A 230,686-nucleotide genomic window follows, 5' to 3' on the forward strand; every position below is an offset into this window, starting at 1 on the left:
GACCAGTGGAAGGATTTCTACACCGTGCCGACGGGCCTGCCGTCCACGGCGGCGCTGTTCGCGGCGGTGCCGCGTGGCACCAATGCCGGGCGCGGCTCCAACACCAGCGGTTCGTCCAACATCATCAGCAACGGCTCGAAGATCGTCGTGCCCGAAGGCTACGGCCTGCTGCTGTTCCAGGACGGTGCCATCACCGCCTTCGTGGCCGAGCCCGGTGGCTACGAATGGCGCTCGGACGATCTGAATTCGCAATCGATCTTCGCCGGCGATGGACTGGTCAGCACCTTCATCAAGCAGAGCTGGGAACGCTTCAAGTTCGGCGGCCAGCCCGGTTCGCAGCAGGCAGCGTTCTTTGTTTCGCTGAAGGAACTGCCGGACAACCGCTTCGGCACCCAGTCGGAAATCTACTGGGACGATGCCTTCCTCAATACCCAGGTTGGTGCGGTCACCCGTGGCTCGTACACGCTGAAGATCGTCGACCCGATCCTGTTCGTGAAGAACTTCGTGCCGGCCAGCTACCTGCAGCCCGGCCAGGTATTCGACTTCACCGACATGGACAACGCCGCCGCCACCCAGCTGTTCAATGAAGTGGTGGGTTCGCTGGCGCCGGCCTTCAGCCTGTACAGCAACGACCCCGCCAAGGGCAACCGCATCACCAAGCTCCAGCAGGATTCGATCGGTTTCGCGCAGAGCCTGTCGGCCGCGGTGGAACAGGCCTACCAGTGGCAGAGCGATCGCGGCCTGGCCATCGTCAAGACGGCCATCGTCTCCATTGAATACGACGCCAACACCCGCGAACTGCTGAAGACCGTGCAGCGCGCCGATGCGCTGTCCGGTTCGCGCGGCAATTCCAACCTGCAGGCCAGCGTGGCCCAGGGCATCCAGTCGGCCGGCGAGAACGGCGGCGCGGCCGGGCTGGTGGGCGTGGGCATGGCCTCGGGCATGTTCGGTGCCGGCAACCTGCAGCAGCCCACCGCACCGGCGGCGGAAGACCCGGTGGCCAAGCTGAAGAAGGCCAAGGAAATGCTGGACCTGGGCCTGATCACGCAGAGCGACTACGACGCGCTGAAGGCCAAGGCGCTGGGGCTGTAACCAGCAGGACCGACCACCACCATGTCCGATCCACGCAACAGCCCGCCGCCCCTGCCCCCCGTGCCGCCCGCCGCACCCACGCCGCCGCCCCTGCCCGGGGCGGCGCTGGATGGCCCCGGCTCGCCGCAGGATGTCGCGCCGCCGCCCGGCAGCTTCCCGCTGGACACCTCGAAGCTTCCGCAGGCGATCCGCGATGAGATCGAGGCGCCCGACCCGCTGGCCATCGACACCTCGGCCAACGAACTGAAGGACGGCCTGAACCGCTGTCCCAAGTGTGGCGCCACCGATATCCGGCCACGCCTGGGCACCGACATCCTGGTCTGCCAGTTCTGCCGTCACGAATGGCACGGCGCCCGCGTGGAGGAAGCCTTCGGTCTGGGCGAGGCCATCGGCGAGCTTCGCGGCACGGTGATCGCCAGCGGCGCGCGCGACATCGATGCCGACCTGTCGGCACTGATGACCTTCAAGTGCACCGGCTGTGGCGCCGAGGTGACGGTCAATACCGAAAGCACCATGACCGCCCGCTGCCACTGGTGCCGGCACGTGTTCGGGGTGAACGAGCAGATCGCCAACGGCGCGGTGCCCGACGCGGTGCTGCCGTTCCATATCAGCAAGGACGATGCCGTCGCCCGCATCCGCCAGTTCGTGGACAAGCGGCGCATGTTCGCGCTGAAGGCGTTCAAGGACCAGTTCACCCCGGAAAACGTGGTGGGCGTGTACCTGCCCTACATGATCGTGGACGGCAACGTGAGCGCGGCAGTGGCCGGCAAGGGCGAGATCAAGACCCGCGAATACACCCGCGGCACGGAAAAGAACAAGCAGACCTACTACGACGCCGACATCTACCAGGTGGAACGCCAGGTGGATTTCACCGTGGACGATCTGCCGCTCGAGTCCTCCGCCGACCGCGGCAACCTGGACACCCGCGCCAACACCAACAACATCATCAACACCATCCTGCCGTTCGATACCAAGAACGCGGTGAAGTGGAACGCTTCCTACCTGGCCGGCTTCACCTCGGAAAAGCGCGATCTGGACGTGGAAAAGCTGCGGCCGCGGCTGGAAGACCAGTTGCTGTCCATTGCCCGCGCGCAGGTGGAGCGCAGCGTGAATCGTTACGACCGCGGCGTGCGCTGGGAACAGGAACAACTGCAGGTGCACGGTACCCGCTGGGTGGCGATGTACCTGCCGGTCTGGCTGTATTCCTACCACCAGCCCGGCCGCAACGGCGGCATGCTGCACTACATCGCGGTGAACGGCCGCACCGGTGAAACCATGGGCAGCGTGCCGGTGCAGCAGTGGAAGCTGCTGCTGGCCGCGCTCACCACCGGCACGATCATCGAAGCCCTCGCAATCGCCTTCCTGGTGGCAACGACATGAGTGATGACGCTGGTCTCTGGTTGCTGGCCGCAGGCCCGGCAGGCGCCACGGCGCTGTACTGGGCGCTGTACCGCTACTACCGCAACACCGACAAATCGCACGGCTTCGAACACGAAACCGAGATCGACGCCAAGCCGGTCACCGGCTCGGACCGGCGGGTGGACAGCATCACCGGCACCCAGGAACGGCGCGTGCGCGGTGACAACGTGCATGACTACCGCAAGCGGGTGGCACGGGTCGCGCCCGATCCCGACCGCAACGGGCCACCGGGCACCACGCCCTGACCACACCCGGCTGATCTAGACTGGCGCCCCTGCCGCTGGCGGCCGGGGCCCATTCTTTACCTGCCGAGACCGCCGTGAACGCTGCACCCCCCAACGATTCCCCTGCGGCACGTGCTGCGGCCAGCGTGAACATGGCCTTGGCTGCCGGCGCCATCGTCGGCACCTGGTTCTGGGACGTAACCAACGACCAGCTGACCGTGGATGCCTACCTGGCCCGCGCGTTCGGCCTGGACCCGGCACTGGCCGGGAAGAAGATGCAGCTGCACGACGTGCTGGGCGCCATCCACCCCGACGACCTGCCCGGGCTGACCGCCGCCATCGACGCCGCCGTGCGTGATGGCGACCGCTTCGCCCACCCCTACCGGGCGCGTGGCGAGGACGGGCAGTACCACTGGCTGGAAGGCATCGGCCGGATCGAGCGCGATGCCAGCGGCCGCGCCACCGGTTTTCCTGGCGTGCTGATCGACATTGACGAGCGCCTGCGCGTGCAGGCCGAGCGCGACCAGGCACAGGCCTTGCTGCGCTCGTTCATGGAAGCCGCGCCCGGCGTGATGTACGCCAAGGACCGTCAGGGCCGACTGCTGATGGGTAACCATGGCGCCACCGAACTGATCGGCCTGCCGCCGCAGCAATACGTGGGCCGCACCGACGCCGAACTGCTGGGCGACCCCGCGCAGGCCGCCGCGGTGATGGCCACCGACGAACGCATCATGGCCAGTGGCCGCACCGAACAGCTGGAAGAAAAGATCAGCTTCGCCGATGGCCGGCAGGCCTGGTGGCTGTCGACCAAGGCGCCGCTGCGCGATGCCGACGGCGCGGTGATCGGCCTGGTCGGCACCTCGCTGGACATAACCGACCGCAAGGCCGCCGAAGCCGAACGCCTGGATATCGAAGAGCGCTATCGGCTGGCCGCACAGGCCACCAACGATGCCGTGTGGGACTGGCGCATGGCCGATGGCCACGTGATCTGGAACGAAGCAGTCAGCGCGTTGTTCGGCCACGCGGTAAAGACCTCCACGGCGCAATGGTGGCTGGACCACATCCATCCCGACGACCGCGCGCGGGTCGACAGCAGCATCCATGCGGTGATCGACGGCCACGGCAGCGCCTGGATGGACGAGTACCGCTTCCGCCGCGCCGATGGCAGCTACGCCGATGTACTGGACCGCGGTGCCGTGCTGCGCGATGCACAGGGCCAGCCCCTGCGCATGATCGGTGCCATGCTGGACCTGTCGGCGCGCAAGGCCGCCGAAGCCGCGTTGGCCGACAGTGAGGAACGCCTGCGCCTGGCCACCGAAGCCAGTGAACAGGGCTTCTGGGATGTGGACCTGGTGCGTGGCGTACTGATCTGGCCGCCTCGCACCAAGGCCATGTTCGGCATGTCCGCCGGCGCGCACGTGACCATGGATGACTTCCGCGCCGGCCTGCACCCCGACGACCGCGACGCCACCCTGGCCGCACTGGATGCGGCCGCGGATCCGGCCCGGCGCGCCAGCTACGATGTGGAATACCGCACCGTCGGCAAGGAAGACGGCATCGTGCGCTGGGTGGCCGCCAAGGGCCGCGGCATCTTCGAGCACGGCCAATGCGTGCGCATGCTGGGCGTGGCCATCGACATCACCCGCCGCAAGGCCGCCGATGCGCGCCTGCAGGAATTGAACGAACAACTGGAAGCACGCGTGCACGCCGAAGTTGCCGAACGCCTGCGGGTGGAAGATGCCCTGCGGCAGAGCCGGAAGATGGAAGCGGTGGGCCAGTTGACCGGCGGCATCGCGCACGATTTCAACAACATGCTGGCCACGGTCATCGGCCCGCTGGACCTGCTGGCACTACGTATCGACAGTGGCGACAGCCGCGCCCACCGTTACATTGAAATGGCGCTCGATGGTGCCCAGCGTGCAGCGCAGCTGACCCAGCGCCTGCTGGCGTTCTCGCGGCAGCAGCCGCTGCAACCGGTCGCCCTGGACAGCAACCACCTGCTGGCCGGCATGAGCGACCTGCTGGTGCATTCGCTGGGCAGCAGCATCATGTTGGAAACGTTGCTGGGCCGCGACCTGTGGTGGACCCACGCCGACGCCAACCAGCTGGAAAACGTGATCCTGAACCTGGCCGTGAATGCCCGCGATGCCATGCCCGGTGGTGGCCGGCTGAAGGTCGAGACCGGCAACTGCCGCATCGACATCGGCAACGCGGCGTCCCATCCCGGCATTCCTGCAGGCGACTACGTGCTGATCGCGGTCAGCGATACCGGCACCGGCATGGCCCCGGACGTGCAGGCGCGCGCGTTCGATCCGTTCTTCACCACCAAGGACGTGGGCCAGGGCACGGGACTGGGGCTGTCGCAGGTCTATGGCTTCGTGCAGCAGTCGGCGGGCCATGTGGCGCTGGACTCCAGCCCCGGCGCTGGCACCTGCGTGCGCGTCTACCTGCCGCGCCTGCTGGGCGAAGCGGCACCGTCGGCGCGGCCGCCGTCACGCAGCCCGGCCACACCGCCTGACGGGGGCGCCGAGCGCATCCTGGTGGTGGACGATGACGAGGCGGTGCGCCGCTTTTCGGTCGATGCCCTGACCGAGCTGGGCTACGACGTGCTGTCCGCCGATGGCGCCGCCAGCGCCCTGCCCCTGCTCGATGCCCATCCGTCCATCGCCCTGCTGTTCACCGACGTGGTGATGCCGGAAGTCAACGGTCGCAAGCTGGCCGAGCAGGCGCTGGCCCGGCGCCCCGGCTTGAAAGTGCTGTACGCCACCGGCAACAGCCGCAATGCGCTGGTGGACGACGGCGTGCTCGATGCGCGCGTGCAGCTGATTGGCAAGCCCTTCACCATCGACGAACTGGCCACCCGGGTGCGGGTTGCACTGGCACAGACCGGCTAGTTCACGCCTCCGATGCAGGGCCGGGGCCAGGCTGGGCGCGCGCGCCCTTCCGCCGCTACCCTCGAGGCACCGACCATGGTCATCCGCACCCGTTCCGTGCTGCTGTTGATGTCGTCCAGCCTGGCCCTGGCAGGCCCCCTGTTCGCCGCCGCGCAGGACGCCCCACCACCGGTGGGCGAACTGAGCACCACCACGCAGACCACCTCCAGCGAGACCACCCAGACACGCAGCAGCAGCAGCAGCAGCAGCGAGATCGACATCAGCATCGACGACGGCGCTGACGACGACTGGGGTGAGCACCGGGGGCACGACGCACGCCACCGGCGCGACGATGTGGACGAACGCGATCTGTTCGGCCATTGGACCCTGGGCCAGGAAGGCGGCAACAGCTGCACCATCGAACTGAAGGACAGCACCTGGTTCGGTGGCTACGGCGCCTGGGTACCGGCCGGCTGCCCCGATGGCGTGTTCTCGGTGAACCGCTGGCTGCTGTCGGGCAACGACCTGCTGCTGACCGATACCAACAACACGGTGATCGCGCGCTTCCGCCAGAGCGGCAGCGGCCGCTGGTCAGGGCGCCGGGTTGCCGATGGCGCCCGTCTCTACCTGAACCCCCAGGGCTCGCGCTGACAACCGGCGCAGCGTCGTTCCGAGTGTGCCCTGTTGCCCAGAACCGGGCCGCAGGCGGTGCCTATACTACGGCCGCCTGCCCCCGGTTGCCGCTGCGCGACCGCAACGGGCAGGCAACGGACGGGATGTATCCGTTGGGCCCGCGGCCACGCCGCCGGCCCCTGCCGTGCTGTGCGACCCCATGCGGTTCCACCACACACCAGGAAGGATGCCATGCGCCTCACACGACGTGATTTTCTCGCAACCACCGCCAGTGCATCGCTGGCCTCGCTGGCGCCGGCGGCACTGGCCGACGATGTACCCGCCACCGCTGCAGCCGGTGCGGCGCGCTTCCAGCGCTACAACGTCACCAGCCCGCAGGGCCAGCGCATGCTGGCCAGCTATGCGCGCGGCATCCGCGCCATGCTGGCATTGCCGCCGGACGATCCACGCAACTGGTTCCGCAATGCCTTCGTACACCTGATGGACTGCCCGCACGGCAACTGGTGGTTCTACGTCTGGCACCGGGGCTATGTGGGCTACTTCGAACAGACCATCCGCAGCCTCAGCGGCGATCCGCAGTTCGCCATGCCGTACTGGGACTGGACCGACCTGCCGAAGATTCCACCGTCGATGTTCGAGAGCGTACTGACCCCCACCGACGCGGCCTATTCGCGCTACACCCGCAACCTGGCGGTGTTCACCGATTTCATCAAACCGGCCCTGCAGCGCTATTGGGCCACCCTGGACCCGGAGCAGCGCAAGCAGTTGTCGCTGCGCGGCTACAACAGCATGGACGATGTCTGGAACGATGTGACCGGCTACAACGCCAAGGAACAGACCGGCATTTCCGGCAATGCCGCCTACGCGGTCACCTGCGGCGCCCGTTACCTGTGGGCCGAACACCCGCAGCTGGACCCGAAGACCGCCTCGGCGGTATCGCCCGATACCATCCGCGCCGGCCTGTCACCGCAGGATTTCAACAACCCCGACATCAGCCGCAGCTTCACCAGTTCGCGCACCGCCTCGCACGTGCTGCAACCCGACGGCGCCACGAAATTCTCGGTACTGGAAGGCTTCCCGCACAACAAGGTTCACAACTGCATTGGCGGCGTCGGTGCGGTCGATCCCGGCCCCTACGGCAACATGACCAACTTCCTGTCGCCGCTGGATCCGATCTTCTATCTGCACCACGCCAACATGGATCGCCTGTGGGATGTCTGGACCAAGCAGCAGCAACGCTTCGGCCGCCCGATCATGCCCACCGATCCGGCCACGCGCGAACAGTTCATGCGCGAACCCTTCCGCTTCTTCGTCGATGCCCAGGGCCGGCCGGTGGGCAACAAGACCGCGCGCGACTTCTTTACCACCCAGGCCTTCGATTACGACTATGCCTACGGTGCTGGCACCAGCGCGGTGGCCAGCGCGACTGCAGCCGCTGTTCCCGCTGCCGCCGAAGCAACGCTGGTGCGCGGTACCCGTGCGCAGGATGCGGTGCGCGTGGCCGTACCGCACGCGGCGGTGCGTGCGCACCTGGCCGCCACCGCGCCGCGCCAGTTGATTGCCGAAGTCACCCTGGAACGCCCCCACGGCCTGCAGAACGCGCGCGAATTCGACGTGCTGGTGAACGCCCCGGCCGGGGTGCGCAGCGTGGATGCGGACAGTCCGTACTATGCCGGCACGGTGTCGTTCTTCGGCCCCAGCATGCCGGGCATGGACCACAGCCATCCGACCACGTTTGCGGTGCCGCTACCGCAGAAACTGGCGGCCTTCAGCGGGCTGTCGGCGGCCGCGGGCGGCAGCACCACGCTGGAAATCCGCCTGGTCGCCTCCTCGGGGCAGGCGCCGCAGGCGTTGCCGGTGCTGGATGCGGCGATCCTGGTGGCACCCGGCTCCTAGGGTCCGCTGGGCCCTTCGTGAACTGCGTCAATACGCCAGTACCCCGCATTGACGCACGCTTCACTGGTCTGCGCATCAGCATAACCCGTTCATTGTCAGGATCGGACCGCAGGTCGCAGCACCACACTTCCCTACACAGCACCCGCTTGCCATGGATGAAGTCGCCCGACTTGAAGAACTGAATCGCCTGGGGGTGCTGGATACCGCACCGGAACCCGTGTTCGACGCCATCGTGGCGGCCGCGCGCGCCGCCACCGGCATGCCGACCGGCCTGATCTCGCTGGTCGACCACGATCGGCAATGGTTCAAGGCCAACATCGGTCTGGAAGGCACCTGCGAAACGCCGCGTGACATCTCCTTCTGCACCCACGCCATCGAGCAGCAGGGGTTGATGGAAGTTGCCGATGCGCGCCAGGACCCGCGTTTCCAGCAGAACCCGCTGGTGCTGGGCGGGCCGCGCATCCGCCACTACGCTGGCATTCCGCTGGAAACGGCGCACGGTGCACAGATCGGCACGCTGTGCCTGCTCGACACCCTGCCTGGCGTGCTCTCACCCTCGCAGCGCGAACTGATGGTGCACCTGGGCCGGGTCACCACCCAGGTGCTGGAACAACGCAGCGCGCTGCTGGCCCAGGTGGAACAAGCGCGCGTGTTGCACCGCGAGCTGAAGCGCAGCGAAGATTTCCTGGAGCGCACCAACACCGCCGCGCGCGTGGGTGGCTGGGAACTGGAGCTGGCCACCGGCGAGGTGCGCTGGACCCGCGAAACCAAGCAGATCCACGGCGTGCGTTCCAGTTACGAACCGACGCTCGCCACCGCCCTCTCCTTCTACCGGCCCGACACCCGCGGCATCATCCAGACGGCGGTGAAGCGCTGCGTGGACGAAGGCACGCCGTACGAACTGCAGCTGCCGATGACCACCGCCGACGGGCGCGACATATGGGTGCGCGTGGTCGGCAACCGGCAGATCGTCGAAGGCCGCCAGCGGCTGGTCGGCGCCATCCAGGACATCAGCGAGGAACGCAGCACCCGCGATGCGCTGGAAGCCAGCGAAGTGCGCTACCGGCGCCTGTTCCACTACAGCCTTGGCCTGATCTGCACCCATACCCTGGATGGCACGCTCACCTCGGTGAACCCCGCCGCCATGCAGTCGCTGGGCTACGACGAAGCGCACGTGGTCGGCCGCAGCCTGGGCGAGTTCATGCCCGAGGACAAGCAGGACCACTTTGCCGCCTATCTGCGCCGCATCGGCGCCAACCACACCGATTCGGGCGTGATTGAACTGATCGCTGCCGATGGCACCCGGCGCTACTGGGCCTACCACAACGTGCTGGATTCGGAAGCCCAGCCGCCCTATGTGCTGGGCCACGCGCAGGATGTCACTGCCCTGCGCACCCAGGAACAGCAGCTGCGCGAACTGTCCTTCAAGGACCCGCTGACCCAGTGCAACAACCGGCGCTACCTGCACACCCTGGAAGCGCAGACCGGGCAAGCCTGGGCCTGCCTGGTGTTCGACCTGGATCACTTCAAGCAGATCAACGACAGCGAAGGCCATCGCCGCGGTGATGCGATCCTAGTCGGCTTCGCCACCTTCCTGCGTACACCGCTGGGCAAGGACGAGGCCGTGGTACGGCTGGGTGGCGATGAATTCCTGGTGGTGTCCAACAACACCGACCCGGCACGGCTGCAGGAACTGGAGCGCTGGTACAACGATCATTGCAGCGATTCGCCCTGCGCCTTCTCGATGGGCGCCGCCCAGCATGTGCCCGGCGAAAGCGTGGCCGACACGATCCACCGCGCCGATGACCATCTGTACCGCGCGCGTGCCCGCGTTCGCCGGTCCCCGCGCGGAGATGGCGGGCGCTAGTCCAGCAGGAAACGACTCATGCGCTGCAGCTCATCGTCCAGCGCGTTGCTGAAGGCCGCACCGCGCGGTGCGGCGCCGCTGATGTAGCCGAACTGCGGCAGCAGCTGGCCGCCGGCCACCGCCACGTTGGCCCAGCCAATCACCTGCTCGTGCCACAGCAGCGGCAGCGCGTAGTAGCCGAAGCGGCGCTTGGGTGCAGGCGTATAGGCTTCGAACCGATAGACCCAGCCCCACAGCTGTTCGAAGCGGCGACGGTCCCAGACCAACGGGTCGAACGGCGCCAGCAGGCGCACGGCCTCATCCACTACGTGGCGTCGCGAACGCGGGTTCTCGTCAGCCGGCCAGAACCATACCGTGCCATCCACCGTGCAACTGGCCAACTGCGAACGCGCCTCGCGCAGCGCCTGCTGCAGGGGCGCGGCCAGGTGCGGAGCGCCGTAGCCCAGCAGCCGCACCAGATAGGTCAGGCTGGCAGCCGGCAACGGCGCGTACTTGCGCACCACCAGGGCCAGCAACGCCTCGGCACGCTGCTGCGCGGTCAGGCCATCGGCATAAAGCGGCGCGTGCAGCGCCGGTGCGTAGATACGCGTGCCGCTGTCACGCCGCTGCACCCGCAGCAACCCGCGGTAGTGCATGCCATCGAGCAGCTGCGTGCTGGCGTTGCTGGTGCCGCCCCAGTAATTGGTCACCCGTCCATGGGCGAAGACCTGGTCCACCTCGCGCGGGTGGACCGCACCGTGCGCCTGCACGAACGCCAGCACCTGCTCGGCGCGGCGCCGGGTGGCCGCATCCCAGGCGCGCCTGGGCACGCGCGGGTGCATCAGCGCCACGTGCTCGCGCGGCAGGAACCCGTAGTTCACCAGGCAGTCTTCTTCCACCGGCAATCGCGCGTAGCGCCGCTCCAGGTCACCGGCGCGGTAATCCTTCACCCGGTGGCGCAGGGTCAGGTCCTGGGCACGGGCGGGCGCACGGATCGGATCGGCCTGCACGAAACCCAGGCGACGGATCGCCGCCATCAGCGTGGTGGGCGTGAACAAGGTGCGTGACACCGCATAGCGGCGCAACTGGTCCAGGGTGGGCGAAGCGGCCATGGGCCATTGTAGATCGGCGCGGCAGCCGGATGGCGTCGACTGGGCCCCGGCGACGGATGGCGCGGACTGGGGGGCAACGACGGGACGGCGACGACTGGGGCAACGACGGCACGTCGGCGACTGGGGGGAACGACGGGACGGCGACAACTGGGGGCGACGACGGAACGGCGACGACTGGGGGCAACGACGGGACGGCCACGACTGGGGGGCAACGACGGGACGGCGACGACGGGGTAGAGTCGACTGTTAGTCGACTGCTCTTCCCAGGGCTGCCGCAAAACCCGCGCTGCGCGCGATAGTCGACTAACTGTGTAAACCCACTACGTTGTTCAGCGGCACTCTGGAGATAGGTGGCTGGCCGCCGATCCCCATATGGGGACGGTGCCAGTTGTAGTGGTGCAGCCATTGGGTCAGCACGGAATTGCGTTGGTCCGATCTCGACTAAACGGCGTTAAACGGGCATTTTTATGGTTGTTCATCCGGGCTCTTTGGGATCTGGAGAGGTGTGGTAACCACCATTTTCCAGAGATGTCCCGGATGAACAACGTACAGAGAGATCACAACTAACAGTCGACTCTACCCAGTCGGCCATTCCCAGTCGGACATTCCCAGTCGGACATTCCCAGTCGGCCATTCCCAGTCGGCCATTCCCAGTCGGCCATTCCCAGTCGGCCATTTCCAGTCGGCCATACCCAATCGCCCATTTCCAATCGGCCATGCCCGGTCGCGCATCCCCAACCGACCCTACCCAGTCGACGTTTCCCCCATGTTTCCCCAGCCACGGGGCGCAGGTTGTGCGCGGCCGTTCTACAATCCCGGCAGGCCGTCACCCAAGGATCTGCGTGCCCCCGTTCAATCTGTTCCAGCGTCTTTCGCAGGCGCCGACCAATCCCCGCGCCGAGCCGGCGCCACGCAGCTTCGATGTGGCCGAACTGTATGCGGGCCCGGTGGCACTGCCCGGTGATGCCGCTGCGGCCCCGCTGGCGCTGGACGAGAAGCTGCGCCAGGCCTACTTCTGGATCGTCAACAACGCGATCATCAGCCCGCACTACGACATCGAATACCACGACGGTCCCTCGCCGCGGTTCAACGTGGGTGACAGCCGCCGTCCGCTCACCCTGCCGTCGGCGCAGAGCTACTCCAGCTACGTGCTGCTGCCGCTGCTGACCTTCGCCACCCGCCGCAAGTGCCTGTTCGTGGGCGGGCCCGGTCGTGGCAAGACCGCCAGCGCCATCCTGATGGGCGTGCTGGCCGGCTACCCGGTGCGCGAGGTGCGCCGCGCCATGCAGCACGGCCACCCGCAGATGACCATTGCCGATCTGCTTGGCAACCCGCTGCCGGCCGACCTGGTCGCCGCCCAGGACATGAACCAGATCCGCATCGCCTGGCGCAGCTGGCTGAGCATGCGGGTGAAGATCATCGACGAGTACAACCGCATTCCCACCCGCACCCAGAGCGCCCTGCTCACGGTGATGGGCGACAACTACGCCGAAATCCTCAACCACGTCTACGAATGCCCCGAATCGGCCTGGTACCTGACCGCCAACGACGATCGCGGCGGCGGCACCTACCAGGTGATCGAGGCCCTGCGCGACCGCATCGACGTGGTCGTGCAGGCGCTGGCCTTCAACCCGCGCTTCCTGGAAGAGATGCTGCTGCGCATCGAACAGGACATCCGCCCCGAAGAAGTCGTGCCGCGCGACATCATCTTCACCGAAGCCGAGGGTGACCAGCTGCTGCAGGAAATCCGCGCGGTCGAGGTTCCGCAGGATGTGCGCCGCCGCATCGAATTCTTCAGCAGCCAGTTCGAGCTGATGGAAACCGCCGGTGCACAGTTCGAATACATGACCAAGGACACCGCGCGCCTGGCCGGCGCCGACTGGGCACAGCTGACCGCCGCCGACAGCGGCCGCGACCGCATGAAGGACCTGGGCTGCCAGACCCGCAACGGCCTGTCCGTGCGCAACCTGATGACCCTGCTGATGTTCGCCAAGGCCATGGCCTACTTCCGCGGCAACACCACCGTGGCCCTGGACGACGTGCGCCAGGTGCTGCCCTTCGTGCTGAACGACAAGCTGCAGCCCGACCCGGATGCACCGTTCTTCGCGCTGCCGGAAAACGCCGCCTACCGCAGCGACCACCTGGGCTGGCTGCGGTGGCTGTTCGATGCGTCCACCGCCGAGTACGACCGCCTGGACCTGGACCGCGACGATCCGGTGGGCGCGCTGTCCGAGCAGTTCGCGCAGGGCCTGGACGGCCTGGGCGAAGGCGAGACCCGCAAGCGCCTGACCCGCATCGAGCGGCTGGTGGAAGAGCGCGTGAAGGGGCGCAAGCTGTACGGCCACCTGTACGACGATCTGCTGAAACTGAAGTACCTGCACCAGCGCTACACCAATTACCTGCACTGGCTGCGGGCGCGCTGAGATGGTGTCGCCCACTCTGGCGTCGCTGCTGGCATCGCGGCGTGCGCTGTTCAACCAGGCCGTGGCCGATGCACGCCACCGCTGGCCAAGCCTGGACCTGGCCGCGTTCAGTCAGTTCGTGCACGAAACCCTGGATACGCTGTGCCAGGCCGTGGACGGCGAAGACCCGGCGTGCACCGCCCAGGTGTGCGAGGTGGCCTTCGAACTGGGGCTGCAGCTGGTGGCCCATGGCCAGGCCGGGCCGCGTGCGCGCCTGCCCTGGGTCGATGCGGCCTGGTGCACGTTGGCGCCCGCGCTGGCACCGTTGCTGCGGCGTGAACCGCAGGCGGTGCTGGGTACCGTGGCCAACGCCGTACTGCGCATGGCCGAGCAACCCGGCGTACGCGTGGACGCGTGGATTGCCACCGTGGCCGCACACGGTGCGCAGTGCAGCAACGTGCAGCAGCTGCGCGACCTGGGCGCACTGGCGGCCTGGCGCGCGGGCATGGCGCAGCTGCGTGAGCCGGTACTGCAGCAACTGGACAGCCTTCCGCTCGCAGTGACCACCGCGATCATCGGCGCCCCTGCCGTCAGCGTGGACGACCTGCCCGCGCGGCTGCGCGCCGACCGCTGGTACCACCCAGCGCCGAGTGCCGCGGTCGGCCACAGCACGGGCGCCTTCACTGGTCTTGGTGGGTCGTTCAGCACGCCTCCGCTGGTGCGGGCCACGCCGCAGGGCTTTGTCATCTGCAGCGGCGAACAACACTTCCTGCTGCTGGCCGATGCCTTCGGTGCCGCCCTGCTGCCGGCCCATGCAGAGGAGTTCGATGCGGCGCCGGCCGGTACGCTGCCGGCCGCCACCGCCGCGCGCCTGGCCGAACAGCACCTGCCGCACGCAGCTGCACGCCATGAGGTGCAGGCGGTGGCCGGTGACGCCGGCATCGTCCTGTTCTCAACCTGGTCGCATGCGCTGCGCGTGCTGCCACCGCAATGAACCCGCCACCGCTTCCCGGTTCCCTGCTCGCCTGGCAGCAGGCGTGGCCGCAGGCACTGGCCGCCTGGAGCCGGTTCACCCGCCTGCAGGACCCGCGCCTGTGCGACTCGCACGTGCAGGCCGCTGCCGAGGGCTTGACCGGCAGCTTCGCCGCCATCCGCCTGGCCGACCAGCGCATCGTGATTGATCTTGAGCAGGTGCAGCAGCTCGGCCTGCAGCCCTATGCGGTGGAGATCCTGGCGCACGAGATCGGCCACCACGTACTGGCCCCGGCCACCGCCAGCGACCATGCGCGCATGTTGGCCCGTATCCGGCGCGCACTGCCGACGCTGGAAGCACACGCGCCGATGGTGGCCAACCTCTACACCGACCTGCTCATCAACGACCGCCTGCAGCGCCAGAACGGCCTGCACATGGATGCCATCTACCGGCGCCTGGCGCAGGCGGCCACCCAGCCGGCATCCACGGTCTGGCAGCTGTACATGGGCATCTACGAGGAATTGTGGCAGCAGCCGCGCGGCGCGCTGGGCGGCTCCCCGGACGATGCGGCCGTGCACGCCGATGCGTGGCTGGGCGCGCGGGTGGTGCGCGTCTACGCCAACGACTGGATGGCCGGTGCCACGCGCTTTGCGACCCTGCTGCTGCCCTGGTTGCTGCAGGCGCAGACCGATGCACGGCTGGACGCCCTGATGGACACCCAGCACGCCGGCCACGGCAGCCAGCCAGCGGGCCTGGGCCAGTTGGATGACGATGAGCTGTCGCCGGTCCTGCACCCGGCACACGACCCGCTCATCACCGGCCAGGCCGATGAAGCGGGCCCAGCGCAAGCACCGCAGGATACGGCGGCCGCCACCTCGCGCGGGCAGATGCGCGAACCGTTCGAATACGGGCAGATCCTGCGCGCGGCCGGGCTGGATCTGGATGACCACCAGATCGCCATCCGCTACTACCGCGAACGCGCGCTTCCGCACCTGATCCGCTACCCCAGCGCGCCACAGCCGCAGGCACTGGAAGCACTGCCCGAAGGCCTGGAACCGTGGGAGCCGGGCGATGCACTGGATACGGTGGACTGGCTGCAGTCGGTACTGCAATCGCCGCACGTCATCCCCGGGGTCACCACCGTGCAGCGGGTGTACGGGCTCGCGCCCGGCCGCGAGCCGGCGACCGAACCGATTGATCTGGATCTTTACGTGGACAGCTCGGGCTCGATGCCCAACCCGCAGCAGCACACCTCCTACCTGGCCCTGGCCGGTGCCATCATTGCGTTGTCGGCACTGCGGGCCGGCGCGCGCGTGCAGGCCACGCTGTGGAGCGGCACCCACCAGCACCTGCATACCGATGGCTTCGTGCGCGCCGAAGACCCCATCCTGCACGTGCTGACCGGGTACTTCGGCGGCGCCACTGCCTTCCCGATCCATCGCCTGCGCGACACCTATGCCGCACGCACGCCGCGCGACCGCGCCGTACACATCCTGCACATCTCCGACGACGGCATCACCACCATGTTCGACCAGGACGAGCGCGGTGGCAGCGGCTGGGACATCGCCCGCCACGCGCTGCAGGCCGCGCGCGGCGGCGGCACCATGGCATTGAACCTGTACAGCCCGCTGCCGGCATACCTGGCCGATGCCGCGGCCACCGGCTGGACCGCCGACCTGCTGCGCGCGCGCGACGCCGGCTGGGATATCCATGTAGTGCGCGACATGGCGGATCTGCTGCAGTTCGCGCGCGTCTTTGCTCAGCGCCACTACGCGCCGGGCCCGGTGGGTCCACGACCGTGATCGTGCTGTGGCGGCTGACCACGCTGTGCAACCTGGCCTGTGGGTTCTGTGCCTACGATCGCCGTGTCCGCCAGCCCCGCGTGCACATGCCAGCCGCTGAAGTCGAGCGTGTCGCGGACCTGTTCGTGCGCTACCAGCTGCGCAGCGGCCAGCCGGTACTGCTGAGCTGGCTGGGTGGCGAGCCGCTGCTCTGGCCCGGCCTGCTGCCGCTGTCGCAGCAACTGCGTCGGCAGGGCCTGCGGATCAGCATGACCAGCAACGGCACCCGCGCCTGGCAACCGGGTGCTGCGCAGGCGTTGGCCGAGGCCTTCGACGAGATCACCTTCAGCATCGATGCCCCGGGCCCCGTGCACGATGCGCTGCGCGGCTGGCCCGGCGGTGCGCGCAGGCTGGAACAGGCGATCCGCGCCCTGGCTGGCCTACACGCCAGCGGAAACCAGAACCGCCCGCGCCTGCGTGCCAACGTGGTGCTCATGCACCCCACCCTCGAACACTTCTCCGATCTGTGCCTGCAGTTGGCCGCGTGGGGCGTGGATGAGATCACCTTCAACCAGCTGGGTGGCCGCGACCGCCCGCTGTTTCACCGCCAGCACGCGCTGACGGCCGCCGATGTGGCACAGCTGCGTCATGCCCTGCCCGCGCTGGCCGTTCAACTGGCCGAGCGCGGCGTGCAGCTGCATGCCCAGCCGGCCTACCTGGACCGCTTCCATGCCAGCGCCATCGGCGCCGCGCTGCCGGTGCTCGATTGCGAGGCCCGCCGCCCGACCCTGTTCATCGACGAACACGGCCGCATCGGCGCCTGCAGTTTCACCGTCGACACCCACGCCATCGACAGCCGCGACCTGCGCCAGCCCGACGACCTCGATACGCTGCGCGAGCGGCTGCGGCAACAGCGCCTGCAGAGGCCGGCCGCGGTCTGCGGTGATTGTCCTTCCACCCAGGTGTTTGCAAAATTCGGAACATGACCATGACCGCTGGCCCCGACCTTGATGTCCTGCTGCGCCGCCTGCTGGAAACCCCGCCGGATTTCCTCGCCGTGCCGCGCCGTGCGGGCCAGGGCGGCGTGCATGTGGCAGCCGTGGTCGGCGATGTGTTCGCCCAGCACGGCCTGGACCTGCCGCCCGCACTGCGTGCCACCCTGTCCGGCGATCTCCCGGGCGTGGGCGCCAACCAGCTCAGCGTGGCCGCCGTTGCCGCCTGGCTGATGGCCGACCCGCACTGGCAGCAGATCACCCTGCAGAAGGAGCGCTGGCAAGGCCTGTTCGCAGACGCCATCCCCGCGTTGGCGGCCAGCGCCCCGGCCGATCAGTTCGTGTTCGAGGCCGACCGCCGCGAAGAACTGGCGCGCACCACCATTGCCCGCCTGGGCCTGCTGCCGGACGGGGAAACCGCCGCCCAGGCCGCCGACCGCCTGGCCCGCATCAGTGGCGTGGAACGGCAGCGCCTGCTCGACGCCAGCCGCGCCACCGAAGCGCGCGCCCGTGCGATCCGCGAGGCGCTGGCGCGCAAGGCCGCCGAAGAATCGGCCGACAAGTGGACGCGCGAGTAACCCGGTGGCGATGAACACCGAACCGACCGATGCCGATCGCTACCCCACCCTGAGCGATGCCGGCCGCGCAATGCTGCGGCACATGCGCGAACACCCGGCCGCGCCGCTGTTCCGCAACGCCAGCGGCAACCGTCTGTTGGCCGATGAAGTGGCCGCGCTGCGCCGCTACGAACGCGACATCGCCCAGGCGCGGTTCGACTGGCACCCCGGCAGTCCGCCGCCGTGGCTGGACGCGTTTGTGGCAGATACCTTCGCCCAGGTGCCGCATTACCGGGCACTGGGTCGCCCGTCAGCGTTCCAGGACATCCACAGCGTGCACCGCGGCGACCTGGCCGCCGACGTGGCCCGCTTCGTGCCCGACCCGGTGCCGCTGCAGCGGATGATCAACTTCCGCACCACCGGCACCACCGGTCATCCGCTGGTGCTGCCCTCGCATCCGGTGGTGGCCGCGCGCTACCTGGCCTACCACAAGCGCGCGCTGCACCGCTTCGGCCTCACCCTGCAGCACGGCGCCGGGCAGATGGGGGTGATGCTGCTGGGCATGCAGCAGCGCTGCTTCACCTATGTGTCGGTCACCCCCAGCATGGGCGAATCGGGGCTAGCCAAGATCAACCTGCACCCGGACGACTGGCGCCATCCCGATGATCGTGCGCGCTACATCGACCAGATGCAGCCGGAGGTGATCGCTGGCGATCCGATCTCGTTCGCCGCCCTGCTGCAGTTGCCGGTGCAGCACCGCCCGCGTGCGCTGCTGTCGGTGTCGATGGCCTTGTCGCACGGGCTGCGTGCCCAGCTGGCCGAGCGCTTCGGCTGCCCGGTGCTGGATCTGTATTCCATGAACGAGGCCGGGCCGCTGGCGGTGTTCGATGCCGAGGCCGGCGGCCACGTGCTGCTGCAGCCGGGCATGTACGTGGAAATCCTGGATGCCGAGGGCACCGCACTACCGCTCGGGCAGACCGGCGAGATCACGCTCAGCGGCGGCTTCAACTTCTGCCTGCCACTGCTGCGCTACCGCACCGGCGATCGCGGCGCATTGGCGATGGCCGGTGACACCCCGATGATTGTCGGGCTGCAGGGGCGCCGCCCCTTGCGCTACCGCACCGCGCAGGGCCAGTGGATCAACAACATCGACCTCACCCATGCGCTGGCGCTGTTGCCGCTGTCACGATTCGTCGTGCACCAGCACGCCGATGGCAGCGTACAGCTGTCGCTGCCGCCGGCCGAACTGCAGCATGCCGACGACGCTGCACGGCGGCTGGCCGCAGCGCTGGTCGGCCAGCCCGTACAGGTCGTTCCGCTGCAGCATGACGACAAAGTGCTGCAGTACAGCAGCGATCTTGCCGGCAGCCACGCGCAGTAGCCGCTCAGCGCAGCAGCTGCGCGTATGCCGCCAGCACCGCCAGATGCCCGACGTAGTACACGTAGAACCACCAGCGCGTGCGCGCAATGGACCAGGGCCAGCGTGCCATCAGCCACAGCACCGGCACCGCCAGCAGCGCCCACGCGTTGCCGTTGAACCAGCACAGCGCGGCCAGCGCCGGCAGCGGCAGCCACCACACCCGGTGGCGGAACGCGATCCAGCACAGCAGCACCAGCCCCACGCCGGCCCAGCGGTAATCCACGAAGAATGGCAGCACGCCCGCGGCCAGCAACAGCGACCACGGTCGATTCCGTGCTAGCGCCTGGATGGCGAGCGCCGCCAAGGCGAAGGTCAGCAGGATGTTCACCGGCAGCCAGCCGCCGAATGCCCAGGCATGCACCGGCTGCGCCAGCACGCCCCACAGCGCCAGGCGGCGGATCGACTTGCCCAGGTCTGCGCCGGGCTGGGCCAGGTTGCAGGCCATCACCGCCGCAAACAGCGGAAACGCGATACGCCCCAGCTCGCTCACCAGCGGCAGGTAGCCGCCATAGACCACCTTGGCCACGTGGTCGCCGGTCATCAACAGCAGCGCCAGCCACTTCAACGCCTCACGCGCGCCGCTGGGCAGCACGTAGGGAACGGTGGTCGGGGCTGTGGTTGCATCCTGCATGGGTGTTGGGTTCCTGGTTACGCCCCAAAATCTTGCCACGGCTGGCTATGCTTGTGCGTCCTGCACGTGAGGCACCGCCATGCGCACCCTGTATCCGTCCATCGAACCCTACCGCCAGCACAGCCTCGCCGTGGATGCCCTGCACACGCTGCATATCGAAGAATGCGGCAACCCACAGGGCCAGCCCGTGGTGTTCCTGCATGGTGGACCCGGTGCGGGCGTTTCGCCGGTGCACCGCCGCTTCTTCGACCCGGCCCGCTACCGCATCGTGCTGATCGACCAGCGTGGCTGTGGCCGCTCCACGCCCTTTGGCGAACTGCGCGACAACACCACCGCGCACCTGGTGGCCGACATCGAGCAGGTGCGCGTTCACCTGGGCATTGAGCGCTGGCTGGTATTCGGTGGCTCGTGGGGGTCCACGCTGGCACTGGCCTATGCGCAGGCGCACCCGCAGCGCGCCACCGGGGTGATCGTTCGCGGGGTCTATCTGGGCCGTGCTGAAGAAAACCGCTGGTTCGCCGAAGCCGACGGCGGCGCCCGCTGGATCTTCCCGGAGCGTTGGGCACGCTACGAGGCCTTCATTCCCGAAGACGAACGGGGCGACATGATCGCGGCGTACTGGAAGCGCCTGGACAGCCCGGACCTCTCCGTTCGCATTGCCGCCGCGCAGGCCTGGCTGGGCTGGGAAGACAACGCGGCCACCCTGCTGCACGACGTCAACGCGGTATCCGATGAAGACCCGCAGCAGACCCTGGCCAAGGCACGCATCGAAGCGCATTACTTCCGCCACAACGCATTCCTGGAACACGGCCAGCTGCTGCGCAACATCGATCGCATCCGTCACCTGCCCGGCATGATCGTGCAGGGCCGCTACGACATCATCTGCCCCGCGCGCAGCGCCTGGGAGCTGGCCCAGGCCTGGCCCGAAGCGCGGCTGGAGATGGTGCTGTCCGGCCACAGCGCCACCGAAGCGGCCACCACCGATGCACTGATCCGCGCCACCGATGCCGCCCTCGGCGGCCACGCCGGCTGACCCCGACACGCCCGTACCGCACACCGCGCCCACCCCGCACACCCGTAGAGTCGAGCTTGCTCGACTGCCGCACGCCAAAAGCCGTCAAGCAAGCCCGACGCTACGAAAACCCCGCCCCCCTCGCACGCGCGGCTATACCCACGTATACCCGCGCTGTACCACGGGCCTCTAGGCCGGGCACGGCCGGCGGCGGACAATACCGGCCTGCATCCACTGCGGAGTCGAAAATGGATCCCGATCCTGTCCGGTGCGCTGCGCGCGCGCCCTGCCCCCTTGTCCCTCTCTGCTGGTGCCTGGCAACCGGTTCGCATCACGTTGCGTGACCGGGGCTGCGGGCATCGCCTGCCCGGAGCCCGCCCATGTCCTACAAGATCCTCTACATCACCCTGCGCCGTCTGATCGGCGAACGCGCAGTACCAGCGCTGCGCAGCCAGTTGCTGCAGCACGGCCCGGTGCTGTTCGCGCGTGCGCTGGCGCTGGGCTCACCGCGCGTGGTGGCCGACGCCCTTTCGCTGCTGCCCATGGGCGAACGCATCACCGTACTTCGCCACCTGCCCGCGCCGCTGCGCGAAACCATGAAGCCGCTGTGCATCGGCAGCAGCCCGCGCGTCCGCCTGCAGCTGTGCGTCGCCGCATTCGTGCTTCATCACTCATGACCGGCTCCGATCCGTGGAGGGCTACACCCCATGAACCTCGATCTGCACCTGCCGGCATTCGATGCCGGCGCCACCCTGGCATCCCTGCTCAGCCTGTCCACCGCCTTCGTGCTGGGTGGCGCCATCGGCCTGGAACGGCAGGTGCGCCAGCGCACCGCCGGTCTGCGTACCAACACCCTGGTCGCGGTGAGCGCCGCGGTATTCGTCGATCTGGCCGTGCGCTATCACGGCCTGCACGGCGGCACGCCTTCGCCGCTGCACGTGGTCGCCTACGTGATTTCCGGCGTGGGCTTCCTCGGTGCCGGCGCCATCATGAAGGACGGCGCCCAGATATCGGGCCTGAACACCGCCGCCACGCTGTGGGGTTCGGCCGCGGTCGGGGCCTGTGCAGGGCTGAAGCTGTTCCCCGAAGCGTTGCTGGCCGCCGTCTTCGTCCTCGCCTCGAACACCCTGCTGCGGCCGGTGGTCAACCGCATCCAGCGCCAGCCGCTGCCGGAAGCCTTCAGCGAAGCAACCTACGCCATCAACGTGGTGTGCCAGCGCGAGCAGCAGGCCGAGGTGCTGGACCGTCTGCTGCTGTTGCTGGAACAGGCCCAGTACCCGGTGCGTGCGGTGGACCAGCGCCCGTTCGGCGAGCGCGACGTGGAAATCGAAGCGGTGCTCTACGCCACCACCGTCGATGGAACCGAACTGGACGCCGTACTGGCCGAACTGGCGGCGCAACCGGGCATGTTGCAGGGGTTCTGGAATGCCACTCTGGAAGAATGACGTGCACGCGCCCCACCAGCGCCCCCAGCCCGCTTTGCTATCCTCGCGCCTGCCCGCCCGGGAACCGTTGCCGATGCCCCGCCCCCCGCTCCGCCGCCCGCTGGCCCACCTGGCCCTGATCGTCGCGATGGCGGCGATCTTCCTGGTGGACACCTTCAGCGACTATGCCGTCGCTGCCGCCTGCTTCTACGCCGCGCTGATCCTGGCCATGTCGCGGCGGCTGCTGCCCCGCCCCCTGTTGGGCCTGGCCCTGGCCTGCGTCGCGTTGACCATCGCCAGCTTCCTGCTCACCCGCGCCGGGGCCTATCGCATCGGGCTGGTGAACACCGCCATCGGCATCCTGGTCATCGGCATCACCACCTATCTGTCGCTGAAGATGGAAGCGGCCAAGGCCGCCGTGCAGGACGCGCAGACGCGGCTGCTGCGGGTGGCCCGTGCGTCTACCGTGGGCGAGCTGACCACGTCCATCGCGCACGAAGTGAACCAGCCGCTGGCCGCCATCGCAAGCAGTGCCGAGGCCGCCCAGCGCTGGCTGGCCCAACAGCCGGCCAACGTGGAGCGGGCGCAGCAGGCACTGGCGCGGATCCTGGCCGACGCGCACCGCGCCAGTGACGTGATCGCCCGGGTGCGCGGGCTGACCCGCGGCGCTGCGCCACAGCGCGAAGTGTTCGACCTGAACCAGGCCGTGCAGGACATGCTTGCCCTGTCGCAAGCCGAACTGGAGCGCCAGCACATCACCGTGGCCACGCTGCTCGACCCGGCCCTGCCCACGGTGCTGGCTGATCGCGTGCAGGTGCAGCAGGTGATCGGCAACCTGCTGCTGAACGCCATCGAAGCCATGGCCAACACGCCGCTGCCCGAGCGCCGCCTGTCGGTGCTCACCCACGCCCGCGACCAGCACGTGCGCCTGAGCGTGCGCGACCGGGGCGCCGGCCTGCCCAGCGAAGCGATCGAACAGGTGTTCGATGCATTCTGGACCACCAAGCCCGACGGCCTGGGGCTGGGGCTCAGCCTGAGCCGCAGCATGCTGGAAGCCAATGGCGGCCGCATCCACGCCGAGCGCGCCAGTGGCGGCGGCGCGTGCTTCATCATCGAACTGCCTGCCATGGAGGACGCCGCACATGACCCGCACCGCGCAGACTGAACCCGATGCCGTGGTCTACGTCGTGGATGACGACGCTTCGGTGCGTGCGGCATTGGAGGATCTGCTGGCCTCGATGGGGCTGCAGGTGCGCAGCTTTGCTTCAACCCAGGCGTTCCTGGACGCGGCGCGCGACGATGCGCCGGCGTGCCTGGTGCTGGACGTGCGCATGCCCGGCCAGAGCGGCCTGGACTTCCACCGGCAGATGGCCGCCCACGGCCTGCACCTGCCGGTGGTGTTCATCACCGGCCACGGCGACATCGCCATGGGTGTGAACGCCATCAAGGACGGCGCGCTGGAGTTCCTGACCAAGCCGTTCCGCGACCAGCAGTTGCTGGATGCCATCCAGAAAGGCATCGCGCAGGACCGGCAGCGCCGTAGCGAGCACAGCGAAGCGGCCGCCCTGCAGGCACGCTGGGCTACCCTCAGCGCCGGCGAGCGCGAGGTCGCCCAGGGCGTGGTTGCCGGCCGCTTGAACAAACAGATCGCCGCCGATCTGGGCGTCAGCGAAATCACGGTCAAGGTCCGGCGCGGCCAACTGATGCGCAAGCTGGGCGCACGCACCCTGGTCGACCTGGTCCGCCTCTACGATCGCCTGAGCGCCGAACGCCCGTAGAGTCGAGCTTGCTCGACTGCCACACGCCAAAACCCCACCGGTAGAGTCGAGCTTGCTCGACTGCTCCACGCGAAAAGCCGTCGAGCACGCTCAACGCTACGAAGCCACTGCACGCCCACGGTGCTTCAATTCCGGACCGGTCCTAATTCAGCGAACGGCCGCAACACCTAGCATCGCCGCTGACTCTTGCTTCCGGAGGCACCCATGCGTGCCCAACCTCGGCGCTGCGCACTGCTTGCGCTGGCCTGCAGCGCGGCGTTGCTCGTGACCGCACACCTCGCTTCCGATGCTGATCCCACGCCCATCGTGCGCGCCGCACTGCAGCGTGACGACCTGCTGTGCCTGGGGCTCACACAATGGCCGCTTGATGTCGTCCAGGAAGGCCCACAGGCCCGCCAGGCGGCCGCACTGGCTGCACTTGGATTGCTGCTGTCCGAAGAGATGGAGCTGGATCCATTGGCGGACGGCCATCGGGTCATGGGTATCCGCTATGTTCCAGCGGACGCTGCCACCCCGTATCTGCATACGCGCAGCATCGAACAACCCACGCTGATGGGCACCGAGGCGCGGGCCCTGCAGGACATCTGCTGGGGCCGCAAGGCGTTGGATGCCGTCACCGAGTGGACAACGACCACGCCGCCGTTCGTGCGCGGTCGCGCGGTGTACAGCTACCACCTTGAACTGGCGCCGTGGGCTACGCACCCCCGTGTGCTTGAAGCGTTCCCCGGTATTGGCCACGCGCAGTCCCAGGCCTTACACCCAGCCATTCTGAACCTGCAGCAGGACAGTCGTGGCTGGCGCGCCGTGCCCGAATAAGCCACACAGCGCATGCACCGAAACGCAGAACAGCGCCCGAGGGCGCTGTTCTGCGTTTTTCGTCAATGTGTCTGGGCTCAGTCGAACGCCATGCCAAAGCCAATGTTGAACAACGCTTGGTCACCCCGCGACATGGCCACACCGGCATTGAGGTTGAATCGACCGGACCGGCTCCAGCGCGACACACCCAGCGCGAAGGCCGATTCCCCCCGGTAGGTCGCCGTACCCAGGTTCAGTGTCACTTTCCCCGGCAGATTAGGCGTGACCTGCACCAGCGCCGCCGAGGCGGCGATACCGCGATTGATCTGTCGCGACATGTGCGACGCCTTTGCGCCAATGGCCTGCTCCATCGCTTCAACGCGCTGGTCGGTGTAACGATTCACCGACGCCATCTGCTCCTGCAGCTGCGCCACGTTGACCGCGTCGGTATCGGCGCTGCCAGCGGCAACATGGGCAATCTGGCGCTCGCCCCCGGCGTGCCCGACCGACACGCTGTCAGCGCGATCGGCGATGGCATCGGAACCGAGCGCAACGCTGTTGTCTGCATTCGCCTGCGCGCCGGAACCGGCGGCCACGGCGCCCTGGCCCGTGGCTTCAGCCGGCGCACCCTTGGCCACCAGCGCCTCGTTGCCGGTAGCGCCGTAGTACGGCAGATCCGACCCCGCCCCGTCGCCCGGTTGGCCTTCCAGAACCCCGACACGATCCTGCAGTCCATCCAACTGGCGGCCGATGCCTTCGCCTATGGCCGACAACTGGCCACCATTGACCGACTCGCGACTGCCCAGCTGTACGCGACCGTCGGCGACGTTGGCCAGCACGGTGCCTGCGGCCCCACCGAACATCACCTGGCTGCGATCGCTGCCCGCCACATAGCCAACCGTCTCCTGGACATCACCATTGTCGCCCACCAGCCCCGCCTGCTTCAGCTGGCGCAGATTGATGGCGTCGGTGTCGTCGCTCGCATCGGCCACGTGGGTGACCTGGCGCTCGGCACCATCACTCCCGATCGATACGGCGTTGGCACGGTCGGCCACCGACCCTGCGCCCAGTGCAATGGCGCCGTCCGCAGACGCCTGCGCGCCCTGCCCCAGTGCGATGGCTGCGGCACCGTCGGCCTGCGCCGACGCGCCGATGGCCAGCGCCGCCACGCCGCTGATGGACGCGTCGTCGCTGCCATCACCACGACCATCGACCTTCAGATAGCGGCTGTCCTCCGGCTGCGCCGCCGCCAGGCCATCCTGCATCTGTGCCAGTGTCACTGCATCGGTTGCGTCATCGGCAGCAGCCACGCCCTTCAACTGCCGCGCGCCCGTCGCCCCCGCAAGGTCGACCACGCCACCGGCACGGCCAGCCGCCACCGCAATGTTGCCGCTGGCGGCATCCTGGCGTACCAGGCCTGCGTCGCCGTCATTCCACGCATCGATCTGGCGCTGCGTGTCCAGCACGTCGTCTTCGCTGTGGTTGACGCGCTGGTCCAGCAGCTGCAGCTGCCCGTCCACTGCACCCAGCGCGGAACCCGCATCGTGGAAACTGCTGCCCTGCACGACATAGGTCGGGCCTGTCACGATACCGGTGGCCGCGTCCACCTGCGCACCGCCACCGAGGGCGGCGACCGTGGCCTGCAACTGCTGCAGGTTGACCACATCGGTCGCGTCAGTGCCGTTGGCCACGTTGATCAACTGGCGCGCACCCGCAGTACCGCCACCAATCGACAACACCTGGTCGCGATCGGCAACCGAGCCTGCGCCCAGCGCCACTGTATTCTCGCCGTTGGCGCGCGCACCGGCACCGATGGCCACGCTGCTCTGCCCCGCTGCACGGGCGTCGGCACCAAGGGCCATCGAATGCTGGCCGCCTGCTGCCGCCGCACTACCCAGCGCCGCGCTACCGATCCCGCCCGTGGTCGCGGGCGCATCGAGATCACCGGCTGCGGCCTGGAAGTAGCGCTGGGCGACTACCATATTGCTTCCAAGGTCGACCAGTGCGGCACGCTGCGCGCGGTCTTCCGCATCCAGTGCGTGCAGCGCGTCACCGGTGCTGTGCAAGGTGGCACCCAGCACATTGAAGTCCGGAGCCCGCAACGTACCATCTGCGGCCACGCCCGCGCCTGCACCCAGCGCCGCTGCCACACTGGCCACGGCGGCGTCGGCCTGCGCCTTGTTGATGGCCTCGTCGCCGGCGGCCGCATCGGCAACACCGCCCAGACGGCGGGCACCCGCCGTTCCAGCCATGCCAATGGCGGCGCCATCACGATCCGCGCCGACGGTCAGGTCGGCGCCCGCCGTGGCCTGCTGGACCATGCCGATGGTGCCCTGGCTGACGCGCGTGTGCAGATCATTCACCGACACTTCGACGCTGGACAGGCCGCCGTCCAGCGCGGTGAGCGCGCTGCCGATGCTGGTATGGGTTCCGCCGTGGGCGAGATCGAAGCCGGGGGCGATGACAGTGCCGTCGGCCGACAACGCACCACCGGTCGCCTGCAGAAGTCCCTGCAGCTGCTGCACGCTGACCGCGTCATTGTCCTGGGTGCCATCGGCCATGTTCTCGATGCCACGGCGTGCCGTGGTTGAACCTAGGGCAACCGTGGCGTTGCCGCGGCTGACCGAACCGGCGCCGATGGCAACACTGTTGGCGTGCGTCGCACGGGCACCTGCGCCGATCGCGGAGGAATACTGCCCGCTGGCCGTCGCTGCACGGCCGAGAGCGATGCCGCGCTCGCCCGTGGCCACCGCCGCTGAACCCAATGCGGTTACCACCGTACCGGCGCCATTGGCCTGGAAGCCGATCGCGGTCGCGTTCCAGGTGGTGCGGGTGCTGGCGCCCAGCGAGGTCGCGCCGCTGGTACCCGAGCCGTTCTGGCTGTCGGACGTGGCACCGTAGCCGATCGAGACGGCGTTGGTGCCGGCGGCCAGCGTATTGCTGCCCAATGCGATGGCACCGTTGTTGGCGCCATTGCTGGCCGGTCGTGCAACGGCATTGCTGCCGATGGCAATCATGTTGATACCATTGACGCTGGCGGCCGTGGCGTTGCTGCCGGCGTTGACCACCAGCAGGCTGTCATCGGTTGCGGCCAGCGGCAGGACGCCACGCAGCGCAGCCGGGTCCACGCAGGCCCCCTGCTGCAGTTCGTCCGGCGCATTGCACAGTGCCTGCTGGATGTTGTTGGCCAGCACGTTCGGAGCAATCATCGCGAGCAGTACGGCGGCAACGCCCGCGCTCATGCGACGGCGACGGCCCTGGGCCAGTTCCGAGGCGACGACCCACTTGCCGGTGGCCGCGTTCCAGACAATGCGATAGATGCAGTTCATGGTCGTTCTCCGAGGGCGGGACGCCCGTTGGGGGTAGGCAGCAGGTCGTTGCAGCCATGACTGGATGCTAGGCAAGCGCCCCCCGCTGGCGTATCGGACGCGGCCTAAAGCGCGCCCGGATACACCCGTGGAATGGTTTGTGATTCAGCAGGTTGCGGCGGGGTGCGCGCTGAACTGGCGCACCCCGCGCCGGTCTCAGTCGCCCAGCACCACGCCGACGCCCATGCGGAAGATCGGCTTGTCGCCGCGCGCCATGGAAGCGCCACCGTTGACATTGACGCGCCCGTTGTCGCTCCAGCGCGACACGCCCACGCCCATCGCTGTTTCGCTGCGGTAATTGGCCAGGTTGGCGTTGATGGTGGTCTTGCCCGGCAGGTACGGCGTCATCGGTGCCAGCGCAGCGGCTGCGGCGATGCCCCGGTTGGCCTGGCGGTTGACCTGGCCCAGGCGCTGCTCCATGCCGCTCCAGGCATCCTGCACACGCTCGTCGGCATAGGCCTTGGCGTCGTGCACACCCTGTTGCAGCTGGCCCACGTTCACCGCATCGGTGGCCTGCACGCCGGCCGCCACGTGGGTGATCTGGCGCTCGCCGCCTTCGCGGCCGACCGACACGCTGTTGTCGCGGTCGGCCAGCGAACCGGCACCCAGCGCAACGCTGTTGTCAGCTCGGGCCTCTGCACCGGCACCCGCCGCCACGCTGCCCTGGCCGACGGCCTGGGCCGGGTTGTCACCGGCCTGATCGCCGGGCTGCGGATTCGCACCGTAGTACGGCGGATTGCCGCCGCTGCCACCGCCGGCATCGCCGGCTTCCAGGGCACCGACGCGGCCATCCAGATCGCCGATGCGGCCCTGCAGCTGGTCGCGCAGCGCGGCCAACTGGCCACCGTTCACGGCCTCGCGGCTGCCTGCACCCACACGACCATCGGCCACGTTGGTCAGTACGGTGCCATTGGTCCCATCGAAGGTGACCTGTGCACGCTGGCTGCCGGCATCGTAGGTCACCGCATCCAGCATCTGCCCGCCATCGCCGACCAGCCCGGCCGCCTTGAGCTGGCGCAGGTTCACCGCATCGGTATCCTCGCTGCCATCGGCCACATGGGTGATCTGGCGTTCGGCACCAACCGCACCGACCGACACGCTGTTGGCGCGATCGGCAACGGCGCCCGCGCCCAGCGCCACGCTGTTGTCAGCCTGTGCCACCGCACCCTGGCCCAACGCCACGCTGCCCGCACCATTGGCCTGGGCCGATGCACCTACCGCCATCGCGCCCTGCCCGTTGGCCTGCGCATCATCACTGCCATCGCCTGCACCATCCACCCGCACATAGCGGTTGCCGGTGGCACGAAGGTCATCGACGGCCGAGGCCAGCTGGCCCAGGTTCACCGCATCATTGGCGTCGGTGCCCGCGGCCACGCCCTTGAGCTGGCGTTCGCCGTCGGTACCGCGCAGGTCCACCACGGTGCCACCGGTACCGGCACCGATCGTCACAGCCGCGTCCGCAGCCGCCTGCTGCACCAGGCCGGCTTCGCCATTGCCCAGTTCCACCAGCTGCTGGCGCAACTGGGTGATATCGCCTTCGTTGCGGGTCACGCGGCCATCGATCACGGTCAGGCCACCATCCACCGAAGACAGCGCATCGCCCACGTTGTCGAAGGTCTGGCCCTGCACGCTGTACTGCGGGCCGGTTACCGTGCCGGTCGATGCATTGTGCGCGGCGCCGCCGCCCAGGCCATCGATGACCGGAAGCAGCTGCTGCACGTTCACCGCATCCGCCGCGTCGGTACCGTTGGCCACGTTGATGACCTGGCGGGTGCCGTTACCGCCCATGCCCCAGCCAACCGACACGACGTTGTCGCGGTCTGCTACCGCCTCAGCACCCAGCGCAACCGAATTCTCACCCGTGGCGCGCGCATTCGCACCCAGGGCAATCGCACCGTCACCCTTGCTCGCGCGCGCACCCCAGCCGATGGCCACGCCGTGTTCAGCGCTGGCGGCTGCACTGGCACCCGCCGCGATGCTGCCCGAACCCGTTGCAGCCGCCTCGTCGGCCACGCCCGAACCGTCCGCCTTGAAGTAGCGGCTGCCTGCATCCAGTGCGTCGCGCAGGTCGGCCAGGTCCTGGCCGGTGCCGCCGACACGGCCGTCCAGCGCCGTCAATGCATCGCCCACGTTGCCGTAGTTGCTGCCACCCACGGTGTAGGTGGGTGCACCGATGCGCCCCTGCGCATCGGCAACGCTGCCACCGCCGAGCGCATCGGCCACCGACGCCGAGGATGCCTGCAGCTGCGCCAGCGTCACGGCTTCGTCGGCCGAGGCGGCATCGGCCACGCCACGGAGGCGACGCGCCCCGGCAGTGCCACTGAAGTCCACCGCCGCACCGTCGGTGCTGGCGCCCACGGTCAACTCGGCACCCGGTGCCGCCTGCTGCACCAGGCCCACGGTGCCGTTGTCCAGCGAAGTGCTCAACTGGTTCAGGGTCGTGGTGGTGGTGGTCAGGCCATCGTCCAGCGCTTCCAGCGCGCTGCCAACGGTGGTGTGGGTGCCGCCATGGCCGAGCACATAGCTGGGCGCAGTGATGCTGCCGTTGGCGGCAACGTCGGCGCCGCCGCCCAGCGCCTGCACGCCCGCGCGCAGCTGCTGCACGATCACCGCATCATTGGCCTGCGTACCCGCGGCAACATTGACGACCTGGCGGCGCAGCGTTGCGCTGCCGACCGACACCGTATTGGCGCGGTTGGCGACCGACGCACGGCCGATCGCCACCGCACCGGCAGCCGTGACCTGCGACGAACCGCCGAGGGCGACGCCGCCTTCGGCGCTGGCCGAACTGTTGTCACCCATCGCCACTGCTTCGGAAGCGCTGCCGCGCGCGCCGCGGCCCACGGCCACCGCCCCCGAGCCGCTGGCATTGGTGTTGTAGCCCACGGCCACGCTGTTCCAGCCGCCGGCGTTGGCATTGGCGCCCACGGCCAGCGAGCCTGCCGCGCCCTGTGCGTTCTGGCTGTTGGCGCTGGCGCCCATGCCGATGGCCACCGCATTGTTGCCTTGGGTGCTGGCGTTGGCGCCCATGGCGATGGCGTTGTCGGCGTTGCCGTCCGCATCGGCCAATGCGCGTGCGTTGTTGCCGATGGCGATCGCGCCCACCCCTGCGGCCGTGGCGGCGGCACCCGAGCCATTCACCTTCACATACTGGTCGTCGACGGCGGCCTGCACACCGATGGTGCGGGCCTGCGGCGACACCCCGGCGCCAGCCTCGGCATCGGCATCAGCCGCGACGCAGCGGCCCTGCGCATCGAGCACGCCCGGCTGGCCCTGGTCCAGGACACAGGTGGTGCCGTTGTCCTCGGCCGCCCACAGCGGCACGGCGAGCGTCAGCAGGCCCAGCGCAGCAAGTGCGCGTGCAGCCCCCTTGGTGCCCTTCTTGCTGCGGCCCGTGGCCAGTTCCGAGGCGACCACCCACTTGCCGATGGCCGCATTCCAGACAATCCGATAGATGCTGTTCATGAAATTCTCCGTAGGCGAAGTGCCTGGTTGGTCGAACGGGTCGAAAGGCGGCCAGGGCCGCGTCCACGGGGAAAATCGTAGGAAAGACAAGGCCCGCGCCGAATCGGACCGGGCCTAATTGCGGTGTGGCGTGGCAAACGCGTGGGCGGCGTTCAGCGCAATGAGGAGGGCTAGTTGTAGGTCATCGAGACCGTGATCGGCCGGCTGACCGTACCCGCGGACACCGCGGCCGCGCTCTGTACGAAGCGCGCACGGAACGCATGGGTGCCGGCCGCAGTGGTCATCTGCGTCCATCCTCCCGGCCGCAGGCGTGCCCCGCTGCTGGTGCGCTGCAGTTCAATGCCGATGCCGGCAACGCCCTGGAACAGGGTCGCATCGTTGACGTCGGCACTGCCGTCGAAGTGCAGCCCGACGCGGGTGATCAACGGATCGCACTGGCTGACCACCACGTTGACGTTCTGGAACGGCGTAGTGAACGCACCGGTGAACTGGGTCGACTGGTAGGTGCCAAGGTCGACGTCGGCCACGGCGATCCGGCATACCCCGGGCAGGATGGTGCCGGTGACGTTGAAATTGGTGGTGGTGGCGGTCTGTGCCTGCGCGGCAGCAGCGCACAGCAACAGGCCGGACATCAGCAACAGGGAGCGGAAACGACGCATGGCGGGCCCTCAGTTATAGGACAGCGAGACGGTGATCGGCCGGGTCACCCGGCCCGCCCCCACGCTGGCGGCTGACTGAAGGAAGCGCGCACGGAACGGATAGCTGCCGGCTGCGGTCACGTACTGCGTGCGGCTTCCCGGCGGAATCGGCACGGGCGTGCTGCCAACCACACGCACCAGCTCGATGCCGACCCCCTTCACGCCCTGGAACAGCTGAGCGTTGTCGGCGTCGGCGCTGCCGTCGAAGGTCATCGCCACGCGCGTCACCAGCGGGTCGCAATCGCTGACCGTGCCGTTGAAATCCACGTAGGGCGTGCCAAAGCTGCCGGTGAACAGGGTCGCCGAATGCGAGCCCAGATCGACATCGGGGAACGAAACGCGGCAGGCACCGGGCAGGATCTCGCCGGAGACGGAAAAGGGTTGGCTGTCCTGTGCCTGCACGTTCGCAGTGGCCAGGGCCAGCATCAGCACAACGGTTGAACGATGCATGGTGGTTTCTCAGTTGTAGGTGACCTGGACGGTCACCGGGGTACGAAGGGTGCCGGCCGTTACCGTGCCGGTGCGGATCAGCTGTGCGTAGAGCAGATAGCCACCGGCCGCCGAGCCGCTGGTGTACCAGTCGAATCCAGGCTGGTTGGGCGCCAGCGTCTGCCGCCCCGATGTGTACAGATGCACGGCCAGACCGCGCACGCCGCCGCTGGCGGGCACAGCGAAGTAGCGCGCATCACTGCTGTCGGCATTGCCGGCCAGACGCACATGCAGCACCCGCAGGTCGGCGGCGCAGCTGCTGCGGTTGAGCACGAAGCTGACCGCCGGCGAGCTGGGGTTGCTGCTGAAGTACGGCGCCTCGAAGGTGCCCACGTCGACATCGGCCACGCTGAACTGGCAGGTGCCCGGCTGGAATCGTCCGCTGAAGCGCACGGTCAGGTCCGCCGCCTGCAGCGGGAGCGCGGACAACAGCATCGCGATGGCGAGCAGCAGGCGCATCTCAGTTGTACTCCAGGGTGATCGTGGCAGCACCGTTGGCCTGCCCCGACGATGCGGCGGCATTCAAGCGGTAATAGCGTGCCCGCAGCATCAGCGTGTACTGCGCGTTGTTGACCTCGGTCAGTGCCAGGCCGGAATCGCGCATGGCATTGAAGCCCACCGAGTCCTGGGTCTGCGTACCGATCTGGATGCCGATGCCGGTTGCGGTCAAGTTGACCCCGTCGTCCTGCAGCGCCATGACCGATTGGGTGCGGTCGGCCACGGCCGTGACTGGATCGACGCGGAAGCGGATGCTGTTGTCGACCCGTCCGTTGGCGGTCTGCACGGTCCCGGTGGTCAGGTGGCCGCGGTAGCGGCCGAAGAACGCGGGGCAGTTGCGCAGCACCACGGGCACATTCACCCAACCGGTGCCGCTGCCGACCGTCGGAATCTCGCTCATCTGATGCGTTCCCAGGTCGATCGGCACGTCACTGGTCGAGCAGGTGCGCGAGACGATGCTCAGGTTGCCCTGCACGCGGCCGCTCCACAGCAGCACGTTGCGGTTGACCCCGGTCATGCGGTACTCGAACTGCGGCAGGCTGGCGCCGGTCACCGTGCCCGCACTGATCGGACCGATCTTGATCAGGCTCACGTCGTAGGACTGCACCGGCCAGTACTGGAAGAACGTGGGTGGCTGCACCTGGGTGTCACCTTCGGTGACGATGGGAAAGCCGCTGCCGCTGAACCAGACAGCCACGCCCACACCCGGCACGTTGGTTTCATACACCGTGCCGTAGCGCGGGTGCACATAGCCGGAGGCGCGGTAAGGCAGCGAGGTGTACTGGCGGATGCGGTCAAGCCGTCCTGCGGTGCAGTTGACCAGATTGCTGGGGCCGGCATAGTAGGTCGCCCGGAAGATCTCGGCCCCCACCGACACGTCGGGGCCGACCGTGATCGAGCCGTTGAGATTGGCGATGTTGACCAGCGCGCTGTTGCCATCGGCCATCCGGCAGTTCTGCGCGGACGCCGGGCTGCTGGCCCAGGCCAGCACCAGGACTGCCAGCAGCAGGCGGATCACGAATTGAAAGGCGTTCACGGGGCGTTCTCCAGCGCGGCCAGCGGTGGCGGCGCAACGGGGTGCGAATTCGCAGTGGGCGTCGGTCGCAGGCAGCGTCCGTCAATCACGGTGTAGCCATCGGTGGAACGGGCAGCGGGAATCTGCACCTGCAGCACGCACTGCTGGTCCGCGCCGGTGCCCCACTGCACCTGCACCGGTCCGGAGTCCTGCAGTCCGCTCAGCAGCAGGCGACTGCCCTGCCCGACCATGCCGACGTTGCTGCCGGCCGCATCGGTGGCCTCGGCGCCGAACGGCAGCGGCCGGCCGTCCTCGGTACGCGCATCGACCATCAGGCCGCGGCTGCTGCGGGTGCTGAACTCCAGCCGCACCATCGCACCGGCACGCGGCGCGACGCTGCGTGCAGTCTCCTGCAGTTCCACATTGAAACCGGTGCCCTTCGGATCGATCGAGATGGTGTTCAGCTGGTAAGGCGTCAGGAACGGCACCACCGCATAGCCGCGCTTGTCCAGCCGCGCGCCGCCCCCGTTCTCGATGCGCGCGCCCGCCGCACCGGCCGCGTGCACCAACGCCACCGTGTCACCCAGCGGCGGCGACAGGGTCAGTCCGTCGCCGTGCAACACCGCACCGCCGGAAGCGCCCAGGCCCAGCTGCGTGTAGCTGCTGCCGTTGCTGATGCTGGCTGCCCACTGTCCGCGTGCGCCGCGATAACCGGTATTGAGGTCCACACTGTTGCTGCCCGCGATGCGCGACAGGGTCGCGCCATAACTGAAACGGTCATCCAGCGAGGAGATTCCGTTGGTCGACAGCTGGGTGGCAGGTTCACCGTTGCGGCTGCGGGTATGCATCAGGTTGCCCAGCGGGGCCCGTGCCGAGCGGCCCAGCGGCAGCGACACCATCAGCATCAGTCGATTGTCCACGCGGGCGTCCTGCGCACGTGCCACTGGCAGATCCGCACCCGGCACCCGGTCCTGCAGGTAGCCGCGACCGAAATCGATCGAATCGCGGGTGCGCTGGAAATTCAGGCTGTAGCTCAGCGATTTCCACTGGTTGCTGTAGCCGATGCTCAGATCCAACTGGCGACCCGGCGCGTTCCAGAAATCGCGACGGGTTCCGATGACGAACAGCTGTCCGCCGCGCTCGCCCAGCTGCTGGTTCATGCTCAGGTCCATGCGGTTACGCTGCCGCGCCACACTGTCGGCGTCCTGGTCGCGGGCGCGGGCATCGCGCAGCGAGGCCCAGTCGCGCAGGCTCACGTAGTCGCGGGTGGCATAGCGGTACGCGGCCACGGCGAAGCTGGTGCCAGTGCGCACCACGTTACGGTTGTAGGCGAGCCGGAAGCTGCTGCCTGACATCACCGGCAGGCCCTGCACGGCGGTGCGCGCCAGCGAGACATCGGCCGCCAGGGCGCCCCACGCGGTGTTGAAGGCGGCACCGGCCACCGCCGCGCGGTAGTCTTCGCCGGCCGACACGCCGCCGTAGGCGCTGAGCGCGTTGTTGAGGCCTCGCTGATACTGCAGCTGCAGCAGACCTGGGGCATCGCTCAGGCCGTTCTCATCAACCTGGCCCAGGGCCGCGCTCCAACGCGACTGGCCCGGTCGCAGCAGCTGCGGCACTGCCGAATACGGCACGCTGAAGCGGCGCGAGCGGCCATCGGCCTCGCGCACTTCCACTTCCAGATCGCCGGCGTAGCCGGTCGGGTACAGATCGGTCAGCTCGAACGGGCCGGGTGCCACGCTGGCCTCGTGCAGCACCGCGCCGCGCTGGCGCACGATTACCCGCGCGTTGCTTTCGGCCACACCGCGCACCACCGGCGCGAAGCCGCGCTGCGACTGCGGCAGCATGCGGTCATCGCTGCCCAGCAGTGCGCCACGAAGGCGCACGCTCTCGAACAGGTCACCGGGGGTCGCGGTATCGCCCATGGTCAGCTGCGCCTTCCAAGGCACGACGTCATGCTGCAGGTAGGCGGCACTGGAGCGGTAGCGTTGCGGCTGGCTGCCGCCGAGGGTCAGCGCACCCTGGTGCACCAGCTGCCAGCCAGCCATACGACCGCTGGCGTTGAGGCCGACGAAGCCCGAATAGCGCGCACCGCTGCCGTTGTTGTAGTGGTAGGCATTGGCGTTGTAGCCCACTGCCAGCGCCGGAATGCCCGCATCCCATTGGCTGGGATCGACATAGCCGCGTGCCTCATTGCGCAGGTACAGCTGGGGCACCTGCAGATCCAGGGTCTGTGCGCCAGCATCGAAGACCGCCGTGGCGCCCGGAATCAGATCGCCCAGCGGGTCACAGAATTCGCCCTGCGGCCACGGCCGCAGCGGTACCTGTGCCGGGTCGGCCAGCAGCCGCGAGGGTGCGATGCCATAACCCTGCAGGCGTTCGGCGTCCAGGCACAGGCGCGAGCTGCCATCCACCTCGCGATAGACGATATCGGTGCGTGCCTGCCATTGGCCATTGAGGCGGATGTCGCCACGGTAGGTTCCTGGCGCCACGTAGTCCGCCTGGGTGAAACGCTCCAGGTCCAGCCGCGCCGAAGCGCCGGCCGGCAGGAATGCGGCATCGAAGAACACCTCATCGTCTGCCGTCGACGCGGACGACGTCGTTGCACGGGCGAACAGGATGGCCGCCACCAGGATCGGCAGCCGGGCACGCAGCGGGCGGCAGGCGCCGTTGCCCGGCGCCCGGTTCGGGGCGTTCATCAGGAGGTTCTCCGGGGATCAGGGCTGGCGCGGACCGGGTCCGCGCCGCGTTGCACTCAGGGCTGCAGGGCCACCTGGGTCGGCACCAGCGCACCAAAATCATTGATCACGGTGACCGCGCCTTTCAGTTCACCCGGCAGACGTCCGCTCACCCCGTCGAGCAGGAACTCGGCCTGCGCGAACGGTGCGACCATGCCGCCTCCCTGGCTGCCCAGCTCCTTGCCTGCGGCAAGCAGGCCGACGCTGGCGAAATTGACGTAGTACGGGGTCGGATTATCGGCCCGCAGCAGCAGCCCCTTGGGCCCGGACTGCAAAGACCAGCGCAGCTTCTGGTGCGCCAGCACCGGCTCGCCCGTCAGGTTCGGCGGACGGTAGAAGACCTTGATGCGGGTGCGGAAGGCGAACTGCAGGATGTTGGCGCCGTTGCCGCCGGTCTTCGGCGGAATCTCCAGCATGTTGAGCCAGTACAGCGTTTCGCGGTCAGCGGCCAGCGCTGCACCGGTGAACATGATGCGCGCGGTCTGCTGCTTCTTCGGGTCCAGCCGGAACACCGGAGGCGCCACGGCGAAGGGGGCACGGGCGGTATCGGGCGTCGACTGGTCGTCGCCATCATCCAGCCACACCTGGACCAGCGCTGCGCGCTCGCCCTCGTTCATGAATTTGAGGGTGACTTCCTTGTCCTGCGCGGGATAGACCACGCGGGTGCCACCAATCACCACCGATGCGTCGGCAGCCTGAGCGAACAATGTGCCAATGGCGAGGGCGCTGGCACAGAGCATGCGGTTGAAGGAAAGCATGGATCACCTCATGGATGAGGCCGGCCACAGGGCCGCCGGCATGTGCCGACGGCCCCGCGCGGCATCAGTTGTAGACAACCTTGTAGTTGACGTACGACTGCACGAAGCCGGGCGCAGCAGCGCCATTGACGGCGACGTACTGGCTGGCCATGTCGATCACGGCAGTGTTGTTGGCGATGGTCACCGGATCGGTCTTGAAGGACGGATCGCGCAGATCGACCACGGCGTTCTTGTACAGCATCTGGATCTGGGTATTGACCGCCGGCGCATTCGCTTCCTGGTTGCGCAGGTTGCCGTTGCCGGCGTCCACCTGGCCCGCAGTCGGGTCGAAATACAGCTCAGCGATCTTGCCGTTCTGGCAGGTACCCTGGCCCGGGCCGCCAATCACCAGCTGGAACGGGTGCAGACCGGCGATGTCACCGGCAGCTGCCAGCTGGTTGGCCTGGACCGCGTCCATCGGCACGGTGATGTTGGTGGTGCCGATGGCACCTGCACCGCCGGAAATCGTGCAGGTCAGGTCGGTCACTTCGCCGGTGAACTCGATGACGCCCGAGCCGTAGGACTGGGCACTGGCGGCCGCAGCGGCCAGCAGCAGGGTTGCAGCGGAAGCAATCGGGAGGAGCTTCATGGTGTTGGATTCTTCTTCACAGGTGTGATCCGCGCGAGGCGGAGGAATGGCCCCGCCGCCGGGGAGAGCGGCGGGGCCGGGAACGGGCGGGACACCTGGGGAATAAGCGTCCTTCCCGGCAGGCCGGTTCATTGGCCTACGGGAGGAATGCTAGGAATCCAAGTCGATGGCCTCCATCGGACCCGGCCGAGATTTCGGCCACGGGCGCTGACCGCGCCTTACCCGGGATCACACGTCATCGCCATCGTCCTCGTCCTCGGCGGGCGCCAGCAGGTGCCAACGACGGCGTAGCTGGGTGCGGCGCTTCGGCGAGGCAAACAGGTAGTGGTTCAACAGTTCGAGGAAGTGCGCCTGCGCCGCTGCCGGCAGCCGGGTGAAGTGCAGCAGCAGGGAGGTCAATCGTGGGTCGTCTCGAACGGGCACATCATCACCGCAGCAAGGGGTCCGTCTCCGAGCCTAGACATGGACGACGCAGGGTCCATCGGACCGGTCCTCAATCAGTCGGTGGATCCTTCACCGCCTGCGCCTGCGCCTGCGCGTGCGCTCTGTGACGCCTGCACAAGGCCGTGCGTCAGCGCGTATTCGAAGATGTCCGCATCGCGCTGCAATCCAAGCTTGCGCATCGCTGCAACCTTCTGCGTGCTGACGGTCTTGCGGCTGCGTCCAACGCGCTCGGCAATCTGCATCACGCTCAGCCCTTCGGCAAACATCCGCAGCACCTCCGACTCACGCTTCGACAGCCCTCCGGCCACCTGCACATCACCCTGCAGGCCGTCCTCGGCGATCAGCCGCGCGATCTCCGCCGAGATGTAGGCCTGCCTGCAGCTGGCGGCGTGTACCGCTGGCACCAGCTGTTCAAGGGGGTCACTCTTGCTGACGATGCACGACACCCCGGCCCGCTGGATCGAGCGCAGCACCAAGGGGCTTTCCATGCCGGTCAGCACCACCAGGTGCAGGGCCGGGAAGCGGCGCTGCAGGAAGTGCAGCAGCGTGACGCCATCCCCGTAACGGCCGTTGGGCATCGAGAAATCACAGACCGCCACGTCGACGGCTGTACGGCTGAGTAGATCGACCAGTTCGGTCGAGTCGCGCACCAGCCCGACAACAGCCAGGCCCGGCACAGCCTGCAGCAGGTGTTCCATGCCGGCCAGCAGGACCGGATGGTCATCGGCCACAGCGATGTTCAACGGCATGCTTGCTTCCTCCGGTGACGGCGCACCGCACGGCCTGCCAGAGCAGGGGCGGCTGCCTTATAGTGGTCAACGCAAACTACGGCAATTTCTGTCGGCCTACTCAACAGGGTCTCCCATGTCCCATCCTGTCATACGCGTTGCCATCGCCGATGACCATCCGGTCATCCGCATGGGCATCGAAGCCGCCATCGACGAAGTACCTACCCTGTCCTGCATCGGCGCGGTGGGCGATTCCTCTGCGCTGGTCACGTTGCTCGAGCAGACCGCCTGCGACGTGGTGGTGACCGACTACGCGATGCCAGGCGGCGCCTTCGGTGACGGGTTGCAGCTGCTTGACCATCTGCGCACGCACTTTCCGGACCTGCGTCTGATCGTGATGACCGGCCTGGACCAGCCGGCGATGATCCAGGCGCTGCACGCCAGCGGCATCGACCACATCCTGAGCAAGGCCGACGACACCAGTCACGTGCCGGCGGCGATTGCGGCCGCTTGGGCCAACCGTCGCTACCTGTCGCCGTCGATCACCCAGCTGCTCCCCACACGCAGGGCGCCACGTGCCACTGCGGCGCTTTCGCCGCGCGAGCACGAGGTGCTGGCGTTGTTCGTGTCGGGGCTTAGCATCAATGAAATCGCAGCCCGGCTGGACCGCCGCAAGCAGACGATCAGTACCCAGAAGACCGCAGGAATGGCCAAGCTCGGCATCGACAAGGATGCCGATCTGTTCAAGTTCGCCAGCGAGCTGGGGCTGCGCACCGCCAAGCCGGATACTTGATAGCGGCAGCCTGCTCACGCTTCGTCCCGAAGGCCATCGCGATAGGCTTCGATCAGATGGCGCAGATCGGACAGCAGCGCGATGCGTTCGTGTTCCGGCAGCGCCTGTCCTTCGCGCAGCAAGCGCTCGGCATCGCCGAAGCGGGCGCCAAGCGGCTTTTCCCCCATCATCAGCAGTACGCCCTTCAGCGCATGCAGCTGTTCCAGCAACGCCGCGTCGTCGCGGCGCTCGCCTGTGGACTGCATCCTGTCGAGGTCGCGGGTACTGGTTTCCACGAATAGTGCACGCAGCTTGTGCGGCTTGTCCTTTCCTGCGACAGAGCGCAGCGGTGGCGACGATGCCGGCGCCTGCAGGTAGCGATCCAGCATCGCCTGCAGCCGGGCAAGGTCCAGCGGCTTCAGCAGCAGGTCGTCGATGCCCGCCGCGCGACAGCGTTCGCGTTCACTGGCCAGCGCAGTAGCCGTTACGGCCAGGATCGGCAGCGTTTCGCCGCGCCCCCGCAGCGCCCTTGCAAGCTGGTAGCCATCGAGGACCGGCATGTTGATGTCGGTCATCACGATATCCCATAGCCCGGATCGCCAGTCAGTCAGAGCCACCTGCCCGTTTTCCATCGCATCGACCTGGCAGTCCAGCTCCTCCAGCTGCTGCTGGATCAGTTCCCGATTGACCGGGTTGTCCTCCACCAGCAGAACGCGCCCCCTCGTGCGGCGTGCTCCGGCCTGCGGCACCGCACCGTGCGTCCGCAGCACGGGCATCCCATCCCCGCGCAGCGCCTGCAGCAGTGCCGGACTGGCGTAGCAGGAGACGTGCACCGCATCATCGCGTTGCTCAGGCGACAGCGGTCCCCTGGGATAGGCTCGCAGCACCCTGGCATAGCTGGGCAGTACCGCCAGCTCTTCATCCTCGGTCCAGGCCCGGCGCTCGCCGACGATCACCAGCGCGGCCCCCGCGGCGCCATCCGCAGGCCGCTCGATCACCGTCACCTCGGCGCCCCAGCGGTGCAGCAACTGCCCAATCTCCTGCCGCCACTCCTGCGCCGACGACAGCAGGGAAATGCGGCAGCCGGACAGCGGCTGGTCCGGCGCTGCCGCAACCGTTGAACGCTGAACGGGGACGTCAAGAGTGAACACGCTACCCACGCCCAAGGTGCTCTGCACATGGATGCTGCCACCGAGCAGCTGCGCCAGCTGCCGGCACAACGCCAGCCCAAGCCCGCTGCCGCCATAGCGGCGGGACACGCTGGCATCACCCTGCTGGAAAGGTCGAAACAGCGAGGCGACCTGTTCTTCTGAAAGGCCAATGCCCGAATCGATCACCTGCAAGCGCAGCTGCCGTTCCCCGCCTGCTCCACCAGCATCCTCGGCGCGCAGGGTGATGCGACCGGATGCGGTGAACTTCACCGCATTGCTCAGAAGATTGTTGAGGATCTGGCGGATACGATGCACGTCGCCGATGAAGACCTCATCCAGCGCGGGATCAATGGCGAAGTACAGCTTTACGTCCTTGCGCTGGGCCTCCGGGGCGTACAGCAGCGCAGCCTGTTCGATCAGCGCACGCAGCGCGAACGGCAGCGGATCGATATCGAGCTGCCCCGCTTCGATTTTGGAAAAGTCCAGCACGTCGCTGATGATCGCCATCAGTGAATCGGCCGACAGACGAATCCGCTGCAGGCGCTCGTGCTGGTCCGGCTGCAGCGGCGAACGGGCCAGCAGCTCAAGATGTCCCAGCACGCCATTGAGCGGCGTGCGGATCTCATGGCTCATCGTCGCCACGAACGCGGTCTTTGCGCGGCTGGCTGCCTCGGCCGCTTCGCGCGCGCGCTCCGAATCCTGCCGCGCCTGCTGCAGCGTTTGCTGAAGCTCGACCTGCGCGGTGGCATCGCGCATCGCGCACACCCAGACGGCCTGGTCGTGGTAGTTGGCTGCCGCCAGGGCGACCTGCAGCTGGCGGGCGTCGTTGGTACCGGCGTCGAGCGCCCAGTTGAATTCACCGCCACGGGCCGGCAGCAGCCCGCGCGCGTGCGCGATCAGTTGGGCATAGAGCTCCGGCACGGCTGCTTCCTGGCCGGATTCGCCGACCAGTTCGCGCGCCACTTGGTTCTGCAGCAGTGCGGCACCATCACGGCGGCGCAGCAGCGCCAGGCCAACCGGCGCGGTACCAATGATGGCCTGGCTCAGCGCCTCGCTCTCATATACCCGCGAGGCATCGGCCAGCGCTGGTGCGAAGACGCGACGGTCCATCCGCCACAGCAGCATCCACAGTGCCGCCAGGATCAGCAGTGCGGTAAACACCCGCAGCAGGATCGCCGCGTGCTGCTCGCGCCACAGGTCCGCCCAGCCGTACAGATGCGTAAGGCGCCAATCCACCCCGCGCAGTGAACCGCTGACCAGGAACCATCCGTCGTGGTAGTGGCGCTGCCCAGCGGCAGACGACGCATCCGACAGCGCCGCAGCCAACGTTGCGGGTGACTGCGCGAGTGGACCGCCTGCCAGCACCACGCGCCCGTCACCGGTGGTCACCAGGTAACTGCCGGGATCGGTAGCCTCCAGTCGTTCCTTGAGGTTGTCGATGGATTCGAACACCACGCGCCGGAAGTACGGCACGTCGGCGCGGGCCATCGTCATCACGCCGATCAGTGCCGGTTGACCGTTGAGTGGATTGTCACCGAGAAATGACACCAGGCGGCGCCCCTGCGCGGCGCTCGCCACCGGGCCCGGCGCGGGCGTCCGATCACCCACCGCGGCTTCCATCTCCATCAGCTTCTCGAACGCCTGGGCACGGGTCGGCACACGCAGGGTCTGCAGCAGCTGGGCCTCGTCGATCACACCGGCTACGGCCAGCAGCCGTCCCTTGGGCTCATACGCATACATGATGATCGGCCCCTGCGTCTGCAGGGCAGTGATGGTCCCGGCCGTGTAGGCCGAATACTCGTGCAGCATGCCCAGGTAGGCTTCGAGCTCGCCTGCCGGCATCGGCTGTGCGGTATTGCCAAGTACCAGCCACGGCACCGACGCTCGTCCTTCGGCGCGTACCACCAGCTGTTGTCCCTGCGCGTGGAAAGAGGGCAGCAACGGCGCGCCCAGTCGCCGCAGCTCGTCGCGCTGGTCCGTCCACAAGGCGTCGTTGGCATTGATGCTGTTGGCATAGGCACGGTCGCGCTGGGACAGGAAGTAATCCAGTGCCGACTGCGCCTCCTGGAAGGTCTGCCGCTCGCGTGAATGGAAGGCGCCGATGCCACCGACGAGACTGGCTACGGCCGTCAGCAGGATCAGGATGCTGATCAGGCCGCCCCCGCCGAACAGCAGGCGTCGCTGCAGCCTGCGCAGTGCGTCGATCTGGTTGCTGTTCGCTGCAGGCACGGCCGGAAGCATGGAGATTCCCCTTGAATGAAGTCGTGCGGTGTCGCCCGCGATGAATCTAGTCCAAGCCCTGCCCGACCGCCAGCAGCCGCTGCCCTGGTCGGGCCGGTGCCTGCAGCGCCTGCAGCAGCGACTCGCCGGAATAGCAGGATACCCGCCACATGGATCCCCGCCGCTGCGCTCGCAGGGGGCCATTGGCACTCACCCGGACCACGCAGCGCCCGTCCTCGACGGCGGCGGGCAGTTCCCGACCTGGCCCCCGTTCGAACAGCACCAGCGGCGTAGCCGCATCGACATCGTGCTGGGCCAGCAGCGCGGGATCATCGAACACCTGCACATGGGCGCCCCATGCCTGCAGGCGTCGGCTCAGTTCCTCGCTCCAGCCGGCCGCCGCCGAGACGAGTACCACGCTGCGTCCTGCAAGCGGCCGAGGCGCGGCGCCAGCCACACGCCCCACCGGTACCGCGAAGGTGAACACGCTGCCGACCGCAGGCGTGCTGCGCGCATGGATCTCCCCGCCTAGCCGCATGCACAGTTCGCGGCACAGCGACAGCCCCAGGCCGGACCCACCGAAGCGGCTGATGATGCTGGCATCGGCCTGCACGTAGGGCTGGAACAATCGCTCCAGCTGCAACGGGTCCAAACCGATACCTGAGTCAGCCACCTCCACCTGCAGCAACAGTGTTTCGCCCTGAAGTTCCACCCGCGCACGCAGCGCGATGCGGCCGGACAGGGTGAACTTCACTGCATTGCTGACCAGGTTGCGCAATACCTGCTCGATGCGCGCCTGCGGGCCTTCCACCTGGGCAGGCACGGACGCATCCACTGACAGGTCCATCACCAGTCCCTTGGCTTCGGCCAGCGGCGCGAACAGCAGGGCAACCCGTTCCAGCAGGACGATCGGCTCAAACGTTTCGGTGTGCAGCTCCAGCTGGCCCGCCTCTGCACGGGAGTAATCCAGCACGTCGTTGATGATCTGCAGCAGCGAGTCGGCCGATTGGTTGATGCGACGCAGCCGGGCCTGTTGATCCTCATCGAGCGAGGAGCGGCCCAGCAGTTCCAGGTGGCCAAGGATGCCGTGCAGTGGCGTGCGGATTTCGTGGCTCATCGTCGCCAGGAAGATGCCCTTGGCCTGGCTTGCCGCTTCGGCCGCCTGGCGTGCCTGCGCCTGCTGCTGCTCAAGCTCCACTCGCGCACTGAGATCGCGCAGTGCGCACAGCAGCACGCTGCGCCCCTGGTAGGTGGCGCCCACCGCACCCACCAGCAGTTGCTGGCCGGGTGATGTATCGTTTGCCGGAACAGGCAGCTCGAACTCCACCGGCGCCTGGAACGTGCCGGCGCCCGATTCGTGCTCGGATGCCAGCTGCACCAGTTGCAGGTACAGCGGCATGCCGCTGCGCTCAGCCGCGGCCGCATAGTGGCGCATCAGCTCGTTCTGCAGGACAGGACGAGCCTCGCCGCGGTCGATCAGGCACAGGCCCACCGGCGACAACTGGATGAGGGAACGGCTGAGCTGCTCCCCCTGGTAGACCCGCGCGGCACGCGCCAGCGCCGGGCCGAATACACGCCAGTGCAGCCAGGCAAGCAACGTCCAGAGGCCCAGCAGCAACCCACCTCCCAGCGCGGCAGCCACACCATACAGTCGCCGGCCATCGTGAGCGATGTCGCCCACGCAATAGGTGTTCACCAGCAGCCAGTCGGTGCCGGCGACACGCAGCGCCTGGTAGAAGCGGAGCCCTCGCCGGAACGCCACCACGGCCCCATCACCCTGCCTGCCTGCGCGCAGTCCACGCACCGCATTAGCCAGTGGCAGTTCCGCCGCGTCCGCAGTGCCCGCTACCACGCGGCCATCAGCGGCAACCACAAATGACGTGCCACGATCAGCAGCCATCATCACCCCTACCAGCCGGTCCGTGGGCTCCAGGGTCACGAAGGTACCGATTGCACCTGTCTTGTCGTGCGCTGAAAGCCGCACGGCGATCGAAGGTGCGGCGTACACGGGATCGCGCACCAGTGCGATCTGCATCGCACCATCGCCGCCCCGCGCAGCGGCGCCCGACGCGTTCCCGGCATCTGCGGAGGACGAGGACAGCAATTGCAGCTGCTGGAACAATCCAGCGCGATGCTCGGCGCCGGTGGCCGCAAGCAGGCGCTGTTCGGTCAGGCCATCTCCAAGCACCAGGAACTGGTGGCTCGGGTCGAAGAAGAAACCGCTGGCAGCGGTATCCGCTTCCCCTTGCGGCGTGCTCAGCCTGCGGATCACCGACAGCGAATGGGCCAACGTGAGATAGCGGTCCAGACGGGCAAGCGGCCAGGTCTCGGTGCCCACCCCCAACACCATCTGCGGAGCGCTCTCAGGCCCGGCGCTGACGATCATCCGCTGGCCGCCGGCCAGGTAGCGCTGCCGCTCTGCCCGTCGGGTAGCGGCGTCGCTGTCCGGACGATGTCGCCAGGCATACTCGGCCATGTTCAGCATGCGCCGGTGGGCCGCGTCCGCCGCCACCAGATGCGCCTCGACAGCGGCATGGGTGCGCTGCAGCCCCTCCAGGCGACGTGTCTGGAAGCCGCTGGCATGCAGCAGCACCAGCGCGACCACACCCGCAACGACGGCGAAGCTGAGCAGGCACCCGCCCCACAGCAGCACGCGGTGCTGGTATCGGCGCAGCGCACTGACATCGCAGTCTTCATCGTCGAAGGAGGCGCGTCCGCGCAACAGAGCTGGAAGGGAGGAAAACCAGTGCATGGAAGGTGCAGCAGGCGCCAGCGACGCACCGCGTCGGGGCGGCTCGCTCGTGGAGGGCCGGTGGTGGGTTCACGAGGTTATCGGTGCTTTGGCCTCCCTCCCCATAGGACACGGCTGAGTTCGATCCGCCACCACCGGACTGGCGGCCCTGCGGCCAGCAGAGGCGTCTATGGCAGAACGAAGCCGAGCACCACCAGCCCCGCCGCCCACACCAGGTGCGATCGCGGCGCGTTGCCGTAGACCGCGCACTTGTAGCGACGTAATGCAGCCGTCCGCCAGCGACCTGCTTGCTTGGCGCTTGTGACTGGCATGCCAGCAACGCTGTAGCGTGCAGCTAGTCCTTCCCAGGCTGCTCGGGAGGTAGAGTCGAGCTTGCTCGACTACCCCACGCGAAAATTCGTCGAGCAAGCTCGACGCTACGGCTTCGCCAACAACCCAGCAATGCGCTCGGCCACCTGCGCGCGCAGCGCCGGCTCCAGCTTGCCTTCATACATGGCTTCATAGATCCACAGCCCATCGGCCGCCAGCCGCGCTACGAATCTATCCATTCCCGCCGCGTCATCCACGCTGACCGGCGGCGCCGGTGCCCAGCGCTCCATCACCGGTGCCCAAGGGCGTTCACCGGCCTCCGGGTCCATCGATTCCAGCATGAACAACAGCTCGGCCCGCGTAGCACTTTGCGCCGAAACCCGCACGAAGGTCTGGTAGCGCTCCAGCGCACTGGCTTCTTCGGCGCGCTTGCCCAGCAGCACTTCCATCGACGCTTCCCACTGCTGCACCAGATGCTCGTCGATCCCGCGCAGCAGCGCTTCGCGCGATGGGAAGTGGTACAGCAGCCCGCCGCGGGTCAACTGCGCTTCGGCAGCCACCGATTCGAAGGTGACCGCACGCACGCCCTCGCGATTGATGACGGCCACGGCGGCGTCGAGGATGCGTTGGCGCTTGCTGGTTCTCATGCGCGCTACTTTACGCGATCGGCCGCGCCCTCGCGGCTGCCGGCGCGGCCACGCAGCAGTCGGCCGGTGACGATCGCGCCGACCGCCAGCACCGCGGCCACCACCCACAGCACGATGCGGTAGCTGCGGTCGTAGGCTGCCAGGGCCTGCACGAACCAGGCCTCCGGCCCGCTCTGTCGGGCCACATGCGCGGCCTGCACGAAGCCCTCGCGTGCGGCATCGGGCAGCCCCGTCGCCGGCAGGAACACGCCGTACAGCGCCGCGCTCAGGCTGCCCAGCAGCGCCACCGCCAGCAGGCCACCGAACTCGTAGGACACCTCTTCCACCGACGATGCCATGCCGGCACGGTGGGCCGGTACGTTGTTGAGGATGGCCGCCGACGCCACCGAGATCGCCGCACCCATGCCGAAACCGGTGATGGCCATACCGGCAATCACCCAGCCCAGCCCCAGCGGGAACCCGAACGCGACCACCGCCACGCCCACCGCACCAATGCCCAGGCCACCGGCGATCAGCGGCCGCAGGCCCAGCCGATGCACCAGACTGCCGCCCAGCAACGCGCTGGGCAGGCTGCCGAGCGCGGCCACCGACACCAGCAGCCCCGCATGCAACGGGCTGAAGCCGGCCACCAGCTGGAAGCGCTGGGTGGTAACCAGCTGCAGGCCAGCCAACGCGAACAGCGTGAACACCGCTGACAACGTGCCGGCCAGGAACGCCGGATTCTGGAACACGCTGAAATCCAGCAACGGGTATGGCAGACGACGCTGCCGGCGCACGAACGCGTAACCGGCTACCGCGGCCAACAGCAGCGCCGCGCCGCCCACGGCATAAGCCGGCGGCGCGGCAATCCACGACTTGATCGCCAACACCAGGCCCGACAGCGCGGCCAGCGCCAGCAGCGACGACCACAGATCCCACGGGCGCGAGTGATCGCGCTGGCCCTCAGGCGCCAGCACAAGCGTGGCCACGAAAGCGACCACGACCACCGGCACGTTCACCAGGAACACCGAACCCCACCAGAAGTGCTGCAGCAGCCAGCCACCGATGATCGGCCCCAGCGCCGCACCCACCAGCGACACCGAGCCCCAGATCGCAATGGCCATCGTGCGCTCTCGCGGGTCGTGGAAGCTGAGCCCGATCAGCGCCAGTGTGGCAGGCATCATCGCCGCCGCGCCCACCGCCAGCAGCGCCCGCGCGGCGATCAACTGTGCGGCGCTGCCGGCATAGGCGGCCACGATCGAGGCCAGCCCGAACACCACCAGGCCGATCAGGAACATGCGGCGGTGGCCGATGCGGTCGCCCAGCGTACCGGCGCCCAGCAGCAGGCCCGCCATCACCAGCGGATAGGCATTGATGATCCACAGCGCCTGCGCCGGCGTGGCCGCCAGCGCCTCGCTCAGCGTGGGCAGCGCGGTGTACAGCACCGAGTTGTCCAAGGTGACCAGCAACAGGCCCGCGGCCACGGTGAACAGCAGCGCCCAGCGCCGGGCACGGGACAGGGCCGGAGCGCCGGCCAGAGACTGGGAAACCGCCATGGAACACGCCCGCAAGGAGAATTGACGGCCATAACTGTACAGGACGTCCGGTATAGTTATATGAACCTAACCCACCCCGGGGAGGCGCCATGCCCCGTAGAGTCGAGCTTGCTCGACTGCTCTGCGCCCTTCGTAGAGTCGAGCTTGCTCGACTGCTCCGCGCCCTTCGTAGAGTCGAGCTTGCTCGACTGCTTCTGCCAAAAGCAGTCGAGCAAGCTCGACTCTACGACCCCTCATTTCCCATCATCGCGGCGCCCGAAAGGGCATCGCACCCCGTTTCCCATCATCGCAACGCCCGAAAGGTCACCGCCCCTCGTTTCCCATCATCGCGACACCCAAACGGTCACCGCGCTGCATCCTCAACCACCACGAGTTCCGCATCCCCCACCTCATACGATGCGCTGGCGATATCCGCATCGAACCGCTGCACCCGCAGGGTGCCGGTCAACCGATACGCATCCCACAAGGCGCCCGGCGCCATCGGCTGCGCCAGGCGCACATGAATCACCTGGTTCGGCGGTGGCGGCGGAACATGGATGCACGCGCCGTAGAACGGCACGAACAATCCCTCGCTCACCCGCCCGGCATCGTCGCCGCCCAGCGGCACCAGATAGCCCCGCAGGCGCACCGGGCGACCGTCCACCGCCTCGACCACCGCCGACGAACCAAACTGCTTGGCGCGCACCGGGCTGGAGTGGTCGATCACCGTACCCGGCGCACTGCCGGCACCGCTGTCATCGATCAGCCCGCCAATGCCCTGCATTCCGTTACCGCGCGCAACACCGATCTGCGGCGGGGGTCGCTGGAACATATCCTGGTCCGGCATCAAACTGTCCCATTGCGCGATCACCGCAGCCTCGGGCGGACCCCTCGGCGCTGCGGCAGCAGTGGGCGCCCCCGCTGGTTCGCGCCCGCAGGCTCCCAGCAGACCCAGCACCGCGATCAGCAAGCACCTAGGGTTCATAAGGCCTCAACGTCGGTTCGCGCATGCTGTAGGCCGACCCACCCAGATCGTCGTCCACCCGCTCGGGCTGCAGATGCCCGGCCAGGAAGTACGGCGCATACATGTCCGGCATCGCGATCGGTTCCGGCAGCCGCACATGCACGATCTGGTTCGGCGGCGGTGGTGGCACATGGATGCATGCGCCGTAATACGGCACGAACAGGAACTCACTCAAGCGCCCGTCGGCTGCGGTGCCCAGCGGCACCACGTAGCCCGGCAACCGCACCGGTCGCTGCAGCACCGCATCGACCGTGCGGAACGTACCGAACTGCGCCATGCGCCGGTTACCGCTGTGCTTCACCTCCGGCCCGTCGCCGCGCTCCAGCGCCGCCAGTTCATCGGGCGGCAGCATCTGCAGCCAATCCAGCTCCTGTTCGGCCGCCACCACAGCGGCAGGCGCATCCTGCGGTACCGCGGTCACGCCGGTATCCACCGGACGCTGGCAGGCCGCCAGCAGCAGCAACGACAACGCAAACACGTGGCGCATGTTCATACCGCCGGCGCCAGGCCATCGGCCAGCGTGCGCCGGTAGGCCAGCAGCGCCGGCACCAGCCCGGCCACCGCGCTCAACGCCACCACCGCCGCCGCCCAGGCCAGTTCGCGCAGATCCGGCCACACATGCGTGATCGAAAGCCCGTAATGGGCCAGCGCCCACTCGCGTCCAGCCAGGCTGACGGCCGCCAACACGCCCAGCGCCAGCACGACGGCCACCGTGCTGCTGGCCACCGCTTCCAGCACCAGCAGTCCGGCCACTGCAGCCGGGCGCGCACCGCAGGCGCGCAGAACCGCCATCTCGCAACGGCGCTCCTGCAGGGTGCTGACCAGCATCGCCACCAACGACACCAGCCCCAGCAGCACCACCATCGCGCTGATCAGCCGCAGCGCCTGTTCGGCACCGCCCAGGCTCTGCCACAGCTGCTGCAGCGTCACACCCGGAAGAATCGCCATCAATGCCTCATCGGGGTAATCGTTGATGCGCCGCTGCACCGCAAATGTCGCCACCCGCGAGTGCAGGCCCAGCATGAACGCGGTGATGCTGGTCGGGGTCAGATCACTGTGGCGCGCCGCCTCGGCACTGATCTGCTGGCTGCGCATCGGCACGCCCGAGCGCCAGTCCAGATGGATCGCTTCGATCGCCGGCAGTGACACCAGCACCGACGAATCCACCGGCGTGCCGGTACGCTGCAGCACACCGCTGACCCGGAACGGCTTGTCCGCATGCGTGGCCAGGGTCACCGCAGCGGTACCGTGGGCCAGCACCAGCGTATCGCCCACCCCCACCCGCTGTGCGCGCGCCACATCGGCGCCCAGCACGGCGTCGTACAGATCATCGAAGACCCGCCCATCGGCAAGCTGCAGGGCATGGCCGGCACCGTAGCGGTAGTGGTCGAAGTAGCCGGCCGTGGTGCCGATCACCCGGTAGCCACGCCACGAATCGCCCAGCGACAGCGGCACCGCCCACTTCACCTGCGGCAGCGCCGCCAGTTCCTGGTAGGACTGCCAGGACACGTTGTTGGTCGCATCCCCCATGTGGAATACCGAATACAGCAGCAGGTTCACCGGCCCCGAGCGTGCGCCCACGATCAGGTCGGTGCCCGACACCGTGCTGGCGAAACCTTCATGGGCCTGCGTGCGTACCCGCTCCACGCCCAGCAGCAGGGTCACGCTCAGGGCAATGACCAGCATCGTCAGGCCCGCGCCCAGCACACGACTGCGCAGGCTGGCCCAGGCCAGTTCAAGCATGGGCCATCCCCGCGTGGTTGATCGCCTGCAGGTCCAGCGCCTGGTCGAACAGCGCCGGCAGGCTGTCATCGTGGCTGACCACCACCGCCGTGGTTCCGGCCGCCTGGCATTGCGCGGTCATCAGCCGCAGGAAGGCATTCGCGGCCTCGCGGTCCAGCGCCGAGGTCGGCTCATCGGCCAGCAGCACGGCGGGCCGACCGATCAGCGCACGTGCCGCCGCCACGCGTTGCTGCTGGCCCACGCTGAGTGTTCCGGCGCGCCGCTGCATCACCGCCGGGTCCAGCTGCAGCGCCTGCAACAGCCGCGCGATCTCAGCGGTCAGGCCGCCCTGCACGCGGCCGCTGCGTGCCTTCGAAAAGCGCACGCCCAGCGCCACGTTGTCATGCACGCTCAGGAACGGCAACAGGTTGAACTGCTGGAAGACCACGCCCAACTGGTCGGCACGGAAACGATCGCGGGCCGCTCCGCCCAGTGCGTGCAGCGCATGGCCGGCCACCTGCACGCTGCCCTGCTGCACCCGTAGCACCCCGGCCAACAGGCCCAGCAGCGTGCTCTTGCCCGAACCGCTGGCCCCGCGCAGCAACACGCTGCTGCCGGCGGCAATGTGCAGCTGGGGTATATCCAGCACAGCGTGCGCGCCGTAACCGAAGCGCACCGCGTCCAGAGCGATGATGGGCGTGCCGGTCATGGCGCCAGCACCACCCGCAGATTGTCCGGCGTCACGATACTGCGCCCCTGCCCGTCGGCCGTGGCCGTGTTGACGATGACCTCGCGCAGACCCGGGAACACGGTGGGCAGCGTGACCAGCACCACCCGCAGCGCCGCAGGGTTGGCGCAGCGGTACGCCAGCGATGCAGTAAAGCCCGCATGGGCGTGCGTGTTGCTGCCGGTGTTGCTGCGCTGTGGCTGGAAGCCCTCGGCCTGGGCATCGGCGCGGATGCGCGTGCACTGCGCGGCGCTGGGCAGGGTCAACCAACGTCCCTCACGCAGCACCGTCAGGGCGCGCTGCAGCGCCGCGCGCTCGGCTTCGTTCGCCGGCGGGCGTTCGTAATCCAGCACGCCCATGCCCGGCGCGGCCAGGGCCAGTTCCAGGGCGCCGTTGTCCACGGCCAGATCAACGTTGGCCTGGCCGTGTACGTGTGCGCCCAGCTGCCGGTGGTCATGTGCGTGCGCCGCTGGCAGAGCGCTCAGCAGCAGGAATGCAAAGGTGTACTTCATGGCAGATCCTATTTGTTACTATGTAACATTATGGACCACATCACCACGCTTCCCGCAAGCCACGCCACCCAACCGCCAGCATCGGCACGCTGGCATGCCCGCCTCGATTTCGGTGCCGCCTGGCTGGCCATGGCCTGCGCCGCACATTGCATCACCCTGCCGCTGCTGCTGGCCTTCGTGCCGGCGGCGCTGATGGCGTTGCGTTCGTTCCAGCACCCGGCGCACGGCCTGATGACCGCCCTGCTGGTCATGTCGCGCTGGGAATGGGTGTTCGCGCTGCTCGCCTCTGTATTGGCAGTAGTCAGCACCACGTTGGGGCGGCGCCGGCATCATCGGTCCCTGCCGCTGGGCCTGGCGTTGGCAGGCGCGTTGTTGCTGATGCCTTCGGCGCTGTACCTGCCGCTGAAGGAATCGCTGCTGTGGCATGGCCTGCTGACCGCATGCGGTGGCGTGCTGCTGGCCATCGCGCATATCGCAAACCGCCGCGCGTCGCGTCGCGTTCGCCCAACCGCCCACACCCGCGCACGGCCGTAGAGTCGAGCTTGCTCGACTGCCGTTCGCGTAACGCCGCATTGCCGCGCGGGGTCGTGTTGCACGGAGCAGTCGAGCAAGCTCGACTCTACCGGTCATGGGCGATCAGAAATGTTCAATCCCCCCCCCCCTCCCCACCCGCCATCCCTTCACCCTACCACATCTACCACCGAGCCACTCGGCTACTTCGGACAGTCCGGGTATATGGAATCATCAACGTTACAACACCCCCCCCCCCCGCGTACTGCCCTTATGGCTGCCATGAAAAATACGCGAAACGGCCCGCGCGCCCCGCGTGATAGCGTCCCCACTGCCATCACACCGCCCATCGCCATGCGCACACTCGCCCTGACTCTGCTCACCGCCCTGCCCTTCGCCGCCACCAGCGCCGAACCCGCGCCGTTGCCGCAACTGAAGGCCTACACCGTCGACAGCGACTGGCTGCAGCCGATCGCGCCGCTGCAGATTGCCGACCACACCTGGCAGATCGGCACCGCCGAACTCACCGCGCTGCTGGTGCAGACGCCGGAAGGGGCGGTGCTGCTCGACGGCGGCATGCCGCAGATGGCCGATCATCTGCTGGCGAACATGAAACTGCGCGGCGTGGCGCCGCACGATCTGCGCCTGATCCTGCTCAGCCATGCCCATGCCGACCACGCCGGCCCTGTGGCCGAACTGAAGCGCCGCACTGGCGCGCAGGTGCTGGCCAACGCCGAAACCGCCGTGCTGCTGGCACGCGGCGGCAGCAACGACCTGCACTTCGGCGACGCCATCACCTTCCCGCCGGTGCAGGCCGACCGCATCGTGATGGATGGCGAAGTCGTCGAGTTCGGCGGCATCCGCTTCACGGCGCACTTCGTGCCCGGGCACACCCCCGGCAGCACCGCCTGGACCTGGACCGACACCCGCAACGGCGCACCGCTGCGCATCGCCTATGTGGACAGCCTGAGCGCACCGGGCTACACGGTGAAAGACAACCCGCGCTACCCGTATCTGCCGCAGGATTTCCAGCGCAGCTTCGCCACGGTGCGCAGCCTGCCCTGCGATCTGCTGCTGACCCCGCATCCCGGCGCCAGCGGCTGGAACTACCGCGCCGGCAACGAAGCAGCCGCGAAGGCGTTGACCTGCAGCGCGTATGCCGATGCCGCCGAACGCAATCTGCGCAAGCGCTGATCCGGCTTCAACAACAGGGGCTGGCTACGGAGCCGCGCGCAGCGCGTCCGGCGCCAGCCCGGCAGCATCGCGTTCGCGCTGCAGATCGGTAAACGCCTTCAGGGCCGGCGGCACGTGCCGGTGCCCGGGGAAGTACAGGTACAGGCCCGGGAACGGCGGGCACCACGCGTCCAGCACCGGCACCAGCGCGCCGCTGTCCAGGTCGTCACGGATGTGCCATTCGGACAGGAATGCCAGGCCCACGCCGGCCAGCGCGGCCGCGCGCGCCGCCTGCAGTTCGGCCACCACCAGCCGCGCCGGCGGGTCCACCTGCAGCACCTGGCCGCGGTGCTCCAGCTCCCAGCGGTACAGCCCACCGTGCGACAGGCGCATGCGGATCGCCGCGTGCGTGGCCAGCGCGTCCGGCGTGTCTGGCGTGCCGTGCGCGGCCAGATAGCCTGGCGCGGCCACCACGCGCATGCGCTGCTGGCGGTACAGCGGCACCGCCACCATGTCCTGCGGTACCTGCTCGTGCAGGCGCACGCCGGCATCGAAACCATCGGCCACGATATCCACCAGCCGCGCCTCGGCAGCCATTTCCAGCCGCACGCGCGGGTAGCGCTGCACGAACTCGGCCACCAGCCCAGACAGCATGCGCGTGCTTTCCGGCGGCACGTTGATGCGCAAGGTGCCGCCGGGGTCACGCTCGTCCTCGTGCAGCACCTCGCCGGCGCCACGGATCGCATCCACTGCCGGCCCGATCTGCGCCACGTACCGCGCGCCAGCTTCGGTCAGCGCCACGCTGCGCGTGGTGCGGTGGAACAGACGTGCCTGCAGCCGCGCTTCCAGGCTGGCCACCGCATGGCTCAACGCCGAAGTGGACATGCCCAGCTCGCGCGCCGCCGCGCGGAAGCTGCCACGCCGGGCCACGGCCAGTACGGCCTCCAGCTCCACCAGTCCGGATCGATGCACGGTCGCACTCACATAGTCCCGGAAATCGGGACTCCCCATCCACCATAAACCGGATTCCCAGCACGGTCGAGCGGGCACAGACTGGCCGCACCCTCCCAACGGATCCCTCGCCATGCAACGCATCGAGCAGCACTACATCAACGGCGCCTTCGTCGCCTCGCACGGCCAGCAGTTGGCCGACCTGCACAACCCGGCCACCGAGGCGGTGATCGGCCAGGTGCGTCTGGGCGATGCGGTGGACGCCGAGCGCGCCATCGCCGCCGCCCACGCCGCACTGCCGGCCCAGGCCGCGCGCAGCGTGGAAGAACGGCTGGCCCTGCTGGGCCGCTTCCGCGATGCCATAGCTGCCCGCCGCGATGATCTGCATGCCGCCGTGCTTGCCGAGTACGGCGCCCCGTCGGCGCGCTCGCGCTGGATGGTGGAACACCCGGTGCAGGTGATCGAAGACGCCATGAAGGTCCTGGCCGACTTCCCGTTCCAGCGCAGCGTCGGCCAGGCCCAGGTGCATTACCTGCCGGTGGGTGTGGCCGGCATCATCACGCCCTGGAACAGCAACGCCGCCTTCATCTGCGCCAAGCTGGCCACCGCGCTGGCCGCCGGTTGCACGGCCGTGGTCAAGCCCAGCGAGCTGTCGGCCCTGCAGACCCAGGTGGTGATGCAGGCGCTGCACGCCGCGCAGTTGCCGCCGGGCGTGGCCAACATCGTCAACGGCGCCGGGCACGATGTCGGTGCCGCGCTCAGTGCCTCGCCGCAGGTGGCCAAGATCTCCTTCACCGGCTCCACCGGCACCGGCCGCGCGATCCTGCGTGCGGCCGCGGACAGCTTCAAGCGGGTTACCCTGGAACTAGGCGGCAAGTCGCCCACGATCATCCTCGACGATGCCGACGCGGACAGCGCCGCTGCCCTGGCGGTGCAGGCCGGCTTCATCAACAGCGGCCAGGCCTGCGTGGCCGGCACCCGCATCCTGGTGCCGGAAGCGCGCCGCGCCGAGTTCGAAGACGCGCTGGCGCGTGCGGTGCAGGCCGTGCGCAGCGGCGACCCGCAGGATCCCGCCACCCAGGTCGGGCCGATGGTCAGCCAACGGCAATGGGAGCGCGTGCAGGGCTATATCCGCACCGGCCTGGGCGAAGGCGCGCGCTTGCTGGCCGGTGGCGAAGGCCGCCCCGACGGTCTGCAGCATGGCTGGTTCGTACGCCCCACGCTGTTCACCGATGTGCGAAACGACATGACCGTGGCCCGCGAGGAGATCTTCGGGCCGGTGCTGTGCATCATCGGCTACCGCGACGAGGCCGATGCCGTAGCGATTGCCAACGACAGCCCCTATGGCCTGAGTGCCCTGGTGATCGGCGCCGACACCCCGCGCGCCACCGCCGTGGGCCGGCAGATCCAGTCCGGCCGCGTGCTGGTGAACACCTTGCAGCACGAATCGATGGCCCCGTTTGGCGGCATGAAGCAATCGGGCATTGGCCGCGAAAGCGGCCAGTGGGGCCTGGAAGCCTTCCTGGAACCGCAGACCGTAATGACCGCGCAATAACCCGACCGACGGATAGGTCGGCACGCTCGTGCTCTGGTAGGTGCCGACCTTGGTCGGCACGCCCCTGCCTGGTAGGTGCCGACCTTGGTCGGCACGCTTCTGCCTGGTAGGTGCCGACCTTGGTCGGCACGCTTCTGCCTGGTAGGTGCCAACCTTGGTTGGCACGCTCGTGCCCACCAAGGTGGGCACCTACCAGAGCGCATTGCTTGTGCCCACCAAGGTGGGCACCTATCAAGGCGGATTGCTCGTGCCCACCAAGGTGGGCACCTACCAGAGCGGATTCCTGGCGGGCACCTACCAAAGCAGTTTCCGCCCTTTCGCCGCCGTTACCGGCTCATCGAATACGGCGCCTGCGCGCCCTGCCCCGGCCAGTCCTTGTTCGGCTCTGCCTGCATCGTGAAGCGCAGCTCACCTCCGGCCAGAATCTCGTCGTGGCGCAGGAACGTGCGCTGCAGCGGCTTGCCGTTCAACATCACACCGCCCACATAGGTGTGCTTGTCATCCAGCCCGTCGGCCACGATGGTGAAGGTCTTGCCGTTAGGCAGGCGCATGGCAGTCTTCGGCAGGAACGGGCGGCCCAGGATGTACTCGCCCGAGCCCGGCGCCACCGGGTAGAAGCCCAGCGCGGTGAACACGTACCACGCCGACATCTGGCCCACGTCATCATTGCCGGCCAGGCCATCGGGGCGGTCGGCATACTGGGTGTCCATGATCTGCTTCAAGCGCGCCTGCGTGCGCCACGGCTGCCCGGCATACGAATACAGGTAGGCCACGTGGTGGCTGGGCTCGTTGCCATGCGCGTACCAGCCGATCAGCCCGGTGATGTCTTCCATGTGCTCGAAGATGGAAGGATCGACCGTGGCGTTGAACACCTCATCCAACCGCGCCAGCAGCTTGTCGCTGCCACCGTGCGCGGCAGCCAGGCCGGCCACGTCCTGCGGCACGTACCACGAGTACTGCCAGGCATTGCCTTCGGTGTAGTCGGTGCCGTAACCGCTGGCGCTGGGATCGAACGGGGTACGGAAGCTGCCATCGCGCTTGCGTGCGCGCATGAAGCCGGTGTCCTTGTCGAAAGCGTTGCGCCAGTTGCCGGCGCGCTTGTCGAATGTCGCCGCCACTTCGGTCTTGCCCATCGCCTGGGCCATGCGCGCGATGGTCCAGTCGTCGAACGCATATTCCAGCGTCTTGCTGGCCGCCTCGCCTTCCTCATCAATCGGCACGTAACCCAGCTCGCGGTATTGCGCGATGCCGTCATACGGGCCGTAGTTGGCGGTCTCCACCATCGCCTTCAACGCCTTGTCCGCATCGAAGCCACGAATGCCCTTCACATAGGCATCGGCGATCACCGGCACGGCGTGGTAGCCGATCATGCACCAGTCCTCCAGCCCGTGGAACGACCACATCGGCAGCATGCCGTAGGGGCTGTGCTCATGATGGGCCAGCATCGAGTTGATGAAATCGCTGTTGCGCTTTTCCGGCTGCACCAGGGTCAGCAGCGGGTGCAGTGCCCGATAGGTATCCCACAGCGAGAACGTGGAATAGTTCGTGTAGCCCTCGGCCTTGTGTACGGCGTTATCCGGGCCGCGGTACTGGCCATCGGCATCCATGAACAGCGTCGGCCCCAGCAGCGTGTGGTACAGCGCGGTGTAGGCGCTGCGGCGCGCATGCTCCGGCGCGTCGATATCCAGCACCGACAGCGCCTGGGTCCATTCCTGCTTCGCCTGCGCACGCACGCGGTCGAAATCGAAGTCGGACACTTCGGCATCCAGATTGGCCATCGCACCGGCCTCGCTCACCGGCGAAATCGCCACCTTCACCACCAGCGGTGCATCCAGCTTGCCGAAGTCGAAGGTGCCGACCAGCTGCCGACCTTCAATCTGCGCACGCTGCTTCGGGTCCTGGTGGCCCGGCGGCGGGAAGCCCTTGTAGGCGATGTCCTGCTCGGTGTTGTGCAGTTCGTGGGCGGCCAACGGGCGCGAGAAGCGCATGGCGAAGTACAGCTGGCGGCCCGGCGCCCAGCCACGGGTTTCGCGGAAACCGGTGATGGTGCCATCGGCACGCACGCGCACCCGCGACCACAGCACCTTGCCTGGGTAGTCGTACATGCTGGTGCGCATGTCCAGCAGCACCTTGGCATCGGCGCCCTTGGGGAAGGCGTAGCGGTGTACACCCACGCGCGCGCTGGTGGTCAGCTCGGCGCGCACCTTGTAATCGTCCAGAGTGACCGCGTAGTAGCCCGGCTCGGCCTTCTCATCGTCGTGGCGGAAGCGCGAGGCATAGCCGCTGCGCGGCTTGTCCGGATCGCCGCGCTCCAGGCCCGGGTTGCCGGTGAACGGCATCACCAGGATGTCGCCCAGGTCGGAATGGCCGGTGCCGGAGAAATGGGTGTGCGAGAAGCCGACGATGCTGCTGTCGTCGTAGCGGTAGCCCGCGGCCCAGCCATAGGCCTTCTCGCGCGGCTGGATGCGCGTGTCCGGGCTGAGCTGGACCATGCCGAACGGCAGCGTGGCGCCCGGGTAAGTGTGGCCTTCCCCGCCGGTGCCGATGAACGGGTCCACCGAGGCATAGGCTTTGTCGGCAGGGGTTCGGGCCGGGGCCGCACTGGCCAGGCCGGAAGCGAACATCGCCGTGGCGGCGACTGCGATCAGGAGACGACGGTCCAGCGTGGGCATCGGCATTTGGATCGATTCAGGTGGTGGTCAGAGAGTAGCACCGCCCCGAGCCCCTGGCATGTTGCGCTGCGGCTGAACCTCCGTCGTGCCGCACCGTGCCCGAAGGGCGGCAGAGCAGTCCAGCGCGCTCCACTCAATCGGTCGCTTCCGGCATGGTCCGCGCATGCCGCCGGTGGCGTCGACGCCGCTCCGTACACGCGACATGACACAGTAATTGACCCCGTTTCGCCACTTGATGTCGCCTCCAGCACGCCTCGCTTCAACCGCACTTGACGACCCACGGTATTGCACGGCAGCTTCGGGAAAAGACATGGAAATCTCGATCAAGACCTGCGCACGATGCCCCCGCAGCGGATACGCCGCCGCCGGGTGTGGAACCCCGAAATGAGTAGTTGGAGCTGCCTGCCATGACTACGGCGGGCGGTGCGCGGCGGCCGCATGGCCCTCGGCTTTTTCCAACTACTCAGCCGAAGTTCCAACCCCGCATCGCCCGCCACCATACCAGTGGCCTGTTCTGCCAGGAGCCATCACATGTCACCGCAACCGCCTGTCCTGACCCCGGAAGTGGAATCCCTGCTGTCCCGTATCGACCACGCCCTCAGTTCGGCCGAAGGCATGGCCTTGATGATCAGCGACAACGAACCGGCCGACCCCACCGCGCACACGCGGCCGGGCTACAACGTGCAGAAGATCAGCGTGGCGATGATGGCGCTCAGCCAGCATGGCCGACGCCTGTTGAACGAACTGCGCCAGCAGTACCTGAAGGTCACCCTGCATTGAACCGCATGGCGACCGGGCTCGCCTTCAGCCGCCCACCGCCGCGATCCAGTGCGGCAGGTTGTAATAGTTGGTGATGCGCGCCACCTTGCCATCACGAATCTCGAAGAAGGCGCCGGCCGGCAGCACGTAGGCCTGGCCGGTGGCTTCGGGCAGGCCTTCGTCGGTCGCCAGGTACTGTCCATTCACGGTGAACTCGGCCGCACCGCGCGTGCCGTCGGCATTGCCGAACACCACGATATCGGTCAACTGCTCACGGTAGGAACGGGCCATCTTCTGGCAGAACGCACGGAACGCGTCCTTGCCCACTTCACGGCCACCCTGGTTGATGTCGTGCACCACATCGTCGGTCACCTGGGCCACGAAGGCCTCGATGTCCCCGCTGTTGAAGGCGGCGTAGTAAGCATGGATGACGTCGGTGGCGCTCATGGGGAATGTCCTGAGGGTGGGCGGGCTGCGGAGCATAGCCTATACTCACCCCCAGTATCCATGGGCTTGAGCGATCGTGCGCATCACCACGCTGCAGGGGGCCGCCGCCGCCCCGTATCTGGACGACCTGGCGCGCCTGCGCATCGGCGTCTTCCGCGACTTCCCCTACCTGTACGAAGGCGACCTGGGCTACGAGCGCGACTACGTGGCCACCTACGCCGCCGCCCCCGGCAGCATCATCGTGCTGGCCCAGGACGGCGACACCGTGGTGGGCGCGTCCACTGCCCTGCCCCTGTGCGAAGAAACCACAGAATTCCAGGCGCCCTTCCTCAGCGGCCCATGGAACCCGCAGCGCATCTTCTACTTCGGCGAATCGGTGCTGCTGCCGGCCTACCGTGGCCAGGGGCTGGGCGTGCGCTTCTTCGAGGCACGCGAAGCGCATGCGCGCCAGGCCGGTGGTTTCGACATCTGCTGCTTCAGCGCCGTGCAGCGCCCACAGGACCACCCGGCTCGCCCGCGTAACTACGTTCCGTTGGACGCCTTCTGGCACAAGCGCGGCTATGTGCACCACCCGGAACTGCACACCACCTTCCGCTGGCGCGACGTGGGCGAAGACCACGCAAGTGCCAAGCCGATGTCGTTCTGGCTGAAGGACCTGCGCGCATGATCCGCTTCGCCGCCAGCCAGTACGCCATCGAGCTGATTGAACAGTGGGATGACTACGCCGCCCATCTGGACGCACACGTGGCCGAAGCTGCCGCCGCCGGCGCGCAGCTGGTGCTGCTGCCCGAGTACGCGGCCATGACCTTGACCGGCCAGTTGCCCGCCGCGCAGCGCAGCGATCTGGCCGCATCGATCGCCGGCATGCAGGGCTTGCTGCCGCGCTGGCAGGCACTGTGCGAACAGATCGCGCGGCGCCACCAGATCTGGTTCTGCCCAGGCTCGGCACCAGTGCTGGACGACGACGGGTGCTACCGCAACCGCGCCTTCCTGTTCGGCCCGGACGGCCTGCTGGGCCACCAGGACAAACAGATCATGACCCGCTTCGAGCGTGAGGAATGGAACATCAGCGGCGGCCGCGATGGCCTGCGTGTGTTCGAAACGCCGCTGGGTACGCTGGCCATCCTGATCTGCTACGACACCGAATTCCCCATGCTGGCGCGGCGGTTGGCCGAAGCCGGCGTGGACCTGCTGCTGGCCCCCAGCTGCACCGACACCGAAGCCGGTTACCACCGCGTGCGTATTGGTTCGCAGGCGCGGGCGCTGGAAAACCAGATGCCGGTACTGGTGTCGGCCACTGCCGGCCTGGCGCCGTGGAGCCCCTCGGTCGACGTGAACTTCGGCCGCGCCGCGCTGTACGTACCGGCGGACCGGGGCATGCCGGCCAACGGCGTGCTGTGCGAAAGCGAAGCGGTGTTCACCGAACAGAGCCGCTGGCTGATGGGGGAGATTGATGCGAAAGCCGTGGCCGCCGTGCGCCGCGAAGGCCAGGTCGCCCTGTACCGCGACTGGCCGGAGCAGTTCGACATACACGTGCAACCCGCCCCGTAGAGTCGAGCTTGCTCGACTGCTCTTCCAGCCGAGCATGGATCGGCTCTACAAAAGCAAAAGCAGTCGAGCAAGCTCGACTCTACGCAAAGGCAAGAGCAACGGCAGTCGAGCATGGCTCGACTCTACAAAAGTCACGTCGGCAGCGCTGCCTGCAGCGTGGACAGATCCGCGCTCTCCACCGGCCGCACCACCCGCGCTACCTCGTGGCCATCGCGCAGCAGCACCACCGTCGGCCACAGCTTCACAGCAAAAGCGCGCCCCAACGCTCGCCCCTTGCCATCCTCGATCTTCCAGTGCGCCAGATCGTGCGCATCCACGAACGCCTGCAACGCCGCTTGCGCGGCCTGGCAATGGCCGCACCACGGCGCGCCGAACTCCAACAACAGCCAGCCCGCCTGCGCCTGCACATCGGCAGGCGCAGGTTCGGCAGCAAGATGGCTGCGCATGAACGGCATGGCTCAGGCCGCGATGGCGCGCTGGATGTCTTCCAGCGGCGCGTTGGTGAAGTTCTTGGCGATGTCATCCAGCAATCGCGCCTGCGTTTCCTTGTGCAGCAGCGGGCGGATGCGCCCCAGCGTGATCGGGTCGGCCACCAGGATCAGATGCGAGAACCGGTTGTTCAGCGCATCATCGTTCAACTGTTCGGCCACCTGCTTGGCGAAGGTCGCTTCGTTCAACTGTGAGATCGACATGTCCTTCGGCACGGCACCAGACGGCCCCTGCCCGGACACACCCTGTTCGCTGATATCGGCCAGGCGCAGCTCACCCTCCTGCTTCAGGGTGATCTGGTGCTCGGTGCCCACGTTGGTGAACACACGTGCGGAACCACCATCGGTCACCACCACCAGGGTGCCTTCGGGAATGCGTCGGGTCATGCGATGTTCCTTCTGGTTACGTTGCAGCTCCACCGTAGAAAAACGCATGTGAGCGGCACGACCACAGAGCGTTCAATCGTTGTCAGCATGAACAGGCGCGATGGAACACAGCGTCTGTTTCGCCCGTATTGTCGGCACGCTCACGTTGTAACCGGTATCATGAACGGATGATCGACACGACCCACTGCGTAATGGGCATGCCCGTTGCGTGGAAAGCACTGCCGACCGGCGCCTCGCCTGCCGCAACCGCATCCGCCCCGAAATTCCACCGCCTGGCGCTGGATCCCGGCGGATGATGGTGCAGGCCTGAGACACCGCTTCTTCGCGTCTCGCGCTTAGTTGAGTAGTCGAGCAAGCTCGACTCTACCTCGTTGCACCCATGTTTCGCGCTTAGTCGAGCAAGCTCGACTCTACCTTTGCGCGCTTTCCCGGCCGTTTGGCCTCCCGCCCCGATGCCCATGCGCCAGTTGCGCCCGCATCGCCGTTTCCGTTTTTCGGGACACACCACACCGTCTATTCCGCACTGCATTCACCCAACAAGGAGTCCCCATGCAGGACAACTCCGATGCCCATGCCCATTTCGGCTGGTTCAAACGCCGCCGCCATCTGAACGTTGACGAGATCACGGTTGTCGACAAGCCCATGCTCAAGCGCGCCGTGGGCGCCGCTGCACTGGGCAACGCGATGGAATGGTTCGATTTCGGTGTCTACGGCTATCTGGCCGTCACCATCGGCCAGGTCTTCTTTCCCTCCAGCAACCCCACCGCGCAGGTCATTGCGGCCTTTGCCACCTTCACCGTGGCCTTCCTGGTGCGCCCGCTGGGCGGCCTGGTGTTCGGCCCGCTGGGTGACCGCTATGGCCGGCAGAAAGTGCTGGCCTTCACCATGATCCTGATGGCGCTGGGCACCTTTGCCATCGGCCTGATTCCCTCCTACGAACGCATCGGCATCTGGGCACCGGTCCTGTTGCTGCTCGCGCGCGTCGTGCAGGGCTTTTCCACCGGCGGCGAATACGGCGGCGCGGCGACCTTCATCGCCGAGTATTCCACCGACCGCAACCGCGGCTTGATGGGCAGCTGGCTGGAGTTCGGCACATTGGGCGGCTACATCGCCGGTGCAGGCACCGTCACCGCGCTGCACATGATGCTCAGCAGCGAAGACATGCTGGACTGGGGCTGGCGCATTCCGTTTCTGATTGCCGGCCCGCTGGGCCTGCTGGGTCTGTACATGCGCATGAAGCTGGAGGAAACCCCGGCCTTCCGCGCCTTCGCCGAAGAAGCTGACAAGCGCGAGCATGAGCGCCCGGGCCTGGGCGCGCTGTTCCAGGTGCACGGCCGCCAGTTGCTGGTATGCATGGGCCTGGTGCTGGTCTTCAACGTGACCGACTACATGCTGCTGACCTACATGCCCAGCTACCTGAGCGTGACCATGGGCTATGCCGAGAGCAAGGGGCTGCTGCTGATCATCATCGTGATGCTGGTGATGATGCCGTTGAACGTGGTCGGCGGCCTGTTCAGCGACAAACTGGGCCGCCGGCCGATGATCATCGGCGCCTGCATCGCGCTGCTGGTGCTGGCCGTGCCGTGCCTGCTGCTGGTCGGCAGCGGCAATGACTGGCTCATCTTCCTGGGCCTGATGCTGCTGGGCCTGGCACTGGTGTGCTTCACCAGTTCGATGCCGTCCACCCTGCCGGCGCTGTTCTACACCCCGGTGCGCTACAGCGCGCTGTCGATCGCGTTCAACGTGTCGGTGTCGCTGTTCGGTGGCACCACGCCGCTGGTCACCGCCTGGCTGGTGGAACGCACCGGCGACCCGCTGGTGCCGGCGTATTACCTGATGGGCGCCGCGGTAATCGGCCTGATCACCATGCTGTTCGTGAAGGAGACCGCCGGCCTGCCGCTGCGCGGTTCGCCGCCGGCGGTAGGCAGCGACCGCGAAGCTGCTGCGTTGCTGAAGAGCGACATCCCGGTCACGGTTGACCCGACCCTGCCGCCGCTGCCGGAACCGGCCGAGCCGGAACAAGCGCGCCCGGCCTGACCGCCCCGCTCTGGTAGGTGCCAACCTTGGTTGGCATTTGGTAGGTGCCAACCTTGGTTGGTATTTTGGTAACCGCGCGCCAACCAAGGTTGGCGACTACCAGGGAGGTCGAGGTAGAGTCGAGCTTGCTCGACTGCACGTGCACCGCCAGTCGAGCAAGCTCGACTCTACAAAAGCGGGTTGACCTCGCCCATCCCGTCAATCGGTGCGGGCCAGCTTCCCTGCGGTCCAGGCATACGTCCAGGTGTGCCGCCCATCGGGCGGGCACGCCGTGCGGCCCTTCCCGGCGCCACACAGGCGCGTGGGCCGTGCGCTGCTGAACGCCACCACGATCCGGCCGGCGTCGAACGTCACGCTTTCCACTTCGCCGGGCACGTGGACGCTGGCAGCGTCGGCGTACCCCGATGCACGGATCAGCGCATAGGTCTCATCGTCGTACACGCTCTTGCCCGGCGCCGGCGCCTGCGCGCGCGGGTCGTTGTCGGCCAGCGCGGTCATCACCACCAATTCGTTCAACTGCTGCGCCGCGCCGGTCTGCGCGGCCGTGTACACATAGATGATCTCCGGTCGGCCATCGCCATCCAGATCGGCATTGCCGGCCCACAGCGGTCGGTAATCGTAGGTGCTGTCGGTGGCCGGGTGCAGCCGCAGCGAGGCCTCGGCGGTGCGCCGCGCCTTGTCATAGCTGATGCCCTCGGCCGGCGCGGCCGCCCCTTCTGCCGGTGTGGTCTGTGCCACCGCCGTGGCCGCCAGCAGCATCCACAGCACGGTGCATGCGGCCTGCAATGGCCCCTGCCTGCGTTCTTTCATTGCAGCTCCCTTGGCAATGCGATCCATGCGCCGATGATCGCACACGATCCACCCCGCATTTGACCCAGATCACGGCCCGCACGCGCCGTTGCTGCCACCCTGAAGTCCCCACACCGCACCACGGCCTTATGTCTTCTCTGCCTCCCGCCGCCCCCGTGGCGGTTGCAACCCCCGGTTCCAGCTTCGCCCTCCAGGTCATCAGCCTGGATGGCCTGCACTGGGACGGCGATGTGCGCGAAGCCAGCGTGCCCGGCGCTGCCGGCCGCCTCGGCTTCCTGCCCGGCCACACGCCATTGATGGCACCGCTGTCCGCAGGTCTGGTGCGGCTGTTTCCCGCCGACAACACCGCCATGGTGGAAATCCACGTGAGCGGCGGCTACGTGGAAGTGCAGCCGGATCGGGTGATCGTGCTGGCCGACCTGGCCGCGCGCAGCGATTCACTGGACGAGGCCCTGGCCGAAGAGGCCCGTGCCGCCGCGCACTCGCCCATGGCCGCCGCGTTCACCGATGTTGACTACGCGCAGCTGCATGCCGAGCTGGCCGCGCAGCTGGCCCAGGCCGCGCGCCTGTCACGCCCGCGCTGATCGCCCGTGCCATCATGGCGCGGCAGGTGCCGTGCCCTCCCCTCATCCGGTAAGGAAGCAACGATGCTCGAGCGCATCAAGGCCGCACTGCAGTACTTCAACCAGGCCGTTCCGTTCCGCCTGGTGCCCGCCCTCATCACCACGGCGGTGCTGGTCACCCTGTTGCTGCTGCCCTGCCCGCAGGGCCTGACCGCCGATGGCTGGCGGCTGGTGGCGATCTTCCTGACCACCATCGTGGCGATCATCCTGAAGGTGATGCCGATCGGGGTGATGGCGATGATGGCCATCGTCATCGTTTCGCTTTCGCAGGTCACCTCCAACAGCTCCAAGGGCGCCATCACCGATGCGCTGAGCAGCTTCGCCAGCCCCCTGATCTGGTTGATCGTGGTGGCCATCCTCATTTCCCGCGGCCTGAAGAAAACAGGGCTGGGCAACCGCATCGGCCTGATGTTCATTGCACTGCTGGGCAAGCGCACGGTGGGCATCGGCTATGGCCTGGCGGTGTGCGAATTGCTGCTGGCACCGTTCACCCCCAGCAATACCGCGCGTGGTGGCGGCATCGTGCATCCGGTCATGCGCTCGATCGCCACCGCCTTCGATTCCGATCCGGCCAAGGGCACCCAGGGCAAGGTCGGCACCTACCTGGCACTGGTGAATTACCACGCCAACCCGATCACCTCGGCCATGTTCCTGACCGCCACCGCGCCCAACCCGCTGGTGGTGGATTTCGTGGCCAAGGCCAGCGGCCAGCAGCTGCAGCTGAGCTGGACCACCTGGGCGCTGTGCATGCTGCTGCCCGGCCTGCTGTGCCTGCTGCTGATGCCGCTGGTGGTGTATCTGCTCAGCCCGCCGCAGTTGAAGCACACCCCCGACGCGGTCACCTTTGCGCGCAGCGAACTGGCCGCGATGGGCCCGCTGGCCGCTAAAGAGAAGGTCATGCTGGGCACCTTCGGCCTGTTGTTGCTGCTGTGGGCGAACGTGCCGGCGATGATCTTCGGCCCCGCCTGGACCCTGGACGCCACCGTGGTCGCCTTCGTCGGCCTGTTCGTGCTCATCATCACCGGCACCATCAGCTGGGACGATGTGCTTTCCGAAAAGAGCGCCTGGGACACCCTGATCTGGTTCGGCGCGCTGGTGATGCTGGCCGAGCAGTTGAACAAGCTGGGCGTGATCGACTGGTTCTCGCAGGGCATGAAGGGCGCCATCGCCAGCAGCGGCATGGGCTGGCAGGCCATCGCCGCGGTGCTGGTGCTGGCCTTCGTGTTCTCGCATTACCTGTTCGCCAGCACCACCGCCCATATCAGCGCCATGCTGCTGGCCTTCCTGGGCGTGGGCGTGCAGCTCATTCCCGGCGAGTACATGGTGCCGTTCCTGCTGATGATGACTGCCGGTTCGGCCATCATGATGACCCTGACCCACTACGCCACCGGCACCTCGCCGATCATCTTCGGCAGTGGCTACGTCACCCTGGGCACGTGGTGGCGGGTGGGCTTTGTGATGTGCGTGCTGGAACTGCTGGTGTTCGCCCTGGTGGGCAGCGCGTGGTGGAAGCTGCTGGGCATGTGGTGATGCCGCACTAGAGCGGCAGTTCGGTGGTCTGCTTCACCCGCTGCATGGGAATTTCGGTCTTGGTGTTCTGCACCCCGGCAATGCGGTTCAAGTGCTGGATCTGGAACTGCCGGTAGGCATCCAGATCGGCCACTGCCACCCGCAGCAGGAAATCGCAGTCGCCGGCCATCAGGTGGCACTCCAGCACTTCCGGGAAGGATTTGACGCTGTTGATGAAGTGGTTGGTGGTGTCCTCATCCTGCCCACGCAGCCACACCCGCACGAACACCGTGAACCCGCGTCCGACCTTGGCCGGGTTCAACAGGGCCACGTAGCGGTCGATGTAGCCGCCCTCTTCCAGCAGGCGCACCCGCCGCAGGCAGGCCGAGGGCGAAAGGCCCACCTGCCGCGCCAGTTCCAGGTTCTGCAGGCGGCCATCGTGCTGCAGGGCCTGCAGGATGCGCTTATCCAGGTTGTCCAGGGCGTCAAGCATCGGATTCCATCATTTCGCGGTCTTGACGCATCATATGCGGAAATTCCGCACAACTGCCGCATCAACGCAAGCCGATTCTGCGCCGCGCCCGCTAGCATGGGCCACCCCCACGCAAGCATGCTCCATGGACGCCCGCACCACCCTGCCCCTGCCCGACCCCGCCTGCCAGACCAGCACCCGCAGCGAATTCCTGCGCGGGCTGCGCGCCGCCGTTCCGGTCATGATCGGCTTCCTGCCCTTTGCCCTGGTGCTGGGCGCACAAGCCGCACAGAAGGGCCTGAGCGCGCTGGAAGTGCCCTTGATGACCGGCCTGAACTTCGCCGGCGGCTCGGAATTTGCTGCCGTCGAGCTGTGGACCTCGCCGCCGCATATCGCGCTGATCGTGGCCATCACCGCGCTGGTCAACAGCCGCCACCTGCTGATGGGGGCCAGCCTGGCACCCCTGCTGCAGCGCCTGCCGCGCCGCCGCGTGCTGCCGGCCCTGTTCTTCATGTGCGATGAAAGCTGGGCACTGGGCGTGGCCGACGCGCGCCGGCGCGCCCTGGGGTTCAGCCTGGCCTACTACCTGGGTGTTTCGGCCGGCCTGTATACAGTGTGGGTGGTGTGCACCTGCATCGGCGCACTGGTGGGCCCGCTGCTGGGCGACATCCACGCCTACGGTTTCGACATGGCCTTCCCGGCGGTGTTCCTGGTGCTGCTGCGCGGCATGTGGCAGGGCATGCGCGCGGCGCGCCCGTGGCTGGTCAGCCTGGTAGTGGCGGCGGCCACCTACCTGCTTGTGCCGGGTGCCTGGTACGTGGCCAGCGGCGCGCTGGCTGGCCTGGCCGCCGCGTGGTGGCTGGCAGGAGACGAGGCATGATCTTCGACGGCCTGCTGCACTGGACCTCGCTGCTGACCATCTTGCTGATGGCCGCAGTAACCTACCTGACCCGCATCGTCGGCTTCCTGGCACTGCGCAACCGCACCCTGAGCAAGCGCGCGGTTACGGTGATGGAAGCGGCGCCGGGCTGCGTGCTGATCTCGGTGATCGCACCGGACTTCGTGGCCAACAACCCGGCCGACCTGGCCGCGCTGGCCATCACCCTGCTGGCGGCAACGCGCTGGTCGATGCTGCCCACGGTGCTGATCGGCGTGGTTTCGGCGGGCGTGCTGCGCTACGTTTTCGGGTGAAGCGCCCGCCGGGCCATGCCCGGCGTCACACGCCCCGCCGGCACCACCGACGACGCACTCTCGATCGGACCTGCTGTGCAGGCATTTGAAACCATTCTGATTGCCCGATCGCGATCCGCAGGTTGAACCTGTCGGTCAACCGAAGCGCAGCATGGCGCGTAGCGATGGGCGATCACTATGGCGGAGCCAACAAGACGGCCTCAGTTCAAGACGTTCAAGTCCGGGTGCCACGCGGGACTGGCGGCCGTCCTTCTGGCCACAAGTGCATGCCATTCCATCGAGCTTCCTCCCCGTGACCTGGTAGGCGCCAAGGGAGGATATGCCACCGTGCTGCGAGGCCCTGCCTCCCGTCTGACAGTCAGCACAGTGTCTGTGCTTCCCGGACCGGAAAGCCGGGAGCGTCCCAATCGATCCACCGAGTGCGGGTGGTCCGCCATTGCAACCCAGATTCTCTGGGCAGATGGCACGCTTTCAGCCGAGCAGGCCGCACAGCTCTGCGAGGCGGCCGCACGCTCTGCCGGGCTACCGCTGCAGGCCGTTGGGCTTGAATGGACCCCGGTGCGTTATCGCATCACGATAGTGAGCGACGGAGGTGGCATCTGGCGGCAGTTGCCACACGCGAACCGGCCGGGACAGACCGTCAGTTTCTGGTTCCCGCACGGCCCGGACACCGATGCGATGCGCCGGCGCGTGATCGCCACCACCGCACACGAATTCCAGCATATCGCCACCGCACTGGCAGGCCAGGCGAGACGCGGCAGGCAGCGCGAACCCGATGCCTATCTGGCCGGCGCCTGTGCCCAACTCTTGATCGAAGGCGCTCTTGCACGTGCCGATCTGCCAGGCGGACACGATCCGCGCGCGGATGCGTTCCTGTCACAGGCAGCCAGACGTTTCGGGCATGCCGGCAACGAAGCCGGAGCGGCGCTAGCGCAGTTCTTCGGCGACGCAGGGATTCTGTACATCAAGGGTGCAGGCCGCGACCTTGCGCAGCATTGCCACCAGACGATCGGGTTCCCCTTGCAGCGGTGAACCCTCCGCCGGGCATAGCCCGGCGCTAACGGCCCTCAACGGTCGCGCCATCACGCGGCGCTGCTCGATGCCAACAGGCACAGACTGCGTGCCGGCAGCGTCCACTGCCCCTCTTCGTCCATGTCCAGTGGCGCCTCGTCGGTCTGCAGCACCACCCGGCGGAACGAAAGCACCTGGTCGGACGGGCGGAACCGCTGCGGCTGGTCACTCGGGTTCAGCAGAAGGGCGAGGCTGACGTGGCGGCCCGGTTCCCGCAGGCCACTGTCAGGGCTGCGGCCATCGAGCACGATCAGCAAGGCGCGCTGTTCCGCATCGTGCCAGTCACTTTCGCCCATCGGCTCGCCATCCGGCCGCCGCCACTCGATGTCACGCATGCCCAGGGATGCGTCGTAGTCACCGGTCAGGAAGCGATTGCGCCGCAGCAGGCCATAGCGCCGCCGCAGCGCAAGGACGCGCCGCACGAACGCTGCCTGCGCCTGCGGGCCGGGTTGCGCCGCGCGTTCCCAGTCGATCCAGCTCAGCGGATTGTCCTGGCAGTAGGCATTGTTGTTGCCACGCTGCGAATGGCCGAACTCATCGCCGGCCAGCAGCATCGGCGTGCCCTGCGCCAGCAGCAGCGTGGCCAGCAGGTTGCGCATCTGCCGCGCGCGCAGAGTCAGGATGCCTTCGTCGTCTGTATCGCCTTCCACGCCGTGGTTCCACGACAGGTTGTGCGAATGGCCGTCGCGGTTGTCCTCGCCGTTGGCCTCGTTGTGGCGGTCGTTGTAGCTCACCAGATCATGCAGCGTGTAGCCGTCGTGGGCGGTGACCAGGTTGATGCTGGCCGACGGCCGGCGGCCGTGATGGTCGAACAGATCGGCCGATCCGGTGAAGCGCGCCGCAAACTCCGGCAGCTGCCCGGCATCACCGCGCCACAGCGCACGGGTAGTGTCACGGAAACGGTCGTTCCATTCGGCCCAGCCGGGCGGGAACTGACCAAGCTGGTAGCCGCCCGGGCCGATATCCCACGGTTCGGCAATCAGTTTCACTTGGCTCAGCACCGGGTCCTGGCGCACGGCATCGAGGAAGCTGCCCGAGGGATCAAACCCATGGCGTTCGCGCCCGAGAATGGTGGCCAGGTCGAAACGGAAGCCATCCACGCGCATCTCGGTCACCCAATAGCGCAGAGAATCCATGACCATGCGCAATGCACCGGCATTGGTCAGGTCGAAGGTGTTGCCGGTACCGGTATCGTTGATGTAGTAGCGACGGTCCTCGGCAAGGCGGTAATAGCTGGCGTTGTCGATGCCCTTGAACGACAGCGTGGGCCCCAGCTCGTTGCCTTCGGCGGTGTGGTTGTAGACCACATCCAGAATCACCTCGATGCCCGCGCTGTGCAGGCGCGCCACCATCTGCTTGAATTCGGCAACGGTTTCCAGCGACAGGTAGCGCGGTTGCGGCGCGAAGAAGCCGATGGTGTTGTAGCCCCAGTAATTCCGCAGCCCCCGTTCCAGCAGCTGCTGGTCGTCCACGTAGGCGTGCACAGGCAGCAGCTCGATCGCGGTCACCCCCAGGTACGCCAGGTGGTCCACCACCGCGTCGTGGCGTAGCGCCGAGAACGTGCCGCGCTCGGCCGGCGGTACGCCGGGGTGCTGCATGGTCAGGCCACGCACGTGTGCCTCGTAGATCACCGATCGGTCCCAGGCGGTGGCCGGCGCGCGCTCGCCGCCCCAGCTGAAGGCCGGATCGATCACCGCACAGCGCGGCATGTACGGCGCGCTGTCGCGACGGTCGAAACTCAGGTCTGCATCGCGGTGGCCCAGGGTGTAGCCGAACAGGTGCGGCGCCCACTTGATCTCACCCACGATCTGCTTCGCATACGGGTCCAGCAGCAGCTTGTTGGGGTTGAAGCGATGCCCGTCCGACGGCGCGTACGGTCCATGCACGCGGTAGCCATAGCGCTGGCCCGGCCGCACATCCGGCAGATAGCCATGCCACACCTCGTTGGTGTATTCGGGCAGCACGATCCGTTCGACTTCCCGGTTGCGCGCATCGAACAGGCACAGTTCCACCTTGGTGGCATGCCGCGAGTACAGCGAGAAGTTCACTCCCAGGCCGTCCCAGGTCGCGCCCAGCGGGAAGGGGCGGCCTTCGCGCACGCGCGAGGTCTGGGTCCACTTACGCGTTGCCATCGTGTTCGTCCTCAGCCACATTCAGGGCCGCAATTTCTGCTTCAACAAGGCGTTCGGCCATGTGCCAATGCCGCTGCTGCTGGTCATCCGGGCGCCCTTCGGCCTCCCAGATCTGGTGCGCCAACAATTCGATGCGGCGTCGCCGCTCACTGCTGTCCATCTGCCCCACTCTCCTGGCTGATCCACACCGCCACCGGGCTGCCCGCAAACAGCAACGCGTCGGTGGCGGAACCGTTGAACATCTGCGTGCGGCCATCCAGCACGTTGCGCATGCGTCGCTGCGGGACGCCTGGCACCAACTGCTGCGCCGCATCCTGCCAGGCAAGGCCTGGGCCGGCAGGCTGTTCCATCCCCGCCCGCCTGACCGCCACCAGCAACTGCTGCCCCCTGTACTCACGTACGAAGACCAGGCGCGTGCACTCCGCTTCGGACAGCCTGTGCAGCGTGCCCTGCAGGAACAGCGGGGCAATGTCGCTGCGCAATCGCAGCAGCGCGGCCAGCATCCGCAGCTTGGGCGATCCGCTGTGCCAGTCCTGCAGCAACGCTGCCCACGATCGATCATCGGCCAGTGCATGTGCGCGCTGCGCGAAATCGACCGCGCGCCGATTGTCCGGATCGACCAGGCTCAGATCCCAGAACTCGGTGCCCTGGTAGATGTCCGGGACACCTGGCAGACACAGCTGCAGGCACAGTTGTGCCAGTCCGTTGCTGGCGCCGGCAGGTGCGAGGCGTTGAACAAACGCAGCCAGAGCCGCGCGGACATCCTGCAGGCGGCTGCCGGTAAGCAATGACTGCAGCCACACACAGGCGGCATCTTCCAACGGCAGATCGGGGTCGAGCCAACTGCTGATCCGCTTGCCCTCGCGCAGGGCCTTTCGCAGCCACTGCTGCATCCGCTCTGCGAAATCCGCCTCTGGCCTGCCCTGCATCGGCCAGGCTGCTATCAGCGCCTGCCAGAGCGCATAGGCTTCGGCAGCGGGCAGTGGCATGGCCATGCCTGCCGCATCACAGCGCCGTTCCCAGTCCGCCAGCGCTGCCTGCCACGCGGCCACATCGCTGCTGAGCAGCGCCAGTCGCGCCCGGGCATCCGGTCCACGCTTGTGGTCATGCGTGGCCACGGCCAGCATCGCCAGCGGGTGCTGCCGCGCACGTGCCCGTGCCAGCGCAAGCAGCTCGCTGCCATCAAGACCGATCCGTTGTGCGTCGCTGCCCACTTCATTGCGCGACAGCAGGCGGTAATAGCGATAGAAGGCGGTATCCTCCACCGCCTTGGCGTTCAGCGGTGCCGAGAGCTGGCCAAAGCGCACGCGCAGCGCGTCCGCTTCCGGGGCCTGCAAGGCATCCACCAGCAGGCGCAACGCTGTGCGTGCGGCTTCATCCAGCCCTTCGGCAGCCGCTTCACTGGCGCGCTGCAAGGCATCGCGCTCGGCTTCGGTCTGCAGATGATACGGCCGATACACCGGGTAGCAGCGCAGCAGCGCGCACACCGCCCTGCGCAGCGTTGCGTCGGTCACATCGGCCTGCCGTGCCGCTGCGCCCAGCACCTGCCGCACGCAGACCCGCAGTCGCTGCAGATCCGCATGCAGGGAGCCGTCCAACAGCGCGTCGCGGGCCGCCCGCTGCACCTCGTCAACGGTACGCCGGTCCCCAGCCCGGGCCTGCCACTGTGCCGTCAGCGCGTCGGCCGCTGCATCGTCATGCAGCCATGCGCCCACCTGGTCCATGAAGTCGTAGCCGGTGGTGCCATCGCAGCACCACCGTTCTGGCAAGGATTCGCCCTCGGCCAGGATCTTCTCCACGTGCAGGGTGATCTCATGGCCCGCGCGGCCGCCCTCTACCGCCGCCGCGTCAAGGCGGGCGCGCAACCGCGCCAAGTAGCCGCCCGGGTCGGACAGCCCATCAACGTGGTCGATGCGCAGCCCATCCGCCCGGCCCTCGCGAACCAGCCGCAGCGGCAGCGCGTGCACTGCCTCGAACACGTCCTCGCGCTCCACCCGCAGCGCAACCAGCGTCGTGATGTCGAAGAAGCGGCGGTAGTTGACCTGGTCACCGGCGGTGCGCCACCACGCCAGGTGGTAGTGCTGCCGGTCCAGCAGCGCATGCATGCGCTCGGCAGAACGATTGCAGCGTGCCACCCAGCCATCCCGCGCGCCGCGGCCCAGCGGATAGCTGCGCGGTGACAACGGCAGGCACAGGTCGTGGTGGCGCAGCACGGGCAGATCGCCGTCGTCGTCCACGCGCAGCATGCCGGATCGGATGGCCGCGTCCAGCGGCCGATCCAGTACCGGCAGCCACAGCCGCTGCCCGCAGGCTGCGGCATCCCAGTCAATATCGAACCAATGCGCGTAAGGGCTGCGCCGGCCATGCATCAGCACATCCGACCACCAGGCATTCTGTGGCGCGGCCGCCAGGTGGTTGGGCACCCAGTCCAGGATCAGGCCCAGTCCATGCGCGCGAGCGCGGCCAGCAAGGTGCAGGAAGCCCGCTTCACCGCCCAGCTCCGGGTTGATGCGGGTGGGGTCGATGCCATCGTAGCCGTGGCTGGAACCGGGCATGGCCGCCGCAATCGGCGACAGATACAGGTGACTGACGCCCAGCGACGAGAAATAGCCCACCTGGTCCGCGGCGGCGGCGAAGTCAAAGCCAGCGTGCAACTGCAGGCGGGCGGTGGCGCGCAACGCGGTCATCGGCCGGCTCCGCCGCGACCGGCGCTGATGCGCCCGAGCCGCGATTGCAGTGCAGGCTCATCCCAGTGCAGCGGCAGTCGCCGCCGCCAGTTCGGGTGGACGCCGACGGTGCCGGGCAGGTTGACCTGCGTGCGCAGCCCCAGCGCGTCCTCCAGCGGCAGCAGGGCCAGCCGTGACGGCGTGGCGGCCAGCCGCTCCAGTGCAGCGTCTTCCACGCCGTCACCGTGCGCGGCCTGCGCAAGCGCCAGCGCATCGGCGCGACGCTGTGCCATCGCAGCGGGTAGATCGTCCATCTCCCCCAGCCGCGCCCGCCAGCGCAGATCGCGCCCGCGCAGCCATCCCGCCAGCGGCGGCAGGTCATGGGTTGAAGGCATCGCGACGGCCTCCCGCCGCCAGGCGGCAGGCGCCAGGAAGCCGCTTGCATCGCGCGTAAACGGCAGCACGTCCACCCCCAGCACACCACGGCCGGCCAGCTGCTGGCGGATGCCGGCAGGCACCACCCCCAGGTCTTCACCGATGACCATGCACTGATGCCGCCACGACTCCAGCACCAGCAGGTTCAACAGATCATCCAACGGAAACTGCAGGTAGACGCCGTCACTGGCCGAGCCGCCGCTGGGCAGCACCCACAGCCGGTGCAGGCCCAGGATATGGTCGATACGCACGCCGCCGCGACCGGCCATCACCGATCGCAGCAGGTTGATGAAGGGGGCATAGCCCTGCCTGCGCAAGGCCAGCGGCGAGAACCCCGTAATCCCCCAGGCCTGGCCCTGCGTGTTGAAGGCATCCGGCGGCGCACCCAACTCCAGACCCGAGAGCATGCACTGCGGCTGCGAACGCGCTTCGGCACCTTCGGGCGCGCAGCCGACGGCAAGATCGGCGATCAGCCCGATGCCGGCACCGCCGCTGCGCGCGCGCTGCTGCACCTGCGACCAGCACCGCTGCGCCAGCCATTGCGCGAACGCGTGATCGTCCGCATCGCCACTGCGCGGATCGGCGGCCAAGGCGCAGTACGCCTGCAACGCGGGCCCGGCGTCGGACCGCCACTGGCCCATCGCGTCCCATAGCTCCGGCTGCAGGCGCTGCAGTTGGGGCCTGGCCGAACGCAGCCAGCGCCACTTCAGGTCGGCTGCGGCGGGCCAATCAATACGCCGCGCCGCGGTGGCGACCTGCACGGCCTCGGCCAAGGCAGGGTTGCTTGCCAGCGCGGCACGGGCCGCATCGGGAACGCCCTGCAGCAGCGAGGCCTGCAACGGGTCCAGCCAGCGGCGGTCGCTGGGTGAGTAAGGGCTGTAGCCGGCCGTCGGCGGCAAGCCGGCATGCAACGGGCTCAGTGCCAGTGCGTGCCCGCCGTGCGCGACCAGGCGCTGTAGCCACGGCCCGCACCCTGCACTGTCTCCGATCCCCGCGTCGGCGCCGCTGCGCAGGCTGTACACCTGCGCCGCCAGGCCCCAGGCCCGATCAAGCTGCGCGGGCCACCACGCTTTCTGCGGCGCCACCGCGATGGCGATGGACCGCCGCCCCTGTTGCCAGTGCCAGTAACCCGGCTTTTCCGGCGCGGTCCACGCACCGCGCGAATCCTGCCGCGCGTCGTGCGTCCTGCCCGCTTCATCCACCCAGCCCGCCATGCCGGATACTGCCGGCAGCGCCACGGGCTGGCCGCAGATGGCCGTACGCAGCGGGGCATGCTGGGCGTCTGCATCCGGCTGCAACTGCGCCAGCACCACACGCAGCACCGCGGGCGACACTGTGCAGTGGCGCCCGGATACGTCTTCCCACTCGGGCATCAGTCCGGCCGCACGGGCGGCGCTCTGCAGCGCTGCGTCGGTGCTCATGCCGGCAACCAGCGCAGCTGCAGCCCACCCTTGGGCGCCAGCCGTGAACCGGCCGGAAGCTGCAGCGGCGAATCGCCCTCCGGAAGCGAATGGGCCACCGCTTCTGCGCCGGCATTGATGGCGATCCACCATTGCCCGGCAGGCAACTGCCAGCCGGCCTGCACGGCGCCCGCACCCAGTACCATCGCGCCCAGCGAACGCGCCTGTTCCAGGCCCGGCTGCAGGTAACGCCGGCGCGCCATGAGCAGCTCGCGCAGCCATGTCAATGCCGCCTGCGCCGCGGGGTCAGCACCGGGCGAGGCAACACAGGACGCCTGCAGCGTTGCCGGATCGTTCGGGTCGGGAATACGCGCGCGTGACGCGGCATCGGCAAAGGCACTGAACCCGGCAAACTCGCGCCGGCGTCCTTCGCGTACGGCCTCGTCCAGCGGCGCTTCGAAATCGGTGAAGAACAGGAAGGGCGATGTTGACTGCCACGGCTCGCCCATGAACAGCAACGGCACCATCGGCGTCAGCACGGTCAGCGCCGTGGCCATGCGCAGCTGCGGCGGCGAAACCAGCGTACTCAGCCGATCACCGAACGCGCGGTTGCCGACCTGGTCATGGTTCTGCGCGAACACCACGAACCGCGACGGCGGCAGGTCTGCGCTGGCTTCGCCACGTGGTACGCCGTGCAGGTCGGGCTCGCCCTGCCAGGCAAAGCCTTCGGCCAGACAGCGTGCCAACAGCGCCTCGGCCCGCCCGGCATAGGCGGCGTAATAGCCTTCGTTCTCGCCGGTCAGTAACACGTGCAGCGCATTGTGGAAATCGTCATTCCACTGTGCCTGGTAGGCGCCGCGCAGCCAGTGCGCCTGGTTTCGTTCGTTCTCAAGCACCAGGCAGGCATGCGGCACCTGGGCGCGCACCGCATCACTGAGCTGCTGCAGGAAGCTGTCATCGGCGATGGCATGCACGGCATCCAGGCGCAAGCCGTCGAAACGGTACTCCTGCAGCCACATCAGCGCGTTGTCGATGAAGAAGCGCTGCACCTGCGGCTGTGAAAAATCGATGGCCTCGCCCCACGGCGTGCTGTGCCCACTGCGGAAGAATGCCTTGGCGTACCGGGCCAGATGGTTCCCCTGCGGTCCAAAATGGTTGTAGACCACATCCAGCAGTACGGCCATGCCGGCCGCATGTGCGGCATCAACAAAGCCTTTCAACGCGTCGGGGCCACCATAGGCCTGCGCCGGGGCATACGGAAACACACCGTCATAGCCCCAGTTGCGGTTGCCCGGAAACTGCGCCACCGGCATCAGCTCGATCGCGGTGACACCGGTCTCGGCCAGCATCGGCAGTTGTGCGATAAGCGCTTCGAAGCCACCTGCAGCGCCCACATGCACTTCGTAGATCACCATGTCCGACCACGCAACCGGGTTGCGTTGCCCGGTCAGCCACACGTGGTGGCCAGGCATGGCCACGGCGCTGGGGCCATCGATGCCGTCCGGTTGCCAGCGCGAGGCGGGATCTGGCACTTCACTGCCGTCGGGCAGGCGGAACCGGTAGCGGTCGCCATGCCCGGCAGCGGTATGAACCCAGTAGGTACCGTCAGGTTCCCGGCGCATCGGTATCGCCGCACCCGCCAGCACCAGTTCCACCCGCGCAGCATCCGGCGCCCACAGCCGGAACCCCACCGCACCGTCGTCCACCGGCCACGCGCCCAGGCGCGCGTCTGCGGTCATTGCGCTACCTGCAGGTACAGGGTCGACAGCGGCGGCAGCGTCAGTCGCAATGACTGGGCATGGCCGTGCATGGGCCGGGCATCGGTGCCGACCGTACCCAGGTTGCCTGCGTTGCCGCCTGCGTAATGGTGGCTGTCGGTGTTCAGGCACTCTGACCAGCGGCCCGGCGTGGGCACGCCCACGCGATAGCCGTCGCGCCGCACAGGGGTGAAATTGCTGACCACCAGCACCGCAGGCGCCCTGCCTGAGGGGTCCTGCCGCACGAAGGCGTAGACGCTGTTGCCGTTGTCGTCGCCCACGCTCCAGGCAAACCCGCGCTCGTCATGCTCGTGCTGATGCAGGACAGGTTGCTGCCGCAACTGCGCGTTCAGATCGGCCACCAGGCGCATCAGTCCGCCCCCCTCGGGCGTGCCGGCCTGCTGCCATTCCAACCCGCGCTGGTGGGCCCACTCCTCCGTCTGGCCGAATTCGCCGCCCATGAAGAGCAGCTTGCTGCCCGGGTGCGCCCACATGAAAGCGTAGTACGCGCGCAGCTGGGCAAACTGCTGGCGGCGCTCGCCCGGCATCTTGCGCAGCAGCGAGCCCTTGCCGTGCACCACTTCGTCGTGCGACAGCGGCAACACGAAACGTTCGGAGAACGCGTAGACCAGGCCGAAGCTGATCTCGCTGTGGTGATGCGGGCGATGCACGGGATCGCGCCGCAGGTACTGCAGCGTGTCGTGCATCCAGCCCATGTTCCATTTATGGCTGAAGCCCAGGCCGCCGTTGGCCACCGCACGGGTGACGCCCGGCCAGGCCGTGCTTTCCTCGGCAATGACCAGCACGTCCGGGAAGCGCTCACGCAGGGTCTGGTTCATGCGCTGCAGGAACGCGACTGCCTCCAGATTCTCACGTCCCCCTTGCACATTGGGCACCCACTGCCCGTCGGCGCGGCTGTAGTCGCGGTACAGCATCGAAGCCACGGCATCCACGCGCAGCCCATCGATGTGGAAGCGCTCGATCCATTCCACCGCGCTGCCCAGCAGGTAGCCCGCCACTTCGTTGCGGCCGTAGTTATAGATCAGCGTGTCCCAGTCGGCGTGTTTGCCCTCGCGCGGATCGGCATGCTCGTACAGGGCGGTGCCATCGAAACGTGCCAGGCCGTGGCCATCCTCGGGAAAGTGCGCGCCCACCCAGTCCACGATCACACCCAGCCCAGCCTGGTGGCAGCGGTCCACAAAGCGGGCGAAGTCCTCCGGGGTACCGTAGCGGGCCGTTGGCGCATAGATACCCAGCGGCTGGTAGCCCCACGATCCACCGAATGGGTGCTCGCTGACCGGCAGCAGTTCGATATGGGTGAATCCCAGGCCGGTCACGTGGGGGATCAGCCGCTCTGCCAGCCCATCCCAGTCCAGCGCGCCGCCGTCGTCCAGCCGTTGCCACGAGCCGGCGTGCACCTCGTAGATGGACAGCGGCGCTGCAGCGCCCAGCCGACGGCGGCGGTTCAGCCAGGGCTGATCGTTCCAGTGCAGCGGTGCGGCGGCAGGTACGCGCGATGCGGTCGCCGGTGCGCGCTCGGCCCACCGCGCCATCGGATCCAGTTTGTCCGGCAGCAGCTGGCCCTGCGCACCGATGATGCGGAACTTGTAGCAGTCCCCCGGCTTCACCCCAGGCACGAACAGTTCCCACACCCCGGCGCGATGGCGCAGGCGCATGGGGTGGCGGCGTCCATCCCATCCGTTGAAATCACCGATGACCGCCACGCGCCGCGCATTCGGTGCCCACACCGCAAAGCGCACACCGGCAACACCGTGCAGTGTCATCGCGGTCGCGCCGAGCGCGCGCATGGCATCGGCATCGCCCTGGTGGATGCGTTGCAGCAGCTCCTCGTCCAGCAACGGACCAAACGCGTAGGCGTCATGCACCTGCTCGATACCGTGGGCGAAATGCAGCGCCAGCAGCGGAATCTCCTCGTCGCCGGCCGGCCCCACAAACAGTCCGGCCAGTCCGGTACTGCGCAGGTCCCAGCGTCGGCCGCCCGCTGACACCACCTCCACCCGAAGCGCGTCCGGCACCAGTACGCGGATCAGCCGATTGTCATCGGCATCGACATGCGGCCCCAGCCATGCAAACGCGTCCGCAGGCCGGGCCTGGGCCAGATCCTGCAGTTCCGCCGCCACTGCCGCGGCAACATCCACCTGCGGGCCCAGCCCGCATTCCACACCCACCGTGCCGCGCCCGCCGTCGGTCATGCCGCTACCCCGCAGGTCTGCTGGTACAGCGCCAGGTACGCGCGGCCGGCGGTTTCCCACCCGCCCGGACGCAGCATCGCGGCACGCCGCATGGCCTGCATCAGCACCGGCAGCCGGAAGGTACGCATGGCCCGTTCCACGCAGCGGCGAAGCCCATCGGCGCTGGCGCCATGGAACAGAAAGCCCGTCACGCCGTCTTCCACCGTGTCGACCAGGCCGCCCGTGGCGTGCGCCACCGGCAGGCAGCCAAAGCGCTGTGCGTACATCTGGCTGAGCCCGCACGGTTCGAAACGCGATGGCATCAGCAGGAAATCCGCGCCGGCGAACATCTGCCGCGCCAGGCCTTCTTCGAAACCGATGAAGGCGCCCACCCGGCCCGGGTAGCGCTGCGCCAGTGCCTGCACCTGCGCCTCGACCTGCGACTCGCCACCGCCGATCACCACCAGCTGGCCACCGGCAGCAACGATCTGCGGGGCCACATCACAGGTAATGTCCAGGCCCTTCTGGTGGACCAGGCGCGATACCACGGCAAACAACGGGCCCTGCGATGGCTGCAGACCGAAGGCCTGGCGCACGGCCTGCGCGTTGGCATCGCGCCCCGCACACTGGCCCACGCTGAAACGCGCTTTCAGATGGATGTCGCGGCGCGGGTCCCAACTGGCATCGATGCCGTTGACGATGCCGCTGAGGTGACCCCCGGCAGCGCGACGCGCCAGCAGTTCATGCAGGCCGCAACCATCCTCGGCCGCAGTGATCTGCTGCGCGTAGCGAAGACTGACCGTGTTCAGCCGTGTTGCATTGGCAATGCCTCCCTGCAGGAAGGACATCTGGCCGTGGAAGCGCAGTTCATCCAAGCGTTCGGCAGGCACGCCCAGGGCGGGCGCCAGCGCGAAGGGAAACAGCCCCTGGTAGGCCAGGTTGTGGATGGTCAGCAGGGTCGGTACGGCGGTGCGATCCCAGCGTACGTAGGCGGCGGCCAGCGCCACCGGCCAGTCATTCAGATGCAGCAACTGCGGGCTCCAGTCCAGCCCCGCCCTGCCCGCCGCGAGCTCGGCGGCGGCATGCGAAAGCGTGGCAAAGCGCACCGCGTTGTCCGGCCACTCCCTGCCCTGCGCATCCACGTAGGGCGAGCCGTCGCGCTCATACAAGGCGGGCGACAGCAGTACGTAGATCGGCAGCCCATCGGCCTGCAGCGCCATGCCGAGGGTGCAGGCGGGAAGCCCGGCGCGGCCGCCAATGCGGCCCACCTCGCGCAGCTGCGGCAGGCGCTGCAGCACTTCGGGATAGCCCGGCAACAGCACCCGCGCATCACAGCCGGCGCGCACTGCGCGTGGTAGGGCCGCAGCGACATCACCCAGGCCACCGGCCTTGATGAAGTCGGCCATCTCGGTGGCCACGAACAGCACCCGCTGTACGAGCGCAGGCAGTTCAATGGGCTGTGAGGGACCGCGGCGCGTGCCGATGGGCACAGCGCCGGGTGCGGGCAGCGCAGTGTCTGCCACGGAGTCGAACGGGGAACCGGCGACGAGATCGAGGGCCATGATGCTTCTCTGAATCAGTCAGGCAGACGCCAGCGGCGCCCTGCTGGGCGCGTGTGCTGGAAAGGAAGTCGTCGCGGAACGTGGGGGACGTGCGCGTAGGCTCTACGCGAATGTGCCCTGTTGCATATCAAACAGCTGTGAAGTGATGGCGATTTATTTGTGACAGGGCTTCATGAGCTCAGTACGCATCGTTCGATGCAGCCCGCCCTGTGCCTTCACCAGCCATCTGGCCGGCACGTGGGCCGGCCTTGCGGGGGCAACGCCGCCCCCATTGCGAGCTCACGCGCCAGACTGCGCCGGCGCGACCAGAACCTGCACCTGCAGCGTACTGCCATCGTCCAGGTACAGCACCTGCTGCACTGGCACCGAACCTGCGTCCGCCAGCGGCTGCACGGTCGTACGCGGCAGCACCAGCCGGCAGAACGTACCGCCATCCAGCAGCACAGGTTGGTCACCCGCGTGCAGCGACAGCGCCAGGCCCCAGCCTTCCACGCCGCCGAAGCGGGTCATGTTTTCCACCGTCTCCCCGCCCAGCAGCACCTGCAGTTCGGCGCGCTCCAGGCACAGGCGTAGCGATTGCTGCTGCAGTTCTACTTTCATGCGGGCACCTGGGCGGGGCGGTTCGCAGACATCATGATTCAAGGCCGGAACGATCGTGGGCGTGCATGGTACTGCCAACGCCCCTGCCTCAGTACGCTGGCATGCAGGCATCGAATCGGGCGAGCACGCGATCCACCTCGTGCGCCGCACCCAGCGCGCAGGCGTAGCCATCGGGGCGGATCAGCAGCCAATGGCCTTCGGCAAGGTCCAGCGCCGCGGCAATGTCGCCGTGCACGTCCCGCCATTCGCGCTGGGCGCCCAGCACATGCACCTGCAGCCCGGCGCGCGGCACAACGCTGTGCCGGTCCGTGGCGTGGCCCAGCAGCGTCCAGTGGGTGCCGCGCAGCAGATCGTACAGCCGTGCCGGCTGACCGCCCGCGCCCTGCAGCCGCGCATCCGGAATGCGATCGCCGGGAAGCACCTTCGCGATGCCCGCGTCCGCCTGCGCGGTCAGTGGCGAGCTGCGGTACTGCAGATCCAGCTGCTGCACCTCGCGCCCGCGCCGGTGGTCCCCTTGCTGTGCGCGCTCCAGCAGGTTCGTGGCAAGGCCCAGCATGGCGGCGGCTATCGGCCGGCGCTCCTGCTCGTAGCTGTCCAGCAGCACAGACGGCGCGCCGCGCAGCACCGCTGCCAGCTTCCACCCCAGGTTGTAGGCATCCTGCACGCTGGTGTTCAAGCCCTGCCCGCCGGTGGGCGGATGGGTGTGGGCCGCGTCGCCCACCAACAGCACATTGCCGCTGCGATAGCGGTCGGCAAGCCGCGCATTCATCTGGTAGGCCGATACCCAGTGCACCTGCTGCACCACGATGTCATCGCGCCCAGTGCGCAGCTGCACCATCGCCTGCAGCCCGGCGGCGGACAGGTCCACCTCGCCTTCCAGCGGTACCGGTGCCTGCAGCTGGAACAACGCCGTTCCCATCAGCGGGCACAGCATCAGCCGTTGCTGCGGGTCGTGCTCGTTGAAGGTGTGCCAGGCATCGCGCGGCAGGCCCTGCAGGCTGACATCGGCAACCACCGCGCGCACGCCCAGCGTTTTGCCGGGGAACCCGATCTGCAGCACCCGGCGCACCGTGCTGCGGCCGCCATCGGCGCCGACCAGATAGCGCGCGCGCAGCGCCTGCGGGCCAGCGGGGGTGTCCAGCTGCAGCGTGACCCCGTCAGCGTCCTGCTCGAAGTCGCGCAGCACATGGGCAAACGCCACGTGGTGGCCCAGTTCGGCCAGGCGTGCGCGCAGCACCTGCTCGGTGGCGAACTGCGGCACCATCAACGGCACGCCATAGGGCTCGGCCACGGTCGCACGGGATGCCTCCAGCATCGCGGCATCGGCGCTGCTGCCGTCCGGGTGATGCGTGCGCGTTGGCGGGTAGGCACCGCCCACGGCAAACAGGCGGTTGACCACGCCCATGTCTTCAAAAATCTCCAGGCTGCGCGGTTGGATGCCCTTGCCGCGCGAGCCCTGGAACGGCGCTTCGCGCTGCTCGATCACGCGTATGGCAACGCCGCGCCTGACCAGTTCAATGGCCAGGGCCAGGCCTGCGGCACCTGCGCCACAGATCACTACTTCAGTTGACACCTTCATTTCGACCACCCACATATATGTGTAGGATGCACATATTTCAGGAGCAGCCTATGCCCACCCAAAAGCGCGTGCAAGATACACATATCTCGGCGGATCTGAAGTCGCTGCACCTGTCCATGCTGGGCATCGTCAGCGTGATGAACCGCCCGGCCAACGACCTGCGGCTCATCAAGGAGGCCGGCATTACCTTGGACCCGGCGCTGTTCCGCCTGCTGGTGGTGATTGAACGGGTCGGGCCGATCGGCGTTGTCGAACTGGCCGACCGGCTGGGCCGCGACTACACCACCATCAGCCGCCAGGTGGCCAAGCTGGTCGCCAAGGAACTGGTGACCCGCCAGGGCAACCCCGCCGACCGGCGCATGCGCGAGGCGGTGATCGCGCCGAAGGGCAAGGCGATGACCGACCGCCTGGATGCAGCGCGTGCGCGCATGGCGGCGGGCATTTTTGCCACGTGGGAACCGCAGGACGTCAAGGATCTGGTGCGCCTGATGGCAAAGTTCTCTGCGGCGCTGGAGGCCACCGAACAGTGAAGGCCGCGCCACGCAGCACTCCAATCTGGTTGAGCGTGCGGGCGGGCATGCGCAGTGGCGTGCCGGCCCTCATGACCCATGCTTGTTGGCCAGCAGCGATCGTCCTAGCATCGTCCGGCGCCCACTACCCGGCCTTGGTACTCACTCGATGAAATGGTTGATCCTGCTGTTACTGGTCCCCATGGTTGCGGTTCCCCCACGGGCCCGGGCCGCAACGCCGCAGGCGCAGGCGCAGGCGCAGGACATCCACCAACAGAACCTGGATGCATATCTGCGCTACATCGAAGACCACAACGCCGGCCGTGGCAGCGTGTCCGTTTTCAGGCAAGGGCAGCCGATCTACATGCGCAGCTTTGGTCAACCGCAAGACGCTGTTCCGGCACCGAGTCCCGATACGCCCTACCCGATTGCATCGGTCACGAAAATGATCACGGCCATCCTGACCTTCAGGCTGATCGAACGTAATGATCTCCACCTCGAAGACAAGCTCTCAACGTATGTAGAGAACATCCCGCAGGGTGAAACCATCACCATCGGTCAGATGTTGCAGCACACAAGTGGATTGGGAAATTTCGCCATCCGGAACGGTGCCATCTGGGTGACCGAGCCTGTCAGTCAGGCGCAGATATTGCAGGAAATCAGGCGCCAGGGCGTGGCGTTCGCACCCGGCAGTCGCACTGCCTACTCCAACTCCGCGTACTACCTTCTGCGTCTGGTGCTGGAACAGAAGTACGGTCGCCCCTACCACCAGATCGTGCAGGAGGAAATCGCCACGCCGCTGGGGCTGAAGCACTTCACCGCCGCGTTGGCCACACAGGGCGCCACTTTCACTTCGCACACCTTTGTTGGTCACTGGCAGCCGATCAAGGATATCGACTACCGCAACGTGATCGGCGTTGGTGATATCGCAAGCACTACCAATGATCTAAACACCGTTGTTTCCGCGCTGTTCCAGCACCGGCTGCTGCGCGCTGAAACCGTGGCCATGATGCTGCCGGTGGGCGGTCATGACGGCTGGGGCATGGGTCTGGCTGCCTTTCCCATCGGACAACATGCATTCCTCGGCCACGGGGGCGATGTACTGGGCGCGCATGCCAGGGTGGTCTACAACCCGGCCGACGGCATTGCCATTGCCTATGCCACCAATGGCGAGCGCATCGCGACCAACACGTTCCTGGAAACCATTGTCGGCATCGTCTACGGAGCACCGCTGCGGATGCCGACATTGAAATGACGCGCTGTTGCAGGCGCTTCGCTGGAAGCGCCTGCAGGACGAAGACACCGGGAGGCGGCCGCGCTCAGTTTTCCTGGTAGTCGCGCTCGTCGTACTCACCCGGCACGGTGCAGGTCAGCGTAACCGGGCTGCCTTCGCTCACCATCAGCGAGCCCAGCTTGGTTTCGCGGCCACCGCCGGCATTCAGCTTGGCGGCCTTGCGCACGGCGGCAACGCTGGCGCCCAGTTCGGCGCTGTAGCTCTGGCCCATGCCATCGCTATCGTCGATGTAAGCGGTGATTTCCTTCACCGGCAGACCGAACAGGGTGAACCCGGCGGCCGGGGTGATTGGCTTCAGGCTGCCGTCTTCTTCGCGCGGCAGCGCCTTCCAGGCGGCGTTGTTGGTATCGGGGGCGGCGCGGCATTCCAGCGCGGCCTGCAGCGACGGCGCGATGGCCTGCCACTGGGTAGCGTTCAAGGCGTGGGCGGACGGTGCAGCGGCGGCGACGGCCAGCAGCGGGGCCAGCAGCTTCAGACGCATGCGGCGTGCACGCGACAGGGAGGGAGTTACGTTCATTACCTACATTCCATTTGCAGTGGGGTTCCTTGCCGCTGGCGCTGCGGATGCAGGCGCTAACGGCGAAGGAATTCTACGCTTCCACGTACGGCCGGTCTGCCTCAACGATTGAGCGTGTAGTTGGCCGGCACCCAGCGGTACTGGTACGGCGCGCCTTCGGCGATATGGCCGATGCCGGGGAAGGAGATGTGTGCCGCGGCGATCCACCAGCCGTTCGCTACCGCTTGCTGGTACAAGGCATCGCGCGAGGCAATGGCCTGGGTGCTCTGCCAGTCGTAGCGGATGGCGACCTGCGGATCGTCGAACTGCACTGCCGCCACATGCACGGTGTCACCCCAGAACAGCATGGCCTGATAGGCATCGTGCAGCAGGTAGACACTGTGGCCGGGGGTGTGGCCGGGGGCTGGCAAGGCACGCAGCCCCGGCACCAGGTCCTGGCCTGCCGGTTCGAAGGTCTGCACACGGCCGGCCGCACGATACGGCGCCAGCACGCTCTGCGCGGCGGCGAAGAACGGACGCTGCAGCGGTCCCACCTGGTCCTGGTTGCGGCTGTTGGTCCAGAAGTCGAACTCGCGCTTGGCCACATGCACCGTGGCATTGGGGAACACCGCCTTGCCATCGCGCAGCAGGCCGCCGGCATGGTCTTCATGCAGGTGAGTGATGAAGATGTCGTCCACATCGGCCGGGCCATGCCCCGATGCCCGCAGCGCCGCGACCAGGCCGCCGCCCTCGGCGCCGTACAGATCGCCTGCACCGGTGTCGACCAGCATCACCCGGTCGCCCTGCACGATCAGGAAGGCGTTGATCATCCCTTCTACGGGCGCCTTCAGATACTGCTGCGCCAGCAGCCGATCCACTTCACCAGGACGCGCCCCCAGCAGCAACTGGTCCACGGGGAACAGATGCGTGCCATCCAGCAGTGCGGTCACCTGGAACGTGCCCAGCTGCATGCGGTAGAAGCCCGGTGCCTGCTGTGGCTGCTGCACGGCCGCCGCAGCGGGTTCGGCCGCCATGCCGGCCATCGGCAGCGCCGAGGCAACGGCCAGCAACAGTGCGGCCGCGAGTGTGTGTGTCTTGTGCATCATTGCATTCCTGCGTGTGTTGAACGAAAAGGCCAATAGGCTCGGGGATACATGGCGGTGTACTGCACCGTGTGCAGCCGTGTCTGCAGCAGCGCTGTCCGTCAGCCCCTCCAGTCCTGCAGGAACTCCATCAGCAGGCCGTTCACCACCTCCGGGCGCTCTTCATGCGGCAGGTGGCCACAGCGTTCGATGGCAACCGCACGCAGGTTCTCGGCCATTTCCGCCCAGACCTGTGGCATGTCGAACATGCGCCCCACCGCCTCGAATTCCGCACCCCACAGGGCCAGCGTCGGGCAAGCAATGCGCACGTGCGCGTCTTCCAGGTCCTGCTGCACGTCCACTGCGTTGGCGCGGTAGTCCGACATCGCCCCGCGCACCGCACCCGGCGCACTGTAGGCACGCACATAGGTGTCGAAGGCTTCGCCGCTGATCGCGGCCGGATCGTAAGCCCAGTCAGAGAAGAACCAGCGCAGCCATTTCGCTTCATTGCCGGCAATCAGCGCTTCGGGCAGGTCCGGCACCAGGTGGAACAGGAAGAACCAGTACGCCTTGGCGATGGAGGCGTTCAGTTCACGCGCCACGATGCGGGTGGGCACGTTGTCCATCACCACCAGGCGGTCCACGCGCTGCGGGTGATCCTTGGCCAGGCGCGTGGCCACGCGGGCGCCGCGGTCGTGCCCGACCAGCGCCACCTTGTCGATGCCCAGCGTGTCCAGCAGGGCCACGATGTCCTGCGCCATGCTGCGCTTGTCGTAGCCGGTGGCCGGCTTCTCGGTTTCACCGTAGCCGCGCAGATCGGGCGCAATCACCCGGTGGTTGGCCGCAAGCACCGGAATCTGGTGACGCCAGGCGTAGTTGGTTTCCGGAAAGCCGTGCAGCAGTACCACCGGGGCGCCGTTGCCGGCGTCGATGAAGTTCTGGCGGATGCCATTGGCACGCACGGTGTGGCTGACGAACGGGTTCATCAGGGTGTCCTTTCAACGTGGGGGAAAGATGAGAGAGGTGTTCAGCGCGCTGCGGCGCGGGTGCCGAGCTGCAGTGCGGTGGCCAGCGCCGCCAGACCAATCGACAACACCACCACGCCACGCCAGCCATCCAGCGACCAGGCCCAGCTGGCGGCTGCGGCACCGGCGGCACCGCCCAGGAACATCGAGCCCATGAACAGCGTGTTGAGCCGCGAACGGGCTTCCGGCCGCAGTGCGTAGACCACGTGCTGCTGCGAAACCAGCACGCCCTGCACGGCCAGGTCCAGCAGAACGCAGCCCACGACCAGGCCGATGATGGACGGCCACAGGCCCAGCAGCAGCCACGACAGCAGGGTGAGCGCGCTGCCGGCGATGATGGCCAGGTGCGGGCCACGGCGGTCGGCAATGCGGCCGGCCAGCGGTGCAGCCAGGATGCCGACCGCACCGACAATGCCGAACAGCCCCGCCACCTGTGCGCCGTAGTGGGCATTCACCTGCGGCAGGCGCAGCGACAAGGTGGTCCAGAACGCGGCGAACGCAGCAAACAGCAAGGCCTGGGTGATGGCGGCACGGCGCAGTACCGGCAGTTCCCGCCACAGGCCCACCAGCGAACGCATCAGCGCCGGATAGCTTGCGCCCTGCGTGGGCTGGCTGACCGGCAGCAGCGTGCGTGCCAGCACCGCCGCACCCAGCGCCAGCGGCACGCCCAGCCAGAACATGGCGCGCCAGCCGGCGTGGTCGCCCACCGCGCCAGACAGGGTGCGGCTGAGCAGGATGCCGCACAGCACACCGGACATGACGATGCCGATGGTGGCGCCGCGGCGTTCGGGCGCGGCCAGTGCGGCGGCCAGCGGCACGATCTGCTGGGCCACGGTGGCGGTCACCCCCACCAGCAGCGAGGCGGCCAGCAGCATGGCGCCGCTGGGCGCCAGCGCGGTGAATGCCAGGGCCACGGCCAGCAGGGTGAACTGCACCACGATCAGGCGGCGGCGCTCCATGCGATCGCCCAGCGGCACCAGCGCGAACAGGCCCAGCGCGTAGCCCAGCTGGGTGGCGGTCGGCACCAGGCCGGTCAGCGTGCCCGGCAGCTCGCGCTGCATCAGGCCCAGCATGGGCTGGTTGTAATAGATGTTGGCCACGGCCAGGCCCGCACACAGGGCCATCACCAGGGTGAGGGCCGGGGTCAGGGCCGGTAGCGCGGCGGGTTGTGCCGGTGACGTTGCAGTGCGCATGGATCGGGCTCGGTTCGCACCCGGAGTGGGCGTGGCGACACTATGAGCGCGTATCGATTCATGCAGTAGACTGCCAATCAGTTAGGCCAGCCAAACGGAAATCGTTACAATGAACTTGAGCGATGTGCAGGTGTTCGTGGAAGCCGTGCGCGTGGGCAGCCTGGCCGGCGCGGCGCGCAAGCTGGGCCTGACCGCCATGTCCGCCTCGCGCAGCCTGGGTGCGCTGGAGGCCGAGCTGGGTGCGCGCCTGCTGCACCGGACCACCCGTTCCCTGTCGCCCACCAGCGATGGCGAGGTGTTCCTGCCCTACGCCCAAGCCCTGCTGGAAGGCCAGGCCAATGCCCTGGCCGACCTGCACCCCGATGGCGGCGGCCTGAGCGGCCAGTTGCGCATCACCGCGTCCACCGCATTCGGGCGCCGGGTGGTGGCGCCGCTGCTGCCGGCCTTCATGGCCGAGCACCCGCGCCTGCACGTGGATCTGCACACCACCGACGAACAGGTGGATATCGTCGCGCAGGGGATTGATGTGGCCATCCGCATTGCGCCGCTGCGCGACAACCGGCTGGTGGCGCGGCGTCTGGCCGACAACCCACGCGTGCTGATCGCTTCGCCGGCGTACCTGCAACAGCGTGGCCAGCCGCAGCTGCTGTCCGATCTGGCAGCGCACGAGTGCCTCGCCGCCAGCGGCACCCGCCACTGGGCGTTCCTGCGCGAGGGCAAGCCGCTGCGGCAGCGGGTGGCGGGCCGGCTGACGGCCAGTTCGGTGGAAGCCGTGTATGAAGCCTGCGCGGGCGGGCTGGGCATCGCCAATCTGTCGCAGTGGTATGTGCGCGATGCGCTGGCGCGCGGCGATGTGCAGGCGATCACGCTGGATGACGCCGCGCCCGAACCGCTGGATATCTGGGCGGTCTACCCCAGCGCCAGCCGGGTGCCGCCGAAAGTGCGCGCGTTCGTGGCGGCGGTGCAGGACGCGCTGGGCTAAGGCCTTGTCGCAAATGCCACGTTGCGGTGTGTAAGTGCAGGTGTTCAACACGGCACTGTGTCGCAGATTGCCGGTTGGGCGCAGCGCCAAGCGCCATATTGGATGGAGATTGCTTAACAGCCTGCGACAATGCCGAAAGCGTCGCTATCAGAATGCGTTCTTCAACTTTTCTGATTGGCATTCGGCATCACCGCGGTTACAGATGGCGGGCCATCGATTACGGATGGCCGGGCTTCGAATCCCGCATTAAAGCTGAGTGATTGCGCTTGCCAGTCGGCGCCGCCGTGTGCGGCGTCGGCTGGCAATCCGCCTGCCGGCCATGGCGGGCGGTGCGCGGGGGCGTTCACGCCCGCCGGCTTGGCTTTATCCGGATTCGAACCGCGTACCGCCCGCCACCTTTGTGTGGCGGTTGTTGCTTGCCCCTTTCGGAGCCACGCCATGACCACGCCTGATGTTTCGCCGCTGCGCCCTGCCCGCCCGGCGGCCGCCGACCCCACCACCTTCGCCGCCACACTGCGTCGTATCGCCTGCGGCGCCGCCGCCAATGGCCAACCCTGGTCCGAACAGCACCCGCTGCCGACCCGGCGCATGCAACTGGCCGATGCCGACTGCGCCGTGGCCGGCCTGCGCGTGGTGCAGGAACTGCTGCTGGCCGCCGAACGCGTGCGGCAGAGCGGCAACGACGAGGAATGCCTGGGTGATCGCGTAATGGAAGGGCTGATGATGGCGTGCCTGGCGCTGAGCGCACAGGTGGGTGATCGCCTGCACGGCGATGGCGCAGGCGCACAGCCATGACCCGCGGCCGCTTCCGTTACCTGCAGACCGCCTTCCGTGCCGTGGAAAAGCAGTTCCTGATCAAGCACCTCTGGCTGTTCGGCATTGTCGCAACGGTGCCGTCGCTGGTGCTTTCGATAACTCCCCTGCACCTGAAGCCCCTGCCCACGCTGCTGCATCTGGGGGTGCTGCTGGGCCTGCTCGCCCACATCCTGCTGCACAACCCACGCAACCGCCCGCTGCCCGACGGACTGGTCTGCCCGGCCTGTTCGCGCCATCTGCTGGGCAGGTTTGGCAAACGCGCGCTGGCCAGCGGTGAATGCCCGCGTTGCGGGCAGGAACTGTTCAACGGTTAGCCTCTGGCGCCCTGATCAACGTCGTTCCCGCGCGCGATGGCGTGAACGGACAGATTCAGGGCGCCGCTTCCACAGGCTGTTGAGCGGCATGTCGTCTGCGAGCTGCGGCGGCTGAACCACCGCAAATCCGTACCGCGTCTTCGTTCCCGCTGCCGTCGACACGGCGCCACCAGTCACATGCGACACGAGGTGCAAGGTTTCTGATTGACCGCCCTCGTGCCCTGGCAATGGAATGTGGGCACCGCGGAAGGAGCCGTGATCGCACGGCGCTGGAACCGCAGGTACCCCGCCCGGTTTGCAAGGATTGCCATGACTCGCACCTCACCCGTTCGTTCCCGCGCGATGCGCCTGCTGGCGTGTGTCGCCGTTGCCATGCTGCTGCTGGCCGGGCCCGCGCATGCCACCTGGACCGTCAACGACCCGCAGTCGATGGCCAAGGCCATCGAGCAGTACAAGCGCCAGGCCGAGCACTACAAGCAGCAGGTCGAACACTACAAACAACAGCTGATCCAGCTCAATCCACTGCCGCGCACCGATTCGGTGATGACCGACAGCTTTTCCGAACGCAGCGAGGACTACCAGCTGCAGGAGCGCTGCCCCGGCGCAGCAGGGCGCGGGATTGGCGGATTGACGAGCCGGCTCGGCGACCTGCTGCCAGGCATCGGCGGCGATGCAGCCAGCGAGCAGACGCGCATCTGCGCGCGCATCGTGCGCGCCAGGAACACCCAGTACAACGCCACCGTGCGCATGCTCGATCGGCTGGTCCAGCGCAACCAGCAGTTCGAGGCCATCCAGACCCAGCGCAGCCAGACCGGCAACAGCCAAGGCAAGCTGGCCGCCAATGACAACGAAGTCCACCGCTTCGCTGCGCAGAACGAAATGGACCTGCAGCACTGGCAGGCCCAGATGAAGGCCTACGACGGCTACATCGAAGGCCTGACCGCACAACGGGCGCAGCTGGCGCGCCAGGCGCTGGACGGCAAGCCCCCCAGCCTGCTGGGCCAGTTGGTACGGGGCGCCGTGCTGGCAAGGGCGCTGTCGAACTGAGGCGTCGCCGTTCCCTCTCCCCCCACCGATGGACAGATGGCATGAATGGATTCGTTGACACCGCCGCGTTCGGCCTACCGCTTCTTGCAGACATCACGCCGGGGAACTTCCTGTTCTTCCGACTGGTAAGTGACTACTTCGACAGAGAGATCGCCGAATTCGGGCTCGACCTTACCCGCCGCGCCGCGCGATGGGTCACCTTCACCGCAATGACGCTCACCACGTTCTGGGTGCTGATCCAGGGCTACGCGCTCGCCGCCGGGCGCTCGCAACAGTCGGCCATGGCTGTCATGGGGCGGGCGGCAAAAGTGGCGTTGGTACTCATGGCCGCCACCGCCGCAGGCGCCAATGGCACGGCACTGCACAAGGCGGTTACCGACAACCTGGACAAGGAGATCCACCAGCTGTTTACCGGCAAGCGCAGCGGCGGTGCAGCCGATGCGATTGACGAGAACCTGATGTACACGCAGCTGGCGCTGTCTGCGCTGGACGCCATCCACGTGGATGAAAGCGATCCCGAACTGATCGAAAAGAAAGGCCGCGCCATGCAGCTGGCCAGCTTCGGTACCGCCAGCCCGCCCATGGCCGCCGGTGCCATGCTGCTGCTGTTCAAGTTCACCATGGCGTTCCTGATGGGCATCGGGCCGATCTTCATCCTCGCCCTGATGTTCGAACAGACCAAGGACCTGTTCAAGAAGTGGCTGTTCTATGTGCTGGGCACGCTGTTCTCGATGTCCCTCCTGTCGGTGGTGTCGGCCATGGTGCTGAAGTTCACCGCCAAAGTGGCCGCCGCCTACTGGGTAATGGAGCTGCTCCCGATCGACACTGGCGAAGGCTTGTCATCGCAGGCGCTGCAACAAGGCGGCATCGGGCTGCTGATGACCGCGCTCATCATCACGGCGCCTACCATCGGCGCGGCCATGTGGCAGGGCAACATGGGCGCCTTCATGGCCTATTCGCCGTTTGCCAGCCCGACACCGCCGCCGGGCGTGTCGGGCTCACCTGGGCTTTCTTCGGCGCCGGCACCGGCACCGGCACCGGCAGCAACGCCGGCCATGGCAACGCAGGATGCACTACCGATGGGCACCTTCGCCGCATCGCCGCCACCGTTGCCGGAAGCGACCGGCCTTCGCGGCAACGCCCACCATGACAGCAGCCGCATGCTGTGAAGAAGGGAGAACCTGCAATGAAGAGAACACGCGGCGTCTGCGCGATGGTGCTGCTGCAGCTGCTCGCCCTGCCGGCAGGGGCGCAGTCGGACAACTACTACGAGCCCATCCCCTACTACAACGACAACCCCTTCCTGTTCTGCACCCTTGGCGTGCCCGGCGACTGCTGGGCGCCCGTCGACCCGGCCACCGGCACCTTCACCATCACCAACATCTACTGCTACAACCCGATCTCGGCCCTGCAGTACGCACGGGTCTGCCCGAAAGCGTTCCCGAACGGCCCGCAGGGCGCAGGCGCCGCCACCGAGTGACCGCAGGCCAGTGCGGTGCTAGTGTGCGCAGCAGATCGCCCCTGCCCCGGCCCGGACCGCCGCATGAAAGCACACGCCCTGCTGTTCGTGGTCGCCACATTCGCCCTGGGTGCAGCCAATGCCCAAGCCCAGGAGGCGCGATTCATCTCCTCCGAGCCGTCGCCCTTCAAGCGTTCGGTCTTTGTCGCGCCGAACGAAACCCGCTTCAGCGGCAGCGCCACCGTATCGGGCACGCTGCAGGTCGCCTGGGAGCCAGAAAGCGAGGGCTTCGGCGGCGGCTACCGGGTGGTGCTGAAACCGGACGCGGCCAGCCAGCGGCGATTGCCGCACGATGCGGGCCGTGGCCCGGTCAGTGAGATCTGGATCCGCAACACCGACACGATCATCGGCGCGCTGCTGTCGCCGGCCCAGCGCAAGACCGGCCTGAAACAGCAGCACTACTTCAGTGGCCCGGTACGGCTGGTATTGAATTCCTACCGCACCGGTGTGGACTGCGACATGCGCGGCTACAACGCGCTGTTCGTTGCGGTGGCCGACGAACGCCCGGCCCTGGCCCTGGCACCGCGCCCGGACGAAGTGCCCAGCTGCTAGGCCGGGCGGCCCTGCCGCGCTCGCCGGGCATGGCCCGACGCTACCGGGTTACCCAGCGCGAAATCCAGACCGGCGCACAACGGCCAGAGGCAACGGAATTCGGTTGCTTGATCAAAAGCAACGCTATTTCGTTGCGCCCCTCAGTTCGCCAGCGCGAAATCCAGCCCGGCGCACACCGCCGCCACCTGGGCGTCGTTGCATTCCAGCGGGTTGGTGCGCGGGCTGTCCGGGTAGACCTCGGTGGTGGTGGCATACAACGCATCGGTAAAGCCGGCGCAGGCACCGATCGAACGCGACTCGCCCCAGACCACGCCCGGCGACTGCAGCGGCAGACCGACCAGGTTGCCCTCGGCGTCGGCCGGGGCGATATGGGTGATCGGCGCCACGGCGGCAATCAGCGCCTTCTGGAATTCTGGCTGCGGGTCTTCACTGTTGCCGATCACATAGAAGCCATCGGGAATGGTGTCGCGCTCGAACGGCTTGCCGTCGCGGGCGCAGCGTGCCGGGTCGAACTCGTGCAGATCGCTGTCGGTGGTTTCGTGCAGGTCCAGGTGCACCCGGATGTTCGGCTTGCGCTCGGCCAGCCAGCGCATCAGGGCCGCCGCTTCCTCGATCTGGCCGCCGTCACGGAAACTGCGGTTCGGGTCGATGGCGTCCGGGTTCCAGCGCTGGATGCGCTCGTAGCCCCACGGGCTGACACAAGGCGCCACGATCAGGTTGTAGCGGCCCAGGTAGCGCTCGGCCTGGTCCTGCAGGAACTGCAGGGCGCCATGTACGCCACTGGTCTCGTAGCCGTGCACGCCGCCGGTCACCAGCGCGGTGGGCAGCGCCGGGTTCCAGTCGTGGTTCACCACCGCAAACAGCGGGTAATGGTCGGGCGCGTAATCCAGCTGGCCGTACTGCAGCACGTCGAAGCGCTCGTCCAGGCGTTCCAGCTCGGCCACCACATCGTCGTGGTAACTGCGCTGCTTCTGCTGGCGGGCCCGCCACTGTGCGCGTTCAGCATCGCCCCAGGGCTGGCCGGGGGTGCCGATGGGGTAGAACTGCGCCAGGGTCATGCGGAACTCCAGTGGATTCAGGTGCGGTAGTGCAGCCGGCCATTGTACGCCCGCTGCCGGGCACGGGCGGCATGCCGCCGGCCCTTTCATACGGCCAGGGTCATCTGGCTGTAAAATCAACGGTTTTGGCCCCCAACCCCTTGATGGCGAACGCAGTGCAGCCGGTCCTGGGCGGACCGGACTTCCTCCGTCTGCTCGCCCGTCTCAGTGACGGCGCGATGCCGGCCACCAGTCCTGCCCTGACCGATCGCCTCGGCCAGTGGGTGGACTGGAGCCGTGCCGTGGCCCTGTCCGGGGCCCTGGATGGCCGCCTGCCCGAGGCTGCCGAGCCGGCCGAAGCGCTGGACGATCTGCTGGCCGACTGCGCCCAGGCCGAGACCAGCCTGCTGGCCTCGCTGAACGAGGATGCCGAGGCCGAGCGCCTGCTGGACCTGGCCGAGGCGGCCGCCACCGCAAATTTCGCTTCGCTGCGGCAGCGCTATCTGGTGCTGCAACGGGCGATGCAGACCGCCACCGGCCGCCTGCGCGGCCGCCTGCGTGACCAACTGGTACAGACCACGCCCGAACTGGCGCGGCTGGCCGAGGTCGACGCGGTGATGGAACAGACCCTGAGCCCGCGCGAACACGCCCTGCTGGCCACCGCCCCGGCCGTGCTGGGCGCGCGCTTCGAGCGCGTGCATGGCCAGCCCGGCTGGCGCGCTCCCTTCAGGAATGACATGCGCAGCCTGCTGCTGGCCGAACTTGAACTGCGCTTCCACCCGATTCATGGGCTGCTTGCAGCCCTGCGCCCCCACTGACCGGAACACCATGTCCAGAACCGTCTTCCCCGTCGTTGTCTTCCTTGTGGGCCTGCTGGCCGTGTGCTGGATCGGCATTGGCTATGTGACCGTGCATCCGCTGGGCGCGCTGGTGGCAGCGGTCATCGCGGCCTGCTACGTGGCCGGTGGCGTGGAGCTGTACCGCTACCGCCAGGCCAGCAACGGCCTGCGCGCCGCACTGGCCGATGTATCGCTGGCCAAGGACAGCCTTCAGCCTTGGCTGGAGCGCGTGCCGGCCGGCCTGCGCAATGCCGTGCGCCTGCGCGTGGAAGGCGAGCGCACCGCCCTGCCCGCGCCGGTGCTGACCCCGTACCTGGTGGGGCTGCTGGTGCTGTTGGGCATGCTGGGCACCCTGCTGGGCATGATGGACACCCTGCGCGGCACCGGCCTGGCCCTGCAGAGCGCCACCGACATGGCCGCCATCCGCGGTTCCCTGGCGTCGCCGGTGCAGGGTCTGGCCGTGGCGTTTGGCACCTCCATTGCCGGTGTGGCCAGTTCAGCCATGCTGGGCCTGCTGGCCGCCCTGCTGCGCCGCGACCGCCTGCAGGCCGTGCAGCAGCTGGACCGCGCCATCGCCGGCGACCTGCACCCGCATTCGCAGGCCTGGCAGCGTGCCGAATCGCTGCGCCTGCTGCAGGCACAGTCCACCGCCCTGCCCGCACTGGTGGACCGCCTGCAGGACATGACCCGTGCGTTCGAGCAGCACAGCAGTGCCGCCAACGAGCGTCTGCTGGCTGGCCAGGGCGAGTTCCTGACCCAGAGCCAGGCGCTGCAGGAAAGGCTGGCGGTCTCGCTGCAGCAATCGCTGCGCGAAGGTGCCGAAGCCAGCGCCAGCGCCATTGGCGGCGCCCTGCAGCCCTTGGCCGAAACCACGCTGGCCGGTCTGGCCAGCCACGGCCAGGCACTGCACGTGCGCGTCGAACAGGCCGTGCAGCAGCAGTTGGCCGGGCTGGCCGACGGCTTCGAGCGCAGCCGCGTGGCCACCGAGGCCAGCTGGGCGCGCGTGGTGGATGAGCAGACCCAGGCCCAGCAGGCGCTGGTGACCGAACTGCGGCAGCACCTGCAGGCCTTCAGCGATGGCCAGGCCCGCCAGAGTGAAACGCTGCTGGCCAGCCTGGGTGAGCGCCTGCAGGGCGATGCCCAGCGCCATGCCGACACCTGGCGCACGGCCGCCGAGCAGCAGCACGCGCTGAACCGCGAGCTGGCCGAGCACCAGCAGCAGGCGCTGCAAAGCGCCAACGACAGCCTGCACACCCAGGCGCAGGCCCTGCTGCAGACGCTGGATGCGCGCCATGCCGACAGCCAGGCGCTGCTGCAGGCGCACGAGCAGCAGCGTACGCAGGACTGGCACAGCGCACAGGCCACCGCGGCCGCCGCGCATGCCGAACTGCAGGCCAGCCTGGACACCCGCGAACAGCAGCGCCAGGCGCGCTGGGATGCGGTCAGCGCCGATCTGCAGCAGGCCCACGCGGCCCTGCAGGCGCAGTTGCAGGCCAGCGACGAACAGCGCCTGCAGCGCTGGACCGATGCACTGCAGGCGGCCTCTGCCGATCTGACCGCGCAGCAGCAGACCGTGTGCCAGACCCTGGCCGACACGGCCCAGCAGATTGGCGACAACGGCCGCGCGCAGGCCAGCGCCACCCTGGCCGAAGTGTCCACCCTGCTGCAGACCGCCGCGCAGGCGCCGAAGGCTGCCGCCGAAGTCATCAACGAACTGCGCAACACGCTGTCCGAAAGCCTGGTGCGCGACAACGCCGTGCTGGAAGAACGCGGCCACCTGCTGGCCACCGTGCAGACCCTGCTGGAGGCCATCAACCATGCCTCGCACGAACAGCGCAGCGCGGTGGAGGCACTGGTGGGCGGTTCGGCCGAGCTGCTGGAACGCGTGGGCAGCCGCTTCACCGATCACATCGCCGCCGAGACCGGCAAGCTGGATGGCATTGCCGCGCAGTTGAGCGGCAGCGCCGGCGACGTGGGCCAGCTGGCCGGCAGCTTCGGTGCGGCGGTGGAACAGTTCGGCAGCGCAGCGGTCGAGCTGTCCGGCCGCCTGGAACAGATTGGCGGCGCGTTGGATGCCTCGTTGGCACGCAGCGATGAACAGCTGGCCTACTACGTTGCCCAGGCCCGTGAAGTGGTCGACCTGAGCCTGCTGTCGCAGAAGCAGGTGATGGACGAACTGCAGCAGCTGGCCGCGCGCCGTGGCAAGGCCGGCAGCGCATGAGCGACGAACTGGAGGTCGATGGCGGTTCACACGCCCCGATCTGGGCCGCCTTCGGCGATCTGATGTCGGTGCTGCTGGGCGCCTTCGTGCTGATCCTGGTGGGCGTGGTAGCGGTGCAGCTGGAGTTGTCGCAACGCCTGGACGCCGAAGTGAAGCAGCGCCAGGCCGAGGCCAAGCGCCTGCAGACGCTGGAACAGGCACTGGCCGGGCCGTTGGCTGCCGGCCGGGTGACCCTGGTCGATGGCCGCATCGGCATCAGCGGCAACGTGCTGTTCGCGTTGAACTCGGACCAGCTGCAGCCGGAAGGCCAGGAACTGCTGCGCAGCCTGGCTGCCCCGCTGTCGGCCTACCTGGGTTCGCGCGATGAAATCCTGATGGTCAGCGGCTTCACCGACGATGCGCCGATCCGCGATGGCAATCGCCGCTTCGCCGACAACTGGGAACTGTCCGCACAGCGTTCGCTGACCGTGACCCGTACCCTGATCGCCGACGGCGTGCCGGCCGATGCCGTGTTCGCCGCCGCCTTCGGCAGCGAGCAGCCGGTCAGTTCCAACGCAGACGAAGCCGGCCGCGCGCGCAACCGCCGCGTGGAGATCGCGCCGATTCCCAAGCCGAAGGCTGGCGATGGCAAATAAGCCGGCTACCAGCGCTGCGCGTGAGGGGTTGCGTGCCCTGGTGCGCGATCTGGATGCCGGTTCGCGCGCGCGCGAACACTACCCGCAGGTGCCGATGCTGGAAACGGTGCGCCGCGAGTGGTCGGCCCTACGCAGCGAACTGCAGGTAAAGCGATCGTTGCGCGCCGAAGCCCCGGCCGACGGCGGGCCGCTGAATTCGGCGGTGCTGGTGCAGCGCATGCTGGACACCATGCAGGGCGCCAGCCCCGGCTACCTGCGGCATTTCATTGATTACGTGGATACCTTGTCGTGGCTGCAGGCGTTGCAGGACGGCGTAGCCAGCAGCAGTGATGCGGCGAAGCCCAAGCGCACGCGCAAACCCCGAACCGCAGGCTGACCGGACCGGCGCAAACACCAACCGCGCTTTGCCCCGCTTTTGGTAGGTGCCAACCGACCCGCTTCTGGTAGGTGCCAACCTTGGTTGGCACGCGTGGCGCCCGTGTGCCCACCAAGGTGGGCACCTACCGGAAATAGGCGGCCCGTAGCACGCGCAGCGCCCCGACGCCTGGTAGGTGCCAACCTTGGTTGGCACTGGCAGCACCCGCGTGCCCACCAAGGTGGGCACCTACCGGGAATCGGCGACGCGTGCATCACCCGCGCAGGGTGGCGCCGCCGTCCACGTACAGATCACTCATGGCCACGTGGCCGGCCTGCTCGGACAGCAGGAACATCACCGACTGGGCGATGTCGTCCGGGGTGGCGAGCTTGCGCAGCGGAATACCTGCCTTGTAGGTCTCCAGGTTGCCCGCGATCACCCGCTCGGCGCCCTGCGCGTCTTCCCACATGCCGGTCTGCATGGGGGTGAGCGTGGAACCGGGAGCGACGATGTTGCAGCGGATGCCCAGCGGCGCCAGCTCCAGCCCCAGGCAACGGGTGAACATGGTCGCCGCTGCCTTCGATGCGGCATAGGCGGCCATGCCATGCCGCGGCACACCGGCCGCGTTCGAGCTGACCGTCACCAGCGCACCCTGCCGACGCGGTGACATCACCCGCGCCACCGCGCGGCTGACATGGAACACGCCTTCAGCATTGACCGCGAACACGCGGCGCCAATCGGCATCGGTGGTCTGCACCACCTCGCCCACATGCAGCACGCCAGCCACGTTGGCCACCAGCGCAATCGGGCCGATGCGCGCTTCCACCTGGTCCACCAGCGCATCCACTGCACCGCTGTCGGTCACGTCCAGTGCAAAGGCGTGTACCCCACGTGCCTGCGCCACGGGCGCGGCAAGATCGGTGGCCACCACCGTGCAACCAGCCGACGCCAGCAGTTCGACCAGCGCCGCGCCGATCCCTCCACCGGCGCCGCTCACCAGCGCCACGCGGCCTTCAAACCCGGTCAACTGCATGTTGCGATCTCCTGTTGTTCATCCCAGTGCTGCAGGCGTGCCGACAGCCACGGCGCCAGCTGCGCGACCGCGTCGCGGCCGGTCAGTTCGGCGTGCAGGAACGGCAGTTCCAGCGCCTGTACGTCCAGCGCGTGCGCCTGCCACAGCGCCGATTGCAACTGCGGCCGGGCCACGTGGTCGCGCCCAGCCCGCACATGCACCAGCGTGCCTACGTACGGGCGGTGGTGGTGGGACCGAATCAATCGATTGGTGCCGGTCACCGCGCGCACCACGCCTTCCAGCACTACATCCGGCAGGCTGCCCAGCGCGCTGCCGCCCTGGCGCAGGAAGGCCAGGATGGCCTCGCGGCTGTCCAGTTCCGGGTGCGCGTCGGGATCATGCCCGGCAATGGCCAGCAACGCCCGCAGCGCGGCAATCGGGTCGGGCTCGGGTTCGGCCCGCCAGCACTCAGCGGGATAGGCATCCAGCAGCACCAGTTCGCCCACCTCGCGCCCGATGTCGTGCAGGCGTACGGCCATGGCCTGGGCCAGGATGCCACCCACCGACCAGCCCAGCAGATGCACGGGGCCGCGCGGCTGCAGGGCTACCACGCGCTGCACGTAGTCGTTGGCCATGGCATCGATGCTGCCCGGCAGCGGCTGCGCGGGGTCGAGCGCAGGCGACTGCAGGCCATACACGGGGCGCGCCGGCTGCAGTGCGCGCGCCAGCGTGCGGTAATTCCAGGCGATGCCGCCGGCCGGGTGCAGCACGAACAGCGGTGCAGCCGTGGCTTCGCCCTCCGGCGCTGCCAGTGCGATCACCGGCCCCAGGGCATGGTCGGCATTGGCCGGCGGTTCGGCCAGCCGCGTGGCCAGCGCGGCCACCGTGGGTTGGGCGAACAGCGCACCCAGGCCCAGCTCGCAGCGCCAGCGCTGTTCGATGGCCAGCAACAGATGCACCGCCGACAACGAGTCGCCGCCCAGGCTGAAGAAATCCGCGTCCACCGGCACCGGCGCATCGCGCCCCAGTGCCTGCGCGAACAGCTGCGCCAGTTCCTGTTCCAGCGGCGTGCGCGGCGCCAGGCCGGCAGCCACCACCTGCGCAGGCGCAGGCAACGCTGCGCGGTCCAGCTTGCCATTGGCGGTGACCGGCCACTGTTCCACCCCCACGAACAGCGAGGGCACCATGTAGTCGGGCACGCGCGCGGCCAGATGGCTGCGCAGCGCGGCCGCATCGTCCAGGCCTGCAGGCACATAGGCCACCAACCGCGGCTCGGCCGGCGCATCGTGGCGCAGCAGCACTTCCACCCGCTGCATGCCGGGCAGTTCGCGCAGCGCCGCCTCGATCTCGCCCAGTTCGATGCGCAGCCCGCGCAGCTTCACCTGGTGGTCGCTGCGGCCGAGGTATTCGACCGCGCCGTCCGGGCGCCAGCGCGCCACGTCGCCGGTGCGGTAGATGCGCTCGCCGGGCAGGAAGGGATCGGCCAGGAAGCGGTCGGCGGTCAGGTCGTCGCGGCCCAGATAGCCGCGTGCCAGTTGCACGCCGCCCAGGTACAGATCGCCCGGCACCCCCACCGGCTGCGGCCGCAGCGCGGCATCGAGCACGTACAGGCGCGTGTTCCAGACCGGGAAGCCGATCGGCACCGGGCGCGACGCATCGTCCGCCGATGCAGGCCAATAGCTCACATCCACCGCGGCTTCGGTCGGTCCGTACAGATTGTGCAGCTGTGCCTGCACGCGCGCATGGAAGCGGTCGCGCAGCGAGGCATCCAACGCTTCGCCACTGGTGAACACGCGGCGCAGGTGCAGGCCCTGCGCATCCGGCACGGCCAGGAACGCATCGAGCATGGACGGCACGAAATGCGCGGTGGTGATGCCGTGCGCACGGATCAGCCGCGCCAGCGTGACAGGATCGCGGTGCGCCTGCGGCGGGGCCAGCACCAGGGTCGCCCCGCACAGCAGCGGCAGGAAGAATTCCCAGACCGACACATCGAAGGTGGCCGGTGTCTTCTGCAGCACACGGTCATCGGCGCTGAAGCCGTAGTGCTCGCGCATCCACAGCAGGCGGTTGACGATGGCGCGGTGCTCGATGACCACGCCCTTGGGCTCGCCGGTGGAGCCGGAGGTGTAGATCACATAGGCCGCATCGTGCGCGTCGGGCGCCGGCCATGGCGCGGCGAAGCTGACATCGGTCCACTGCGTGGGTGCCAGTACCGGCACACCCGCCAGGCGCGGCGCGGTGTCCGCTTCGCCCAACACGCACAGCGGCTTGGCCCAACCCAGGACGCGCGCCAGGCGCTCATCAGGATGGTCCAGATCCAGCGGCAGGTAGGCGGCGCCTGCGCGCAGCACGGCCACCAGCGCGATCACCAGTTCCAGCGAACGCGGCAAGGCCACGGCCACCCGCGTGCCCGGGCCGGCGCCCAGCGCGCGCAACTGCGCGGCCAACGCGAAGCTGCGCGCTTCCAGGGTGGCGTGGTCCAGCGTCTGCGCGCCCAGCACCAGCGCAGGCGCCTGCGGGTCGCGATCCATGCCCTGGCGCAGCAGCTCGGCCAGGGTGGTGTGTGGCAGCGGGTGGTCGGTTGCGTTGAAGCCGTGCAGCACCTGCTGCGCTTCTTCGGGCGTGGCCAGTGGCACATCGCCGATGTCGTCGGCCTGCAGGGCCGCCGACACGAAATGCAGCAGGCGCTGCGCATGCGCCCGCAGATCCTGCTCGCCGTACAGCGCGGGATTGGCTTCGATCTCAAGATCCAGCATCTGCTGGCCATCGCCACGGAAGCCCAGGGTCAGGTCGTCCACCGGGCCGGTGCACAACACCTCCAGAGTGGCCTGCACACCGGGCATCGCCAGCGGGCGGTAGAACGGCTGCACGTTCACCAGCGGCCCATGCAGGCGCTGCTGCGCCCCCACCAGACCCAGGTCGCGGCGCAGCTGTTCACCCCGGTAACGGCCGTGTTTGCGGCCCTGGCTGAGCTGACGGCCCAGCGCGCGACAGTGCGATTCCACGCTGCCTTCGGCGGCGGCAACGCGCAGCGGCAGCACGTTCATCACCATCGCCGGCACGCGTGCCGAGGCGTTGCCCAGCCGGCCCATGTAGGGAATGCCCAGCACCACTTCGTCGGCCGCGCCCATGCGCCGCAGATACTCGGCGGTAAGCGCAGTCAGCACATCCGGCCACGGCTGCAGCCAAGCCGCCGCGGTCTGCATCAGGCGCTCACGGAAGCTGCTGTCCAGCGGCTGCACCCAGCGCAGCGCATCGTCGCTGGCCGCGGCGGTGCCCGCCAGGCCCACGCCCGCCGGCGCCCCCTGCAGCTGCGCATGCCACCACTGCCGGGCCAGGTCACGCCGTGCATCGGCACGGTACGCGGCATCGTCGGCCAACACGGCATCCAACGCCGGCAGCGCGTCACCGGGCCGCCCGGCGTAGAGCGCGCACACGCGATCGCTGAACAAGGCCATGCCATACCCATCGGTGGCCAGATGGTGCACGCGCAGGTACCAGACCCAGCGCTGCGGGCCCAGCTGGAACAGCACCTGCCTTGCCAGACGGTCGCGGGTGGGATCGACCGCCGTCAGTCGGTCCGCCTGCATCGCCGCGCGCGCGGCCGCGTCCGGATCGGCTGCGCCGGAAACATCGTGGAGTTGCAACGTCGGCACATGTGCCGGACCGTGCCATTGCAGGGGCTCGCCCTGTGCGTGCTGGCCGAAGCGGAGTGCGAACGCCTGCGCCTCGGCCGCCGCCTGGTTGGCCGCGGCCACAAAGGCGGGCACGTCCAGCGCACCGTCCATCCACACCGCATGGGCGGTATTGAAGGCCGGGCTGAGCGGTGCCAGCCGCTGCGCGTACCACAGCCCGGTCTGGGCTTCGGTCAGGGCAACGGCCGTGGCCAGCACTGCCGCGCTCATGCCGCCTGCGCAGCCTGCAGTCGCTGCACCACCGTCCACCACTGGCGCAGCGTGCTGTGTTCGGCCAGCTGCGAGAATTCCAGCGGCAGGCCGGTATTGCCCCAGGCCAGCACCAGGCCGAGCATGCGCATCGAATCCAGGTCCAGATCCATCAGGTTGTCATCGTCACCGATCTCGGCCGGCGTGCAGTCCAGCACCCGCGCCAGGTCGCCGCGCATGCGTTCCAGGGTCAGCGGTTCAGCGCCTACGCTCATCACAGCAGCTCCAGCAGTCGGTCGGTAGTCATCGGCACCCCGCAGGTGCGGGCGATCCAGTACAGCGCCTGGTCGTGGTCGGCACGCGAGAAATCGGCCACGGCATCGGCGGCGATGAAGGCTTCGATATCACGCTGGAAGGCCTCGGCCACGGTCGCCGTGCAGCCGATATGGGCGTAGACGCCGGTGACCAGCAACTGATCGCGGCCGCGTACGCGCATCAGCGTTTCCAGGTTGCTGCGCTGGAACGCGCTGTAGCGGTGCTTGACCAGCACGTGCTCGCCTTCCTGCGGCGCCAACGCGTCGATGATCGCTTCATGCGCTTGCCCGCGCTGCATGCCCGGGCCCCACAGATCGGCCTGCAGGCCACGGTCGCGCCGGTCCTGGTTGCCATGCTGGGCGGTGTAGAACACCGGAATGCCGTGCGCGCGGCAATGCGCCAGCAGCCGCGCGATGTTGGCCACGGCCGGCTGCAGCGGTGCCTGTTCGCCATCGAAGGCGGCCAGGAAGTAGCGCTGCATGTCGTGCACCAGCAGCGCCACGCGGTCGCGCTGGGGCTGCCAGGGGCCGCGTGCAACCGGCAGTTCGCTGGACGTCGGCAGCGCGTAGGGGGTAATGCGGGGCAGCGCCATCAGCGCGTTCCTCCTGTCTGTTGCAGATGACGCGCGCGCAGCTGCGCACGCAGTTCGCGGCGGCTGATCTTGCCGACCGCCGTGGTATCGAAACTGTCCACGAACAGCACCTGGTCGGGCACCTTGAACGCGGCCAGGCCTCGGGTGCGCATCCACGCCTTCAGCGCCGGCGCCTTGATCGGCTCGCCCTGGGCAATGACGAAGGCACAGCTGCGCTCGCCCAGGTACTCATCGGGAATGGAGACCACGGCCGCGTCGAACACCGCCGGGTGCGCCAGCAGATGGTCTTCGATCTCTTCGGCCGAAATCTTCTCGCCAGCGCGGTTGATGTGGTCGCCTGCCCTGCCCTGCACCACCAGGTAGCCGCCAGGCAACTGCTGGACGCGATCGCCGGTGCGATAGAAACCGTCGTCGGTGAAGGCGCGTGCATTGGCCACCGGATCGTTGTGGTAGCCATTGATGGTGTACGGGCCGCGGGTGATCAGGTGGCCGACTTCGCCTTCGGCCACCGGCTGGTCGTGGTCATCGACCACGCGCACTTCGTCGTCGGGACTGATCGGCCGGCCCTGGCAGGCCACGATCAGTTCCAGCGGATCGTCCAGCCGGGTGTAGTTCACCAGCCCTTCGGCCATGCCGAACACCTGCTGCAGCGTGCAACCCAACCCGTCCACCACGCGCCGCGCAGCTTCGGGCACCAGCTTGGCACCGCCCACCTGCAGCACCTGCAGGCTGGAAATGTCCTCGCTGCGACTGGCCGCCGCCTGCGCCCACAGCAAGGCCAGCGGTGGCACCAGGCCGCAGCAGGTCACTTTTTCGCGGGCAATCAGCGGGAATGCGGCGTCAGGCCCGGGGCCCGGGCTCATCACCACGCGCGCACCGGCGTAGAGCGCACCGAAGAAGCCGGGCGAGCTCATCGGGAAATTGTGCGCAGCCGGCAGGGCCACCAGATACACGCTGTCGCGGTCGATGCCGCAGATCTCGTTGCTGGCGCGGAACGAATAGAGGTAATCGTCGTGCGTGCGCGGAATCAGTTTGGACAGGCCAGTGCTGCCACCGGAAATCTGCAGGAAGGCCACCGACTGCGGGTCAGGGTCTGCCGGCAGCGTGCCGCGCTCGCCCTGCAGCGCATCCAGCGCGGTGAACTCGCCTGCCTCCCCATCGATCACCACCTGTTGCACCGCCGGCACCGCCGCCTGCAGGGCCCGCGCCAGTTCGCGGTGATCGAAGCCTTCGTGCAGCGCCGTGGTGACGTAGGCACTGACCTGGGCCTTGGTGGCGAAATGCACCAGTTCGGTGATGCGGTGCGCCGGCAGCGCGTACACCGGAACCAGCCCGGCGCGGAACAGACCACAGGCCACGCTGATGAAGCTGGCGGTGTTGCCCAGCTGCAGCAGCACCCGGTCGCCCGGCTGCAGCCCGAGTGCAAGCAGACCGGCGCCGATGCGCCCAGCTTCATGCCACAGCTGCGCGTAGGTCAGGCGGGTATCCCCGGCAACCACGGCAACATCGTCGGCATAGCGTTCGGCGCGCTCGCGCAGGAAGCCGGGGAAGGTTTCGCCGCGCCAGTAGCCGGCCTGGCGATAGCGCTGCGCGCGCTCGGCCGGCCAGACCTGCTGCAGCGGAACACGGTGGGAAACAGAAGGCGTGGTCATGACAGGATTTCCTGCAGCGGCGCAGGGTCATGGACCCCCAGCGCATTCAACAAGGCGGTGAACTTGGCCGCCGTTTCGGCCACTTCGGCCTGCGGCGAGGATTCGGCGACGATGCCGGCGCCGGCATACAGCCGCAGCTGGCGGCCCTGCAGTCGCGCACAGCGGATCGCAACGTACCAGTCACCATCGCCCTGCGCGTCGAGCCAGCCCACGGCACCGGCGTAGAAGCCGCGCGGCACCGGTTCCAGGGCGCGGATGCGCTGCAGCGCGGCCTGTTGCGGCGTGCCGCACACCGCCGGGGTGGGATGCAGTGCGGCCAGCAGCAACGCCGCCGGCGTGGACGGATCATCCAGTGTGGCGTGGATGCGCGTGCCCAGGTGCCACATGCTGGCGGTGGCATGCAGCACCGGGCGCGGCTGCGCGTCCACCTGGCGGCACCACGGTGACAGCGCGGCCACGATGGCCTCGACCACGTGGCGGTGTTCGTCGTGATCCTTGCGCGAGGCCAGCAGCGCCTGCGCAGCGGCCTGGTCCTGGGCGGGGTCAGCACTGCGTCGTGCCGAACCGGCCAGCGGATGCGACAACACCTGGGCGCCACGCTTGCGTAGCAGCAGCTCCGGCGTTGCGCCCACCAGCCAGGCCGGTGGCTGTGCCGGGTCGACCGGCAGCGGCACCGCGTAGGTCGCCACCGAGGGATCGGCGCCCAGCCGTGCCAGCAGCGCATCCGGCGCCAGCGGCTGCTGCGTCTGCGCCAGCAGGCTGCGAGCCAGCACCACTTTCTGCAACGGGTCATCACTGGCACGCAGGGCCAGCACCGCCTGCGCCACCGCATCGGCATAGGCCTGTGCGGACGGCTCGGCCTGCAGCGCCCCCTGCAGTACCGGCGCGGCCTGTGGCCGCAGCGGCAGCGCCGGCAACAGGCGCTCGGGTTGGTACAAGGCATCGTCGGCGCGCGGCTCGAACGGTACCGCGCCCACCAGCAGCCCCGGGCCACCGCGCTGCTGGCTGAAGAAATCCGCTACGCGGTCGGCCAGCGTGGTCAGTGCGCCGGCAGGGAGCCGCGCACGGCAGCCGCGCGCATGCACCTGCTGGCCCGCCTGCTGCAGCACGAACAGGTCGGCCTGATCGGCGTTGATTGCTGCGTCGGCCAAGGGCGCTTCGTGGTTGCGATCACCCAACACGATCGAATCGTTCATGCGGCCTCCGCGCGACGGTGGGCCAGCGCCAGTGCGCACAGCAGCAGAAGCAGCACGCCCACCATCAGGTACGGCAGGCTGGCGTTGGCGCGGTACAGCAGCGTGCCCAGCATCGGCCCGACCACCATGCCCACGCCCTGCGCGGCGGCCACGGTACCGGCGGCGGCACCCTGCTCGTGCGGTTCCACCGCGTCGGCAGCCAGCGCCTGGAAGGACGGGAATACGAAGCCCATGCCGAAGGCCGCGATGGCGTAGGCCGCCGGCAACTGCCAGGGCTGCTGCACGGCCGCCACCGAGGCGAAGCCCAGGCCGCCGATCAACGCGCCCAGCGCGATCCAGCGCCGCGGATGCACGTCCAGCTTCATCACCAGCACCTGCGCCAGGATCAGGCCGAGGCCCACCGCGGTGAGTGCGATGCCGGCCATGCGCGCGCCGGCGGCGGCGTCCAACGCCAGCCGATCAATCGCAAAGAAGCCGACCGTGACCTGGGCGATGGTGACCGAGATCATGGCCAGCAACGCGGTCAGCTGCGGAAGCCGCACGCGTGCATCCATGCGCGCCAACGGCGTGCGCTTCTGCGCCGCGTTGGCCGCCACCGGCGGCGTGGCCGGCAGGCGCCAGGCCAGCAGCGCCAGCGCCAGCAACGGCAGCAGCGCGGCGGCGTACAGGGCCAGCGGCAGATTGCGGTAGGCCAACCAACCGGCCGCGGCCGGGCCCAGTACCATGCCCAGCGCATTGGCGCTGCCCAGTCGCGCCAGCAACTGCGTGCGCTGGCCCGGTGGTGACTGGTCGGCGATCAGCGCCGCAGCCGTTGGCGGCACCGCCGCATAGAACAGGCCGATCAGGCCGCGCGTGCCAACCAGCACCACCACCGACACCAGCACCGCCGGCACCGACTGCAGCGCGCGGTCGATGAACACCGCCAGGCCGATGTAGACCACCGTATACGCACTCATGGCCAGCAGCAGCACACGCTTGCGACCAATGCGGTCACTCAGCAGGCCCCACGGGCGTGCAGCGAGCATCCACAGCACACCAGCGGCGGTAACCGACAGACCGGCATGCCATTCGGCCAGGCCCAGCAAGCGCACCACCGGGCCGATGACCGCGACGAAGGACATCATCGCCATGGTGCCGATCAGGGCAGCCAACACCAATGCCGGCAGACCGGCGACGACGGGACGTGCATTCATGGAACACCAGCCGTTTCAGGAAAGGAGCGCGGGCGCCTTGCGGGGCCCGTCTGGCGCGACACCGTCAGGCGTGCATCCAGCGCTCAAATGATAACGGCTCGTATTTGCATTTGATACCCATTCACTTGAACGGGACAGCAACGTGCGCTTGCGCAGGCTCAGCCGACGCTACGCGCCGACAACAGGCCCCGGCGGCGGAACCACCATTCCAGCGGCAGCGTGACCAGCGGCGGAATCGCCGCCAGCAGGGCCAGGCCGGTGGCCCACCACGGCCAGCGCAGGCGCAGCGCCGCCAGCAGGCTGACCGCCACGTAGACCAGGAAGGCCCCGCCATGCAGCGGACCAAACACCTTCACCAGCGCCACGGTGTCGGCCGGGCCGTACTTCAGCCACATGCCCAGCAGCAGCCCGGCCCAGGTAAGCGCCTCGATGAAGGCAACGATGGCGAACGCGCGCCCGAACGGGTGCAGGGGGGAACGTTGGGTCACGAAAGGCTCCGGGCCGGGGAATCAAACGCGAATGATACGCAGATGCGAACGCCAGCAGGAACCCGCCATGCCCGGCGGCCGCCCCCTCACAGCCCGACCGACGCGATCTCCTCAAGCACGGCCTGCACCGGGCGCCCGTTATCGACCAGGTTGAACATCACATGCGCCACGCCCTGCGCATGCACGCGCTGCAGATACGCCTGCAGACCGTGGCGGCCCACTTTCATGCCCAATGGCAATGGCGTGGCCGGCGCGTGCGGATCGGCCTGCAGATCCAGCTGCATGGACTGCACGAACGGCTTGGCGGTGCCGGCCTGCGCCAGCGCCTGCTGCCACAGCCCGATGCGGCCTTCCTGTGCGCCTTCTTCGCGATGATAGGTGGCCCAGCCCTCGGCGTCGCGTGCGATCCACTGCAGGCTCTGCCGCGCCGTTCCCACCACCAGCATGGGAATACGCTGCTGCGGCGGCGGCAGTACCGCAAAGCCGCCGGTGGCATCGGCCAGCTCGGCCTGCGCGTGCGCGTCGGGCGACAGCGCCGCGCGCAACACCGACCAGCGCTGGCGGAACGCCGCACCGCGATGGTCCAGGTCTTCGCCGAACGCGGCGAACTCTTCCGGGCGGTCACCCGAACCCAGGCCGAGGATGAAGCGGCCTTCGCTGATCCGGTCCAGGCTGCGCGCGGCCTTGGCCACATGCAGTGGATGCCGCAGCGGCAGCACGATGGCCGCGCTGCCCAGCGCGATGCGTTCGGTGGCGCCAGCCAGCGCCGCCAGCCACAGGAACGGATCGTCCAGTGTACTGGCCGTGGCATCGGGCCCCTGCGGCACCATCAGCGGCACATCGCGCGCCCATAGCGCGGCAAAGCCCAGATCGTCGGCCAGCCGTGCGTGCGCACGTGCGCTGCGCAGGTCGGCCAGACCGTGCGCGGCCAGCGGGGTCATCAGGCCCAGACTGAGGCCCTGCGATGGAAACACCCGCGCATGGGCGGCATTGAAATCGCTCATGCAGGCAGCTTAGCGTGGCAGGCTGACCGCCACGCCACCACAGGAAGAACACTGCATGCACAGGATCCGCCCCGCCCTCGCCCAGGACACCCCGGCGATCAGCGCCGTGTGCATGGCCGCGTTCGAACAGGCGGTGGCGCCCACGCTGGGCGCGCAGGGCGTGGCCACGTTTACCGCAGTGGCCGCGCCCGCCGCCTTCGGCGATCGCCTGCAGGGCGACAACCACATTCTGGTGGCCGAACAGGACGCGCGCATCGTGGGCGTGGTGGAACTGAAGGAGGGCCGCCACCTGGCGATGTTGTTCGTGGCCCCGGCCTGCCAGGGCCAGGGCATCGGCCATGCGCTGCTGCAGGCGGTACTGCCGCACCTGCGCACGCCGCAGATGAGTGTCAGCGCGTCACTGAATGCCGTGCCCACCTACCAGCGCTACGGCTTCGTGCTGGATGGCGAAGTGGCCGAATCGCACGGACTGGTCTACCAGCCGCTGACCCTGGCCGCCCCGCCCCGGCACTGAGCGCGCTGATCAGACGAACATGCCGCCGGACGCTTCCACGCGCTGGCCATTCACCCAGCCGGTGACCGGCGACAGCAGCGCCACCACCACCGGGCCGATGTCATCGGGCAGGCCGGCGCGGCCCAGCGCGGTGATCGACGACACCATGGCATTGGTCTGCGCATCGTCGCGCACGCGGCCGCCGCCGAAGTCGGTCTCGATGGCGCCCGGCGCCAGCGTGTTGGCGCTGATGCCACGCGCGCCCAGTTCGCGTGCCAGATAGCGGGTGAACACTTCAATGCCGCCCTTCATCATGGCGTAGGCGGAACTGCCGGGCAGCGAGAAGCGCGCCAGCCCGCTGGACACGTTGAGGATGCGACCGCCATCGGCGATCAGCGGCAGCAGCGCCTGGGTGAGGAAGTACGGGCCCTTCAGGTGTACGGCCACGGCGTTGTCGAACTGCGCCTCGGTGGTGTCGGCAATCGGCGCGTACAGGCCTTCACCGGCATTGTTCAACAGGCCCTGCAGCGCCGTGGCACCCCAGCCCTGCAGCACGTTCTGCAGTTGCGTGGCGAAGGCGGCGAAGCCGGCGCTGTCGGCCATGTCCAGCGGAAGCGCCGCAGCACGACGGCCCAGCGCCTGGATCTGCTGCACGACCTGTTCGGCCGCGTCGGCCTGCGCGCGGTAGGTAATGACGATATCGGCGCCATCGGCGGCCAGCGCCAAGGCGGCGTTACGGCCCAGGCCGCGGCTGCCGCCGGTAACAAGGACAACACGGGAAGAAGACGTCATGACGGTGCACCTGGTTGCGGAGGAAGTGGGACCAGACTATTGGGATTGCCGGGCGCCATAAATCGCGCGATCCTGATTTGACTGTTCAACCTGGCCAAACAATCCATGGACCGCCTTGATACCCTGCGGGTCTTCCTGCGCGTGGCCGAGCTGGGCTCGTTCACCCGCGCGGCCGACGGCCTGGGCCTGCCCAAGGCCAGTGTTTCCCAGGCCATCCAGCGCCTGGAGGCCGAACTGGGCACCCAGCTTCTGCACCGCACCACCCGCCGCGTTCACCTGACGGCCGACGGCACCCAGCTGCAGCAGCGTGCCCATGATCTGCTGGACGACATGGAAGAACTGCAGGGCTTGTTCCGCCGCCAGACCAGCGAACTGAGCGGGCGCCTGCGGGTGGACATGCCCGGCGGCCTGGCGCGCAACCTGGTGATTCCGCAGCTGCCGGGCTTCCTGGCCCAGCACCCGGCGCTGGAAGTGGAACTGAGCGCGACCGACCGCCGCGTGGATGTGGTGCGCGAAGGCTTCGACTGCGTGCTGCGGGTCGGCAACCTGGACGACAGCAGCCTGGTTGCGCGCCCACTGGGCCACATGCACATCGTCAACGTGGCCAGCCCGGCCTATCTGGCCGCGCGCGGTGTGCCGCGCGAACTGGCCGACCTGGACCAGCATGCGCTGGTGCATTACGTGGGCACGCTGGGCCAGCGCTCGCCGGGGTTTGAATACTTCGATGGCCAGCAGTACCGCAGCTGGCCGATGCGCGGCGCGCTGACGGTGAACAATGCCGACGGCTACAGCGCCGCCGCACTGGCCGGGCTGGGCATCATCCAGGTACCGGAAATGGGCGCCCGCCAGGCGCTGCGCGAGGGCCGGCTGGTACAGGTGCTGCCCGACTGCGTGGCCGAACCGATGCCGGTGAACCTGGTCTATGCGCAGCGCCGCCATCTGCCCCGCCGCGTGCAGGCCTTCATGCACTGGCTGGCCGGCCTGCTGGCCGACGAACTGCAGGCGGCGCGGGCCCCCTGACCCGCATATGCCGGCAGGCACGGCCGTCATGCTCAAACTGCATCAACCGCAGGGGGCGGCCTTCCTACAATGCGTCATTCCCCCAACGGACCGCCCGCCGATGCGCACTGCCCTTTCCGTCCTGCTGCTCGCCTCGGCACTGAGCGCCTGCTCGCCCGCGCAGGCCCCGGTTGCTTCGGCCAATGCGGCCAGCGCCGCGCCGGCCACGGCCATCGCCTGGCGCCAGGGCGACGTGGACGATGCCTTCAATGAAGCAGCCGAGAGTGGCAAGCCGGTGCTGCTGTACTGGGGCGCGGTGTGGTGTCCGCCCTGCAACCAGCTGAAGGCCGGGCTGTTCAAGGATCCGGCCTTCATCGCCCTGACCGGAAAGTTCGTGCCGGTCTACCTGGACGGCGACGAGGAAGGCGCGCAGGCCTGGGGCGAGCGCTTCGGCGTGCGCGGCTATCCCACGCTGATCGTGCTGGACCCGCAGCGCAATGAGATTACCCGGGTGGCCGGCGGCAACGATGCGGCCGAACTGACCCGGGTGCTGACCGTGGCCGCCGGTCGCCGCAGCGCGGTGGCCGACACCCTGGCCACCGCCCTGGCCACGCCCGCCAAACTGGGCAGTGAGGACTGGCAGGTACTGGGCGACTACGGCTGGGAAGTGGACGCCAACAAGCTGGCCGGCACGCGCAGCAGTACCGATGTCTTGAGTGCACTGGCCTCCGCCGCGCCCGAGCCTGCGTTGCAGCGCCGCTTCGCGCTGCTGGCACTGGCTACGGCCGAGACGCCGCGCAGCGCCCCGACCGCCACCCGCGAACTGCTGGAGGCCGTGCTGGCACAGCCGGCCGAGGTGCGCCGCAATCGCGAGCTGCTGGGCTATGCCGGTGCCAAGCTGGTGAAACTGGCCAGCGCCGGCCCCGCCACCGAGCAGCGCCTGGGCCAGCAGCTGCTGGTCGCGCTGGAACGCGCCGACGCCGCCCAGGGCAACCGTGCCGACGACGCCCTGTCGCGTGCGCTGACCGAACTGGCATTGGCCCGCCAGCAACAACCCGAAGGCGCGCTGCCGCCCGCGCTTGTCGCGCAGGTGAAACAGCGCGTGGCCGCCGCCGATGCCGCCGCCAGCGATGCACACGCACGCCAGGCCACGATCAGCAGCGCGGTGTACGCCCTGCGCCAGATCGGCGATGACGCCGGTGCCGAAGCGCTGCTGCTGGCCGAGATCAAGCGCAGCGAGCAGCCCTACTACTACATGCCCGAACTGGCCGAACTGGCCGAGCAACGCGGCGACACCGCCGGTGCGCTGGAATGGCTGAAGCGTGCCTATGAAGGCGCACAGGGTCCGGCCACGCGCGTGCAATGGGGCGTGCTGTACGTGGAAGGCCTGCTGCGGCTGGCCCCGCAGGATGCACCCCGCATTGAACAGGCCACCGATGCGTTGATTGCCGAACTGCAGGGCCAGCCGTCGGGCTACCACCAGCGCACGCGGCAGCGTTTCGAGCGGCTGGCGGCGCAGTTGAAGACCTGGAGCGGCAAGCACCAGGGCGCGCAGACCCTGGCCCGCCTGCAGCAGCGCATGCAGCAGGTCTGCGGCGAGCAGAGCGACGGTGCGTGCCGGGATTGGTTGAGTTGAGCGGCGTGTCCACCAAGGTGGACACCTACCGACGGATTGACCGGTAGCGCCGGGCCATGCCCGGCGAACGTGCGGCGATCACGGCGTGTCCACCAAGGTGGGCACCTACCGACGGACAACGGGGCCGTTGTCAGGTCAGGTCGATCGCTCTGAACTGCAGCTCGCGGTAAAGCACCTTGATGCCTTCAGCAGACGCCTCGACCAGTCGCTTCTCGTCGTAGCTGGCCAGCGTCTCGACCCGATAGTCCGCGCTCAAGCGGTCCACCAGCTCGCGCAGGTCCGGCAGGGTGCAGGTCGTTGCCGTTTCAAAGTGCCCGAGGAGGCGATCGCCCCGGTACAGGTTCAGTCGGTACACCGTCATGCCCCGCTCCCCTCGCCATGGGAAGGCCAGTAATGGGAATCAGGCGTGGCGCGGGCGCCGAAAATGGCCTGGCCTACGCGCACAACCGTGGCGCCTTCTTCAATGGCGATCTCGTAATCGCCCGACATCCCCATGGACAACTCGTCCAGTGACACCCCCTCGATCGCCGCTTGCTGCAGGCGCTCTCTCAGCTGCCGCAGGCGGATGAAGCACAGGCGCACCTGTTCGGGTTGCGCCGAGAGCATGGCCAAGGTCATCAAGCCCCGCACGCGCAGCGAACGGTAGGGTGCCAACTGGCGCAGGAATCCCGGCACGCTGTCGATGTCCAGCCCGTACTTGCTGGCTTCACCTGACGTATTGACCTGCACGAAGACGTCCAGGCCACGCCCTTCGATCTGCAGCCTGCGGTCCAGCGCTTCGGCCAGTTTCAGGCTGTCCAGCGCCTGGAACTCATCGGCGAACCGGGCGACCACCTTGGCCTTGTTGGTCTGCAGATGGCCAATGATCGACCACTTCAGCGCCGGCAGATCCTGCGTCGCTTCCCATTTCGCCACGGCCTCCTGGACCTTGTTCTCGCCCAGCATCCGGCAGCCCCCCGCAAAGGCGCGGCGCACGGTGGCTTCCGGCTTGGTCTTGCTGACCGGCAGCAGCCTGACACTGGCCGGGTCGCGCCCAACGCGCAGGCAGGCCGCGTCGATCCTGGACTGCACCGTGGCCAGGTTCGCCACGATGTCCTGCACCGTGGTCGCCTCGGGCCACAGGCCGTGTAGGTCGTGCCGTGTGCCTGTCTGTGGGTTGCCGCCGGTAGTCATTCAATGCCTCACGTGGGGTGGTTGCCGCTTCGCGCCCTGCGCGACGGCATCCGTGTTATTGTCCTAGGCCAATAAGCTATCACGTCCCAGGACACTGTGGAAATCGTAGGCACCTCGGCTGCGGCCATCTTCGAAAGCGTTCGTGGCCTGGTCCAGGCCGGGCAGCTGCGGGCCGGGCAGGAGCTGCCGACGGTGCGGGATCTGGCGGCCTCGCTGGGCGTGAACCGCAATACGGTTTCCAGCGCCTACAAACGCCTGGTCAGCGCAGGGGTTGCGACCACACAGGGCCGCCTGGGCACGACCATTCGTGACCCGATGCGCCTGGGCGAAGCCGAGGGAACCGTTCCGGGATGCAGGTTGACTGACCTGGCCGGAGGCAACCCGAACCCGGAGTGGCTGCCGGACATCGTGCAGGTGCTTGGCCAACGGCCCCAGCCGCCTGCGCTGTACGGGGCGCCGGCGGTGCATCCGGAGCTGGAAGCGCTGGCCACCGCGTGGATGCAGGGCGACTGCCCGCCCGCGTTCCAGATGGACATCACCGGGGGCGCGGTAGACGCGGTGGAGCGGCTTCTCGCCTGCCATCTGGTGCCCGGCGACAAGGTGGTCGTTGAGAACCCCTGCTTTGTCAGCAGCGTGAACACCCTGCGCGTGGCGGGTCTGCAGCCTTCCCCTGTCGACATGGATGCCGAGGGCATGATCCCGGCGGCGCTGGAGGAAGCACTTGCCCGCGGGGCGCAGGCCGTGATCCTGACGCCCCGTGCGCAGAATCCCACGGGATGTTCGCTTGGTGCCACGCGCGCGGCCGAGATCCGGGCCGTACTGTCACGCCGTCCCAATGTCCTGGTGATCGTTGACGATCACTTTGCACTGCTCGCTACGAACGACTATTTCGATGTGATTCCTGCCGATGCGCGGCGCTGGGCGCTGGTCAGGTCCGTCTCGAAAGCGCTGGGCCCCGACCTGCGCCTGGCGCTCGTTGCCAGCGACGCGCAGACCTCCAGCCGACTGCGGCTTCGATTGGCTGCCGGCGCCCACTGGGTCAGCCATCTGCTGCAACAGGCGGTGATCGGCTGCCTTGGCTCGCCCACGGTCAACGCCCAGATTGCAGACGCGCGCGACGGCTATGCGGACAGACGCTCGCTGCTGGTCCAGCTTCTGCACGAACGCGGTATCACCACCGCTGCGTCCGGCGATGGGCTCAACGTCTGGATTCCCCTTGAAACCGACAGCCAGCCGCTGGTCATCGAACTGGCCAAGCACGGCTGGCTGACCCGGGGTGGCGAGTCGTTCGGGGTGCAGGCGCCGTCGCACGGCCTGCGTCTGACCATTTCCTCACTCGCGCCCGATGATGCGGTGCGCTTTGCCGATGACCTGACCGCTGCAATGCAACGTCTCGCGCTGTAGCGCGCCGTCCTCGCACCCACCCCACACGCCGCTCAACCCAGGACGCCACCGATGCAGGTTCACTTCGTCATCCATGAAGCCTTCGAGGCGCCCGGCGCGTATGCGCAATGGGCCGACAGCAGGGGCCACGGAACAAGCTTCACTCGACTGCATGCGGGCGATCAGCTGCCGCCCGATGCCAACGCCCACGACATGCTGATCGTCATGGGCGGCCCGCAATGCCCGGCGACGACCCTCGACGAATGCCCGCATTTCAACGCCGCAGCAGAGACGCACCTGATTGCAGCGTTTGCCGCGGCGGGCAAGCCGGTGGTGGGCGTCTGTCTGGGCGCGCAGTTGATCGGCGAAGCCCTGGGTGCGGCCTTCGAGCACAGCCCGGACAAGGAAATCGGCACGTTCCCGATCACCCTGACCGCCGCAGGGCGTGCCAACCCCACGTTCGCCCACTTCGGCGATACGCTCGACGTTGGCCATTGGCACAACGACATGCCCGGCCTGACCGCCGATGCCACGGTCATCGCCCAGAGCGAAGGCTGCCCACGGCAGATCGTGCAGTACGGCCCCTTGGTGTATGGCTTTCAATGCCACATGGAATTCAATCGCGAGGTGGTTGCATTGCTGATTGCCGCGTCCACGCAGGAGCTCGACGCCTTGCGTTCATCGCGCTTTGTCCAGCAGCCGGCCGAGCTGTTGGCGCAGGACTACGCGGCCATGAACGAGGTCCTCTTCACGTTCCTGGACAAGCTCGAAGCCGCGTTCGAAGGTAGCGCCGGGCCACGCCCGGCGAGCGCGGCGGATGCTTGACCTCAACCAACGTTGAGGTGCGATAACAGTGCTCCCCCGGCCAGACACCTGGCCACCCACGGAGACTGTTGCAATGCCGTACTCGCTTCCCGCCCTGCCCTACGCCTACGACGCGCTGGAACCGCACTTCGATGCGCTCACCATGGAAATCCACCATGGCAAGCACCACCAGACTTACATCAACAACCTCAACGCTGCCCTGGAACAGGCCGGGCTGCCAGCCACGCCGGTGGAAGACCTGATTGCCGACTTGGAGGCCCTGCCCGAAGCGCTGCGCCTGCCGGTCCGCAACAACGGCGGCGGCCATGCCAACCACAGCCTGTTCTGGTCGGTACTGAGCCCGGCCGGCGGCACCCCCGGCGCCGCAGTGGCCGCAGCGATCGAACGCGACCTGGGTGGTTTCGATGCCTTCAAGGACGCCTTCAGCAAGGCCGCGCAGACCCGCTTCGGCAGCGGCTGGGCCTGGCTGACCAGCGATCGCAGCGGGCGGCTGCAGATTGAAAGCAGCGCCAACCAGGACAACCCGCTGATGGGCGCGGCCGTGGGCCTGTCCGGCAACACGCCCATCCTGGCGCTGGATGTCTGGGAGCACGCCTACTACCTGCACTACCAGAACCGTCGCCCGGACTATATCGGTGCGTTCTTCCAGATCATCCACTGGGCCGAAGTGGAGCGTCGCTACACACAGGCGATGCACGCATGAGCGCCGAAGGCATGCCCTATGCCGGGCCGTGGGCGGGGGTCTACCCCGCCCCGGCCGCGCAGCCGTCGGTCGCGCTGGCACCGCGCGCCCTGCGGCGGCTGCTGGGCCACTACCCCACCGGCGTGGCGATCGCCACCACCCGCGACGCGCGCGGCAAGCTGCACGGCTTGACCATCAACTCGTTCGTGCCGGTTTCGCTGCAGCCGCCGCTGGTGTCGTGGACCCTGGCACTGCACGCGCACAGCCTGAAGGCCTTCCAGCGCGCACCGCAGTTTGCGATCAGCGTGCTGGGCGCGCACCAGGTGGCGCTGGCACGCCAGTTCGCCGACCCACTGGTGCGCGATCGCTTCGAAGGCGTGCCGCTGCTGGATGAGGACGACGGCCTGCCGCCGCGCATTGCCGGCGCGGTGGCACACCTGGTGTGCAGCCGCCATGCGCACTGGCCGGTGGGCGACCATCTGCTGCTGGTGGGTCGCGTGCTGCAGGCCAGCGACGCCGACCGGGCTCCGCTGCTGTTCCATCGCGGGCGCTTCCAGGCCGGATCGCTGCAGCCCGTGTTCGATGTCATCCCATGAACATGCAGGCCCTGGAGGCGCTGCTGGCGGCGGGCAAGGACAGCGCGCTGCTGCGCTTCGGCCTGGGCAAGGGCTGGCTGGACGCCGGTGACGCGCTGCGCGCGGCGATGCATCTGGGCCGCTGCGTGGCCCTGGACCCGCAGTACTCGGCCGCGTGGAAGCTGCTGGGCAAGGCATGGCTGGCCGGTGGCCAGCCGGGCGCTGCGCGCGCCGCCTGGGAACGTGGGCTGTGCGTGTCCGGCAGCAAGGGCGACCAGCAGGCGCAGCGGGAAATGCAGGTGTTCCTGCGCCGCCTGGACCGCGCCGGCGGCGCCGCCCAGGTGCAGGCGGGCTGAGCGATCAGCCCGCGTTGGCCGGTGCCGGGCTGGGCGACGACAGGATGTCGGCCAGCGGCAGGCGGCGCGGCTTGCTGGGGAAGGCATGGCGCAGGATGCGCCAGACCACCTGGCCGAACTGGCGCGGCAGCGAGCCGTTGTTGTAGTGCTGGCCGTAGCGGCGGCAGATGTCCTTCACTTCCTTGGCAATGGTCGCGTAGCGGTTGGCCGGCAGATCGGGATAGAAGTGATGTTCGATCTGGTGGCTCAGGTTGCCCGACAGCACGTTGATGATGAAACCACCGCTGATGTTGGACGAGCCGCGCAGCTGGCGCAGGTACCAGTGGCCGCGCGATTCATTGCGCAGGCATTCCTTGGGGAAGGTTTCCGATTCGGCGGTGAAATGGCCGCAGAAGATGATGACGTAGGTCCAGATGTTGCGCAGGCCGTTGGCCACCAGGTTGCCCAGCATCACCGGCAGGAAGAACGGGCCGGCCAGCAGCGGGAAGAACACGTAGTCCTTCAGCACCTGGCGCAGCATCTTGCGCGCCACCGGGCGGGTCTGCAGCCACATGGCGCGGCTGCTGATGCGGCCCTTGAACCAACGGCCCAGGCGCAGGTCCTGCGCGGCCACGCCCCACTGGAACAGCAGCGCGAAGATCGGCGCGATGATCGGCTGCAGCAGGTAGAACGGCTTCCAGCGCTGTTCGGGGAAGATGCGCAGCAGGCCGTAGCCGATGTCATCGTCCATGCCACGCACGTTGGTGTATGTGTGGTGGCGGAAATTGTGGGTCTTGCGCCAGTTGTCACCGGTGGCGACGATGTCCCATTCGTAGGTGTTGCCGTTGAGCTTGGGGTCGCCGGTCCAGTCGTACTGGCCGTGCATCACGTTGTGGCCCAGCTCCATGTTTTCCAGGATCTTGGCCAGCGCCAGCAGCAGCGTGCCGGCGATGCAGGCCGGCCACAGCAGCGGCGCCCAGAACAGCGGCGAGAACGCGCCCAGGAACAGCAGGCCACGACCGAGCACGCCGGACCAGCGCACGGCAGCGGCCACGCGGCGGATGTAGCGGGTGTCGGACGCACCCAGGCTGCCGATCACACGGTCGCGGATCGCGTCGAGTTCCCTGCCGAAGGCATCCATCTCCACGGGGCTCAGGGCACGGTCAGTAGCGCGGGTCATGGCAACGGTTCCTCAGAGATCCAAAGTCAGGTCGGTGGTTGGCGCACTCACGCAGATCCGTACCGGGGCGGCCGGGCCAGACTGGGTTTCGCCGGTGCGCAGGTGGCGGGTGCCGCCACTGACGCCTTCGCAGGTGCAGGTATTGCAGATGCCCATACGGCAGCCGTGCTTGGGCTTGATGCCCTGCGCTTCCAGGCTTTCCAGCAGCGAGCGGTTGCGCGGTACTTTCAGCTGGCGGCCGCTGCGGGCCAGGGTCAGGGCCACTTCGCCCTCGCTGTCGGCGCCGGTGATCGGCGCCGGCGGGGTGAAGGCCTCGGCCTGGAAGCCGGCCACCTGGTGGGCCAGGCGCGCACGCGCGGCGGCGACGAAACCGTCCGGGCCGCAGGCCAGCACATGGCGCTGGGCCAGCGGGGTGTCATCGCCGGGCACCATCAAGGTGTGGCGATCGATGCGCGCAGCCGGGGCATCGCCCTCGCGGGTGGTCAGCAGGTGCACGCGCAGGTTCGGGGTGGCCGCGGCAAGCGCCTGCAGTTCGTCACGGAACTGCTGGGTTGCCGCCGTGCGTTCCCAATAGAACAGATCCACCGGCGCGGCCAACGGGCGCTGGCAGGCCTCGCGTAACAAGCTGCGCATGGGGGTGATGCCGCTGCCGGCGGCCAGCAACAGCACCGGCGCTGCGGCGGGCATGTGGAAATCACCGAAGGCGGCATCCAGCCGGAACAGATCGCCCGGGCGCGCATGCTGCAGCAGGTGCTGGCTGACCTGCCCGCCTTCCACGCCCTTGACGGTAATGGCCAGTTCGCGGCGCCCGATCATCGTCGGGCTGTAGCTGCGGCGCAGGATGCGCCCACCCAGTTCCACGCCCAGGGTGATGTGCTGGCCGGCACGCATGCCCTTCCAGTGCCGGTTGCAGCGCAGGATCAGGGTGGTGGCGCCCTCCCCGGCCGGTTCACGCCGCACCAGGCGGGCCAGGGGCTCGCGCAGGGTCCACAGCGGATTGAGCTGGCCGGCCCAGAAATCGAACAGCGACGGCGACAGCCAGCGGTACGGAGAGAACAGGGACGGACGGATGACAGCGCTCATGGGGCCACTATACGGGCGCACATACACCTGTGTATACATGTGTATATTGAACCGGATTGGGTATGATTCAGCCTTGTCCCCCCGGAAGTCCCATGGCCGCTGCCACCGCCCTGACGCCGCCCGAAGATGCCAACAGCCCGGCCCGCCGTACGGTGAGCCGCGAGGACCTGTTGGCCGCCGCGCTGAAACTGATTGGCCCGCACCGCAGCCTGTCAACGCTCAGCCTGCGCGAAGTGGCACGCGAAGCCGGCATTGCGCCCAACAGCTTCTACCGCCAGTTCCGCGACATGGACGAACTGGCCGTGGCGCTGATCGATGTGGCCGGGCGCTCGCTGCGCACCATCATTGGTGAGGCCCGCCAGCGCGCCACCTCCAGCGCGACCAGCGTGGTACGGGTGTCGGTGGAAACTTTCATGGAACAGCTGCGCGCCGACGACAAGCTGCTGCACGTGCTGCTGCGCGAGGGCGCGGTGGGGTCGGACGACTTCAAGCACGCGGTGGAACGCGAGCTGCACTACTTCGAAGAAGAGCTGCAGCACGACCTGGTGCGCCTGGCCGCGCTGGATGGCGCCAAGCTGTACAAGCCGGAGCTGGTGGCCACCGCCATCACCCGGCTGGTGTTCGCCATGGGCGCTACCGCCATGGACCTGCCGCCGGAAAAAGACCCGGAACTGATCGAACAGATTTCCACGATGATCCGCATGATCATCGTCGGCGCCCGCAGCCCGGCCGCGTTCCGCCGCGGCCGGTAAGTGCCGGGGTCGGCCTGCGGCCAGTAGGTCCACGCCATGCGTGGATCTACTGTGTCGACCAAGGTCGACACCCACCAAAGCAGAACACCCTTCCAACAGTTCGCGGGAAACTGTCGAAGGCGGGGTGGGTCCGGTTGAGGGGGCGTGAGCGCCATGGATGGCGCGACCGAGGCTACATGGACGTATTTACGCCGCCCCCCCTCAACCGGACCCACCCCGCCATCCAACGGATAGCCGGCTTTTGCCGTTGCCGTTGATCTGCAGCGGGTGCAGGGCTGCAAGCCCTGCGCACAAACCTCAGCCCTCGGCCTTGCGCACGAAGGCTTCGAACAACGCCAGGGTCTGTTCGCTCACATGGTGCTCGATGCCCTCGGCATCACGGCGGGCGGTATCCGGATCTACACCCAGCGCCAGCAGGAAGCGCTCCACGGTCTGGTGGCGCTGGCGACTGGCATGGGCCAGCGCCTCGCCCTCCGGGGTCAGGAACACGCCACGGTAAGGCCGCTGTACCACCCAGCCATCACGCGCCAACCGGCGCAGCATCTTGGCCACGGTGGGCTGGGCCACGCCCAGTCGGGTGGCGATATCGACCTGGCGGGCTTCACCGCCATCGGCCAGCAGGTCGGAAATCAATTCGACATAGTCTTCCACCAGTTCCATACGGTGTGCCTCGCGCACCTGGCGGAAGCTCTCGACCTGGCGCTCGGCCTCGATCAAGGGGGTGGCTTTTGCCGTTGTCGGATCGTCCTTCCTGCGCACGCGTCTGCCCGCCCTTCCAGTCATGCCTGTATTCAAAGCTGAATTCTGGACCAGTGACACGGCAAAGACGATTGTTTCACATTGCTAATCGGTATAGCAGTGGCTATATTGCACCCATGAGCACTGTCGCGCAAACCGACTCCCCGGCCGCCCCTGCGGCCAGTCTGGGCGCGCTCAACGCGTCGGTGGCCGTACCCGACAAGGGCCATTGGTGGTTCCGCCTGCTGGCGTTCATCGGCCCGGGCTACATGGTGTCGGTTGGTTACATGGACCCGGGCAACTGGGCCACCGACCTGGCCGGCGGCTCGCGCTTCGGCTATCTGCTGCTGTCGGTCATCCTGATATCGAACCTGATGGCGGTGATCCTGCAGGCGCTGTCGGCGCGGCTGGGCATCGCCACCGGCATGGACCTGGCCCAGGCCTGCCGTGCGCGCTACCCCAAGCCGGTGAACCTGGCGCTGTGGGCGCTGTGCGAAGCGGCGATCATCGCCTGCGACCTGGCCGAGGTGATCGGCACGGCCATCGCCCTGAAGCTGCTGTTCGATCTGCCGCTGCTGTGGGGTGCGGTGATCACCGCGCTGGACACGCTGCTGGTGCTGCTGCTGATGAATCGTGGCTTCCGCGCCCTGGAAGCCTTCGTGATCGCCCTGCTGATGATCATCTTCGGCTGCTTCCTGGTGCAGATCGCGCTGGCCGCGCCCCCGGTGATGGAAGTGCTGGGCGGCTTCATTCCGCGCGCGCAGGTGGTGACCGATCCGCACGCGCTGTACATCGCCATCGGCATCATCGGCGCCACGGTGATGCCGCACAACCTGTACCTGCATTCGTCGATCGTGCAGACCCGCGCCTACCCGCGCACCGATGAAGGTCGCCGCAGTGCGCTGCGCTGGGCGGTGACCGACAGCACCATCGCGCTGACCCTGGCGCTGTTCATCAACGCCAGCATCCTGATCCTGGCCGCGGCGGTGTTCCATGCCAACGGCCGCCTGGATGTGGAAGACATCGAGCAGGCACATCAACTGTTGGCACCGATGCTGGGCGTGGGCCTGGCATCGACCCTGTTTGCGGTGGCCCTGCTCGCTTCGGGCCTGAATTCCACGGTGACCGCCACCCTGGCCGGGCAGATCGTGATGGAAGGCTTCCTGCGCCTTCGCCTGCCGCCCTGGCTGCGGCGGCTGATCACCCGCCTGCTGGCGATCATTCCGGTGGTGGTGGTGATCGTGCTGTTTGGCGACCAGGGCGCGGTGAAGCTGCTGGTGCTGAGCCAGGTGGTGCTGTCGATGCAGCTGCCGTTCGCGATCATCCCGCTGGTGCGGCTGGTGACCGACAAGGCCACGATGGGCGCCCTGGTGGCACCGCGCTGGCTGGGCGGCACCGCGTGGGTGATCGCACTGCTGATCGTGGGCTTGAATGTGAAGCTGCTGCTGGACACCTTCGCCGGCGGCTGAGCCCGGTAGATCCACGCCATGCGTGGATGCCCCTGTAGAGTCGAGCCATGTTCGACTGATCGGCCATCGCGCGAAGGGCAGTCGAGCACGGCTCGAATCTACAAAAGCGGGTGCGCAAAGCGCGGATCCGACCCCGGCAGATCCACGCCATGCGTGGATGCTCTTGTAGAGTCGAGCCATGCTCGACTGATCGGCCATCGCGCGAAGGCGCAGTCGAGCACGGCTCGACTCTACAAAAGCGGGTGCGCGAAGCGCGGATCCGACCCCGGCAGATCCACGCCATGCGTGGATGCTCTTGTAGAGTCGAGCCATGCTCGACTCATCGTTCATCGTGCATCGCGCGCGGAGCAGTCGAGCACGGCTCGACTCTACAAAAGCGACCCCGGCCGATTGGGGTTACAGATGCTGTGCGATCGCGGCTTCAATCTGCTGGGGTGACTGGAAACCGGGCAGCCGTGCCTGCTCGTCACCATCACGGAACAGCGACAACGTGGGCGTCTGCCGCAGGCCCAACTGGCGGAAGAAGGATTCACCGACCGCTTCCAGCTGCACCCGCAGCAGGGTGGTGCCCTGCCCGGCCGCGCTGGTGGCCACCCGATGCAGCGACATGTCCAGCATGCGGCAGCCGGGGCAGTCGTCCTTGTGGAAATCCACCAGCACCCGTGGGTGCTCGGCCAGCAGCTGCTGGAACTGTTCAGGCGTGGTGGCGTTGATGATCTGCATCGGCGGTACTCCAATAATGCGCCAGGACCGCGGCGGTCCACTCGGCGATGGCAGCGGCATGGCGCTCACCATGCGGCATCTGTTCAATCCGCAGCGGCGGATAAGTGCTGTTGAAATAGCGGATCAAGCGCTGCACGGCGCCGCAGTAGTACTCCTGCCCCCACTGCGTTTCACCGGTGCCGAACACCGCCATCTGCGCCGGCCGCTGCCCGCGCTCAGCGGTGGCGGCAATCCAGGCCTTCATTTCCGACGGCGTGCGCCCGGCGTTGTCGGTCCAGCTGCCCAGCAGCACCAGATCGGCCTGGTCTGCGGCCAGTGCTTCCGACGGATCTGCGGCATCGGCCTCCTGCCAGTACACGGCGTGCCCCGCCGCGCGGCAGTGGCCGGCGATCATCCGCCCCAGTTCGCGCGTGTTGCCACTGAGCGAAGCCACCACGATCAGGATGCGCAGCGCGCCGCGCGGCTCACAGATCGTCGAAGCCGTTGTCGACGTTGGTCTTCTTGTAGCTTGCATTGCGCATCTCGAAGAAGTCGGTCTTGGTTTCGGTGAAGTTGTCGGCGTAGGCCTTGATCCAGGGCATCACGTTGTCGGTGGTATCGCTGTACAGGCGCTCGATGCCCAGCATGCCGGCCATCTTGTTGGCCCGGTACTTCACGTAGCGGACCATCTCGTCAACGTCGATGCCATCAATGCCGTCGAGCACTTCACTGGACCACTGGGTTTCCAGCTCGATGGCGTGCTGGAACGCCCCATGCACGTAGTCGCTCAGCTGCTGGGTCTGCAGTTCCGGGTTTTCACCGATGATGGCGCGGATCAGTTCGCTGATGAACTTGGTATGGGCCAGTTCGTCGCGGTTGATGAAGCTGATGATCTTGCCGGTGCCGGTCATCCGGTTCTGCCGCACCATGTTGTAGAAGTACGCGAACCCGGAATAGAAGTTGATGCCTTCCAGGATGGATGACTGGATGAGCGATTTGAGCAGGGTCTCGGCGGTTTTCTCGCGCATGAAATCGTCATAGGCGCCCATGATCGGCGCGTTGCGCTTGATGATGGTCGGATGGGTACGGGCGATTTCGAAGATGCGGTTCTGGTTGGGCAGGTCGGTGATCGAGGCCAGCACGTAGCTGTAGCTCTCGTTGTGGATCACTTCCTGCTGGCCGATGATCGCCGCATTGGCATGCGCGGCCGGGTCGGTGATGTACTCGGCCACGTTGTAGATGAAGCGCGTCTGCGGTGAATCCAGCGTGGCCAGCAGGCCGATGATCGAGTCGTAGGCGTTCTTTTCGCGGCCGGACAGTTCGCCGTACTGGCGTGCGTCCAGCTTCATGTCCACCTCATCGGGAATCCAGAAGTTGGTGGAGAGCTCCTTGTAGGCGCGATAGAACGAGGGGTAAGGAATGTCGTTCCAGTTCAGGATGCCGCTGGTGCGCCCGTTGATGATGCCGGTGCTGCGGTTGGGGTGGCGGGGTTCCAGGATCTTGATGCGGTCGAGCGGAGTTGCCATGGTCGTTCCTGCAAAGGTAACGCCGGGCCACGCCCGGCGGAATGTGTGGTGGTCGCGCGATGCGCTCACCGATCAGCTGGAGCACCACTCGCATTCGCTCACGTCGATGTCGTTGGAGCGCACGTAGTAGGTGGTCTTCAGGCCCAGGCGCCACGCGCTCAGGTGCAGTTCCAGCAGGGTGCTGGCGCGGATGCTGCTGGGCACGTACAGGTTGAAGCTGATGGCCTGGTCCACATGGCGCTGGCGGCGCGCGTTCTGCCGCACGCTGGCGAACTGGTCGACCTTGTAGGCGCCCTTTTCGTAGTACGGCCAGGTCTCCAATGACAGCCCCGGCGCGGCAACCGGACGGCGGAAGTCCTTCTTTTCCTCGTAGTAGAACGCGCTGTAGATCGGGTCGATCGAGGCGGTGGAGCCGGCAATCTGCGCGGTACTCATGTTCGGTGCCACCGCCAGCAGCCAGCCATTGCGCAGGCCCTGCGTGGCCACGGTCTGCGCCAGCGCGTCCCAGCCTTCGCCGGCGTATTGGCGATCACGGAAGTAGCGCCCGGTCTGCCAGTCACTGCCGGCGAACATCGGGTAGCTGCCCTTTTCCTGGGCCAGCGCAGCGCTGGCCTGGATGGTGAGGAAGTTGATGCGCTCGAACAGGCTGTCCGACAGCGCTTCGGCCTGCGGCGATTCCCAGTGCACGCCCTGCTGCGCCAGCAGGTGGTGCCAGCCGAAGGTGCCCAGGCCGATGGCGCGGTACTTGCGGTTGGTGATGGTGGCCTGCGGCACCGGCAGTGCGTTCAGGTCGATCACGTTGTCCAGCATGCGCACCTGGATGGGAATCAGCCGCTCCAGCACATCGCTGGCCAACAGATCGTCCGGCGCAGTGATCGCCCGGCCCAGGTTGATGGACGACAGGTTGCAGACCACGAAATCCCCTGCCCTGCGCGTGGTCACGATCTGGTCACCGCTGACGATCTCCTGGATCATCCGGGTGGGGCTCATGTTCTGCAGGATCTCGGTGCACAGGTTGCTGGAATAGACCATGCCCGCATGCTTGTTCGGGTTCTTCCGGTTCACTTCATCGCGGTAGAACAGGAACGAATTGCCGGTCTCCAGCTGGCTGAGCATGATGCGCTTGAACAGATCAATGGCCTTGACCGTGCGCCGACTGATGCGTTCGTCGGCCACCAGTTCGGCGTAGCGGTCGCGGAAACTGCCCTGCCCGCGCTGCTCGTCGTAGAAGTCCTGCAGGTACCAGCCCTTGGCCTGCTTCACTTCGTGCGGGTCGAACAGGTACCAGTCGGCGCGGCGCTCCACCGCTTCCATGAACAGATCCGGCACGCACACGGCGGTGAACACGTCGTGCGCGCGCAGGCGCTGGTCGCCATTGTTCAGGCGCAAGTCCAGGAACGCTTCGATGTCGCGGTGCCAGATATCCAGGTAGACCGCCACCGCGCCCTTGCGCTGGCCAAGCTGGTCCACCGACACGGCCGTATTGTTGAGCTGCTTGATCCACGGCACCACGCCGCCCGACGAATTGGGCACGCCACGGATCGGCGCGCCGCTGCTGCGCACGTAGCCCAGGTACGCACCCACACCGCCGCCGTGCTTGGAAACACGGGCGATATCGGTGTTGGAGTCATAGATGCCCTGCAGGCTGTCGTCCACCGTATCGATGAAGCAGCTGGAGAGCTGGCCACCGACCTTGCCGGCGTTGGCCAGGGTGGGCGTGGCCACGGTCATGTACAGGTTCGACAGCGCCCAGTAGGCCTCGCCCACCAGCTGCATGCGCCGTTCGCGTGGCTTTTCGTCCTGCATCAGGTACAGGGCGATGGTCAGCCAGCGCTCCTGCGGCAGCTCGTAGACCTCGCGCGTGCGATCGGTGGCCAGGTAGCGCGTGGCCAGCAGATACAGGCCGTTGTAAGCGAACAGGCGGTCGCGATCGGGATCGATCATCTGCCCGGCCTGCTGCAGTTCTTCCTTCGAATAGCAGCGCAGCACATCGTTGCTGTACACGCCGCGGTCGGCCAGGCTCTCCTGCAGGCCGACGAACGAACCGTACTTCAGCGCTACATCGTAGAAGCGGTTGCGGCTGGCGCGCTTGTACAGGCGGCGCAGGTACAGGCGGGCGGCGAACTGCTCCCATTCCGGTGCGGTCAGGTCCACGCGCGATTCGGCTTCGCGGATCAGCAGGTCGACCAGATCGTCTGCGCTGATGCTGGGCTTGCGCTCGACCATGGCCTGGACCACGCGCCGGTAATCGGCCACATCCAGCTGCGGGAACTCGGCGTGGATGCTGTCGATGCTGCGCTGCAGGCGCTCGGCGTCGAACGGCAGGCGACGGTTACCGGCTTCCTTGCTGATCCAGGTCGGCACCTGTTCGCCGCCGGCAGACAAGGCTTCGCCGGCGCCGGCCAGATCGGCCGTGCGATAGGGGGTGTCGTTCATGGTGGTGCGTCTCCAGGCCTGCACGCGGACAACATGCAGCGCCGTGGCGGCCCAGAGCGCGATACCGGCGCACGGGGCTGTCGGTTGGGGATGCCCATGCGCGGGAACACCAGATCGTCGGCATGCGCCTGCGGCCGGTATCCGGACCGTGGGGGCGACCTGGGTCCGCACGAAGGCGGCCGCGTCGACACGGCAAGCCATCAGGGGCGGGCCGCGGGACGTTTGTTGCATCGTCCGGCGGCGGCGGCTGACCGGGAGTGACGGCCACAACATAGTGGGGATACAGCGGATCGTCAACACAAGATGCGGTAATCACACCGTGTCGCGACGAACGGTCGCAGGATACGGTGTTGCACACACCAACGCTTGTCGCCACCGGCGCTGGCCCCACATCACATCTCTCTTTCCACAGGACCTTCCCCATGCGCGCAGCCCTGCATGCTTCCTTCGGCGATCCGGCCACCGTATTGGCCGCCGGTGACGCCAACCTGCCGGTTCCCGGCCCCGGCGAGGTGCGCATCCGTACCGTACTGGCGCCGATCCACAACCACGATCTGTGGACCGTGCGCGGCCAGTACGGCTACAAGCCGACGCTGCCGGCCATCGGTGGCAGCGAAGGCCTGGGCACCATCGACGCGCTGGGCGACGGCGTACAGGGCCTGCAGATCGGCCAGCGCGTGGCTGCCGCGTCGGTGCACGGCACCTGGGCCGAAGCGTTCATCGCCCCGGCGCGCATGGTCATTCCGATGCCCGAGGCGATTGCCGATGAAACCGCCGCGCAGTTGATCGCCATGCCGCTGAGTGCGCTGATGCTGCTGGAATACCTGCAGGTGGAACCGGGCCAGTGGATCGTGCAGAACACTGCCAATGGCGCGGTGGGTAAGACCCTGGCCATGCTGGCCGCCGCGCGCGGCATTCCGGTGGTGAACCTGGTGCGGCGCGATGCCGGCGTGCAGGAGATGGCCGCGCTGGGCATCGCCCATGTGTTCTCCACCGCCAGCGATGGTTGGAAGGATGCGGTACGCGCGGTGCTGGGCGACGCCGGTGCCACTGCCGCGGTCGATTCGGTGGGTGGCACGGCCGCCGGCGATCTGGTGGGCCTGCTCGGTGACGGCGGCACCCTGGTGTCGTTCGGTTCGATGACCGGCGAGCCGATGCAGATTCCGTCGGGCGATGTGATCTTCAAGCAGGCCACAGTGAAGGGCTTCTGGGGCAGCAAGGTCAGCCAGGCGATGGCGGTGGAAGACAAGCGCCGGCTGGTGGGCGAGCTGCTGCAGCGCGCGGCCAGCGGCGAACTGAGGCTGCCGGTGGAAGGTGTCTTCGCACTGGACAATGTCTCCGCCGCAGTGACCGCCAGCGGCAAGCCCGGCCGCGGCGGCAAAGTGCTGCTGCGCCCCTGACCCAGGGTAGCGCCGGGCCATGCCCGGCGTTCGTGCATGACCGATAACGCCGGCCCGCCCGCTTGCCCGTAGAGTCGAGCTTGCTCGACTGCCGTCGCCAGAAGCAGTCGAGCAAGCTCGACTCTACCAAGCATCATGCACGCCGGTAGCGCCGGGCCATGCCCTGCGTTCGTACATGACCGATAACGCCGGCCCGCCCGCTTGCCCGTAGAGTCGAGCTTGCTCGACTCCCGTCGCCAGAAGCAGTCGAGCAAGCTCGACTCTACCAACCATCATGCACGCCGGTAGCGCCGGGCCATGCCCGGCGGCCCGGCCACCATCACCGGCTCAGATGCAGGAACTGCAGGTGCCGTTCGTACTGGCTGATGATGTCGTTGATGATCTGCTTGCGGCTGTATCCCACCAGGTCGTAATCCTGGCTGCCTTCGAACAGATGCACTTCGGCGCGGTAATAACGCTGGTTGCGCAGCTGCTGTGCGGCGAACGACGGCGTCAGGTAGCCGCTGAGGATCACCCGGTACAGGAAGTCCTGCTGCTCGCCATGGTTCACCGACAATTCCATGTCGCCGGCCTCGAAGCGCGTGCTCACCTCCCAGCCCTGCCCGCTCAGCTGTTCGGCCACCGCTTCCATTGCCGGCTTCACCGTGTCATCCATGAAGCGGTACACCTGGTCACGCACCGGGAAGTGCATGGCTTGGCTCAGGCGCTGGCGCCAGCCCTGGTGGTGGCGGTCATCGCCAATCAACGGCGACGGCCGGAACTGTTGCGCCCGCTCGCGGTGTGATTCGTCACTGAAGGCGCGGGTCAGGCCCCACATCATCAACAACAGCACCGCCGAAAATGGAAGCGAGGCCAGCACCACCGCAGACTTCAACGCGTCGATGCTGCCGGCCAGCAGCAGGCCGGCGGTCAGCACCGCGATCACCGTGCCCCAGAACACGCGCAGCCAACGCGGGCCGTCGTCTTCCGGCGCGCCACCGTGCGAAGACAGCGTGGACAACACCACCGCACCGGAATCTGCCGAGGTCACGAAGAAGATGAAGCTGACCAGCACGGTCACTGCGATCACCACGCGGCTCCACGGGTAGCCGTCCAGCAGCGCGTACAACACCGTGGGCGGGTCATCCACCGCCAACTGCGCCAGCTGCTGCTGGCCATGGTGCAGCACCTGGTCCAGCGCGCTGTTGCCGAAGATCGACAGCCACGCCAGGGTGAACCCCAGCGGGATCAGCAGCACGCCGAACACGAATTCGCGGATGGTCCGCCCGCGCGAGATGCGCGCGATGAACAGGCCCACGAACGGCGCCCAGCCGATCCACCACGCCCAGTAGAACACCGTCCAGCCGCCCAGCCATTCTGGCCGCCCGCCGTAGGCGTAGACATCGAAACTCTTGCCGACCACGCTGCCCAGATAGTCGCCCAGGTTCTGCATCAGCGTGCTCAGCAGGTACTGCGTGGGGCCGGCGCACAACATGAACAGCACCAGCGCGATGGCCAGCAGCATGTTGATGTTGGCCATCCAGCGCACGCCTTTTTCCACCCCGGACACGGCCACCACCACCGCCGCGCCCATCATCGCCACCACCAGCAGGATCTGCACCAGGTTGGAATGCGGCACGTTGAACAGGTGGGTCAGGCCAGCGTTGAGGTGCAGCACGCCAAAGCCCATGTCGGCGCCGATGCCGAACACGGTAGCGACGATACCCAACGCGTCCACGGTGTAGCCAATGGGGCCGTTGATGCGCTTGCCGATGAGCGGGTACAGCGCCGAGCGCAGCGCCAGCGGCAGGTTGTGGCGATAGGCGAAATAGGCCATCGCCATCGCCGCCAGGGCGAACACGCCCCAGCCGTGCAGGCCCCAGTGCAGGAACAGCAGCTGCATGGCCTGGCGCGCACCGGCCTCGCCGGCAGCGGCATCGCCCTGCGGTGGCTGCAGGTAGTGGGTCAGCGGTTCGGAAACGCAGAAGAAGAACAGGGTGATGCTGATGCCGGCGGCGAACAGCATGCCGGCCCACGACAGATAGCTGAACTCGGGTTCGTCATGGTCGGCGCCCAGCTTGATGCCGCCATAGCGCGAAAGCGCCACGCCGACCACGAACACCAGATACAGGGTCATGGCCAGCAGGTAGTACCAGCCCACGTTCAGCGCGGCCCAGTCCTGGGCCTTCACCAGCAGGCGGCCGGCACCCAGCGGGAACAGGCTGACAAACAGCGCGAACGCCACGACAACGATCGCCGCGAAGGCGAACACAGGCCGTAGGGTGCGCACCGGGGAAGGTTGCGGCTCCAGTGCTTCCATGGGGCGGCGGTCTCCGGTCGATCAAAGAATGAGCCGGCCGAGTCTGGCTGAACCGCAGTGGACGCCGCATGAAGTGCCCCCGCGCGATGACAGCGGGGGGACAGGCCGGGCGTGCTAGCGGGGTCGCGCAGGTAGGCCGGGTACAGTTTGCGCTGTCGACCACATGCGCGAGCCCATGCGCACCCAAGCTGCCGCGCGCCCCATCCGAGCCGACAGCGTTCTGGCTAGCCCGAGCACCACGAGACATCGACACCCTCAGGTCCGGCACGGAGACCACGCCTGCGCGAAAAACAATTCAAGAGCAGTTTGGTTATCCGCTACTATCGAGAACCATGATGCAAGGAAGCAACGATGCCTCGTTACAACTTCATACTCAATGAACATTCCAGCGGAATTCTCCACGACGTCCAATCAAAGCTGGAGAAAGCCCTGAATGAAACCGATGCAAAGGTAATTTCAATCAGCGGCCCGTGGGGCTCGGGCAAGACCCATTCCGTTGACAAGACGCTGAAAGAGATACGCGAGAGCCGGAGAATCAGAATCGCCCGTGCCTCCTTGTTCGGTGTAAGAACAATTGCGGAACTGAAGCTCGCGCTTCTCGACAGCATCGCCTCGTCGGCAGGGGGCATCCGATCATCAATCCAGAAGAAACTGGGGTGGGCCAGGAATGACCTTCCCGCCGTGTTGGGCAAAGTCCACACGTTGGGCCCCTTGGCGAACGAAATGGTCATGCTCTGGTCAACGCGCGCGCTGGCGGGTCATCTGATCGTACTTGATGACATCGAGCGAAAGCACGACCAGCTGGAGATGAGCGAGCTGTCCGGATTCATTGAGAATTTCAAGCTGAACCACGGGGCGCGCTTCATCCTGGTAATGAATGATGAGAAGCTCGCCGACGTCTCCGAATGGAGAGAGGTACACGAGAAGATCATTGATCGCGAAATCAACCTCAGGCCCCGCCCCAGCGATTCGCTTGCAGTAGCAATGGCAACGGAAAGCAAACTCAAGTCCGCCCTGGACCCTCTACTTGCCGGATGCGGGATAACCAACATAAGGGTGATCAAGAGAATAATAACTGAGGCCAACCGAGGCCTCCCGGCAGAGGTATCGCCGGACAGCGCGACTGCGCGACTTTTCCTGGCTCCGTTGGTTTTCATTCTCGGCACTCACCTGCGCGCAAGAGCAGGACAGAGTACAACTCACACCAGCTTCCGACTTGAAATGGATGGCGAGCTGGTCCTTGACGCGGAAAGCGAGAAGGCTGCGGAGAACATCGGCATTCAACGCAGGCATGCATTGACGGCATGCGTGATTGAACTGATCCATTCCGGAGCGCTTCCGCAGGATCGAGTGAGGCAGATCCTGTCGCAAGAATTCAGCAACGAGGACCAGCATGCGCTGTCGGAGGAAATAAGGAGCATATCGAATGACTATGACTGGGACCCTGACTGGACCGACAGCGCCTCTCATGCGGCAGCTGCCACAGCTGCACTCTCTGCAGCCAGACACCTCAATCATCAGCTGCTCAGCCGAGCGCTCCACATGCTCGAGCACATTGGAAGCCCGCCAGAGACAATGAAAGAGGCGCTTCTGGAGTACGGTCGCACTACCCGATCGATCACGAGTAGAGACCTAAAGAGAATATCCAAGGACGAAGCCGAAAGACTCCATGAAAAACTGAAGAGCCAGCTGCAGGAGGAGGGACTGGTGGATCACGCACCGAAGAAGGAAGCAGACCAGAATTCCTATGACCCGGATCTCTACAGGATGTCGATCATCGGCACATTCGGCTATTCAAGCGCAACTGATCAACAGAGCGCAGAGTGGTTTGCTGCCCAACTCGAGAAAGTGAACTCCGAAGAACTACGCAGTTATGTTGTCGATCTCCTTGACAGGGGAGGATCACCTTCCTTGGCAGAGGAACACGTCAGCTATGCCCGTGCATTCAGCGACGCGTGCAGGCTGTTCATATCCAGTACCCAGCATCGCCGCCGCGCCCGAATGGTCCAGTTGGCATTGGAAGGAAACCGACCCATGCGCTAGGGCTATGGCACCCGATGGCCCTGAACACCGGCGAAAAGCTGATCGAGCGCCATACCCGTCAGCCCTTCGCCAACGCGTACTCCAGTGCCGAACACACCGCCGCCACCTGCGCATCGTTGCACTGCTGCGGCGTGGCCCGCGGGCTGTCGGGGTAGACCTCGGTGGTGGTGGTGAACTTCGCACCGGTGATGCCAGCGCACAGACCCAGCTTCACCAGCGGGTATTCGATCACCCCATGCGCCACCACCGGCGAACCGATGATCTCGCCCTTGTCGTCGGCCGGGGCGATGTGGGTCACCTGCTCCACTGCGGCGATCACCGCCTGCTGGAACGCCGGCTGCGGGTTCTCGCTGTCATCGACCAGGTAGAAACCATCGGGAATCAGGCCCGGCTCGAACGGCTTGCCATCGCGCGCGGCCAGCGCCGGGCGGAACTCGCTTTCGTCGCTGTCGGTGGTCTCGTGCAGGTCGATGTGCAGCACGAACTGGCCCTTGTACGGGGTGATCAGCTCGATCAGGGCGGTCGATTCGCGCGCCGGGCCGTCGGCGCGGAAGTTGCGGTTCGGGTCGATCGCATCATGGTTCCAGCGGTTGATGCGCTCGTAACCCCACGGGTTCACGCACGGGGCCACCAGCACATTGGCCTGGCCGGCATAGCGACCGGCCTGCTTTTCCAGAAACTCCAGCGCGCCCATCACCCCGCTGGTTTCGTAGCCGTGCACGCCGCCGGTGACCAGCACGGCCGGCAGCGCCGGGTTCCAGTTGTGGCTGCGCAGGGCGAACAGGGTGTAGGTCTCGCCGGCGTAGTCCAGCTGGCCGTAGGCCACCTTGTCGAAGCGATCGGCCAGCGCCTCGATGCGCGGCAGCACGTCCTGCTCGTAGCGGCGCAGGCGCTGCTGGCGCGCCTGCCACTGCGCACGCTCGGCCGCGCCCCACGGCTGGCCAAGGGTTCCGACGGGGTAGAAGGCGGCGTGGGACATGCAGTTCTCGCGGTATCAGGAAGCAGCCCAGCACTTTAGCACCGGGGCCACGGCACTGAACGGGCGGGCGATTCCCTTCCTTCAACCAATCAGCAATAATTCTCATTTACCACCCTTCCTGACCTGCCCCGATGCCTACCCCTACCCTGCGCCCCGGCGCGCGCCTGCCGCTGGCCGCCGCCCTTGCCCTGTGCCTGACTGCCACCGCCCAGGCGCAGGACAGCGCCACCACCCTGGACAGCATCCAGGTCTCGGGCAGCTGGCTGGGCACCGGCCTGCATGACAGCGTGAAGCGCTTCGCTGGCGCCCGCACCGTGGTCGGCCGGCAGAGCATAGACGCCAGCGGCGCGGCCAGCATCGGCGATGCCATGCGCCGCATTCCCGGCGTGCAGGTGACCGACAATTCCGGCACCGCCGGCAGTTCGATCTCGCTGAACATCGGCGTGCGCGGCCTGACCGGCCGCTACTCGCCGCGCTCCACCGTGCTGCTGGACGGCGTGCCGCTGGCGGTGGCGCCGTACGGCCAGCCGCAGCTCTCCTTCGCGCCCACCAGCCTGTCCAACATCGAAGCGATCGACGTGGTGCGTGGCGGCGGCGCGGTGCGCTACGGGCCGCAGAACGTGGGCGGCATCATCAACTTCAGCACCCGCGCCATTCCCACCGAGGCCGGCCTGCACGGCGAGGCCGGGGTGCGCTACAGCGCCAATGACCACGGCGGCGGTGACAGCACCCAGTACAACGCCTTCCTGGGCGGCACCGCAGACAACGGGCTGGGCATGGCCCTGCTGTACTCCGGCCAGGATGGCCGTGGCTGGCGCCAGGGCAGCGATGACCGCTTCGACGACCTGGCGCTGAAGTTCGCCTATGCGCTGGACGAGCGCCAGCAGCTGCGCGCCAAGCTGTCCTACTACAACGTGCGTTCGCTCACCCCCGGCGGCCTGACCCGCGCCCAGTACGAAGCGGACCCGTTCCAGAACACCCGCCCGACCGATTTCTGGAAGGGCCACCGCGCCGGCATCGACCTGGGTTACACCAACACCCTGTCCGACACCCGTGAGTTCGAAGTACTGGCGTATTACAACGAAAGCAACCGCGCCAGCGCGCTCATCAACGCCGCCAACACGCAGATCACCGTGCAGCCGCGCGACTACCGCGTGCTGGGTATCGAGCCGCGCTATACCCAGCGCCTGCAGTGGGGCAGCACCGTGCATGACGTGACCGCCGGCTACCGTTTCCTGCGCGAACGCGGCAACGACCGCAGCTACACCATCACCCGCCGCACCGGCGCGGAAAGTGCCACCACCCGCTTCAACAACGCCACCGACGCGCATTCGTTCTACATCGACGACCGCATTGCCGTGGGCCAATGGCGCATCACCCCGGGCGTGCGCATGGAGTGGATCGACATGGACCGCCGCCAGGCCGGAGGCGCGGCCACCTTCAGCAGCCGCAACGACAAGGCGCTGCCGTCGCTGAACATCGCCTACCTGCTGACCCCGCAGCTGACCGTGTTCGGCAACTACACCACCTCGTTCGGGCCGGTGCAGAACATCCAGTTGAATTCGCAGACCGCCAGCAACCCGCTGAACCCGGAAGTGGCCAAGACCACCGAACTGGGTGCGCGCTGGCAGGACGGTGCGCTGCGCGCGGAAGTGACCGTGTTCAAGATGCGCTTTGACAACCAGATCCTGCAGGTGCCGGGCATCACCCCGGCCACCTTCCAGAACATCGGCGCCACCGACCACAAGGGCGTGGAAAGCGCCGTGGCCTACCAGTTCGCCGAAGACAGCGCGCTGGCCGGGCTGGAGCTGTACGCGAACTACACCTGGACCAAGGCGATCCAGCAGTCCGGTGACAACCGCGGCCTGGATGTGCCGTTCTATTCGCGCGACACCGACAGCGTGGGCGCCCGCTATGCCCTGTCGGGCTGGACCTTCAACCTGTCCAGCACCCACCAGAGCGGCCAGTTCTCCGACGCCGCCAACACCTGGGCCGAGAGCGCCGATGCGCGCGTGGGCCGCGTGCCCGGCGTGCGCCTGTGGAACGCGCAGGTGGCCTGGCAGGTGCCGGGGCTGAGCGACAGCGAGATTGCGCTGGGCGTGAACAACCTGGCCGACAAGCGCTGGTACACCCGCAACGTGGACGGCAATGCCGGCCGCATGGTGGCCGCGCCACGCACCTTCTACGTGCAGGGCCGCTACCGCTTCTGAGCGCCTAGCCGCCTGATGCGGTGACGGTGGCGATCACGGTGGCGGCGTATCATGCCGCCACCATGTCGCCCACCGCTTCGCCATCGCGCCTGCATCTGGCCTTCCAGGGCCTGCGCCTGCGCCTGCGTGGCAGCGACCTGTGGTTCATTGCGCTGGCCCTGGTGGTGGGCCTGATCGCCGGCGGCCTGACCCTGCTGCAGGCCGGGCTGGCGCGCAGCCTGCAGGCCAGCCTGTATGGCCTGGACGACTGCATCCGGCTGAGCTCGTTGCCGTCCCTGCCGTGGACCGCGCTGCTGGTGCTGCCGCTGGGCGGCCTGCTGGTAGGCCTGGTCAGCCTGGCCGCCAGCCGCCTGAAGCGCCCGCTGCTGGATGCCGTGGAAGCCAATGCCCTGCACGGCGGCCGCATGTCGATGCGGGACAACCTGATCGTGCTGGTGCAGACCCTGCTGTCCAATGGCAGCGGCGCCTCGGTCGGGCTGGAAGCCTCGTACACGCAGATGGGCGCGGGCAGCGGTTCGCAGCTGGGCCGGGTGATGCGCCTGCGCCGCAACGACGTGCGCACCCTGGTGGGCGCCGGTGCGGCTGGGGCGATCGCCGCCGCGTTCGGCGCACCGCTGGCCGGCGCCTTCTATGCCTTCGAAATCGTGATCGGCGCGTACACGCCGTCGGCCCTGGCGCCGGTGGCGGTGGCCGCGCTGGCCGGTGCTTTCGTGGCCGACCAGGCCGGCATGGATGCCTACCTGCTGCCGGCCGCCGCCACCATCGACGTGCGCGCCGCCGACTATGCGATCTACGGCCTGCTCGGCTGCTGCTGCGCGATGGTGGGCATCCTGATCATGCGCCTGATCGCCTCGATCGAAGGCGGGGTGAAGCGCAGCCCCCTGCCCGCCTGGGGTCGCCCGGTGGTGGGCGGCCTGCTGCTGATTCCGCTGGCGCTGGCCAGCCCACAGGTGCTGTCGTCCGGACATGGCGCGCTGCACCTGGACCTGACCACCCACCTGCCGCTGATCTGGATCGGCGGGCTGCTGACCCTGAAGTGCCTGGCCTCCGGCATTTCGCTGGGCTTCGGCTTCCGCGGCGGGCTGTTCTTCGCCTCACTGTTCATGGGCACCCTGGTGGGCGCGCTGTTCGCCGGCCTGTTGGCGCTGGCCACCGGCGTGCCGGTGATCGATGCCACCTCGGCCGCACTGGCCGGCATGGCCGCGCTGGCCGCGGCGGTGGTGGGCGCACCGATGACCATGGCCATGCTGGTGCTGGAAGGCACCCACGACTTCCTGCTGACCAGCGTGGTGATGAGCGCGGTGCTGGTATCGAGCACGCTGGTGCGGCAGTGGTTCGGCTACTCGTTCTCGACCTGGCGCATGCACTTGCGTGGCGAGAACATCCGCAGTGCGCGCGACGTGGGCTGGATTCATACCCTCAGCGCCGGGCGGATGATGCGCAAGGGCGTGGCCACCGCGCCGGACAGCCTGGACGCGGCCACCTTCCGCCAGCGCTTCCCGCTGGGCTCGGGCACCCGGGTGATCCTGATCGACGGCGAAGGCCACTATGCCGGCATCGTGCAGATTGCCCGCCTGTTCGGCGACGGGGTGAAGGCCGATGCACCGCTCACCGATTTCGCCGAGAACCGCGACGTGGCCCTGTCGGCCAGCGCCGACGTGGTAAGCGTGATGCAACGCTTCGACCAGACCCAGGCCGATGAGCTGGCCGTGGTGGCCAGCGATGGCCAGGTGCTGGGCGTGGTGTCCGAGGCGTTCGTGCGCAAGCGCTATGCCGAAGAACTGGACAAGCGCCAGCGCGAACTGATGGGCGAACGGGTGGACGACAGCGAATAGGCCCGGCGCGGGCGCGAGGCTACAACGCCTCGCCGGCGTCGGCCAGGCGCGATTCGATCAGCGCCTGCCACTGCTGCAGCAGGTCCACCAGCATGTCCAGTTCGGCATCTGCGCGCTGCGCCCGGCCACTGCGCAGGCTGGCCTGGGCTTCCTGCAGCTGGGTCAGGAAGCCCAGCACCGTATCGGCCTGCACGATCAATCCGGGCAGGCGGCGGCCGGGGATGCGCACCACCGCATGGTTGCCCAGCGGCCCGTACACCGTCAGCGTTTCATCGGTCTTCATGCGCAGGGGCAGGAATTGGGCATTCATCGTGGGCACCGGGTAAAGCCTGGACCACCGGCAGGCAGGGTGACGGGGGAGACGTAGCCCTGCCCGCCGGTAGACCAGGGGGAAAACACGCCGAACAACGCACCGCCGCTGGCAAGGCTGTCAATGCGGCTGCGCCACACCGGCGATCTGCACGCGCCGGTTCGGCGCCAGGCATGCGATCAGCTGGGCGCGATCGCGCTGCGCGCACTGCACCAGGGGGTCGGCAGCGCCGCGTCCTTCCGCACGGATGCTGGTGCCAGGGACCCCGCCCTGGACCAGCGCACTGCGCACGGCCTCGGCGCGCCGTTGCGACAGGTGCTGGTTATACGCGGCGCTGCCGATGCGGTCGGTGTAGCCCACCACCTGGATGGACTGCACCTGGCTGGCTTCACGCACCTGCCCCAGCACGCCCTGCACCACCTGCTGCCCGTTGGCGCTCAGGGCGGCGCTGTCGAAGGCAAACAGCGCATCGGCGGACAGATGCAGCGGTTGTTCTGGCAACGCGGCGGCCGGCGGCGGCGGCGGCGGACGCGGCGGGTCGAGCACGGCGGCGCAGGATTCGGGCTTCCAGTAACCGCCCTGGGCAATGCCCTTGTCATCGAAGCGCACCTGGAACTGGCAGGTGAAGTATTTGGCGCCCTGCGCGGTGCGGAAGTTGAACAGGTAGTTCCACTGGCGCACGCCCCACATGCCCTCGTTGAAGTGCGGCGTGCCCAGCAGGGTGTACAGCTGGCGCTTGCTCATGCCCGGCGCGAACCGGCGCAGATCGGCGATGTCCGGGTAGATGCCTTCCTTCAGCGAGGCCTTGCGCGCCTCCGGGAACACCACGCTGGCTTCGGCCGGGCCATCGCCTGCCGGTGCGTGGCTGCGGCAGGCGGCCAGCAGGCCGGCCACCAGCAACAGCACAAGCCAGGCGACGATGCGGCGCGATTGCAGGATGCGATGCAGTTTCATGTGCTTCCCCCTGTTGTACGGAACAGCGCCGCCGGGATGCGTTGGCGCCCCGGCGGCGTGCTTCACCACTGGATGCCGGCACCGACGGCCACGCCGGCTTCGCCGCGGCTGTTGGTGGAACCGCTGAACTTGTAGATCCAGCGCCCGCCTTCGGAGACACCGGAGATACCGACCGCCACACCCGATTCGCCGTTGTAGCTGCCAGCTGCGAACGAGGCCATGTTGCGGCCCGCTTCGCTGGGCTGCGGCAGCGAAGCGGTGGCCATGGCCGAGGCCACGCCTGCCGAGGCACGGCTGTCGGTCTTGCGCAGGTTGCGCTCGAAACCGCCCATGCGCTCATCGGTATAGGCCTTGGACCAGTCCAGGGTCTGCGCCATGCCCGACTTCAGCTGGTCCACGTTCACCGCATCGGTTCCGGCCGTGCCGGCGGCCACGTTGCGCACCGTGGTCGGGCCGCTGCTGGTACTGCCCAGGGTGACGCTGTTGTAGTTGGTGGCACCGTTGGTGGTGGTGTCGTAGCGGATGTTGCCCTGCTGAGAGGCCTGCAGCTGGCGCACGTTCACCGCATCGGTGGCGGCGCTGCCGTCGGCCACGTTCACCACCTGGCGTTCTGCGCCGGCCGCGCCGACCGACACCGTGTTGGCACGGTCGGCCACCGAACCGGCGCCCAGCGACACGGCATTATCGGCTTGCGCCTGGGCGCCGTTGCCAAGTGCGGTGGAGTTGGCCCCGGCCGCCACCGAACCGGCACCACCAGCGGCGGAATTGGCGCCGGTGGCGGCCGGATCGGCCAGGTTGTTGCTGTTGTTGGCGCGGAAGCTGCCTGCCACGTTGGTGATGTTCTGGATCTTCTGGTCGGTGTAGGCCTTGGACTGGTCGATGGCGTAGGTCACTCCGTTGTTCAACTGGCCCACGTTCACCGCATCGTAGGTGTCCGAACCATCGGCCACGTGGGTCACCTTGCGTTCGCTGCCGGTGCTGCCCACCGACACTTCGCCGGCCGAGTTGCTGGCACCGGTCTGGCCATAGGCGCCGGTGTAGCCGCTCTGCGCGCCCACGCTGGCCACCGCGCCGCTGCCCAGGGCCACGCTGTTGTCGGCGCTGGCACTGGCCCCGTTGCCCACCGCCACGCTGCCGGCACCGGCCGCACTGGCCTGCGGGCCCAGCGCCAGCGCTTCGGCGCCAGCGGCGGTCGCGGCGGCGGCGGTGGAGTTGACCGCCAGATACGGGCTGCTGCCGCCGCTGCTGATGCGCTGGTTGAGCACCTGCAGCGAACCATCCACGGCGGAGAACGCGGCGGTGACGTTGCTGTAGTCGTTCTGGATGAGCGTGCCATCGGTGGCGATGGAGGAGATGCGGAAGCTGGGCGCCACCCACAGGCCGGTGTTGCCGTCGTAGGTGGTACTGCCGCCGAAATAGCTGGCCACCGTGGTGTGGGTGGCGAACAGCTGGTCGCCGGTGATGGCATCGCTGCTGCCGGCCAGGATGCTGCCGGCGGCCACGTTGGTCACTTTCACCGGCGCGCCGCCGGTACCGCGCAGGCTGATCGAATCGACCACGTTGCCGCTGCCGTCCACGTCGTACTTCACCGCGCGTGCGTCCAGCTCGTCGCTCTGCTCGGCCACGTTGGCCAGCGAGACGCTCACCGCATCGAACGCGGTACCGACGTCGTTGTAGCTACCCTGGCTGAGCGAGCCATCGGCGGCCACGTTGTTCAGGGTGTAGGTGGGCGCCAGCACCACACCGCTGGCATCCACCGTGGCGCCGCCGCCCAGGTGGGTGGCCAGGGTCTGGTTGGCCGCGAACAGCTGCGCGCCATTGATCGCCTCGGTGCTGGCCGCACTCAGCTGGCCAGGGCCCAGATTGCGCAGCGTGGTGGCGGTGCCTGTCTGGCCCAGGGTGGCGCTGGCATAGTTCACGCTGCCATCGCCATTGAGGTCATAGCGCAGCGCGCCCTCTTCCGAAGCCTGCAGCTGCGACAGGTTCACCGCATCGGTGGCCGCCGTGGCCGCGGCAACATTGGTGATCTGCCGCTCTGCACCGGCCGCGCCCACCGACACCGTGTTGTCACGGTCGGCCAGGCTGTCGGCACCGACGGCGATGCTGTTCGCAGCGGCCGCCTGCGCATTGCTGCCCACCGCAATCGAATCGGCCCCTGCTGCGAGGGCTTCCACACCGGTGGAATTGACCCGCAGGTACTTGGTGCCGCCGTTGCGGATATCGGTGATCTGCGTGTTGAGATTGACCAGCGAGCCATCCACGGCATCGAAGGCGTCGGTGGCGTTGTCATACAGGCCCTGCGCGATCGCGCCGTCGCTGCCGATCGTGCTGATCTGGAACAGCGGCGCAGTGAAGGCACTGGTGGCCGGATCAAACGCGGCCTGGCCGCCGAAGAAGCGCGCGATGGCATCGTTGCTGGCGTAGAGCTGCGCGCCATTCACTGCTTCGGTACTGCCGGCATTGATCGCGCCGGCGGCCAGGTTGGCCACCGTGGTGGCGCCGGTGCCATTGCCCAGGGTGACGCGGGTGTAGATCGGATCGCCGGCACCGTCCAGATCGTAGGTGACCGCCGCATCGCCCACTGCCTGGATCTGCGAGATGGCGCCCTGCAGCTGGGCCACGTTCACCGCATCGGTGGTGGCACTACCGGCGGCCACGTTGGTGATCTGGCGTTCGCCGCCGTTGGCGCTGCCCACTGACACTTCGCCGGCCGACACCTGCGCGGTGGTCAGGCCGTAGGCGCTGTAGCTGGCCTGGGCGCCGCGCACCGCGGCCGAGCGGAAGCCCAGTGCAACCGAATTGGCCTGGTTGGAGGTCGCTTCGGCACCCAACAGGGTCTGTCCGTTCGCGGTGCCGACTGCGCTGTCGCCGACGATGACCGAATGGCCCATGCGCGCGGCGTAGTCGGCGGTGGGCACGCCGGTGGGATTGCTGGGGTCATTGGTGCCGTTGCCGGGGAAGGCCACGTTGGCATCGACCTGCGGCAGTTCGTGGCGGGCATTGGCGCCGATCACCACTTCGCGCGAGCCGTTGGCGTAGGCGCCGTCACCCATCAACACCTGGTAGTCCTGCGCGGCATTGACCGCCCAGCAGGAGATGTCGGCCAGGCCGATGTCCAGGCACTTGCCGGCCCATTCGGGCGAATCGGAGGGCAGCAGCAGGCCCAGCAGGCCGCCGGGATTGCCGTTGTTGATGTTGTAGATGTAGCTGTCGGAGGTCACCCCACCGATCAGGGTCAGATGCGAATTGCCGCCAGTGACCGCACCGCCCAGGCCGTTCAGCGTGCTGCCCACCGGCGAGGCGTTGACCAGCGGAATACCCAGTGCGTTGACCGCCGAATAGGTCTGCATGACGTTGGCGGTGCTGACCCGCAGGTTGCCGTTGCTCAGGTAGCCATCGCCGCCAAAGAGGCCGTTGGTGGTCGGGCCGATCAGCGCGCTCAAGCCGCCAACCACGCCGCCGTTGCCGATGATCAGCCCAGCGTTGGGATCGCCGGCGACCGGCGCCTTGCCGGTGCTGGCGGCAATGGGCGACGGCGAGGACAGGCCCAGGCCGCCGACCGCCCCACCGACCAAACCACCCACGGCGCCGGTCAGGTTGCCGACCGTTCCGTTCAAATCGCCATTGAGCAGGCTTCCCACCGCGTCGCCCACCCCGCCCAGCGCCGAACCGACGCCGTTCAACAGGCCGCCCAGGCCGAGCGCGGAGGTCTGGGCGGTGGCGGTCGCGTTGGCGGCCAGCTTGAGGTTGCGGTCGGCCACCACCGGCTGGCCATCCAGGCCCTGCACGCGCACGTTGCCCGCCACGCCGGTATCGAAGGCGGCGGTGATCGCGCGGTCGTCGGTATCCCCCGGGGTTTCTTCCTTGGCCGGCAGGGTGACCGCAGCGGTTGCGGCCACATCGGCATCGCCTTCGATGCGCTGGCCGATGACCGCCAGCTTGGCACCCACCTTGCCATCCACCGCCGCCTTCAGCCCGGCCGGGTCAACGCTGCCACCCACAGTGACGCGGGGCGCGGCGTCGACCGCGGCCACCGTGTGACCGCCCACGCCGACGTTCGCCTTCGCGTTGGCCTGCACCGTTGCCGCCAGCGGCGCCTGCGCCGAAGGCTGCAGTGCGGCGGTCACGCCCGTATCCAGCGCGACCGCTTCGCTGCCGCCCAGTGCGACCGATGCGTTGAGCTGGGCGCCCAGCGCCGGTGCCGACTGCGCCGGCGCAGCCAGCGTCACGTTGACCTTGGCCGGCAGCACGTTGCGCACGATCGGCAGCGCGCCGGTGTTCAGTTGCAGCGCAACGCGCGCATCGGCATTGGTTGCGGTGTTGGCCTGCGCCGCCCGTGCCGCCAACGCCACTTCGGCATCGACCTTCACCGGCATCGTCTGCGTGTACTTGGCTGCCAGCGCCTGCAGGTCACGCAGCGACTGGTTGCTTTCGGTCGCGTGCGCTGTACCGCTGGCCAATACGCACAGCAGCGCCAGGGCGAGCAGGCTCGGTGCCGGCATCGCGCTGCGCGCGTCGTGCAGGGTGGCGCCGGCGTTATCACCGGTGGCCAGTTCCGAAGCGACCACCATGGCATTGAGCTGGCGGTTCCAGACGCGTCGGTAGATGCGGTTCATGAGCAATTCCCCCGTAGGCGTACAGCTTGAAAGTCAGTGGAGTGCCGCAAGGCAGGTGACTGACATTTCGCGCCTTTCCGCGCGCACGGGGCACTTCATTCCGGCACGGCAATCGCGCATTCCGGCAAAACGACGGCCAGATTCGGCAGCCGGATATGCAAAACCGGCAGAACCGGGTATTCAGCAACGCAGGGAGTAACTCAGGCCGGTTGGCCGATCTGTGCCGGTGCGCGCATCAGCGTGTCGCGCGGCAGTTCGCCAAATACCTTGCGGTAATTATCTGCAAACCGCGAAAGATCCCACAGCCCGCAGCTCAGGGCGATGGCCTTCACCGAACGCCGACTGGAATCGGCCATGGACAGGCTGCGGCAGGCCGCGCACAGCCGCAGCATCGACAGGTAGCGGTTGGGCGAGGTGCCAAACAGATCCTCGAACGCGTAACGCAGGCCGCGCTCGCTGACCCCGGCGGCGTCGCAGATTTCATTCATATATATATTGCGACGCAGGTTGAGCCGCATGAAGTTCTCGGCGCGCTGCGCGATCAGGTAATGGGTGCGGCGCGCACGGCTGCACCCGGGGCGATCACCGGGGCCGGTGGCCAGCAGCGCCTGCACGTGCTCATGCAGCAGGCGCTCGGTTTCTTCGGCCTGCAGCACCCCGCCCTGGCCCAGCTGCTGGTGCAGCTGGTGATAATGCCGGGCCAGCGGCAGTTCATCGGCGCCCAGGTTGATCAACGAAAGCGCCTGCCCCGCCGGCGGCGTGCTGCGCAGGCTCAGCTCGGCCAGCTTGCGCTGCACGCGCTCCACCGGCACCAGCATCAGGGTCATCTGAGTGCCGGGGCTCAGGGTGAATTCGCTGATGCCTTCGGGAAGAATGGTCAATGCCATGCCCGGCGCCAGCGGCACGCCGTGGCACCAGCTGAGCGTGTCATCAGTGGTGTGCAGATACCCCAGCATGGCCCAGTCCGGTGGCAGCATGAACCGGCCACGGCAATGGAAGCCGCAGTGCAGACTGCAGAACAAGGCTTCTTCGTGCACCCGCGAAGCGAATGCCGCGCGCGGACCGTTGCCATCCAGCAGCAGCAGTTCCACGTCGCACACCCGCAGCACACCGCTGAGTGTGGCCAGGTCGATTGACCTGAGCCCGCTGTCGGCGCCGTCCGCCACCCCACCATCGACCATGACAGTGTCTTCCCCTGTTGGTTTGCCGCGCAGCACCGCCCCCACTGCCTTACAGGGCGCGTACTGCCTCCACGAACCTCCTGGTGCATGCCGACGGCGGCCTTCACAGATACCGCCCATCGGAAACCGCATAACCTTGAATGGGAGTATGCCCGATAATCGGTGTCCGTAAACAGATCACACTTTCGTTGCGGCCAACGCGTTCATTCCTGAATATAAACAGGGTTATGGCACAGTTTTCGCATGCAGCCATCACATAATCACGCAACCTGCACTTTCGTGAATCGTTGTGGCAGCCAACGGATATCGATCACAAAAGCGGCCTGAAATCTTCATGATTATTCCGGATCTGCCGAATTTGCATATAGGTTCCGGTTGCAGCCCACCCTCGTTCAGGCAAAGTCGATAGCACGGTGATCCGGCGTTGCAGCAGCGGCCGCACCCAGGGGGAACACGATGGACATGCGCAGCAGAACGACAGGCACGCACGACGGCCATGACCGGCCGGCTGCGCGCGCGTATGCGCCGATGCCGTCCCCCGGGAGCCGGATCTTCGCAGACGCGCCAGGCGGAACCATCCGCCCGGCCTCCTCCGCCAGGACGGCGAAGGCCCAGGGTTGATCCCGGCGGAGCCGGGCCACCACCCATGCAGTGCCCTGCAACACCATCTGACAGGTAGAGGGAGATCACCGTCATGAACGCTTCCATCAAGAAGTTCCTGAAAGAAGAAGACGGCGTTACCGCGCTGGAATACGGCCTGCTGGCCGCCGTGATCGCCGGGATCCTGGTGGCGGTCGGCAACGACCAGATCCGCGATTTCTTCGAAACGCTGTTCACCACACTCAAGAACGTGGTGACCAACGCAGCCGGCTCGGCCAGCGGCGGCACCGGCAGCTGACCGATCGCGCAGCTGCCGCCGGCCCGGTGCCGGTATCGCACCGCGATGCCGCGCCCGGGGCAGACGGAACAAGCGGGTAATGGACGACGAGGGTGCGTGATGACACTGCTGGGACTGCTGGCCATTGGACTGTGCCTGCGGGTTGCGATCAGCGACCTGTACGCCCGTCGGGTGCCCAACGCCTGGCTGCTGGCGGCGTGCGTGCTGGCGCTGCCGTGGTTGCTGGCCAGCCAGCTGACCGCCACGCCGCAACCGCTGGCGGCGCACCTGCTGGGCGCGGTACTGGGTTTGTTGGCGCTGCTACCGTTCCATCTGCTGCGCATGATGGGCGCCGGCGATGTGAAGTTCTTCGCGGTGCTGGGGTTGCTGCTGGGCTGGCAGGCGCTGTTGCCGGTCTGGATCGTCGCCAGTCTGGCCGCGGGACTGCACGCTGGCATCGTCGTGGCCTCGCGGCTGCTGGCACCGCGACTGCCGGCAACGCTGCAGGCGCAGCACTGGCAGGCCCACCCTGCCCTGCGCGACATGCAGCAGGCTCGACAGGGCCGTACGGGCACGCCCTACGCGAGCTATCTGGCCCTGGCGGCCATCGGCTGGCTTCTGGTCACCACCTATGGAGGCGCCGCATGAAGCGCTGCGCGCCACGCCGGCAACACGGCGCTGCCACGATTGAATTCGCGCTGATGCTGATGCTCGGGCTGATCCCGCTGCTGATGTTCACCTTTTCCGGGGTGATGATCATGGCCGCGCAGCAGACGCTGGCAACGGCGTCGGCCGAAGGCGCACGCGCATCGCTGCGCTATGCCAGCGCGAACGAGCGCCGGGTGGCCGCCTGTACTGCAGCACGCCGCTCGATGCAGTGGCTGCTGCAGTTTTCCAGCCAGGAGCCGGATTGCAGCGCTGGCGGCAGCGGCGCCATCGTCGTCTCCCCCTTGGCCGCATGCAACGGCCTGGCCAGCGCGCAATGCGTGACGGTCACGGTCAGCTATGACTATGCCGCCCACCCCTTCCTGCCCGGCACCGGCACGCTGTACGGCTGGGTGATGGGCGATCCGATCCGCAGCAGTGCCGTGGCCCAGCTCGATCTGGGCAGCAACTGACCCACGTACCAGGAGAGGCGAATCATGTTGAAGCTGACCCGCATCGCCGCCATCGCGCTGATCGCATTGGCCGTGCTGCTGGCCCTGGTCGCCTTCGTTGTGGGCCGCACGCCCGCCACCGCGCCGGCCGCCGCACCGATTGCCAGCCAGCCCGGCGCCGCCACCATTACCGTGGTGGAAGCCATTGCCCGTCTGCCCGCCGGTGAGCCGATCACAGCGGCCGGCGTACGCCTGGCCCAGCGCACCCAGCCGGTACCCGGCGCCCCCACGGACCTGGCGGCGGTGGTCGGCAAGGTGCCGGTGCAGGACATCGCCGAAGGCAGCGCGATCAGCCAGGGGCTGCTGGCGCAGGGGTTCTCGCTGCAGCTGCGGCCTGGCGAGCGCGCGCTGGCGGTGCCGGTGGATGAACTGGTCGGCGCCGGCAACCGCATTCTTCCCGGCGATTTCGTCGATGTCTTCATGAACCTGCGCAGCAACAACAATGCGATCAATGGCACACAGGACGTGGCGCAGACCCGCCTGCTGCTGTCGCGGTTGCGGGTGTTGAGCTACGGCCAGCAGGACATCGTTCCGGTTGCGGCGGAAGCGGCGGCGACCACGCCCGCCGACAACGACCCGCGCGCGGCCGACATCACCGGCGCCGGCAGTTCCAGCAGCACCAGCAAGGGCAGCGCCGAAGCCACCCAACCGGCGCGCAGCGCCGTGCTGGCCGTGCCGGTCGCCGAAGCAAACCGGCTGCTGCTGGGCGCGCAGCAGGGCAAGCTGTTCCTGGCCCTGCGCAATCCGGCCGACACCGGCCTGCCCGATGTGGCGCTGTTCGCGCCGGCCAAGGGCGTGCTCGATCCCGTGCGCGGCCTGGACGCCGAACAGCAGGCGGCGCTGCAGCGCCCCGAGAACAATGCCTTTGCCGGCCTGGACGGCGAAGCACTGGCCGGCAAGGGCCTGACCGAACGCGCCCCCGCCGCACCCACTGCACGTGCCAGCGCGCCGCGCCGCACTGCGCCGCGCCCGGCCGGCATCGAAATCATCCGCGGCGACAGCGCTGCGCCCCGCGGTTCCCTCTGACCGGATTCCGGAGCCTCCATGACCCAACGCCGCCACTGCATTGCCCGATCACTGCACCAGCGCTGGCTGGCCCTGCTGCTGGTGGTGCTGGCGCCTGCCACCAGCTTGGCTGCCGACGATCTGGTGCTGCAGGCACGTGAGCAGCGCCCGTGGACCCTGCCCGCCGATCTGGAACGGGTCGCCATTGCCGACCCCGGCGTGGCCGACATCGTGATGCTGCGTGGGCAGCGCCAGGCCCTGCTGGTCGGCAAGGCGCCGGGCAGCACCACGCTGCTGCTGTGGCACCGCGCGCGCGCCGAACCGCAGCGCGTGCAGGTGCGCGTGCAGAGCGCGGTGCAGGGCGCTGCGGGCGCCGCCGACAGCGGACTTTCGTTCACCCAGCAGGACCAGCAGGGCCTGCTGCAGGGAAGCACCGACAGCGTGCTGTCGCACATGCAGGCGCAGAAGACCGCCGCCATGGCGCTGGGCAAGGACGGCCTGCTGGCCGATGCCTCCACCATTGCCAGCGGCGGCGTGGTACAGGTGGAAGTGAAGGTGGTGGAATTCAACAAGACCGCGCTGAAGCAGATCGGCATCAACTTCCAGAACAAGAATGGCTCGTTCGCCTATGGCATCGCCCGCCCTGGCGGGCGCCTGCCCGGCGACACCGGCTTGCTGCCGGGCATGGAAGAAGGCGGCAGCGCCAACGAGGATGATTCGCCGCTGTCCTCCGCGTTCCGCCTGGTGTTCGGTTCCACCAAGCACCGCTGGAATGCCGACGTGGACCTGCTGCAGGCCAACGGCATGGCCCGCGTATTGGCCGAACCCACGCTGGTGGCGCTTTCCGGGCAGAGCGCCAGCTTCCTGGCCGGCGGCGAACTGCCGATCCTGGAACCGCAGGGCCTGGGCACCACCACCATCACCTACAAGCCCTTCGGCATCGGCCTGACCGTCACCCCCACGGTGCTGGCACCGAACCGCATTGCGCTGAAGGTCGCACCCGAAGCCAGCGACCTGGACTACAGCAACGCGATCGCGCTCGATGGCGTGCAGATCCCTTCCATCACCACCCGCCGCGCCGATACCACGGTGGAACTGGGCGATGGCGAGAGCTTCGTGATCGGCGGCCTGGTCAGTTCCAGCGTGGCATCGACGGTGAACAAGATTCCGCTGCTGGGCGACCTGCCGATCATCGGTTCGTTCTTCCGCAACTTCGACTACAAGCGCCAGGACAAGGAACTGGTGATCATCGTGACCCCGCGCCTGGTGCAACCGCTGGCGCGCGACACCGAACTGGCGCTGCCCGGCGAACAGGAAGCACGCCCGAACCTGCCCGAATGGGGCGCCTGGCTGCTGGGCCCGATCAGTCGCGACCCGGTACCGGGCTTCTCGCGCTGACCGGCCACTGCAAGGACACCCCCATGCCCTATGCCACCGCACAGCCGCTGCATCCCGCCGGACCGCCGATGAACCTGGTCCTGTATGGCATGGACCGCGATCTGCTGCCGCGCCTGGCCGCAAAGCTGCCGCCGGGCACGGCGCTGCATTGGCAGGACAGTACCCAGCCGACCTCCGCGCAGGACCTGCAACGCGGGCAGCAGAATCTGGTGCTACTCGACTTCCGGCCCGAGCATGCGTCGGCGTCCACCGTGCTGGCCCAGCAACTGCAGCAGACCCAGCCGGAGCTGGTGCTGGTGGCCGTGGGTTCGACCAGTGCCGGTCAGGTGGAAGGGGTGGTGCTGGCGTTGCGCGCGGGGCTGCGCGACGTGCTGGACCTGGACAGCGACAACGCGGGTATCGAAGCCGCGCTGCGGCGCGCGCTCTCGCCACGTACGGCGGCCGCCCCGCAGCAGGCGCAGAAGGCACGGCTGATCGTGCTGCTGGGCGTGCGCGCCGGCGTGGGCACCAGCACACTGGCCGCGCATCTTTCGGTGCTGGCCCAGCAGACCCATCTGCTGGCGCAGGGCGAAGCACACCCACAGGACGGCCTGCTGCTGGAGCTGGCGCAGCCGGCCGGCGACCTGGCTCTGTATCTGAACCTGGACAGCCGTTTCCACTACGAAGACGCCCTGCGCAACGCCAGCCGCATCGATGCCACGCTGGCGCGCACGGCCATGGCGCGCCATACCAGCGGCCTGGTGCTGCTGGATCGCGCCAGCGGCAGCGACGCGGTGCCGCCCTCCGATCCCGGCGCCCTGCTGCAGCGCCTGCGCGGGGTGTTTGCCAGCGTGCTGTGCGATGCCGGCGGCTGCCCGCTGCGGCAACTGCCGCCGCTGCTGCTGGAACAGGCCGACGAGATCTGGTTGATCGCCGATGCGTCCATCGCCACCCTGGTGTCGCTGGACCACGCGCTGAAGCATCTTTCCGGTCAGCGTGACCGCGAAAAACGCCTGCAGCTGGTCATCAACCGCCATGACGACAGCGCCGGCATGAGCCCGGAACAGATTGCGCGACGCTTCGAACTGCCCCTGCTGGCCACGCTGCCCGAACGCTCGCGCGTACGCACCGCAGCCAGCCACGGCCATCTGCTGCTGCAGGACGCCCCGCGCGACCCGTACCTGCGCGCCCTCGCCCCGCTGGTCCAGCGCCTGGACCCTGCTGCCTGCCCGGTGCAGCCGCACGGCCTGCGGGAAAGACTTGCCCTTGCCCTGGGTGGATCGCAATGGAAGACAAAGTAACCCTGTTCCCGAACGCCCTCGCCCGTGCCAGCGCCCCCGACGCGGCCCCGGGCGTACTGCCGTTCGCGCAGACCGAGCAGTACCAGAAGGTGCTGTCGGCCGCGCACGAACACCTGCTCAACAGCATTGAAGACGAGCGCATCGACATCGATTCCTGGGCGCCGGACACCATCGCCCGATGGGTGCAGGTGCAGACGGTCAGCTTCATCCAGGAATGGCGCATTCCCATCAATGAAGAAGAAATGCAGGTGGTGGCCGAAGGCCTGGTGAAGGAGTTGACCGGCTTCGGACCCCTGGACGATCTGCTGCATGACCCGACCATCGAAGACATCCTGATCAACGGCTTCAAGGATGTGCATGTCTCGCAGGGCGGGCAGCTCAAGCGCGCCACCCAGCGCTTCACCGACGATACCCACCTGCTGCGCATCCTGCGCCGCATCCTGGCCCCGCTGGGCCGCCGCCTGGACGATTCCAACCCGATGGTGGATGCGCGCCTGCCCAACGGCGGCCGCCTGAACGCCATCATCGCGCCGTTGGCGGTGGACGGCCCGATGGTCTCCATCCGCAAGTTCCGCAAGGACCCGTTCACCCCGGACGAACTGCTGGCCAAGGGCACCTTCGATGCGCCGATGCAGGCCCTGCTGAAAGCCATGGTGCTGGGGCGCTGCAACATCCTGGTGTCCGGCGGCACGAGTTCGGGCAAGACCTCGCTGCTGAACGCACTGGCCAGCTACATCCCGGCCAACGAGCGGGTGATCACCGTGGAAGACACCGCCGAACTGTCCTTGAACCACCCGCACGTGGTGCGCCTGGAAAGCCGCATCGGCGGTGCCGACGGCCACGGTGCGATCAGCATCCGCGACCTGGTGCGCAACAGCCTGCGCATGCGCCCGGACCGCATCGTGGTGGGCGAAGTGCGTGGTGCCGAAGTGCTGGAAATGCTGCAGGCCATGAACACCGGCCACGATGGCTCGATGGCCACCATCCACGCCAACACCCCGCGCGATTGCCTGTACCGCATCGAGATGCTGGCCGGTTTCGCCGGCTTCCAGGGCAGCGAAGACAGCCTGCGCCGGCAGATCGCCAGCGCCATCGACTTCATCGTGCAGATCTCGCGGCTGGGCAGCGGCCGCCGCGTACTGGTCTCGATCACCGAAATCACCGGGGTAAGCGACAACCTGATCACCACCCAGGAAATGTTCCGCCACGAGGTGCAGGTCGACGGCAGCGGGCGCGAAACCGACCGCTGGATCGGGCTGGGTTTCCACCCGCACTCGCACAAGCTGGAGCCCTTCCGCCAGCAGTTGCGCGATTCACTGTACGGAGACCTGTAAGCATGGGCACGGGCGTGCTGCTGATGGTGTTGAGCATTGTCTCGGTGCTGCTGGGCTTGGCCGCCTGGCTGTGGAGCAGCGCGCACAGCCGCGAGCAGCGGCAGGCCTCGCTGCAGCATGCCGAACAGCAGCTGGCCCGCGGCGCCGGCAGCCCGGTCGCCGACAGCGGCCGCGCCGCACCCGCGCCCGTGGCCGCTGCCGCCAGCAACCGGCGGACGCTGCCCTGGGACCCACTGCTGCAGCGGGCCGGCCTGCAGCCCGGCTGGAAACTGCCGGTGCTGCTGCTGGTGCCCGGTCTGGTGCTGTCGGCCATCGCAGTGGCGCGGCTGGGCACCGCGTGGATGTTCCCGCTCACCCTGGGCCTGTACCTGATCGGCTGCTGGCTGTGGCTGCTGCGGCGCATCGGCAAGCTGCAGGCCAAGCTGCTGCATCAGCTGCCGGATTTCCTGGACAACCTGGTGCGCCTGACCGCCTTGGGCAACAGCCTGCAGGCTGCCTTCCAGGTGGCCAGCACGCAGACCGCCGCGCCCCTGCGCGAGCTGCTGGACACCACGGTGCGCTACGCGCGCGGCGGCATGGAACTGGACCGCGCCCTGTCACTGGCCGCGCAGCCCTACCGCATGGACGTGCTGAAAGTGCTGGCGGTGGTGATCGGGGTGAGCGTGCGTATCGGCGGGCGTTCGGACCAGATCCTGCAACGTCTGGGCGACTTCATGCGCGATCTGGAACAGGCACAGCAGGAGTTGGCGGCGACCACGTCGGAAACGCGCATGTCGGCCTGGGTGCTGGGCCTGCTGCCGCCGGCCAGTGCCGTGCTGATGGCCATTTCCAGCCCGGATTTCTTCCAGCCGATCCTGCACCACCCGCTGGGCCACAAGATCCTGGCGCTGGCCGTCGGCCTGGAACTGGTGGGCGCCTTCCTGCTGTACCGACTGGCCAAATCGCTATGACCGCACTTGCTGCCAGCGCGGGTGAACCATGAGCGCCAACACCTGGTGGATGTGCGCGCTGTTGCTGCTGGCCGCCGGCATCGCCCTGCTCGGCCTGGGGGGCTGGGTGCGCGGGCAGCGCGAGGCACGTGGTGAGGCCACGCTGAAGACCGCCCTGCAGCCCCGTGATGCCGAGACCGAAGCGACCCGCCGCGATTCGCTGGGCTGGCTGGAACGCCTGGGCCGGCAACTGAGCGGCGGCCGCCTGGAAGCCGCACTGCTGGCCAGCGAAGACCGCCTGCTGCTGGATCTGGCCGGCTGGAACACCCGCCGCGGCACGGCCATCTACCTGGGCCTGCGCCTGCTGCTGGCTGCGGTGGTGGTCGCACTGGCGATCGCACTCAGCGATGCGCATGGGCTGGCCAAGGTGATGGTGGTGGTCGGCGCACTGGCCGCCGGCCTGCTGCTGCCCAAGTTCGTGCTGGGCGCCTGGGTGAAGCGCCGCCAGCGCGCCGTGCACAACGAACTGCCGCTGCTGATCGACCTGCTGCGCCTGCTGCAGGGCGTGGGTTTCAGCATGGACCAGAGCCTGCAGACCCTGGGCGACAAGCTGCGCGACGCACTGCCGGTGCTGGGCGGCGAACTGCAGGAAGCCAACGTGGCCTACACCCACGGCCGCAGCCGCGCGCAGTCACTGCGCCGCTTGAATGAAGTGTATGGCGATGACGATCTGTCCAGCCTTGTGCAGCTGATCCTGCAGGTGCATGCCCACGGCGGCGCGGTACAGGAGCCGTTGAAGCAGTTCAGCCTGCGCCTGCGCGAGCAGCGCCGCAATACCCTGAAAGAGAAGGTCGGCAAGCTGTCGGTGAAGATGACCGTGGTGATGATGCTGACCCTGCTGCCAGCGCTGATGCTGGTGCTTTCCGGCCCGGCGCTGGTCGCGCTGGCCACCACCATGTCGAAGATGGGATGACGTCCATGCCTGCTGCACGCCCTGCCCTGCTGCTGTTCGCCCTGGCCACCCTGGCCAGCGGCTGTGCGTCCAGCACGGCCAAGTACCTGCACACCCCCACACTGGCCGAGCCCACACCGGCGCCGCAGGACAGCCGCAACACCTATCTGGAACTGATCTCGCGCATGCAGCAGCAAGGCGCGTGGTACGCCTCGCTGGCGCACGTGGATGCGTTCCGCCAGCGCTACGGCGACCTGCCCGCGCTGCGCCTGCTGCAGGCCGACGCGCTGCGCGAAACCGGGCAGACCGCGGCCGCCAGCGCGCTCTACCAGCAACTGGCCAACGGCGCGCAGGCCGCCGCGGCCGCGCATGGGTTGGGCCTGATTGCCGCCCACGCCGGTGATGATGCCGCGGCCGAGCAGGCGCTGGCGCGCGCCAGCCAGCTGCAACCGTTGAACACCGACTACCTGGGCGACCTGGGCTATGCACGCCTGCGCGCCGGGCAGTTCGAACAGGCGCGCGAACCGCTGGCCAAGGCGCTGGAACTGACCCCGGGCAACGCCAAGGCCACGGCCAACCTGTCGCTGTGGGCGCTGCTGCGCGGTGACACCGCCACGGCCGAACAGCTCGCGCAGCAGGCCAACCTCAACGACGAGACCCGTCGCAGCATCCAGCAGCAGGCACAGCAGATCCGCAGCCGCCTGCAGCAGCGCCAGAGCGCCGCCGTGGCACCGCCCCCGCCGACCGCCGCGGCAACGCCGGCGCGCAGCATGCGGCTGGCAGCGGAAGCCCGGCGCGACAGCACCACCGACCGCGATCCGGCGCACCTGCCGCCGTCCATGCTGGAACGCTTCGGCTCCTCCCGCCCTGCCAACGAGGGAACCCCATGACCCTGTCCGCCCTGCTGCGCACCGTGCTGCCCCTGGCAACCCTTGCCGTTGCCCTGTCGGCGCCGCACGCATCGGCGCAATCCACGCAGTCCCCCCTGACCGGACAGATGCTGGGCGAGCGGACGACACCGGCACCCACGGTGCAGTCCGCGCAGCCGCTGGCCACGGTCGATACCACGGCTGCGCCGCCAGCCCCGCCGCCTGCGTACGTACCAGCCAGCACCACCACCCGCCCGCAGCACGGCGACAGCGTCCGCAACCTGCTGCAGTTGCAGGCATCGGGCCAGCAGGCCGGCGCACGCCTGCCGATCCTGGGCGACCAGGCCACGGCCAGCTATGCGCGCTACCTGAAGAGTTTCGAGCACGAGATCCCCGACTTCTTCGATCCTGACGTCGGTCGTTCCAGCAACCGTTCCAGCTCATCACGCTGAGGTCGGCCATGCACCGGTCACGCCGCATCACCTTCAACCGCCAGCGCGGCGGCATGTCGGTCACCCTGATGCTGGTGATGATCGCGCTGGTGGCCATGCTCGGCCTGATCGAGGTGGGCTACCTGTACTGGGCCAAGCGCGATGCACAGAAGGTGGCCGACCTGGCAGCGTTGGCCGGCGCGCAGCGACTGGACCTGTGCAGCGCCGACAACAGTGACAACACCGCGGCACGTCAGAACGCGGTCAACCAGAACCGCTTCCCCGGCCAGGTGCAGGTGCAGTGCGGCAACTGGAATGCCGCCCACGCCGCCGAGGACCACTTCAGCAGTACCGTGGATGCAGCCAATCCGCGCAACGCCGTGCGCGTGACCACCGAACGCAGCGTGCTGCCGTTCTTCGGCCAGAACAACACGCTGCCCACGGTGCGCACCCAGGCAGTCGCGCGCCGCGCCGAACCCACCGCGGTGTTCAGCGTGGGCTCGCAGCTGCTGCGCAGCAATGGCAATTCGCCGCTGACGGCCACCCTGCGCCTGGTCGGGCTGGATGTGAGCAATGCCACGGTGCTGTCCTACGATGGCCTTGCCCAGGTCAGCGTTACGCCTTCGGGCCTGCTGCAGGCGCTGGGCATTCCGGTCACCGCCGATCTGAGCGTGGCCGATTTCAATCGCCTGCTGGCGTTGAACCGCGTATCGCTGGCGCAGCTGGTCAACGCCACCGCCGAAGTCGTGGGCCGCAACAGCACCGCCGGCGTGCAGCTGCAGGCACTGTCCAGCCTGGTGTCCACCGGCCTGGACATCAACCAGCTGAACATCGCGCTGGGCAGCCAAAGCGGTGGCGGCGGCCTGTTTGCCGAAGTCATCTCGCCCGACGGCACCATTGGCAGCGCGCTGGAATCGAAGGTCAACGTGCTGGACCTGTTGAACACCGCCATTTCCTTTGCCAACGACAACAACGGCGTGCAGATCAGCGGGTTGAACCTGGTCGGCATCGAGGTCAAGGCAGGCGTGATCGAGCCCCCCTCCATCGCCATCGGCGGCGTTGGCGCGCGCGCCTACAACGCGCAGGTGCGGCTGATGGTGGACGTGGACAGCAACCGCGTGCCGGCCGTGGGCGCGCTGCTGAACCTGCTGGGCACCCGCCTGAAGCTGCCGCTGCACGTGGACGTGACCAATGCGATGGGCACGCTGACATCGCTGCAATGCGGTGCCGCGCCGCCCACCGCCACCATCCGCGTGGATTCGTCGGTGCTGCGTGCCTGCGTAGGCAGGATTGCCGAGGCCGATCGCTTTTCCAAACAGAACGTCTGCGATGCCACCCTGCAGAACGAGCAGTTGCTGACCCTGCTGGGTCAGCCGCTGATCAATGACCGCATCACCCTGCCGGCGCTGACCGCGCAACAGGATCTCACCCTGGCCGCCGGGCAGACCGGTTCCACCCGGATCAACCCGTTGGCGGTGGGCACGGCGGTGTCCGATCTGGTCAACGAGCTGCTGCGCGTGCTGTCGGGCATGCTGCAGAGCCCGCAGCAGGGCATGAGTTCCAGCGATACCGCCAAGGCGCTGGCCGACCGCTACCTGGCCGCTGCGCACCCCACCGGCGGACGCTACGACGTGGACAAGGTGATTCCACTGCTGCGCGACGGCGATGCCAGCCGCCAATTGAACCCGCTGGGCACCTGGACCGTCACCCAGGGCGTGCCCTACGCCTGCCCGCCGCTGTACCTCACCACGTGCCGCAAGGATGGCCCGGTGTGGGATGGCTACCGCACCACCGTCACCGGCCAGGGCCTGGGCGTGCTCGACGGCGTGCTGGGTTCGCTGCTGGGCGGGCTGCTGATCAACCGCTGCGACAGCCTGATCAGCAATCTGGTGAACTACAACGGCTGCGTCCGCAACAACCTGGCCGCTTACATCCAGACCGCCCCGGCCGGTTTCCTGGACCAGTACGCCGGCGGCGGCGTGACCACGCCGGGCAACGCCGTCAACTGCAGTGGCCTGCTGTGCGCGGTACTGACCCCGGTGCTGGCCGCGCTGAAGCCGGTGTTGAACAGCGTGGGCGCACTGCTGAGCGGCACCCTGGCCAGCCTGCTGGGGCTGGAGCTTGGCCGCACCGATGTGCAGGTGCAGTCGATCCAGTGCACGCCCGCGCAGCTGGTCTACTGAGCGCCGCCGCCCGGCTTGGCGCCGCGCCCGCCCATGCTAGACTCCGGGCGGGGAATCACATTCATCTCAACCACACTACGTTCGTGGATGGTCCAGACATGCGAGAAATTTCAGGGGGCACTGTCTTCGCCCGGTACCCGCGCGCGGTAGCGCTGCTGGCCACGGCCATGATTCTGGCGGCACCGTCGGCCATGGCCGCCCGTGGCGACCGCCAGGCCGCTGCCGAACCGGCACGCCCGGCCCCGGTGGTGCGCAACACGGTGGACGAACTGAAGCAGTTGATGGATGCCCAGCAACTGACCGAACTGCGCACCACCTACAACGGCAACTACGGCGCCAGCCTGCTGTTCAACGCCAGCACGCTTACCTACTACGTGGCGCTGTTCCAGGAAAAGAATTTCTGGCGCGTGATCAAGACCGATGCGGTGGACAACGCCGAGCGCGTGTACCGCACCTTCGTGCAGCAGACCGAGCAGCTGGCCCAGGTGTATATCGACACCACCCGTCTGGAAGCGGGCAAGCGCTACACCGAACGCCTGGTGGCCTACAACGAAGAGCGCCTGCGCACCCTGCAGCAGGAAATGGAACAGCAGCAGGCGCAGTCGGCGCAGGTCAGCGCGGCGCTGCAGCAGGCACAGCAGCAGGCGGTCAGCCTGAGCACCGACGTGCAGAGCACCAACAGCCAGCTTGATGCCCTGCAGCGTCGCATCCAGATCCTGCAGGCCGAACAGGGCAACCCGGAACTGAGCCTGCCCAAGGCCGATGCCGCGTCTGGCGCTGGCGCTGGCGGCGACGGCCACTGAGCCCTCGCGCCTTGCGGCCACGCATGTCGCAAACGGCACCCTCGGGTGCCGTTTTCATGTGCGCTCAACGGCAGGCCGCACGCACAGCGTCGTCCAGCTGTCGCTGCTGCAGATAATCCGGCCGCAGCGCATCCGCCCGCCGCTGGCGCGCACGGCTGCAACCGGCCGGATCGCGCTCGATGGGAATCAGCACCGCCCGTGCCGCTTCTGCGCGACGCTTGCGCGGGCGTGCCGGGGTCGCCGGTACGGCCGGCCTGGCCGGTGACGCTTCCGCAGGCACCTGCCACTTCCATTCTGCCTGGCCCTGGCACGGGGTCTGCTGGTAGACCGCATGCGGGCCCTCAATACATTTGTAGACGTTGGTCTGTGCCCGCACCGGCACGGCCAACAGCAGCGCGAGCACCGCGCCTGCCATCACTCGGCTCATGACGCCCTCCTTGCCGGCATGGTTCCGCCCAAACCAGTGTGCCGCCAGAGGCCAATGCGACTTCCTGCCACAGCCGTGCAATGCCGGCGGAACAGGCTGCGCTGTACTGCGCGCACACCGGTCGCCGCGACCGGTGCCTTCCACCTTCCGCCAAAGGAATCCAAGATGAGCAACTTCGTTACCGTCAAAGACGGCGCCCGCATCTTCTACAAGGACTGGGGCACCGGCCAGCCCGTCGTGTTCGCCCACGGCTGGCCGCTGTCGTCCGACGCCTGGGACCCGCAGATGCTGTTCATGGGCCAGAACGGCTACCGCGTGATCGCCCATGACCGCCGCAGCCACGGCCGTTCCAGCCAGACCTGGGACGGCAACAACATGGACACCTACGCCGATGACCTGGCCGCGGTGATCGAAGCACTGGACCTGCACGACGCCATCCTGGTCGGCCATTCCACCGGTGGTGGCGAAGTGGCGCACTACGTTGGCCGCCACGGCAGCAAGCGCGTGGCCAAGGTGGTGCTGGTCGGCGCGGTGCCGCCGCTGATGCTGAAGACCGCCAGCAACCCGGCCGGCACCCCGCTGGAGGTGTTCGACGGCATCCGCAAGGGCACTGCCGGTGACCGCTCGCAGTTCTTCAAGGACCTGACCACGCCGTTCTTCGGCGCCAACCGCGACGGCAATGCCGTTACCCAGGGCATGCGCGATTCGTTCTGGCAGCAGGGCATGCTGGGCGGGGTGAAGGGTCAGTACGACTGCATCCACGAGTTCTCGGAAGTGGATTACACCGCCGATCTGCAGAAGATCGATGTGCCGGCGCTGGTGGTGCATGGCGACGATGATCAGATCGTGCCGTTCGATGCCTCGGCCAAGCTGTCCTCGCAGATCATCAAGGATGCCGAGCTGAAGGTCTACGCGGGCGCGCCGCACGGCCTGACCGTCACCCACGCCGACCAGTTCAACGCCGACCTGCTGGCGTTCGCACGCAAGTGATCCATCGCGGCGGCGCCCAGCGCGCCGCCGCCCCTGCACGGTAGCGCCGGGCCATGCCCGGCGACCGCTCTCAGATATCGCTGTGATGGTGCGGCACGTTGGCCGGCAACGGATCCTGCCCACCCACGAAATGCCGCACGATCGGTCCACGCTCACCACGGTGCAGGCCGCGCAGCGTTTCCTGGATCGCCTTGTCGTCGGCGGTAATGCGCTCATGCTGGCGCAGGTGCTCCAGCCACGACGGGGTCACGAAATACTCCAGGTGTACGCCCGGCGTTGCCACGTCTTCCACCACGCCCCACACCACGGCACCGTCACGACGGCGGATCGTGCCCAGCGCGCGCATCTGCGCCTGGAACAGTGCGCGGTCGCCGGATTCGATGCGGTATTCCACCGTCACCAGCACCGGGCCGCGATCATGCGACACCGGCACTGCCAGCTCCGGCGCCGGCCAATGCCCGGCCGGGCGCAGGTTCAGTTCTTCGGTACCGGCAATGCGCACGCGCCAGACCAGCAGGCCGCCCACCACCGCGCCCACGGCCGCCACCAGCAGGGCCAGTTCCGGTGAAGTGCGCTGGGCCAGTGCGCCCCAGCTCAGGCCACCGGCCGCCATGCCGGCCGAGAACACCATGATGTACAGCGCCAGCGCACGTGCACGCACCCATGCCGGCACCGCCGTCTGCGCCGCGATCTGCAGCGAGGACAGTACCGTGATCCAGGCGAAGCCATTGACCAGCATCACCACCGGCAGCACGTACCAGCTGCGGGTCAGGGCCAGGCCGACCAGGCTGCACGCCAGCGCCAGCGTCGCCAGCAGCACCAGCAGGTCGCGATCAAGTTTGGCGCGCAGTTTCGGCAGCAGCAGCGCACCGCCCACCGCACCGATGCCAATGCAGCCCAGCAGGATGCCGTACTGCCCTGCCCCGCCATGCATCTGCCCACGCACCACCACCGGCAGCATCGCGTTCATCGCGGCGGCGAAGAAGAAGAAGCCCACCGACTTGATCAGCACCGCCTGCAGGCGACCGGCGCGGCTGGCATAGCGCAGGCCGGCCTTCAGACCCGCACCGAAGCCTTCCGGCGGCAGGCTCGATGCCTTCGGGTCGCGCTTCCAGCCCCAGACCACGAACAGCATGGCGGCGAAGGTGATGGCATTGAAGCCGAAGGCCCACACCGCACCCAGCTGCGCCACGATCACGCCGCCGATGGCCGGGCCGATCGAACGGGCGATGTTGATGCCGATCGAATTCAGCGCCACCGCCGAGGCCAGCATCGGCTGCGGCACCAGTTCAGAGACGATCGCAGCCTGCGCCGGCATGGCCATGGCCGCACCACAGCCCATGCAGAAGGTCAGCAGCACCAGCAGGTTGGGGGTCAGCAGGTCGAACGCGGTCAGCGTGGCCATCACCGCCGCCACCAGCAGCATCCAACCCTGGGTGAACAACAGGTATTTGCGGCGGTCGACAATGTCGGCCAGGGTACCGGCGGCCAGCGCCAGCAGCACGATCGGCACCGTGGTGGCCGACTGCACCAGGGCCACCATCAGCGGCGAGCCGGTGCGCTCGGCCATCACCCAGGCCGCGGCGACGTCGTTCACCCAGGTGCCGATGTTGCTGGCCAGGATCGCCAGCCACAGGGCCCGGAACATGCTGACTTTCAGCGGGGACCAGGCACCTGCGGCCTGGGGGGAAGGTTGTGACGCGGTTGCGTTCACCATTGCCATGCTCCAACGATCGAGGCGAACAGGGTGTCCTGGCCGCCGGCCTGCTTCAGTGCAGGACCGGCATCGACCCAGGCCAGCTGCAGCTGCCATTGCCAGTGTTCGCTGGCTTGCCAGCGGGTTTCGGATTTGTATTGGGTGCCGATGCGGCGTGCGCCACCGGCACTGCCGGGCAGCGCCGACAGCGGCGCGGGGGTGGTGTAGACCGCATCGGCGCGGCGGTGCTTCCAGGCCATCTGCACGCCCAGTTCGGTGGTGACCTTCGGGTCCAGCCGCAGCGCCAGCGTCGGCTGCACGTCCATCAGGTTGGCCGGCGCCAACAGGCTGGCCTCGCTGAAGTACGCCGATTTGGGGAACAGCGCGTTGAACGTGCCCAGCCGGCCGTCATGCAGGTTGCCATCGCCACTGGCCAGGTCGGCCTTCAGGCCCAGCCGCGGTTGCAGCGGCAACGCCGACCAGCGCCAACCCGTGTCCGTGGCGATGGTCCACGCACGGATGTCCAGATCGGCGCCGGCCGTGCGCAGCTCTCCGCCCTGGGCCACCAGTTCGGTGTTCCAGTCCAGGCCGCCGGCCTGGCCAAACCAGCGCGTGCCCACGGTCTGCCGCCGCTCCACGCCCGTGCCAGCGGCGAAGCGCGCACCGTCGCGGCGGTAGTCCAGCGCGTAGACATCCCACTGCCCGGCACCATGCCCACGCGCGGTGGTGGCATAGGCGCCCCACAGGTGGGCACCGTGTTCGCCGCGGTCGTCGAACGCACCGGGACGGTTTTCCACCGGGCGCAACGCCATCAGGTCCAGCTGTCCCAGGCGCCCGCTCCAGCCAACGCGCGCACCATCGAAGGCCAGGCGGATGTTCGGGCCATCGCGCACGGACAGCAGCCGCGAGCTGCCGTAGCCGGCTTCCTGCCGGCCCAGCTGCACGTGCCAGCCTTCACCCTGCCAGCGCCAGTAAGCCTGCTGCACATCCAGCGCGCTGCGATCGGTGCGGCCGGGGCCGCCAGCCTTGCCGTCCTCGGCGTGCACGCCCAGCTGCAGCTTCGCTTCCCAGTCATCACGGCGGTAGGTGGCCGCGGCCAGCGCGCGCAGCAGGCCGTAGCCGTCCTCGCCGCCGCCCACGCCGAAGCGCGTGGGGTCGTAGTACAGCCCACGCACGCGCACCGAGGCATCCCACTGCAGCTGGCCATCGCCCACTGCCGTGCAGGCGCCGCCGTCGCAGGCCAGCGCCAGCGACGGCGCGGCCAACGCAGCCAGGGTCAGAACGCGAAGCACGAGCACCCCATGGCGCCCCAGAACGCAGTCAGATCATCGGTCGGTGCGGCGTGGTGGGCGGCGTGGCCGTGCGCACCGTGGGTGCCGCAGGCGGCGCCGTGATGATGGTGGTGGGCCGCAGCCAATCCGGTTGCCGCGCCACCCACGTGGTAGCCGCCGAACTTGTTCACCGGCGACCAGTCCGGCATGGCCGGCGGCAACTGCGGGGCCAGCCCGGCGTAGTCGCCGTCGGCATGCACGATGCGGCCGCCGACCACGGTCAGCAGGCTGGTGATATCGGCGATCTGCGCATCGTCCACGCGGAAGAAGTCGGCCGACAGCACGATGAAATCGGCCAGCTGGCCTTCCTTCAGCGTGCCCTTCACCGCTTCGTCGCCAGAGAACCACGCGCTGCCCTGGGTCCACAGGCGCAGGGCCTGTTCGCGTTCCAGCATGTTCTCGTCGCCGTACAGCGCCAGCCCACCCACGGTGCGCCCGGTCACCAGCCACGACAGCGCCACCCACGGGTTGTAGCTGGCCACGCGCGTGGCATCGGTACCGGCGCCCACCGGCACGCCCTCGGCCAGCATGCGCTTGACCGGCGGGGTGTGGCGCGCGGCCTGCACGCCATAGCGCTGCACGAAGGCCTCGCCCTGGTAAGCCATGCGGTGCTGCACGGCAATGCCGCCGCCCAGCGCACGGATACGTTCGATGTTGCGCGGGGTGATGGTTTCGGCGTGGTCGATGAACCAGTGCAGGCCATCGAAGGGCACCTCGCGGTTCACCTGTTCGTACACGTCCAGGATGCGGGTGATGCTTTCATCGTAGGTCGCGTGGATGCGGAACGGCCAGCGCTTTTCCACCAGCAGCTTGACCACGTCGTGCAGCTCGGGCTCCAGCTCCGGCGGCAGTTCCGGCCGCGGCTCGTTGAACAGCTCGAAATCGGCCGCCGAGAACACCAGCATCTCGCCGGCGCCGTTGTGGCGCAGCAGGTCATCGCCCTGGCGCGGCTGCAGGATCTCGCTCCAGCCGCGGAAATCGTTCACCTCGTTGCCCTTGTTCTGGGTGAACAGGTTGTAGGCGATGCGCACCGTCAGCTGGTCATCGCGATGCAGCTGCTCAATGACCTGGTAATCCTCGGGGTAGTTCTGGAACCCGCCACCGGCATCGATCACCGAGGTGATGCCCAGGCGGTTCAGTTCGCGCATGAAGTGGCGGGTGGAATTGGCCTGGTATTCCACCGGCAGGCGCGGACCCTTGGCCAGCGTGGCATACAGAATGAGCGCGTTGGGCTTGGCCAGCAGCAGGCCGGTCGGGTTGCCCAGCGAATCGCGCACGATCTGCCCGCCCGGCGGGTCCGGGGTGTCCTTGGTGTAGCCGCAGGCACGCAGCGCGGCACGGTTCAACAGCGCGCGGTCGTACAGGTGCAGCAGGAACACCGGCGTATCCGGCGCGATGTCATTGAGTTCCTGCAGGGTCGGCAGGCGCTTTTCGGTGAACTGGCTGGCGGTGAAGCCGCCGACCACGCGCACCCATTGCGGCGCCGGCGTGCGATCGACCTGCGCCTTCAGCATGGCCATGGCGTCGGCCAGCGAGCGCAGGCCGTCCCAGCGCAGCTCCAGGTTGTAGTTCAGGCCACCGCGGATCAGGTGGGTATGGCTGTCATTCAACCCGGGAACCAGGCGACGGCCCTGCGCATCCAGGATGGTGGCCTCGTTGCCCCAGGCACGCATGATCTCCTCATCACTGCCCACGGCGACGATGCGGCCTTCCTGCACGGCCAGTGCCTGCGCGTGCGGGCGTTGCGGGTCCAGCGTGGTGATACGGGCATTGCGGATGACCAGCGTGCTCATGCGGCGCTCCTTGGATGTTGATTCGATGGCGCCGGCGGCAGTGCCGGCCAGGCCCAGCGCCAGCGCGGCGCCGGCACCCAGCACGACGTTGCGGCGGCCGGGATGGTGGGGGTCGGAACTCATGCAAGGTCTCCCTGCAGCAGCGGGCCATCCAGCGCCCAGGCACCGGGCCCGGCGCAGGCGATGGCCAGCAGGACGAAGGTCCACATCAGCGGGTATTCGACGCCACCGCGCATCCAGAACCAGCCCTTGGGCAGGGCCAGCACCGCGGTGAAGCCAATGAACGCGGCCGCCGCCAGGACGGCCACGCGGGTCTGCCAGCCCAGCAGCACGGCCAGGCCGGACAGCACCTGCAACAGCGCCAGCAGCAACGGCAGGGGCGCGGCCGAGGGCAGGCCAAAGCCGCGCAGTTCGCCGGCGAAGCCAGCCAAGCCGGGGCCGCCGAACCAGCCCAGCAGCTTGCCCAGTGCATGTGGCAGCAGGAATCCACCTGCCGCCACGCGCAGCATCAGCAAGGCCAGGTCCAGGCCGTGACTGCTGGTCATGCTCAGTGACCGCCTTCCTGTGCGCCGAACATGGTCTTGGCGTACTGGATGCCGATGCCGTAGCCGCCGGCGTGGTCGCGGGCGATGCCGGTGGTCAGGCCATAGGTTTCACCGCGCGCCCAGTCGCGCTGCAGTTCCAGCAGGTACTGCACGCTGGTGATCGGCACGGCACCGGCCTGCACCATGCGGGTGATGGCGCGCTCGTGCGCTTCGTCGCTCACGTCGCCACAGGCGTCGGTGATCACGTAGACCTCGAAGCCCTGCTCCAGCGCCGACAGGGTCGGGCCGACGATGCAGACGCTGGTCCACAGGCCACCCAGCACCAGGCGGCGCTTGCCGATGCGGTTGATCTCATCGATCACCGGCTGGTCTTCCCAGGTGTTCATCGAGGTGCGGTCGAACACGGTCTGGCCGGGGAAGATTTCCGGCAGTTCCGGGAACATCGGGCCGGAGAACGACTTCTCGGCCACGGTGGTCAGCACCACCGGCACGTTGAAGCCCTTGGCGCCCTTGCTGATCAGCGAGACGTTGTTGCGCAGGGCCGAGATGTCGATGGTGTGCGTGGCGAAGGCCATCTGCGATTGGTAGTCGATCAGCACCAGGGCGTGGTCGGTGGGCGACAGCAGGGCCTTGGCGGGGGTGGCGGTTGCGGTGGTCATGGTCAGACTCCAGGGGTGGTTGAAGGCGGGGGCGTCAGGCGGCCGCAGGCGCGCTCGGCAGGCAGCCGCAGGGCGGCGTCACCGGCCAGGTACTGGCCCGGGCTGCAGCCGGTCTCGGCGCGGAAACTGCGCACGAAATGGCTCTGGTCGAAGAAGCCCAGGTGCTGGGCCAGGTGGGACATGGAACCGGTGCTGTCGGGCAGCAGTTGGCGGGCCCGTTCAATGCGCCGGCGGCGCACATAGCGCAGTGGGCTGGCACCGGTACCGGTGCGGAACAGGCGCACCAGATGAAAGCGGCTGACGCAGGCCACTTCGGCCAACTCGGTCACCCGCAGCGGCTGCGACAGGTGTTCGTCGATGTAACGCAGGGCGCGCTGCAGGGCGGCCGATTGGTTCGGGGCAAGCGCGTCTACCGCGAACGCAGGCGGAGTTTGCAGGGCCATGCGAATGCACCGCGACAGGGGCCTTCATGGTGCGCCGCGGTCATGCCGCGCCCTACCCCCGACGGTCCAGCGTGCCACTCACCCTTTTGGGGGAGGCCCGCGCTCCAGCACACGCCGGCCGAACTGGCGTGCATCCACTGAATAGGCCCCGGGGCCCAGCAGGAACAGCGCCACCGGCAATGCCAGCAGCGGCCACGGCGCGGCCTGCAGCCACAGCCCAAGCAGGGCCAAGGGCACCGCCAGCGGGGTCAGCCAGCCCAGCAGCAACAGCACCTGCGCGCCCATGCAGACCAGCCAGACCCCACTGCCAGGCGCCTGCGCCGGCCACAGCGCCGCCGCCAGGCACAGGCGCAGCCACAGCAGACCGATCCCCGGCGCGCGGTCGGGGAACATCACGAACAAACGTTGCATCGGTGGCCTCCCTGCTCCATGGCGATGTGATAGCGCACCCACACGCTGGGCGCCTGCCCCGTTCGGGTCACCCCGCGCTGCCCCGCACCTGCCAGAATGACGGCATGCGCGCCCTCCCCCGCTCTTTCCTGCAGTGCCTGCAGGGGCTGATCTGCTGCCTGTCGCTGGCGTTGCCGGCGACGGCGCTGGCCGTGCAGCAGCCGCCGGTCAGCACCGGCATGCCCGGCTACCAGCACACGGCCTGGCGCGTGGGCCAGGGCGCACCGGGCGATATCTGGGATATCGCGCAGGACCGCGACGGTCTGCTGTGGCTGGCCACCGGCTCGGGTCTCTACCGCTTCGATGGCCGCCGCTTCGAGCGCCAGGCAGCGCCGGCAGGCCAGCGCTTCCCTTCGACCAACATGGTCACCCTGGCGCGCGACCCGCAGCAGGGCCTGTGGATCGGCTACTTCCAGGCAGGCATCAGCCACAACCAGCCCGGGCGGCTGGACAACTACGGTCGCGCCCAGGGTGTTCCCGTGGGCGTGGTGCCGCGCTTCGAGCACGATCGCAATGGGCGGCTGTGGGCCGCAGTGAACGGCGGCCTGCGCTGGTTCGACGGGCAGCGCTGGCAGGCCGATGCCAGCACCGGCCTGCCCGACCGCCGCGTGCAGTGGGTGTTCCAGGACAGCCACGGCACGTTGTGGGTCTTGGCCGACCTGCAGGTCTGGTCGCGCCCGGCCGGTGCCTCACGCTTCACCTCGACTGGCATCACCGTCTCGCAGATGTCCACGTTGGCCGAGAGCCCGCGTGGCGAAGTGTGGCTGGCCGACCGCAACCGCGGCACCCTGCCGCTGGCCGACCGCAACGGCTTGCTGCCGGCCAGCGAGCGCGAGGCGCGACGCCTGCCCGGCCTGCTCGCATCGCGCATGCAGTTCACCGCCAATGGCGACCTGTGGGCGACCTTCAGCCCGCACGGTGGCGTGGCCCGGGTCAGCTTCGACGGCGACACCGCCACCGGCATTGAGCGCTTCGATACCGCCGAAGGCCTGACCGCCACGTCGGCGGTACCGGTGGTGCTCGATCGCGAAGGCAATATCTGGGTGGGCACCAACCTGGGTTTGAACCGCTTCCGCGCGCGCAGCGTGCAGACCCTGGCCGTCGGACCGACCGACCCGTACCGCTCGCTGGTGCGCACCGACGATGGCCGCGTGTACGGCTATGGCGAAGACCTGCAGCCCTACGATCTGCGCCGGCAGCTGCTGGACCGCAGCGCGCAGGAGCTGCAGGCCGCCGCGCGCCGGGAAGCGCGCCCGATGTGGCAGTTCGACTGGGTGAACCTGGCCCGCACCGAAGCCGGGAAGACCACGCGCATTCCGCTGCCTGCGCCGTTCACCGGCCAGCCCAGCCACGCCCTGCTGTTCCCTGACAACGACAATGCATGGGTCTGTGCGGGCGAACAGGCCGTGCTGCATTACCAGGCCGGGCACTGGCTGCGCGAACCGCGCCTGCCCGAGCGTGCCTGCTCCAGCCTGGCCCAGGGCAGCGATGGCAGCCTGCTGCTGGGGTATGCCGATGGGCGCGTGCGCCGCCTGGACAGCAGCGGCGTAGCCACCTACGGCACCGCGCAGGGGCTGGACGTGGGCCCGATCACCGCCCTGCTGCAACACCGTGACCTGCTGATGGTTGCCGGTGAGTCGGGCCTGTCGGTACGGATCGGCGACGGCCGGTTCATGAGCGTGCGCACCGACCTGGCCGGCGTGCTGGAGGGTATTACCGGCATCGTGGTTGATGGCCGCGGCCGGGTCTGGTTGAACGGCAGCCGCGGCCTGGTACGCCTGCAGGAAACCACCCTGCGCAGCGCGCTGCTGCAGGGCACGCCGCTGAGCCCGCGCCTGTTCGATGCGGTGGATGGGATGCCGGGCATCGCCCTGCAGAGTGGCCCCATTCCCACTGCGGTGCTGGCCGCCGACGGCCTGCTGTGGCTGGCCACCAACCAGGGGCTGGCCTGGCTGGACACCACCCAGAACCATATCGACACCCAGGCCCCGGGCGTTCGTATCGGCGATGTGCTCTACGGCGATACGCACCAGCCGCTGACCGAAGGCCTGCAACTGCCGGCCGGCACCACCCAGCTGCAGATCGATTTCGTGGCGTTGTCACTGGCACGGCCCGAACGCAACCGCTATCGCTACCGCCTGTCCGGGGTGGATGACAGCTGGCAGGATGCCGGCAGCAGCACCCGTGCCTATTACACCAACCTGGCCGCCGGCAGCTACCGCTTCGAAGTGGAAGCGGCCAACGAGGACGGCGTCTGGAGCCAGGAGCCGGCCAGCCGCAGCTTCCGCATCGCCCCCACCTTCGTGCAGACGGTGTGGTTCAAACTGCTGTGCGCGCTGGCGGTGCTGTTGGTGCTGGCCATGGCCGTGCGCGTGCGCAGTGGCCAGCTGGCCGCGCTGTTCCGCGCCCGCCTGCAGGAACGCCACGGCGAGCGCGAACGCATTGCCCGCGACCTGCACGACACCCTGCTGCAGGGCAGCCAGGGCCTGATCCTGCGCCTGCATGCCATCAGCCAATCCGAACGCACCCCGGAACCGGTGCGCGCACAGCTGGAATCGGCCATGCAGCTGGCCGAGCGCAACCTGGCCGAAGGCCGCGAACGCGTGAACGCGCTGCGCGATGGTCCGTTCAGTGGCCGCGACCTGGCCACGGCGTTGGCCGATGTGCATGCCGAGTACGCTGGCGAAGGCACCAATCCGCTGCGCCTGACCGTGGAAGGCACCCCACCGCCCCTGCAGACCGACGCCGCCGAGGAAGTGTTCCTGATCGGCCGCGAGGCCATCCGCAACGCCTTGCGCCATGCCCAGGCCAGCGCCATCGAAGTGGAGCTGTCCTACGGCCCACGCAGCTTCCTGCTGCACGTGCGCGACGATGGCATCGGCATTGCCGACCCCGGCGCCAGCCACGGCCACTGGGGCCTGCAGGGCATGCGCGAGCGTGCACAGCGGCTGGGCGCCGAACTGCAGCTGTGGACCCGCCCTGGCCTGGGCACCGAAGTCGCGCTGGCCGTACCCGGCCGCCGCCTGTACCAACGACGCGCGCCACGCTGGCGCTGGCCCTGGAGCCGCCCCACCCATGACTGATTCCCTTGCCCCCATCGGCGTACTGGTGGTCGATGACCACCCCCTGCTGCGCGATGGCCTGGCCGCCCTGCTGGGCGCGCATGCCGACCTTCGCCTGCTGGGCGAAGCCGCAGACGGCGAGGAAGCCGTCGCCCGCTACCAGCAGCTGCAGCCCGACGTGGTGCTGATGGACCTGCAGATGCCACGCCTGGATGGCGTGGAAGCCATCGTGCGGATCCGCGCGCTCGATCCGCGCGCGCGCATCATCGTGCTGACCACTTACCGCGGCGACGTGCGTGCGGTGCGCGCACTGCAGGCCGGCGCCAGTGCCTATCTGCTGAAAGACATGCTGCGCCACGAACTGGTGGATACCATCCGCACCGTCGCCGACGGCCGCCGCGCGGCCATTCCGGCCGAAGTGGCCGCCAGCATCGCCGCGCACGTGGTGGAAGACCGCCTGTCGCCGCGGGAAACCGAAGTACTGCGCCACGTGGCCAGCGGCCTGTCCAACAAGCGCATCGGCGAGCGCATGCAGATCTCCGAGCAGACCGTGAAGGCGCACATGAAGAGCCTGATGGACAAGCTGGGGGTGGGTGACCGCACCCACGCGGTCACCCAGGCCCTGCGCCGCGGCATCATCAGCCTGGACGACGGCAACCCGTAACGTCGAGCTTGCTCGACGGCCTCTGCCTCACCCTAGCGTCGAGCTTGCTCGACGGCCTCTGCCTCACCCTAGCGTCGAGCTTGCTCGACGGCCTCTGCCTTACCGCAGCGTCGAGCTTGCTCGACGGCTTCTGCCTCACCGTAGCGTCGAGCTTGCTCGACGGCGTTCCGCTCAGTCGAGCAAGCTCGACTCTACGTTCATGGCGTTCCGCTCAGTCGAGCAAGCTCGACTCTACGTTCATGGTGTTCCGCTCAGTCGAGCAAGCTCGACTCTACGTTCATGGCGTTCCGCTCAGTCGCGCGAGCTCGACTGCGCATTCCACGCGGCCACCTTGGCGCGGGTATCGGCCAGCATTTTGTCCAGCGCGGCGCGGTCATACACATCCCCGCGCAGGATCACGCTGTCGATCTTCTGCGTTGCCGCAATGTCCTGCAGCGGGTTGGCGGTCAACAGCACCAGATCGGCAGCCTTGCCCACGGCCACACCGCCATAGCGGTCCATCTGCCCGAACCACGCCGGGCCGGAACGGGTGGCCGCCGACAGCGCCTGCGGTGCGCTCAGCCCCTCTTTCACGAACAACTGCAGTTCCTGGTGCAGGGCAATGCCGGGGAAGTTGTACGAATTGAGGAAGCCTGCGTCGGTGCCGGCGATGATCGTCACCCCTGCTTCCTGCAGCATCGGCAGCACTGCGGCCACCTGGTGGTACTGCGCATGGCGCGCCTCGATCTGCGCCGGGCTGGCCTTGGCCGCACGCTCCACGCGCCAGGTGTAGGTCGCGCGCAGACCAGGGCCGATGTAGGCCAGGTAGGGATCATTGGCATGGTCATCCTGGTCCAGGAAATCCAGGATGCGCCCACCATTGAGGGTCGGGGTCACGAATACGCCGCGCTTGGCAAAGTCGCGGTAGGCGTGCATCGCGGTATCGCGGTCGAAGCTGGCGTCCAGCCGGCGGTTGGCTTCGGCGCGGTCGATGCGACCAGCGCCGAAGTCGGCGGCGATCTGCGCCTCATCCTTGCTGCCGGCCTTGAACGCGTAATCCAAGTGCTCAATGGACGCCAGGCCCGCATCCACCGCCTGCTCCACGGTCAACGCCATCGGAATATGGCCGGATGCCTTCAGACCAGCGTTGCGCGCGGCGGTGGCCGAGTACAGGAACAACTCCGGCTTCAGCGTACTGTCGGTGATCTTCACGAAGTCGACCTTGTCGTGCTGCAGCCGCGTGATCGCCTGATCCACCTGCGCCTTGTCACCCACTTCGATAGTGCCCTTCCATACCGGCTTGATGCCCTCGATCTTCGCCCCTGAACTGAGCAGGCGCGGCCCGAACAGGGTGCCGTCGGCAATCTGCCCGCGCCACTGCAGCACCTGTTCCGGCAGGTCGCCCGAACAGTCACGAATGGTGGTGATGCCGTGGGCGATGTACAGCGGCAGCAGCGCCTTGTTTTCCTCCACCAGCGCCGGGCCGCCGCCGAAGTGCACGTGCATGTCCCACAGGCCCGGAATGAGGTACTTGCCGGCGGCATCGATCTGGCGGCTGGCGCTCCATTGGCTGCGCAGCTGCGCGTCGGGGCCCACCGCCACGATGTCATCGCCACGGATCACCACGCTCTGCCCGGGCAGGTTGCGCGCGTGCTCGACATCGACCACGGTGGCATTGCGGATCAGCAGGTCGGCACGTTCGGCTGCAGACGCCGACAGCGGCGCGACAGCAACAAGGATCGCAAGGGACAAGGGGCGGGAACGGAGCATGGATGGCATCCTGGCAGGCACGCAGACGTGCGGGGTGGAAGGGGTATCAATGGGTCGCGCCGTACTGACGCAGCAGGGTTTCGATGGCGGTGTAGCCGCGCTGGCGGGCATGCGCCAACGGCGTCACGCCATCGCCGTCGGCCAGATGCGGATCGGCGCCGGCCTCCAGCAGCAACTGCACGATCTGCACGTGGCCTGGGCCGCCATCCCCGAGCAGGATGGCCTCCAGCAGCGCGGTCCAGTGCAGACGATTGACGTGGTCCACGGCCACCCCGGCGCGCAGCAGCATGCGCACCGTAGCCACGTGGCCGCGCTCGGCGGCGGGAATCAGGGCCGTGCCGCCATAGCGGTTGGTACTGCGCAGATCGGCACCGTGGGCCAGGGTCAGCGCGAGGATCTCGTCCAGCCCGCGCGCCCCGGCGTACAGGTAGGCGCTGTCCTGCATCGCATCCTTGGCGTTGACGTCGGCACCGGCGTCGATCAGCACACGTGCTGCCTCCAGCCGGTTGCCGTGGGTGGCCAGCAGCAGCGCCGTACGGCCCTGCGCGTCGCGCGCTTCCACCTGGGCACCGCCCTCCAGCGCCGCTCTCACGGCCGCGGCATCACCACGGGCAGCGGCTTCGCGCAGACGCACATCGGCCGCGCCTGTGCTGGCCGAGCAGGCTGACGCCAGCATCGCCAGCACGCACAGCAGCAACAGACGCCCGAGCGTGGGACAGCGGCGGCAACGATGGATACGCATCTGCGTTTCTCCTGTGCGGCGGGGCCGGTGCGGCGCTGCGGCCCGCTTGCCGCACCCTTTCCTGCATGGTAGAAGTCGCAGCAATCATCCAGAAGTGAAATGTTCAAATGGCTGACAGTGCCAAATCGAATAGAACACTGTTCGAACTGGACCTGCTGCGGGCCCTGGTGATGGTGGCCGACTGCGGCAGTTTCACCACCGCCGCCACCCGCCTGCACTCCACCCAGTCCACCGTGAGCCAGAAGGTACGGCGGCTGGAGGAACTGGCTGGACACCGCCTGCTCGAACGCGGCCACCGCGATGTGCACCCCACCGACGCCGGCCACACCCTGCTGGGTTACGCACGGCGCATGCTCGATCTGAACGAGGAGCTGGCCCAGGCACTGGCCGGTGCCACGGTGGAAACCGCGGTACGCATCGGCGTGCCCGAGGATTTCGTCAACCCGCAGACCACCCGCATGCTGGCTGCCTTCAGCCGTCGCCACCCGCAGGTGAAGCTGGAAATCAGCAGCGGCCTGAGCCGCGACCTGGCCCATGGGTTCGACCATGGCGAGCTGGACCTGGTGCTGGTGAAGCAGCGCCGCAACACACGCCAGGCGGTGCACTGCCGGCGCGAGCCGATGCACTGGATCGACAGTGTGCGCAGCAGCAGCCTGCAGCACGATCCGCTGCCACTGGTCACCTTCCCGCCGCGCGGGCTGTACCGCGACGAGATGATCCAGGCGGTGGAGGCGCTGGGGCTGCGCTGGCGCATTGCGTTCACCAGTTCCTCGCTCAGCGGCATCCAGGGCGCGGTGGCCGATGGCATCGGCATCAGCCTGCTGCCACGCCGCGCGGTGGGCCGCGAGCATCGCATCATCGATGGCGAACGCAGCCTGCCGGTGATCGACAACTACGAGCTGGGGTTGCTGCACCGCCCCGATGCAGACGAAGCCGTACGCGCACTGGCCGCCGAACTCTGGCGCCAAGTGCAGCGCGAAGCGGAGTAGTTCTTTGTTTGCAGGGCTGCGCCCTGCACCTGCCCATTCAACGTCAACGTCAAGGTCAAAGGCTGGATTCCTGGGGTGGGCGGGGTGGGTCCGGTTGCGGGGGACGCTGCAAGTACGTCCATGTAAGCTCGGTCGCGCTTGCTCGTGTGCGCTGTCCTGCGCACACGGCAAGACCGGGGTTGGGCGTCCTGCCCAACCCGCCCGAGGCATGCCTCGGGCCCATGGCGCTCACGCCCCCGCAACCGGACCCACCCCGCCTTCGACAGTTTTACGTGGTCTGTTGGAACGGCTCTTGGGGTCAGATCCGTTTTCCGCAGGAAAACGGATCTGACCCCGGATTCATTTCGATATCTGACAGAAAAATCGTGTCGACCAAGGTCGACACCTACCAACAGCCGCGCGGACAACCATCGCAGTTCCCAACAGCTGCAGGAATCTGTCAGAGGTGGGGCGGTGTCGGAGTGCGGGGTGTCAGCCGCATGGATGCGGCTGCCAAGCCTACACGGGTGAGGGCGCTTTGCTTGCGAAGCACTGCTTCGCAAGCGCCCGAACGCACAGCCGCCAGCGGCTGGGCCGGGCCCCGGAGGGGGACTTGCTGCGTCCCCGCACTCCGACACCGCCCCGCCACCCCACGGATAGCCCGCTTTTGCCGTTGACGTTGACGTTGCTCGACGCTTCGGCAGGTGCAGGGCGCAGCCCTGCCAACTACAACCACCGCCCCTGCACGACCACGCGCCGTTCCACAGGTACGCCGGCCACCGCCGCCGGGCCGTGGTCCGCACGCACTGCCACGAAGGTCGCCGGCAGCCCTTCGCCAATGCCGTACTGCGGCACTCCGATCGCCTGCGCGGCATGGGTGGTCACCATGTCCAGCGCCAGATCCAGATCGGCATCGGTGTAGAACCCCGAGCGGTAACCCAGCAGCATCGCCCGCTGCAGCAGATCACCGTTGCCGTACGGCCACCAGCAATCGCGGATGTTGTCGTTGCCAGCAAACACCCGCACCCCGGCATCATGCAGCGCACGCAACGGCGGGAACGGGTGGTCGCCCGGTGCGTTGCTCATGATCGCCACGCCCGCGCGGGCCAGCGCCTCGCCCACCTGCAATGCACGCGCCAGCGGCACTTCGCCCAGCGCGTAGGCATGGCTGACCGCCACCCGGCCCTGCAGGCCAGCGGCCTGGGTGCGCGCGGCAATCCGCAGCAACTGCGCCAGTCCGGTTTCGCCCGGCTCATGCAGATGGATGTCCAGGCGCACGGCGTGGCGCTCGGCCAGGCCGAACAACAGGGCAAGCTGTCCTTCGGCATCACCGTCCAGCGTGGTCGGATCGATGCCGCCCAACACCTGCACACCAGCGTCCAGGGCCTGCCGCAGCACCTCGGCGGTGCCCGGGCAGGACATCACCCCGGCCTGCGGAAACGCCACCAGCTGGATCTGCATGATGTCCGCGCAGCGCTCGGCCGCTTCGCGTACCGCCTGCAGATGCTGCAGGCCGGTGCTGCCATCAATGTCCACATGGCAGCGCATGGCCACGGTGCCGAAGGCACTGCACTGGCTGATCAGCGCCTCGGCACGCTCGGCCATTGGCACGGCCGCGGCGACGGCGGCCTTTTCCACGGCCAGGCGCTCGCGCAGGCTGGCCACCGGCTGGTGCGGGTGCCAGCGGTCACCGACGAAGCTCTTGTCCAGATGGATATGGCCATCGACCAGCCCCGGCAGCACGGTGAAACCGGCCAGATTGACGTTTTCCGCCCCTTCCGCCGCGCCGCCCGCTGCGTTGATCGCCTGCAGTTGGCCGTCACGGATGTGGAAGTGCAGTGGCGCCCCGTGGCGGTCCACGCCACCATGAACGAACTGAAGGGTCATGGGTTACTCCGCAAGGCAGACAAGGGGCCCATCGTGCGCCCCCTCGCTGCCATCGGCCAACGAAATATGGCGATGCCACACATTCACCAGAGCGATGCGTCCGCCTCGTCGCCACGCTGCACACCCCCCTGAACAGGTAACATAGCGCTCTGTTCCCGCTGTAGATGCCGCATGGGCCCGTCCGACCGCCACGATCGTCTTCGCCGCTGGCAGGCCGCGTCCCTGTTGGCCGCTGCCCCGATCGCCAGCCTGTCCGCCAGCGATGCTGCGGCCACCACGCCGCCGCCCACGCCGCCCGGCCAGCAGCGCGTCGCCGCCGCCGTGCTGGTGGAACGCCTGCACCAGCGGGTGCTCAGTGGCCAGAGCGCCACCGCCACGCTGGAAAGCTGGTGTGCCGAGCACGGCCTGGCCGAGCAGGCGCGGGTGCGTGCGGTACGCGTGCGTGGCCAGGACAAGGCCGCCCCGGCCGATGTGCTGCACGCGCTGGGTGCAACCGATGGCAGCGCCGTGCACTACCGTCGCGTGCAGCTGGTCTGCGGCAGCCGTGTGCTGTCCGAGGCCGACAACTGGTACCTGCCTGCGCGCCTCAGCCCGGCGATGAACCAGGTGCTGGACAGCACCGACGAGCCCTTCGGCCGGGTGGTCGGGCCGCTCGGGTTCCAGCGCCAGACCCTGGCCGACCAGACGTTCTGGCCGCCACGTGGCGATGGCAATCAGGGCGTGATCCTGGAAGTACGTGCACTCCTGCGCGACCGCGAGCAGCAGCCTTTCAGCTATGTGATCGAATCCTACGGGGTCGCTGCGTTGCCCTAGCGCACTGGGCGCCTTCACGCGCTTTGCAACGTATTCGATGGTTTCTGCCGGGCCGGCAGGTCACCGTCGAATGCATGTGTACCGAACCCCTTCCCTCCCCCATTCCCGCACTGCACCCGGTCCTGCGCCGGCACCTGCTGCATCTGGCCCACGGCGGCGTGATCGTGCGCCCGCTGCACCGCAATGACCTGAACGAGTGGCTCGGCCTGTGCGTGACACGCCGCGCGCGGCACGGCTTCAGCTGCCGCCCGGATGCTGACGTACAACTGCTGATCGGCGTACAGCGTTCACGCCTGCAGTTCGACAACGATCAACTGCTGCTGGGCGTGTTCGACGCCAGCAGCCGCCGCCTGGTGGATCAACTGGGCGTACGCCTGCAGTCCACCCAGGCACGCAGCGCCGAACTGCACCCGTTCTGCCAGGCCACGTGGGGCAATGCCGAGCGCCTGCGCGATACCCTGCACGCGCTCTGTGCGTTCCTTCTCGAGCAGGTGGGCCTGCACCGCCTGTACGTGCTGCTGCCGGCACGAACCCCCGCGGCCATCGCATCGGTCTGGACCGAAGCGGGCTTTGCGCACGAGGGCGTGCTGCGCGGCCAGCACTTCGACGGCCAGCACTGGCAGGATCGCCACCTGCACGCCCTGACCGCGCCGGAATGGCGCCGCCGACAGGGCGAGTTGGGCTAGCGCACCCGCTCCAGCGCCTGGCCGGCGCCGGTCAGTACCGAACACGCATGGTCCTGCAGTTCCTCGGCGCTGGCCTCGTTGCCGCTGGCCGGATCCAGCCGGGTCGCCAGCAGCACGAAACCGGGCGTGCCCTGCACGTTCTGCCGGCCCGCCACCAGCAGGCTCCACTGGCCAACATCGCCCACGCCGCTCAGCTCATGGGCCAGCAGGTTCAGCGGATTGGCGGTCAGTTCGGCACCGGGCAGCAGGCGCGCCTGGTACTGGTGGCCGCGCAAGGGCACAGGCAGCGGCGCCCATCGGGTTCCCAGCGCAGCGGCATGTGCGTCCAGCGCCTGCAGTACGTCGGCGCGCAGGCAGTCCACATTGATATGCAGCTGGTGCTGCGAACGTCCGTGCGGCGAATTCAGCGCCAGGCTGGCCACTTCACGCGGCAGGGCCTGGCCCAGTGCCCGTTCGCTGTGTACGCGGGCCCGCCAGGCCGCGGCGAAATAGTTGGGCACACCGCGCCGGTACAGCGCCGGGCTTTCAATGCCGCTCAGCTTGTCCAGCGGCATCAGCAGGTACTGGTAATCGCCGTGGGTATCCTTCACCAGCACGTCGCGCCGGTCGGCGGCCGCTTCCACCTGCAGGCAGCTTCCCTGGGGCCCCTGCTCGCTCAGGCAGTCACGCTGGATGACCCGCCACAGCGCATCGGAGTGGGCGGGCGGCGGCGTGGTGGCACAGCCGGCCACGCAGGCCAGGGACAACAGCAGCAACGAACGGGTGAACACGGCGGGTTCCGTACAGGCGGGCCGCCATTCTACCGGCTGCCGGCAACGCCTCAGTAGGTGCCGAACGGCACTTCGACCCGCAGCGGCGTACCGGCAGGCAGCAACTGCAGCGTGTAACGGTCCAGCGCGCCTTCCTCATCGGCCTGTGGCAGACGCTGGAACTTCAGCTGGTACTGCGCCTGGCCCCAGCGCACGGTCGTGCCCGCAGCATCCACCGCGGCACCCTCGGGCAGCAGCAGGCCACCCAGATCGCTGTACGCACCAGGCACGTCGGCGAAGCGGTAGTCGATCAACTCGTCCACCCGCTGCATGGCATACACGTGCGGGACATACGGCCGTGCAGCGCTGTGCAGATTGCTCAGATCGGCCACCCATACCGCAGGCAGGTGGTACTGCTCGCGCAGTGCATTGACCCCCAGCGATGGACTGGCCACCTGCAGGCAGCACACCGTGCGCCGGCCCTCACGGTCCAGGATCGCGAACCGGTCGCCGCGGGTGGCCGCCTGCGGCAGCATGGCAAAGGCGAGGTTGCGCTGCGCCGGCTCATAGCCGGTCTCGGTCTGCAGGTTGCGCCAGGCGCCGAACGGAGCGCCATCGGCCGCCGGGACCGGGTCGGCCTGCGCCTGGGCGAGCACCGCCGTGCACAGGCACAGCACGCCTGCCAGGATCTGCGCCGGGTGGAACCTGCCTGCCTTCATCTGCGATCACACGCCTGTCGATACACCGGCCACTATGCAGCGTGGCGCCGCCAGCGGCAATGATCGCACCGCTCCCGGCCGCACGGCGGCGGTGCTATGGTGCAGCCAATCCCCTGCGCAGGAGCGCCCGCATGACCGCCATCCGCCTGTCCCTGCTGCTGCCCGCCTCGGCCCTGCTGCTGTCGGCCTGTGTCAGCACGCCCGGCCCGCAGGTAAGCGGCAGCGGCCAATGCAACGCCAGCGCACTGGGCTGGGCCGTCGGACAGCCGGCCGACGAAGCCAACATGCGGCGCCTGTCACGCGAGAGCGGCGCCGGCCTGGTCAACCCGATCGGGCCGAACACGATCACCACCAAGGACATCCGCCCCGACCGCCTGCGCGTGTACGTGGACAAGGACAACATCATCACCGCCGCCCGCTGCGAATAACCCCGGGCGTGCCCCACGGCCCGCGCCCCGGCTTTGGGTAGAGTCGAGCTTGCTCGACTGCTCCGGCTCTGCCATTTCGTAGAGTCGAGCTTGCTCGACTGCCTTCGTTCAGTCGAGCAAGCTCGACTCTACCGATCCGTGTAACCCGAACAATCGGGCAATGCCTGGTCCGGCTGGTATGCACCCCCTCTGAAGTGGAACATGCGCGCATAGGTGCACGCCGGGTCCTGCTCGGTCCGCAGGTCCTTCCTGGTCAGTGGCGCCCTGGCCAATGAATCTTTGTTTCGCGAAACACCGGCCGGAAAACGCGTGGCCACGGTCTGGTAACGCAGCACCGGCATGCCCGTGGCAGCGGCATCCAGCGAAAGCCGTGCCGAGAATCCATAGGTGTCATGGCACGCACCGGCGCGCCGCTTCACGTCCTGCTCGCCGAAGCAGGCCCGGATCTCCGCCTCGCCCGTCCACGCCAGGCCCAGCACCGCATCGTCGATCTGGATGCCGTCGTCCAGGTGCCGCACGCGCGCCAACTGCAGGCGCGACGCCTCGGCACCGCCGCCGGAATACATCGTGCTGACCTTGCTGATGCCGCCCACCAGCACATTCTGCCGCGCGCGCTGCTGTGGATCGGCTACCGTCTGGTCGGCGCCCACGTCCGGCGCCAGCCGCACGATCCACGGCCATACGGACAGTTCGCCGTCGGGCGGAACGTCGATGCTCACGTGGTACGCCTGCGGCTGGCCCTCGCCGGCCACCGTCTCCAGCACTTCCAACACGCTCGGCCGCTCGCCGTCACCGGATGCGGGCAGCACGCGCACGCACCAGGCACCATCACCGGTACAGTCGTACAAGCCGGACGGTCCGCCGCGCTCATCCACGCGCAGCACCTGGCCCAATGGCTCCATCACATTGCCAGCGGCATCGCGCTGCTGCGGAAGAATCGATCCCTGCGCCAGCGCCAGTACCGGGCTGGCCAGCAGCAGAGCGGCCAGCGCCGTTCGGGACATCGGGGTGTGCATCATCGCTCCTGCGCATCCGCGCATCCATGCCGAATCCGCATGATAGTAGAGTCGAGCTTGCTCGACTCTACCGAAGCTGGGCAATCACACCCGCCCCACCCCTTCGCTTTCGAGGTATGGCCGATGCCGGGGTTGAAGGTGTTGCTCGGATCCAGCGACCGGTAAAACGCCGCCAGCGCCGGCTTGGCAGGATACAGATGGCCCACGTTGTGCTCGGCCGGATACTCCGCACCGCGCTGGTCCAGCAGTGCCCACATCGCATGTTCAATCGCCATCGGGTCTTCGCCCTTGCGCGCGATGTAGTCCTGGTGGAACACGTGGCACAGGAAGTGGCCGTAGTAGAGCTTGTGCAGCAGCCGCCCGTCGATATCTGCCGGCAGGGTTTCGAACCACTCGGCATCATCCCGGCGCAGCGCGATATCCAGTGCCACGATGTCCTGCACCTGCGCGCGATGCACTTCACGGTAGCGCACCGCGGCACCGGCCACGGCGAACCGGTGCAGGAAAGCCTTGCGCCCTTCTTCGGCCGTGCAGCGGAAGAAGCCACCCTCATGGTTGGCGAAGCATTCGCGCAGCCATCGCTCGGTCTCGGCCGCATCCTGCGCGGAGACCTTCAGCAGCAGATGATGCTCAAAACGCTGGCGGAACTCGCCCATGCGCGGCGGCAGGTGCGAAGGCAGCAGCGCGGTCAACGCCTGCATCACCCGGTCGGTGACGCCGCGCAGCCCGACGCGCTCGAACCAACCATCAATGCGGCTCTTCAATGCGAATGCGGCCGGCACGCGGGCGGTGCCCAGGCGGTCGATCAGCAGGAAGGTGTCCTTGCCATAACGTTCGCCGATGTCATACGCATCGCGGTGGATGTACTCCCCTGCGATCGGCAGCCGCTCGAAGCCGGTCAGCAGCTGGCGGCGGATGGCGGTGAGCGTGGCGGTGTGGTTGCTGCCGATGTAGAACACTTCGGCCGCTTCTTTTTCGAACGTGTCCAGGCGCACGGCGAACACCGCCAGCTTGCCGGCAGAGCCCGCTGCCTCGAAATGGCGGCCGGGGTCGGCATTGAAGCGTGCCGGCGTATCGGCATCGACCTGGCGCACGTCGTCGCTGTAACGCTGGTCGGACGCGGCGCGCCCATCGCCATCGCCCACGTCGGCCGCACTGTACTGCCCGTCCTGCAGGCGCTGCAGGATCTGCTCGGGGCTATCGCCCAGGGCGATGCCCAGGTGGTTGACCAGTTGCAGCCGGCCCTGCGCATCGACCTGTGCATACAGCGCCAGCTCGGTGTAGGCCGGGCCACGGCGCACCAGGGCGCCGCCGGAGTTGTTGCAGACCCCGCCCAGCACCGAGGCACCAATGCAGGACGAACCGATCACCGAATGCGGTTCGCGCCCCAGCGGTGCCAGCGTCTGTTCCAGCCGGTCCAGGGTTGCACCCGGCAGGCACAGCACCTGGTGGCCGCCGTTCAACAGCTGGATGCCGGTCAGCCGCAGCGTGCTGATCAACACGATCGGGCGCCCATAATCGTTGCCATCCGGAGTCGAACCGCCGGTCAGGCCGGTATTGGCAGCCTGCAGGATGATCGCCGCCCCACCCTGCACGGCGGCCTGCAGCACGCGCCACAGTTCCAGCAGCGTGCCAGGCCGTACCACCGCCAGCACCGGGCCTTCACCGAAGCGGTAGCCGCGGCGGAAACGGCGGGTGGCCTTGTCGCCGGTCAATACATGGCGGCGGCCGACCGCCTGGCGCAGCTGCTGCAGCACGGCGTCATCGCCGCTCACGGCAGGCTGACCAGCGAATCGCGGCCAATATCGGCAATGCGCCGCGCGCCGGTCAACGTCATCGCCACCCGCATTTCCTTGGCAATCAGGTCCAGCAGGTTGGCCACGCCGGCCTCGCCCTGGGCCGCCAATGCGTAGACGAAGGCGCGCCCCAGCAACACTGTGTCGGCGCCCAGCGCCAGCATCCGCACCACGTCCAGGCCATTGCGGATGCCCGAATCGGCCAGGATCTTCAGATCGCCCTGCACCCCATCGGCAATGGCCGGCAGCGCCCGCGCGGTGGAAAGCACACCATCGAGCTGGCGGCCACCGTGGTTGGACACCACGATGCCATCGGCACCGAACTTCACCGCATCCCGCGCATCGTCCGGGTCCAGGATGCCCTTGATCACCATCGGCCCCTTCCAGAACTCGCGGATCCATTCCAGGTCCTTCCAGGAAATGGACGGATCGAAGTTGCTGCCCAACCAGCCGATGTAGTCAGCCAGTCCGGTCGGATGGCCGCGGTAAGCGGAAATATTGCCCAGGTCGTGCGGGCGGCCGAACAGGCCCACATCCCACGCCCAACGCGGATGGGTGATGGCCTGGCCGATGCGGCGCAGCGGCGCATTGGGGCCGCTCATGCCCGAGTGCGCGTCACGATAGCGCGCACCGGGCACCGGCATGTCCACGGTGAACACCAGGGTGGTCACGCCGGCGGCCTGTGCCCGCTCCAGCGCGTTGCGCATGAAGCCACGGTCGCGCAGCACGTACAGCTGGAACCACATCGGGCGCTGGATGGCCGGTGCCACTTCCTCGATCGGGCACACCGACACCGTGGACAGGGTGAACGGAATACCGCGACTGTCGGCCGCGCGTGCCGCCTGCACTTCGCCACGGCGTGCATACATGCCGGTCAGGCCCACCGGCGCCAGCGCCACCGGCATCGCCAGTTTCTCGCCGAACAGCTCGGTTTCAAGGCTAAGGTCGGACATGTTGCGCAGGATGCGCTGGCGCAGCGCGATGTCGGACAGATCGGAAACGTTGCGCTTCAGCGTGTGCTCGGCATACGCGCCGCCATCGATGTAATGGAACAGGAACGGCGGCAGCCGGCGTTGCGCTGCGGCACGGTAATCGGTGGAGGCGGAAATGATCATGGGGTCAACCGGAAGTAGTCAGCCGTGCGGGGACGGCAGGCGCGAGGCCCGTGCACGCCGGGCTTCGTTGTCATCGAGCGTGCGCAGCGTGGTGTGCACGAATTCAAGGTGGGCATGCGCGGCCGCGCGCGCACGCTCGGGGTCGCCGGCCAGCACCGCATCCATCATTTCCCGATGCTGGTCGGACAGCGGCGAGAAGGTCCGGGCCGAGGTGTACAGCTTCTCGCGGCTCTGCGAGATATTGGTCTGCAGCAGTTCGAACAGGCCACGCATCACCTGCAGCAGCACCAGGTTGTGCGACGCCTCGGCAATGGACAGATGGAACGCGGCATCGGCCTGCGCTTCACCGGCGGGGTCATCCTTGCCGTGCGCGTCCATCATGGTCTGGAACGCGGCGGCGATGCGCGTGCGGTCCTCATCGGTCGCGCGCAATGCGGCATGCCAGGCGGTGGCGCCTTCCAGCGCATGGCGGATCTCCAGCACATCAAAGCGGTATTCCGGGTCGCCCTGGAACAGCGGCAGGTACGGCGCCAGCGGTTCATCCAGCGCCTGCCGGGCGCGTGCGGCCGGTGCTGCCACGTAGGTACCGCCGCCCACCCGTGCGGTCAGCAGGCCCTGGCTGGCCAGCTGCGCAATGGCCTCGCGCAGCGCCGTGCGCGATACCCCCAGCTGCACCGCCAGTGCGCGCTCGGCCGGCAGCCGGTCGCCCGGCTGCAGCTGCTGTTCCTGCACCAGCGCGCGCAGCTGCGCGGCCACCTTGTCCGAAACCCGTTGCATGCTCATGGCGCCATTGTCACCCGAACCGCACGAGGCTGGAGAAGCAGAGCGGCCATGGCTCAGGGAATCATCCAGGTCAGCCAGTAGGCCTGGGCCAGGGTGATCAGGCCGACCATCGTGGTGAAGATCAGGCTGTGCTTGACGGTGAAGCGGAACAGGTCCGATTCCTTGCCGGCCAGGCCCACCGCCGCACAGGCAATGGCGATGGACTGCGGGGAAATCATCTTGCCGGTCACACCGCCAGTGGTGTTGGCCGCCACCAGCAGCACATCGGACACGCCAATCTGCTGGGCGGTGGTGGCCTGCAAGGCAGAGAACAGCGCATTGGAAGACGTGTCCGAACCGGTCAGGAACACGCCCAGCCAGCCCAGGAACGGCGAGAAGAACGGGAAGGCATCGCCGGTGTGGGCAAGCGCCAGCGCCAGGGTGGCCGACAGCCCGGAGTAATTGGCGATGAAGGCAAAGGCCAGCACCATGCCGATGGAATAGATCGGTACGCGCAGCTCGCGCACGGTTTCGCCGAAGGTCTGCAGCGCGGCCTTGGCCGGCATGCGCAGGGCGACGATGGCAATCACCGCGGCCAGGATGATGGCGGTGCCGGTGGCCGAGAACCAGTCGAACTTGTAGACCGCTTCGTAGCTGAGCGGCGCGGGCACGATCGGCGGCATCTTCTGCACCATCTGGTCCAGCCCCGGCACCGGAATCTTCAGCACCCACCCCTGCAGCGCACCGCCAGTGGCGAACAACGCCTTGAACGGCTTGATGCTCCACAGCGTGACCATCGCCGTAAGGATCAGGAACGGCGACCACGCCTTGGCAATCTGGCCGACGCTGTGGCGCGGTGCCTCCAGCGCCTGTGCAGCGGCCTGCGCACTGGTTTCGGTATCGAAACGGAAGATGCGCACCGGCTTCCAGCGGCGCAGGAACAGGGTCAGGCAGACCAGCGAGGCCAGCGAAGCGGTGATGTCCGGCAGTTCCGGGCCAATGAAGTTGGAGGTCAGGTACTGGGCGATGGCGAAGGAACCACCGGCCACCAGCACCGCCGGCCAGGTTTCCTTGATGCCACGCCAGCCATCCATGATCGCCATGATCCAGAACAGCACGATGATGGTCAGGAACGGCAGCTGGCGCCCGGCCATCTGGCCGATCTCAAACGCGTCCAGGCCGGTCACCTGCCCCGCGACGATGATCGGAATGCCCATGGCACCGAACGCAACCGGTGCGGTGTTGACGATCAGGCACAGGCCGGCCGCATACAACGGCTTGAAGCCCAGGCCGACCAGCAGCGCGGCGGTGATCGCCACGGGCGCGCCGAACCCGGCGGCGCCTTCCAGGAACGCACCGAAGGCAAAGCCGACCATCAACATCTGCAGGCGCTGGTCTTCGGTAACCGACAGGATGGAGGCGCGGATGATGTCGAACTGCCCGGTCTTGACCGAGACCTTGTACAGGAACACCGCGCCGATGATGATCCAGGCGATCGGCCACAGGCCGTAGACAAAGCCATAGCCGGCCGCGCCCAGCGCCTGCGCCAGCGGCATGCGGTAGAACAGCAGGGCCACGCCGAGCGCGATGGCCACGGTGATCGTGCCGGCCAGCCAGCCCTTCATGCGCAGCACGGCCAGGGCGACGAAGAAGAAGGCGATCGGCAGCAGCGCGATCAGGCTGGACAACCACAGGTTGCCGGCGGGGTCGTACAGGTGTTGCCAGGGCTGCATGGAAAATCTCGGCGTTGACGGGAAACCCACCGCAGTGGGGCGGTCCGTGGCGCGCAGATATTGGTCGTACCATTATCCGCAACAAATGCACCACTGGTGGCGGATTGAACCGCCATTCCCGCAGGACGCCTATTAGACCATAGCGTTAGTTCTGGTTTATTGGTAGGACCATTACGAGAAAGGGTCAGAGCCCCTGCGGGGATCTGACCCTGGTCGCGGCGGGGTCGGACCCCGGCAGGGGCTCCGACCTACATGGCGACAGGGTCGGATCCCCGCAGGGGCTCTGACCCCACCCCGGCACTCACAGCTTCTTCTCCACCCGCCGAATCACCGCCAGCACCAGCAGGCACAGCACGCTCACCCCCATGGCGATCACGTACTTGCCAATGCCCACGGCAATGCCGATGGCGGCGGCCATCACAAGAGAACTGGCGGTGGTCAGCCCACTGACCTGGTCTTCGCGGTTACCGCGCAGGATGGTGCCGGCGGCAACGAACCCCACGCAGGCCACCACGGCCTCGATCAGGCGCACCGGATCGACCTGCAGCAGATCGCGGTAGCGCTCCTGCTGGAAATGTTCGGCCACCGAATCGCCCAGGCCGACGATCAGCGCCGCCGCACCCGCAATCAGCATGTGTGTGCGCAGGCCCGCGGCGTGTCTGCCCATCTCGCGCTCGACGCCCAGCACGCCGCCAAACAGCATGGCGGCGGCAACGCGCAGCAGGATCGATACGTCCTGGGTGAGTTCCATCGGCAGGCTCCGGGATTTTCCCGGAGCGTCGCGCGCCGCGCGTGGCACCACAGTGAAGGCGCCCGCACGGCCGGTTCACCCGGTAGCGCCGGGCGTGGCCCGGCGGCACCGCACCTCGGCGCATTACTGCGCCAGGTAACCGCCATCGATCGCGTAGTAGGTCCCCGTCGCGAACGAGGCGTCATTGCTGGCCAGCCAGGCCACCAACGCAGCGACCTCGTCCGGCTTGCCCAGCCGCTTCAGGGCATGCTTGGCTTCCAGCGTGGCACGCGCGTTGGCATCCATCTTGTCCAGCAGCGGCGTGGCAATGAAGCCCGGACCGACCGCGTTGATGCGGATGCCGTCGGCAGCATGTTCCCAGGCCGCCGTCTGGGTCAGGCCCACCACACCGTGCTTGGCCGCCACGTACGCGGTGGAACCGGCAAAGCCCACCTGGCCCAGGATCGAGGCCATGTTGATGATGCTGCCGCCCTTGCCCGCCGCGCGCATCGCCTGGATCTGCGCGCGCTGGCACAGGAACACGCTGGTCAGGTTCACATCCACCACGCGCTTCCAGCCATCAGCCGGGTAATCGCCGCTGCTGGCCGCAGGGCCGCCGATACCGGCATTGTTCACGGCCACATCCAGCCCGCCCAGTTCGCTCACCGTGCGCTGCACGGCCGCTTCCACCGCCGCCTCGTCGGTCACGTCCAGCGCAATGCCAATTGCTTCGGCACCCTTGGCCTTCAAGGCCTGCACGGTCGCATCCACGGCGTCTTGTTTCAGGTCCCACACCGAAATGCGTGCGCCCGATGCAGCCAGCAGCTCGGCCACGGCCAAGCCGATGCCGGAAACACCGCCGGTAACGATGGCGGTCTTTCCGCCCAGCTGATAATCGATCATCTGTGTACTCCACGTGTTGGCAATCGATGCGGGCCTGCCCGCCTGCTCTCGAATCTACGCCGCCACGTGTTACGGAAACGGCACGCGGCGCACCGCCGCCACGCAACGATCCTTCCCATCGCTGCAACGCGCAGCGCCCTATGCTCATGCACACCTCCCCTGCAGTGCATGGACCCCCGATGAGTGCCGAATCCCGCGTGTTGTTCACGCCCACCCGCCTGGGTGATATCGCCGTTGCCAACCGCATCGCCATGGCTCCGCTTACGCGCAACCGCGCCCTGCCCGATCGCGTACCGTCGCCGCTGGCGGTCACCTACTACCAGCAGCGCGCCAGCGCCGGCCTGATCATTGCCGAGGCCACCCAGATCAGTCCGCTTGGCCAGGGCTACCTGGACACTCCAGGCATCTACAGCGCCGAGCAGGTGGCGGCATGGAAGCACATTACCGATGCCGTGCACGCAGAAGGCGGCCGCATCGTGCTGCAGTTGTGGCATGTGGGCCGCATTTCCCACACCAGCCTGCTGCCGGACGGTGAAGTGCCGGTGGCACCCAGCGCGATCCGCGCCAACGGCAAGACCTTCACCGCCAACGGCTTCGAGGATGTGTCCGCGCCGCGCGCATTGGCGATCGATGAAATTCCGGCGCTGATCGAGGACTACCGCAATGCCGCGCGCAACGCCATCGCGGCGGGCTTTGATGGCGTGGAAGTGCATGCAGCCAACGGCTACCTGATCGATCAGTTCCTGCGCGATGGCAGCAACCACCGCAGCGATGCCTACGGTGGCAGCATTGAAAACCGCACGCGCCTGCTGTTTGAAGTAACCAGCGCCGTGGCCGAGGCCATCGGCGCGGCCCGCACCGGTGTGCGCCTGTCGCCGGTCACCCCGGTCAACGATGCCCACGACAGCGACCCGCAGCCGCTGTTCAACCGCGCGGTGGAACGTCTGGACAGTATCGAAGGGCTGGCCTTCATTCACGTGATCGAAGGCGCAACCGGCGGTGACCGGGACAACATCGCGTTCGACTACGCCGCGCTGCGCGCCCGCTTCCGCGGCCCGTGGATTGCCAACAACGGCTATGACGTGGACAGTGCCGAGCACGCCGTCGCCAGCGGCTACGCCGACATGGTCGCCTTCGGTCGTGCGTTCATCGCCAACCCCGATCTGGTTGCACGCCTGCGCAGCGGCGCGGCCCTGGCCGAACTGGACCCGGCCACACTGTATGGCGGCGGCGAGCACGGCTACACCGATTACCCCGCCTTGGGCGCATAAGCTCCACATCCGCCGGGCATGGCCCGGCGCTACCACCCGCTCTGGTAGGTGTCGACCTTGGTCGACACGTGTTGGACTTCATCGCAATCCAACATGCCCGACCAGGGCCCGCGCCACACCGCATCCGCCGGGCCATGCCCGGCGTCACCCCGCCCCCTCCTCAATACACCGGCAGATCGATGTAACTGGCCTGCGCGGCGCTGTGCCAGACCCGCTGCGTGGCCTTCTGGTAATCGCCCGGCTTGGCCAGGTAGATGTTCGGCACGTAGGTCTGCGGGTTGCGGTCATACAGCGGGAACAGGCTGGACTGCACCTGCACCATCACCCGGTGCCCCTTCTGGAAGGTGTGGTTGGCATTGGGCAGATCGAAGCGGTACGGCAGCACCTGGTTGGCGGCCAGCGGCTTGGCTTCGCTGAAGCTTTCGCGGTAGCGGCCGCGGAAGATCGCCAGCGACACCGGCAGCTCGTAGCCGCCCATCTCCGGCGTCGATGCTTCCTGATCCGGATACACATCGATCAGCTTCACCACCCAGTCGCTGTCGGTGCCACTGGTGGACGCCTGCAGATGCACCACCGGCGCACCGCCGATGCGCAGCGGTTCGCTCAAGGGTTCGGTGATGAAGGTCAGCACATCGGGCCGACCATCCACGAAACGCTGGTCCTTCACCAGCCAGGTGGTCCACATGTCACGGTCGCCGAAACGCACCGGGCGCGGCACGAACGGCACCGGCTTGGCCGGGTCGGACACATACTCCTCGTAATCCCCCTCACCCGCCGCCGGCGCCTGGAAGGCCAGCTTGCCACCGGCGCGCAGGTAAAGCGGCTTGCTGGCCGCCGCGCACGCCTTCTCACAACTGCGCGGCCAGCCCTGCAGGCGGTCCCAGTGGTTTTCACCTGTGTTGTAGATCAGCACCGGCGGTGTGTCCGCCTTCGGCGCGCCGTCCACCAGGTATTGGTCGAAGAACGGCTTGAGCACATCGCGGCGGAACTGCAGGGCGGTATCGCCATCGAACTTCAGGGCGCCCAGTTCGCTGCCGCTGTAGTTCACCTGGCTGTGCCGCCACGGGCCCATCACCAGGTAGTTGTGGGTGTTGCCGGTATCGCGCCCTTCCATGGCCTGGTAGGCATGGTTGGCGCCCCACATGTCTTCCTGGTCCCACAGGCCCTGCAGCCACATCGTGGGCACCTTCAAGGGGGTGTTGGCCATCACCGCATCCAGCGCCTGGCCCTGCCAGAACGCATCGTAGGCCGGGTGCTGCACCAGCTTCTTCCACCAGGTCAGCTGGTCCACGCCGGTGAAACGCGCGTAGTCGCCGGCCGAGCCGATGCGCAGGAAGGTGCTGTAGTCGTCGTAGCCCAGGCTGGGCAGCGGCGTGCCTTTGCCGCGCTTCTCGGTCTGCATGGCGAAGTAGTTGAAGTTGACCTGGCGGAAGGCGCCGTAGTTCAGCCAGTCATCGCCCATCCAGCCATCCACCATCGGGCTCTGTGGCGCGGCCACCTTCAGCGCGGGGTGCGGGTTGGTCAGCGCCATCACCACGGTGAAGCCTTCGTAGGATGAGCCCAGCATGCCGACCTTGCCGTTGCTTTCCGGCACGTGCTTGACCAGCCAGTCGATGGTGTCCCAGGCGTCGGTGGCGTGGTCGACCTTGGTGTTGTTCAGCGGCCCGCGCAGCGGCCGGGTCATCACGTAATCGCCTTCGGAACCGTACTTGCCACGGATATCCTGGAACACGCGGATGTAGCCGCCGTCGACGAACACCTCGTCGCCCTGCGGCAGCAGGTCACGCATGCGCGGCGAATCGCTGCGGTTGGCGCGGCCGGCAGCATCGTAGGGCGTGCGGGTCAGCAGGATCGGCGCGTTGTGGGCGCCCTTGGGCACCACGATCACGGTGTACAGACGGGTGCCGTCGCGCATCGGCACCATCACCACGCGCTTGTCGTAGTCGCGGCCGATATCCGGTGCAACGAACGGCTTGCCACTGATGTCCGGGGTCATCGGCGGGGTATCGGCGGCCAGCACGCTGCTGGACAGGCACAGGGCGATGGCTACAGCAACGGCACGCACATGCATGGATGACCCCTCGGCAGGAAAGGTTCCAGCGTACTCCTGCCCACCCCGCCGAAGTGTGCGCCGGCTTTGCGTTCTGTGGTGTCCGGGGCACGACTGATGGCACATGTGCGGCCGGCGGCCGCCGCGCTCGCCGGGCATGGCCCGGCGGATCCATCAGCCCGCAGGGACCTCGTGCAGCGCCAACCAGCGCCAGCGCCCCGCGTCCTGCCGCAGCACCGCCAACGATTCCCGCCAGGCCAGCGCTCCGCCAGCCACCGCATGCCCTTCGCGATAACGCAGCACCGCCAGTGGTGCGGGCGCCTGGATCCTCTGCACGTCCTCAACGGCGATCTCCAGACCGGGGCGCGCGCCGTGCCCGCCCACGAACAGCGCCTGCACCGCGTCCCGGTCCAGTCGCCGCCCGGCGATGCCGACCATGCTGAAGTCCGCGCAGAAGTGCGCCATCAGGTCATCCAGCGCGTCGGCGCCGGTGTCGGCACGGAACCAGGCCTGCAGCGCGTCGTGCAGTACGTGGATTTCATCTTCGGCGGTGTGTTGCATCAGGCATTCTCCGGTTGCATGAGGATCAGTGACTGCCCGCGGCGCAACAGCAGCATCGGCAGCAGGGTCAGGACAGCGGCCATGCCCAGCGCCGCGCCCGTGGCACGCGCTGGCAGCCATTGCAGGGCCAGCGCCAGCACCAGCGCAATGGCTGCCGTGCCGAGGCAGAAACTGAGCTGGCGGTTGAGGTTCCACAGCGCACTGGCGTCACCCAGCGCATCCGCGTCAACGCCAGTGAAGGCCAGCGTCTGCGCGGTGCTGCTGCACAGGCTGCCGCCGGCACCCATCAGCGCGAACAACAGCCCTGCCAGCGCAAACGCGGGCTGCGGCAGCACGGCCATCAACACCAGACCCGTCGCCTGCAGCAGCATGCCGATGCGCAGCACCGCGGCAGGAACGATGTGCGTCAGCAATCGCCGGCTGCCGGTGATCGCCACGGCCGACGCCAGCGCCCAAGGCAGCATCAGCGCACCGATGCGCGCAGCACTGAACCCGGCCTGGTGCAGCTGCAGCGTGCTGGCCAACTGACTGCCGATGAACACGCCGGGTACGGCCAGGTAGACCAGCATTGCCAGTCGAAGGCCGCGAAGGGACAGCAGCGACCAGCGCAGCAGCGGCTGCGCCTGCCCACGCGCATGGCGCAGGTGGGCCGTCGCCAGCATCAGCGCCAGCAACAACAGTACCGCGCCGGCAATCCGGTGGCCGGGTTCACCCAGCCAGGTCAGCGCCAGCAGCAGCACGCCCAGCGCACTCAACGCCGTGGCCAGCGCATAGGCCTGCAGCCGGGGCGCAGTGCGTTCACCATCGGCGGGCATCCACGCCAACACCAGGCCCATCGCCGCCAGTGCCAGCGGCAGGCTGGCCCACAGCACGCCGCGCCAGGACAGCCACTGCACCAGCAGCCCGCCCAGCGCCGGGGCCAGTGCCGGGACCAGCAGCGCCACCAGCAGGATGCGCCGGGTCAACGCGCCACGTTGGTCGGGCGTGCACTGCCGATACGCCGCGGCCTGCGCCACCGGGATCAACAGGCCACCGGCCAGGCCCTGCAGCAGGCGCCAACCCAGCAGCCAGCCGATGGACGGTGCAGCCCCGGCCAGCGCGGCAGCGGCGGCGAATACCAACAGCGCGACCAACAGCAGGCGTCGTTCGCCGCAGCGCGCGGCCAGCCACGGCGCCAGCGGAATCACCACGCTCAGGCCCAGCATGTACGCAGTGCCCACCCAGGCCAACACGCCCACCTCGGCCTGCAGCTGGGACGCCAGTGCCGGGTAGGCCACCGTGGCGATGAACATGTTCACCAGGTCCAGGGCGAACACCAGCAGGAAGATCGCCTCATGGCGCAGGCGGGCGGATGGCATCGGCGGCACTCGCGCGGGGAGAGACGCAAAGCATGGCGCCCATGCCGGATTGAAAAAACACGACAACAGCTGCAACACTGTCAAATTCATTTTGACAATGCAGCATCATGATCAGCCTTGATCGCTTCGATATCTTCCGCGCCGTGGTCGAAGCCGGCAGCCTGACCGCTGCCGCCGACCGCCTTGGCCTCAGCCGCGCGGTGGTCAGCTTCAACCTGAAGCGGCTGGAACAGGAGCTGGGCGTAACCCTGCTGCTGCGCAGTACCCGGCACCTGGCCCTGACCGAGGCCGGCGAGCAGTTCCTGCAGCACTGCGTGCAGGCGCTGGACGCGGCACAGGCGGCCATTGACGCCGCGCGCCGTGACCAGCATCAGCTGCAGGGCACGCTGCGCCTGACCACCACGCCGGAGTACGCGCAGCTGCGCTTGATTCCCGCGCTGGAAGCGTTCCGTGTGCGGCACCCGGCGCTGCAGCTGCACCTGTCGACCTCACCGGCACCGGCCGACCTGATTCCCGAGCGTTTCGACCTGGCCATCCGCCTTGGCCGCCTGCCGGATTCAGGCCTGCACGCCAGCGAACTGGAACGGCACCCGCTGTGCGCCGTAGCGGCCCCTGCGCTGCTGGCACGCCTGCCGTCGACCGAAGCAGCTGACGACCCGGCGCAGTTGGGCACCCTGCCCCGCCTGGGCTATCCGCGCCTGGCCGACGTGCCGGTGGTCGCACCGGATGGCAGCGACGCCCTGTTCGCTACCAACCCCGGCAATGCGGTGGTGCGCGTGGACGGTGCCAGCAGCCTGCGCGCCTTCGCCCTGGCTGGCGCCGGGGTCACCGTGTTGCCGCGCTGGTTGATCGAAGACGACCTGGCCCAGGATCGCCTGCGGCCGGTGCTGCGCCAGCACCGCTTCCCGCAGCAGAGCGTCTACGCGGTGTACCCGCACAGCACGCAACCGTCGCCGAAAGTGCGGCAGTTGATCGATTTCCTGCGCAGCTGGTTCGCCGGCCCGGCCGGGTGAATTCGCGCCCGCCGGGCATGGCCCGCGAACCCAACACCCCCACAAACAGACACGGCCCCTTCCGGGGCCGTGTCTTCAAGCATCCATCATCTACGGAATCAGCGCAGCACCTGCTCCACCAGCTGCACGTCCACGCTCTGCAGCGGTTCGGCCGCGTTGCGCGACAGCTGCACCTGATAGGTGCCGCCGTCGATCTTCCACTGGCGGGCCTGCGCATCGTAATGCGCCAGCGTCTTCGGCTCGGCTTCGATGCGGATACGGCGCTGTTCGCCCGGCTGCAGGCTCACCTTGTCGTAGCCGATCAGGCGGATCGGCGTGGTGCTGCCGGCCGGCAGCTTCAGGTACAGCTGGGCCACGTCGGCACCGGCGCGCTTGCCGGTGTTGCGGATGTCCACGCTGGCGACCAGGCGCGAGCCTTCCACGCTCACCTTCAGGTTGTCATAGGCAAACGAGGTGTAGGACAGGCCATGACCGAAGGCAAAGGTCGGGGTCAGGCCCTTGGCGGCCATCCACTTGTAGCCCACGTTGGCGCCTTCGATATCGAAATCGAACACATCGCCGAACGGCTTGGCCGGCTTGAAGCCGAGGCCATCCACGTGCGGGCGCGGCAATTGCGATTCGTCCACCACCCAGGTCACCGGCAGGCGGCCCGACGGGTTCACCTGGCCGGTCAGCAGCGCGGCAATGCCTTCGCCACCACGGATGCCCGGGTACCAGGCCTGCAGCATGGCCGGCACCTGCGCCAGCCACGGCGTGCGCACCGGGCCATTGGTTTCCAGCACCAGCACGGTCTTCGGGTTGGCCTTGGCCACTGCCGAGATCAGCGCATCCTGGTTGTCAGGCAGCTTCATGTCCGGCAGGTCGACCGACTCGGCCGCCCACTGGGTGGCGAACACGATGGCCACGTCCGCCTGCGCGGCAGCCTTGGCCGCCGCGGCAGCGTTGCTGCCGTCCACATATTCGATGGTCGCGTCCGGGCGCGCTGCACGCAGCGATTCCAGCGGCGAGGACGGGTGGAACATCACCGGGCCCGGCCAGGTGGTGGGCAGCACGCCCGGCACCGCATTGGTGCCCTTGGCGGTCACGCCCACCATCGACGAACCACCGCCACCGATCACGCCCTTGTCGGCATGGCCACCAATGATGACGATGCGCTTCACGCTGTCGGCCAGCGGCAGCAGGTTGCCTTCATTGCGCAGCAGCACGCTGCCTTCTTCCACCGTGCGCTGGGCCACGGCGAAGCCGGCTTCGGCATCCACCTTCTGGTGCTGCGGCGGGTTGTCGAAGTTGCCGTGCAGGAACATCGTGCGCAGGATGCGCGCCACCATGTCGTTCAGGCGCGCCTGCGGCACCACGCCGCCGTGCACGGCCAGGCGCAGCGGCTCATCGAAGAACACCGCCGCATCGAACACTTCACCGGCCGACTGCTGGTCCAGGCCGGCCAGCGCCGCCTTCGAACCGCTGTGCACGCCGCCCCAGTCGGACATCACGAAACCGGGGAACTTCCACTCCTGCTTCAGCACCTGGTTCATCAGGTAGCCGTTCTCGCAGCCGTAGGTGCCGTTGATCTTGTTGTACGAGCACATCGCCACGCCCGGGCGGCCAGCTTCCAGCGCGATCTCGAAGGCCAGCAGGTCCGATTCGTGCATGGCTTGTTCGCCGATGCGCACATCGTGGAAGTTGCGGCGGGTCTCCATGTCGTTCAGCGCGAAGTGCTTCATCGACGAAATCACGTGCTGGCTCTGCACGCCCTGGATCAGCGCGCCCACCATCGAACCGGCCAGCAGCGGATCTTCACCGGCGTATTCGAAATTGCGGCCGTTGCGCGGGTCACGCTGCAGGTTCACGCTGCCCGAAAGCAGGATGTTGAAGCGCTGCTGCCAGGCTTCACGGCCCATGGTCGCGCCACCGGCGAAGGCGACTTCGCGGTTCCAGCTGGAGGCGGTGGACGGGCCCGACGGCATGGCCGTGGCGAAATCGCCCGGACGGATGCCACCGGGGTTGGTCACGCCCACGCCGGCATCGGCCGACTGCTGCGCCGGAATGCCCAGGCGCGGCACCGCCGGCACGAAACCGGCCGAACCCACCGCGCCTTCCGGCAGCGGACCGCCATCCTTGCCCAGCCCGAAATAGCTGTGCAGCATCTGGAACTTCTCGTCCTCGGTCATCGCCTTCAGCAGCAGCGCAGCGCGCGCATCGGCGTTCAGGCTGGCGTCCATCCACGGGCGCTCACCGCCCTTGTCGGCCGCGTAGGCCAGGGTCAGCAGGGTGGCCTGCAGGCCATTGCCATCGACCTTGAACGGTGCGCTGCTGGCCGCCTGGAAACCATCGCTGAAGTAGCTGGCATCGGCTTCCAGGGCCACGCGCGAGGGATCGAAACCGGCTGCCTTGGCCGATTCACTGGCCACCGCACCCAGCAGCACCGCCGGTGCGCCCAGCCGCGAACGCGACACCAGCGCCGGCAACTGCGCGGCGCCGGCACCGGCGTCGGTGTAGATGGCCACGGTATGGCGGCCGTCATCCAGGCGCAGGTAGTTCAGGCCCGGCTGGTCCGGGCCGCTTTCCGCGGCAATCGGCAAGCGGGTCAGCACGGCCTGGCCGCGCTGGGTCTGGCCATCGTCCTGGCCGGCGGCAATGAAGCGGTAGTCGTAGCCCAGGCCATCGGCCAACAGCTGCAACGGATCGACCTGGCCGATACCGCGCTGCACCTGGCGCACGCTCACTGCGTCCACCTGCAGGGTCTTCAGCTGCGCCGCCAGGGCCGGCATCGCGTCCGGCGCAGGCGCCTGGTCCAAGGTCAGCACGGTGAAGGCGGCCGGGTCGGCCCAGGCCGGGGCGGCCAATGCGGCAGACAGGGCAAGGGACAGGGCAAGCGGCTTTGTAAACGTTTTCATCGGCAGGCGTAATTCCGTTGCCAAGGCAATCGGTCCAGGGAAAGTGCCGCCGAAGGGTGCAGCGTCATGCCGCGCAAGCGTTGCCGGGCAACACCTGCAGGCCAAAGGACGGGCCGGTCTGCGCGCGGGACCCTCCTCCCGGCGTGACAACCTGCCTGCCCGGGCCGCACACGGCGACCCATCATGTGAAGATTGTGCGAGGGCGTTGATCGCTGTCAACAGGACCTAAGTCACAGGCGCCCGCGCGCAAGCTGGTTATCAGGCCATCACCGCTGGTCATCAGCGTGGCCTGTGGTGCTGCCGATAATGGAATTCCCGGCCCCGAGCGTTGCCCATGACCCTGCACCGCGACTTCGACCATCTCTGGCGCGACCGCTGTGATACCTCCAGCCAGCGCAGCCCACGCGTGCTGATCCGCGTGTTCGTCGCCCCCGGGGAACTGGAAGCACGGGTGGCCTTCTACGAACAACTGCAGGGCGTGGTGGCCGACGCGGGCTTCCCCTTCCCCGATGCCGGGCTGCGCCTGGCCATGGTCGGTGCCTTCCTGCTGATCGAAGGCAATGACACCGCACTGGCGCCGTTCACCTCCACCACCGGCACCCTGCTGGTCGATGACGTGCGGCCCTATCACGACAGATTGGTCGCAGCCGGCGCGCAGATCATCTTCCCGCTGCAGGTGGTACCCACCGGCGCGGCGTTCAACGCGGTGCACCCCGATGGCACCGTGGTCGAGTACGTGCACCACCGGCCGGACCCCCACGGGCGGTGATGGGACGGTCGGGCTGCCGCCCGGCACCCGCAGAGGAAACGTCAACGTCGACGTCAAAAGCCTGCATTCCGTGGGATGGCGGTGTGGGTCCGGTGGCAGGGGACGCTGCAAGTACGTCCATGTAAGCTCGGTCGCCGCATCCATGCGGCTCACGCCCCTGCCACCGGACCCACCCCGCCTTCGACGGTTTCCTGCGAGCTGTTGGAACCTGCTGCTGTTGGAACCTGCTGCTGATGGTGGTGGGTGCCGACCGTTGGTCGGCACAGGGGTCGGATCTCCATGGATTCAATTCCGATGGAAATCCATCCACGCACGGCGTGGATCTACAATGGCGCCCTCTTCGCGCCGGGGCTGGCATGGATTCCTTCAACCTGATGCGCACCTTCCGCCGCATCGTCGAACGCGGCGGCCTGGCCCGCGCGGCCGAAGACCTGGGCCTGTCAGCGGCCGGCTTGAGCAAACAGCTGCGCACGCTGGAAGCGCACCTGGGCGTGGTGCTGCTGCAGCGGACCACGCGGCGCATGAGCCTGACCGAAACCGGCCACGCCTATTACCGCGAGTGCTGCCGCCTGCTGGACGAACTGGACGCGCTGGAACGCGGCATCGCCGAACAGCGTGGCGAGGTTGCCGGCCGCCTGCGGGTGAACGCACCGCAGTCCTTCGCGCTGAGCACGCTGTCGCCGCTGCTGCCGCGCTTCCTGCAACAGCATCCGCACCTGTCGCTGGATCTGGTGATGGAAGACCGCCTGCTCGACGCGGTGGGCGAAGGCTTCGATGTGTCGCTGCGGCTGCGCGCCGAGTTGGACGATTCACGCTTGGTGGCGCGGCGGCTGGCCTCGCTGCAGCAGGTGTTGTGCGCGGCACCGTCCTACCTGCAGCAGCACCCCGCACCGCACACCGTGCAGGATCTGCATGCACATAGCGTGCTGGCCTACAGCCTGTCCGATTCACCAGGCAGCTGGCCGCTGCTGGGCCCCGATGGCCAGGTCACGATCACCCTGCCGGCACGGGTGACCGCCAACAACAGCCTGCTGCTGCGCGACCTGCTGCTGGCGGGCTTGGGCATCGGCGCGCTGCCCTCGTTCCTGGCCGCGCCCGCGCTGGCACGCGGCGACCTGCAGCAGGTGCTGGCCGACCACCGCTATCCCCCGCGCTTTGTGCATGCGGTCTACCCCACCGCGCGCCACCTGCAGCCCAAGGTGCGGGCCTTCATCGATTTCCTGCACGCCGAACTGCCCAGCTGCGCGGGACTGGATTCGTAACCGCCAGCGAAAACTGAGCTGCCCGGAACCCGCTGTTTCGGCCACGCTGCGCTGCCTACGCTGCCGCCTCCCCTCTCACCGATGGCAGGCAGATGTTTTCCGCTCCCTCCCCCACCACCGCCGCGCCGGTGGTCGATTTCTTCCACGATGTGGTCTGCGGCTGGTGCTTCGTACTGGCCCCGCGCCTGCAGCAGGTTTCGGCCGAACTGGGCATCCAGGTGCGCCACCGCAGCTTCGTGCTGCAGGACTCGCGCGCCCGGATGATCGACGTCTTCGGTTCCATGCCCCGCGCCAAGGACACCATCCTGCGCCACTGGGCCGACTGCGCGGCGCATGAAGACACCGCGCGCATCGACATCGACGGCATGCGCGCGCAGACGTTCGAATATCCCTCCGGCTGGCTGGGCGCACTGGCCTGCCAGGCGGCCGGCGTGCTCGGCGGCAACGATGCCCATGGCGCGATGTTCGATGCGGTGCAGTGGGCGCACCTGCACCAGCACCGCAACATCGGTAATGCCGACGTCCTGCTGGACATCGCCGAATCGCTGGGCCACCGGCGCGGCGTCTTCGCTGACCACATGCGCAGCGACGCCGTGCGCCAACGCGTACAGGCCGACCGCGCAGAAGCCGCCGTCCTCGGCATCCGTTCCATTCCCACCGTCATCGGCGGCCACGGCCTGCGCCTGCAGACCCTGCCGCTGCCACAGCTGCGCCAGGCCCTGGCGCCCCTGGTCGCGGCCACCGCCGCGCCCTTCCCCACCCTGCAAGGAGAAACCCCATGACCCCACGTACCCTGGCCAGCGCACTGGCCCTGCTGCTGGCCAGCACTGCTGCATCCACCGCCGTGTCCGCACACGAACACGCTCCTTCCGGCCAGCAGGTCGGCACCAGCCCTTGGGGGCCGAAGGACGAAATCGGTCGCCTCAACCTGATCACCGACGCCTCGCGTGCCGCCATCCTGTCGCGGGTCAGCGGCGGCAAGACCTACGACCTGGCCACCGAATACTACGTCGGCATGCCCAGCTGGCAGGACGCCGGCGACCCGCACTACCAGTTCTGGATGACCCATACCCCGCGCGGCACCGTGGTGGACGACCCGATGGGCGTGGGCCAGGCCATGAACCTCACCCGCAGCTACACCGGCACCGCGTTTTCGATGTACAGCCACACCGGCACCCATATCGATGCGCTGAACCACTTCGGCATCCACGGAAAGATCTGGAATGGCTTCGAGGCCGATGAGCACCTTGGCGACCGTGGCTGGAAGGTCACCGGCATCGAGAAATTCCCGCCGCTGATCGCCCGTGGCGTGTTGATCGACGTGGCCGGCGCCAAGGGCGTGGACATGCTGCCGGACAGCTACCGCGTCACCCGCCAGGACCTGAAGGATGCGCTGGCACGCCAGCACGTCACCCTGCAGCAGGGCGACGTGGTGCTGATCCGCACCGGTCGCATGCGCCTGTTCGAACAGCCCCGCGCCTACATGGCCAACCCGCCGGGCATGGGCCTGGACGCGGCCCGTTTCCTGGTGGAAGACAGTGGCGCGATGATCGTCGGCGCCGACAACCTCAGCTTCGAGACCTTCCCCTCGGAGGTGTCCGATGATTACGTGCCGCTGCACACCTACCTGCTGGCCCAGCAGGGCGCGCCGATCATCGAGCTGGTGGCGCTGGACGAACTGGCCCGTGACCAGGTCTACGAGTTCGCCTTCATCGGCGGCCCGCTGAAGATCCGCGGCGGCGACGCCGCCCCGCTGCGCCCGGTGGCCCTGCCGGTACGCCGGTAACGCGCCGGGTAGCGCCGGGCGTCCCATACCGGTAGGTGCCGACCTTGGTCGGCACTCCCTGCCCCCTTCAGCAACCTGAAAACCACCCCTCGATTTCATTAGTAATTCTACTCACAAGGCGAGTAGCATGTCCGGTCTCAGCCCCTGATACCGGCCTGTCGATACTCGTTCCATGCCCGCCGTTTCCGTCCACTGCCGCCGCTTCCTGCCTGCCCAGCGCCTCCCCTGGAGGACCGGCTGATGGGCGCCGTCGTCGCCCTGGACCGCCTGCTGGATGGCCGCCAACTGTGGCGCGGCCCGGCCCGCCATGGCCCGGCCAGCGACCATCTGGCCAGCGGGCACCCGGCCCTGGATGCCCGCCTGCCCGGCGGCGGCTGGCCCGCCAGCGGGCTGTGCGAAGTGCTGCTGGCCTGCCCCGGCGTGGGCGAACTGGCCCTGGTCTGGCCGGCACTGGCCAAGCTGAGCCAGCGCGATCGGCCGATCGTGCTGGTCGCCCCGCCGCATCGGCCGCATGCCCCGGCCTGGGCCGCGGCCGGGCTGGACCTGGCCCAGCTGCAGATCATCCACGCCGCGCCGAAGCAGGCGCTGTGGGCAGCCGAACAGTGCCTGCGCTCGGCCGCCTGTGCGGCGGTGCTGTGCTGGCCGCAGCAAGCCGATGATCGTTCCCTGCGCCGGCTGCAGGTGGCCGCCGACAGTGGCCAGTGCCTGGGCTTCGTGTTCCGCGAAGCGCGCGCCGCACGCAATCCGTCGCCGGCCAGCCTGCGCCTGCAGCTCGACCCCGGCCAGGTGCGCGTGCTGAAGTGCCGCGGCGGGCTGCCGCCTGCGCAGCCCTTGCCGCTGGCCATTGCCCACTGAGGCCGCGCCATGCATTGGGCCTGCCTGTTGTTGCCGCAACTGGCGCTGGACAGCGTACTGCGCCAGCAGCCGGACCCGCAGCGGCCGCTGGTGCTGCTGCAGGGCCCGGCCCAGCGCCGGGTGCTGCGCGCGGTCAGCCCGGCCGCACGGGCCGCCGGCCTGCGCCCGGGCATGCTGCTGTCGGCCGCGCAGGTGCTGGTGCAGGACATGCAGCTGCACGACTACGATCCCGCCGCCGAACAACAGACCCGGCAGCTGCTGGCCAGCTGGCTGTACGCCTACAGTTCGCAGGTCAGCCTCGATTTCCAGCATGCGCTGGTGCTGGAAATCCACGCCAGCCGCGCCCTGTTCGGCGATTGGCCACAGATCGAACAGCGCCTGCGCCACGGCCTGCATGAACTCGGTTTCCGCCACCGCCTGGTGGCCGCGCCCAACCCGCATGCCGCGCGCGTGCTGGCCAACGTGCACGACGGCCTGGGCATCGACGCCATGCAACTGGCGGCCGCGCTGGCGCCACTGCCACTGGCACGCAGCGGCCTGCCGGCCGATGCGGTCACCGTGCTCGGTCGTTCCGGCCTGCGTACGCTGGGCGCGGTGTTCGACCTGCCGCGCGACAGCCTGGCCCGCCGCTTCGCCCCGCAGGTGCTGCAGCAGCTCGATGCCGTGCGCGGCCTGGACAACACGCCGCTGCGCTACTACCAGCCCCCCGACCGTTTCGATGCCCGCATCGAATTCGAATACGAAATCGAATCCAGCCAGGCCCTGCTGTTCCCGCTGCGGCGCCTGCTGCTGGACCTGGCCGCCTTCCTCTGCTCGCGCGATGGCGGCGTGCAGCGCTTCGACCTGCACTTCGAACACGACCTGCTGCCGGCCAGCGTGCTGACCATCGGCCTGCTGGCCCCCGAACGCGATGCCGCGCTGCTGTTCGAAATCGCCCGCAACCGCATGGAAGCCTTCGCCCTGCCCGCCGGCAGCCGCGCACTGCGCCTGCAGGCCGAACAACTGCCGCCGTTCGTGCCGGTGGCACGCGATCTGTTCGACACCCGCCCGGCCCAGGCCATGCCGTGGAACCAGCTGCGCGAACGGCTGCGCGCGCGGCTGGGCGATGATGCCGTGCAACCGCTGGCGGTGCAGGCCGACCATCGCCCCGAACGCGCCAGCGGCACCCAGCCACCGGCCAAGTCCCCCGCACACTGGCCGCTGCGCCCCGGTTGGCTGCTGGATGCACCCCAGCCGCTGCGCGACCCACGCCTGCGCATCGTCGCCGGCCCGGAACGGATTGAATCGGGCTGGTGGGACCAGGCCGATGCGCGGCGCGACTACTACGTGGTGGAAACCGCGCACGGGCAACGCGGTTGGGCGTTCCGCCCGCGCAACGACCCGCATGCGCCGTGGATGCTGCACGGCTGGTTCGGCTGAACCGGCATGCACGCAGAACTGCCCGCCTATGCCGAACTGCATTGCCTGTCGGCCTTCAGTTTCCAGCGCGGCGCCTCCACCGCCGACGAACTGTTCGCGCGCGCCGCCAGCCAGGGCTACCGCGCCCTGGCGATCACCGACGAATGCTCGCTGGCCGGCATCGTCCGCGCCTGGCAGGCGGCCAAGGCGCATGGCGTAGCGCTGATCGTCGGCGCCGAACTGCAGATCGAAGACGGGCCGAAGATCGCCCTGCTGTGCACCGACCAGGATGCCTATGCCGGGCTGTGCCAGCTGATCACCACCTGCCGCCGGCGCGCCGGCAAGGGTGAGTACCGCTGCCTGGCCGACGATCTGCAGGGCCTGCCCGACAGCCTGCTGTGCCTGTGGCTGGACCGGCAGCCCGATGCCAGCCACCTGCAGGGGCTGCGCACCGGCTTCGGCGACCGCCTGTGGTTGGCGGTGGAACTGCACCACGAACACGACGACGCGCGCCGCCTGCAGCAGCTGCAGGCCTTCGGCGAACGCCACGCGCTGCCGCTGGTGGCCAGCGGCGATGTGCACATGCACGTGCGCCGTCGCCGCGCCCTGCAGGACACCCTTACCGCCATCCGCCACCGCTGCAGCGTGGCCGAAGCCGGCTGGCGCCTGTTTCCCAATGGCGAACGCCACCTGCGCCCGCGCACCTCGCTGGCCCAGCTGTACCCGCCCGAACTGCTGGCCGAAACCCTGCAGATCGCCGCGCGCTGCCACTTCAGCCTGGACCAGCTGAAATACACCTACCCGCGCGAACTGGTGCCGGCAGGCCACACCCCGGACAGCTGGCTGCGCGCGCTGGTGGAACAAGGCATTCCCGAACGCTGGAAGGACGGCATCCAGCCGGCCCAGCGCCAGCAGATCGAACACGAACTGGAACTGATCGCCAAGAAGAACTACGCCTCGTACTTCCTCACCGTGCAGGACATCGTGCGCTTCGCCCGCAGCCAGCAGATCCTGTGCCAGGGCCGCGGTTCGGCGGCCAATTCGGCGGTGTGCTTCGTGCTGGGCGTCACCGAGATCGACCCGGCGCGCAGCAACCTGCTGTTCGAGCGCTTCATTTCCGAAGAACGCGACGAACCACCGGACATCGACATCGATTTCGAGCACGAGCGGCGCGAGGAAGTGCTGCAGTACGTGTTCAAGCGCTATGGCCGCGAACGTGCCGCACTGACCGCCGTGGCGATCAGCTACCGGGGTCGCAGTGCCATCCGCGATGTGGCCCGCGCACTGGGCCTGCCGATGGACCAGGTGAACGAACTGGGCGCCGCCATGGACCACTGGGGCGGGCACATACCGCTGCCGGACACCCTGCGCGAACGCGGCTTCGACCCGGACACAGCGCTGATGCGGCGGCTGCTGTCACTCACCGCCGAGCTGATCGATTTCCCACGCCACCTGTCGCAGCACCCGGGCGGTTTCGTGATTTCCGAACATCCACTGTCCACCCTGGTGCCGGTGGAAAACGCGGCCATGGCCGACCGCACCGTCATCCAGTGGGACAAAGACGATCTGGACGCCACCGGTCTGATGAAGGTCGACTGCCTGGCGCTGGGCATGCTCACCGCCATCCGCAAATGCCTGGCCCTGCTGCAGCAGCACGGGCTGCACAGCGGCCGCATGGACGCGGTGCCCGCCAAGGACAGCGCGACCTACGACATGATCTGCGCCGCCGATACCATCGGCGTGTTCCAGATCGAATCGCGCGCACAGATGGCCATGCTGCCGCGCATGCAGCCGCGCAGCTTCTACGACCTGGTGATCGAAGTGGCCATCGTGCGCCCTGGGCCGATCCAGGGCGACATGGTGCACCCCTATCTGGAACGCCGCCGGATCCTGCGCGAACAGGGGCCCGAGGCCTTGAACGACCCGGCCAACCCGCTCTACCCACCGCAGCTGGAACGCGTGTTCGCACGCACCCTGGGCGTTCCCCTGTTCCAGGAACAGGTGATGCAGCTGGCGGTGGAAGCGGCCGGCTACACCCCGGGCGAGGCCGATGCCCTGCGCCGTTCGATGGCCGCCTGGAAGCGCCGTGGCGGGCTGGAACCGCATCGGGAAAAACTGCTGGCCGGCATGCTGCGCAACGGCTTCAGCCGCGAGTACGGCGAACACCTGTTCGAGCAGATCAAGGGCTTTGGCAATTACGGTTTTCCGGAAAGCCATGCCGCCAGCTTCGCCCTGCTCACCTATGTCAGTTGCTGGCTGAAGTGCCACCACCCGGCCGCGTTCACCGCCAGCCTGATCAACAGCCAGCCGCTGGGCTTCTACAGCCCCGACCAGTTGCTGCAGGATGCGCGCCGCCATGGCATTGCCGTGCTGCCGGTGGATGTGCGCCACAGCCATTGGGACTGCACCCTCGATTTCAGCAAGGGCGCGGCCGCCATCCGCCTGGGCCTGCGCCTGGTCGATGGCTGCAGCGAACAGGCCGTGCAGGCCCTGCTGCGCGAGCGCGCACGGCGCCCGTTCGACGATGTGGGCGATCTGTGCCAGCGCGTCGCACTGGATCGCCGCCAGCAGGGCCTGCTGGCCGATGCCGGCGCCCTGCGCGGCCTCAGTGGCCATCGCCACCGTGCACGCTGGGATGTTTCCGGCGTGGAAAACCGCCTGCCGCTGTTCGACCCGGCCCGCGCCACCGGCGAAGCACGCGTTCCGCTGCCGCTGCCCAGCGCCTGGGACGACATGCAGGCCGATTACCGCAGCACCGGCACCACGCTGGGCCGCCACCCGCTGTCGTTCCTGCGCGCACAGCTGCGCAGCCGCGGCTGCCTGGATGCCGCGCAACTGTCTGCCCACGGGCATGGCCGCCGCGTGCGCATTGCCGGGCTGGTGCGCATGCGGCAGCGGCCGCAGACCGCCAGCGGGGTCACCTTCCTGACCCTGGAAGATGAAACCGGCATGGTCAACGCCGTGGTCTGGCGGCACGTGGCCGACCGCCAGCACCGCATCCTGGTCGATACCCAGTTGATGCAGATCGACGGCCGGCTGGAACGCGTGGACGGCGTGCAGCATGTCATCGTGCAGCGCATGCTGGGGCTGGACGATCTATTGCAGGGCCTGCGCAGCCACAGCCGCGATTTCCATTGATGGGTCATTGATGGGTAGAGTCGACTGTCAGTCGACTAGCGCGCCAGCGCGGTTGTGCCATTGATGGGTAGAGTCGACTGTCAGTCGACTAGCTGTGTAAACCCACTACGTTGTTCAGCGGCACTCTGGAGATAGGTGGCTGGCCGCCGATCCCCATATGGGGACGGTGCCAGTTGTAGTGGTGCAGCCATTGGGTCAGCACGGAATTGCGTTGGTCCGATCTCGACTAAACGGCGTTAAACGGGCATTTTTATGGTTGTTCATCCGGGCTCTTTGGGATCTGGAGAGGTGTGGTAACCACCATTTTCCAGAGATGTCCCGGATGAACAACGTACAGAGAGATCACAACTAGCGGGCCAGCGCGGAATTGCTGCACGCCGTTTCAAGGGCAGTCGACTAACAGTCGACTAACAGTCGACTCTACCCAGTCGACTCTACCCATCCGCTTTTGCATCCGCTATCGTCGCCACATCCAAGGAAGGACTACACGATGGCCCGTGCGTTGCTGCTTACTACCCTGGGGGTGTCCACCCTCGCCCTGCTGGTGTCCGGCTGGACGGCCTGGAACCTGCACGACAGCCAGTCGCCCGAACGCGTGATCCATGCACGCGGCCTGGTCGTCCACGATGCCAAGGGCCAGGCCCGCGTCATCGTCGGTGCGCCGGTACCCGATCCGACCAGCAAAGGACGCACCCAGGGCCCGCGTGCCGCGGCACTGTCCGGTGTGATCCTGCTCGGCCCGGACGGTTCCGAACGCGGCGGCTACGGCACCAGCGACCGCGGCGGCGAAGCCCTGCTCACCCTGGACGATGCCAGCGGCACCACCGAAGTGTTCAAGGTGGTCGCCAACCCCGATCGCGGCGCCACCCTGATGGTCCGCCACCAGAACAATACCGGCGCCATGCTCACCTCGTGGCAGGGCAAGCCGGAACTGCTGTTCCTGGACGACAGTGGGCAGACCTACTACGTGCGCCCCGGGGTCAACGCCGCGCCGTGAACCGGGACCTGACGGCCCGGCATTAATGCAAACGATTCTCTTTTGCGGTAAGGTGCGCGCGCTGCCCTTGCCGCCGCGGGCCGTTCCTGTCCCGCTCTCCGCAGCCGTCCGTGCCCGTCCAAGCGCTCCGTCCAAAGCCATTGCCGTTGACGCCTGCCCGCCCGGCGCGGCGCGGCGCACGCGAGCGCCGCACGCACTGGATGGCGGTGGCGATCACCGCCACCCTGCACCTGCTGCCGGTGCTGGGGCTGCTGCACTGGACGACGTCCACACCCCGCCCCGTGCCCCCTGTCGAAGAGGTGCGCATCAGCCTGCGCGTGTTGCCCCCCACCGCGCCGCCACAGCCGCTGGAAGAACTGAAGGCCGAGCGTCCCAGCCAGGCACAGCAGCCACGCCCAGCGCAGCCACGGCCGCTGTCGCCGCCCCCGCCCAGCCGCGCGCCGGAAGGCACCCTGGCCGCCGCTGACGGTCGTACCCCCGATGCACAGGCACAGCCCCTACCGGCTCTGGTCCTGCCGACCCACGACGCGCCCCCGGCACCGGCGTCGATCAGTGCAGCACCACCCACCCCCGACGCCGCACCGGCGCCGCAGTTGGCCGGCACCCACAGCGATACCTGGGAAGCACGTCTGATGGCCCGTCTGGAACGCCACCGTTATTTCCCCAGTGCCGCCCGCGCGCGCCGGCAGCAGGGCACGGCCTGGGTGCGCGCCAGCGTCGACCGCAGCGGCCGCCTGCGCACGCTGCTGCTGGAACGCAGCAGTGGCGAACCCATGCTGGACCAGGCCGCTCTGCAGACCTTCCGCCGCGCGCAGCCGCTGCCGCGTATTCCCGATGATCTGCCGGCACCGCAGGAACGCGTGGTACCGGTGGAGTACTACCTGCGCTGAAGCGCGCCGCGCCGCCGCTCAGGTCCAGGCCGGGTCGGCAGTGAAATCGATGGTCAGCCAGAACATGCCGCCGCGTGCATCCAGGCGCACGGCAATCTCATCGCGCATGGCATCCACCTCGCCCACCGTGCCCAGCGGCGTGGCCGGGTCGGTCAGCACATGGATCTCGATGAAGCGCATGCGCCCCATCTTCGCCACGTGGCTGGTGAAGCCGGCATAGCCCCGCTCGCCCACGAACGCCTGCATCACCTGCTGCACGCGCTGGTCCAGGTCATCGGGCGCGACCTGCAGTACCTCGCGCAGCGCCTTGAATGCAGCGCGCGTGGGCACCGGCAGCACGGCCAGACTGATCAGCATCAGCACGATTGAATCCAGGTACGGTACCCAGTGCTGCCACGGCCCGTCCTGCAGGGCCAAGGCCAGCACGAAGGCCAGCACCACCGCCAATGCCATCAGCCCGCCCAGCAGCCAGGCACGCACGTCCAGCCACAGCAAGGGCGAGTGCAGGCGCCGTGCCTGCCCTGCCACGAACGCGGCCATGCCAAGGTTGGTTGCACTGATCAGACCGGCCCACCACAGCGCCGGCCCGAACTTCACCACGTGGCCGCCGGTGGTCAGCCCGATCACCGCGTTGGCCAGCGCGTAGACGCAGGCCAGCGACAGGATCACCCCGCCCAGCGCCTCCACCATCGGTTCCAGATGCCAATAGCCGTACTGGAAGCGCGGGCTCTGCTCCCGCGCCACCAGCCGCAGCACCGACAGCGACACCAGGGTCAGGGCCACGTCCACCAGGCTGTAGATGCCGTCGAACAGGATGGCCTGCGATCCCACCAGCAGGCCGCCCAGGAAGCCGGCCGCACTGACCGCCACGGTCATCCCGATCGACAGCAGCAGGATGCGTTGTTCGCGGGCGGTATCCATTCAGGCCTTCAGCACCTCCACCCGGTAGGTGGTGCCTTCTTCGTCGTGCTCGATGATCAGCCCGTGCACATCCGATTCGAAACCGGGGAAGCGCGCATTCTGTTCGCGGGCAATGCGCAGCGACTGGATGATCGGCTCGTCGCTGGCGCCGAAGCGCTCGCCGGGCATGATGGTGGGAATACCCGGCGGGTACGGCACCAGCATGGTGGCGGCAATGCGGCCGCTGAGCTGTTCGATGTCCACCCGCTCGATCTCGCCCTTCACCAGATGGTTGTAGGCATCGGCCGGGGTCATCACCGGGGTCGGCAGGTCCACGTACATCTCGCGCATCACCTTGGCCACGGCAAATTCCTGGTTGAAGGCATGCAGCGCCTCACACAGGTCACGCAGGCCCCAGCCGGCATAGGCCACCGGATAATCGGCGGCCAGCGTCGGCAGTGCCTGGTTCAGCGGCGCGTTGCGATCGTACAGCTCCTTGAACGCCATCAGCTCGGTCACCAGGGTGCTCCACTTGCCCTTGGTGATGCCCATCGAGAACAGGAACAGCACCGAGTACAGGTTGGTCTTTTCCACGGTGATGCCGCGGCCCCACAGGAACTTGCTCAGCACCGCCGCCGGAATGCCCAGCTTGCCCATGCTGCCGTCCATCGTCAGGCCCGGGGTCAGCAGGGTCACCTTGATCGGGTCGATCAGCACATAGTCGTCCACCAGCCCATCGAAGCCGTGCCAGTGCGCATCGGGCTGCAGGTACCATTCCTCACGCTTGGCCACCAGCGGTGCCGGCGTATCGCCCTTGTCCAGGCTGCGCTCCACCTTCGTGGGCTGCCACACGCTGAACCACCAGTCGTCGCGGCCCAGGTCATCGCGCACGTGCAGCATGGCGCGGCGGAAGGCAATCGCTTCGTCGTGCATTTCCTGCACCAGCGAACGCCCGGCCTCGCCCTCCATCATCTTCGAGGCCACGTCGCAGGCCGCGATCACCCCGTAATGCGGGCTGGTGGAGGTATGCATCATGAACGATTCGTTGAAGCGCTCGGCATCCAGGTCGCGGCTGGCCGAGTTGCGCACGTGGATCATCGACGCCTGCGAGAACGCGGCCAGCAGCTTGTGCGTGGAATGGGTGGTGAAGATGATCGCATCCTGCTCGCGCGGCTTGCCCTTGGCCATGCCGTAGTGGTTTTCGTAGAACGGATGGAATGCCGCGTAGGCATACCAGGCTTCATCGAAGTGCAGGAAGTCCACCGCGCTGCCGATCTCCTCGGCAATCTTCTCGGCGTTGTAGCACAGGCCGTCGTAGGTGGAATTGGTGACCACCGCGATGCGCGGCTTCGACCCGGCTTGGTAGGCCTGGCTGGCCAGCGGGTTGTCGGCAATACGCTGCTGCAGCGCCTCGGGGGTGAACTGGTCCAGGCTGATCGGCCCGATGATGCCGTGCGCGTTGCGGCTGGGGGTGAAGTACACCGGTACGCCGCCGGTCATGATCAGTGCATGCAGCAGCGATTTGTGGCAGTTGCGGTCCACGAACACCACGTCACCGCGCGCCACCGTGCCGTGCCAGACGATCTTGTTGGCGGTGGAGGTGCCGTTGGTGACGAAGAAGGTGTGGTCGGCGCCGAAATTGCGCGCGGCTTCGTCCTCGGCGTCCTTGATCGGGCCGGTGTGGTCCAGCAGCGAACCCAGTTCCGGCACCGAGATCGACAGATCGCTGCGCAGGGTGTTCTCGCCGTAGAACTGGTGGAACGCACGGCCCACCGGCGATTTGGTGAACGCCACGCCACCGGCATGGCCCGGGGTATGCCAGGAATAGTTGGATTCGGCCGCGTGGTGGATCAACGCCTTGAAGAACGGCGGCAGCAGGTTCTGCATGTAATCTTCGGCCGCACGCATCACCTGGCGGGCGACGAAGTTCTTGGTGTCCTCGAACAGGAAGATGAAACCGTGGATGTACTTGAGCAGCTTGCTGGGCACCTTCTCGATGGTGCGCCGCTCGCCGTACAGGAACACCGGCAGGTTGGCCCGGCGCGCGCTCTGTTCGCGCAGGAAGGCGGCCAGGCGCTGGAACTCGCCCTCGCCCTCTTCGCTGCCATCGATCGAGATCAGCACCGCCGACGCCGCCACGTAGGTACGGGCACCGGCGCGCGCATCGTCCAGGTTCAGGCCGCACAGCACGCGCTGGCCGTTGCCACGCAGCTCTTCCACCAGCGCGCGGATCAGGATGCCGCCGATGCGCGGCGAATCGTAGTCGCCATCAATGACGATGACCGGGTAATCCAGGGACTTGAAGTACACGTTGATTCTCCTTGTCGAATTCAGGAACGCTGGGCGCCGCCGGACAACGCGGCCGCCTCACGGGTGCGCTGCCGCTGCTGGCGACGCTCCTCGCTGAAGAAGGGATAGAACACGGTGATGAACAGCACGAACAGGAAGGCGTACTGCACGATCGTTCCCGACGAGCCGTAGATCGCCCACAGGCAATACACCACCGTCAGGCTGGTCAGTGCCCAGAACGCACCGGTGTGGACGATGGTGTGCGAGCGTTCCACCACGAAATAGCAGGCCACGCAGGAATAGATGTACGGCAGCAGGGTCAACACCACCGCCGCCGAGGTGATCACATCGAACTGTGCCGACGCGGTTTCCGAGGTGGAGGTGACCAGCACCGCGAGGGTCATCAGCACCGCCACGATCAGCACTCCCTTCACCGGCACGTCGTCCTTGTTGGTCTTGCTGAAGATGCTCGGGAACAGGCCATCGTCGGACGCCGCCTTGGCGCTCTGCGCGGTCAGCAGGATCCAGCCACCCAGCGAACCGGCCGCACCGATGAAGGCACACAGGCTGACCAGGCCACCACCCCAGCCGCCCACCGCCTTGGCGGCGGCCAGCGCGAACGGCGCATCGGAGGTCTGCAGTTCGGCATTGGGCACCATGCCCATGATCACCGACGAACTGGCGATGTAGGCCACCGCCGCCAGGAACACGCCGGCCAGGGTGGCGCGGGCCACGTTCTTTTCCGGGTTTTCCACCACGCCAGCGGTCACCGACGCCGATTCCACGCCGATGAACGCCCACAGGGTCAGTGCGGCGGCACTGGAAATGGCGCCGAAGTTCGATTCACCCGAAACGTTGTAGGCACCCTTGAAGATGTCCGCATCGAAGAAGAACCAGCCGAAGATGGCGATGCCAAGGATCGGCACCAGCGCGAAACTGGTGGTGACCGTCTGCACCTTGGTCACGAAGGCCGGCCCGATCACGTTGGCGAAACTCAGTGCCCAGACCAGTACCAGCACGGCGATGCAGCGCACCAGCGGCTCTGACAGGATCGGGAAGAAGTAACTGAAATAGCCCACCGCCGCGATCGGGATGGCCACGTTTCCGATCCAGTTGGCGAACCAGTAGATGGTGTTGGTCTGGAAGCCCATGTACGGCCCGAACCAGTCACGCGCATAGGCATACGGGCCGCCGGCCTTGGGCGCCAGCTTGCCCAGCTTGGCGAACACGAACGCCAGCAGCAGCGCCCCGGCGGTGGTGATCAACCAGCCCCAGATCGAGGCGGTACCGATCTTGGCCAGGCTCGATGGCAACAGGAACACCCCTGAACCCATCATGTTGCCGGCCACGAGGAAGGTGGCACCGACCACCCCGATCTTCTTTGTTTCTGCCATGACACTCTCCTGCACCTGGCACGGGCCCGGCAGCACCGGGCATGGGGACGGAAAACGCGGGCGTACTGCCGCTGGCGTCTACTTGATGAAGTTGTATTGCAGGCTGCCCTGCACCCGGACCGTGTCGCCGCGCGCGCCGCTCTGTTGTTCCAGGCGGCCGTACAGCAGCTCCATGCCCATCGTCCACGACGGGGCCGGGCTCCAGATCAGGTTGAACACGCCGTAGCGGCTCTCACGGAAGGCGTCGGCCGGCAGCGCCGCGTTGCGCTCCAGCGTCAGCTGTCCGTAGATCAGGTTCGAACGCCACAGTTCGGACCAGTAATGGGTGTAGCCGACGAAGCCGCCGTGCACGTCCAGCGCGCGCAGGCGCCCGTCGGCATCCACCACCGCGTCCAGGCCGGAACCGGTCAGATCGGCGGTGTAGCGGCTCAAGCCGCGCCCGCCCAAAGCGCCAAACAGCAGCAGGTCACGCTCGCCCACCGCCGCCGAACCACTCAGCTGCAGGCCGCCGGCCATGCGCCGGTCGCGCTCGCCCTCACCGTCGTAGGCCAGGCTGCGCGCCACCGCCCCCAACTGCAGGTGGCCCCAGTCGCGCTCCACGCGCGCGGCCACGGTCACATCCGGCAGCCGGTTGGCAGCAATCACGCTGTCGCTGGCCCCGGCCAGCTCGGTATCCGGGTCTTCGGCGGCCAGTGTCAGCGTGGTGCCCTTGCCCAGCGCAAAACTATGGTGGATGCCGGCCACCAGCAGGTAGCCCGCGCCACCCGGGCCGGCGAAGTCCAGCGTGTCGGGCAGGCTGTCGGCATCCATGAAGCTGGAATAGCCGTAGCCGGCATAGGTGTTGCCCAACTGCCCGTAGGCATGGCGCAACCGGAACTGATAGCCGTCGCTGCTGCCGAAGAAGTCGTTTTCCAGGTAGAAGCGCAGGTTGCCGTGGGCGGTCGGCCGGCGTGCCTCGAAACTGAAGCGGGTCTGCTTGGCATGCAGGTTGAAGTTGGACACATCGCGGTGGCTGCCGCCGACGGGCATCGACGAGGGAATGAACTGGTCTTCGTCGCCGGCTGCCCGCGAATCGGCAATCGCATCCAGTTTGGCGTAGCCGCCGATGCGGATCACCGTGTCGGTACCGGGGATGGCGAAGAAGCCCTTCAGGTCAGGATCGGTGGGGCCGGCCGCACTGTCCGGGCGCGAAGCCGCGGTGGAGGGGTCGGATACCGAATCACGCTGGGGCAGCACGGGTTGCGCGACCCCTGGCACCTGGGTGGCGTGCAGTCCTGCCGCGGTGCCTGCCAGCGCTGGCGTGGCCGGCTCCGGCCTGGGCAACGGTGCCGACGGCGTTGCCGCAACCGGCGCACTGCTATCGCGCTGCTCCAGCCGGTCCAGACGCTGCTGCAGGCGCTCCAGCGTCTGCCGCATGCCTTCAATTTCGCGCCGCAGCGCCTGTGCATCATCGGGTGCACCTTCCTGTGCCTGGGCAGGTGCTGCTGCCAGCACCGCCGCACACGCCACACTCAAAACCGCAACGCGCATTGCATTCTCCCCAAACGAACGATCGCGGGGCGCTTCCGGCGTGCGCATGCGCGCAGCCAGGTGGGCACCCCACCGCTACTGGAAATGCAGGTACTGCGTTGGCGAGCGCTGACAGCCTGCCCATCGCAGGCAACAGGACGATGACACTGCCCTGCGGCTGTCGACGTCTTCGCCGCTGCGGCCACGCTGCCGGAGAGGTGGCGGTCGCAGCGGTCTGGGTAACAAGCGCGAAGTGAGAGTGTCGTGAACGGCACGCCGTGCCGCTGCGGATTCAGCCACGTGCCAAGGGGTGCGAAATGCGCTGCCGTGCGGGGTTTCATGCACACCAGCGTAGCCAGCGTGTCGCTTTTGGCCTTGATCACAATCAAGGCAGAACTATTGAACCAGGTCACGCTTCATCGGTGACACCGGCAAGGCGACTGCGCCATCCGTACAGCCGCCATGTCGCAGAATGCGACAGCACTACCGACGTGTGCCGAACCGCGTCGGCACACGTCCCGGCGCCGTCAGCGCGGGCCCAGCACCGTCTGCAGATCGGTACCCTGCGGCATGCCCGAGCGACGCTGCACCTGGCCCTGCGCATCCTGGAACAGGATGCCCGGCGTGCCCTGGAAGCCCAGCTTGATCATCAGTTCCTGATTGGCATTGAGCTTGCCGGCCAGTTCGGGGCTGATCGTGGCCACCGGCTTGATGCCGCCCTGCTCGAACTGGTGTTCGTTCTGCAGCAGTGCGGCGCTGGGGTCACGCGCGGACAGGATGGCGGCGGCCTTGGCCGGGCTGTCCTCACGGATCACGCCCACCAGCACGTGGCGCAACTGCACCTTGCCGGTATCCACCCACGGCCGTGCCGCTTCCCAGAACTTGTGGCAGTACGGGCAGTTGGCATCACTGAAGGTGTACACCACGCGCGGCGCGTCGGCCTTGCCATCGCGCACCCAGGCGCTGCCTTCCAGATCCTTCCAGATGCGTTCGGACATCGGGCCGGCCACCAGCTTTTCCACCTTGTCGGCGGCCACTTCATTGCCCTGCGCGTCGAACAGGCTGCCGACCAGCACGTTCTTGCCATCGGCCGTCACGTAAGCGGCCGCCGGCTGCTGGCCGTTGACCACGCCGGCAAAGCCACGCAGGCCACCGGGCGCATCGAACTCGGCCACGACCTGGAAGCCGTGCTTCTCGATGCCCTGCAGCACCGCCGGGCGATCGCCCTTGGCTGCGGCGGCTGCCGGCTGGGCTTCCGCCTTGCCCTGCGGGGTCTGCGCCTGGCTGCAGGCAGCCAGCGCCAGCAGTGCCGGCAGGATCAGGGCCTTGTGCGCAACGCGCGGGGAAATGGACAGCATGGAAACTCCGAAATGAAATGCCGGGGCAGGCTACCGCAGCTGGCGCAGTTTGTGTTCAAGGCCGGCGGCGGTCAGTTCACCCAGGTGCAGCTCCTGCAGGCGCCCCTGCGCATCGAAGAACAGCGTGGACGGGTACGCCTTCACCCCCAGCACCGTGGACGCCTCGGACGCTTCATCCAGCAGCACGTTGTCCAGCGCCAGACCATTGGCGGACAGGAATGCCTGCACATCCCCGGTGGTTTCGCCCTGGTTGACGAAGGCGAACTGGATCTGTGGATGCGCCTGCTGCGCCTGGGCCAGGACCGGCATCTCGCGCCGGCACGGGCCGCACCAGGTCGCCCACAGGTTCAGCACCAGCGGGCGCCCCTGGAACTGCTGCAGCGCCTGTGGTTGCCCGTGCAGATCCACCGTCTGCACCGCTGGCAGCGGCATGTGTGCGGCCTGCCACTGCGACAGCGCGATGCCGCCGCCCGCCCACAACAACACACCCAGGGCCGCACTGCTGAACACAGGCAGGCGCAGGCGCGGATGCCGGCGCAGTGCCCACAGCCCCCAGCCAGCGCCTGACAGCAGCGCCACGGGGACCGAGTAGCCGCCATCGACAATCTGCAGCACCGACCACGGTGACGGCCGATACAGCTCGAAGTTCAACGCGACGAACGCCAAGCGCCCGCAGAGCAGGCCCAACAGCAGCATGTCCAGCACCACGCTGGCCGGCGATGGCGCTGCATCGCCGGCCGTGGCGCGCGGCCACAACCGGGCCAGGCCCATCGCTGCCAACAAGGCCAGCATGATCAGAATCACCGGCATCGGCACCGGCCCTACACTCGACATACGCCACTCAATCTGTCACAGCACACTGCATGTTCAAAGCCGCCCGCTGCAAAGGCAAGGGGCGGCCGGGCTACGGGTCAGGCGGCATCGCGCCGCATCTGCAGTTCCGGCGATGGCCGCAGCCCGCGCACGGTGGCCGTAGCCGCAGCCACCGCGGCACGCTCGCGCTGCTTGTTGCAGCTGACGTGGCGCCGATAGTTGGCCGGTGTCATCCCGATGATGCGCAGGAACAGGCGGCGGAACGCGCTCTGGTCGGCATAGCCCACGCCCCAGGCGACCTCATCGATGCTGGCACCCTGTTGCAGCATGGCCTGCGCCTTGGCAATGCGCAGCCGCTGGCAATATTCGATGGGACGCAGGCCGGTGGCCTTCAGGAAGCGGCGCTGCAGGGTGCGCGGCTCCAGCCCGGACATTTCACAGATGCTGGTGAGCGTTGCGCCCCGCGCTGCGGTGGTGTGCAGCCAGCGTTGCGCCTTCAGCACATCGCGGTCGCCATGGGCGAAGTTCGCACTGAAACGTTCCAGATCCTGCTGGATCGCCACCGGCACGCTGATGCCCAGCTGTGCGGCCACCTCGCTGGCCACGCCCTGCCCATGCAGCCGGTACAGCAGGCGCAGCCCCATGAAACGCCAGGCCTGGCTGCCGCCCACCGTCAACACATCGCCATCGTCCACCAGCGCGCGCTCACTGGGCGCCCAGCTGGACGGCTGGCCCTGCAGGCCCGGGTAGCGGCTCAGGTCCGGACCGGACACCGTGCGCCCGGCCAGCAGCCCGGCACGGGCCAGCACGCCCACGCGATCGCCGGCGGCCGCCAGCAGGCTGCCACCGTCGTAATGTGCCCGCAGCCAGTCCAGCAGCACATCTTCGGTACGCAGCGCGGCCCCGGGGCTGACCAGGGTCGGCAAGGCGATGACCGCAGGAATGGCCGCATCCAGCATGTCCGCACCCGCCAGCCGATGCACACCGCTGTTGCTGGCCGGCACGATCCACCGCGTGATCAGCACCCGCGGGAAGGGGCGCTTCTTCTGCTGGGCCAGGCGATTGGCAACATGCGCCATCTCCGCCAGGACCGACGCCGCCGAGGGGTCACCGCCCGGGTACTCCACCACTGCAACCTCCACGAATCCTTCGCTATTGAGTGCGTCCACAGCCCTTCCTCCGTTCGTTCAGGCCATCCAGCGGCCGGTGCAGACGAAGGGTAGGAACCGCCCCGGAGCGGGGGCTATGAAGAAAGTTGCAAATATCCCTGAACGAGCGGCTTCCGTTCACAACCCTTGACTCTGGACCAGACTCAAGGGTTCACAATGGCTGCAGATTCCACGGGAGTGCGCCATGAACATCGGGCAACTGGCACGCGAAGCAGGCGTGCCGATCGACACCGTCCGCTATTACGAGCGGCAGCACCTGCTGCCCACCGCAGCGCGGTCGGCCGGCGGCTATCGCATCTTCGGCCAGCAGGACCTTCGCCGGCTGCGCTTCATCCGCCGCGCCAAGGCGCTGGGGTTCAGCCTGGAAGAAGTCGCCGAGCTGCTGGCCCTGAGCGACCGCCATGCGCAGGACATGGGCAGCGTGCGCGATACCGCACGGGCGCGGCTGGCCGATATCGAACAGCGCATGGTCGAACTGCAACGCATGCAGGCGGCGCTGTCACAGCTGGTGGATGCCTGCCCGGGCCACGGCGCGCTTGAACAGTGCCCGATCCTGGCCGCGCTGACCGAGGACAACGCATGAACAGCACGCATACCGGCCCCGCGCACGACCACAACGCGCCCGCGGCCAAGGCCAGTTGCTGCGGCGGCTCGAAGAAGACCGCCAACACGGTGAAGGACCTGGTCTGCGGCATGGACGTCGACCCCGCCACCACCCCACACCACGCCCAGCACCAGGGCACGGCCTACCACTTCTGCAGCGGCGGCTGCCGGCAGAAGTTCCTGGCCGATCCGCAGCGCTATCTGGACCCGGCTTCGCATGTCGCGCCCCCCGTGCCGGCGGGCACGCTGTACACCTGCCCGATGGATCCGGAAATCGTGCAGGAAGGCCCCGGCACCTGCCCGATCTGTGGCATGGCGCTGGAACCAATGATGCCCAGCCTGGACGACGACGAGAACCAGGAGCTGACCGACTTCCGCCGCCGCTTCTGGGTGTCGTTGCCGCTGAGCGTGGCCACGATGGCGCTGGCGATGCTGGCGATGACCCCCCTGCTGCACGCGGTGTCGCCCACCGTGCGGGTATGGATCGAAGGCGCGCTGGCCACGCCGGTGGTGCTGTGGGCCGGTTGGCCGTTCCTGCAGCGCTGGGCGCAGTCGATCCGCAACCGCAGCCCGAACATGTGGACCCTGATCGGCACTGGCGTGATCGCCGCCTACGGCTACAGCGTCGTCGCCGCCGTGGCCCCGGGCCTGTTCCCGCCCTCGTTCCAGCAGCATGGGCACGTGGGCGTGTACTTCGAAGCGGCGGCAGTGATCATTTCGCTCACCCTGCTGGGCCAGTTGATGGAACTGCGTGCCCGTGCCCGCACCTCGGCGGCGATCAAGGCGCTGCTGGGGCTGGCACCGAAGACCGCGCGGCGCATCGACGCCGATGGCAGCGAACGCGACGTGGAATTGAGCGCCGTGAAGGCCGGCGACCGCCTGCGCGTTCGCCCAGGCGAGAAGGTGCCGGTGGATGGCCGCGTGCTGGAAGGTCGTTCCACGCTGGACGAATCGATGCTGACCGGCGAACCGGTGCCCGTCAGCAAGCAGGCGGGCGACAGTGTGATTGGCGCCACGTTGAACGGCTCGGGCGCGCTGGTGATCGAGGCCGAGCGTGTGGGCGATGACAGCATGCTGGCGCAGATCGTGCAGCTGGTGGCGCAGGCACAGCGCTCGCGCGCGCCGATGCAGCGCATGGCAGACAAGGTTGCCTATTGGTTCGTGCTGGCGGTGCTGGCGGTGGCCGTGTTGACGCTGTTCGGCTGGGGTCTGTTTGGCCCGGAACCGTCGTGGACCCATGGCGTGCTGAGTGCGGTGGCGGTGCTGATCATTGCCTGCCCCTGTGCGCTGGGCCTGGCCACACCGATGTCGATCATGGTGGCCACCGGTCGCGCTGCGCAGCACGGCGTGCTGTTCCGCGACGCCGAGGCCATCGAGGCCCTGGTGAAGGTCGATACGCTGGTGGTGGACAAGACCGGCACCCTTACCGAAGGTCGCCCGGCGTTCGACACGGTGCATGCTACCGACGGCCATGCGCCCGACCAGGTGCTGCACTGGGCCGCCAGCCTGGACCAGGGCAGCGAACATCCGCTGGCCGCCGCCATCGTGGCCGAAGCACGCCTGCGCACGATGGAACTGCTGCCCGTGCAGGACTTTGATTCGATCACCGGGCTCGGTGTCGTCGGACGCGTTGAGGGGCGCCAGCTGTGGCTGGGCAACACCGCCCTGATGGACGAACACGGCATCGACGTGACGCCGCTGCAGGACACCGCCGACGCCCTGCGCCGGCGCGGTGCCAGCGTGATGTATCTGGCGGCGGACGGGCAGCTGGCCGGCCTGCTGTCGGTGGCCGATCCGATCAAGCCCACCACGGCCGAAGCGATCGCGGCGCTGCGCCAGGATGGCCTGCGCATCATCATGGCCACCGGCGATGGCCTGCTGACCGCACAGGCCGTGGCCAGCACGCTGGGCCTGGACGAGGTACACGGCGAAACGCGCCCGGCTGACAAGGCCGCACTGGTGGAGCAGCTGCAGGCGCAGGGCCGCACGGTGGCGATGGCCGGCGATGGCATCAACGACGCGCCTGCCCTGGCCAGTGCTGCCGTCGGCATCGCCATGGGCACCGGCACCGATGTGGCCATGTCCAGTGCACAGGTCACGCTGGTGAAGGGCGATCTGCGCGGCATCCTGCGTGCGCGCCAGTTGTCGCGTGCAGCCGTTCGCAACATGCGGCAGAACCTGGGCTTCGCCTTCCTCTACAACGGCCTGGGCATTCCGGTGGCCGCCGGCGTGCTGGTGCCCTGGGGCATTTCGCTGTCGCCAATGCTGGCTGCGGTGGCGATGAGCCTGAGCTCGGTTTCGGTGATCAGCAACGCGCTGCGCCTGCGCGCACAGCGTCTGCCGGGTGGCTGACACGGGCGTCGCAAACGACGTGAAGAAAAGTGCAACAAATGCTTGCCAACCCCCGGGGGCACAGCTATTATTTCGCTCCTCAGCGACGTGGGGCCATAGCTCAGCTGGGAGAGCGCCTGCATGGCATGCAGGAGGTCAGCGGTTCGATCCCGCTTGGCTCCACCAAACTTTCGGCATTAGGCCGTCGAAAGGTCGCAAAGAACATTGATGAGATCTGCGTCCCCATCGTCTAGAGGCCTAGGACATCACCCTTTCACGGTGGCGACCGGGGTTCGAATCCCCGTGGGGACGCCAACTCATCATGAACAACGAGGACCCGGCCGATAACCGGGTCTTTTTTGTTCACCGCCCACCGGCGTTCAGGTTGTGGCGTTGTGGATCCCCTGCCCTCGTGGCCTGGCGGAACCCGACGAAGAAAGCGAAAAAAAAGCTTCCACAAAGGTGAATACGTTGGTAAGATAGGCGGCTCGGTAACACGGGGCCATAGCTCAGCTGGGAGAGCGCCTGCATGGCATGCAGGAGGTCAGCGGTTCGATCCCGCTTGGCTCCACCACTTTCGACATTAGGCCGTCGAAGGTTCTACAACTTGAAGTTTTTCGTGCGTCCCCATCGTCTAGAGGCCTAGGACATCACCCTTTCACGGTGGCGACCGGGGTTCGAATCCCCGTGGGGACGCCAGTTTCAAAACGGACTCTGCTCCCGGCAGATCATCCGCGGTTTCATTGGGGCCATAGCTCAGCTGGGAGAGCGCCTGCATGGCATGCAGGAGGTCAGCGGTTCGATCCCGCTTGGCTCCACCACTTCGACATTAGGCCGTCGAAGTTCTACAACTTGAAGTTTTCGTGCGTCCCCATCGTCTAGAGGCCTAGGACATCACCCTTTCACGGTGGCGACCGGGGTTCGAATCCCCGTGGGGACGCCAATTCTTGGAAAAACCCGGCTTCGGCCGGGTTTTTTTTCGCCTGCGATCCTGGCAAGTGCCTCACCGCCTTGAACTCAAAACCGCCGGTACATGCCGATCGATGCCGGCGCGGTGGGTGCGAACCCGAACTGCGCGTACAGGCGGTGCGCCTCGCCATCGGCAAGCAGGCTCACGTATGCCGATGGCGGCAGATTGGCTCGCATCCAGTCATCCAGCCGCGCCATCACCTGCTTGCCCAGCCCCTGCCCCTGCAGCCGCGGCAGAACCGCGATGTCGCACACCTGCAGATGGCAGCCGCCATCACCAATGATCCGGCCCATCGCCACCAGTTCACTGCCCTGGTAGGCGCACACCCCGAACACCGTATTGGGCAGCGCACGCTCGGCGGCCTCACGCGTCTTGGCACTCAACCCAGCCAGGGCCCGCAGTTGGCAGTAGTCTTCCACCGTGGGCACCGCGTCGCGGAACTGGCAGTTGCTTGCAGCATTCATACACGTTCTCCCGGATTGTCCGGCTATCCTGCCGCACTCCCGTCGCAGCCGCTGCGACCTCCACCGGCCACGCCCGCATGTGCTATTCCGCCCTGATCCGCGCCGACTACGCCAAGCTTGTCCGTGAATACGGCGCCGTGCTGTCGCTGGAGGAATTTGCCGAACTGTACGCGCACGATCCCGGCAAGAAGCGACCCAAGACCCCCAAGGCCATGGACGATGGCTTTGCTGGCGCGCGCACTGAGCAGGGCCGCGACATCGTGGCAAAGATCCAGCAATGGCACGCCGAAGAACAGCAGGCGCTGCAGGCCGAGCTGGTGAAACAGAGCGAGCGCCGCGACATTGCCGCCGCCACGCTGGCCACCCGCCCCACGCAGAAGGCCCGCAACGACCTGCGCGTGGCCGGCAACCGCATCGAGCGTGCGCAGGCGCGCCTGGACGACCTGCACCGCGTGCAGCTGCTGCCGCGCGACAACCGCATCTTCCCCGGCACCTACGCGCCGGTCATGGTCAGCGAGAACGGCCAGCGGGTGATCAAGCCGATGCGCTATCAATGCCGCCTTCCGGACAAACCGGCGCGCAACGACGTGCTCTATCCGGGTACCTACAACGCGCGGCGCGACAGCCTGGAGGGCTACTGGCGCGGCGCCTTCGGCCTTCGCCACGGGGTGGTGATGGTGCGCGCGTTCTACGAGCACGTACCGCGCCATGCCATCGCCGGGCGACAGCTGGGCAGCGACGAGAAGGAACAGGACGTGATCCTGGAATTCCGCCCCGACCCGCCGCGCGACCTGCTGCTGGCCTGCCTGTGGGCGGAATGGGAAGGGCCCGAAGGCCGCCTGCTATCGTTTGCTACCATTACCGATGCGCCGCCGACCGACGTGGCAGCCGCCGGCCACGACCGCGGCGTGGTGCCGATCCGCGCCGAACATCTGGATGATTGGCTGAATCCGGATCCGGACCAGCTGGGGCTGCAGTACGCGATCCTGGACGACCGCGAGGACATCCACTACGTGTACGAAGAGGCCGCCTGACTGGATCGCCCCACCGCACGCTGCAGCGCGGTACACAGATCAATGGACAGGTAAGGCTTGACCAGCAGCACGCCGGCGCCCATCGCGGCCGGCAACTGCGCCGCACTCATGCCGGTGGCCAGCACGAACGGCACGCCCGCCTCGACCAGGGCCGTCGCCACCGGCTCGCTGGTTTCGTTGCGGGCCAGGCGGTAATCCAGCAGCACCACGTCCGGGCGTTGGGCGGCCAGCAGACGCAGCGCATCGGCCACCGAAGCGGCCACACCGATCACTTCGGCGCCGAACTGTTCCAACTGCATCTGCAGCAGCGAGGCGCTCATTTCGTCGTTCTCGACCACCAGCACCCGAAGGTCCTGCAACGCTGACATGGGCTCTCGCTCCGACACGTGTTAAGCCGGTGCAGTATAGCCATCACAGTGCCGTTACCGACAAATTACGGGGGGATCGTCTCAGGTTCCGGCGCCCTCTATGAACAGCCGTCGGGCTCGGTTACACTAGCCCGCTGCTGCCGGTGTGGCGGAATGGTATACGCAGCTGACTCAAAATCAGCCGGGGGTAACCCCATGAAGGTTCGAGTCCTTTCACCGGCACCAACGCATCAAAGGCCAGGTCATCGACCTGGCCTTTGGCGTTTCTGGGCCTGCCGAGCGCTCACACCACCCGCAGCACCGGCGCATGCCCGGCAGGCCCGTGCCCTGCCCCGGCCTCTACCCGGAACCCGGCCACGGTCTGCAGCAGCTGCGCAGACTGCTCTTCCATGCTGCGCGCCGCCGCCGACGCCTCTTCCACCAGCGCAGCATTCTGCTGCGTGCCCTGGTCGATCAGGTCCACGGCCTGGTTCATCTGCTGGATGTCGTCGCTCTGCTGCTGCGCGGCGCTACTGATGTCGGCCATCAGATCGCTCACCCGGCGCACGTCGCGCACGATCTCGTCCATGGTGCGCCCGGCGCTTTCCACCTGGGCGGTACCGGCGCCGACATTGGCCACCGATTCGTCGATCAAGCGCTTGATCTCCTTGGCCGCACTGGCCGAGCGCTGTGACAGCTCACGGATTTCGGTGGCCACCACGGCAAAGCCGCGCCCATGCTCGCCGGCGCGCGCCGCTTCAACCGCAGCGTTGAGCGCCAGGATGTTGGTCTGGAAGGCAATGCCGTCGATCACCCCGATGATATCGACGATGCGCCGCGACGACGCGTTGATGACGGCCATCGTGGACACCACCTCGTGCACCACACTGCCACCGCGTGCAGCCACTTCGGCCGCGCCGCCGGCCAGCGTGCTGGCCTGGCGGGCATTGCCGGCGGTGCGCTGCACGGTGTCGGCCAGGCCCTTCATCGAAACGGCCGTTTCTTCCAGCGATGCGGCCTGCTGTTCGGTGCGCTGCGACAGGTCGCTGTTGCCCAGCGCAATCTCGCTGGCACCCACCGCAATGGTGTCGGCGGCGAACTTGATCTGGCCGATGATGCCGGCCATGGTCTCCACCAGCGCGTTCACGCCCTCGCACAGCTCGGCCACCGGGCCGCGCTTGCCGTTCAGCGGAACGCGCCCGGTCAGATCGCCCAGCTTGGCCGCCGCCACCACTTCGCGGGTCTGCGCCACGGCCTGCTGCATGGCCTGGCTTTCGTGCATCTGCGCGGTGATGTCGGTGGCGTACTTCACGACCTTCAGCGGTCGGCCGTTCACGTCCAGGATCGGGTTGTAGCTGGCCTGGATCCACACCTCGCGGCCGTTCTTGCCCAACCGCCGGTACTGGCCAGCATCGTATTCGCCGCGCCCCAGCTTTTCCCAGAACTGTTTGTAGGCCGGGCTGGCCCGGTACTCTGGTTCGACGAACAGCGAGTGGTGCTGGCCCTTCACCTCGTCCAGCGTGTAGCCGGTGGCGGTCAGGAAGTTCGCGTTGGCGGTCAGGATCCGCCCGTCCATGCTGAACTCGATCACGGCCTGTGATTTGTCGATTGCCGCCAGCTGACCGGCCAGCTCAGCGGCCTGCTGCTTCTGCGCGGTGATGTCGGTGGCGAACTTCACCACCTTCACCGGTCGCCCGAAGCGGTCCAGCACCGGGTTGTACGAGGCCTGGATCCAGATCTCGCGGCCCCCCTTGCCGAAACGGCGGTACTGGCCCGCGTCGAATTCGCCCTGCCCCAGCCGTGCCCAGAACGCCCGGTACTCGGCGCTGCGGGCGTGCTCGGGGTCCACGAACAGGGAATGGTGCTTGCCGCGGATCTCATCTTCGGTGTAACCCACCGCCTGCAGGAAGTTGTCATTGGCCTGCAGGATGGTGCCGTCCAGCGCGAATTCGATGACCGCCTGCACCCGGTGCAGCGCCGCCACCTGCGCGGCCATCTCGGCGCGCTCGCGTTCGGCTGCGGTCTCGGACGCGGCGGTGCCGCCCTGCCCGGCCAGACGCCCCTGCAGGGCGCGCCAGAAAGACCAACGGGACGGTGTGTCTGCCGGCGCCTGCGCGCCCGCGGTGAAGCCTGGCATGAGCATGGTCTGTTCCTTGGTTTCCGTGAGCGGTGCGACCCATGGGCGGAATGCCCACGGGAACATCGATTGCCTGGAACCTGCAGACACCTGGGGGCGGCGTCACTCGAGCGATGGCGCGGAGCGGCAGCAAGCGCCTCCGGCAAGGGAGGCAGTCTGTATATCGGCCGCCATGGCGGGGCCTTGAGGACTATTTTTGCAGCGTCGGTTCAGCCCCGGCGCCAGATCGCCCAGCGCAGCACGGCCACCGCCAGCACAGACGGCAGGTAGCCCACCGCGCCAATCAGGGCAAGCAGGGCAGCGTTCACCCACGGCCCGCCCCCACCCAGAATCCAGCTGGCGTGCTGCAGGATGTACAACGCGCCCGGCAGCACCAGCAGCGGCGCCAACCGCAGCAACTGCCAGGGCCAGCGAACCGGGCCGATGAAACCGACCAGGGTACCCAGCAGGGCACCGACCATTGCGATGGGAATGGCTGCTTCCATTCAGATGCTTCCTTCTTGTGCGTCAGCCGCGCCGAGCGTGCCCGACAACCTGCCCGGTAGAGTCGAGCTTGCTCGACTGTCCGCTTCGTAGAGTCGAGCTTGCTCGACTGTCCGCTTCGTAGAGTCGAGCTTGCTCGACTGTCCTGGAAAAAGCAGTCGAGCAAGCTCGACTCTACAACGGCAGTGTCGCGCACACCCCTTGAACCTGCGATGCATGCCAGGGCCAGAAGGTTTACATGACCTTCGGGAGATATGCATGCCGGCACGCACTGGCAGGCTGTGCGCTTCCACGGAAGCCACCTCATGCAAGGAAACTACATGCTGCGACCACTGCGTTGTCTTGCCCTGTTGGCACTGTGCAGTGCCAGTGCCCTGGCCGCTGCCGACGACGGCCGCTATCGCCCCTCGTTCCACCCCGATCAATTGAAGGGTCCGCCCGCCGGCCGGGTAAACGAAGTGCTGGTGCTGGGCAGCCCGCATCTGTCCGGCCTGCCGGAGGCGTTCAAGCCTGCGCAGCTGGAGCCGCTGCTGGGGCGCCTGCAGGCCTGGCAGCCCACCGCCATCGCGGTTGAGAACGTGTCCGGCCTGCAGTGCGATTTCATGCGCCGCAATCCCACCCGCTATGCCGACAGCGTCAAGAGCTACTGCGTTGACACCGCCCCGGCACAGGCTGCCACCGGCATGGATGTACCCACCGCGAATGCCGAGATGGAGCGCCTGCTGGCGTCCTGGCCGAAGGCGCCGACGCCGGCACAGCGTCGCCACCTGGCCGCCGTGTTCCTGGCCGCCGGCGAGCGCGGTTCGGCCATCGTGCAGTGGCTGCGCCTGCCCACTGCCGAACGACGCGCGGGCGACAGCCTGAGCGCGGAACTGGTCGAGTTCCTGGACGCCCGTGCGGCACGCAAGGACGAAGTCAGTCTGGTCGCCGCCGAACTGGCCGCACGCCTGGGCCTGGAACGGCTGTGGTCGGTGGACGACCATACCGCCGATGCCCCTACCCCGCAGGCACTGCAGAAGGACTACGCCAAGGCGATCCGCGCGGCATGGAACACCCCCGCCGGGGCAACACGGCGGGCAACCTACGACCGCCTGTACGCCGATGTCGCAGCGCCTGACGGGCTGATGGCGATCTACCGCAACGACA

At 67.8% G+C, this 230,686-nt stretch carries 197 protein-coding genes, 7 tRNA genes and 2 pseudogenes (2 of these 206 cut by a window edge); 101 read left to right on the forward strand and 105 right to left on the reverse strand.

All coding sequences use genetic code 11. The annotated features are described in order from the left end of the window. The 7 genes from C1933_RS10440 to C1933_RS10470 all read left to right on the forward strand — a co-directional run. Positions 1-1,092: the 3' portion of an SPFH domain-containing protein gene (locus C1933_RS10440; RefSeq protein ID WP_108753196.1), read on the forward strand. 48 nt of this gene lie to the left of the window's left edge; the window shows 1,092 of its 1,140 coding nt (coding positions 49-1,140); its start codon lies off the left edge, out of view; its stop codon occupies positions 1,090-1,092. A 21-nt stretch (positions 1,093-1,113) separates the two neighbouring features. After that, complete coding sequence (locus C1933_RS10445; RefSeq protein ID WP_108753197.1) at positions 1,114-2,472, forward strand: hypothetical protein; 1,359 nt, start codon at positions 1,114-1,116, stop codon at positions 2,470-2,472. Further along, complete coding sequence (locus C1933_RS10450) at positions 2,469-2,756, forward strand: hypothetical protein (protein WP_108749726.1); 288 nt, start codon at positions 2,469-2,471, stop codon at positions 2,754-2,756. Before C1933_RS10445 ends, C1933_RS10450 begins: the two co-directional genes overlap by 4 nt. 74 nt (positions 2,757-2,830) lie before the next feature. Further along, the gene (locus C1933_RS10455) at positions 2,831-5,629 is read left to right on the forward strand and encodes a PAS domain-containing protein (RefSeq protein WP_234414499.1); all 2,799 of its coding nucleotides are present in this window, start codon (positions 2,831-2,833) and stop codon (positions 5,627-5,629) included. 75 nt (positions 5,630-5,704) lie between these two features. Next, positions 5,705-6,259, forward strand: a complete 555-nt coding sequence (locus C1933_RS10460; RefSeq protein ID WP_234414500.1) for an AprI/Inh family metalloprotease inhibitor — start codon at positions 5,705-5,707, stop codon at positions 6,257-6,259. 213 nt (positions 6,260-6,472) lie between these two features. Then, positions 6,473-8,137 carry a tyrosinase family protein gene (locus C1933_RS10465; protein WP_108753199.1) on the forward strand — a complete coding sequence of 555 codons (1,665 nt, stop codon included), beginning with the start codon at positions 6,473-6,475 and terminating at the stop codon, positions 8,135-8,137. A gap of 151 nt (positions 8,138-8,288) precedes the next feature. After that, complete coding sequence (locus C1933_RS10470; protein WP_108753200.1) at positions 8,289-10,004, forward strand: PAS domain S-box protein; 1,716 nt, start codon at positions 8,289-8,291, stop codon at positions 10,002-10,004. Here the strand turns inward: C1933_RS10470 and C1933_RS10475 are convergent. Together C1933_RS10475 and C1933_RS10480 are read right to left on the reverse strand one after the other, a co-directional pair. Then, positions 10,001-11,095: a crosslink repair DNA glycosylase YcaQ family protein gene (locus tag C1933_RS10475; protein WP_108753201.1), complete on the reverse strand. Its 1,095-nt coding sequence runs from the start codon at positions 11,093-11,095 to the stop codon at positions 10,001-10,003. The genes C1933_RS10470 and C1933_RS10475 overlap by 4 nt on opposite strands. A 303-nt stretch (positions 11,096-11,398) precedes the next feature. Continuing rightward, positions 11,399-11,536: pseudogene (locus C1933_RS10480) on the reverse strand (integrase core domain-containing protein); the annotation flags it as partial. 401 nt (positions 11,537-11,937) lie between these two features. Here C1933_RS10480 and C1933_RS10485 point away from each other — a divergent pair. The 6 genes from C1933_RS10485 to C1933_RS10510 are packed head-to-tail and all read left to right on the forward strand — an operon-like array spanning position 11,938 to position 19,181. Then, positions 11,938-13,518 (forward strand): AAA family ATPase, encoded by a 1,581-nt coding sequence (locus C1933_RS10485; protein WP_108753202.1) that lies wholly within the window; start codon positions 11,938-11,940, stop codon positions 13,516-13,518. 1 nt (position 13,519) lies between these two features. Then, entirely contained in the window at positions 13,520-14,491 is a 972-nt protein-coding gene (locus C1933_RS10490; RefSeq protein WP_108753203.1) for a hypothetical protein, read from the forward strand. Then, positions 14,488-16,272, forward strand: a complete 1,785-nt coding sequence (locus C1933_RS10495) for a VWA domain-containing protein (RefSeq protein ID WP_108753204.1) — start codon at positions 14,488-14,490, stop codon at positions 16,270-16,272. Before C1933_RS10490 ends, C1933_RS10495 begins: the two co-directional genes overlap by 4 nt. Further along, a complete protein-coding gene (locus C1933_RS10500; RefSeq protein WP_159093972.1) occupies positions 16,269-17,237 on the forward strand; it encodes a radical SAM protein in 969 nt (322 codons plus the stop codon). Before C1933_RS10495 ends, C1933_RS10500 begins: the two co-directional genes overlap by 4 nt. 2 nt (positions 17,238-17,239) lie before the next feature. Next, positions 17,240-17,821, forward strand: a complete 582-nt coding sequence (locus C1933_RS10505) for a hypothetical protein (protein WP_159093973.1) — start codon at positions 17,240-17,242, stop codon at positions 17,819-17,821. 10 nt (positions 17,822-17,831) lie between these two features. After that, a complete protein-coding gene (locus C1933_RS10510) occupies positions 17,832-19,181 on the forward strand; it encodes an AMP-binding protein (RefSeq protein WP_108753206.1) in 1,350 nt (449 codons plus the stop codon). A 4-nt stretch (positions 19,182-19,185) separates the two neighbouring features. Here C1933_RS10510 and C1933_RS10515 read toward each other — a convergent pair whose 3' ends face one another. Beyond that, positions 19,186-19,851: a TraX family protein gene (locus C1933_RS10515; RefSeq protein WP_108753207.1), complete on the reverse strand. Its 666-nt coding sequence runs from the start codon at positions 19,849-19,851 to the stop codon at positions 19,186-19,188. Positions 19,852-19,930: 79 nt separating this feature from the next. Here C1933_RS10515 and pip point away from each other — a divergent pair, with 79 nt between their 5' ends. From pip to C1933_RS20100, 6 genes are all read left to right on the forward strand, one after another. Then, positions 19,931-20,884 (forward strand): prolyl aminopeptidase, encoded by a 954-nt coding sequence (pip, locus tag C1933_RS10520; RefSeq protein ID WP_108753208.1) that lies wholly within the window; start codon positions 19,931-19,933, stop codon positions 20,882-20,884. Positions 20,885-21,243: 359 nt separating this feature from the next. Beyond that, a complete protein-coding gene (locus tag C1933_RS10525; protein WP_108753209.1) occupies positions 21,244-21,540 on the forward strand; it encodes a hypothetical protein in 297 nt (98 codons plus the stop codon). A 30-nt stretch (positions 21,541-21,570) separates the two neighbouring features. Next, positions 21,571-22,308 carry an MgtC/SapB family protein gene (locus C1933_RS10530; RefSeq protein WP_108749743.1) on the forward strand — a complete coding sequence of 246 codons (738 nt, stop codon included), beginning with the start codon at positions 21,571-21,573 and terminating at the stop codon, positions 22,306-22,308. Positions 22,309-22,381: 73 nt separating this feature from the next. Further along, positions 22,382-23,452, forward strand: a complete 1,071-nt coding sequence (locus C1933_RS10535; protein ID WP_108753210.1) for an ATP-binding protein — start codon at positions 22,382-22,384, stop codon at positions 23,450-23,452. Beyond that, positions 23,430-24,065: a response regulator gene (locus C1933_RS10540; protein WP_108753211.1), complete on the forward strand. Its 636-nt coding sequence runs from the start codon at positions 23,430-23,432 to the stop codon at positions 24,063-24,065. Before C1933_RS10535 ends, C1933_RS10540 begins: the two co-directional genes overlap by 23 nt. A gap of 204 nt (positions 24,066-24,269) precedes the next feature. Continuing rightward, positions 24,270-24,881 carry a hypothetical protein gene (locus C1933_RS20100; protein WP_159093974.1) on the forward strand — a complete coding sequence of 204 codons (612 nt, stop codon included), beginning with the start codon at positions 24,270-24,272 and terminating at the stop codon, positions 24,879-24,881. Between the two features lie 77 nt (positions 24,882-24,958). On the opposite strand, the gene C1933_RS10555 is transcribed toward C1933_RS20100, so the two are convergent. The 11 genes from C1933_RS10555 to C1933_RS10600 form a co-directional block, all read right to left on the reverse strand. Continuing rightward, positions 24,959-28,189 carry a YadA-like family protein gene (locus tag C1933_RS10555; protein WP_108753214.1) on the reverse strand — a complete coding sequence of 1,077 codons (3,231 nt, stop codon included), beginning with the start codon at positions 28,187-28,189 and terminating at the stop codon, positions 24,959-24,961. 195 nt (positions 28,190-28,384) lie between these two features. Then, on the reverse strand, positions 28,385-31,693 hold the full coding sequence (locus tag C1933_RS10560) for an ESPR-type extended signal peptide-containing protein (protein WP_108753215.1): 3,309 nt from the start codon (positions 31,691-31,693) through the stop codon (positions 28,385-28,387). 170 nt (positions 31,694-31,863) lie between these two features. Beyond that, entirely contained in the window at positions 31,864-32,352 is a 489-nt protein-coding gene (locus C1933_RS10565) for a type 1 fimbrial protein (protein WP_108753216.1), read from the reverse strand. 9 nt (positions 32,353-32,361) lie between these two features. Then, the gene (locus tag C1933_RS10570; RefSeq protein WP_108771720.1) at positions 32,362-32,841 is read right to left on the reverse strand and encodes a fimbrial protein; all 480 of its coding nucleotides are present in this window, start codon (positions 32,839-32,841) and stop codon (positions 32,362-32,364) included. 9 nt (positions 32,842-32,850) lie between these two features. Further along, a complete protein-coding gene (locus C1933_RS10575) occupies positions 32,851-33,339 on the reverse strand; it encodes a fimbrial protein (RefSeq protein ID WP_159093975.1) in 489 nt (162 codons plus the stop codon). Between the two features lies 1 nt (position 33,340). After that, positions 33,341-34,414 (reverse strand): fimbrial protein, encoded by a 1,074-nt coding sequence (locus C1933_RS10580; protein ID WP_108753219.1) that lies wholly within the window; start codon positions 34,412-34,414, stop codon positions 33,341-33,343. After that, positions 34,411-37,089, reverse strand: coding sequence for a fimbria/pilus outer membrane usher protein (locus C1933_RS10585; protein ID WP_108753220.1), 2,679 nt, complete (start codon positions 37,087-37,089; stop codon positions 34,411-34,413). The genes C1933_RS10580 and C1933_RS10585 overlap by 4 nt, the downstream gene beginning before the upstream one ends. A gap of 56 nt (positions 37,090-37,145) precedes the next feature. Beyond that, positions 37,146-37,886: a fimbria/pilus periplasmic chaperone gene (locus tag C1933_RS10590; protein ID WP_108753221.1), complete on the reverse strand. Its 741-nt coding sequence runs from the start codon at positions 37,884-37,886 to the stop codon at positions 37,146-37,148. 64 nt (positions 37,887-37,950) lie between these two features. After that, positions 37,951-38,514 (reverse strand): fimbrial protein, encoded by a 564-nt coding sequence (locus tag C1933_RS10595; RefSeq protein WP_159093976.1) that lies wholly within the window; start codon positions 38,512-38,514, stop codon positions 37,951-37,953. 228 nt (positions 38,515-38,742) lie between these two features. Then, positions 38,743-38,913, reverse strand: a complete 171-nt coding sequence (locus C1933_RS20105; RefSeq protein ID WP_159093977.1) for a hypothetical protein — start codon at positions 38,911-38,913, stop codon at positions 38,743-38,745. A 98-nt stretch (positions 38,914-39,011) separates the two neighbouring features. After that, positions 39,012-39,656 (reverse strand): response regulator transcription factor, encoded by a 645-nt coding sequence (locus C1933_RS10600; protein WP_234414501.1) that lies wholly within the window; start codon positions 39,654-39,656, stop codon positions 39,012-39,014. Here C1933_RS10600 and C1933_RS10605 point away from each other — a divergent pair. Beyond that, positions 39,655-40,479: a response regulator transcription factor gene (locus tag C1933_RS10605; protein ID WP_234414502.1), complete on the forward strand. Its 825-nt coding sequence runs from the start codon at positions 39,655-39,657 to the stop codon at positions 40,477-40,479. The two genes, C1933_RS10600 and C1933_RS10605, sit on opposite strands and share 2 nt — an antisense overlap. A 14-nt stretch (positions 40,480-40,493) precedes the next feature. On the opposite strand, the gene C1933_RS10610 is transcribed toward C1933_RS10605, so the two are convergent. From C1933_RS10610 to C1933_RS10650, 9 genes are all read right to left on the reverse strand, one after another. Next, a complete protein-coding gene (locus C1933_RS10610; protein WP_108753225.1) occupies positions 40,494-43,850 on the reverse strand; it encodes a hybrid sensor histidine kinase/response regulator in 3,357 nt (1,118 codons plus the stop codon). Positions 43,851-43,896: 46 nt separating this feature from the next. Beyond that, a complete protein-coding gene (locus tag C1933_RS10615) occupies positions 43,897-46,551 on the reverse strand; it encodes an ATP-binding protein (protein WP_159093978.1) in 2,655 nt (884 codons plus the stop codon). Positions 46,552-46,997: 446 nt separating this feature from the next. Beyond that, complete coding sequence (locus tag C1933_RS10620) at positions 46,998-47,537, reverse strand: TetR family transcriptional regulator (protein ID WP_108753227.1); 540 nt, start codon at positions 47,535-47,537, stop codon at positions 46,998-47,000. A 5-nt stretch (positions 47,538-47,542) separates the two neighbouring features. Beyond that, positions 47,543-49,072: an MFS transporter gene (locus C1933_RS10625; RefSeq protein WP_108753228.1), complete on the reverse strand. Its 1,530-nt coding sequence runs from the start codon at positions 49,070-49,072 to the stop codon at positions 47,543-47,545. A gap of 343 nt (positions 49,073-49,415) precedes the next feature. Then, positions 49,416-50,036 carry a DUF3299 domain-containing protein gene (locus C1933_RS10630; protein ID WP_108753229.1) on the reverse strand — a complete coding sequence of 207 codons (621 nt, stop codon included), beginning with the start codon at positions 50,034-50,036 and terminating at the stop codon, positions 49,416-49,418. Further along, the gene (locus tag C1933_RS10635) at positions 50,026-50,562 is read right to left on the reverse strand and encodes a DUF3299 domain-containing protein (protein ID WP_108754812.1); all 537 of its coding nucleotides are present in this window, start codon (positions 50,560-50,562) and stop codon (positions 50,026-50,028) included. The genes C1933_RS10630 and C1933_RS10635 overlap by 11 nt, the downstream gene beginning before the upstream one ends. A 2-nt stretch (positions 50,563-50,564) precedes the next feature. After that, on the reverse strand, positions 50,565-51,818 hold the full coding sequence (locus tag C1933_RS10640; RefSeq protein ID WP_108753230.1) for an ABC transporter permease: 1,254 nt from the start codon (positions 51,816-51,818) through the stop codon (positions 50,565-50,567). Next, on the reverse strand, positions 51,811-52,506 hold the full coding sequence (locus C1933_RS10645; protein WP_108753231.1) for an ATP-binding cassette domain-containing protein: 696 nt from the start codon (positions 52,504-52,506) through the stop codon (positions 51,811-51,813). Before C1933_RS10645 ends, C1933_RS10640 begins: the two co-directional genes overlap by 8 nt. Next, positions 52,503-53,036, reverse strand: a complete 534-nt coding sequence (locus C1933_RS10650; protein ID WP_108753232.1) for a DUF2796 domain-containing protein — start codon at positions 53,034-53,036, stop codon at positions 52,503-52,505. The genes C1933_RS10645 and C1933_RS10650 overlap by 4 nt, the downstream gene beginning before the upstream one ends. A 30-nt stretch (positions 53,037-53,066) precedes the next feature. Between C1933_RS10650 and C1933_RS10655 the strand changes: the two genes are divergently transcribed. Further along, on the forward strand, positions 53,067-53,570 hold the full coding sequence (locus C1933_RS10655; RefSeq protein WP_108753233.1) for a MerC domain-containing protein: 504 nt from the start codon (positions 53,067-53,069) through the stop codon (positions 53,568-53,570). A gap of 330 nt (positions 53,571-53,900) precedes the next feature. Beyond that, positions 53,901-54,740, forward strand: coding sequence for a subclass B3 metallo-beta-lactamase (gene bla, locus C1933_RS10660; protein WP_108753234.1), 840 nt, complete (start codon positions 53,901-53,903; stop codon positions 54,738-54,740). 24 nt (positions 54,741-54,764) lie between these two features. Here the strand turns inward: bla and C1933_RS10665 are convergent, their stop codons facing one another. Then, complete coding sequence (locus C1933_RS10665) at positions 54,765-55,691, reverse strand: LysR family transcriptional regulator (protein ID WP_108754813.1); 927 nt, start codon at positions 55,689-55,691, stop codon at positions 54,765-54,767. Positions 55,692-55,803: 112 nt separating this feature from the next. Between C1933_RS10665 and C1933_RS10670 the strand changes: the two genes are divergently transcribed. Next, positions 55,804-57,225: an aldehyde dehydrogenase family protein gene (locus tag C1933_RS10670; protein WP_108753235.1), complete on the forward strand. Its 1,422-nt coding sequence runs from the start codon at positions 55,804-55,806 to the stop codon at positions 57,223-57,225. Positions 57,226-57,551: 326 nt separating this feature from the next. Here the strand turns inward: C1933_RS10670 and C1933_RS10675 are convergent, their stop codons facing one another. Then, positions 57,552-59,903: a GH92 family glycosyl hydrolase gene (locus tag C1933_RS10675; protein WP_108753236.1), complete on the reverse strand. Its 2,352-nt coding sequence runs from the start codon at positions 59,901-59,903 to the stop codon at positions 57,552-57,554. Between the two features lie 525 nt (positions 59,904-60,428). On the opposite strand from C1933_RS10675, the gene C1933_RS10680 reads away from it, so the two are divergent. Next, positions 60,429-60,677 carry a hypothetical protein gene (locus tag C1933_RS10680; RefSeq protein WP_108753237.1) on the forward strand — a complete coding sequence of 83 codons (249 nt, stop codon included), beginning with the start codon at positions 60,429-60,431 and terminating at the stop codon, positions 60,675-60,677. A gap of 24 nt (positions 60,678-60,701) precedes the next feature. Here C1933_RS10680 and C1933_RS10685 read toward each other — a convergent pair whose 3' ends face one another. Beyond that, positions 60,702-61,103, reverse strand: a complete 402-nt coding sequence (locus C1933_RS10685; RefSeq protein ID WP_108749756.1) for a ketosteroid isomerase-related protein — start codon at positions 61,101-61,103, stop codon at positions 60,702-60,704. A 76-nt stretch (positions 61,104-61,179) separates the two neighbouring features. Here C1933_RS10685 and C1933_RS10690 point away from each other — a divergent pair, with 76 nt between their 5' ends. After that, a complete protein-coding gene (locus C1933_RS10690) occupies positions 61,180-61,770 on the forward strand; it encodes a GNAT family N-acetyltransferase (protein WP_108753238.1) in 591 nt (196 codons plus the stop codon). Further along, positions 61,767-62,654: a carbon-nitrogen hydrolase family protein gene (locus tag C1933_RS10695; protein ID WP_108753239.1), complete on the forward strand. Its 888-nt coding sequence runs from the start codon at positions 61,767-61,769 to the stop codon at positions 62,652-62,654. The genes C1933_RS10690 and C1933_RS10695 overlap by 4 nt, the downstream gene beginning before the upstream one ends. Before the next feature lie 131 nt (positions 62,655-62,785). Here C1933_RS10695 and C1933_RS10700 read toward each other — a convergent pair whose 3' ends face one another. Together C1933_RS10700 and C1933_RS10705 are read right to left on the reverse strand one after the other, a co-directional pair. After that, positions 62,786-63,109, reverse strand: coding sequence for a thioredoxin family protein (locus C1933_RS10700; protein ID WP_108753240.1), 324 nt, complete (start codon positions 63,107-63,109; stop codon positions 62,786-62,788). A 3-nt stretch (positions 63,110-63,112) separates the two neighbouring features. Continuing rightward, a complete protein-coding gene (locus C1933_RS10705; protein WP_108753241.1) occupies positions 63,113-63,529 on the reverse strand; it encodes a host attachment family protein in 417 nt (138 codons plus the stop codon). Positions 63,530-64,078: 549 nt separating this feature from the next. On the opposite strand from C1933_RS10705, the gene proP reads away from it, so the two are divergent. Then, a complete protein-coding gene (gene proP / locus C1933_RS10710; protein WP_108753242.1) occupies positions 64,079-65,566 on the forward strand; it encodes a glycine betaine/L-proline transporter ProP in 1,488 nt (495 codons plus the stop codon). Positions 65,567-65,764: 198 nt separating this feature from the next. Here proP and C1933_RS10715 read toward each other — a convergent pair whose 3' ends face one another. Continuing rightward, entirely contained in the window at positions 65,765-66,376 is a 612-nt protein-coding gene (locus C1933_RS10715; protein WP_159093979.1) for a hypothetical protein, read from the reverse strand. Positions 66,377-66,531: 155 nt separating this feature from the next. Here C1933_RS10715 and atpC point away from each other — a divergent pair, with 155 nt between their 5' ends. Continuing rightward, positions 66,532-66,960 carry an ATP synthase F1 subunit epsilon gene (gene atpC, locus C1933_RS10720; RefSeq protein ID WP_234412091.1) on the forward strand — a complete coding sequence of 143 codons (429 nt, stop codon included), beginning with the start codon at positions 66,532-66,534 and terminating at the stop codon, positions 66,958-66,960. Positions 66,961-67,023: 63 nt separating this feature from the next. Beyond that, positions 67,024-68,529, forward strand: a complete 1,506-nt coding sequence (locus tag C1933_RS10725) for a DASS family sodium-coupled anion symporter (protein ID WP_108753245.1) — start codon at positions 67,024-67,026, stop codon at positions 68,527-68,529. A 7-nt stretch (positions 68,530-68,536) separates the two neighbouring features. On the opposite strand, the gene C1933_RS10730 is transcribed toward C1933_RS10725, so the two are convergent. Further along, on the reverse strand, positions 68,537-69,001 hold the full coding sequence (locus tag C1933_RS10730) for an Lrp/AsnC family transcriptional regulator (RefSeq protein WP_108753246.1): 465 nt from the start codon (positions 68,999-69,001) through the stop codon (positions 68,537-68,539). A gap of 124 nt (positions 69,002-69,125) precedes the next feature. Here C1933_RS10730 and C1933_RS10735 point away from each other — a divergent pair, with 124 nt between their 5' ends. From C1933_RS10735 to C1933_RS10745, 3 genes are all read left to right on the forward strand, one after another. Further along, positions 69,126-69,860, forward strand: coding sequence for an AzlC family ABC transporter permease (locus tag C1933_RS10735; RefSeq protein WP_108753247.1), 735 nt, complete (start codon positions 69,126-69,128; stop codon positions 69,858-69,860). Then, on the forward strand, positions 69,857-70,171 hold the full coding sequence (locus tag C1933_RS10740; protein ID WP_108753248.1) for an AzlD family protein: 315 nt from the start codon (positions 69,857-69,859) through the stop codon (positions 70,169-70,171). The genes C1933_RS10735 and C1933_RS10740 overlap by 4 nt, the downstream gene beginning before the upstream one ends. Positions 70,172-70,729: 558 nt before the next feature. Continuing rightward, a complete protein-coding gene (locus tag C1933_RS10745) occupies positions 70,730-71,203 on the forward strand; it encodes a hypothetical protein (protein WP_159093980.1) in 474 nt (157 codons plus the stop codon). Between the two features lie 50 nt (positions 71,204-71,253). On the opposite strand, the gene glgX is transcribed toward C1933_RS10745, so the two are convergent. The 9 genes from glgX to C1933_RS10790 all read right to left on the reverse strand — a co-directional run bounded on the left by glgX (position 71,254) and on the right by C1933_RS10790 (position 85,565). Then, on the reverse strand, positions 71,254-73,374 hold the full coding sequence (gene glgX / locus C1933_RS10750) for a glycogen debranching protein GlgX (protein WP_108753250.1): 2,121 nt from the start codon (positions 73,372-73,374) through the stop codon (positions 71,254-71,256). Further along, a complete protein-coding gene (locus tag C1933_RS10755; RefSeq protein WP_108753251.1) occupies positions 73,361-73,534 on the reverse strand; it encodes a DUF2934 domain-containing protein in 174 nt (57 codons plus the stop codon). Before C1933_RS10755 ends, glgX begins: the two co-directional genes overlap by 14 nt. Next, positions 73,521-76,061 (reverse strand): malto-oligosyltrehalose synthase, encoded by a 2,541-nt coding sequence (treY, locus tag C1933_RS10760; RefSeq protein WP_108753252.1) that lies wholly within the window; start codon positions 76,059-76,061, stop codon positions 73,521-73,523. The genes C1933_RS10755 and treY overlap by 14 nt, the downstream gene beginning before the upstream one ends. Further along, complete coding sequence (locus tag C1933_RS10765) at positions 76,058-77,896, reverse strand: 4-alpha-glucanotransferase (protein WP_108753253.1); 1,839 nt, start codon at positions 77,894-77,896, stop codon at positions 76,058-76,060. Before C1933_RS10765 ends, treY begins: the two co-directional genes overlap by 4 nt. Further along, the gene (gene treZ, locus C1933_RS10770) at positions 77,893-79,614 is read right to left on the reverse strand and encodes a malto-oligosyltrehalose trehalohydrolase (RefSeq protein ID WP_108753254.1); all 1,722 of its coding nucleotides are present in this window, start codon (positions 79,612-79,614) and stop codon (positions 77,893-77,895) included. Before treZ ends, C1933_RS10765 begins: the two co-directional genes overlap by 4 nt. Continuing rightward, positions 79,611-81,845 (reverse strand): 1,4-alpha-glucan branching protein GlgB, encoded by a 2,235-nt coding sequence (glgB, locus tag C1933_RS10775; RefSeq protein WP_108753255.1) that lies wholly within the window; start codon positions 81,843-81,845, stop codon positions 79,611-79,613. The genes treZ and glgB overlap by 4 nt, the downstream gene beginning before the upstream one ends. Beyond that, positions 81,842-83,401, reverse strand: a complete 1,560-nt coding sequence (glgA, locus tag C1933_RS10780) for a glycogen synthase GlgA (protein WP_108753256.1) — start codon at positions 83,399-83,401, stop codon at positions 81,842-81,844. The genes glgB and glgA overlap by 4 nt, the downstream gene beginning before the upstream one ends. Before the next feature lie 264 nt (positions 83,402-83,665). Continuing rightward, entirely contained in the window at positions 83,666-83,986 is a 321-nt protein-coding gene (locus C1933_RS20240) for a hypothetical protein (protein WP_199911364.1), read from the reverse strand. Positions 83,987-84,074: 88 nt separating this feature from the next. Next, on the reverse strand, positions 84,075-85,565 hold the full coding sequence (locus C1933_RS10790; RefSeq protein ID WP_108754814.1) for an FAD-dependent oxidoreductase: 1,491 nt from the start codon (positions 85,563-85,565) through the stop codon (positions 84,075-84,077). Positions 85,566-85,633: 68 nt separating this feature from the next. Here C1933_RS10790 and C1933_RS10795 point away from each other — a divergent pair, with 68 nt between their 5' ends. Together C1933_RS10795 and C1933_RS10800 are read left to right on the forward strand one after the other, a co-directional pair. Continuing rightward, positions 85,634-86,095 carry a MarR family winged helix-turn-helix transcriptional regulator gene (locus tag C1933_RS10795; RefSeq protein ID WP_234414503.1) on the forward strand — a complete coding sequence of 154 codons (462 nt, stop codon included), beginning with the start codon at positions 85,634-85,636 and terminating at the stop codon, positions 86,093-86,095. Positions 86,096-86,243: 148 nt separating this feature from the next. Further along, positions 86,244-87,329, forward strand: coding sequence for a serine hydrolase domain-containing protein (locus tag C1933_RS10800; protein WP_234414504.1), 1,086 nt, complete (start codon positions 86,244-86,246; stop codon positions 87,327-87,329). A 64-nt stretch (positions 87,330-87,393) separates the two neighbouring features. On the opposite strand, the gene C1933_RS10805 is transcribed toward C1933_RS10800, so the two are convergent. The 4 genes from C1933_RS10805 to C1933_RS10820 all read right to left on the reverse strand — a co-directional run bounded on the left by C1933_RS10805 (position 87,394) and on the right by C1933_RS10820 (position 91,164). Continuing rightward, entirely contained in the window at positions 87,394-87,885 is a 492-nt protein-coding gene (locus C1933_RS10805) for a hypothetical protein (protein ID WP_159093981.1), read from the reverse strand. A gap of 101 nt (positions 87,886-87,986) precedes the next feature. After that, entirely contained in the window at positions 87,987-88,967 is a 981-nt protein-coding gene (locus C1933_RS10810) for an MBL fold metallo-hydrolase (RefSeq protein ID WP_108754816.1), read from the reverse strand. 101 nt (positions 88,968-89,068) lie between these two features. Then, positions 89,069-89,932: an alpha/beta hydrolase gene (locus C1933_RS10815; RefSeq protein WP_108753259.1), complete on the reverse strand. Its 864-nt coding sequence runs from the start codon at positions 89,930-89,932 to the stop codon at positions 89,069-89,071. Between the two features lie 41 nt (positions 89,933-89,973). Then, entirely contained in the window at positions 89,974-91,164 is a 1,191-nt protein-coding gene (locus C1933_RS10820; RefSeq protein ID WP_234414505.1) for an MFS transporter, read from the reverse strand. 109 nt (positions 91,165-91,273) lie between these two features. Between C1933_RS10820 and C1933_RS10825 the strand changes: the two genes are divergently transcribed. From C1933_RS10825 to C1933_RS10855, 7 genes are all read left to right on the forward strand, one after another. Then, positions 91,274-92,146 carry a LysR family transcriptional regulator gene (locus tag C1933_RS10825; RefSeq protein ID WP_108753261.1) on the forward strand — a complete coding sequence of 291 codons (873 nt, stop codon included), beginning with the start codon at positions 91,274-91,276 and terminating at the stop codon, positions 92,144-92,146. A 438-nt stretch (positions 92,147-92,584) separates the two neighbouring features. Then, positions 92,585-92,941 (forward strand): hypothetical protein, encoded by a 357-nt coding sequence (locus tag C1933_RS20375; protein WP_234414506.1) that lies wholly within the window; start codon positions 92,585-92,587, stop codon positions 92,939-92,941. Further along, positions 92,938-93,276, forward strand: coding sequence for a hypothetical protein (locus C1933_RS10835; protein WP_108753262.1), 339 nt, complete (start codon positions 92,938-92,940; stop codon positions 93,274-93,276). Before C1933_RS20375 ends, C1933_RS10835 begins: the two co-directional genes overlap by 4 nt. Before the next feature lie 309 nt (positions 93,277-93,585). Then, positions 93,586-94,323, forward strand: coding sequence for a DUF4141 domain-containing protein (locus C1933_RS10840; protein ID WP_234414507.1), 738 nt, complete (start codon positions 93,586-93,588; stop codon positions 94,321-94,323). 41 nt (positions 94,324-94,364) lie between these two features. After that, positions 94,365-95,492 carry a type IV secretion system protein gene (locus tag C1933_RS10845; protein WP_108753263.1) on the forward strand — a complete coding sequence of 376 codons (1,128 nt, stop codon included), beginning with the start codon at positions 94,365-94,367 and terminating at the stop codon, positions 95,490-95,492. 17 nt (positions 95,493-95,509) lie between these two features. Further along, the gene (locus tag C1933_RS10850; RefSeq protein ID WP_159093982.1) at positions 95,510-95,803 is read left to right on the forward strand and encodes a hypothetical protein; all 294 of its coding nucleotides are present in this window, start codon (positions 95,510-95,512) and stop codon (positions 95,801-95,803) included. 63 nt (positions 95,804-95,866) lie between these two features. Next, entirely contained in the window at positions 95,867-96,394 is a 528-nt protein-coding gene (locus tag C1933_RS10855; RefSeq protein WP_108753265.1) for a hypothetical protein, read from the forward strand. Between the two features lie 140 nt (positions 96,395-96,534). Here the strand turns inward: C1933_RS10855 and C1933_RS10860 are convergent, their stop codons facing one another. Beyond that, positions 96,535-97,452 carry a M14 family metallocarboxypeptidase gene (locus C1933_RS10860; RefSeq protein WP_108753266.1) on the reverse strand — a complete coding sequence of 306 codons (918 nt, stop codon included), beginning with the start codon at positions 97,450-97,452 and terminating at the stop codon, positions 96,535-96,537. A 143-nt stretch (positions 97,453-97,595) separates the two neighbouring features. Here C1933_RS10860 and C1933_RS10865 point away from each other — a divergent pair, with 143 nt between their 5' ends. From C1933_RS10865 to C1933_RS10880, 4 genes are read left to right on the forward strand one after another with little or no spacing between them, the layout of a single operon-like run. Beyond that, positions 97,596-98,249, forward strand: coding sequence for a DUF3348 family protein (locus C1933_RS10865; RefSeq protein WP_108753267.1), 654 nt, complete (start codon positions 97,596-97,598; stop codon positions 98,247-98,249). A 10-nt stretch (positions 98,250-98,259) separates the two neighbouring features. Further along, entirely contained in the window at positions 98,260-100,491 is a 2,232-nt protein-coding gene (locus tag C1933_RS10870; RefSeq protein ID WP_108753268.1) for a DUF802 domain-containing protein, read from the forward strand. Next, on the forward strand, positions 100,488-101,126 hold the full coding sequence (locus tag C1933_RS10875; RefSeq protein ID WP_108753269.1) for an OmpA family protein: 639 nt from the start codon (positions 100,488-100,490) through the stop codon (positions 101,124-101,126). The genes C1933_RS10870 and C1933_RS10875 overlap by 4 nt, the downstream gene beginning before the upstream one ends. Next, complete coding sequence (locus tag C1933_RS10880; RefSeq protein WP_108753270.1) at positions 101,116-101,502, forward strand: DUF2894 domain-containing protein; 387 nt, start codon at positions 101,116-101,118, stop codon at positions 101,500-101,502. The genes C1933_RS10875 and C1933_RS10880 overlap by 11 nt, the downstream gene beginning before the upstream one ends. Positions 101,503-101,755: 253 nt before the next feature. Here the strand turns inward: C1933_RS10880 and C1933_RS10885 are convergent, their stop codons facing one another. From C1933_RS10885 to C1933_RS10925, 9 genes are all read right to left on the reverse strand, one after another. Beyond that, positions 101,756-102,514, reverse strand: coding sequence for a 2,3-dihydro-2,3-dihydroxybenzoate dehydrogenase (locus C1933_RS10885; RefSeq protein WP_108753271.1), 759 nt, complete (start codon positions 102,512-102,514; stop codon positions 101,756-101,758). Next, positions 102,505-106,398 carry a non-ribosomal peptide synthetase gene (locus C1933_RS10890; protein WP_108753272.1) on the reverse strand — a complete coding sequence of 1,298 codons (3,894 nt, stop codon included), beginning with the start codon at positions 106,396-106,398 and terminating at the stop codon, positions 102,505-102,507. The genes C1933_RS10885 and C1933_RS10890 overlap by 10 nt, the downstream gene beginning before the upstream one ends. Beyond that, positions 106,395-106,652 (reverse strand): phosphopantetheine-binding protein, encoded by a 258-nt coding sequence (locus tag C1933_RS10895; RefSeq protein WP_108753273.1) that lies wholly within the window; start codon positions 106,650-106,652, stop codon positions 106,395-106,397. The genes C1933_RS10890 and C1933_RS10895 overlap by 4 nt, the downstream gene beginning before the upstream one ends. Next, positions 106,652-107,284: an isochorismatase family protein gene (locus tag C1933_RS10900; RefSeq protein ID WP_108753274.1), complete on the reverse strand. Its 633-nt coding sequence runs from the start codon at positions 107,282-107,284 to the stop codon at positions 106,652-106,654. Before C1933_RS10900 ends, C1933_RS10895 begins: the two co-directional genes overlap by 1 nt. After that, complete coding sequence (locus C1933_RS10905; protein ID WP_108753275.1) at positions 107,284-108,936, reverse strand: AMP-binding protein; 1,653 nt, start codon at positions 108,934-108,936, stop codon at positions 107,284-107,286. Before C1933_RS10905 ends, C1933_RS10900 begins: the two co-directional genes overlap by 1 nt. Next, complete coding sequence (locus C1933_RS10910) at positions 108,933-110,132, reverse strand: isochorismate synthase (protein ID WP_108753276.1); 1,200 nt, start codon at positions 110,130-110,132, stop codon at positions 108,933-108,935. Before C1933_RS10910 ends, C1933_RS10905 begins: the two co-directional genes overlap by 4 nt. After that, positions 110,129-111,325, reverse strand: a complete 1,197-nt coding sequence (locus tag C1933_RS10915; RefSeq protein WP_108753277.1) for an MFS transporter — start codon at positions 111,323-111,325, stop codon at positions 110,129-110,131. The genes C1933_RS10910 and C1933_RS10915 overlap by 4 nt, the downstream gene beginning before the upstream one ends. 158 nt (positions 111,326-111,483) lie before the next feature. Next, a complete protein-coding gene (locus C1933_RS10920; RefSeq protein WP_199911365.1) occupies positions 111,484-111,813 on the reverse strand; it encodes a DUF3817 domain-containing protein in 330 nt (109 codons plus the stop codon). An 86-nt stretch (positions 111,814-111,899) separates the two neighbouring features. After that, positions 111,900-112,817 (reverse strand): TIGR03571 family LLM class oxidoreductase, encoded by a 918-nt coding sequence (locus C1933_RS10925; RefSeq protein ID WP_108753278.1) that lies wholly within the window; start codon positions 112,815-112,817, stop codon positions 111,900-111,902. 55 nt (positions 112,818-112,872) lie between these two features. Here C1933_RS10925 and C1933_RS10930 point away from each other — a divergent pair, with 55 nt between their 5' ends. Next, positions 112,873-113,331, forward strand: coding sequence for a GNAT family N-acetyltransferase (locus C1933_RS10930; RefSeq protein WP_108753279.1), 459 nt, complete (start codon positions 112,873-112,875; stop codon positions 113,329-113,331). Positions 113,332-113,340: 9 nt separating this feature from the next. On the opposite strand, the gene C1933_RS10935 is transcribed toward C1933_RS10930, so the two are convergent. After that, positions 113,341-114,102, reverse strand: coding sequence for an SDR family oxidoreductase (locus tag C1933_RS10935; RefSeq protein WP_108753280.1), 762 nt, complete (start codon positions 114,100-114,102; stop codon positions 113,341-113,343). A 105-nt stretch (positions 114,103-114,207) separates the two neighbouring features. Here C1933_RS10935 and C1933_RS10940 point away from each other — a divergent pair, with 105 nt between their 5' ends. Together C1933_RS10940 and C1933_RS10945 are read left to right on the forward strand one after the other, a co-directional pair. Next, positions 114,208-115,122 (forward strand): LysR family transcriptional regulator, encoded by a 915-nt coding sequence (locus C1933_RS10940; RefSeq protein ID WP_108753281.1) that lies wholly within the window; start codon positions 114,208-114,210, stop codon positions 115,120-115,122. 100 nt (positions 115,123-115,222) lie between these two features. Continuing rightward, positions 115,223-116,737 (forward strand): thioredoxin family protein, encoded by a 1,515-nt coding sequence (locus tag C1933_RS10945; protein WP_234414508.1) that lies wholly within the window; start codon positions 115,223-115,225, stop codon positions 116,735-116,737. Positions 116,738-116,867: 130 nt separating this feature from the next. Here C1933_RS10945 and C1933_RS10950 read toward each other — a convergent pair whose 3' ends face one another. Both C1933_RS10950 and C1933_RS10955 read right to left on the reverse strand, forming a co-directional pair. Further along, the gene (locus C1933_RS10950; protein WP_108749805.1) at positions 116,868-117,098 is read right to left on the reverse strand and encodes a cytoplasmic protein; all 231 of its coding nucleotides are present in this window, start codon (positions 117,096-117,098) and stop codon (positions 116,868-116,870) included. Next, positions 117,095-117,910: a YggS family pyridoxal phosphate-dependent enzyme gene (locus tag C1933_RS10955; RefSeq protein ID WP_108753282.1), complete on the reverse strand. Its 816-nt coding sequence runs from the start codon at positions 117,908-117,910 to the stop codon at positions 117,095-117,097. The genes C1933_RS10950 and C1933_RS10955 overlap by 4 nt, the downstream gene beginning before the upstream one ends. Positions 117,911-118,006: 96 nt before the next feature. Here C1933_RS10955 and ptsJ point away from each other — a divergent pair, with 96 nt between their 5' ends. From ptsJ to C1933_RS10980, 5 genes are all read left to right on the forward strand, one after another. Continuing rightward, the gene (gene ptsJ / locus C1933_RS10960; RefSeq protein ID WP_108753283.1) at positions 118,007-119,314 is read left to right on the forward strand and encodes a transcriptional regulator PtsJ; all 1,308 of its coding nucleotides are present in this window, start codon (positions 118,007-118,009) and stop codon (positions 119,312-119,314) included. 51 nt (positions 119,315-119,365) lie between these two features. Continuing rightward, on the forward strand, positions 119,366-120,118 hold the full coding sequence (locus C1933_RS10965) for a type 1 glutamine amidotransferase (RefSeq protein ID WP_108753284.1): 753 nt from the start codon (positions 119,366-119,368) through the stop codon (positions 120,116-120,118). Between the two features lie 73 nt (positions 120,119-120,191). After that, a complete protein-coding gene (locus tag C1933_RS10970; protein WP_108753285.1) occupies positions 120,192-120,821 on the forward strand; it encodes a superoxide dismutase in 630 nt (209 codons plus the stop codon). Next, positions 120,818-121,396: a flavin reductase family protein gene (locus tag C1933_RS10975; RefSeq protein ID WP_108753286.1), complete on the forward strand. Its 579-nt coding sequence runs from the start codon at positions 120,818-120,820 to the stop codon at positions 121,394-121,396. The genes C1933_RS10970 and C1933_RS10975 overlap by 4 nt, the downstream gene beginning before the upstream one ends. Then, complete coding sequence (locus C1933_RS10980; protein WP_108753287.1) at positions 121,393-121,731, forward strand: hypothetical protein; 339 nt, start codon at positions 121,393-121,395, stop codon at positions 121,729-121,731. Before C1933_RS10975 ends, C1933_RS10980 begins: the two co-directional genes overlap by 4 nt. A 4-nt stretch (positions 121,732-121,735) precedes the next feature. Here the strand turns inward: C1933_RS10980 and C1933_RS10985 are convergent, their stop codons facing one another. Both C1933_RS10985 and C1933_RS10990 read right to left on the reverse strand, forming a co-directional pair. Then, complete coding sequence (locus tag C1933_RS10985) at positions 121,736-122,890, reverse strand: acyl-CoA desaturase (protein WP_108753288.1); 1,155 nt, start codon at positions 122,888-122,890, stop codon at positions 121,736-121,738. A 12-nt stretch (positions 122,891-122,902) separates the two neighbouring features. Further along, on the reverse strand, positions 122,903-123,973 hold the full coding sequence (locus C1933_RS10990) for a ferredoxin reductase (protein ID WP_234414509.1): 1,071 nt from the start codon (positions 123,971-123,973) through the stop codon (positions 122,903-122,905). Between the two features lie 92 nt (positions 123,974-124,065). Between C1933_RS10990 and fabR the strand changes: the two genes are divergently transcribed. Next, entirely contained in the window at positions 124,066-124,725 is a 660-nt protein-coding gene (gene fabR, locus C1933_RS10995) for an HTH-type transcriptional repressor FabR (protein WP_108753290.1), read from the forward strand. Between the two features lie 297 nt (positions 124,726-125,022). On the opposite strand, the gene mntR is transcribed toward fabR, so the two are convergent. Beyond that, positions 125,023-125,484, reverse strand: a complete 462-nt coding sequence (gene mntR / locus C1933_RS11000; RefSeq protein WP_108749814.1) for a manganese-binding transcriptional regulator MntR — start codon at positions 125,482-125,484, stop codon at positions 125,023-125,025. Between the two features lie 116 nt (positions 125,485-125,600). On the opposite strand from mntR, the gene C1933_RS11005 reads away from it, so the two are divergent. Beyond that, positions 125,601-126,932, forward strand: coding sequence for an Nramp family divalent metal transporter (locus C1933_RS11005; RefSeq protein WP_108753291.1), 1,332 nt, complete (start codon positions 125,601-125,603; stop codon positions 126,930-126,932). Between the two features lie 396 nt (positions 126,933-127,328). On the opposite strand, the gene C1933_RS11010 is transcribed toward C1933_RS11005, so the two are convergent. From C1933_RS11010 to C1933_RS11025, 4 genes are all read right to left on the reverse strand, one after another. Next, the gene (locus tag C1933_RS11010; protein WP_108753292.1) at positions 127,329-127,655 is read right to left on the reverse strand and encodes a thioredoxin family protein; all 327 of its coding nucleotides are present in this window, start codon (positions 127,653-127,655) and stop codon (positions 127,329-127,331) included. Then, positions 127,627-128,094 carry a flavodoxin gene (locus C1933_RS11015; protein ID WP_325051511.1) on the reverse strand — a complete coding sequence of 156 codons (468 nt, stop codon included), beginning with the start codon at positions 128,092-128,094 and terminating at the stop codon, positions 127,627-127,629. The genes C1933_RS11010 and C1933_RS11015 overlap by 29 nt, the downstream gene beginning before the upstream one ends. 25 nt (positions 128,095-128,119) lie before the next feature. Then, positions 128,120-129,160, reverse strand: coding sequence for a ribonucleotide-diphosphate reductase subunit beta (locus C1933_RS11020; protein WP_108749818.1), 1,041 nt, complete (start codon positions 129,158-129,160; stop codon positions 128,120-128,122). Positions 129,161-129,232: 72 nt separating this feature from the next. Further along, positions 129,233-131,596 carry a ribonucleoside-diphosphate reductase subunit alpha gene (locus tag C1933_RS11025; protein WP_108753294.1) on the reverse strand — a complete coding sequence of 788 codons (2,364 nt, stop codon included), beginning with the start codon at positions 131,594-131,596 and terminating at the stop codon, positions 129,233-129,235. Positions 131,597-132,018: 422 nt separating this feature from the next. Between C1933_RS11025 and C1933_RS11030 the strand changes: the two genes are divergently transcribed. Continuing rightward, positions 132,019-132,996, forward strand: coding sequence for a zinc-binding dehydrogenase (locus C1933_RS11030; protein ID WP_108753295.1), 978 nt, complete (start codon positions 132,019-132,021; stop codon positions 132,994-132,996). A 319-nt stretch (positions 132,997-133,315) separates the two neighbouring features. On the opposite strand, the gene betT is transcribed toward C1933_RS11030, so the two are convergent. Then, positions 133,316-135,295: a choline BCCT transporter BetT gene (gene betT / locus C1933_RS11035; protein WP_108753296.1), complete on the reverse strand. Its 1,980-nt coding sequence runs from the start codon at positions 135,293-135,295 to the stop codon at positions 133,316-133,318. Positions 135,296-135,646: 351 nt separating this feature from the next. Between betT and C1933_RS11040 the strand changes: the two genes are divergently transcribed. Further along, positions 135,647-137,338, forward strand: coding sequence for a P-loop NTPase fold protein (locus C1933_RS11040; RefSeq protein WP_108753297.1), 1,692 nt, complete (start codon positions 135,647-135,649; stop codon positions 137,336-137,338). 58 nt (positions 137,339-137,396) lie between these two features. On the opposite strand, the gene C1933_RS11045 is transcribed toward C1933_RS11040, so the two are convergent. After that, positions 137,397-138,317, reverse strand: coding sequence for a M14 family metallocarboxypeptidase (locus tag C1933_RS11045; RefSeq protein WP_108753298.1), 921 nt, complete (start codon positions 138,315-138,317; stop codon positions 137,397-137,399). A 131-nt stretch (positions 138,318-138,448) separates the two neighbouring features. On the opposite strand from C1933_RS11045, the gene C1933_RS11050 reads away from it, so the two are divergent. Together C1933_RS11050 and C1933_RS11055 are read left to right on the forward strand one after the other, a co-directional pair. Further along, positions 138,449-140,527 (forward strand): TonB-dependent siderophore receptor, encoded by a 2,079-nt coding sequence (locus C1933_RS11050; protein WP_108753299.1) that lies wholly within the window; start codon positions 138,449-138,451, stop codon positions 140,525-140,527. Between the two features lie 62 nt (positions 140,528-140,589). Beyond that, positions 140,590-142,362 carry a chloride channel protein gene (locus tag C1933_RS11055; RefSeq protein ID WP_234414510.1) on the forward strand — a complete coding sequence of 591 codons (1,773 nt, stop codon included), beginning with the start codon at positions 140,590-140,592 and terminating at the stop codon, positions 142,360-142,362. Positions 142,363-142,381: 19 nt separating this feature from the next. Here C1933_RS11055 and C1933_RS11060 read toward each other — a convergent pair whose 3' ends face one another. From C1933_RS11060 to C1933_RS11075, 4 genes are all read right to left on the reverse strand, one after another. After that, a complete protein-coding gene (locus tag C1933_RS11060; RefSeq protein WP_108753301.1) occupies positions 142,382-142,672 on the reverse strand; it encodes a hypothetical protein in 291 nt (96 codons plus the stop codon). A gap of 120 nt (positions 142,673-142,792) precedes the next feature. Continuing rightward, positions 142,793-143,626 (reverse strand): OmpA family protein, encoded by an 834-nt coding sequence (locus C1933_RS11065; protein ID WP_108753302.1) that lies wholly within the window; start codon positions 143,624-143,626, stop codon positions 142,793-142,795. 62 nt (positions 143,627-143,688) lie between these two features. After that, entirely contained in the window at positions 143,689-148,242 is a 4,554-nt protein-coding gene (locus tag C1933_RS11070) for a YadA-like family protein (protein ID WP_108753303.1), read from the reverse strand. Positions 148,243-148,442: 200 nt separating this feature from the next. Next, a complete protein-coding gene (locus C1933_RS11075; RefSeq protein WP_108753304.1) occupies positions 148,443-149,423 on the reverse strand; it encodes a helix-turn-helix domain-containing protein in 981 nt (326 codons plus the stop codon). A gap of 694 nt (positions 149,424-150,117) precedes the next feature. Here C1933_RS11075 and C1933_RS11085 point away from each other — a divergent pair. The 13 genes from C1933_RS11085 to C1933_RS11145 all read left to right on the forward strand — a co-directional run bounded on the left by C1933_RS11085 (position 150,118) and on the right by C1933_RS11145 (position 162,641). Next, a complete protein-coding gene (locus tag C1933_RS11085; protein ID WP_108749830.1) occupies positions 150,118-150,321 on the forward strand; it encodes a Flp family type IVb pilin in 204 nt (67 codons plus the stop codon). A gap of 99 nt (positions 150,322-150,420) precedes the next feature. Next, positions 150,421-150,948, forward strand: coding sequence for an A24 family peptidase (locus C1933_RS11090; RefSeq protein WP_108753306.1), 528 nt, complete (start codon positions 150,421-150,423; stop codon positions 150,946-150,948). After that, entirely contained in the window at positions 150,945-151,418 is a 474-nt protein-coding gene (locus C1933_RS11095; protein ID WP_108753307.1) for a TadE/TadG family type IV pilus assembly protein, read from the forward strand. The genes C1933_RS11090 and C1933_RS11095 overlap by 4 nt, the downstream gene beginning before the upstream one ends. Before the next feature lie 24 nt (positions 151,419-151,442). Then, positions 151,443-152,483, forward strand: a complete 1,041-nt coding sequence (gene cpaB / locus C1933_RS11100) for a Flp pilus assembly protein CpaB (RefSeq protein WP_108753308.1) — start codon at positions 151,443-151,445, stop codon at positions 152,481-152,483. An 18-nt stretch (positions 152,484-152,501) separates the two neighbouring features. Next, positions 152,502-153,860, forward strand: coding sequence for a type II and III secretion system protein family protein (locus C1933_RS11105; RefSeq protein WP_108753309.1), 1,359 nt, complete (start codon positions 152,502-152,504; stop codon positions 153,858-153,860). 23 nt (positions 153,861-153,883) lie between these two features. After that, the gene (locus C1933_RS11110) at positions 153,884-155,140 is read left to right on the forward strand and encodes a fimbrial protein (protein WP_108753310.1); all 1,257 of its coding nucleotides are present in this window, start codon (positions 153,884-153,886) and stop codon (positions 155,138-155,140) included. Continuing rightward, positions 155,125-156,474, forward strand: coding sequence for a CpaF family protein (locus C1933_RS11115; RefSeq protein ID WP_108749836.1), 1,350 nt, complete (start codon positions 155,125-155,127; stop codon positions 156,472-156,474). Before C1933_RS11110 ends, C1933_RS11115 begins: the two co-directional genes overlap by 16 nt. A gap of 2 nt (positions 156,475-156,476) precedes the next feature. After that, the gene (locus tag C1933_RS11120) at positions 156,477-157,424 is read left to right on the forward strand and encodes a type II secretion system F family protein (protein ID WP_108753311.1); all 948 of its coding nucleotides are present in this window, start codon (positions 156,477-156,479) and stop codon (positions 157,422-157,424) included. A 28-nt stretch (positions 157,425-157,452) separates the two neighbouring features. Further along, entirely contained in the window at positions 157,453-158,376 is a 924-nt protein-coding gene (locus C1933_RS11125; protein ID WP_108753312.1) for a type II secretion system F family protein, read from the forward strand. 5 nt (positions 158,377-158,381) lie between these two features. After that, entirely contained in the window at positions 158,382-159,245 is an 864-nt protein-coding gene (locus C1933_RS11130; protein WP_108753313.1) for a Flp pilus assembly protein TadD, read from the forward strand. Further along, positions 159,242-159,676, forward strand: a complete 435-nt coding sequence (locus tag C1933_RS11135) for a DUF3613 domain-containing protein (RefSeq protein WP_108753314.1) — start codon at positions 159,242-159,244, stop codon at positions 159,674-159,676. The genes C1933_RS11130 and C1933_RS11135 overlap by 4 nt, the downstream gene beginning before the upstream one ends. 8 nt (positions 159,677-159,684) lie before the next feature. After that, entirely contained in the window at positions 159,685-161,838 is a 2,154-nt protein-coding gene (locus C1933_RS11140) for a TadG family pilus assembly protein (RefSeq protein ID WP_108753315.1), read from the forward strand. A 98-nt stretch (positions 161,839-161,936) separates the two neighbouring features. Further along, a complete protein-coding gene (locus tag C1933_RS11145; protein WP_108753316.1) occupies positions 161,937-162,641 on the forward strand; it encodes a DUF2968 domain-containing protein in 705 nt (234 codons plus the stop codon). Between the two features lie 64 nt (positions 162,642-162,705). On the opposite strand, the gene C1933_RS11150 is transcribed toward C1933_RS11145, so the two are convergent. Continuing rightward, positions 162,706-163,068 carry a hypothetical protein gene (locus C1933_RS11150; RefSeq protein WP_108753317.1) on the reverse strand — a complete coding sequence of 121 codons (363 nt, stop codon included), beginning with the start codon at positions 163,066-163,068 and terminating at the stop codon, positions 162,706-162,708. 165 nt (positions 163,069-163,233) lie between these two features. On the opposite strand from C1933_RS11150, the gene C1933_RS11155 reads away from it, so the two are divergent. Continuing rightward, complete coding sequence (locus C1933_RS11155; RefSeq protein WP_108749844.1) at positions 163,234-164,058, forward strand: alpha/beta hydrolase; 825 nt, start codon at positions 163,234-163,236, stop codon at positions 164,056-164,058. Positions 164,059-164,128: 70 nt separating this feature from the next. Here C1933_RS11155 and C1933_RS11160 read toward each other — a convergent pair whose 3' ends face one another. From C1933_RS11160 to C1933_RS11190, 7 genes are all read right to left on the reverse strand, one after another. Continuing rightward, complete coding sequence (locus tag C1933_RS11160; protein WP_108753318.1) at positions 164,129-165,775, reverse strand: MFS transporter; 1,647 nt, start codon at positions 165,773-165,775, stop codon at positions 164,129-164,131. Beyond that, positions 165,769-167,052, reverse strand: coding sequence for an alginate export family protein (locus C1933_RS11165; protein ID WP_108753319.1), 1,284 nt, complete (start codon positions 167,050-167,052; stop codon positions 165,769-165,771). The genes C1933_RS11160 and C1933_RS11165 overlap by 7 nt, the downstream gene beginning before the upstream one ends. Then, on the reverse strand, positions 167,031-168,878 hold the full coding sequence (locus tag C1933_RS11170) for an amidohydrolase (RefSeq protein WP_199911449.1): 1,848 nt from the start codon (positions 168,876-168,878) through the stop codon (positions 167,031-167,033). The genes C1933_RS11165 and C1933_RS11170 overlap by 22 nt, the downstream gene beginning before the upstream one ends. 119 nt (positions 168,879-168,997) lie before the next feature. Next, complete coding sequence (locus tag C1933_RS11175) at positions 168,998-169,423, reverse strand: DoxX family protein (protein WP_108753321.1); 426 nt, start codon at positions 169,421-169,423, stop codon at positions 168,998-169,000. A 2-nt stretch (positions 169,424-169,425) separates the two neighbouring features. After that, complete coding sequence (locus tag C1933_RS11180) at positions 169,426-170,082, reverse strand: hydrolase (RefSeq protein WP_108749849.1); 657 nt, start codon at positions 170,080-170,082, stop codon at positions 169,426-169,428. Positions 170,083-170,084: 2 nt separating this feature from the next. Then, on the reverse strand, positions 170,085-170,525 hold the full coding sequence (locus C1933_RS11185; protein WP_108753322.1) for an AraC family transcriptional regulator: 441 nt from the start codon (positions 170,523-170,525) through the stop codon (positions 170,085-170,087). Positions 170,526-170,603: 78 nt separating this feature from the next. Beyond that, positions 170,604-170,936, reverse strand: coding sequence for a hypothetical protein (locus tag C1933_RS11190; protein WP_108753323.1), 333 nt, complete (start codon positions 170,934-170,936; stop codon positions 170,604-170,606). 104 nt (positions 170,937-171,040) lie between these two features. Between C1933_RS11190 and C1933_RS11195 the strand changes: the two genes are divergently transcribed. After that, complete coding sequence (locus C1933_RS11195) at positions 171,041-174,058, forward strand: sensor histidine kinase (RefSeq protein ID WP_108753324.1); 3,018 nt, start codon at positions 171,041-171,043, stop codon at positions 174,056-174,058. Then, positions 174,051-174,701 carry a response regulator transcription factor gene (locus tag C1933_RS11200; RefSeq protein WP_108753325.1) on the forward strand — a complete coding sequence of 217 codons (651 nt, stop codon included), beginning with the start codon at positions 174,051-174,053 and terminating at the stop codon, positions 174,699-174,701. The genes C1933_RS11195 and C1933_RS11200 overlap by 8 nt, the downstream gene beginning before the upstream one ends. A gap of 291 nt (positions 174,702-174,992) precedes the next feature. Here the strand turns inward: C1933_RS11200 and C1933_RS11205 are convergent, their stop codons facing one another. Both C1933_RS11205 and C1933_RS11210 read right to left on the reverse strand, forming a co-directional pair. Beyond that, complete coding sequence (locus C1933_RS11205) at positions 174,993-176,450, reverse strand: amidohydrolase family protein (RefSeq protein ID WP_108753326.1); 1,458 nt, start codon at positions 176,448-176,450, stop codon at positions 174,993-174,995. A gap of 46 nt (positions 176,451-176,496) precedes the next feature. Further along, on the reverse strand, positions 176,497-177,192 hold the full coding sequence (locus tag C1933_RS11210; protein WP_108753327.1) for an ankyrin repeat domain-containing protein: 696 nt from the start codon (positions 177,190-177,192) through the stop codon (positions 176,497-176,499). 107 nt (positions 177,193-177,299) lie between these two features. On the opposite strand from C1933_RS11210, the gene C1933_RS11215 reads away from it, so the two are divergent. Next, positions 177,300-178,181: a LysR substrate-binding domain-containing protein gene (locus tag C1933_RS11215; protein ID WP_108753328.1), complete on the forward strand. Its 882-nt coding sequence runs from the start codon at positions 177,300-177,302 to the stop codon at positions 178,179-178,181. 705 nt (positions 178,182-178,886) lie between these two features. On the opposite strand, the gene C1933_RS11220 is transcribed toward C1933_RS11215, so the two are convergent. Continuing rightward, a complete protein-coding gene (locus C1933_RS11220; protein WP_108753329.1) occupies positions 178,887-180,047 on the reverse strand; it encodes an amidohydrolase family protein in 1,161 nt (386 codons plus the stop codon). Positions 180,048-180,218: 171 nt separating this feature from the next. Here C1933_RS11220 and C1933_RS11225 point away from each other — a divergent pair, with 171 nt between their 5' ends. Together C1933_RS11225 and C1933_RS11230 are read left to right on the forward strand one after the other, a co-directional pair. Then, complete coding sequence (locus C1933_RS11225; protein ID WP_108753330.1) at positions 180,219-180,860, forward strand: hypothetical protein; 642 nt, start codon at positions 180,219-180,221, stop codon at positions 180,858-180,860. A gap of 74 nt (positions 180,861-180,934) precedes the next feature. Beyond that, positions 180,935-181,546, forward strand: a complete 612-nt coding sequence (locus C1933_RS11230) for a GNAT family protein (protein WP_108753331.1) — start codon at positions 180,935-180,937, stop codon at positions 181,544-181,546. Here the strand turns inward: C1933_RS11230 and C1933_RS11235 are convergent. Then, positions 181,543-182,316 carry a CDP-diacylglycerol diphosphatase gene (locus C1933_RS11235; protein WP_108753332.1) on the reverse strand — a complete coding sequence of 258 codons (774 nt, stop codon included), beginning with the start codon at positions 182,314-182,316 and terminating at the stop codon, positions 181,543-181,545. The two genes, C1933_RS11230 and C1933_RS11235, sit on opposite strands and share 4 nt — an antisense overlap. 50 nt (positions 182,317-182,366) lie before the next feature. Next, positions 182,367-183,014, reverse strand: a complete 648-nt coding sequence (locus tag C1933_RS11240; RefSeq protein WP_234414512.1) for a decarboxylase — start codon at positions 183,012-183,014, stop codon at positions 182,367-182,369. 131 nt (positions 183,015-183,145) lie between these two features. Here C1933_RS11240 and C1933_RS11245 point away from each other — a divergent pair, with 131 nt between their 5' ends. After that, positions 183,146-183,442 carry an I78 family peptidase inhibitor gene (locus C1933_RS11245; RefSeq protein ID WP_108753333.1) on the forward strand — a complete coding sequence of 99 codons (297 nt, stop codon included), beginning with the start codon at positions 183,146-183,148 and terminating at the stop codon, positions 183,440-183,442. A 128-nt stretch (positions 183,443-183,570) separates the two neighbouring features. On the opposite strand, the gene C1933_RS11250 is transcribed toward C1933_RS11245, so the two are convergent. The 7 genes from C1933_RS11250 to C1933_RS11280 all read right to left on the reverse strand — a co-directional run bounded on the left by C1933_RS11250 (position 183,571) and on the right by C1933_RS11280 (position 191,497). Further along, a complete protein-coding gene (locus tag C1933_RS11250; RefSeq protein ID WP_108754820.1) occupies positions 183,571-184,458 on the reverse strand; it encodes a hypothetical protein in 888 nt (295 codons plus the stop codon). Further along, positions 184,458-186,233: a D-lactate dehydrogenase gene (dld, locus tag C1933_RS11255; RefSeq protein WP_234414514.1), complete on the reverse strand. Its 1,776-nt coding sequence runs from the start codon at positions 186,231-186,233 to the stop codon at positions 184,458-184,460. The genes C1933_RS11250 and dld overlap by 1 nt, the downstream gene beginning before the upstream one ends. After that, complete coding sequence (gene lldD, locus C1933_RS11260; RefSeq protein ID WP_108753334.1) at positions 186,230-187,369, reverse strand: FMN-dependent L-lactate dehydrogenase LldD; 1,140 nt, start codon at positions 187,367-187,369, stop codon at positions 186,230-186,232. Before lldD ends, dld begins: the two co-directional genes overlap by 4 nt. Positions 187,370-187,387: 18 nt before the next feature. Beyond that, a complete protein-coding gene (gene lldR / locus C1933_RS11265; RefSeq protein WP_108753335.1) occupies positions 187,388-188,152 on the reverse strand; it encodes a transcriptional regulator LldR in 765 nt (254 codons plus the stop codon). Between the two features lie 53 nt (positions 188,153-188,205). Further along, positions 188,206-189,864, reverse strand: a complete 1,659-nt coding sequence (gene lldP, locus C1933_RS11270) for an L-lactate permease (protein ID WP_108753336.1) — start codon at positions 189,862-189,864, stop codon at positions 188,206-188,208. 301 nt (positions 189,865-190,165) lie between these two features. Continuing rightward, entirely contained in the window at positions 190,166-190,615 is a 450-nt protein-coding gene (locus C1933_RS11275; RefSeq protein WP_108753337.1) for an MgtC/SapB family protein, read from the reverse strand. Between the two features lie 123 nt (positions 190,616-190,738). Then, a complete protein-coding gene (locus C1933_RS11280) occupies positions 190,739-191,497 on the reverse strand; it encodes an SDR family NAD(P)-dependent oxidoreductase (protein WP_108753338.1) in 759 nt (252 codons plus the stop codon). Between the two features lie 146 nt (positions 191,498-191,643). Here C1933_RS11280 and C1933_RS11285 point away from each other — a divergent pair, with 146 nt between their 5' ends. Then, positions 191,644-192,768: an alkene reductase gene (locus tag C1933_RS11285; protein ID WP_325051496.1), complete on the forward strand. Its 1,125-nt coding sequence runs from the start codon at positions 191,644-191,646 to the stop codon at positions 192,766-192,768. A 160-nt stretch (positions 192,769-192,928) separates the two neighbouring features. On the opposite strand, the gene C1933_RS11290 is transcribed toward C1933_RS11285, so the two are convergent. The 3 genes from C1933_RS11290 to C1933_RS11300 all read right to left on the reverse strand — a co-directional run bounded on the left by C1933_RS11290 (position 192,929) and on the right by C1933_RS11300 (position 196,737). Then, positions 192,929-194,839 (reverse strand): CocE/NonD family hydrolase, encoded by a 1,911-nt coding sequence (locus tag C1933_RS11290; RefSeq protein WP_108753340.1) that lies wholly within the window; start codon positions 194,837-194,839, stop codon positions 192,929-192,931. Positions 194,840-194,992: 153 nt separating this feature from the next. After that, on the reverse strand, positions 194,993-195,379 hold the full coding sequence (locus tag C1933_RS11295) for a DUF4440 domain-containing protein (protein ID WP_108753341.1): 387 nt from the start codon (positions 195,377-195,379) through the stop codon (positions 194,993-194,995). Further along, positions 195,379-196,737 (reverse strand): MFS transporter, encoded by a 1,359-nt coding sequence (locus C1933_RS11300; RefSeq protein ID WP_108753342.1) that lies wholly within the window; start codon positions 196,735-196,737, stop codon positions 195,379-195,381. The genes C1933_RS11295 and C1933_RS11300 overlap by 1 nt, the downstream gene beginning before the upstream one ends. 107 nt (positions 196,738-196,844) lie before the next feature. Between C1933_RS11300 and C1933_RS11305 the strand changes: the two genes are divergently transcribed. Continuing rightward, positions 196,845-197,750: a LysR family transcriptional regulator gene (locus C1933_RS11305; protein WP_108753343.1), complete on the forward strand. Its 906-nt coding sequence runs from the start codon at positions 196,845-196,847 to the stop codon at positions 197,748-197,750. Between the two features lie 98 nt (positions 197,751-197,848). Here the strand turns inward: C1933_RS11305 and C1933_RS11310 are convergent, their stop codons facing one another. Next, positions 197,849-200,644, reverse strand: coding sequence for a glycoside hydrolase family 3 C-terminal domain-containing protein (locus C1933_RS11310; RefSeq protein WP_108753344.1), 2,796 nt, complete (start codon positions 200,642-200,644; stop codon positions 197,849-197,851). Positions 200,645-200,978: 334 nt separating this feature from the next. Here C1933_RS11310 and C1933_RS11315 point away from each other — a divergent pair, with 334 nt between their 5' ends. The 7 genes from C1933_RS11315 (at position 200,979) to C1933_RS11345 (ending at position 209,852) form a co-directional block, all read left to right on the forward strand. Beyond that, on the forward strand, positions 200,979-201,413 hold the full coding sequence (locus tag C1933_RS11315; protein WP_108753345.1) for a glyoxalase: 435 nt from the start codon (positions 200,979-200,981) through the stop codon (positions 201,411-201,413). A 356-nt stretch (positions 201,414-201,769) separates the two neighbouring features. Further along, positions 201,770-202,675: a LysR family transcriptional regulator gene (locus C1933_RS11320; RefSeq protein WP_108753346.1), complete on the forward strand. Its 906-nt coding sequence runs from the start codon at positions 201,770-201,772 to the stop codon at positions 202,673-202,675. Positions 202,676-202,767: 92 nt separating this feature from the next. Beyond that, on the forward strand, positions 202,768-203,457 hold the full coding sequence (locus C1933_RS11325) for a DsbA family protein (RefSeq protein ID WP_108753347.1): 690 nt from the start codon (positions 202,768-202,770) through the stop codon (positions 203,455-203,457). After that, positions 203,454-204,461, forward strand: a complete 1,008-nt coding sequence (locus C1933_RS11330; protein WP_108753348.1) for a cyclase family protein — start codon at positions 203,454-203,456, stop codon at positions 204,459-204,461. The genes C1933_RS11325 and C1933_RS11330 overlap by 4 nt, the downstream gene beginning before the upstream one ends. Before the next feature lie 240 nt (positions 204,462-204,701). Next, a complete protein-coding gene (imuA, locus tag C1933_RS11335; protein WP_108753349.1) occupies positions 204,702-205,316 on the forward strand; it encodes a translesion DNA synthesis-associated protein ImuA in 615 nt (204 codons plus the stop codon). A gap of 9 nt (positions 205,317-205,325) precedes the next feature. Then, on the forward strand, positions 205,326-206,735 hold the full coding sequence (locus C1933_RS11340) for a DNA polymerase Y family protein (RefSeq protein WP_108753350.1): 1,410 nt from the start codon (positions 205,326-205,328) through the stop codon (positions 206,733-206,735). A gap of 6 nt (positions 206,736-206,741) precedes the next feature. Next, positions 206,742-209,852 carry an error-prone DNA polymerase gene (locus C1933_RS11345; RefSeq protein WP_108753351.1) on the forward strand — a complete coding sequence of 1,037 codons (3,111 nt, stop codon included), beginning with the start codon at positions 206,742-206,744 and terminating at the stop codon, positions 209,850-209,852. An 88-nt stretch (positions 209,853-209,940) separates the two neighbouring features. Here C1933_RS11345 and C1933_RS11350 read toward each other — a convergent pair. Continuing rightward, positions 209,941-210,078, reverse strand: a pseudogene (locus C1933_RS11350) (integrase core domain-containing protein); the annotation flags it as partial. A gap of 264 nt (positions 210,079-210,342) precedes the next feature. Between C1933_RS11350 and C1933_RS11355 the strand changes: the two are divergent. After that, a complete protein-coding gene (locus tag C1933_RS11355) occupies positions 210,343-210,849 on the forward strand; it encodes a hypothetical protein (protein ID WP_108753352.1) in 507 nt (168 codons plus the stop codon). Between the two features lie 146 nt (positions 210,850-210,995). Continuing rightward, positions 210,996-211,739 (forward strand): energy transducer TonB, encoded by a 744-nt coding sequence (locus C1933_RS11360; protein WP_234414515.1) that lies wholly within the window; start codon positions 210,996-210,998, stop codon positions 211,737-211,739. 18 nt (positions 211,740-211,757) lie between these two features. Here the strand turns inward: C1933_RS11360 and C1933_RS11365 are convergent, their stop codons facing one another. The 7 genes from C1933_RS11365 to C1933_RS11395 form a co-directional block, all read right to left on the reverse strand. After that, positions 211,758-212,660: a cation diffusion facilitator family transporter gene (locus C1933_RS11365; protein WP_108753353.1), complete on the reverse strand. Its 903-nt coding sequence runs from the start codon at positions 212,658-212,660 to the stop codon at positions 211,758-211,760. Next, positions 212,661-214,949, reverse strand: a complete 2,289-nt coding sequence (locus C1933_RS11370) for an Orn/Lys/Arg decarboxylase N-terminal domain-containing protein (RefSeq protein WP_108753354.1) — start codon at positions 214,947-214,949, stop codon at positions 212,661-212,663. Positions 214,950-214,969: 20 nt separating this feature from the next. Continuing rightward, a complete protein-coding gene (gene adiC, locus C1933_RS11375) occupies positions 214,970-216,322 on the reverse strand; it encodes an arginine/agmatine antiporter (RefSeq protein WP_108753355.1) in 1,353 nt (450 codons plus the stop codon). Between the two features lie 78 nt (positions 216,323-216,400). Next, on the reverse strand, positions 216,401-217,852 hold the full coding sequence (locus C1933_RS11380; protein ID WP_108753356.1) for a DcaP family trimeric outer membrane transporter: 1,452 nt from the start codon (positions 217,850-217,852) through the stop codon (positions 216,401-216,403). A gap of 506 nt (positions 217,853-218,358) precedes the next feature. Next, entirely contained in the window at positions 218,359-219,189 is an 831-nt protein-coding gene (gene dsbG, locus C1933_RS11385; protein ID WP_108753357.1) for a thiol:disulfide interchange protein DsbG, read from the reverse strand. 30 nt (positions 219,190-219,219) lie between these two features. Continuing rightward, positions 219,220-220,023: a TlpA disulfide reductase family protein gene (locus C1933_RS11390; protein WP_108753358.1), complete on the reverse strand. Its 804-nt coding sequence runs from the start codon at positions 220,021-220,023 to the stop codon at positions 219,220-219,222. Positions 220,024-220,100: 77 nt separating this feature from the next. After that, the gene (locus tag C1933_RS11395; protein WP_108753359.1) at positions 220,101-221,171 is read right to left on the reverse strand and encodes a helix-turn-helix domain-containing protein; all 1,071 of its coding nucleotides are present in this window, start codon (positions 221,169-221,171) and stop codon (positions 220,101-220,103) included. Positions 221,172-221,355: 184 nt separating this feature from the next. Between C1933_RS11395 and C1933_RS11400 the strand changes: the two genes are divergently transcribed. The 8 genes from C1933_RS11400 to C1933_RS11435 all read left to right on the forward strand — a co-directional run bounded on the left by C1933_RS11400 (position 221,356) and on the right by C1933_RS11435 (position 225,048). Further along, positions 221,356-221,754, forward strand: a complete 399-nt coding sequence (locus C1933_RS11400) for a heavy metal-responsive transcriptional regulator (protein ID WP_108753360.1) — start codon at positions 221,356-221,358, stop codon at positions 221,752-221,754. After that, positions 221,751-224,126 (forward strand): heavy metal translocating P-type ATPase, encoded by a 2,376-nt coding sequence (locus C1933_RS11405; protein WP_108753361.1) that lies wholly within the window; start codon positions 221,751-221,753, stop codon positions 224,124-224,126. The genes C1933_RS11400 and C1933_RS11405 overlap by 4 nt, the downstream gene beginning before the upstream one ends. Before the next feature lie 89 nt (positions 224,127-224,215). Continuing rightward, positions 224,216-224,291: transfer RNA gene (locus C1933_RS11410), tRNA-Ala, on the forward strand. A 53-nt stretch (positions 224,292-224,344) separates the two neighbouring features. Then, positions 224,345-224,420: transfer RNA gene (locus tag C1933_RS11415), tRNA-Glu, on the forward strand. Between the two features lie 183 nt (positions 224,421-224,603). Further along, positions 224,604-224,679: transfer RNA gene (locus C1933_RS11420), tRNA-Ala, on the forward strand. A gap of 49 nt (positions 224,680-224,728) precedes the next feature. After that, positions 224,729-224,804 (forward strand) — tRNA-Glu (locus tag C1933_RS11425). 46 nt (positions 224,805-224,850) lie between these two features. Then, a tRNA-Ala gene (locus C1933_RS11430) sits at positions 224,851-224,926 on the forward strand. A 46-nt stretch (positions 224,927-224,972) separates the two neighbouring features. Next, positions 224,973-225,048: transfer RNA gene (locus C1933_RS11435), tRNA-Glu, on the forward strand. Between the two features lie 74 nt (positions 225,049-225,122). Here the strand turns inward: C1933_RS11435 and C1933_RS11440 are convergent. After that, positions 225,123-225,539, reverse strand: a complete 417-nt coding sequence (locus C1933_RS11440; protein WP_108753362.1) for a GNAT family N-acetyltransferase — start codon at positions 225,537-225,539, stop codon at positions 225,123-225,125. 77 nt (positions 225,540-225,616) lie between these two features. Here C1933_RS11440 and C1933_RS11445 point away from each other — a divergent pair, with 77 nt between their 5' ends. Beyond that, the gene (locus C1933_RS11445; RefSeq protein ID WP_108753363.1) at positions 225,617-226,573 is read left to right on the forward strand and encodes an SOS response-associated peptidase family protein; all 957 of its coding nucleotides are present in this window, start codon (positions 225,617-225,619) and stop codon (positions 226,571-226,573) included. Here the strand turns inward: C1933_RS11445 and C1933_RS11450 are convergent. Continuing rightward, positions 226,549-226,941, reverse strand: coding sequence for a response regulator (locus tag C1933_RS11450; RefSeq protein WP_108753364.1), 393 nt, complete (start codon positions 226,939-226,941; stop codon positions 226,549-226,551). The genes C1933_RS11445 and C1933_RS11450 overlap by 25 nt on opposite strands. Before the next feature lie 139 nt (positions 226,942-227,080). Here C1933_RS11450 and C1933_RS11455 point away from each other — a divergent pair. After that, a tRNA-Leu gene (locus C1933_RS11455) sits at positions 227,081-227,166 on the forward strand. Between the two features lie 58 nt (positions 227,167-227,224). Here the strand turns inward: C1933_RS11455 and C1933_RS11460 are convergent. Beyond that, positions 227,225-229,063, reverse strand: coding sequence for a methyl-accepting chemotaxis protein (locus C1933_RS11460; protein WP_108754822.1), 1,839 nt, complete (start codon positions 229,061-229,063; stop codon positions 227,225-227,227). Positions 229,064-229,266: 203 nt separating this feature from the next. Further along, complete coding sequence (locus C1933_RS11465; protein WP_108753365.1) at positions 229,267-229,542, reverse strand: hypothetical protein; 276 nt, start codon at positions 229,540-229,542, stop codon at positions 229,267-229,269. Positions 229,543-229,860: 318 nt separating this feature from the next. Between C1933_RS11465 and C1933_RS11470 the strand changes: the two genes are divergently transcribed. After that, positions 229,861-230,686: the 5' portion of a DUF5694 domain-containing protein gene (locus C1933_RS11470; RefSeq protein ID WP_108754823.1), read on the forward strand. 269 nt of this gene lie beyond the right edge of the window; 826 of the gene's 1,095 nt are visible here — the first part of the coding sequence; the start codon lies at positions 229,861-229,863; its stop codon lies beyond the right edge, outside the window.

The sequence above is a fragment of the Stenotrophomonas sp. ZAC14D2_NAIMI4_6 genome (genome assembly GCF_003086875.1).
In the GTDB taxonomy this organism is placed as follows: Bacteria; Pseudomonadota; Gammaproteobacteria; order Xanthomonadales; family Xanthomonadaceae; genus Stenotrophomonas.

Excerpts from the sequence above, each read along its gene's own strand:
- C1933_RS10730 (WP_108753246.1), bottom strand. The coding sequence starts at position 69,001 with ATGCTTGACGCCCTGGACAACCTGGATAAGCGCATCCTGCAGGCCCTG.
- C1933_RS10935 (WP_108753280.1), bottom strand. The coding sequence starts at position 114,102 with ATGACGTCTTCTTCCCGTGTTGTCCTTGTTACCGGCGGCAGCCGCGGC.
- C1933_RS10715 (WP_159093979.1), bottom strand. The coding sequence starts at position 66,376 with ATGAAAGAACGCAGGCAGGGGCCATTGCAGGCCGCATGCACCGTGCTG.
- C1933_RS11060 (WP_108753301.1), bottom strand. The coding sequence starts at position 142,672 with ATGAATGCCCAATTCCTGCCCCTGCGCATGAAGACCGATGAAACGCTG.
- C1933_RS10970 (WP_108753285.1), top strand. The coding sequence starts at position 120,192 with ATGCCGTACTCGCTTCCCGCCCTGCCCTACGCCTACGACGCGCTGGAA.
- C1933_RS10790 (WP_108754814.1), bottom strand. The coding sequence starts at position 85,565 with ATGAAGGTGTCAACTGAAGTAGTGATCTGTGGCGCAGGTGCCGCAGGC.
- C1933_RS11315 (WP_108753345.1), top strand. The coding sequence starts at position 200,979 with ATGACCCTGCACCGCGACTTCGACCATCTCTGGCGCGACCGCTGTGAT.
- C1933_RS10875 (WP_108753269.1), top strand. The coding sequence starts at position 100,488 with ATGAGCGACGAACTGGAGGTCGATGGCGGTTCACACGCCCCGATCTGG.
- C1933_RS10930 (WP_108753279.1), top strand. The coding sequence starts at position 112,873 with ATGCACAGGATCCGCCCCGCCCTCGCCCAGGACACCCCGGCGATCAGC.
- C1933_RS10595 (WP_159093976.1), bottom strand. The coding sequence starts at position 38,514 with ATGAAGCTCCTCCCGATTGCTTCCGCTGCAACCCTGCTGCTGGCCGCT.
- C1933_RS11075 (WP_108753304.1), bottom strand. The coding sequence starts at position 149,423 with ATGGTCGATGGTGGGGTGGCGGACGGCGCCGACAGCGGGCTCAGGTCA.
- C1933_RS11285 (WP_325051496.1), top strand. The coding sequence starts at position 191,644 with ATGCACACCTCCCCTGCAGTGCATGGACCCCCGATGAGTGCCGAATCC.
- fabR (WP_108753290.1), top strand. The coding sequence starts at position 124,066 with ATGGCCGCTGCCACCGCCCTGACGCCGCCCGAAGATGCCAACAGCCCG.
- treY (WP_108753252.1), bottom strand. The coding sequence starts at position 76,061 with ATGACCGCGTTGCGCGCCACCGCCCGCCTGCAGTTGCACGCTGGCTTT.
- C1933_RS20100 (WP_159093974.1), top strand. The coding sequence starts at position 24,270 with ATGCGTGCCCAACCTCGGCGCTGCGCACTGCTTGCGCTGGCCTGCAGC.
- C1933_RS11010 (WP_108753292.1), bottom strand. The coding sequence starts at position 127,655 with ATGCAGATCATCAACGCCACCACGCCTGAACAGTTCCAGCAGCTGCTG.
- C1933_RS10540 (WP_108753211.1), top strand. The coding sequence starts at position 23,430 with ATGACCCGCACCGCGCAGACTGAACCCGATGCCGTGGTCTACGTCGTG.
- C1933_RS10840 (WP_234414507.1), top strand. The coding sequence starts at position 93,586 with ATGACTCGCACCTCACCCGTTCGTTCCCGCGCGATGCGCCTGCTGGCG.
- pip (WP_108753208.1), top strand. The coding sequence starts at position 19,931 with ATGCGCACCCTGTATCCGTCCATCGAACCCTACCGCCAGCACAGCCTC.
- C1933_RS10610 (WP_108753225.1), bottom strand. The coding sequence starts at position 43,850 with ATGCTTCCGGCCGTGCCTGCAGCGAACAGCAACCAGATCGACGCACTG.
- C1933_RS10605 (WP_234414502.1), top strand. The coding sequence starts at position 39,655 with ATGCCGGCCAGCAGGACCGGATGGTCATCGGCCACAGCGATGTTCAAC.
- C1933_RS11405 (WP_108753361.1), top strand. The coding sequence starts at position 221,751 with ATGAACAGCACGCATACCGGCCCCGCGCACGACCACAACGCGCCCGCG.
- bla (WP_108753234.1), top strand. The coding sequence starts at position 53,901 with ATGCGCACACTCGCCCTGACTCTGCTCACCGCCCTGCCCTTCGCCGCC.
- C1933_RS11330 (WP_108753348.1), top strand. The coding sequence starts at position 203,454 with ATGACCCCACGTACCCTGGCCAGCGCACTGGCCCTGCTGCTGGCCAGC.
- C1933_RS10620 (WP_108753227.1), bottom strand. The coding sequence starts at position 47,537 with ATGAGAACCAGCAAGCGCCAACGCATCCTCGACGCCGCCGTGGCCGTC.
- C1933_RS10765 (WP_108753253.1), bottom strand. The coding sequence starts at position 77,896 with ATGAGCACCGACGCAGCGCTGCAGAGCGCCGCCCGTGCGGCCGGACTG.
- C1933_RS11320 (WP_108753346.1), top strand. The coding sequence starts at position 201,770 with ATGGATTCCTTCAACCTGATGCGCACCTTCCGCCGCATCGTCGAACGC.
- C1933_RS10555 (WP_108753214.1), bottom strand. The coding sequence starts at position 28,189 with ATGAACTGCATCTATCGCATTGTCTGGAACGCGGCCACCGGCAAGTGG.
- C1933_RS11280 (WP_108753338.1), bottom strand. The coding sequence starts at position 191,497 with ATGATCGATTATCAGCTGGGCGGAAAGACCGCCATCGTTACCGGCGGT.
- C1933_RS10695 (WP_108753239.1), top strand. The coding sequence starts at position 61,767 with ATGATCCGCTTCGCCGCCAGCCAGTACGCCATCGAGCTGATTGAACAG.
- C1933_RS11105 (WP_108753309.1), top strand. The coding sequence starts at position 152,502 with ATGACCCAACGCCGCCACTGCATTGCCCGATCACTGCACCAGCGCTGG.
- C1933_RS11065 (WP_108753302.1), bottom strand. The coding sequence starts at position 143,626 with ATGAAACTGCATCGCATCCTGCAATCGCGCCGCATCGTCGCCTGGCTT.
- C1933_RS11195 (WP_108753324.1), top strand. The coding sequence starts at position 171,041 with ATGCGCGCCCTCCCCCGCTCTTTCCTGCAGTGCCTGCAGGGGCTGATC.
- C1933_RS11230 (WP_108753331.1), top strand. The coding sequence starts at position 180,935 with ATGTGTACCGAACCCCTTCCCTCCCCCATTCCCGCACTGCACCCGGTC.
- betT (WP_108753296.1), bottom strand. The coding sequence starts at position 135,295 with ATGGAAGCACTGGAGCCGCAACCTTCCCCGGTGCGCACCCTACGGCCT.
- C1933_RS11050 (WP_108753299.1), top strand. The coding sequence starts at position 138,449 with ATGCCTACCCCTACCCTGCGCCCCGGCGCGCGCCTGCCGCTGGCCGCC.
- C1933_RS10705 (WP_108753241.1), bottom strand. The coding sequence starts at position 63,529 with ATGACCCGACGCATTCCCGAAGGCACCCTGGTGGTGGTGACCGATGGT.
- C1933_RS10575 (WP_159093975.1), bottom strand. The coding sequence starts at position 33,339 with ATGCGCCTGCTGCTCGCCATCGCGATGCTGTTGTCCGCGCTCCCGCTG.
- C1933_RS10630 (WP_108753229.1), bottom strand. The coding sequence starts at position 50,036 with ATGAACCCTAGGTGCTTGCTGATCGCGGTGCTGGGTCTGCTGGGAGCC.
- C1933_RS10535 (WP_108753210.1), top strand. The coding sequence starts at position 22,382 with ATGCCCCGCCCCCCGCTCCGCCGCCCGCTGGCCCACCTGGCCCTGATC.
- C1933_RS10800 (WP_234414504.1), top strand. The coding sequence starts at position 86,244 with ATGAAATGGTTGATCCTGCTGTTACTGGTCCCCATGGTTGCGGTTCCC.
- C1933_RS11300 (WP_108753342.1), bottom strand. The coding sequence starts at position 196,737 with ATGCCATCCGCCCGCCTGCGCCATGAGGCGATCTTCCTGCTGGTGTTC.
- C1933_RS10955 (WP_108753282.1), bottom strand. The coding sequence starts at position 117,910 with ATGACTACCGGCGGCAACCCACAGACAGGCACACGGCACGACCTACAC.
- C1933_RS11200 (WP_108753325.1), top strand. The coding sequence starts at position 174,051 with ATGACTGATTCCCTTGCCCCCATCGGCGTACTGGTGGTCGATGACCAC.
- C1933_RS11440 (WP_108753362.1), bottom strand. The coding sequence starts at position 225,539 with ATGAATGCTGCAAGCAACTGCCAGTTCCGCGACGCGGTGCCCACGGTG.
- lldP (WP_108753336.1), bottom strand. The coding sequence starts at position 189,864 with ATGCAGCCCTGGCAACACCTGTACGACCCCGCCGGCAACCTGTGGTTG.
- C1933_RS10825 (WP_108753261.1), top strand. The coding sequence starts at position 91,274 with ATGAACTTGAGCGATGTGCAGGTGTTCGTGGAAGCCGTGCGCGTGGGC.
- C1933_RS11245 (WP_108753333.1), top strand. The coding sequence starts at position 183,146 with ATGACCGCCATCCGCCTGTCCCTGCTGCTGCCCGCCTCGGCCCTGCTG.
- C1933_RS10530 (WP_108749743.1), top strand. The coding sequence starts at position 21,571 with ATGAACCTCGATCTGCACCTGCCGGCATTCGATGCCGGCGCCACCCTG.
- C1933_RS10675 (WP_108753236.1), bottom strand. The coding sequence starts at position 59,903 with ATGCCGATGCCCACGCTGGACCGTCGTCTCCTGATCGCAGTCGCCGCC.
- C1933_RS10525 (WP_108753209.1), top strand. The coding sequence starts at position 21,244 with ATGTCCTACAAGATCCTCTACATCACCCTGCGCCGTCTGATCGGCGAA.
- C1933_RS10810 (WP_108754816.1), bottom strand. The coding sequence starts at position 88,967 with ATGCACAAGACACACACACTCGCGGCCGCACTGTTGCTGGCCGTTGCC.
- C1933_RS10855 (WP_108753265.1), top strand. The coding sequence starts at position 95,867 with ATGAAAGCACACGCCCTGCTGTTCGTGGTCGCCACATTCGCCCTGGGT.
- C1933_RS10835 (WP_108753262.1), top strand. The coding sequence starts at position 92,938 with ATGACCCGCGGCCGCTTCCGTTACCTGCAGACCGCCTTCCGTGCCGTG.
- C1933_RS10460 (WP_234414500.1), top strand. The coding sequence starts at position 5,705 with ATGGTCATCCGCACCCGTTCCGTGCTGCTGTTGATGTCGTCCAGCCTG.
- C1933_RS11250 (WP_108754820.1), bottom strand. The coding sequence starts at position 184,458 with ATGCACACCCCGATGTCCCGAACGGCGCTGGCCGCTCTGCTGCTGGCC.
- C1933_RS10570 (WP_108771720.1), bottom strand. The coding sequence starts at position 32,841 with ATGCATCGTTCAACCGTTGTGCTGATGCTGGCCCTGGCCACTGCGAAC.
- C1933_RS10815 (WP_108753259.1), bottom strand. The coding sequence starts at position 89,932 with ATGAACCCGTTCGTCAGCCACACCGTGCGTGCCAATGGCATCCGCCAG.
- C1933_RS10740 (WP_108753248.1), top strand. The coding sequence starts at position 69,857 with ATGATCTTCGACGGCCTGCTGCACTGGACCTCGCTGCTGACCATCTTG.
- C1933_RS10725 (WP_108753245.1), top strand. The coding sequence starts at position 67,024 with ATGCTCGAGCGCATCAAGGCCGCACTGCAGTACTTCAACCAGGCCGTT.
- adiC (WP_108753355.1), bottom strand. The coding sequence starts at position 216,322 with ATGGCAGAAACAAAGAAGATCGGGGTGGTCGGTGCCACCTTCCTCGTG.
- C1933_RS10510 (WP_108753206.1), top strand. The coding sequence starts at position 17,832 with ATGAACACCGAACCGACCGATGCCGATCGCTACCCCACCCTGAGCGAT.
- C1933_RS10685 (WP_108749756.1), bottom strand. The coding sequence starts at position 61,103 with ATGAGCGCCACCGACGTCATCCATGCTTACTACGCCGCCTTCAACAGC.
- C1933_RS11185 (WP_108753322.1), bottom strand. The coding sequence starts at position 170,525 with ATGGCCCTGCAAACTCCGCCTGCGTTCGCGGTAGACGCGCTTGCCCCG.
- C1933_RS11190 (WP_108753323.1), bottom strand. The coding sequence starts at position 170,936 with ATGCAACGTTTGTTCGTGATGTTCCCCGACCGCGCGCCGGGGATCGGT.
- C1933_RS10495 (WP_108753204.1), top strand. The coding sequence starts at position 14,488 with ATGAACCCGCCACCGCTTCCCGGTTCCCTGCTCGCCTGGCAGCAGGCG.
- C1933_RS11045 (WP_108753298.1), bottom strand. The coding sequence starts at position 138,317 with ATGTCCCACGCCGCCTTCTACCCCGTCGGAACCCTTGGCCAGCCGTGG.
- C1933_RS11450 (WP_108753364.1), bottom strand. The coding sequence starts at position 226,941 with ATGTCAGCGTTGCAGGACCTTCGGGTGCTGGTGGTCGAGAACGACGAA.
- C1933_RS10565 (WP_108753216.1), bottom strand. The coding sequence starts at position 32,352 with ATGCGTCGTTTCCGCTCCCTGTTGCTGATGTCCGGCCTGTTGCTGTGC.
- C1933_RS10890 (WP_108753272.1), bottom strand. The coding sequence starts at position 106,398 with ATGAGCGCGGCAGTGCTGGCCACGGCCGTTGCCCTGACCGAAGCCCAG.
- C1933_RS11005 (WP_108753291.1), top strand. The coding sequence starts at position 125,601 with ATGAGCACTGTCGCGCAAACCGACTCCCCGGCCGCCCCTGCGGCCAGT.
- C1933_RS10645 (WP_108753231.1), bottom strand. The coding sequence starts at position 52,506 with ATGACCGGCACGCCCATCATCGCTCTGGACGCGGTGCGCTTCGGTTAC.
- C1933_RS11120 (WP_108753311.1), top strand. The coding sequence starts at position 156,477 with ATGGGCACGGGCGTGCTGCTGATGGTGTTGAGCATTGTCTCGGTGCTG.
- C1933_RS11085 (WP_108749830.1), top strand. The coding sequence starts at position 150,118 with ATGAACGCTTCCATCAAGAAGTTCCTGAAAGAAGAAGACGGCGTTACC.
- C1933_RS11155 (WP_108749844.1), top strand. The coding sequence starts at position 163,234 with ATGAGCAACTTCGTTACCGTCAAAGACGGCGCCCGCATCTTCTACAAG.
- C1933_RS10490 (WP_108753203.1), top strand. The coding sequence starts at position 13,520 with ATGGTGTCGCCCACTCTGGCGTCGCTGCTGGCATCGCGGCGTGCGCTG.
- C1933_RS10885 (WP_108753271.1), bottom strand. The coding sequence starts at position 102,514 with ATGCAGTTGACCGGGTTTGAAGGCCGCGTGGCGCTGGTGAGCGGCGCC.
- C1933_RS11125 (WP_108753312.1), top strand. The coding sequence starts at position 157,453 with ATGAGCGCCAACACCTGGTGGATGTGCGCGCTGTTGCTGCTGGCCGCC.
- imuA (WP_108753349.1), top strand. The coding sequence starts at position 204,702 with ATGGGCGCCGTCGTCGCCCTGGACCGCCTGCTGGATGGCCGCCAACTG.
- C1933_RS10755 (WP_108753251.1), bottom strand. The coding sequence starts at position 73,534 with ATGGACAGCAGTGAGCGGCGACGCCGCATCGAATTGTTGGCGCACCAG.
- proP (WP_108753242.1), top strand. The coding sequence starts at position 64,079 with ATGCAGGACAACTCCGATGCCCATGCCCATTTCGGCTGGTTCAAACGC.
- C1933_RS10945 (WP_234414508.1), top strand. The coding sequence starts at position 115,223 with ATGCGCACTGCCCTTTCCGTCCTGCTGCTCGCCTCGGCACTGAGCGCC.
- C1933_RS11135 (WP_108753314.1), top strand. The coding sequence starts at position 159,242 with ATGACCCTGTCCGCCCTGCTGCGCACCGTGCTGCCCCTGGCAACCCTT.
- C1933_RS11465 (WP_108753365.1), bottom strand. The coding sequence starts at position 229,542 with ATGGAAGCAGCCATTCCCATCGCAATGGTCGGTGCCCTGCTGGGTACC.
- cpaB (WP_108753308.1), top strand. The coding sequence starts at position 151,443 with ATGTTGAAGCTGACCCGCATCGCCGCCATCGCGCTGATCGCATTGGCC.
- C1933_RS10865 (WP_108753267.1), top strand. The coding sequence starts at position 97,596 with ATGGCGAACGCAGTGCAGCCGGTCCTGGGCGGACCGGACTTCCTCCGT.
- C1933_RS11180 (WP_108749849.1), bottom strand. The coding sequence starts at position 170,082 with ATGACCACCGCAACCGCCACCCCCGCCAAGGCCCTGCTGTCGCCCACC.
- C1933_RS10805 (WP_159093981.1), bottom strand. The coding sequence starts at position 87,885 with ATGAACGTAACTCCCTCCCTGTCGCGTGCACGCCGCATGCGTCTGAAG.
- C1933_RS10880 (WP_108753270.1), top strand. The coding sequence starts at position 101,116 with ATGGCAAATAAGCCGGCTACCAGCGCTGCGCGTGAGGGGTTGCGTGCC.
- C1933_RS11020 (WP_108749818.1), bottom strand. The coding sequence starts at position 129,160 with ATGGCAACTCCGCTCGACCGCATCAAGATCCTGGAACCCCGCCACCCC.
- C1933_RS11290 (WP_108753340.1), bottom strand. The coding sequence starts at position 194,839 with ATGCATGTGCGTGCCGTTGCTGTAGCCATCGCCCTGTGCCTGTCCAGC.
- C1933_RS10905 (WP_108753275.1), bottom strand. The coding sequence starts at position 108,936 with ATGACCACGCCTTCTGTTTCCCACCGTGTTCCGCTGCAGCAGGTCTGG.
- C1933_RS11445 (WP_108753363.1), top strand. The coding sequence starts at position 225,617 with ATGTGCTATTCCGCCCTGATCCGCGCCGACTACGCCAAGCTTGTCCGT.
- C1933_RS10515 (WP_108753207.1), bottom strand. The coding sequence starts at position 19,851 with ATGCAGGATGCAACCACAGCCCCGACCACCGTTCCCTACGTGCTGCCC.
- C1933_RS11070 (WP_108753303.1), bottom strand. The coding sequence starts at position 148,242 with ATGAACCGCATCTACCGACGCGTCTGGAACCGCCAGCTCAATGCCATG.
- C1933_RS10925 (WP_108753278.1), bottom strand. The coding sequence starts at position 112,817 with ATGAGCGATTTCAATGCCGCCCATGCGCGGGTGTTTCCATCGCAGGGC.
- C1933_RS11205 (WP_108753326.1), bottom strand. The coding sequence starts at position 176,450 with ATGCTCCGTTCCCGCCCCTTGTCCCTTGCGATCCTTGTTGCTGTCGCG.
- C1933_RS11220 (WP_108753329.1), bottom strand. The coding sequence starts at position 180,047 with ATGACCCTTCAGTTCGTTCATGGTGGCGTGGACCGCCACGGGGCGCCA.
- C1933_RS10450 (WP_108749726.1), top strand. The coding sequence starts at position 2,469 with ATGAGTGATGACGCTGGTCTCTGGTTGCTGGCCGCAGGCCCGGCAGGC.
- C1933_RS11025 (WP_108753294.1), bottom strand. The coding sequence starts at position 131,596 with ATGAACGACACCCCCTATCGCACGGCCGATCTGGCCGGCGCCGGCGAA.
- C1933_RS10735 (WP_108753247.1), top strand. The coding sequence starts at position 69,126 with ATGGACGCCCGCACCACCCTGCCCCTGCCCGACCCCGCCTGCCAGACC.
- C1933_RS10650 (WP_108753232.1), bottom strand. The coding sequence starts at position 53,036 with ATGAAGTACACCTTTGCATTCCTGCTGCTGAGCGCTCTGCCAGCGGCG.
- C1933_RS10445 (WP_108753197.1), top strand. The coding sequence starts at position 1,114 with ATGTCCGATCCACGCAACAGCCCGCCGCCCCTGCCCCCCGTGCCGCCC.
- C1933_RS10900 (WP_108753274.1), bottom strand. The coding sequence starts at position 107,284 with ATGGCGCTGCCCCGCATTACCCCCTACGCGCTGCCGACGTCCAGCGAA.
- C1933_RS11305 (WP_108753343.1), top strand. The coding sequence starts at position 196,845 with ATGATCAGCCTTGATCGCTTCGATATCTTCCGCGCCGTGGTCGAAGCC.
- C1933_RS10670 (WP_108753235.1), top strand. The coding sequence starts at position 55,804 with ATGCAACGCATCGAGCAGCACTACATCAACGGCGCCTTCGTCGCCTCG.
- C1933_RS20240 (WP_199911364.1), bottom strand. The coding sequence starts at position 83,986 with ATGAAAGTAGAACTGCAGCAGCAATCGCTACGCCTGTGCCTGGAGCGC.
- C1933_RS11030 (WP_108753295.1), top strand. The coding sequence starts at position 132,019 with ATGCGCGCAGCCCTGCATGCTTCCTTCGGCGATCCGGCCACCGTATTG.
- C1933_RS11040 (WP_108753297.1), top strand. The coding sequence starts at position 135,647 with ATGCCTCGTTACAACTTCATACTCAATGAACATTCCAGCGGAATTCTC.
- C1933_RS10990 (WP_234414509.1), bottom strand. The coding sequence starts at position 123,973 with ATGAGCGCTGTCATCCGTCCGTCCCTGTTCTCTCCGTACCGCTGGCTG.
- C1933_RS11225 (WP_108753330.1), top strand. The coding sequence starts at position 180,219 with ATGGGCCCGTCCGACCGCCACGATCGTCTTCGCCGCTGGCAGGCCGCG.
- C1933_RS11095 (WP_108753307.1), top strand. The coding sequence starts at position 150,945 with ATGAAGCGCTGCGCGCCACGCCGGCAACACGGCGCTGCCACGATTGAA.
- C1933_RS10870 (WP_108753268.1), top strand. The coding sequence starts at position 98,260 with ATGTCCAGAACCGTCTTCCCCGTCGTTGTCTTCCTTGTGGGCCTGCTG.
- C1933_RS10940 (WP_108753281.1), top strand. The coding sequence starts at position 114,208 with ATGGACCGCCTTGATACCCTGCGGGTCTTCCTGCGCGTGGCCGAGCTG.
- C1933_RS10640 (WP_108753230.1), bottom strand. The coding sequence starts at position 51,818 with ATGCTTGAACTGGCCTGGGCCAGCCTGCGCAGTCGTGTGCTGGGCGCG.
- C1933_RS11340 (WP_108753350.1), top strand. The coding sequence starts at position 205,326 with ATGCATTGGGCCTGCCTGTTGTTGCCGCAACTGGCGCTGGACAGCGTA.
- C1933_RS10475 (WP_108753201.1), bottom strand. The coding sequence starts at position 11,095 with ATGGCCGCTTCGCCCACCCTGGACCAGTTGCGCCGCTATGCGGTGTCA.
- C1933_RS10980 (WP_108753287.1), top strand. The coding sequence starts at position 121,393 with ATGAACATGCAGGCCCTGGAGGCGCTGCTGGCGGCGGGCAAGGACAGC.
- C1933_RS11240 (WP_234414512.1), bottom strand. The coding sequence starts at position 183,014 with ATGAAGGCAGGCAGGTTCCACCCGGCGCAGATCCTGGCAGGCGTGCTG.
- C1933_RS10850 (WP_159093982.1), top strand. The coding sequence starts at position 95,510 with ATGAAGAGAACACGCGGCGTCTGCGCGATGGTGCTGCTGCAGCTGCTC.
- C1933_RS11115 (WP_108749836.1), top strand. The coding sequence starts at position 155,125 with ATGGAAGACAAAGTAACCCTGTTCCCGAACGCCCTCGCCCGTGCCAGC.
- C1933_RS10860 (WP_108753266.1), bottom strand. The coding sequence starts at position 97,452 with ATGACCCTGGCGCAGTTCTACCCCATCGGCACCCCCGGCCAGCCCTGG.
- treZ (WP_108753254.1), bottom strand. The coding sequence starts at position 79,614 with ATGACCGCAGACGCGCGCCTGGGCGCGTGGCCGGTGGACGACGGTGCG.
- C1933_RS10910 (WP_108753276.1), bottom strand. The coding sequence starts at position 110,132 with ATGAACGATTCGATCGTGTTGGGTGATCGCAACCACGAAGCGCCCTTG.
- C1933_RS10820 (WP_234414505.1), bottom strand. The coding sequence starts at position 91,164 with ATGCGCACTGCAACGTCACCGGCACAACCCGCCGCGCTACCGGCCCTG.
- dsbG (WP_108753357.1), bottom strand. The coding sequence starts at position 219,189 with ATGCTGTCCATTTCCCCGCGCGTTGCGCACAAGGCCCTGATCCTGCCG.
- glgB (WP_108753255.1), bottom strand. The coding sequence starts at position 81,845 with ATGACCGACGGCGGGCGCGGCACGGTGGGTGTGGAATGCGGGCTGGGC.
- C1933_RS11310 (WP_108753344.1), bottom strand. The coding sequence starts at position 200,644 with ATGAAAACGTTTACAAAGCCGCTTGCCCTGTCCCTTGCCCTGTCTGCC.
- C1933_RS10680 (WP_108753237.1), top strand. The coding sequence starts at position 60,429 with ATGTCACCGCAACCGCCTGTCCTGACCCCGGAAGTGGAATCCCTGCTG.
- C1933_RS10625 (WP_108753228.1), bottom strand. The coding sequence starts at position 49,072 with ATGGCGGTTTCCCAGTCTCTGGCCGGCGCTCCGGCCCTGTCCCGTGCC.
- C1933_RS11150 (WP_108753317.1), bottom strand. The coding sequence starts at position 163,068 with ATGAGCCGAGTGATGGCAGGCGCGGTGCTCGCGCTGCTGTTGGCCGTG.
- C1933_RS10915 (WP_108753277.1), bottom strand. The coding sequence starts at position 111,325 with ATGAATGCACGTCCCGTCGTCGCCGGTCTGCCGGCATTGGTGTTGGCT.
- C1933_RS10470 (WP_108753200.1), top strand. The coding sequence starts at position 8,289 with ATGGATGAAGTCGCCCGACTTGAAGAACTGAATCGCCTGGGGGTGCTG.
- C1933_RS10590 (WP_108753221.1), bottom strand. The coding sequence starts at position 37,886 with ATGCTTTCCTTCAACCGCATGCTCTGTGCCAGCGCCCTCGCCATTGGC.
- C1933_RS10895 (WP_108753273.1), bottom strand. The coding sequence starts at position 106,652 with ATGAGCGTAGGCGCTGAACCGCTGACCCTGGAACGCATGCGCGGCGAC.
- C1933_RS11275 (WP_108753337.1), bottom strand. The coding sequence starts at position 190,615 with ATGGAACTCACCCAGGACGTATCGATCCTGCTGCGCGTTGCCGCCGCC.
- C1933_RS10505 (WP_159093973.1), top strand. The coding sequence starts at position 17,240 with ATGACCGCTGGCCCCGACCTTGATGTCCTGCTGCGCCGCCTGCTGGAA.
- C1933_RS11215 (WP_108753328.1), top strand. The coding sequence starts at position 177,300 with ATGGCTGACAGTGCCAAATCGAATAGAACACTGTTCGAACTGGACCTG.
- C1933_RS11295 (WP_108753341.1), bottom strand. The coding sequence starts at position 195,379 with ATGCAACACACCGCCGAAGATGAAATCCACGTACTGCACGACGCGCTG.
- C1933_RS11460 (WP_108754822.1), bottom strand. The coding sequence starts at position 229,063 with ATGCTCATGCCAGGCTTCACCGCGGGCGCGCAGGCGCCGGCAGACACA.
- C1933_RS10965 (WP_108753284.1), top strand. The coding sequence starts at position 119,366 with ATGCAGGTTCACTTCGTCATCCATGAAGCCTTCGAGGCGCCCGGCGCG.
- C1933_RS11170 (WP_199911449.1), bottom strand. The coding sequence starts at position 168,878 with ATGAGCACGCTGGTCATCCGCAATGCCCGTATCACCACGCTGGACCCG.
- C1933_RS11175 (WP_108753321.1), bottom strand. The coding sequence starts at position 169,423 with ATGACCAGCAGTCACGGCCTGGACCTGGCCTTGCTGATGCTGCGCGTG.
- C1933_RS10985 (WP_108753288.1), bottom strand. The coding sequence starts at position 122,890 with ATGACCCGCGCTACTGACCGTGCCCTGAGCCCCGTGGAGATGGATGCC.
- C1933_RS20375 (WP_234414506.1), top strand. The coding sequence starts at position 92,585 with ATGACCACGCCTGATGTTTCGCCGCTGCGCCCTGCCCGCCCGGCGGCC.
- lldR (WP_108753335.1), bottom strand. The coding sequence starts at position 188,152 with ATGAGCATGCAACGGGTTTCGGACAAGGTGGCCGCGCAGCTGCGCGCG.
- C1933_RS10655 (WP_108753233.1), top strand. The coding sequence starts at position 53,067 with ATGGACCACATCACCACGCTTCCCGCAAGCCACGCCACCCAACCGCCA.
- C1933_RS10700 (WP_108753240.1), bottom strand. The coding sequence starts at position 63,109 with ATGCCGTTCATGCGCAGCCATCTTGCTGCCGAACCTGCGCCTGCCGAT.
- C1933_RS10560 (WP_108753215.1), bottom strand. The coding sequence starts at position 31,693 with ATGAACAGCATCTATCGGATTGTCTGGAATGCGGCCATCGGCAAGTGG.
- C1933_RS11130 (WP_108753313.1), top strand. The coding sequence starts at position 158,382 with ATGCCTGCTGCACGCCCTGCCCTGCTGCTGTTCGCCCTGGCCACCCTG.
- C1933_RS10635 (WP_108754812.1), bottom strand. The coding sequence starts at position 50,562 with ATGCGCCACGTGTTTGCGTTGTCGTTGCTGCTGCTGGCGGCCTGCCAG.
- C1933_RS11400 (WP_108753360.1), top strand. The coding sequence starts at position 221,356 with ATGAACATCGGGCAACTGGCACGCGAAGCAGGCGTGCCGATCGACACC.
- C1933_RS11355 (WP_108753352.1), top strand. The coding sequence starts at position 210,343 with ATGGCCCGTGCGTTGCTGCTTACTACCCTGGGGGTGTCCACCCTCGCC.
- C1933_RS11210 (WP_108753327.1), bottom strand. The coding sequence starts at position 177,192 with ATGCGTATCCATCGTTGCCGCCGCTGTCCCACGCTCGGGCGTCTGTTG.
- C1933_RS10465 (WP_108753199.1), top strand. The coding sequence starts at position 6,473 with ATGCGCCTCACACGACGTGATTTTCTCGCAACCACCGCCAGTGCATCG.
- C1933_RS11090 (WP_108753306.1), top strand. The coding sequence starts at position 150,421 with ATGACACTGCTGGGACTGCTGGCCATTGGACTGTGCCTGCGGGTTGCG.
- C1933_RS11325 (WP_108753347.1), top strand. The coding sequence starts at position 202,768 with ATGTTTTCCGCTCCCTCCCCCACCACCGCCGCGCCGGTGGTCGATTTC.
- C1933_RS11380 (WP_108753356.1), bottom strand. The coding sequence starts at position 217,852 with ATGCGCGTTGCGGTTTTGAGTGTGGCGTGTGCGGCGGTGCTGGCAGCA.
- C1933_RS10600 (WP_234414501.1), bottom strand. The coding sequence starts at position 39,656 with ATGGAACACCTGCTGCAGGCTGTGCCGGGCCTGGCTGTTGTCGGGCTG.
- C1933_RS11160 (WP_108753318.1), bottom strand. The coding sequence starts at position 165,775 with ATGGTGAACGCAACCGCGTCACAACCTTCCCCCCAGGCCGCAGGTGCC.
- C1933_RS11055 (WP_234414510.1), top strand. The coding sequence starts at position 140,590 with ATGTCGCCCACCGCTTCGCCATCGCGCCTGCATCTGGCCTTCCAGGGC.
- C1933_RS11345 (WP_108753351.1), top strand. The coding sequence starts at position 206,742 with ATGCACGCAGAACTGCCCGCCTATGCCGAACTGCATTGCCTGTCGGCC.
- C1933_RS10975 (WP_108753286.1), top strand. The coding sequence starts at position 120,818 with ATGAGCGCCGAAGGCATGCCCTATGCCGGGCCGTGGGCGGGGGTCTAC.
- C1933_RS10585 (WP_108753220.1), bottom strand. The coding sequence starts at position 37,089 with ATGAACGCCCCGAACCGGGCGCCGGGCAACGGCGCCTGCCGCCCGCTG.
- C1933_RS11145 (WP_108753316.1), top strand. The coding sequence starts at position 161,937 with ATGCGAGAAATTTCAGGGGGCACTGTCTTCGCCCGGTACCCGCGCGCG.
- C1933_RS10845 (WP_108753263.1), top strand. The coding sequence starts at position 94,365 with ATGAATGGATTCGTTGACACCGCCGCGTTCGGCCTACCGCTTCTTGCA.
- C1933_RS11365 (WP_108753353.1), bottom strand. The coding sequence starts at position 212,660 with ATGGATACCGCCCGCGAACAACGCATCCTGCTGCTGTCGATCGGGATG.
- C1933_RS11140 (WP_108753315.1), top strand. The coding sequence starts at position 159,685 with ATGCACCGGTCACGCCGCATCACCTTCAACCGCCAGCGCGGCGGCATG.
- lldD (WP_108753334.1), bottom strand. The coding sequence starts at position 187,369 with ATGATCATTTCCGCCTCCACCGATTACCGTGCCGCAGCGCAACGCCGG.
- C1933_RS10950 (WP_108749805.1), bottom strand. The coding sequence starts at position 117,098 with ATGACGGTGTACCGACTGAACCTGTACCGGGGCGATCGCCTCCTCGGG.
- glgX (WP_108753250.1), bottom strand. The coding sequence starts at position 73,374 with ATGGCAACGCGTAAGTGGACCCAGACCTCGCGCGTGCGCGAAGGCCGC.
- C1933_RS11110 (WP_108753310.1), top strand. The coding sequence starts at position 153,884 with ATGCCCTATGCCACCGCACAGCCGCTGCATCCCGCCGGACCGCCGATG.
- C1933_RS11390 (WP_108753358.1), bottom strand. The coding sequence starts at position 220,023 with ATGTCGAGTGTAGGGCCGGTGCCGATGCCGGTGATTCTGATCATGCTG.